This is a genomic window from Achromobacter aloeverae, assembly GCF_004121055.1.
Lineage (GTDB): Bacteria > Pseudomonadota > Gammaproteobacteria > Burkholderiales > Burkholderiaceae_B > Bordetella_C > Bordetella_C aloeverae.
This window is the reverse complement of the sequence record NZ_PYAL01000004.1, coordinates 229,470-455,541: the sequence shown is the minus strand read 5'-3', so window position 1 is coordinate 455,541 and position 226,072 is coordinate 229,470. Positions and strand designations below refer to the sequence as shown.

At 64.8% G+C, this 226,072-nt stretch carries 221 protein-coding genes, 3 tRNA genes, 1 pseudogene and 1 riboswitch (2 of these 226 only partly in view); of the genes and pseudogenes, 112 read left to right on the top strand and 113 right to left on the bottom strand.

Annotated features, from left to right (window positions below; genetic code table 11):
- The 3 genes from C7R54_RS16150 to glf all read right to left on the bottom strand — a co-directional run.
- Positions 1-1,145, bottom strand: the 5' portion of a protein-coding gene (locus tag C7R54_RS16150) for an ABC transporter ATP-binding protein (protein WP_204524344.1). The gene continues 682 nt to the left of window position 1, outside the view; 1,145 of the gene's 1,827 nt are visible here — the first part of the coding sequence; it begins with the start codon at positions 1,143-1,145; its stop codon lies off the left edge, out of view.
- A 113-nt stretch (positions 1,146-1,258) separates the two neighbouring features.
- Entirely contained in the window at positions 1,259-2,377 is a 1,119-nt protein-coding gene (locus C7R54_RS16145; RefSeq protein ID WP_129151454.1) for a beta-glucosidase, read from the bottom strand.
- Positions 2,358-4,790, bottom strand: a complete 2,433-nt coding sequence (gene glf / locus C7R54_RS29435) for a UDP-galactopyranose mutase (protein ID WP_204524343.1) — start codon at positions 4,788-4,790, stop codon at positions 2,358-2,360. Before glf ends, C7R54_RS16145 begins: the two co-directional genes overlap by 20 nt.
- 227 nt (positions 4,791-5,017) lie before the next feature.
- Between glf and C7R54_RS16135 the strand changes: the two genes are divergently transcribed.
- On the top strand, positions 5,018-6,256 hold the full coding sequence (locus tag C7R54_RS16135; RefSeq protein ID WP_129151453.1) for a sensor histidine kinase: 1,239 nt from the start codon (positions 5,018-5,020) through the stop codon (positions 6,254-6,256).
- On the top strand, positions 6,253-6,636 hold the full coding sequence (locus C7R54_RS16130) for a response regulator (RefSeq protein WP_204524342.1): 384 nt from the start codon (positions 6,253-6,255) through the stop codon (positions 6,634-6,636). Before C7R54_RS16135 ends, C7R54_RS16130 begins: the two co-directional genes overlap by 4 nt.
- On the opposite strand, the gene C7R54_RS16125 is transcribed toward C7R54_RS16130, so the two are convergent.
- Together C7R54_RS16125 and C7R54_RS16120 are read right to left on the bottom strand one after the other, a co-directional pair.
- Positions 6,611-7,819, bottom strand: a complete 1,209-nt coding sequence (locus C7R54_RS16125; protein ID WP_129151452.1) for a lactonase family protein — start codon at positions 7,817-7,819, stop codon at positions 6,611-6,613. The genes C7R54_RS16130 and C7R54_RS16125 overlap by 26 nt on opposite strands.
- 26 nt (positions 7,820-7,845) lie before the next feature.
- On the bottom strand, positions 7,846-8,820 hold the full coding sequence (locus tag C7R54_RS16120) for a Bug family tripartite tricarboxylate transporter substrate binding protein (RefSeq protein WP_129151451.1): 975 nt from the start codon (positions 8,818-8,820) through the stop codon (positions 7,846-7,848).
- A 279-nt stretch (positions 8,821-9,099) separates the two neighbouring features.
- Between C7R54_RS16120 and C7R54_RS16115 the strand changes: the two genes are divergently transcribed.
- From C7R54_RS16115 to C7R54_RS16105, 3 genes are all read left to right on the top strand, one after another.
- Positions 9,100-9,849 (top strand): IclR family transcriptional regulator, encoded by a 750-nt coding sequence (locus C7R54_RS16115; RefSeq protein ID WP_129151450.1) that lies wholly within the window; start codon positions 9,100-9,102, stop codon positions 9,847-9,849.
- 93 nt (positions 9,850-9,942) lie between these two features.
- A complete protein-coding gene (locus tag C7R54_RS16110; RefSeq protein ID WP_129151449.1) occupies positions 9,943-11,157 on the top strand; it encodes an alpha-hydroxy acid oxidase in 1,215 nt (404 codons plus the stop codon).
- A gap of 80 nt (positions 11,158-11,237) precedes the next feature.
- Positions 11,238-12,227 carry a tripartite tricarboxylate transporter substrate binding protein gene (locus C7R54_RS16105; protein ID WP_129151448.1) on the top strand — a complete coding sequence of 330 codons (990 nt, stop codon included), beginning with the start codon at positions 11,238-11,240 and terminating at the stop codon, positions 12,225-12,227.
- An 80-nt stretch (positions 12,228-12,307) separates the two neighbouring features.
- Here C7R54_RS16105 and C7R54_RS16100 read toward each other — a convergent pair whose 3' ends face one another.
- From C7R54_RS16100 to tpiA, 4 genes are all read right to left on the bottom strand, one after another.
- A complete protein-coding gene (locus C7R54_RS16100) occupies positions 12,308-13,078 on the bottom strand; it encodes a hypothetical protein (protein ID WP_129151447.1) in 771 nt (256 codons plus the stop codon).
- Between the two features lie 255 nt (positions 13,079-13,333).
- A tRNA-Leu gene (locus C7R54_RS16095) sits at positions 13,334-13,418 on the bottom strand.
- Positions 13,419-13,539: 121 nt separating this feature from the next.
- Positions 13,540-14,016 (bottom strand): preprotein translocase subunit SecG, encoded by a 477-nt coding sequence (secG, locus tag C7R54_RS16090; RefSeq protein ID WP_129151446.1) that lies wholly within the window; start codon positions 14,014-14,016, stop codon positions 13,540-13,542.
- A gap of 20 nt (positions 14,017-14,036) precedes the next feature.
- On the bottom strand, positions 14,037-14,801 hold the full coding sequence (tpiA, locus tag C7R54_RS16085; RefSeq protein WP_129151445.1) for a triose-phosphate isomerase: 765 nt from the start codon (positions 14,799-14,801) through the stop codon (positions 14,037-14,039).
- 315 nt (positions 14,802-15,116) lie between these two features.
- A riboswitch (yybP-ykoY riboswitch) is annotated at positions 15,117-15,254 on the top strand.
- A 44-nt stretch (positions 15,255-15,298) separates the two neighbouring features.
- On the opposite strand from tpiA, the gene mntP reads away from it, so the two are divergent.
- Both mntP and C7R54_RS16075 read left to right on the top strand, forming a co-directional pair.
- Positions 15,299-15,868 carry a manganese efflux pump MntP gene (gene mntP, locus C7R54_RS16080; RefSeq protein ID WP_129151444.1) on the top strand — a complete coding sequence of 190 codons (570 nt, stop codon included), beginning with the start codon at positions 15,299-15,301 and terminating at the stop codon, positions 15,866-15,868.
- Between the two features lie 281 nt (positions 15,869-16,149).
- Positions 16,150-17,211, top strand: coding sequence for an NAD(P)-dependent alcohol dehydrogenase (locus C7R54_RS16075; protein ID WP_129151443.1), 1,062 nt, complete (start codon positions 16,150-16,152; stop codon positions 17,209-17,211).
- Positions 17,212-17,221: 10 nt separating this feature from the next.
- Here the strand turns inward: C7R54_RS16075 and C7R54_RS16070 are convergent, their stop codons facing one another.
- Genes C7R54_RS16070 through C7R54_RS16050 form a run of 5 tightly spaced genes read right to left on the bottom strand, consistent with a single transcriptional unit; the run spans position 17,222 to position 23,695 of the window.
- A complete protein-coding gene (locus C7R54_RS16070; RefSeq protein WP_240039548.1) occupies positions 17,222-18,019 on the bottom strand; it encodes an ABC transporter permease in 798 nt (265 codons plus the stop codon).
- Between the two features lie 12 nt (positions 18,020-18,031).
- On the bottom strand, positions 18,032-18,805 hold the full coding sequence (locus C7R54_RS16065; protein ID WP_240039547.1) for an ABC transporter ATP-binding protein: 774 nt from the start codon (positions 18,803-18,805) through the stop codon (positions 18,032-18,034).
- Positions 18,806-18,827: 22 nt separating this feature from the next.
- The gene (locus tag C7R54_RS16060; protein ID WP_129151441.1) at positions 18,828-19,823 is read right to left on the bottom strand and encodes an ABC transporter substrate-binding protein; all 996 of its coding nucleotides are present in this window, start codon (positions 19,821-19,823) and stop codon (positions 18,828-18,830) included.
- A 39-nt stretch (positions 19,824-19,862) separates the two neighbouring features.
- Entirely contained in the window at positions 19,863-21,578 is a 1,716-nt protein-coding gene (locus tag C7R54_RS16055) for a hydantoinase B/oxoprolinase family protein (RefSeq protein ID WP_129151440.1), read from the bottom strand.
- A complete protein-coding gene (locus C7R54_RS16050; RefSeq protein ID WP_129151439.1) occupies positions 21,575-23,695 on the bottom strand; it encodes a hydantoinase/oxoprolinase family protein in 2,121 nt (706 codons plus the stop codon). Before C7R54_RS16050 ends, C7R54_RS16055 begins: the two co-directional genes overlap by 4 nt.
- A 241-nt stretch (positions 23,696-23,936) precedes the next feature.
- Between C7R54_RS16050 and C7R54_RS16045 the strand changes: the two genes are divergently transcribed.
- Both C7R54_RS16045 and C7R54_RS16040 read left to right on the top strand, forming a co-directional pair.
- Complete coding sequence (locus C7R54_RS16045) at positions 23,937-24,632, top strand: TetR/AcrR family transcriptional regulator (protein ID WP_129151438.1); 696 nt, start codon at positions 23,937-23,939, stop codon at positions 24,630-24,632.
- Positions 24,633-24,725: 93 nt separating this feature from the next.
- Entirely contained in the window at positions 24,726-25,397 is a 672-nt protein-coding gene (locus tag C7R54_RS16040; protein ID WP_129151437.1) for a GntR family transcriptional regulator, read from the top strand.
- A 28-nt stretch (positions 25,398-25,425) separates the two neighbouring features.
- Here C7R54_RS16040 and C7R54_RS16035 read toward each other — a convergent pair whose 3' ends face one another.
- The 11 genes from C7R54_RS16035 to C7R54_RS15985 all read right to left on the bottom strand — a co-directional run bounded on the left by C7R54_RS16035 (position 25,426) and on the right by C7R54_RS15985 (position 37,604).
- Complete coding sequence (locus C7R54_RS16035) at positions 25,426-26,421, bottom strand: Bug family tripartite tricarboxylate transporter substrate binding protein (protein ID WP_129151436.1); 996 nt, start codon at positions 26,419-26,421, stop codon at positions 25,426-25,428.
- A gap of 81 nt (positions 26,422-26,502) precedes the next feature.
- Entirely contained in the window at positions 26,503-27,447 is a 945-nt protein-coding gene (locus C7R54_RS16030; RefSeq protein WP_129151435.1) for a fumarylacetoacetate hydrolase family protein, read from the bottom strand.
- A gap of 276 nt (positions 27,448-27,723) precedes the next feature.
- The gene (locus C7R54_RS16025; protein ID WP_129151434.1) at positions 27,724-28,635 is read right to left on the bottom strand and encodes an ABC transporter permease; all 912 of its coding nucleotides are present in this window, start codon (positions 28,633-28,635) and stop codon (positions 27,724-27,726) included.
- A gap of 4 nt (positions 28,636-28,639) precedes the next feature.
- On the bottom strand, positions 28,640-29,572 hold the full coding sequence (locus C7R54_RS16020; protein WP_129151433.1) for an ABC transporter permease: 933 nt from the start codon (positions 29,570-29,572) through the stop codon (positions 28,640-28,642).
- A gap of 9 nt (positions 29,573-29,581) precedes the next feature.
- Entirely contained in the window at positions 29,582-30,331 is a 750-nt protein-coding gene (locus tag C7R54_RS16015) for a glycerophosphodiester phosphodiesterase (RefSeq protein WP_129151432.1), read from the bottom strand.
- Positions 30,328-31,341 carry an ABC transporter ATP-binding protein gene (locus C7R54_RS16010; protein WP_129151431.1) on the bottom strand — a complete coding sequence of 338 codons (1,014 nt, stop codon included), beginning with the start codon at positions 31,339-31,341 and terminating at the stop codon, positions 30,328-30,330. Before C7R54_RS16010 ends, C7R54_RS16015 begins: the two co-directional genes overlap by 4 nt.
- On the bottom strand, positions 31,338-32,156 hold the full coding sequence (locus C7R54_RS16005) for an ATP-binding cassette domain-containing protein (RefSeq protein WP_240039546.1): 819 nt from the start codon (positions 32,154-32,156) through the stop codon (positions 31,338-31,340). The genes C7R54_RS16010 and C7R54_RS16005 overlap by 4 nt, the downstream gene beginning before the upstream one ends.
- A gap of 10 nt (positions 32,157-32,166) precedes the next feature.
- The gene (locus C7R54_RS16000; RefSeq protein ID WP_129151429.1) at positions 32,167-33,792 is read right to left on the bottom strand and encodes an ABC transporter substrate-binding protein; all 1,626 of its coding nucleotides are present in this window, start codon (positions 33,790-33,792) and stop codon (positions 32,167-32,169) included.
- A 44-nt stretch (positions 33,793-33,836) separates the two neighbouring features.
- Positions 33,837-34,676, bottom strand: a complete 840-nt coding sequence (locus tag C7R54_RS15995) for a MurR/RpiR family transcriptional regulator (protein ID WP_192903673.1) — start codon at positions 34,674-34,676, stop codon at positions 33,837-33,839.
- Positions 34,677-34,921: 245 nt separating this feature from the next.
- A complete protein-coding gene (locus tag C7R54_RS15990) occupies positions 34,922-36,901 on the bottom strand; it encodes a sensor histidine kinase (RefSeq protein WP_240039545.1) in 1,980 nt (659 codons plus the stop codon).
- Positions 36,891-37,604 carry a response regulator transcription factor gene (locus C7R54_RS15985; protein WP_129151427.1) on the bottom strand — a complete coding sequence of 238 codons (714 nt, stop codon included), beginning with the start codon at positions 37,602-37,604 and terminating at the stop codon, positions 36,891-36,893. Before C7R54_RS15985 ends, C7R54_RS15990 begins: the two co-directional genes overlap by 11 nt.
- Positions 37,605-37,827: 223 nt before the next feature.
- Here C7R54_RS15985 and C7R54_RS15980 point away from each other — a divergent pair, with 223 nt between their 5' ends.
- On the top strand, positions 37,828-39,987 hold the full coding sequence (locus tag C7R54_RS15980) for a DUF4344 domain-containing metallopeptidase (protein WP_240039544.1): 2,160 nt from the start codon (positions 37,828-37,830) through the stop codon (positions 39,985-39,987).
- An 81-nt stretch (positions 39,988-40,068) separates the two neighbouring features.
- Here C7R54_RS15980 and C7R54_RS15975 read toward each other — a convergent pair whose 3' ends face one another.
- On the bottom strand, positions 40,069-41,046 hold the full coding sequence (locus C7R54_RS15975) for a LysR family transcriptional regulator (RefSeq protein ID WP_377813807.1): 978 nt from the start codon (positions 41,044-41,046) through the stop codon (positions 40,069-40,071).
- A 108-nt stretch (positions 41,047-41,154) separates the two neighbouring features.
- On the opposite strand from C7R54_RS15975, the gene C7R54_RS15970 reads away from it, so the two are divergent.
- The 3 genes from C7R54_RS15970 to C7R54_RS15960 all read left to right on the top strand — a co-directional run bounded on the left by C7R54_RS15970 (position 41,155) and on the right by C7R54_RS15960 (position 44,464).
- A complete protein-coding gene (locus C7R54_RS15970) occupies positions 41,155-42,480 on the top strand; it encodes an MFS transporter (protein WP_129151426.1) in 1,326 nt (441 codons plus the stop codon).
- 36 nt (positions 42,481-42,516) lie between these two features.
- Positions 42,517-43,830: an ArgE/DapE family deacylase gene (locus C7R54_RS15965; protein ID WP_129151425.1), complete on the top strand. Its 1,314-nt coding sequence runs from the start codon at positions 42,517-42,519 to the stop codon at positions 43,828-43,830.
- Between the two features lie 549 nt (positions 43,831-44,379).
- A tRNA-Leu gene (locus C7R54_RS15960) sits at positions 44,380-44,464 on the top strand.
- A gap of 21 nt (positions 44,465-44,485) precedes the next feature.
- Here the strand turns inward: C7R54_RS15960 and C7R54_RS15955 are convergent.
- On the bottom strand, positions 44,486-45,445 hold the full coding sequence (locus tag C7R54_RS15955) for an NAD(P)-dependent oxidoreductase (protein ID WP_129151424.1): 960 nt from the start codon (positions 45,443-45,445) through the stop codon (positions 44,486-44,488).
- Positions 45,446-45,457: 12 nt separating this feature from the next.
- Positions 45,458-46,660 (bottom strand): mandelate racemase/muconate lactonizing enzyme family protein, encoded by a 1,203-nt coding sequence (locus tag C7R54_RS15950; RefSeq protein WP_129151423.1) that lies wholly within the window; start codon positions 46,658-46,660, stop codon positions 45,458-45,460.
- Between the two features lie 145 nt (positions 46,661-46,805).
- On the opposite strand from C7R54_RS15950, the gene C7R54_RS15945 reads away from it, so the two are divergent.
- Together C7R54_RS15945 and C7R54_RS15940 are read left to right on the top strand one after the other, a co-directional pair.
- Positions 46,806-47,507, top strand: a complete 702-nt coding sequence (locus C7R54_RS15945; RefSeq protein WP_192903672.1) for a FadR/GntR family transcriptional regulator — start codon at positions 46,806-46,808, stop codon at positions 47,505-47,507.
- 93 nt (positions 47,508-47,600) lie between these two features.
- Entirely contained in the window at positions 47,601-48,635 is a 1,035-nt protein-coding gene (locus C7R54_RS15940) for a Bug family tripartite tricarboxylate transporter substrate binding protein (protein WP_129151421.1), read from the top strand.
- Between the two features lie 129 nt (positions 48,636-48,764).
- Here C7R54_RS15940 and C7R54_RS15935 read toward each other — a convergent pair whose 3' ends face one another.
- Positions 48,765-49,475, bottom strand: a complete 711-nt coding sequence (locus C7R54_RS15935) for a GntR family transcriptional regulator (protein ID WP_129151420.1) — start codon at positions 49,473-49,475, stop codon at positions 48,765-48,767.
- A gap of 184 nt (positions 49,476-49,659) precedes the next feature.
- Between C7R54_RS15935 and C7R54_RS15930 the strand changes: the two genes are divergently transcribed.
- From C7R54_RS15930 to C7R54_RS15895, 8 genes are read left to right on the top strand one after another with little or no spacing between them, the layout of a single operon-like run.
- Entirely contained in the window at positions 49,660-50,820 is a 1,161-nt protein-coding gene (locus C7R54_RS15930; RefSeq protein ID WP_129151419.1) for a thiolase domain-containing protein, read from the top strand.
- Between the two features lie 4 nt (positions 50,821-50,824).
- On the top strand, positions 50,825-51,232 hold the full coding sequence (locus C7R54_RS15925; RefSeq protein WP_192903671.1) for a Zn-ribbon domain-containing OB-fold protein: 408 nt from the start codon (positions 50,825-50,827) through the stop codon (positions 51,230-51,232).
- Positions 51,229-52,116 carry a MaoC/PaaZ C-terminal domain-containing protein gene (locus C7R54_RS15920; RefSeq protein ID WP_129151417.1) on the top strand — a complete coding sequence of 296 codons (888 nt, stop codon included), beginning with the start codon at positions 51,229-51,231 and terminating at the stop codon, positions 52,114-52,116. The genes C7R54_RS15925 and C7R54_RS15920 overlap by 4 nt, the downstream gene beginning before the upstream one ends.
- Complete coding sequence (locus tag C7R54_RS15915; protein ID WP_129151416.1) at positions 52,113-53,036, top strand: SDR family NAD(P)-dependent oxidoreductase; 924 nt, start codon at positions 52,113-52,115, stop codon at positions 53,034-53,036. The genes C7R54_RS15920 and C7R54_RS15915 overlap by 4 nt, the downstream gene beginning before the upstream one ends.
- A 53-nt stretch (positions 53,037-53,089) precedes the next feature.
- Positions 53,090-54,286, top strand: a complete 1,197-nt coding sequence (locus tag C7R54_RS15910; RefSeq protein WP_129151415.1) for an acyl-CoA dehydrogenase family protein — start codon at positions 53,090-53,092, stop codon at positions 54,284-54,286.
- A gap of 11 nt (positions 54,287-54,297) precedes the next feature.
- A complete protein-coding gene (locus C7R54_RS15905) occupies positions 54,298-55,449 on the top strand; it encodes an acyl-CoA dehydrogenase family protein (RefSeq protein WP_129151414.1) in 1,152 nt (383 codons plus the stop codon).
- Between the two features lie 58 nt (positions 55,450-55,507).
- A complete protein-coding gene (locus C7R54_RS15900) occupies positions 55,508-56,491 on the top strand; it encodes a Bug family tripartite tricarboxylate transporter substrate binding protein (protein WP_129151413.1) in 984 nt (327 codons plus the stop codon).
- 30 nt (positions 56,492-56,521) lie between these two features.
- The gene (locus tag C7R54_RS15895) at positions 56,522-58,165 is read left to right on the top strand and encodes a long-chain-fatty-acid--CoA ligase (RefSeq protein WP_129151412.1); all 1,644 of its coding nucleotides are present in this window, start codon (positions 56,522-56,524) and stop codon (positions 58,163-58,165) included.
- Positions 58,166-58,221: 56 nt separating this feature from the next.
- Here the strand turns inward: C7R54_RS15895 and C7R54_RS15890 are convergent, their stop codons facing one another.
- Positions 58,222-59,838 carry a methyl-accepting chemotaxis protein gene (locus tag C7R54_RS15890; RefSeq protein ID WP_129151411.1) on the bottom strand — a complete coding sequence of 539 codons (1,617 nt, stop codon included), beginning with the start codon at positions 59,836-59,838 and terminating at the stop codon, positions 58,222-58,224.
- 262 nt (positions 59,839-60,100) lie between these two features.
- Between C7R54_RS15890 and C7R54_RS15885 the strand changes: the two genes are divergently transcribed.
- The 3 genes from C7R54_RS15885 to C7R54_RS15875 all read left to right on the top strand — a co-directional run bounded on the left by C7R54_RS15885 (position 60,101) and on the right by C7R54_RS15875 (position 62,655).
- Positions 60,101-60,511 (top strand): hypothetical protein, encoded by a 411-nt coding sequence (locus C7R54_RS15885; RefSeq protein WP_129151410.1) that lies wholly within the window; start codon positions 60,101-60,103, stop codon positions 60,509-60,511.
- 153 nt (positions 60,512-60,664) lie between these two features.
- Positions 60,665-62,011, top strand: a complete 1,347-nt coding sequence (gene gdhA / locus C7R54_RS15880) for an NADP-specific glutamate dehydrogenase (RefSeq protein WP_129151409.1) — start codon at positions 60,665-60,667, stop codon at positions 62,009-62,011.
- A gap of 44 nt (positions 62,012-62,055) precedes the next feature.
- Positions 62,056-62,655, top strand: a complete 600-nt coding sequence (locus tag C7R54_RS15875) for a PIN domain-containing protein (RefSeq protein ID WP_129151580.1) — start codon at positions 62,056-62,058, stop codon at positions 62,653-62,655.
- 25 nt (positions 62,656-62,680) lie between these two features.
- Here C7R54_RS15875 and C7R54_RS15870 read toward each other — a convergent pair whose 3' ends face one another.
- From C7R54_RS15870 to C7R54_RS15825, 10 genes are all read right to left on the bottom strand, one after another.
- Complete coding sequence (locus C7R54_RS15870; protein ID WP_129151408.1) at positions 62,681-63,442, bottom strand: hypothetical protein; 762 nt, start codon at positions 63,440-63,442, stop codon at positions 62,681-62,683.
- Between the two features lie 240 nt (positions 63,443-63,682).
- Complete coding sequence (locus tag C7R54_RS15865; protein WP_129151407.1) at positions 63,683-64,900, bottom strand: threonine ammonia-lyase; 1,218 nt, start codon at positions 64,898-64,900, stop codon at positions 63,683-63,685.
- A gap of 41 nt (positions 64,901-64,941) precedes the next feature.
- A complete protein-coding gene (locus C7R54_RS15860) occupies positions 64,942-65,649 on the bottom strand; it encodes a hypothetical protein (protein WP_129151406.1) in 708 nt (235 codons plus the stop codon).
- A gap of 331 nt (positions 65,650-65,980) precedes the next feature.
- Positions 65,981-68,143, bottom strand: coding sequence for a polyribonucleotide nucleotidyltransferase (gene pnp, locus C7R54_RS15855; RefSeq protein WP_129151405.1), 2,163 nt, complete (start codon positions 68,141-68,143; stop codon positions 65,981-65,983).
- An 89-nt stretch (positions 68,144-68,232) separates the two neighbouring features.
- The gene (gene rpsO / locus C7R54_RS15850; protein WP_094852153.1) at positions 68,233-68,502 is read right to left on the bottom strand and encodes a 30S ribosomal protein S15; all 270 of its coding nucleotides are present in this window, start codon (positions 68,500-68,502) and stop codon (positions 68,233-68,235) included.
- A 340-nt stretch (positions 68,503-68,842) separates the two neighbouring features.
- Positions 68,843-69,616 carry a CDP-diacylglycerol--serine O-phosphatidyltransferase gene (gene pssA, locus C7R54_RS15845; RefSeq protein ID WP_129151404.1) on the bottom strand — a complete coding sequence of 258 codons (774 nt, stop codon included), beginning with the start codon at positions 69,614-69,616 and terminating at the stop codon, positions 68,843-68,845.
- Positions 69,617-69,677: 61 nt separating this feature from the next.
- Positions 69,678-70,352 (bottom strand): phosphatidylserine decarboxylase, encoded by a 675-nt coding sequence (locus tag C7R54_RS15840; protein ID WP_129151403.1) that lies wholly within the window; start codon positions 70,350-70,352, stop codon positions 69,678-69,680.
- A 283-nt stretch (positions 70,353-70,635) separates the two neighbouring features.
- Positions 70,636-71,652, bottom strand: coding sequence for a ketol-acid reductoisomerase (gene ilvC, locus C7R54_RS15835; RefSeq protein ID WP_129151402.1), 1,017 nt, complete (start codon positions 71,650-71,652; stop codon positions 70,636-70,638).
- A 93-nt stretch (positions 71,653-71,745) separates the two neighbouring features.
- A complete protein-coding gene (ilvN, locus tag C7R54_RS15830; protein ID WP_057655781.1) occupies positions 71,746-72,237 on the bottom strand; it encodes an acetolactate synthase small subunit in 492 nt (163 codons plus the stop codon).
- Positions 72,238-72,246: 9 nt separating this feature from the next.
- Positions 72,247-73,956, bottom strand: coding sequence for an acetolactate synthase 3 catalytic subunit (locus C7R54_RS15825; RefSeq protein ID WP_129151401.1), 1,710 nt, complete (start codon positions 73,954-73,956; stop codon positions 72,247-72,249).
- Positions 73,957-74,493: 537 nt separating this feature from the next.
- Here C7R54_RS15825 and C7R54_RS15820 point away from each other — a divergent pair.
- The gene (locus C7R54_RS15820) at positions 74,494-76,722 is read left to right on the top strand and encodes an FUSC family protein (protein WP_129151400.1); all 2,229 of its coding nucleotides are present in this window, start codon (positions 74,494-74,496) and stop codon (positions 76,720-76,722) included.
- A 41-nt stretch (positions 76,723-76,763) separates the two neighbouring features.
- Here C7R54_RS15820 and yaaA read toward each other — a convergent pair whose 3' ends face one another.
- The 3 genes from yaaA to C7R54_RS15805 all read right to left on the bottom strand — a co-directional run bounded on the left by yaaA (position 76,764) and on the right by C7R54_RS15805 (position 79,759).
- Complete coding sequence (yaaA, locus tag C7R54_RS15815; protein ID WP_129151399.1) at positions 76,764-77,540, bottom strand: peroxide stress protein YaaA; 777 nt, start codon at positions 77,538-77,540, stop codon at positions 76,764-76,766.
- Positions 77,541-77,587: 47 nt separating this feature from the next.
- Entirely contained in the window at positions 77,588-78,370 is a 783-nt protein-coding gene (locus tag C7R54_RS15810; RefSeq protein WP_129151398.1) for a 3-hydroxybutyrate dehydrogenase, read from the bottom strand.
- Between the two features lie 219 nt (positions 78,371-78,589).
- Entirely contained in the window at positions 78,590-79,759 is a 1,170-nt protein-coding gene (locus C7R54_RS15805) for a cation:proton antiporter domain-containing protein (protein WP_129151397.1), read from the bottom strand.
- Between the two features lie 333 nt (positions 79,760-80,092).
- Between C7R54_RS15805 and C7R54_RS15800 the strand changes: the two genes are divergently transcribed.
- Together C7R54_RS15800 and C7R54_RS28890 are read left to right on the top strand one after the other, a co-directional pair.
- Positions 80,093-80,183, top strand: a tRNA-Ser gene (locus C7R54_RS15800).
- A 456-nt stretch (positions 80,184-80,639) separates the two neighbouring features.
- The gene (locus tag C7R54_RS28890; protein WP_158021223.1) at positions 80,640-80,966 is read left to right on the top strand and encodes a hypothetical protein; all 327 of its coding nucleotides are present in this window, start codon (positions 80,640-80,642) and stop codon (positions 80,964-80,966) included.
- Between the two features lie 62 nt (positions 80,967-81,028).
- Here the strand turns inward: C7R54_RS28890 and C7R54_RS15785 are convergent, their stop codons facing one another.
- The 33 genes from C7R54_RS15785 to C7R54_RS15630 all read right to left on the bottom strand — a co-directional run bounded on the left by C7R54_RS15785 (position 81,029) and on the right by C7R54_RS15630 (position 106,399).
- Positions 81,029-81,454, bottom strand: a complete 426-nt coding sequence (locus tag C7R54_RS15785) for a glycoside hydrolase family protein (protein WP_129151394.1) — start codon at positions 81,452-81,454, stop codon at positions 81,029-81,031.
- Positions 81,441-81,608, bottom strand: coding sequence for a DUF7940 domain-containing protein (locus C7R54_RS29530; RefSeq protein WP_451988813.1), 168 nt, complete (start codon positions 81,606-81,608; stop codon positions 81,441-81,443). Before C7R54_RS29530 ends, C7R54_RS15785 begins: the two co-directional genes overlap by 14 nt.
- Before the next feature lie 50 nt (positions 81,609-81,658).
- Entirely contained in the window at positions 81,659-81,922 is a 264-nt protein-coding gene (locus C7R54_RS15780) for a hypothetical protein (RefSeq protein ID WP_129151393.1), read from the bottom strand.
- A 694-nt stretch (positions 81,923-82,616) separates the two neighbouring features.
- Entirely contained in the window at positions 82,617-84,350 is a 1,734-nt protein-coding gene (locus tag C7R54_RS15770) for a glycosyl hydrolase family 28-related protein (RefSeq protein WP_129151391.1), read from the bottom strand.
- Between the two features lie 92 nt (positions 84,351-84,442).
- Positions 84,443-87,016, bottom strand: coding sequence for a lytic transglycosylase domain-containing protein (locus C7R54_RS15765; protein WP_129151390.1), 2,574 nt, complete (start codon positions 87,014-87,016; stop codon positions 84,443-84,445).
- A complete protein-coding gene (locus C7R54_RS15760) occupies positions 87,013-88,494 on the bottom strand; it encodes a hypothetical protein (RefSeq protein ID WP_129151389.1) in 1,482 nt (493 codons plus the stop codon). The genes C7R54_RS15765 and C7R54_RS15760 overlap by 4 nt, the downstream gene beginning before the upstream one ends.
- A gap of 3 nt (positions 88,495-88,497) precedes the next feature.
- Positions 88,498-89,565 carry a hypothetical protein gene (locus tag C7R54_RS15755; RefSeq protein ID WP_129151388.1) on the bottom strand — a complete coding sequence of 356 codons (1,068 nt, stop codon included), beginning with the start codon at positions 89,563-89,565 and terminating at the stop codon, positions 88,498-88,500.
- 1 nt (position 89,566) lies between these two features.
- A complete protein-coding gene (locus tag C7R54_RS15750; protein WP_129151387.1) occupies positions 89,567-90,022 on the bottom strand; it encodes a GNAT family N-acetyltransferase in 456 nt (151 codons plus the stop codon).
- Positions 90,022-90,603 (bottom strand): aspartyl/asparaginyl beta-hydroxylase domain-containing protein, encoded by a 582-nt coding sequence (locus C7R54_RS15745; protein ID WP_129151386.1) that lies wholly within the window; start codon positions 90,601-90,603, stop codon positions 90,022-90,024. The genes C7R54_RS15750 and C7R54_RS15745 overlap by 1 nt, the downstream gene beginning before the upstream one ends.
- Positions 90,600-90,944 (bottom strand): hypothetical protein, encoded by a 345-nt coding sequence (locus C7R54_RS15740; protein ID WP_129151385.1) that lies wholly within the window; start codon positions 90,942-90,944, stop codon positions 90,600-90,602. Before C7R54_RS15740 ends, C7R54_RS15745 begins: the two co-directional genes overlap by 4 nt.
- A gap of 2 nt (positions 90,945-90,946) precedes the next feature.
- Positions 90,947-91,207: a hypothetical protein gene (locus C7R54_RS15735; RefSeq protein ID WP_240039543.1), complete on the bottom strand. Its 261-nt coding sequence runs from the start codon at positions 91,205-91,207 to the stop codon at positions 90,947-90,949.
- An 83-nt stretch (positions 91,208-91,290) separates the two neighbouring features.
- Complete coding sequence (locus tag C7R54_RS15730) at positions 91,291-92,064, bottom strand: hypothetical protein (RefSeq protein ID WP_129151383.1); 774 nt, start codon at positions 92,062-92,064, stop codon at positions 91,291-91,293.
- A complete protein-coding gene (locus C7R54_RS15725; RefSeq protein WP_129151382.1) occupies positions 92,064-93,476 on the bottom strand; it encodes a packaged DNA stabilization protein in 1,413 nt (470 codons plus the stop codon). The genes C7R54_RS15730 and C7R54_RS15725 overlap by 1 nt, the downstream gene beginning before the upstream one ends.
- On the bottom strand, positions 93,473-94,219 hold the full coding sequence (locus C7R54_RS15720; protein ID WP_129151381.1) for a hypothetical protein: 747 nt from the start codon (positions 94,217-94,219) through the stop codon (positions 93,473-93,475). Before C7R54_RS15720 ends, C7R54_RS15725 begins: the two co-directional genes overlap by 4 nt.
- Entirely contained in the window at positions 94,216-94,470 is a 255-nt protein-coding gene (locus tag C7R54_RS15715) for a hypothetical protein (RefSeq protein ID WP_129151380.1), read from the bottom strand. Before C7R54_RS15715 ends, C7R54_RS15720 begins: the two co-directional genes overlap by 4 nt.
- A 39-nt stretch (positions 94,471-94,509) precedes the next feature.
- Positions 94,510-95,709 carry a P22 phage major capsid protein family protein gene (locus tag C7R54_RS15710; protein WP_129151379.1) on the bottom strand — a complete coding sequence of 400 codons (1,200 nt, stop codon included), beginning with the start codon at positions 95,707-95,709 and terminating at the stop codon, positions 94,510-94,512.
- 200 nt (positions 95,710-95,909) lie between these two features.
- A complete protein-coding gene (locus tag C7R54_RS15705; protein ID WP_129151378.1) occupies positions 95,910-96,602 on the bottom strand; it encodes a hypothetical protein in 693 nt (230 codons plus the stop codon).
- A gap of 16 nt (positions 96,603-96,618) precedes the next feature.
- On the bottom strand, positions 96,619-98,793 hold the full coding sequence (locus C7R54_RS15700; RefSeq protein WP_129151377.1) for a portal protein: 2,175 nt from the start codon (positions 98,791-98,793) through the stop codon (positions 96,619-96,621).
- Positions 98,794-98,795: 2 nt separating this feature from the next.
- Entirely contained in the window at positions 98,796-100,127 is a 1,332-nt protein-coding gene (locus tag C7R54_RS15695) for a terminase large subunit (RefSeq protein WP_129151376.1), read from the bottom strand.
- Positions 100,102-100,362 carry a hypothetical protein gene (locus C7R54_RS15690; RefSeq protein WP_129151375.1) on the bottom strand — a complete coding sequence of 87 codons (261 nt, stop codon included), beginning with the start codon at positions 100,360-100,362 and terminating at the stop codon, positions 100,102-100,104. Before C7R54_RS15690 ends, C7R54_RS15695 begins: the two co-directional genes overlap by 26 nt.
- Positions 100,363-100,545: a hypothetical protein gene (locus C7R54_RS15685; RefSeq protein ID WP_129151374.1), complete on the bottom strand. Its 183-nt coding sequence runs from the start codon at positions 100,543-100,545 to the stop codon at positions 100,363-100,365. It lies immediately after the preceding gene.
- 252 nt (positions 100,546-100,797) lie between these two features.
- Positions 100,798-100,941, bottom strand: a complete 144-nt coding sequence (locus C7R54_RS28885; protein ID WP_158021222.1) for a hypothetical protein — start codon at positions 100,939-100,941, stop codon at positions 100,798-100,800.
- Between the two features lie 499 nt (positions 100,942-101,440).
- Positions 101,441-101,842 carry a hypothetical protein gene (locus C7R54_RS15680; RefSeq protein ID WP_129151373.1) on the bottom strand — a complete coding sequence of 134 codons (402 nt, stop codon included), beginning with the start codon at positions 101,840-101,842 and terminating at the stop codon, positions 101,441-101,443.
- A 102-nt stretch (positions 101,843-101,944) separates the two neighbouring features.
- A complete protein-coding gene (locus C7R54_RS15675; RefSeq protein WP_129151372.1) occupies positions 101,945-102,484 on the bottom strand; it encodes a hypothetical protein in 540 nt (179 codons plus the stop codon).
- Between the two features lies 1 nt (position 102,485).
- Entirely contained in the window at positions 102,486-103,037 is a 552-nt protein-coding gene (locus C7R54_RS15670) for a hypothetical protein (protein WP_240039542.1), read from the bottom strand.
- A complete protein-coding gene (locus tag C7R54_RS15665; protein WP_129151371.1) occupies positions 103,034-103,372 on the bottom strand; it encodes a hypothetical protein in 339 nt (112 codons plus the stop codon). The genes C7R54_RS15670 and C7R54_RS15665 overlap by 4 nt, the downstream gene beginning before the upstream one ends.
- Positions 103,369-104,016, bottom strand: a complete 648-nt coding sequence (locus C7R54_RS15660) for a DUF6475 domain-containing protein (RefSeq protein WP_129151370.1) — start codon at positions 104,014-104,016, stop codon at positions 103,369-103,371. Before C7R54_RS15660 ends, C7R54_RS15665 begins: the two co-directional genes overlap by 4 nt.
- Entirely contained in the window at positions 104,003-104,788 is a 786-nt protein-coding gene (locus C7R54_RS15655) for a helix-turn-helix domain-containing protein (protein ID WP_129151369.1), read from the bottom strand. Before C7R54_RS15655 ends, C7R54_RS15660 begins: the two co-directional genes overlap by 14 nt.
- A complete protein-coding gene (locus tag C7R54_RS15650; RefSeq protein WP_129151368.1) occupies positions 104,785-105,186 on the bottom strand; it encodes a nuclease domain-containing protein in 402 nt (133 codons plus the stop codon). The genes C7R54_RS15655 and C7R54_RS15650 overlap by 4 nt, the downstream gene beginning before the upstream one ends.
- Positions 105,186-105,449: a hypothetical protein gene (locus C7R54_RS15645; protein ID WP_129151367.1), complete on the bottom strand. Its 264-nt coding sequence runs from the start codon at positions 105,447-105,449 to the stop codon at positions 105,186-105,188. The genes C7R54_RS15650 and C7R54_RS15645 overlap by 1 nt, the downstream gene beginning before the upstream one ends.
- Positions 105,446-105,862: a hypothetical protein gene (locus tag C7R54_RS15640; protein ID WP_129151366.1), complete on the bottom strand. Its 417-nt coding sequence runs from the start codon at positions 105,860-105,862 to the stop codon at positions 105,446-105,448. Before C7R54_RS15640 ends, C7R54_RS15645 begins: the two co-directional genes overlap by 4 nt.
- 1 nt (position 105,863) lies before the next feature.
- The gene (locus tag C7R54_RS15635; protein ID WP_129151365.1) at positions 105,864-106,052 is read right to left on the bottom strand and encodes a hypothetical protein; all 189 of its coding nucleotides are present in this window, start codon (positions 106,050-106,052) and stop codon (positions 105,864-105,866) included.
- Positions 106,052-106,399: an XRE family transcriptional regulator gene (locus tag C7R54_RS15630; RefSeq protein ID WP_129151364.1), complete on the bottom strand. Its 348-nt coding sequence runs from the start codon at positions 106,397-106,399 to the stop codon at positions 106,052-106,054. The genes C7R54_RS15635 and C7R54_RS15630 overlap by 1 nt, the downstream gene beginning before the upstream one ends.
- A gap of 405 nt (positions 106,400-106,804) precedes the next feature.
- On the opposite strand from C7R54_RS15630, the gene C7R54_RS28880 reads away from it, so the two are divergent.
- The 24 genes and pseudogenes from C7R54_RS28880 (at position 106,805) to C7R54_RS15510 (ending at position 118,414) form a co-directional block, all read left to right on the top strand.
- Positions 106,805-107,140: a helix-turn-helix domain-containing protein gene (locus C7R54_RS28880; protein WP_158021221.1), complete on the top strand. Its 336-nt coding sequence runs from the start codon at positions 106,805-106,807 to the stop codon at positions 107,138-107,140.
- 359 nt (positions 107,141-107,499) lie between these two features.
- Positions 107,500-107,700 (top strand): hypothetical protein, encoded by a 201-nt coding sequence (locus C7R54_RS15620; protein WP_129151362.1) that lies wholly within the window; start codon positions 107,500-107,502, stop codon positions 107,698-107,700.
- Positions 107,701-107,706: 6 nt separating this feature from the next.
- Positions 107,707-107,877 (top strand): hypothetical protein, encoded by a 171-nt coding sequence (locus tag C7R54_RS28875; RefSeq protein ID WP_158021220.1) that lies wholly within the window; start codon positions 107,707-107,709, stop codon positions 107,875-107,877.
- A 33-nt stretch (positions 107,878-107,910) separates the two neighbouring features.
- On the top strand, positions 107,911-108,366 hold the full coding sequence (locus C7R54_RS15615; protein ID WP_129151361.1) for a hypothetical protein: 456 nt from the start codon (positions 107,911-107,913) through the stop codon (positions 108,364-108,366).
- Between the two features lie 34 nt (positions 108,367-108,400).
- The gene (locus C7R54_RS15610; protein WP_129151360.1) at positions 108,401-108,622 is read left to right on the top strand and encodes a hypothetical protein; all 222 of its coding nucleotides are present in this window, start codon (positions 108,401-108,403) and stop codon (positions 108,620-108,622) included.
- 124 nt (positions 108,623-108,746) lie between these two features.
- Complete coding sequence (locus tag C7R54_RS15605; protein WP_129151359.1) at positions 108,747-108,926, top strand: hypothetical protein; 180 nt, start codon at positions 108,747-108,749, stop codon at positions 108,924-108,926.
- Entirely contained in the window at positions 108,926-109,201 is a 276-nt protein-coding gene (locus C7R54_RS15600) for a hypothetical protein (protein ID WP_129151358.1), read from the top strand. The genes C7R54_RS15605 and C7R54_RS15600 overlap by 1 nt, the downstream gene beginning before the upstream one ends.
- Positions 109,202-109,436: 235 nt before the next feature.
- The gene (locus tag C7R54_RS15590) at positions 109,437-109,718 is read left to right on the top strand and encodes a hypothetical protein (protein ID WP_129151356.1); all 282 of its coding nucleotides are present in this window, start codon (positions 109,437-109,439) and stop codon (positions 109,716-109,718) included.
- Positions 109,715-110,056, top strand: a complete 342-nt coding sequence (locus tag C7R54_RS15585) for a hypothetical protein (protein ID WP_129151355.1) — start codon at positions 109,715-109,717, stop codon at positions 110,054-110,056. The genes C7R54_RS15590 and C7R54_RS15585 overlap by 4 nt, the downstream gene beginning before the upstream one ends.
- Positions 110,057-110,297: 241 nt before the next feature.
- A complete protein-coding gene (locus C7R54_RS15580) occupies positions 110,298-110,948 on the top strand; it encodes an ATP-binding protein (RefSeq protein ID WP_129151354.1) in 651 nt (216 codons plus the stop codon).
- Between the two features lie 14 nt (positions 110,949-110,962).
- Complete coding sequence (locus C7R54_RS15575) at positions 110,963-111,562, top strand: hypothetical protein (RefSeq protein ID WP_129151353.1); 600 nt, start codon at positions 110,963-110,965, stop codon at positions 111,560-111,562.
- 9 nt (positions 111,563-111,571) lie between these two features.
- Positions 111,572-112,075 (top strand): siphovirus Gp157 family protein, encoded by a 504-nt coding sequence (locus C7R54_RS15570; RefSeq protein ID WP_129151352.1) that lies wholly within the window; start codon positions 111,572-111,574, stop codon positions 112,073-112,075.
- A 12-nt stretch (positions 112,076-112,087) separates the two neighbouring features.
- Positions 112,088-112,684, top strand: coding sequence for a Lar family restriction alleviation protein (locus C7R54_RS15565; RefSeq protein ID WP_158021219.1), 597 nt, complete (start codon positions 112,088-112,090; stop codon positions 112,682-112,684).
- 609 nt (positions 112,685-113,293) lie between these two features.
- The gene (locus C7R54_RS15555) at positions 113,294-113,638 is read left to right on the top strand and encodes a hypothetical protein (RefSeq protein WP_129151350.1); all 345 of its coding nucleotides are present in this window, start codon (positions 113,294-113,296) and stop codon (positions 113,636-113,638) included.
- Positions 113,635-113,856: a hypothetical protein gene (locus C7R54_RS15550; protein WP_129151349.1), complete on the top strand. Its 222-nt coding sequence runs from the start codon at positions 113,635-113,637 to the stop codon at positions 113,854-113,856. The genes C7R54_RS15555 and C7R54_RS15550 overlap by 4 nt, the downstream gene beginning before the upstream one ends.
- A 1-nt stretch (position 113,857) precedes the next feature.
- Positions 113,858-114,055, top strand: coding sequence for a hypothetical protein (locus C7R54_RS15545; RefSeq protein WP_129151348.1), 198 nt, complete (start codon positions 113,858-113,860; stop codon positions 114,053-114,055).
- Positions 114,052-114,669: a hypothetical protein gene (locus tag C7R54_RS15540; protein WP_129151347.1), complete on the top strand. Its 618-nt coding sequence runs from the start codon at positions 114,052-114,054 to the stop codon at positions 114,667-114,669. The genes C7R54_RS15545 and C7R54_RS15540 overlap by 4 nt, the downstream gene beginning before the upstream one ends.
- Positions 114,666-115,412 (top strand): zinc finger-like domain-containing protein, encoded by a 747-nt coding sequence (locus tag C7R54_RS15535; RefSeq protein ID WP_129151346.1) that lies wholly within the window; start codon positions 114,666-114,668, stop codon positions 115,410-115,412. Before C7R54_RS15540 ends, C7R54_RS15535 begins: the two co-directional genes overlap by 4 nt.
- A complete protein-coding gene (locus C7R54_RS15530) occupies positions 115,409-115,678 on the top strand; it encodes a hypothetical protein (protein ID WP_129151345.1) in 270 nt (89 codons plus the stop codon). Before C7R54_RS15535 ends, C7R54_RS15530 begins: the two co-directional genes overlap by 4 nt.
- Positions 115,675-115,953 (top strand): hypothetical protein, encoded by a 279-nt coding sequence (locus tag C7R54_RS15525; protein WP_129151344.1) that lies wholly within the window; start codon positions 115,675-115,677, stop codon positions 115,951-115,953. The genes C7R54_RS15530 and C7R54_RS15525 overlap by 4 nt, the downstream gene beginning before the upstream one ends.
- Positions 115,950-116,093, top strand: coding sequence for a hypothetical protein (locus C7R54_RS28870; RefSeq protein ID WP_158021218.1), 144 nt, complete (start codon positions 115,950-115,952; stop codon positions 116,091-116,093). The genes C7R54_RS15525 and C7R54_RS28870 overlap by 4 nt, the downstream gene beginning before the upstream one ends.
- Positions 116,094-116,225: 132 nt before the next feature.
- Positions 116,226-116,330, top strand: a pseudogene (locus C7R54_RS29505) (hypothetical protein); the annotation flags it as partial.
- Positions 116,331-116,383: 53 nt separating this feature from the next.
- Positions 116,384-117,352 (top strand): tyrosine-type recombinase/integrase, encoded by a 969-nt coding sequence (locus C7R54_RS15515; RefSeq protein ID WP_129151342.1) that lies wholly within the window; start codon positions 116,384-116,386, stop codon positions 117,350-117,352.
- Positions 117,353-117,655: 303 nt separating this feature from the next.
- Entirely contained in the window at positions 117,656-118,414 is a 759-nt protein-coding gene (locus C7R54_RS15510) for a Fic family protein (protein WP_240039541.1), read from the top strand.
- A 79-nt stretch (positions 118,415-118,493) separates the two neighbouring features.
- On the opposite strand, the gene C7R54_RS15505 is transcribed toward C7R54_RS15510, so the two are convergent.
- Positions 118,494-119,063 carry a GNAT family N-acetyltransferase gene (locus C7R54_RS15505; RefSeq protein WP_129151340.1) on the bottom strand — a complete coding sequence of 190 codons (570 nt, stop codon included), beginning with the start codon at positions 119,061-119,063 and terminating at the stop codon, positions 118,494-118,496.
- Between the two features lie 121 nt (positions 119,064-119,184).
- Between C7R54_RS15505 and C7R54_RS15500 the strand changes: the two genes are divergently transcribed.
- Positions 119,185-120,075 (top strand): LysR family transcriptional regulator, encoded by an 891-nt coding sequence (locus C7R54_RS15500; RefSeq protein ID WP_129151339.1) that lies wholly within the window; start codon positions 119,185-119,187, stop codon positions 120,073-120,075.
- Positions 120,076-120,089: 14 nt separating this feature from the next.
- On the opposite strand, the gene C7R54_RS15495 is transcribed toward C7R54_RS15500, so the two are convergent.
- Positions 120,090-120,812 (bottom strand): GntR family transcriptional regulator, encoded by a 723-nt coding sequence (locus C7R54_RS15495; RefSeq protein ID WP_129151338.1) that lies wholly within the window; start codon positions 120,810-120,812, stop codon positions 120,090-120,092.
- Between the two features lie 217 nt (positions 120,813-121,029).
- Between C7R54_RS15495 and C7R54_RS15490 the strand changes: the two genes are divergently transcribed.
- The 4 genes from C7R54_RS15490 to C7R54_RS15475 all read left to right on the top strand — a co-directional run bounded on the left by C7R54_RS15490 (position 121,030) and on the right by C7R54_RS15475 (position 128,565).
- The gene (locus tag C7R54_RS15490; RefSeq protein WP_129151337.1) at positions 121,030-122,370 is read left to right on the top strand and encodes a class-II fumarase/aspartase family protein; all 1,341 of its coding nucleotides are present in this window, start codon (positions 121,030-121,032) and stop codon (positions 122,368-122,370) included.
- A gap of 62 nt (positions 122,371-122,432) precedes the next feature.
- Complete coding sequence (locus C7R54_RS15485; RefSeq protein WP_129151336.1) at positions 122,433-123,410, top strand: Bug family tripartite tricarboxylate transporter substrate binding protein; 978 nt, start codon at positions 122,433-122,435, stop codon at positions 123,408-123,410.
- Between the two features lie 14 nt (positions 123,411-123,424).
- On the top strand, positions 123,425-124,936 hold the full coding sequence (locus C7R54_RS15480) for a fumarate hydratase (protein WP_129151335.1): 1,512 nt from the start codon (positions 123,425-123,427) through the stop codon (positions 124,934-124,936).
- 179 nt (positions 124,937-125,115) lie between these two features.
- Complete coding sequence (locus tag C7R54_RS15475; RefSeq protein WP_192903670.1) at positions 125,116-128,565, top strand: acyl-[ACP]--phospholipid O-acyltransferase; 3,450 nt, start codon at positions 125,116-125,118, stop codon at positions 128,563-128,565.
- Here the strand turns inward: C7R54_RS15475 and C7R54_RS15470 are convergent.
- From C7R54_RS15470 to C7R54_RS15440, 7 genes are read right to left on the bottom strand one after another with little or no spacing between them, the layout of a single operon-like run.
- Positions 128,562-129,653 carry an ABC transporter substrate-binding protein gene (locus C7R54_RS15470; protein ID WP_377813765.1) on the bottom strand — a complete coding sequence of 364 codons (1,092 nt, stop codon included), beginning with the start codon at positions 129,651-129,653 and terminating at the stop codon, positions 128,562-128,564. The two genes, C7R54_RS15475 and C7R54_RS15470, sit on opposite strands and share 4 nt — an antisense overlap.
- Complete coding sequence (locus C7R54_RS15465) at positions 129,650-130,822, bottom strand: NAD(P)/FAD-dependent oxidoreductase (protein WP_129151575.1); 1,173 nt, start codon at positions 130,820-130,822, stop codon at positions 129,650-129,652. Before C7R54_RS15465 ends, C7R54_RS15470 begins: the two co-directional genes overlap by 4 nt.
- Positions 130,819-132,294 carry an FAD/NAD(P)-dependent oxidoreductase gene (locus tag C7R54_RS15460; RefSeq protein WP_129151334.1) on the bottom strand — a complete coding sequence of 492 codons (1,476 nt, stop codon included), beginning with the start codon at positions 132,292-132,294 and terminating at the stop codon, positions 130,819-130,821. The genes C7R54_RS15465 and C7R54_RS15460 overlap by 4 nt, the downstream gene beginning before the upstream one ends.
- Entirely contained in the window at positions 132,291-132,641 is a 351-nt protein-coding gene (locus C7R54_RS15455) for a (2Fe-2S)-binding protein (protein ID WP_129151333.1), read from the bottom strand. The genes C7R54_RS15460 and C7R54_RS15455 overlap by 4 nt, the downstream gene beginning before the upstream one ends.
- Positions 132,642-132,681: 40 nt before the next feature.
- Positions 132,682-133,476 (bottom strand): ABC transporter permease, encoded by a 795-nt coding sequence (locus C7R54_RS15450; RefSeq protein ID WP_129151332.1) that lies wholly within the window; start codon positions 133,474-133,476, stop codon positions 132,682-132,684.
- A 14-nt stretch (positions 133,477-133,490) separates the two neighbouring features.
- A complete protein-coding gene (locus C7R54_RS15445; RefSeq protein ID WP_129151331.1) occupies positions 133,491-134,387 on the bottom strand; it encodes an ABC transporter permease in 897 nt (298 codons plus the stop codon).
- A gap of 2 nt (positions 134,388-134,389) precedes the next feature.
- Positions 134,390-135,487 carry an ABC transporter ATP-binding protein gene (locus C7R54_RS15440; RefSeq protein ID WP_129151330.1) on the bottom strand — a complete coding sequence of 366 codons (1,098 nt, stop codon included), beginning with the start codon at positions 135,485-135,487 and terminating at the stop codon, positions 134,390-134,392.
- Between the two features lie 184 nt (positions 135,488-135,671).
- On the opposite strand from C7R54_RS15440, the gene C7R54_RS15435 reads away from it, so the two are divergent.
- Positions 135,672-136,517 carry an IclR family transcriptional regulator gene (locus C7R54_RS15435; protein WP_129151329.1) on the top strand — a complete coding sequence of 282 codons (846 nt, stop codon included), beginning with the start codon at positions 135,672-135,674 and terminating at the stop codon, positions 136,515-136,517.
- A 56-nt stretch (positions 136,518-136,573) separates the two neighbouring features.
- Here the strand turns inward: C7R54_RS15435 and C7R54_RS15430 are convergent, their stop codons facing one another.
- The 3 genes from C7R54_RS15430 to C7R54_RS15420 all read right to left on the bottom strand — a co-directional run bounded on the left by C7R54_RS15430 (position 136,574) and on the right by C7R54_RS15420 (position 139,411).
- Positions 136,574-137,290 carry a GntR family transcriptional regulator gene (locus tag C7R54_RS15430; RefSeq protein WP_129151328.1) on the bottom strand — a complete coding sequence of 239 codons (717 nt, stop codon included), beginning with the start codon at positions 137,288-137,290 and terminating at the stop codon, positions 136,574-136,576.
- Positions 137,291-137,434: 144 nt separating this feature from the next.
- Positions 137,435-138,400 (bottom strand): tripartite tricarboxylate transporter substrate binding protein, encoded by a 966-nt coding sequence (locus C7R54_RS15425; protein WP_129151327.1) that lies wholly within the window; start codon positions 138,398-138,400, stop codon positions 137,435-137,437.
- Between the two features lie 99 nt (positions 138,401-138,499).
- A complete protein-coding gene (locus tag C7R54_RS15420; RefSeq protein WP_129151326.1) occupies positions 138,500-139,411 on the bottom strand; it encodes a TauD/TfdA dioxygenase family protein in 912 nt (303 codons plus the stop codon).
- A 382-nt stretch (positions 139,412-139,793) separates the two neighbouring features.
- Here C7R54_RS15420 and C7R54_RS15415 point away from each other — a divergent pair, with 382 nt between their 5' ends.
- Genes C7R54_RS15415 through C7R54_RS15405 form a run of 3 tightly spaced genes read left to right on the top strand, consistent with a single transcriptional unit; the run spans position 139,794 to position 143,713 of the window.
- Positions 139,794-141,308, top strand: coding sequence for an MBOAT family O-acyltransferase (locus tag C7R54_RS15415; protein ID WP_129151325.1), 1,515 nt, complete (start codon positions 139,794-139,796; stop codon positions 141,306-141,308).
- A 7-nt stretch (positions 141,309-141,315) separates the two neighbouring features.
- Positions 141,316-142,521, top strand: coding sequence for a DUF459 domain-containing protein (locus C7R54_RS15410; RefSeq protein WP_158021216.1), 1,206 nt, complete (start codon positions 141,316-141,318; stop codon positions 142,519-142,521).
- 7 nt (positions 142,522-142,528) lie between these two features.
- Entirely contained in the window at positions 142,529-143,713 is a 1,185-nt protein-coding gene (locus C7R54_RS15405; protein ID WP_158021215.1) for an SGNH/GDSL hydrolase family protein, read from the top strand.
- Positions 143,714-143,835: 122 nt separating this feature from the next.
- On the opposite strand, the gene C7R54_RS15400 is transcribed toward C7R54_RS15405, so the two are convergent.
- From C7R54_RS15400 to C7R54_RS15385, 4 genes are all read right to left on the bottom strand, one after another.
- Positions 143,836-144,828 carry a tripartite tricarboxylate transporter substrate binding protein gene (locus C7R54_RS15400; RefSeq protein ID WP_158021214.1) on the bottom strand — a complete coding sequence of 331 codons (993 nt, stop codon included), beginning with the start codon at positions 144,826-144,828 and terminating at the stop codon, positions 143,836-143,838.
- Between the two features lie 85 nt (positions 144,829-144,913).
- Entirely contained in the window at positions 144,914-145,663 is a 750-nt protein-coding gene (locus tag C7R54_RS15395) for an alpha/beta fold hydrolase (RefSeq protein ID WP_129151321.1), read from the bottom strand.
- A gap of 41 nt (positions 145,664-145,704) precedes the next feature.
- Positions 145,705-146,049 carry a hypothetical protein gene (locus tag C7R54_RS15390; protein ID WP_129151320.1) on the bottom strand — a complete coding sequence of 115 codons (345 nt, stop codon included), beginning with the start codon at positions 146,047-146,049 and terminating at the stop codon, positions 145,705-145,707.
- Positions 146,050-146,270: 221 nt separating this feature from the next.
- Positions 146,271-147,215: a LysR family transcriptional regulator gene (locus C7R54_RS15385; protein WP_129151319.1), complete on the bottom strand. Its 945-nt coding sequence runs from the start codon at positions 147,213-147,215 to the stop codon at positions 146,271-146,273.
- 101 nt (positions 147,216-147,316) lie between these two features.
- On the opposite strand from C7R54_RS15385, the gene C7R54_RS15380 reads away from it, so the two are divergent.
- Entirely contained in the window at positions 147,317-148,327 is a 1,011-nt protein-coding gene (locus tag C7R54_RS15380) for a zinc-dependent alcohol dehydrogenase family protein (protein WP_129151318.1), read from the top strand.
- Positions 148,328-148,345: 18 nt separating this feature from the next.
- On the opposite strand, the gene C7R54_RS15375 is transcribed toward C7R54_RS15380, so the two are convergent.
- Positions 148,346-149,068, bottom strand: a complete 723-nt coding sequence (locus C7R54_RS15375; protein WP_129151317.1) for a CerR family C-terminal domain-containing protein — start codon at positions 149,066-149,068, stop codon at positions 148,346-148,348.
- A gap of 123 nt (positions 149,069-149,191) precedes the next feature.
- Here C7R54_RS15375 and C7R54_RS15370 point away from each other — a divergent pair, with 123 nt between their 5' ends.
- From C7R54_RS15370 to C7R54_RS15355, 4 genes are all read left to right on the top strand, one after another.
- Entirely contained in the window at positions 149,192-150,379 is a 1,188-nt protein-coding gene (locus tag C7R54_RS15370; protein WP_129151316.1) for an HlyD family secretion protein, read from the top strand.
- Positions 150,372-151,973 (top strand): MDR family MFS transporter, encoded by a 1,602-nt coding sequence (locus C7R54_RS15365; protein ID WP_129151315.1) that lies wholly within the window; start codon positions 150,372-150,374, stop codon positions 151,971-151,973. Before C7R54_RS15370 ends, C7R54_RS15365 begins: the two co-directional genes overlap by 8 nt.
- 16 nt (positions 151,974-151,989) lie before the next feature.
- Complete coding sequence (locus C7R54_RS15360; RefSeq protein ID WP_129151574.1) at positions 151,990-153,549, top strand: efflux transporter outer membrane subunit; 1,560 nt, start codon at positions 151,990-151,992, stop codon at positions 153,547-153,549.
- Between the two features lie 116 nt (positions 153,550-153,665).
- Positions 153,666-153,887: a hypothetical protein gene (locus C7R54_RS15355; RefSeq protein WP_129151314.1), complete on the top strand. Its 222-nt coding sequence runs from the start codon at positions 153,666-153,668 to the stop codon at positions 153,885-153,887.
- Between the two features lie 28 nt (positions 153,888-153,915).
- On the opposite strand, the gene C7R54_RS15350 is transcribed toward C7R54_RS15355, so the two are convergent.
- Positions 153,916-154,311: an ArsR/SmtB family transcription factor gene (locus C7R54_RS15350; RefSeq protein WP_129151313.1), complete on the bottom strand. Its 396-nt coding sequence runs from the start codon at positions 154,309-154,311 to the stop codon at positions 153,916-153,918.
- A 167-nt stretch (positions 154,312-154,478) separates the two neighbouring features.
- On the opposite strand from C7R54_RS15350, the gene C7R54_RS15345 reads away from it, so the two are divergent.
- On the top strand, positions 154,479-155,678 hold the full coding sequence (locus C7R54_RS15345; protein ID WP_129151312.1) for an MFS transporter: 1,200 nt from the start codon (positions 154,479-154,481) through the stop codon (positions 155,676-155,678).
- A 169-nt stretch (positions 155,679-155,847) separates the two neighbouring features.
- On the opposite strand, the gene C7R54_RS15340 is transcribed toward C7R54_RS15345, so the two are convergent.
- Positions 155,848-157,128 carry an MFS transporter gene (locus C7R54_RS15340; RefSeq protein WP_240039564.1) on the bottom strand — a complete coding sequence of 427 codons (1,281 nt, stop codon included), beginning with the start codon at positions 157,126-157,128 and terminating at the stop codon, positions 155,848-155,850.
- Positions 157,129-157,360: 232 nt separating this feature from the next.
- On the opposite strand from C7R54_RS15340, the gene cyoA reads away from it, so the two are divergent.
- From cyoA to C7R54_RS15305, 7 genes are all read left to right on the top strand, one after another.
- Positions 157,361-158,404 carry a ubiquinol oxidase subunit II gene (gene cyoA, locus C7R54_RS15335; protein ID WP_129151311.1) on the top strand — a complete coding sequence of 348 codons (1,044 nt, stop codon included), beginning with the start codon at positions 157,361-157,363 and terminating at the stop codon, positions 158,402-158,404.
- Positions 158,405-158,457: 53 nt separating this feature from the next.
- Complete coding sequence (gene cyoB, locus C7R54_RS15330) at positions 158,458-160,461, top strand: cytochrome o ubiquinol oxidase subunit I (protein ID WP_129151310.1); 2,004 nt, start codon at positions 158,458-158,460, stop codon at positions 160,459-160,461.
- The gene (gene cyoC, locus C7R54_RS15325; RefSeq protein WP_129151309.1) at positions 160,454-161,089 is read left to right on the top strand and encodes a cytochrome o ubiquinol oxidase subunit III; all 636 of its coding nucleotides are present in this window, start codon (positions 160,454-160,456) and stop codon (positions 161,087-161,089) included. Before cyoB ends, cyoC begins: the two co-directional genes overlap by 8 nt.
- A complete protein-coding gene (gene cyoD / locus C7R54_RS15320; RefSeq protein WP_129151308.1) occupies positions 161,086-161,499 on the top strand; it encodes a cytochrome o ubiquinol oxidase subunit IV in 414 nt (137 codons plus the stop codon). The genes cyoC and cyoD overlap by 4 nt, the downstream gene beginning before the upstream one ends.
- Before the next feature lie 60 nt (positions 161,500-161,559).
- Positions 161,560-162,432: an SURF1 family protein gene (locus C7R54_RS15315; RefSeq protein ID WP_129151307.1), complete on the top strand. Its 873-nt coding sequence runs from the start codon at positions 161,560-161,562 to the stop codon at positions 162,430-162,432.
- A 116-nt stretch (positions 162,433-162,548) separates the two neighbouring features.
- Positions 162,549-163,916 carry an ATP-binding protein gene (locus C7R54_RS15310; RefSeq protein WP_129151572.1) on the top strand — a complete coding sequence of 456 codons (1,368 nt, stop codon included), beginning with the start codon at positions 162,549-162,551 and terminating at the stop codon, positions 163,914-163,916.
- Positions 163,906-164,466, top strand: a complete 561-nt coding sequence (locus C7R54_RS15305; RefSeq protein WP_129151306.1) for a response regulator transcription factor — start codon at positions 163,906-163,908, stop codon at positions 164,464-164,466. The genes C7R54_RS15310 and C7R54_RS15305 overlap by 11 nt, the downstream gene beginning before the upstream one ends.
- Before the next feature lie 37 nt (positions 164,467-164,503).
- Here the strand turns inward: C7R54_RS15305 and C7R54_RS15300 are convergent, their stop codons facing one another.
- Both C7R54_RS15300 and C7R54_RS15295 read right to left on the bottom strand, forming a co-directional pair.
- Entirely contained in the window at positions 164,504-165,523 is a 1,020-nt protein-coding gene (locus C7R54_RS15300) for an AraC family transcriptional regulator (protein ID WP_129151305.1), read from the bottom strand.
- A 172-nt stretch (positions 165,524-165,695) separates the two neighbouring features.
- The gene (locus C7R54_RS15295) at positions 165,696-165,953 is read right to left on the bottom strand and encodes a hypothetical protein (protein ID WP_129151304.1); all 258 of its coding nucleotides are present in this window, start codon (positions 165,951-165,953) and stop codon (positions 165,696-165,698) included.
- Positions 165,954-166,626: 673 nt separating this feature from the next.
- Between C7R54_RS15295 and C7R54_RS15290 the strand changes: the two genes are divergently transcribed.
- From C7R54_RS15290 to C7R54_RS15265, 6 genes are all read left to right on the top strand, one after another.
- A complete protein-coding gene (locus C7R54_RS15290; RefSeq protein WP_240039540.1) occupies positions 166,627-167,262 on the top strand; it encodes a response regulator transcription factor in 636 nt (211 codons plus the stop codon).
- A gap of 5 nt (positions 167,263-167,267) precedes the next feature.
- Positions 167,268-170,408 (top strand): ATP-binding protein, encoded by a 3,141-nt coding sequence (locus C7R54_RS15285; protein ID WP_129151302.1) that lies wholly within the window; start codon positions 167,268-167,270, stop codon positions 170,406-170,408.
- Positions 170,409-170,477: 69 nt separating this feature from the next.
- Positions 170,478-171,158, top strand: a complete 681-nt coding sequence (locus C7R54_RS15280; RefSeq protein ID WP_129151301.1) for an HAD family hydrolase — start codon at positions 170,478-170,480, stop codon at positions 171,156-171,158.
- A 101-nt stretch (positions 171,159-171,259) separates the two neighbouring features.
- Complete coding sequence (locus tag C7R54_RS15275) at positions 171,260-172,186, top strand: 2-deoxy-5-keto-D-gluconate 6-phosphate aldolase domain-containing protein (protein ID WP_129151300.1); 927 nt, start codon at positions 171,260-171,262, stop codon at positions 172,184-172,186.
- 48 nt (positions 172,187-172,234) lie between these two features.
- Positions 172,235-174,625 (top strand): phosphoketolase family protein, encoded by a 2,391-nt coding sequence (locus C7R54_RS15270; protein ID WP_129151299.1) that lies wholly within the window; start codon positions 172,235-172,237, stop codon positions 174,623-174,625.
- A 353-nt stretch (positions 174,626-174,978) separates the two neighbouring features.
- Entirely contained in the window at positions 174,979-175,188 is a 210-nt protein-coding gene (locus tag C7R54_RS15265; RefSeq protein ID WP_240039539.1) for a hypothetical protein, read from the top strand.
- A 28-nt stretch (positions 175,189-175,216) separates the two neighbouring features.
- Here C7R54_RS15265 and C7R54_RS15260 read toward each other — a convergent pair whose 3' ends face one another.
- From C7R54_RS15260 to C7R54_RS15245, 4 genes are all read right to left on the bottom strand, one after another.
- A complete protein-coding gene (locus C7R54_RS15260; RefSeq protein ID WP_129151298.1) occupies positions 175,217-176,125 on the bottom strand; it encodes a polysaccharide deacetylase family protein in 909 nt (302 codons plus the stop codon).
- Positions 176,125-177,072 (bottom strand): isocitrate lyase/PEP mutase family protein, encoded by a 948-nt coding sequence (locus C7R54_RS15255; protein ID WP_129151297.1) that lies wholly within the window; start codon positions 177,070-177,072, stop codon positions 176,125-176,127. The genes C7R54_RS15260 and C7R54_RS15255 overlap by 1 nt, the downstream gene beginning before the upstream one ends.
- 72 nt (positions 177,073-177,144) lie before the next feature.
- Positions 177,145-178,257: a tripartite tricarboxylate transporter substrate binding protein gene (locus C7R54_RS15250; RefSeq protein ID WP_129151296.1), complete on the bottom strand. Its 1,113-nt coding sequence runs from the start codon at positions 178,255-178,257 to the stop codon at positions 177,145-177,147.
- A complete protein-coding gene (locus C7R54_RS15245) occupies positions 178,257-178,997 on the bottom strand; it encodes a GntR family transcriptional regulator (RefSeq protein WP_192903668.1) in 741 nt (246 codons plus the stop codon). Before C7R54_RS15245 ends, C7R54_RS15250 begins: the two co-directional genes overlap by 1 nt.
- Before the next feature lie 143 nt (positions 178,998-179,140).
- On the opposite strand from C7R54_RS15245, the gene C7R54_RS15240 reads away from it, so the two are divergent.
- On the top strand, positions 179,141-180,130 hold the full coding sequence (locus tag C7R54_RS15240; RefSeq protein WP_129151294.1) for an isopenicillin N synthase family dioxygenase: 990 nt from the start codon (positions 179,141-179,143) through the stop codon (positions 180,128-180,130).
- 48 nt (positions 180,131-180,178) lie between these two features.
- Here C7R54_RS15240 and C7R54_RS15235 read toward each other — a convergent pair whose 3' ends face one another.
- Positions 180,179-180,889: a FadR/GntR family transcriptional regulator gene (locus tag C7R54_RS15235; protein ID WP_240039538.1), complete on the bottom strand. Its 711-nt coding sequence runs from the start codon at positions 180,887-180,889 to the stop codon at positions 180,179-180,181.
- A gap of 140 nt (positions 180,890-181,029) precedes the next feature.
- Here C7R54_RS15235 and C7R54_RS15230 point away from each other — a divergent pair, with 140 nt between their 5' ends.
- The 5 genes from C7R54_RS15230 to C7R54_RS15210 all read left to right on the top strand — a co-directional run bounded on the left by C7R54_RS15230 (position 181,030) and on the right by C7R54_RS15210 (position 186,662).
- Positions 181,030-181,908, top strand: a complete 879-nt coding sequence (locus tag C7R54_RS15230) for a fumarylacetoacetate hydrolase family protein (RefSeq protein ID WP_129151292.1) — start codon at positions 181,030-181,032, stop codon at positions 181,906-181,908.
- 140 nt (positions 181,909-182,048) lie between these two features.
- Entirely contained in the window at positions 182,049-183,041 is a 993-nt protein-coding gene (locus tag C7R54_RS15225) for a Bug family tripartite tricarboxylate transporter substrate binding protein (RefSeq protein ID WP_129151291.1), read from the top strand.
- Positions 183,042-183,048: 7 nt separating this feature from the next.
- Positions 183,049-183,606: a (2Fe-2S)-binding protein gene (locus C7R54_RS15220; RefSeq protein WP_338026174.1), complete on the top strand. Its 558-nt coding sequence runs from the start codon at positions 183,049-183,051 to the stop codon at positions 183,604-183,606.
- A complete protein-coding gene (locus tag C7R54_RS15215; protein ID WP_129151290.1) occupies positions 183,603-185,888 on the top strand; it encodes a xanthine dehydrogenase family protein molybdopterin-binding subunit in 2,286 nt (761 codons plus the stop codon). Before C7R54_RS15220 ends, C7R54_RS15215 begins: the two co-directional genes overlap by 4 nt.
- Positions 185,889-185,966: 78 nt before the next feature.
- The gene (locus tag C7R54_RS15210) at positions 185,967-186,662 is read left to right on the top strand and encodes a molybdate ABC transporter substrate-binding protein (protein ID WP_129151289.1); all 696 of its coding nucleotides are present in this window, start codon (positions 185,967-185,969) and stop codon (positions 186,660-186,662) included.
- 68 nt (positions 186,663-186,730) lie between these two features.
- Here C7R54_RS15210 and C7R54_RS15205 read toward each other — a convergent pair whose 3' ends face one another.
- Both C7R54_RS15205 and C7R54_RS15200 read right to left on the bottom strand, forming a co-directional pair.
- A complete protein-coding gene (locus C7R54_RS15205) occupies positions 186,731-187,003 on the bottom strand; it encodes a hypothetical protein (protein WP_129151288.1) in 273 nt (90 codons plus the stop codon).
- 128 nt (positions 187,004-187,131) lie between these two features.
- Complete coding sequence (locus C7R54_RS15200) at positions 187,132-187,377, bottom strand: hypothetical protein (RefSeq protein WP_129151287.1); 246 nt, start codon at positions 187,375-187,377, stop codon at positions 187,132-187,134.
- On the opposite strand from C7R54_RS15200, the gene C7R54_RS28865 reads away from it, so the two are divergent.
- Positions 187,376-187,549, top strand: a complete 174-nt coding sequence (locus tag C7R54_RS28865; protein WP_158021213.1) for a hypothetical protein — start codon at positions 187,376-187,378, stop codon at positions 187,547-187,549. The two genes, C7R54_RS15200 and C7R54_RS28865, sit on opposite strands and share 2 nt — an antisense overlap.
- 292 nt (positions 187,550-187,841) lie before the next feature.
- On the top strand, positions 187,842-188,204 hold the full coding sequence (locus C7R54_RS15195; RefSeq protein ID WP_129151286.1) for a virulence factor: 363 nt from the start codon (positions 187,842-187,844) through the stop codon (positions 188,202-188,204).
- Between the two features lie 199 nt (positions 188,205-188,403).
- Here C7R54_RS15195 and serS read toward each other — a convergent pair whose 3' ends face one another.
- Both serS and C7R54_RS15185 read right to left on the bottom strand, forming a co-directional pair.
- Positions 188,404-189,747, bottom strand: a complete 1,344-nt coding sequence (gene serS, locus C7R54_RS15190) for a serine--tRNA ligase (protein WP_129151285.1) — start codon at positions 189,745-189,747, stop codon at positions 188,404-188,406.
- Between the two features lie 250 nt (positions 189,748-189,997).
- Complete coding sequence (locus C7R54_RS15185; RefSeq protein WP_129151284.1) at positions 189,998-191,302, bottom strand: replication-associated recombination protein A; 1,305 nt, start codon at positions 191,300-191,302, stop codon at positions 189,998-190,000.
- A 674-nt stretch (positions 191,303-191,976) separates the two neighbouring features.
- Between C7R54_RS15185 and C7R54_RS15180 the strand changes: the two genes are divergently transcribed.
- The 9 genes from C7R54_RS15180 to C7R54_RS15140 all read left to right on the top strand — a co-directional run bounded on the left by C7R54_RS15180 (position 191,977) and on the right by C7R54_RS15140 (position 201,787).
- Complete coding sequence (locus C7R54_RS15180) at positions 191,977-193,251, top strand: amino acid deaminase (protein WP_129151283.1); 1,275 nt, start codon at positions 191,977-191,979, stop codon at positions 193,249-193,251.
- Between the two features lie 99 nt (positions 193,252-193,350).
- A complete protein-coding gene (locus C7R54_RS15175) occupies positions 193,351-194,925 on the top strand; it encodes an ABC transporter substrate-binding protein (RefSeq protein WP_129151282.1) in 1,575 nt (524 codons plus the stop codon).
- Positions 194,926-195,864: an ABC transporter permease gene (locus tag C7R54_RS15170; protein ID WP_129151281.1), complete on the top strand. Its 939-nt coding sequence runs from the start codon at positions 194,926-194,928 to the stop codon at positions 195,862-195,864.
- Positions 195,864-196,739: an ABC transporter permease gene (locus C7R54_RS15165; RefSeq protein WP_129151280.1), complete on the top strand. Its 876-nt coding sequence runs from the start codon at positions 195,864-195,866 to the stop codon at positions 196,737-196,739. Before C7R54_RS15170 ends, C7R54_RS15165 begins: the two co-directional genes overlap by 1 nt.
- 3 nt (positions 196,740-196,742) lie before the next feature.
- Entirely contained in the window at positions 196,743-197,789 is a 1,047-nt protein-coding gene (locus C7R54_RS15160) for an ABC transporter ATP-binding protein (RefSeq protein WP_129151279.1), read from the top strand.
- 38 nt (positions 197,790-197,827) lie between these two features.
- Positions 197,828-198,835 carry an ABC transporter ATP-binding protein gene (locus tag C7R54_RS15155; RefSeq protein ID WP_129151278.1) on the top strand — a complete coding sequence of 336 codons (1,008 nt, stop codon included), beginning with the start codon at positions 197,828-197,830 and terminating at the stop codon, positions 198,833-198,835.
- A gap of 28 nt (positions 198,836-198,863) precedes the next feature.
- On the top strand, positions 198,864-199,736 hold the full coding sequence (locus C7R54_RS15150) for a MurR/RpiR family transcriptional regulator (protein WP_129151277.1): 873 nt from the start codon (positions 198,864-198,866) through the stop codon (positions 199,734-199,736).
- Between the two features lie 4 nt (positions 199,737-199,740).
- Entirely contained in the window at positions 199,741-201,219 is a 1,479-nt protein-coding gene (locus C7R54_RS15145; protein WP_129151276.1) for an N-acyl-D-amino-acid deacylase family protein, read from the top strand.
- Positions 201,220-201,373: 154 nt separating this feature from the next.
- Positions 201,374-201,787: a RidA family protein gene (locus C7R54_RS15140; protein WP_129151275.1), complete on the top strand. Its 414-nt coding sequence runs from the start codon at positions 201,374-201,376 to the stop codon at positions 201,785-201,787.
- A 56-nt stretch (positions 201,788-201,843) separates the two neighbouring features.
- Here C7R54_RS15140 and lolA read toward each other — a convergent pair whose 3' ends face one another.
- Both lolA and C7R54_RS15130 read right to left on the bottom strand, forming a co-directional pair.
- The gene (gene lolA / locus C7R54_RS15135) at positions 201,844-202,470 is read right to left on the bottom strand and encodes an outer membrane lipoprotein chaperone LolA (protein ID WP_129151274.1); all 627 of its coding nucleotides are present in this window, start codon (positions 202,468-202,470) and stop codon (positions 201,844-201,846) included.
- A gap of 119 nt (positions 202,471-202,589) precedes the next feature.
- Positions 202,590-204,962, bottom strand: coding sequence for a DNA translocase FtsK (locus tag C7R54_RS15130; protein WP_129151273.1), 2,373 nt, complete (start codon positions 204,960-204,962; stop codon positions 202,590-202,592).
- 43 nt (positions 204,963-205,005) lie between these two features.
- Here C7R54_RS15130 and trxB point away from each other — a divergent pair, with 43 nt between their 5' ends.
- From trxB to C7R54_RS15115, 3 genes are read left to right on the top strand one after another with little or no spacing between them, the layout of a single operon-like run.
- Positions 205,006-205,968, top strand: coding sequence for a thioredoxin-disulfide reductase (gene trxB, locus C7R54_RS15125; protein WP_129151272.1), 963 nt, complete (start codon positions 205,006-205,008; stop codon positions 205,966-205,968).
- Positions 205,952-206,743 (top strand): Smr/MutS family protein, encoded by a 792-nt coding sequence (locus C7R54_RS15120; RefSeq protein ID WP_129151271.1) that lies wholly within the window; start codon positions 205,952-205,954, stop codon positions 206,741-206,743. The genes trxB and C7R54_RS15120 overlap by 17 nt, the downstream gene beginning before the upstream one ends.
- Positions 206,744-206,752: 9 nt before the next feature.
- Positions 206,753-207,082, top strand: a complete 330-nt coding sequence (locus C7R54_RS15115; protein ID WP_129151270.1) for a DMT family transporter — start codon at positions 206,753-206,755, stop codon at positions 207,080-207,082.
- Between the two features lie 37 nt (positions 207,083-207,119).
- On the opposite strand, the gene C7R54_RS15110 is transcribed toward C7R54_RS15115, so the two are convergent.
- Both C7R54_RS15110 and C7R54_RS15105 read right to left on the bottom strand, forming a co-directional pair.
- Positions 207,120-209,225 (bottom strand): sodium:solute symporter family protein, encoded by a 2,106-nt coding sequence (locus tag C7R54_RS15110; RefSeq protein ID WP_129151269.1) that lies wholly within the window; start codon positions 209,223-209,225, stop codon positions 207,120-207,122.
- Entirely contained in the window at positions 209,225-209,482 is a 258-nt protein-coding gene (locus C7R54_RS15105; RefSeq protein ID WP_129151569.1) for a DUF4212 domain-containing protein, read from the bottom strand. The genes C7R54_RS15110 and C7R54_RS15105 overlap by 1 nt, the downstream gene beginning before the upstream one ends.
- A 629-nt stretch (positions 209,483-210,111) precedes the next feature.
- On the opposite strand from C7R54_RS15105, the gene kdpF reads away from it, so the two are divergent.
- The 9 genes from kdpF (at position 210,112) to C7R54_RS15060 (ending at position 221,255) form a co-directional block, all read left to right on the top strand.
- Positions 210,112-210,201 carry a K(+)-transporting ATPase subunit F gene (kdpF, locus tag C7R54_RS15100; RefSeq protein WP_094852085.1) on the top strand — a complete coding sequence of 30 codons (90 nt, stop codon included), beginning with the start codon at positions 210,112-210,114 and terminating at the stop codon, positions 210,199-210,201.
- Positions 210,201-212,012 carry a potassium-transporting ATPase subunit KdpA gene (gene kdpA / locus C7R54_RS15095; protein ID WP_129151268.1) on the top strand — a complete coding sequence of 604 codons (1,812 nt, stop codon included), beginning with the start codon at positions 210,201-210,203 and terminating at the stop codon, positions 212,010-212,012. Before kdpF ends, kdpA begins: the two co-directional genes overlap by 1 nt.
- A 126-nt stretch (positions 212,013-212,138) precedes the next feature.
- The gene (kdpB, locus tag C7R54_RS15090) at positions 212,139-214,301 is read left to right on the top strand and encodes a potassium-transporting ATPase subunit KdpB (RefSeq protein ID WP_129151267.1); all 2,163 of its coding nucleotides are present in this window, start codon (positions 212,139-212,141) and stop codon (positions 214,299-214,301) included.
- A gap of 175 nt (positions 214,302-214,476) precedes the next feature.
- The gene (gene kdpC, locus C7R54_RS15085; RefSeq protein WP_129151568.1) at positions 214,477-215,076 is read left to right on the top strand and encodes a potassium-transporting ATPase subunit KdpC; all 600 of its coding nucleotides are present in this window, start codon (positions 214,477-214,479) and stop codon (positions 215,074-215,076) included.
- 94 nt (positions 215,077-215,170) lie between these two features.
- Positions 215,171-218,032: a DUF4118 domain-containing protein gene (locus C7R54_RS15080; RefSeq protein ID WP_129151266.1), complete on the top strand. Its 2,862-nt coding sequence runs from the start codon at positions 215,171-215,173 to the stop codon at positions 218,030-218,032.
- Positions 218,033-218,046: 14 nt separating this feature from the next.
- Positions 218,047-218,739 (top strand): two-component system response regulator KdpE, encoded by a 693-nt coding sequence (gene kdpE, locus C7R54_RS15075; protein ID WP_129151567.1) that lies wholly within the window; start codon positions 218,047-218,049, stop codon positions 218,737-218,739.
- A gap of 171 nt (positions 218,740-218,910) precedes the next feature.
- Positions 218,911-219,798, top strand: a complete 888-nt coding sequence (locus tag C7R54_RS15070) for a TorF family putative porin (protein WP_129151265.1) — start codon at positions 218,911-218,913, stop codon at positions 219,796-219,798.
- A gap of 177 nt (positions 219,799-219,975) precedes the next feature.
- The gene (locus C7R54_RS15065) at positions 219,976-220,326 is read left to right on the top strand and encodes a hypothetical protein (RefSeq protein WP_240039537.1); all 351 of its coding nucleotides are present in this window, start codon (positions 219,976-219,978) and stop codon (positions 220,324-220,326) included.
- An 11-nt stretch (positions 220,327-220,337) separates the two neighbouring features.
- Positions 220,338-221,255 (top strand): dihydrodipicolinate synthase family protein, encoded by a 918-nt coding sequence (locus C7R54_RS15060; RefSeq protein ID WP_240039536.1) that lies wholly within the window; start codon positions 220,338-220,340, stop codon positions 221,253-221,255.
- Here the strand turns inward: C7R54_RS15060 and C7R54_RS15055 are convergent.
- A complete protein-coding gene (locus C7R54_RS15055) occupies positions 221,222-221,776 on the bottom strand; it encodes a helix-turn-helix domain-containing protein (protein ID WP_129151263.1) in 555 nt (184 codons plus the stop codon). The two genes, C7R54_RS15060 and C7R54_RS15055, sit on opposite strands and share 34 nt — an antisense overlap.
- A 472-nt stretch (positions 221,777-222,248) precedes the next feature.
- Here C7R54_RS15055 and C7R54_RS15050 point away from each other — a divergent pair, with 472 nt between their 5' ends.
- On the top strand, positions 222,249-222,566 hold the full coding sequence (locus tag C7R54_RS15050) for a helix-turn-helix domain-containing protein (RefSeq protein ID WP_129151262.1): 318 nt from the start codon (positions 222,249-222,251) through the stop codon (positions 222,564-222,566).
- Between the two features lie 119 nt (positions 222,567-222,685).
- Here the strand turns inward: C7R54_RS15050 and C7R54_RS15045 are convergent, their stop codons facing one another.
- Entirely contained in the window at positions 222,686-223,960 is a 1,275-nt protein-coding gene (locus C7R54_RS15045) for an MFS transporter (protein WP_129151261.1), read from the bottom strand.
- 100 nt (positions 223,961-224,060) lie between these two features.
- On the opposite strand from C7R54_RS15045, the gene C7R54_RS15040 reads away from it, so the two are divergent.
- Positions 224,061-225,008, top strand: coding sequence for a LysR family transcriptional regulator (locus tag C7R54_RS15040; protein WP_129151260.1), 948 nt, complete (start codon positions 224,061-224,063; stop codon positions 225,006-225,008).
- Positions 225,009-225,062: 54 nt separating this feature from the next.
- Here the strand turns inward: C7R54_RS15040 and icd are convergent, their stop codons facing one another.
- Positions 225,063-226,072, bottom strand: partial view of an NADP-dependent isocitrate dehydrogenase gene (gene icd, locus C7R54_RS15035; protein WP_129151259.1) — the 3' portion only. 247 nt of this gene lie beyond the right edge of the window; the window shows 1,010 of its 1,257 coding nt (coding positions 248-1,257); its start codon lies off the right edge, out of view; its stop codon occupies positions 225,063-225,065.

Here is a 226,072-nt window from a genome sequence, read left to right as displayed (position 1 = left end):
ATGCGTCCGGACGTGGGCTGATATGCGCGCTGCAACATCGCCAACAACGTCGACTTGCCCGCCCCCGACAACCCCACGATGCCCACGCGCTGCCCGGCGGGAATGCTGAGATCCAGGGCGCGCAATGCGGGTTTCCCCGCCGTATAGTGATATGAGACACGCTCCACGTCTATCCGGCCGCCTTGCCAGACCAGGTCGCGTGCGCCGGGACGGTCCGGGGTTTCATGCGGCTTTGCAATGACGTCCAGCATTTCCCTGATCACGCCAAAATGCTGCGATGTGGCGACAAGCGCCAGCGCCAGGTCGCGGGAGCCGTGCAGGATACGGAAAGACAGGGCGCTGACCACGACCACGTCGCCCGCGCTGGCGGTCCCCGCCGTCCATGAACGCAAGACCCACACCAGCATGACGCCGGTCATGATCCACAGGAAAACATCGTGGATGACCCTTGCGGCCTCCACGTACATCCAGCTGCGCCGTTGCGCGGCTGCCTCGACGGCGACCTCGTGTTCCAGCCGCATGCGTTCGCGTATGTGGCCGGTGAACACCTGTACGGTCCATATATTGGATATCGTGTCGATGATCTCGCCGCTGACACGCGCCAGCTGATTGCCGTAATGCTGGTGCAGATCGCGTCCTTTGGCGCCAAAGCCGATAAGCGTCACGGCGGTCAAGGCAACAAACGAGACCAGGACCACCGCCATCCGCCATTCCACCACGGCAAGCACGGCCACCGCGCCGACGAAGTCCACGCACGGTGGCACGATGTTCCACGTCACCGCGCTGTAGATCGCCGCGGCGGAGTTCGCCGTGCCGCTGATGCGATTACCCAGGGCGCCGGAATGATGGCATGAGAAATAGCCGGCCGAATGATGGGACAAATGATCGAACAGGTCGACGCGTATTCGGGCGCACGCATCGACGATCCTGCGGCAGCCCACCCATCCGCTGAGCCGCCAGGAAATGGACTCGACCACGATCAGCGACATGAACAGCGCGAGCGCGGTCCATACGCTGCCGCCATTTCGCCCGTCGGACATGGCATCCACGATCATTTTCATCGCGTACTGCACGGCCACGGCACAGCTGCCCGCCAGGACGATTACCGTCACCAGCGCCCCGAATGACCACGGCCGTGCGGTCATATAGGAAAGCAGGAAAGGAATCGGGCGCCGCTGGATCGCGTTCGCTGCCCGGGCCCGTGCGCGCCGCCGACGAGTAAAAAGGAAAGACGACACGACTTTTTCCCCACCCTTCTCTAAGCGACGCATGGCTGGAGCCGGAAACGCTCCGACAATCGGAGCACGGTGGCGGCCAGCTCTACGCAGACCGGGCGCTCTCCGGTTTCGGAGGCCAGCCCCAGCAATCCGGTCGGACAGTGGCGCCCGTCTTCCCAACCGGGATAGTCCGTCACGGGATAAAGGCATATGCCAGCCATTGGAACTCCGGCGCGCATCGCCGCGGCCACCTCGTCGGCCACATACTGCAGCCAGCCGGGGCGGTTTACACCCTCCGCGCCCGTTTCGGAGATGACGATCGGTCGCCCGTAACGGCGGTGCACATTCCCCAGGAGTTCGCGCAGGGGCCGGTACGCCGGCTCGCCCTGCCTGACAGTCGGCCCGTCCAGCCGCCACTGGTTATAGGGGTAGAAATTAACCCCCACGATGTCCAGCAAGGCGGCGCTGCCGCCCAGTTCGGGCTCGATACGGCCGCAGAGCATATCCCAGGCCTCGTATTGCGCGTCGTGGTGCGCGCGCGCAGCCTCGACGTCGCCATCCTCTCCCGGATGAACCGCGATCAGCGGCTCCGGGGCGACCAGGCGGGCACGGGCATCGACTTCCAGGATGGCCTCGCTCGCCTGGATGGCGGCACGGGCGAGCTGCCGCTTGAGGTCGGCCCCCCTGCCGGTTTCCGTGGGACCGAAGTTGCCCATTTGCCCGCCGGCCCAGGACCAGAAGGAAATCTCGTTCATCACGCTATAGAGCGGCGGCTGCCGCGACAGCGCGCCCAGGGTACGCGCGGCCGCCGCCGCATAGCGCGCGAATGCCTCGGGAAACCGCGCAGACCATATATCCAGCCACGCCGGCCAGCCATAATGGCATAGGTCCCAGGTCACCTGGATGTCGTGTTCGTTGGCCGCCGCGACGAGAGGTCGCAGGCTGGACCAGTCATACGAATTGGGACTTGCGCCAATGAGATGCCAACGCAACCCATCCCGCACCGAACGAATGCCATGCAGGGCCATCGCTCCGTAGTCCCGGCTTGCATGGCGGTCATGCCCCGTGGCGGCAATCATGTCGAGTTGCCTGCCGTCGGAAAAACGCAGGCAGGAACATTCAAAGCCCCCTTGCATGAAGCTAGCGTAAGGCGTCTGCATGCACGGCTCTCCTTGGGCTGTCTTCGGATGGGGCTACAGCCGCGTTTCGTGTCGCGGGGGCCGCCGGTGTGTCGCCTCGCGCGATCGACGCATACGTCGCGAGCGCCTGGGCCACGACCTGGTCCATGTTGTAGTAGCGGTACGTCGCCAGCCGGCCGACGAAGCGCACGCCTGTCTCCTCGTCGGCGAGCGCCTGGTATCGCCTGTAGAGCGCCGCGTTCTCGGGCCGGGGGATGGGATAGTAAGGGTCCCCGATATCCGACGGATATTCGTACGTTATCGCCGTATGCGGGTGACGCTGCCCCGTGAGATGCTTGTATTCCGTGACGCGGGTATAAGGCACCGCTTCGGCGGGATAATTGACAACGCCGACGGTTTGAAGCCAGGGTTGACGCAGCGTCCTGTGTTCGAAGCGCAGGGAGCGATAGGGCAGCCGGCCATGACGATAGCCGAAGTACTCGTCTATCGGGCCCGTGTAGATCAGCGATTCGAACGAGGCGCCACGCCTGGCGTCACGGAAGTCCACACCCAACGCCAGCGTAATGTTGGGATGGTCCAGCATGCGTTCAAACATGCGCGTATACCCTTCGGCAGGCATTTTCTGGAACGCATCCGTGAAGTATCGATCGTCCAGGCTGGTCCTTGCGGGCACGCGCGCCGCGACGGCGCTGTCCAGTTGGGATGGATCCAGCCCCCACTGCTTGCGGGTATAGCCGCGGAAGAACTTCTCGTACAACTGACGGCCTATCTTCGAAACCACGATGTCTTCCGACGTGAGGACAGGGTCCACCGGTTCGGCATGCATCGCGAAGAATTGCTCGGCTTCGTCGGGGCTGAATGGTCTTCCATAGAGTCGCGCAAGCGTGGTCAGGTTGATCGGCATGGGCACCAACATGCCGTCCACACTGGCAAGGACGCGGTGCTCGTAGGGGCGCCAGTCAGTGAACCGGGAAAGGTAGGACACGACATTGTCGGAATTCGTATGGAGAATGTGGGGGCCGTAGCGATGGATCAGCAGTCCATCCGCGTTGTGGCAATCGTAGGCGTTGCCGCCAATATGGTGACGCTTGTCTATGAGCAGGACGTGCTGCTTTCCGTCCGCGGCAAGACGCTCGGCGAGGACCGAACCCGCGAAGCCGGCACCGACGATGAGATAGTCATACCGTTTTTGCCCCCAGGGTTTTCCCACGACACGTCCTGTCGAGGCGCCGCGGCCGGGAAGAACGGCTGCCGGCCGGCGCGTCGACAGGGCGCCGGCCATCACCTCGCGCATCCCGCGCCATGTTGCGTCCCAGGACATTCCCGCCAGGGCGTGGTCCGCCTGCTTCCATACCGACCCAGGCTCCTTCATCTGTACCAGCGCGTCTTCGATGGCGGAGACAAACGCGTGCGCGTCCGCTGCGATATGCACCACCCCGCTCCCGCCATAGGTCCGCACGACGTCGGCGATGGGCGTGGAGACGACCGGCCTACCCCCCGCCAGGTATTCAGGCGTCTTGGTGGGACTGATGAACCGCGTCGAGGCATTGATGCCGAAAGGCATCAATGCGACCTGCCAGGCGGCGAGATGGGCAGGCAGGGCGTCATACGCGCATGGTCCCAGGTAATGGATGTTCGGGGCTACCGGCAGCGATGCGGGGTCGATCTTGACCACGGGGCCGACGAGCACGAATTGCCAGTCGCGCCGCATGCGCGCCACCGACTGGACCAAGGAACCGTCGAAACGTTCGTCGAGGACACCGAAGAATCCCAGCCGAGGCTCAGCGATCTTCGCTTCCTGGTCCGGCAGTGGACGCGCTACGTGTTCGCCCATGCCGCGCGCCTGGCGGAAGTGAGCGATGTCCACGCTGCTGGGAAAAAGATGCACGTTGGGATGCCGCTTGCGCTTCTCCCGGTACAGGCTGTATCCGCCCGCGAAGACCACGTCGGCGGCATCGAACAGCTCGCTCTCCATATCGACCAATTGCGCCGGGGCGCCGCAAAAGGCCGAAAGTTCGTCCATGCAGTCGTAGACGATCAGGCTGGCCGGGATATCGCGTGAGAACGCGCGACTCATGGGGGTGTAATACCAAAGAATAGGCTCACGGATGCCGTACTCCTGGCAAAAGTTCTCCAGCAAGCGTCGCTGCGCATCGGCCGCGTTGTCCGCGCCTACGTGCGCGCGCAACACCAGCACCCGATCATGTGCATGCCTATCTTCCAGCCATGGAATTTCGGCGCCATCGATGATGGGCTCTTCTATAAACACGACCTTGCGCTCTGTCGCCCATCGGACCATCAGGTGCTGCGGTCGCTGGAACACGAACTCCCATCGCAGGTGCGAAAAGCAAAGGATGGGCGGGGGATCTCCGGCGGCCACGTCGTGGCTGGCGCCGGAGGCCGTGGACAGGCCCTCGGTCTCGAACAATCTCATTGTGGATGCTCCTTGGAGGGCCCAGTGGTCGCCTGCCGTCGATGGCAGGCGAGGGTTTTGGCCGGCTGGATGTGTACGCGCGCATCCCAACGGACCACCGCCTTTAGCAAGCCCTGAGCCATCGTTCAGCACGGTGGGCATCCGTCGCCATGCTGGACGATGGCGTCACCGGGCGTGCCGCTTGCTGCGCACAACCCGCTTGATGATCAAGCGGACGAGGTCCGGTTATGTCAGACGAGCACGTCAAGGATGTGGAGCACCGCATCAGGCGCCTTCAGCAGCTGGCGCGCGCATATGCGGATGTGCGGCCCGCCGACGGAAGAGCCCTTCTGGATGAGCTCGCGCAACTCTCCGCCAGCCTATCCGCCGCGGTGGACTATTGCACGGTGGAAAGGTCGCGTCGCGACAAGGAAGCGCGCTACCGCTCCATCGTCGAAAGCGCCATTGACTACGCGATCCTGACGCTCGGGCTGGATGGAACCGTGCAGTCCTGGAACCCGGGCGCCTCCCGTATGTTCGGGTATGAGGAAAAGGAGGTTCTGGGCAGGTCCCTCGATCTCATTCTCACCGCCCAGGATCAGGCGATCAAGCGAAACGTGTTCGAGCGGCAGATGGCGAACCAGCTTGGGCACGCGACGAATGAACGCTGGCATCTCTGCAAGGACGGCCGGCGGGTATGGGGCAGCGGCATGATGATGCCGTTGCGCGATGCGGCAGGGAATCTGGAGGGCTACCTGAAGATCATGCGCGACGACACCGATCGGCGCAAGGCCGCGGAAAGCCAGCGGCTCTTGCTCGATGAACTCAACCATCGTGTGAAGAACTCACTGGCGGCGGTCCATTCGCTCGCTCACCAGACTTACCGCCACGCGGGCGATCTTGAGCAGTTCATGGCTCAGTTCGAGAGCCGCCTGCTGGCGCTGTCGCGGGCCCATGACCTGTTGACCCGTAGCACGTGGCGCGGGACGACGCTGTCGGAGCTCCTGCAGGCCACGCTCGAACCTTACGACGGCACGCCGGCCCGGTTCAGGATCGGCGGGCCGAACGTGGTTTTCGCGCCCAACGCCGCATTGACGCTGAACATGGCGTTCCATGAACTGGCGACGAATGCGGCGAAATACGGGGCCCTGTCGGTACAAGCAGGTCTCGTGGAAGTGCAATGGCTGCGCTCAGCCGCAGGGCATGCCGCCACGGCAGGGGCCCCGGGAAAGAGCGACGAAGATGCGGACCGCCAGCAGGCGGGCGTCGCCACGACCACGCAGGAGACTTCAGAACGTCTGGCGATCGTCTGGACCGAGACCGGCGGACCGCCCGTCGCCCCTCCCCTTCGACGCGGCTTTGGATCGCGCCTGATCGAGCGCGGCATCGCGCAGGAAATAGGCGGCAAGGCAACTCTGGAATTTGCGCCCGGCGGCCTGGTGTGCCGCATTGACGTACCCCTGGAAAATCGGGTGGAGGTGAAATGATGGATGGGGCAATTCTGTCCGCACGCAAGATTCTTGTCGTCGAGGATGAGGCGTTGGTCGCAATGCTCATCGAGGACTATCTGACGGATTTCGGCTGCGCGGTGGTGGGACCCGCGGGTAGCGTGAAGCAGGCATTGCTGCTGCTGGATGCCGAAAGCGTGGACGCCGCGGTGCTCGACATGAACCTGGGCGGCGACCCGGTCGAGCCGGTGGCGGCCGCCCTCGCCGAAAAAGGCATACCCTTTTTTTATTCCACGGGCTACGGCGACCAGGGGCGCCGTACGGATTACCCCGCGCAGGTGCTGGGCAAGCCTTTCAATCAGGAGCAACTGCGCACGGCGCTGGTGCGTGTGCTCACCGAGCGGGATGGGCCGGCGTGAAATCAGCCCAGAACAAGGATGCGTCACCCGTCTCTACCGCATCCTGGCGCAAGAGCGACAACTCGCCGGAAGGGGCCACCGCGAAACTGGCGAACCCCGCGGAACGGCTAACGACGACATCTCCGTCGTCCAGGTAGCGCCCCGCCTGGCGAAAAGCGGCCACCAGTATCGAGCCGTCGCTGCTCAGCGCAATGCAGCGCGCGTGCAGCCCGTCCAGGGCCACCCGTTGCAATACCCTAGGCTCGCCGGTCACGTCATCCAGCCGGAACACGACGATGCTGTTCTCGCCGCAGCGCGCGGGGGCGCCTGGCGCCGCGGGTGCTGGATGCGCACGGTTGACCACGTAAGCGTACCGGCCGCCGGGATGCATCGCGATGGCGCCACCCAATTGCGGACGCCGCGGTTGATCGGGCTGCCGCAACAAGCCGACGCTCCATGATGGCGTGTCGGCTATGGCGCCGTCCCGATAGACGAAGGCCACAAGACGATTCTGCCGCTCCAGCACGCTGTACAGCACAGGTTTGCGCGGATGGAAGGCGCAGTTGCGCGGACCGAAGCCATAGCCACCCTCGGGCGCCACCGCCTGTACGCAGGCCACGGCCCCCCGTTCTTGCCGCAGCACGCGTAATGACCCAGGATTTTCCCGGTTCGCCGTGCTTGCGTCGTCGCCGCGGCAGGTCAGCAGCAAGTCCTGGCTGCCGGGTATCGGGATGACCTGATGCGGAAAATGTCCAACCAGGTCCTCCCCTTCGGCCAACACATGCCCCGCCGCCGCCAGGCCTTGCGAATCCAGCGTGTGCAGGGTCAGCGCGGCCGGACGGTTGTACGCCAGGGCGACGCGGTGCCGCCCGGCATCCACCGACACATGGAGGGGGCGGTAGGGCAGCGCCAGCGGCTGCCCCAGCAGGCGCATCCCCTCGGCATCCATGGAGACCTGGAACAGGGCGTGGCGGTCGCCGGGGCTGGCGACGCCGCCATTGCTGCACGCCACATAGGCGACGGGATGATGCGGGTGGAAGGACGCGTACTGGACGTCGAGCGGCAGCGCCAGGGCGTCTTGCTCGACCAATCCGGCGGCATCCAGGCGGTACCGGACGAGCCGGGGGCCGACGGATGCCAGCAGATCCCGGCCCTGTTCATGTTCATGTCCTGCGCCGGCTATCCTGCCTGCGTCCTGTGCCATCGCGTGCTTCGCTCCGTCAGTTCAGTTCAGTTCAATTCAATGCCGGCGTCATGGATCACGCGGTCCCAGACCGCCGTTTCCTTGCGCACGATGTCGCTCAATTCCGTGCCGTTCTTCAACAGCAGGTCCACGCCCTGTTCATCGAAATGGCGTGCCAGGGTCGGATCGCGCAGCGCGTCCCGCACGGCCTCGTAGAGGCGGTCGACGACGTTCGCGGGTGTATGGGCGGGTGCGAATATGGCGTTCCAGGTGCTGTAGGTGAAGCCCGGGACAGTGTCGGAAATCAAGGGCAGGCCCTTCAAGGGTGTCGAATTGCTGGGCGCCGTGATGCCCAGCGCGCGTATCGACCCCCCGTTGATCATTGCCGTGAAGGAAGGCATGGTGCCGAAAATCGCCTGGACCCGGCCGGCGGACAAGTCGGTCATGACCTGGCCTGCGCCCTTGTACGGTATGTGCGTGATCTGTATGCCGGCGCTACGCGCGAACAGTTCCGTGCCCAGGTGCGCGAGGCCGCCGACACCGGCGGACGCGAAGTTCAGCGCGCCCGGGTTGGCCTTGGCATAGGCGATGAGTTCGGCGACCGACTTGAACGGCGTCTTGGCGCTCACTACCAGGACATGCGGCGCCGTGTCCACCATCGCCACCGGCATCACCTCGGTCAGGATGTCCACGCGCTTCTTGCTCAGCAGGGGTTGGCTGGTGATGTTGCCGGACGCGCAGAAGAACACCGTATAGCCGTCGGGCGCGGCCCGCGCCACGGTATTCAGGGCGGGCACGCCCGCGCCGCCGCCCATGTTCTCGGCGACGAAGGACTGGTTGAGGCTGGCCCCCATGGCCTGGCCCAGTTCCCGTCCCAGCACGTCGGTGGCGCCGCCTACCGCGAAGGGAATGATCATGCGGATCGGCCTGCCGGGATAGCGGTCCTGAGCACGAGCGGCGAAGGGAAGTATGGCCGCCGCGCCGAGCAGGCGGCGCCGGACGGGGTTCATCGTGATGCTCATGGCTACGTCTCCATCAAGTTCTTTTTGTCGCTCGCTTGTCCCAGGACCGAGGCATCACTCGTGGGCAGCAAGCGATGTCGGCCCCACGACATGGGGGCATTGTCGCGAGGCTGGCATGATGAGCAGCTCTCCCGGGAAAGGCAAGGCGTTTCGGCAGGCGTAACATTGCCATCTCATGGCGACACGCCTTGCACACACGGAAAGCGCATGACGAAATCTCCCTCCCGTCCGACAACCGCATCGACCACTACCGTAGCCGAGGCCCCCAGGCGGCCCGTCATGAGAGGCCCCGAAGACATTGCGCCGACGCCGGGGCAGGAGCATGTGCATGCCGTCGTGCGCGCCATGTCCCTGCTCAAGGCATTCGACGGAGGCGACGAAGTGTTCCTCTCTCTCACAGAGCTGGCCCGCCGCACCGGCATGCATAAGCCTACCGCCTTGCGGCTGGCGCGCACCTTGGCCTTGTCGCGCTTCATGGTCCAACGCAAGGATGGCGCGTGGCGGCTGGGCCCCGCGGCGGGCTGGATAGGGTCGCGCTACCAGGCGCAATTCGACGTGGGGTCGGTGATCGAACCCATCCTGCGCCAACTTTCCATCGACACGGGAGAGAGCGCTTCCTTCTATGTGCACGAAGGCAATCTGCGCAGCTGCCTGATGCGTTGCGACGGCCCTAACGCGCGTCCGGATCATCCACGCTCGGGCGAGCTGCTGCCGCTGGACCTGGGTGCGCCGGGGCGCGCCATCCTGGCCGCGCTGGGTGAACCGGGCGATCTCTACGAGCGCATCCGGCGTCAGGGCTATCACTGGGCCCGCGCGGAGCGTTCCACGGGGGCCGCCGCGGTCGCCGCGGCGGTGCGAGGCGGGCAAGGCACGGTGCTGGGCGCCATCAGCACCTCAGGCCCGGTGGAGCGCCTGACGCCCGCGGTATTGCGCAAGCTGGCGCCGCAAACGGTCGCTGCCGCCAAGCGCCTGGGCGTGGCCCTGGGCGGCGTTCCGGCCACGGCCTTGCGTGCCACATGGCACCCCTGATGTTACGTACCGCGTAACGCATTGCCGGCGCGGACCGGGGTGTCTTCCAATGTGAGCTTTCCTGCGTGGCCGCAGGTCTTCTCCGGAAATCCCATGACCACTCCCCCGCCGAGGCAACAGCTCGGTCCCGCGCCCAATGCACGGCGCCATCTTCCCCCCGCCTTGCGCGGCATCCTGTCCCTGGGCGATTTCGAACCGGCGGCGCGGCGGATCCTGCCGCGGCCTATCTTTGGCTACCTGCAGGGCGGCGTGGAGGACAACGTCACATTGCAGGCCAACGTGGCAGCCTTTCGCAAATGCATGTTTCGCACCAATGTCCTGGTGGATGTGTCCGCGCGTGAACAGGGGCGCGAATTGCTGGGGCAGGTCTACCGCACGCCATTCGGCATCGCGCCCATGGGTTTGTGCGCCATGTTCGCCTTCGACGGCGACGTTGCCATGGCCGGCGCGGCCGAGGCGGCAGGCATCCCTTATGTATTGAGCGGCGCATCGCTGACGCGCATGGAACGCGTGGCGCAAGCGGCGCCCACCAGCGCCTGGTTCCAGGCCTATATCCCGGGTGAGCCGGCGCATATCGAGGGCCTGATCCAGCGTGTCGAAAAAGCCGGGTTCCGGACGCTGGTCGTGACGGTGGATACGGCCACGCTGGCCAATCGCGAGAACAATGTGCGCGTGGGGTTCTCCACGCCGCTGCGGCCCAGCCTGCGACTGGCCTGGGACGGCTTGCTGCGGCCGCGCTGGTTGCTGCGGACGCTGGGGCGGACCTTGGCCAGGCACGGCATGCCGCATTTCGAGAACGCGGGGTCGGGCAGAGGCGTGCCCATCATTTCCAGCAGTGTCGTGCGGCAGTTTGGCTTGCGCGATCACTTGTCCTGGGAGCATCTGGCGCTCATACGCCGGCAATGGCGGGGCAAGCTGGTGGTGAAAGGCATCATTTCCGCGACGGATGTCATGCGTGCGGAACAGGCTGGCGCCGATGGCGTGATCCTGTCCAATCATGGCGGACGGCAGTTGGACGGGACGGTCCCTCCCCTGCTGGTGCTGCCGGATGCCGTGAAGGCAAAAGGCCGGATGGCGCTGATGCTCGATAGCGGCATCCGGCGCGGCACGGACGTGTTGAAGGCGCTGGCACAAGGCGCCGACTTCGTGTTCGTGGGGCGTCCCATGGCTTATGCCGCCGCGGTTGGCGGCCAGCAAGGCGTCGCCCATGCCATCGACCTGCTGCGCGACGAGATTCATCGGGACATGGCCTTGCTGGGCGTTCGCAGGCTTGCCGACCTGGGCAGGGAGCACTTGGTCCCGGTCTAGTCGCCTTGCCCGCCGCGCCCGGCCGCCGGCGCTTTCCCAAGTAGGCAAACCCAAAAAAACCCATTTACCCGGAGACAAAAATGATCCTGCATCGTCATCGCCGCACCCTCGCCACGGCCATCGCGGCCAGCGTGCTTGCATATCCCTTGATGGGATGGGCGCAAGAATCCAGCTACCCCACCCATGCGGTACGCGTCATCGTGCCCTTCGTGCCTGGCGGCAATGCCGACAGCAGCGCGCGCATATTCGCGGAAGCGTACGGCAAGCAGTTGGGGCAGTCGTTCATCGTCGAGAACAAGGGTGGCGCGGGCGGCATGATAGGCGCATCGCAGATGGTCCGCGCCGAACCCGACGGCTACACCATCATGATCGGGACGACCGCCCCTATCGTGGCCAGTTGGCAGTTGGCGGGCAAGTCCGCCAGCTATGGATTGAAGGACATGAAGGCCGTGGCCTTGCTGACCCAGGTTCCCGATGTCATCGTCACCAAGGCCAACTCGCCGTTGAAGTCCTACGCGGACCTGGTGGCCTATGGCAAGGCGCATCCCGGCGCGCTCAAGTTCGGTCATCCTGGCAATGGCACGGCGGGGCATGTCAACATCCTGCAGATGCAGAAGGCCTTGTCGCAGAAGTTCATCATCGCGGCCTACAAGGGAGCAGGACCGGCGGTGCAGGACCTGCTGGGCGGCCAGCTGGATGCGGTGGCGACGGACCTGCCTTCGGCCTTGCAGTTGATCCGGGCGGGCCAGCTGCGCGCCTTGGCGGTCGTATTTTCCCAGCGCGTAGCTTCCTTGCCGGATGTCCCCACCATGGCGGAGCTCAAGCAACCGGACGTGGATATCGCGCCCTTCACGGCCACCATGGCGCCGCGCGGCGTTCCGCCCGCGGTCGTCGCAAGGTTGGTGGACGCCAGCAACGCCGCCCTCGACGATCCCGCGGTCCGCAAGCGCGTGGAAGATATCGGGGGCGTACCGGTCAAGATGAGCGGCGGCGACTTCGACCAGTTCCTGGAACGCCAGACGGAAACTTATCGCGGACTGGTGTCGTCTGGATTGTTGACGGCGGAGTAAGGCGCCGCAGGGCGGGGCGGAAGACTCCACCCTGGGCAAGATGGACCGGCGGGCGTAGCACGCCTGTCGCTGCCGCTTATTTATTCCGCGACCAGCGTCTTGTATTGCACTGTGCTCTTCGCCGAGGCCTGCGTAAGCTCCACGGTCAGGGCGATGCCGTATGTTCGCAGATATACCAGCTTTTCCCTTCTGGTTTCGATTCCGTTTTTGTTAAAGAACGTGCATGTCATGTCGACCGCCTGCCCAGGAACTTGCGGCATGAAGCGAGAAGCCGGGTAGTTGTCGCCGCTGGTGCAAGTGACCCTGCGAGACATCTGCAAGGACGAGCCGAAGTAATACATCGACTCCCATTCGAACGTGAAAGTGCCATGTTCGGGGACATTGCGTACGTCGGCCGGCCATTCCTTGATCTCTCGCGCCCGTTCAAGGCCAGGAAGTCTCAGCGCCGTGGTCATCCCGGACTGCTCGATGAACGGCGCCAGCCCACGATACGTAAGGTCGAGACTAAAGAAATAGGGTAGGCCGTTGCGTGTCTGATGCGTGATGCCGCGTACGAAACCGTCGTCCTGATCGTTGATGTACGTGCTCTCGACTTCGCTGTCGGTCGACTTGCCCTCGGCCCCTTCCGTATGGAGGCTGGCGGATACCTTCAACGTCTTGAAGCCCAAAGCCTCGGTGCCCGGCTGAGGTAATTTTTCCCGGACCGAGCGCGAAAGGTTCCCCACCTTCATGCGCTCGCTCGAATACGTCGCGGGGTCGGCGACGATTTGTTTGGCAGGATCATCCCACGGCCCCGTAATAGGAACACCGCAACCGGTCAGTGCGACCGTGGAACTCAATAGGCCGATCAAGGATATCCGCAAAGGTGCAGCCACCACGCTCCCTCTCCAATCAAATCAAATTATGACAAATATTTCTAAATATTGATTGTGGAGCAAAAGTGGAAGGTTGGCTAGGGGATGTGGCCATGACCCGGCGCCCGGACGATCTGGACAGGGCCAAGCTCCGCCTTGTCGACATCAAAGGGCGCAGCCGACAAAAAAGCCCGTAAGACTTTGATTCTTACGGGCTTCTTGCGCTTCCAGGACTAGCCTGGAACAAATTCCTGGTGCCGACGGCGAGACTCGAACTCGCACAGCTTTCGCCACTACCCCCTCAAGATAGCGTGTCTACCAATTTCACCACGTCGGCAGGGTAACTCTTGCTTCCAGCGCACTGGCCGCTGGAAAGTCCAAGATTCTAGCACGGTTCCGGCCCTTATGTGGGCGCGGATAGAGGGAACCGGGCCCTGGCACGGCAGGGCCCGGTGGGCTTACTTGGAGGCCGGCGCGGCAGGCGTGGCCGGGGCGGGCGCGGCCGGAGCGGCCGGCGCCTGCGGGATCGACGCGTCAGGCTTGGCCGGCGCGGCGGCGGGCGCATTGCCGGCCGGGGCCGCGGGAACCGAGCTGCCAGCGGCAGGCGCCGGAGCGCCCGGAACTTGCGGCACGGAGCGATCGGCGGGCGGCGCCTGGTAGTTCTGCATCACGCCCGATTCGACCGGCGCGCCCACGCCCTTGTGGGTCACATAGGCCAGGCCCGCGGTCGTGGCGAAGAAGACGACCGCCGCCCATTTCGTGGTCCGCGACAGGAAATTGGCAGCGCCCGAAGCGCCAAACAGGCTGCCGGCGGAACCGCTGCCGAAAGCCGAACCCATATCGGCGCCCTTGCCCTGCTGCAGGAGGACCAGGACGATGATGGCCAGTGCCGACAGCACCTGGACGACCATCAGAATCGATTGCATCAAAGACATCTCTTACTCCGAAACGCTGTTCAAACAGCGGCTATGCGTAAAAATTCATCGGCCACCAGCGACGCGCCGCCCACCAGGGCGCCGTCGATGTCGGGCATCGCGAACAGCGTGGCGGCATTGGCTGCCTTGACGCTGCCGCCATAAAGAATACGGACCTGCGGCACGCCCAGGCCGCGCAGCGCCACCCGGATGGCGCCATGCACTTCCTGCGCCTGCTCCGGCGTCGCGGTGCGGCCGGTGCCGATCGCCCAGACCGGCTCGTAGGCCAGGACCAGCCTGGCCAGCGCGTCGGCGCCCAGGGCCAGGACCGGCTCCAGCTGGCGCTCGATGACGCCCAGCGTGTTGCCGCCCTCGCGCTCTTCCAGGGTCTCGCCGACGCAGACCACCGGGGTCAGCCCCACGGCCAGCGCGGCGCGCGCCTTGTCGGCAACCAGTTGATCGCTTTCACCGTGCATGGCACGGCGTTCCGAATGACCGGCCAGGGCCCAGCGGCAGCCGAAATCCCGCAGCATGGCGCCCGCCACTTCGCCCGTATAGGCGCCCTTCTCATGCACGCTGATATCCTGCGCGCCCCAGGAAATGGTGCTGCCCTTGAGCAGCGACTCGGCCTGGGCCAGATAGGGGAAAGGCACGCATACGCCCATTTCGCAATGGTTGCCAGCGCCCTGCCGCAAGGCCGCCAGCAAGGCAGCGTTGTCGGCCAGGGTTCCGTGCATCTTCCAATTGCCCAGCACCAGGCGCGCGCGCTGGACGGTGGACGGGGCTTGGCGATCTGTCGTCGTCATAGATATAAGCTAGGCAAACCGGAGTTGGTTCAGGAATTAAGTTCGGAACAGGCCTCGGCGGTCCCCCGCCCCACAGCCGGACGGGCATCGCGGGAGACTTAAATCTCCCGCACCTATCCACGGCCCCACGGCCGTAGCAAGACGGACCCACCAAAAAATCCCGGTCAAACCCGTGATTGTATCCTGTTCGGCGGATTCGGGGGGAGAACTTGCCCCCGAGGGACATCCGCGGCGAGGCCCGCCCCTCATCCTTTTGCCCGTCACCCACCCGCAAGCACGTACTTGTTACTCCCCGCTGTCATCCGCCGCTGCTAAACTGGCCGCTCACTTGGGGAGTAGCCTGCTTCCGATCCCCTGGAAGCGCCCGCGTCAACATTCTTGGCCTCGCGGCCATGGCGCCGGCAGCCGTAGCGGCTTGGCGAGACCATGGTTTTCCTTGTGCTTCAGCCGGGCGCACAGGGAAATCTATGCGTCGCCCGGCCGAGCGCTCCGTCCCCATGAATTTCGCCGCCACCCTCCTCCTGGCCTTCGCCATGTCGACCGATGCCTTCGCGGCCGCCATCGGCAAGGGCACCAGCCTGCACAAGCCCCGCTTCAGCGATGCCCTGCGCGCCGGCGTGATCTTCGGCGTGATCGAGGCCATCACGCCCCTGATCGGGTGGCTGGTCGGCTCCGTCGCGGCCAAATATGTGGAGAACTGGGACCACTGGCTGGCCTTCGTCATGCTGTCCATCCTGGGGCTCCTGATGATACGCAACGCCGTCCGCGCGCCCGGCGAGGACGAGGCGGACAGGCCGCCCCGCAAGCACTCCTTCTGGAACCTGGCCTTGACCGGCTTCGCCACCAGCATCGATGCGATGGCGATCGGCGTCAGCCTGGCCTTCATCGACAACAATATCCTGGTCACCGCCTCGGTCATCGGGCTGGCCACCCTGCTGATGGTGACGACAGGCTTCATGCTGGGCCGGGTATTGGGCAGCCTGGCCGGCAAGCGCGCGGAAATATTCGGCGGACTGGTGCTGATCGGCGTCGGCACGTCCATCCTGTTCGAACACCTGCGCGCCTGAGTCCACCAGGGAGGAGGTCGCGCAGCGAGAGGCGGGCAGCCAGGTGCGGCACATGCCCGTCAATGAGAAAAATGTCGGAGAAATAGGCAAGTATCCGCTTCGTTTAGGCACGCATTCGTCCGGGGAATCAGCCTAGTATTGACGCTGACGTGGATCAGGGCGGCACGCCGCCAGGTCGCGCGCCCAGGCGGCCGCCGGAACACGGCGCTGCGCCCGCGCGAACCGCGCCGCGCCGTTCCCTCCACGGTTTCCGCAATCCTTGTCGCTGTCGGGAGATTCCCATGACTACTTCTTACGCGTTCGGCGCGACCGGCCCCAAGGCCGCGCTTGGCCCCTTCAACTACCAGATCCGCGATTTGCGCGAATTCGACGTGCAGCTGGAAGTGCTGTACTGCGGCGTCTGCCACTCCGACCTGCACCAGGCTCGCGACGAGTGGCGCAACACCATCTATCCCGTCGTGCCGGGCCACGAAGTCGTCGGCCGCGTGACCGCCGTCGGCTCGCAGGCCACCAAGTTCAAGGTCGGCGACATCGTCGGGGTGGGCTGCATGGTCGACTCCTGCCGTACCTGCGCCAGCTGCAAGGAAGGCCTGGAGCAGTACTGCGAAGGCGAAACAGGCTTCGTGCCGACCTACAACGGCATCGACAAGCAGACCGGCGCCGTCACCTATGGCGGATACTCGTCGCGGATGGTGGTGGACGAGGCCTTTGTCCTCAACGTTCCCAAGAACCTGGACCTGGCCGGCGTGGCGCCGCTGCTGTGCGCGGGCATTACCACCTATTCGCCCCTGCGCACCTGGAAGGCCGGCCCCGGCAAGAAGGTCGGCATCGTCGGCCTGGGCGGGCTGGGCCACATGGGCGTGAAGCTGGCCGCCGCGATGGGCGCGCACGTGGTGCTGTTCACCACCTCGCCGTCCAAGATCGAGGACGGCAAGCGCCTCGGCGCGCAAGAAGTGGTCATTTCCAGGAACCCCGACGAAATGAACGCCCACGCGAACAGCTTCGACCTCATCATCAATACGGTGGCGGCCAAGCACGACCTCAATCCCTTCCTGAACCTGCTGCGCCGCGACGGCACGATGGTGCTGGTGGGCGTGCCCGAGCACGACCATCCGTCTCCCCAGGTCGGCAACCTGATTTTCAAGCGCCGCCGCCTGGCGGGCTCGCTCATCGGCGGAATCGCGGAAACCCAGGAAATGCTGGACTTCTGCGGCGAGCACGGCATCACGTCCGATATCGAACTGATCCCGATGCAGAAGATCAACGAAGCTTATGAGCGCATGCTCAAGAGCGATGTGAAATACCGCTTCGTGATCGACTCGGCTTCACTGCAGCAGCAGTAGGACGGCGGACCTAGATCCCCCCCGCGCCGGCCTCGGGACGCTCGCGCTGGGACGCATGCCATCCCAGCAGGCGTTCCTCCGCGAACTCGATCGCCTTGAAGAGCAGCACGCCCAGGATGCATAGCAAGGCCAGGGCGACGAAGACCGTCGGCGTATCGAAACTGCCCTGGGCCACCAGGATCACGTGGCCCAGGCCCGTTTCACCGGCGACGAACTCCCCCACGATGGTGCCGACCAGCGCGAACGAGATCCCCACCTTCATGCCGGCCAGCAAACTGGGCATGGCATTGGGAAAGCGGATTTTCCATAGGATCTTGGCGCGCGACGCCCGGTTGACGCGCGCCATGTCCAGCATGTCCGGATCGGTGGACCGCAGCCCCAGCACGGTGTCGATGAGGATGGGAAAAATGGCGATCAACAGGGCAATGGCGATTTTCGGCGCCGCGCTGGTGCCCAGCCAGATCACGAACAGCGGCGCCAGCGCCACCTTGGGCACCGCATTCATCGCCACCAGCAGCGAGTACAAGGTACGGTCCAGGAAGCGCGAATAGACAATGCCGATCGCCGCCGCCACGCCCAGCACCACCGCCAGCACGAAACCGGCCAGCGTCGTGCGCAGCGTATCCAGGCTTTGCATGAGCAGGTAACCCGGCTGCTTGAAGAACTCCAGGATGACCTTGCTGGGCGCGGGCAGCAGGAACTCCCGGATTCCCAGCGTCCGCACCGCGATCTCCCAGATGACCAGCAGAACCAGCATCGTGGCTAAAGCCTGCCGGCTGCGCACCGTACGTTTCCACAGTTGTTTCACGGCGCTCTCCGCTCAATGCTTGTAGATGCCCAATCCGCGGAACGTGTCCCGGATATGCGATACGTAGCGGGCGAACTCGGCGGTCTCGCGCACTTCCAGCCCGCGCGGACGTTCCAGTTCGATGGGGATTGCTTCCGCGACGCGCCCCGGTCCCCGCGCCATCATCACCACCCGGCTGCCCAGGTAGACCGCTTCGGAGACCGAATGCGTGATGAACACGACCGTCTTGCCCGTCGCCATCCACGCGCGTTGCAGCTCGACGTTCAGCTCGTCGCGCGTGAAGGGATCCAGCGCGCCGAAGGGTTCGTCCATCAGCAGCAGCTGCGGGTCCAGCAGCAGCGCGCGGCAGATGGACACGCGTTGGCGCATCCCGCCGGACAGTTCGCGCGGATAGCGGTCGAGGAAGGCCGACAAGCCGAACAGGTCCAGCAGCTCGCGCGCCCGGCTCTCGTACCGCGCGCGCGGCGCATCGTGGAGCTCCGCCGCCAGCAGCACGTTGTCCAGGATGTTGCGCCACTCCAGCAGCAGATCGCGCTGGAACACCACGCCCATGTCCTCCGGCGGCTCCAGGATGGCCTTGCCGCGCAGGTTCAGCGCTCCGCTGCTGATGCCCTCCAGGCCCGCGATGCACTTGAGCAGCGTGCTCTTGCCGCAGCCGCTAGGACCGACGATGCTGACGAACTCTCCCTCGGAGATATCCAAGGTCACGTCTTGCAGCGCGTGCAGCGGGCCGCTGTCCGAGCGGTAGATCTTGTTCAATCGCGCGATTTCCAGGAACCCGGACACGGCGCATCTCCTTGCTCGGCTATCAGTTCGGCAACAGGGCGTTGGTGTAGTAGTCGGCGGGGACGCGTCCCGGCTTGATCTGGCCCGTCTTCTCCAGGGTCTCGATGGCCGCCTTCCAGTCGGCATCGGTCTGGACGCCGAACGCAAGGCCCGGCTTGCTGGGGCTTTCAAAGAAGGGGCGATAGGCCTGCAGCTGTTCGCGCAGCACGTCCGGATCCAGTTTCGCGTTGGGCCGGTCGGCGATGATGGCGGCCACCGCCTCGTCGATGTGGCCGTCGTAGATGTACTTCCACGCCCGCAACTGCACGTCGACGAACTTGCGCAGCGCCTCGCCCTTGTCCTTGATGGTCGACGGCGTCGCGACCAGCCCGTAGCTGGGGAAGCTGATGCCGCTGTCGGCAAGCAGCAGCGCCGACGCCGGGCGCGTCTTGCGCACCATGGGCTGCCCGAAGGGAGCCTGCGTCATGAGGCCGTCGCTATTGCCGGAAGCGTAGGTGGACACCATGGCGCTGGGCGCCACCATCACCACGCTGACCTCGCTCCTGGACAGGCCGTTGACCTTCAGGAAGGGGTCTATGAACGGCGCCCAGGGACTGGTGGTGAAACAGACGATCTTCTTGCCGGCCAGGTCCTTGGGCGACTTCACCCCCTGCTTTTCATCCATCAGCACGGCCAGGTCGCCGGTCCTGGCGAAACCCGCGATCGACATCAGGTCCAGGCCGTTCTCCTTGGCCACCGCCATGGTGCCCAGGGCGACCTGGCCCACGTCCACCTGCCCAGCCGCCAGCAGCTGCAAGGTATTGATGGTGCCGGTGCCGTCCTGCACTTCCACCTCCAGGCCCGCTTGCTTGAACCATCCTTTTTGCAGCGCCAGGTGCATGGCGCCATGCATGCCCCATGGCGAGAAATCCAGGCGCACCAATAACTTGTCGGCCGCGCGCGCCGCTGGCGACAACGCCAGGCCCGCCGCCAGCGCGACCGCGCCGCATACCCTGGACAACGCTTTTCTACGATTCATTCCGTTCCCCTTGACGAGTTGGTTCTGCTTTCCTACCGCTCACCGCGCCCGCAGCGCCTGCGTGGCGGCGCGATCGATCTTCCCCGTGCCGGGGTCCACGACCACGCGATAATGGTCCCGCACATACGCGGCCGTCAGCTTCTGGTTCCAGACATCCTCCTCGATGGCCGCGTCGTCGCGCAACAGGGGATCGCCAAAGCCGCCCCCGCCGGGCTGGTCGTGCGTGACCACGTCGTTGCGCTGTATCAGCATGCCCACCTTGCTGGGCAGGGAGATCTCTTCCTCGCCGCTGTGCAGCGTATTGGCCGCCGCCCGCGCCGGCTTGCCGCCGCTCAGGCCGTAGGGCTGGAATTTCATCCGGTCCGCTCTCAATTGCAGCAGCACGTCGTCGCCCAGCACGCGATAGCTGCGCCGGATGCCCAGGCCACCGCGGAAGCGGCCCGCGCCGCAGGAATCGGGCAGCAGCTCATAAGCCTCGACGCGGACCGGGTGCTGCGCCTCCAGCGTCTCGACCGGCGTGTTGGACAGGTTCTGGGACGCGTTCGTGATGGCCTCGATGCCGTCGGCTTGCGGCCGCGCGCCCCAGGCGCCGCACACCATGTCGACGATGATGTAGGGCTTGCCCTCGTCGCTCTTGCCCGACAGGCAGACCACCGTGTTGCCGCCCTCGCCGGCCGCGGGCACCCGGTCGGGCACGACCTGCGCCAAGGCGCCGAGCATGGCGTCGAATACCCGGTAGCCGGTCAGCGCGCGCGCGGCGACCGCGGCCGGCTCCAGGGGATTGAGCACCGACCCTTCCGGCACGGAGATATCCACGCAGCGGAACACGCCGGCGTTGTTCGGAACATCGCCCTTGAGCGCGCAGCGCACGCTCAGGTAGGTGCAGGACTTCGTATAGGACAGGGTGGAGTTGATGGCCGCCCGTACCTGCGGGGAAGAGCCGGCATAGTCGACGCTGACGTGGTCCTCGTGCACGGTTACCGCCACCTGGATCGGGATGGGGTCCGGCGACAGCCCGTCGTCGTCGATATGGTCCAGGAAGCTGTACGTGCCCTTGGGCCAGCGGCGGATTTCCTCGCGGGTCAGGCGCTCCGCGTAGTCCAGCAGCTCCGCGAAGTAGGCGCGCGCCGACTCGCGGCCGTAGCGATCCAGCAGGGACGTCAGCTCCCGCACGCCGACCTGGCAGGCCGCGTACTGCGCGCGCAGGTCGCCCAGCACGCGGTCGGGCACGCGCACGTTGCGCGCGATGACACGCTCCATGATGTCATTGACCCGCCCCTCCTCGTAGAACTTCACCACCGGAATACGCAGGCCTTCCTGGTAGATTTCCGTCGAATCGCTGGCGTTGGACCCCGGCACGCGGCCGCCCACGTCCGTGTGATGGCAGATCACCACGCAATACCCCTCCAGCTCGCCCTGGTAGAAGAAGGGAACGAACATGAAGATATCCGGCAGGTGCATGCCGCCGTCGTAGGGGTCGTTGACGATGACGGCGTCGCCCGGGCGCAGGGAATCGCCATAGCGCGCCCGCACCGACGCCATGGCCTCGGGAATCGCGCCCAGGTGCAGCGCGATGGTCTTGGCCTGGGCGATCATCTGGCCATGACGGTCGCAGATCGCCGCCGAGTAATCCATGACGTCCTTGACGATCTCCGATCGCGCGGTGCGCAGGACCGTATAGGCCACTTCGTCCACGATGGCGTCCATGGCGTTCTTGACTACCGCGAAGGTAATCGGGTCGATGGTGGTTTTCATGCGGCTTCCTGGTGCAGGTCGATGATGATGTTGCCCACGTCGTCGGCATGGGCGCTGCAATTCGGCGGCACGACGATGGTCGTGTCGTAGGACTCGATGATCAGCGGTCCGGCCAGCTTCTCCCGCGTCAGCGCGCCGCGCGGCACCAGCCGCGTCTCGCGGGGCGGCTCCTGCGCCGAGAAGCTGACCATGCGGGTGCCCGACTCGCCGGCCAGCGCGGTGGCATCCACCTTGCAATGGCCGAAGTCCAGGCGCTGTCCGCTGCGCCCGTAGGCCGACACACGGAGGTTCACCAGCTCCAGCGGCTCGTCGCTGCTGTAGCCGAAGGTGCGCGCATACTCGGCATTGAAGTCGTCCTTCAGCCGTGCCAGCGCCCGCGCGTCGAGGGCGCCCGCGGCCAGCGGCACCGTCAGTTCGGAGCTCTGGCCCAGGTAGCGCACATCCGCGAAGGCCACCGTCTCCACCGCGCCATGCGCATAGCCTTCGGATGCCAGGATCTCCCGGCCCTGCCCGCGCAGGTCGTCGGCGATCGCCGCCAGCGACGCCGGATCGCAAGCGTCGAGGCGCCGCAACACGGCCTTCACGAAATTGTGCTCGGCGTCCGCCGAGAGCATGCCAGCCGAGCAGAACACGCCAGCCATGATGGGCGCGATCACGCGCGTGATGCCCAGCAGGCGCGCCACCGAGACAGCATGCAGGGGTCCGCCGCCGCCGAACGCGATCATCGCCATCTCGCGCGGGTCCCTCCCCCGCTCGACGGTCACGGCGCGGATGGCTCGCGCCATGTTGACGTTGGCCACCTGTCGTATGCCGTGGGCCGCCGCCAGCACGTCCAGGCCCAGGGGCTCGGCGATATGCCGTGCGATGGCGTCATGGGACAACGCCGGCGTCACCGCCAGGCTGCCGCCCGCGAGCGCCTTGGGATTCAGGTAGCCCAGGACCATGTTGGCATCGGTGACCGTGGGGCGGTCGTTACCGTTGCCATAGCAGGCCGGCCCCGGATAGGCGCCCGCCGATTCCGGTCCCACGCACAGCAGGCCGCCGGCGTCGATGCCCGCGATGGACCCGCCGCCGGCGCCCACCTCGGCGATGTCGATGGCAGGCACCTTGAGCACATAGCCGCCGCCCTTGATGAAGCGGCTGGGCGCGCTGATGCCATCGCGGAACTCGTACTCATTGGTCAGCGAGGGCACGCCCGCCGCGATGATGGACGCCTTGGCGGTGGTGCCGCCCATGTCGAACACGATCAGGTCGCGATCCCCGCTCAGGGTGCCGATCTGCGCCGCCCCGGCCACGCCGCCCGCCGGCCCCGAGGCCACCGCGAACACCGGCTTCTCGGTCGCCGACGCAATGCCCATCATGCCGCCATTGGAGGCCATGACTTGCAGCGACGCGGTGACGCCCATGCCGGCCAGGTCCTGTTTCAGGCGCGCCAGGTACGTGCGCATGGCCGGCAGGATGTAGGCGTTGACGACCGTCGTGCTGGTGCGCTCGTACTCCTTGATTTCCGGCAGCACCTCGCACGATACGCTTAGCAGCAGGTCGGGAAAGGCGGCCTCGATCAGCGCCTTCGCCCGCCGTTCATGAGCGGGATTGATGTAGCTGTTCAGGAAGCAGATGGCGATGGCGGTCACGCCCTCCGCGGCCAGTTCTCCCACCTCCCGCAGCAGCTGCTGTTCGTCCAGGGGCGTGACGATGCGGCCCTGCGCGTCGATGCGTTCGCGGATGCCACGCCGGTAGCGGCGCGGCGCCAGCGGCTGCGGCTTGGACCAGCCCAGGTCGAACATGGTGGGGGTGCGAATGCGCGCGATCTCCAGCACGTCGCGGAATCCCTCGGTGGTCAGCACGGCGGTCCGGGCGCCCACTTTCTGCAGAATGGTGTTGGACGCGGTGGTCGTGCCATGGACGATCTCGGTGATATCGCCCGCCGCGATGCCGGCCTGCTCGATCAGCGCTTGCAGGCCCCGGGTGATCGCCAGCCCAAGGTTCTCGGGCGTGGTGGAGGTCTTGTTGACATAGAGCCGGCCGTCCGGCATGGCCAGGACGATATCCGTGAAGGTGCCGCCGATATCGCAGCCTACGCGCACGCCGGCGCGGGCATGAAATGCAGTGTCCATCATCTCTCCGTGCCACGCGCGCCGCGCCTGGCGTACAGGTGAACCAGCCTACGGATCGGCCCATCACGGGCCATTGAACAAGCCGCTAACCGGCCAGTTAACCAAGCACTTAACTAACTAACCAGTAAGTACAATAAGGAGTACGATATGGAATCCGCGCGAGTCCTGTCAAGGACAGCGGCATCAGGGTTTACAGCAGGTCGGGCAGGTCCGGCATGTACACTCGCCATGAGAAATCGAGATGAGCAAAGACAAAACCAAACCCGCCGCCACCGGCCATCCGGACAAGGATGGCGCGCGCCGCACGCGCAATGCCGCGGCGACGCGCGAGCGCATCCTGGCGGTCGCCAGCAAGGAGTTCGCTACCCGTGGTTATGACGGCGCGCGCATAGACGCCATCGTGGCCCGCTGCAAGATCAGCAAGAACCTGGTCTATCACTACTTCGCCAGCAAGGAAGCGCTTTTCATCGAGGTGATGGAACGGGCCTACGGCGCGATGCGCGAACGACAGAACGAACTATCGCTGTCGGGCGAGGACCCGGTGGCCGACATGCGCGAACTGGTGGTGAAGACGGTCCAGCACTTCATCGACCAGCCGGACTTCATACAGCTGCTCTCGACCGAAAACCTGCACAAGGCCGCGCACATCAGGAAGTCCAGGATCATCCCGGAGATGTTCAATCCGCTGCGCAACGCGCTGCACGACATCCTCGAACAGGGCAAGCGGAAAGGGGTGTTCCGGCAGGACGCGGACTGGATAGATCTCTACGTCTCCATCTCCGGCCTCGGATCCTACTCGCTGTCGAACCGCTATACCTTGTCGTACGTGCTGGACGTGGACCTGGGCGCGAAGGAAAGGGTCGCCAACCGGGTCAAGCACGTGGCGGAGATGGTCACCAGCTATTTGTGCGACGTGAAGGGCGGCGCCAAGTCCTGATAGAGGCCTGCCCCTCGGCCCGCGCCTGCCCCGGCGCAAAGCCATGACGTATAATTCCTGGCTTCCGCACCCTCGCTTTGCGCACCCTTTTTCATGCCTCTCGCTCCCGACAAGAAGCCCGAATCCATGGGCCAGACCGCGTATCGGCAGTTGCGCGAAGCGATCGAGACCGGTGTGCTTGCGCCGGGCGACCGTATCAGCGTCAATGGACTGGCCGACCAGTTGAGCATCAGCCGCACGCCGGTGCGCGAAGCCATCGCGTGGCTGGAAACCGATGGCCTCATCGTGCATCAGCCCTATCTGGGGCGGGTGGTTGCGCAACTCGATCATCAAATGGTTAATGAGTTGTACGCGGTTCGCATGATGCTGGAGCCCGCTGCCGCGGCGATGGCCGCGCGGAACGCGACCGACGCAGAAATCGCCGTGCTGAAGGAGATGGTCGTCTTCGAGCAGTCGATATTGGACAACGCCATCGAGCGCGCCCGGCACAACCGCCGCTTCCACGAAGCCGTCTATCGAACCGCGCACAACCGTTATGTGATCAGCACGCTGAACGCGCTGCAGACATCCATGATCCTGCTCGGCCCCGCTACGGCAAACAATCCAGATCGGCTCAAGACGGCGTATGCGGAGCATGTCGATCTTGTCGAATGCATTGCTGCGCGGGATGCCAATGGTGCCGAGAAACTCATCGCCCGGCACCTTGCCGAAGGCCAGCGGGTCCACATCAAGTACCTGCTTGGCAGGCAACAGCCGCCGACCTGAAAAGCCAGCGAGCCGCCGCCATGCGCGCCTACCCCAGGGTAATGCCAAGTTTATCGGTCAGTTGGGCCCACTTGGCGACTTCGTCCTTGATGAAGCGACCGAACTGATCGGGCGTCATGGGCGATGGCTCAGCGCCATGCGCCCTCATCTTTTCGACGATGCCGGGATCGTTCAACGCAGCGTTGACGTCCGCGTTGATCCTGGCGACCACCTCCGGCAGTGTCGCCGCCGGCGCCAGCAGCCCGAACCAGCCGACCGCGGCATAGCCCGGCACGCCAGCCTCGGCCACGGTGGGCAGGTCAGGAAACGCCTCGGCTCGCTTCGCGCCCGTGACGGCCAAGGCCTTCAACATGCCGCTCTGTACATAGGGCATCACCGTCTCGCCGGGCGCGAACATCACGTCCACGGTGCCGCTCAACAAATCGGTGACAGCCTGCCCCGTTCCTTTATAAGGCACATGCATCATGTCGACGCCGGCCGCCTGCTTGAACAACTCCACCGTCAAATGCGATGCGGCGCCCGCGCCCGACGAACCAAAGGTCAGGCGACCGGGCGCACCCTTGGCCTTCGCGATCAGTTCCCCGATGTTGGTCACGCCCAGTTTCACATTGACGACGATGACGTAGGCCGACGCCGACACCAGGGCGATGGGCGCGAACTGCGAGACGTTTTTCCTGTCCAGCGATGCGGTCGAGCTCATCAGCAAGGTATAGCCGTCAGGCTTGGCGCGCGAGACGAAATTTGCGCCGATGTGACCGCTGGCGCCCGCGCGGTTGTCCACGATGACGGACGTTTTCCAGGCATTGCCGAGATACACACCCAGTATGCGGCCTAGGGTATCGGCCCCGCCTCCCGGCGGAAATGGAACGACGATGGTTACGGTACGGCCGGGGAATGCGCCCATCTGCGCCTGCGCGCGCGACAGGGCAAGCATCCATGGCAGCGACAGGAGTGCGCTTACGGCGCGGCGGCGTGCAGGGGAATCCTGCCCGCGTGTCGCGAGCTTGCATTCGGGGGTATTCAAGGTGTCTCCTCTCCGCTCACGGGGCGGCTTGGTGCGAGGGGCTCAAGCGCGGCCCCATTCGAGGCCGGCCAGGAAAACCGCTCAACGCGGCGCGACGATCTTCGTTCGCAATGTCATCGCGGGTGCTTCGAAACCGCACTCGACGATGTCACCAGGGCGCAGGAACAGGGCTTCCGCGTTTGCCTTGCCCACCGCCACGCCGCCAGGCGCTCCCGTCGAGAACATGTCGCCGGGCTGGAGCGCGAGCAAGCGGGAGAAATGCTTGAGGATGTCGCCCAGCTTCCAGATCTGGTCGACAGTATTGACCCGCATGCGAAGCTCGCCATTCACGCTGCATGTCACCCAGAGGTCATAGGGGTCGGGCACTTCATCCATCGTGATGATGCAAGGCCCCATGGGCCCGAAGCCGGGCGCATTCTTGGACGTCCAGAATCGGGTTCCGGAGGCCACTTCCTTCTTCTGGGTATCCCGGCACGTGAGGTCGTTGAGCAGCGTAATGCCGGCGATGTAGTCCAGAGGGTCCCCCGGAGCGCCTGATTCGACACGCTTGCCGATCACGAAAACCAGTTCGGGCTCGTAATCGAGCCTGGCGACGCTTTCCGGCCGCTCGACCTCGCTGTCATGGCCCACCAGGCAGGAGTTCAGCTTGACAAAGCCCGTGGGCTCCTGGGGCAGCTCCTTGATCAGGTCCGTCCGCTTCAGTTCTTCGAGGTGGGATCGGTAGTTCTTTCCCACGCACAGAAACTTGTCGGCGTCCGGCACCGGCGGCAGCAGCTTGATCGCGTCGGCTCCGTGGGAAAACCGGGCCAGCAAGGCCTGGTCGCTGGCGGCCGCCTTCAGCAGGCCGCGCGTCCGACCCAGGCCGTCCTCCCCGGTTTCCAGCAAGCCGCGCATCGACGTGGGGAATGGCAGCTTTGGCTGCAGGGCTCGAGCGCACTCGACGAGATCCAGCATGCGGTCTTCGCACAATGCGCCGACACGGGTAGCGTGGCCGTCCCCTGGGACGGAAAAAGTGGCGAGTCTCATGGCATAGCGCCTCAAAGTCGGTTTCGGAGCGACGAATCATATCGATGAATTCAATTGAATTCAACTGGATTCAATAAAGTCCGCGCGGGCGAAATGGGCTTGATTACGAAGTTGACGGCCGAGCGCGGAGCACGCGACAACGTCCGGATGCGCGCCATTTCCCGCGGGAAAGAATCCGGTCGGCTACCATGCGGCCATGAAAAAAGCCCCGTGCCAGACAGGCAGGGGGCATCGGCCGGCACTGACCGGCCGGGTCTAGCGGACTCCGCTCACGCGCTAGCGCAAGGCCGGATCCAGCCGGTCGCGGATCCAGTCGCCGACGATGGAAATCGACATCGTCGTAAGGAAAATGATCGTGCCCGGGAAGATGGCGATCCACCAGGCCGTGGTGAGAAAGGCGCGGCCGGCGCCGAGCATCTGTCCAAGGCTGGTCAGGGGCGGCCGTATGCCCAGGCCCAGGAAGCTCAGGGACGTCTCCAGCAGGATCACTTGCGGGAAGTTCAAGGTGAACTGCACGATCAGCACGCTGAGGATGTTGGGCAGGATGTGCCTGGCATAGAGATGCCAGGGCGACGCGCCCAGTGCCGTCACGGCCAAGGCGTAGCCCTGGTTGCCCGCGGCGATGACCACGCCCCGGGTCAGGCGCGCGAAGACTTCCCATCCATAGAAGCCCATGATCAGGATGAACAGCGCGAAGCTGCCGCCGAAGACCGCGATCAGCGCCAGCGCGATCAATATGAAAGGCAGCGAGGCCTGTACGTCGGCCAGCATCATGATGGCCTCTTCGACCCAGCCGCGGAAATGCGCGGCAAGAAAGCCCAGCAGGGTGCCTACGGCGGCGCCGATGGCGGTGCCGCCCAGCGCCACCAGGATGCTGAATCGGATCGCATAGAGCAGGCGGCTGAGGATATCGCGCCCCAATTCGTCGGTGCCCAGCCAATGCGCGCTCGTGCCGCCCAGGAAAAAAGGCGGCGCCAACCGCATGCGCAAGGCTTGCGTGCGGTAATCGTATGGCGCCAGGACATCGGCCAGGCAGGCCGCGCACAGCAGGATGGCGATGAAGGCCAAGGCCAGGACGACCAGGGCCGGGTAGCGCCGTTCGGGACGGAATTCCGGGCGAGATCCAGAGCCAAATTCGGGGCGCGGATCCGCTGGCTTTCTCCAGCGGCGCGGCAGGATCAGCGACATATCCCTATTCCTCCTTGCGCGCCGACCGCATGCGCGGGTCGACCAGTGTGTAGACGAAGTCCACCGCCAGGTTGGCCAGCACCATGGTGACCGCCGTCAGGATCAGGATGGCCTGCACCACGGCAAAGTCCCGCGACGTGACCGCGCCGATCAACAGGCGGCCGACGCCGGGCCAGCCGAACACCGTCTCCACGATGATGGAGCCCGCGACCAGGTCGCCCAGCTTCAGGCCGACGATGGTGATGATGGGGATGGCCGCATTGGGCAATGCGTGCCAGAGCGTGCGGCGCGCGGCCGGCACGCCCTTGGCTCGCGCAGCCACCATGTACTGGCGGTTGAGCACTTCCAGCATGGCCGATCGCGTGAAGCGTGCGAACACTCCGGCGAAGTGCGTGCCCAGCGTGATCGCCGGCAGCACCAGGTGCCAGGGCGTGTCCGCGCCCGCGCTGGGCAGCAGGCGCCAGCGCAGCGCGAACAGCAATATCAACAGGATGCCCAGGAAAAAATTGGGCAGGCTGAAACCGAGCACCGCGAAGCTCATGACGAAGCGGTCGACGGGACGATTGCGGTGCAGCGCGGCGACGATGCCCAGGGCCAGCCCGGCGGCCAGGCCCAGCCCGAACGCGGTGAATCCCAAGCGCAAGGTATAGGGCAGCGCCGCGCCTATCAATTCGGAGGCCGGCTTCTGGTCGGACAGCGACAGGCCGAAATCGCCCTGCACCAGGTTGCCCAGGTAGGAAACGTATTGCTCCCACAGCGGACGGTCCAGGCCGAATTTCTGCCGGTATTGCTGCACCACCTCCGGCGAGGCCTGGTCGCCGACCAGGGCCTCGATGGGGTCGCCCGACAGGTTCAAGGCCACGAAGGTGAACGTGACCACGACCCACACTGTCAGGAAGCCCCGCAGCAGCTTGCGCGCCAATGTTCGCGTGTCCATGCCGCGCCCCTACGAGGAGTGAGAGGTCGAAGACGGACTGGCGCCCCCCGGGGCGAGCAGGAGCGCGGGATCATTCACCAGCACGCCCCGCGGCAGCAAATCCAGTATCCGCGCCAAACGCGACGGCGTGGTGTCGCCGACCTCGCACGGCGTTCCCTTGCCGCCCATGGTGATCCAGGTCGGCTTGTCCCGCAGCACGCGCGCCGCGGCCGGTTGCGCCGCCTCGCCCTCCCACACGCGGAAAGCCTGCGCACCCGCCTGCTCGAACTCGTCCGCGCGCGCGTAATCCGGCAGGAAAGCGAGCATTTTCAGCCGCGGCGCCAGCATGAGCGCCCTGCGCAGTTGCGCCACATCGCGCACGCCGACCCAGACGCGATCGACGGCGTCCGCCGCCATGACGTCCCGCACCACCGCCTCTATCAGCGGCTGGTCGGGGGTCTTCACGTCGATCAGCACCGGCCGGCGCGGCGAGATCCGCGCCAGCGTCAGCGGCAAGGGCGACAGGCGTTCGTTGCGCAGCAGGACGACGGCGTCCAGGGCGGCCGCGTCCAGGTCGGCAAGCGCACGCGCGTCGCCGTTAGCGGCGATGCGCGCGAGGTCGGCGTCGTGACAGGCGTACACCCGCCCATCCCGGGTCAGGCGCGCATCGCTTTCGACGATGTCCGCGCCGATATCGATGGCGCCCTGGTAGGCGCTCTGGGTGTTTTCAACATAACGCGAGGAATATCCCCGATGGGCAATGACGAGGGGACGATTCATCGAAGTTCCTTGATTTGCTCCGCGTAGTGGCAACGCACGGCGTGGATGCCATCGATGACGCGCAACTGGGGCGCCTCGCCCAGGCAACGGCGCAGCACGTACGGACAGCGGGTATGAAAATGGCAACCGCTGGGCGGATGCGCGGGACTGGGCGGTTCGCCCTTGAGGACGACGCGCTGCCCCGCGCCTTGGCCGGGCCCCTTCGAAACGTCGGGGATCGCCGAAAGCAGCGCGCGGGTATAGGGGTGCAAGGGCTGCTCGTACACGTCGTCGGTCCAGCCCTCCTCCACGATCTGTCCCAGGTACATGACGGCGACGCGGTGCGACAGGCGCCGGACGACGCGCAGGTCGTGCGAGATGAAGAGGTAGGCGATGCCGTATTCCTGCTGCAGGTGTTCCAGCAAGGCGATGACCGTGGCCTGCACCGACACGTCCAGCGCGGACACCGGCTCGTCGCAAACGATCAGGCTGGGCTTGAGCGCCAGCGCCCGCGCGATCACCACGCGCTGGGCCTGGCCCCCGCTGATCTGGTGGGGATAGCGGTCCGCCAGCGCGGCCGGCAGCGATACCGCCCGCATGAGCTCGGCCACCTCGGCATCGCGCTCGCCGGGCGCACCGATATCGTGCAGGTCCAGCGGCTCGCGTATCTGCCGCCCTATGGGCAGGCGTGGATCCAGCGACGACAGCGGATTCTGGAAAACGATCTGGACTTCGGCCCGCTTGGCGCGCCACTGCGCGGCGGACAGGGATACCAGGTCCTGCCCCTTGAACCGGATCGCGCCCGCCGTGGGCCGGTCCAGGCCCACGATCATGCGGCCGGTGGTGGATTTGCCGCAGCCGCTTTCGCCGACCAGGCCCAGGGTCTCGCCGATGCGCAGGTTGAACGATACGTTCTCGACGGCATGGATCCTGCGAGGTCGCCCCAGCCAGGCGCGGCGCCCGTCGAAATAGCGCCGCAGCGCGCTCACCTCCAGCAGGTCGCCGCCATCGTCATGGTCGGGTTGAGTCATAGCCAGGCCTCCCTGGGCCGATATACCGGCGCGCGGACATCCAGGCGCGGCATGGCATCCAGCAGTTCACGGGTGTAGGCCTCGGCCGGACTGGCGAACAGCGCGGCCGCGGTGGCGGACTCGACCACGCGCCCGTGGCGCATGACCACGACGTCGTCCGCCATTTCCGCCACCACGCCCAGGTCGTGCGTGATGAACAGCATGGCCATGCCCAATTGCGTCTTCAGGCGATTGAGCAGGTCCAGGATCTGGGCCTGTATGGTCACGTCGAGCGCGGTGGTGGGCTCATCCGCGATAAGCAGCCGCGGGCCGCAGGCCAGCGCCATGGCGATCATGACCCGTTGCGCCATGCCGCCGGAGAACTGATGCACATAGGAAGCCAACCGCTGCCTGGGCTCCGGGATACCCACCATCTCCAGCAATTCAAGCGCACGCGCGGCGCGCCGCGCGGCCGGCAGGTCCGTGTGCAGCGCCAGCACTTCGGTCAGTTGCCTGCCTACGGTGTGGACCGGGTTCAGCGATCCCAGCGGGTCCTGGAACACCATGCCGATCTCGCCGCCGCGCACGCGCTGGAGTTCCCGCTCGGGCAGCGCGGCAAGATCGCGTCCCTGGAACAGGATGCGCCCGCCCGTCTGCCGCCCGTTGCGCGCGAGGATGCCCAGTATGGCCTGGCAGGTGATGCTCTTGCCGCTGCCGCTCTCGCCCACGATGCACAGCGTACGGCCCGGGTCGACGCGAAAGCCGACGTCGTGGAGCACGTCGGTCCATCCGGCCGCGCCGTGGAAGCCGACCCGCAAGCCCTCTACGTGAAGCACCGGTTCCAATTCAGGGCGCGCCGAAAGACAGGTTGTCGGGGCGCAGGTCCATGTAGTACTGGGCATACGGCTGCCAGGACACGCGCTTTTTCATGGCATAGCCGGTGACCGGGTTGTACAGCATGGTCATCGGCATATCGTCCTCGAAGACATCGAGCACCTTCGCGTACGTCGCGCGCCGTCGCGCCGGATCGGTCTCCGTGTACAAGGTCCTGGACAGCGTGTTGAAGGCCGGATTCGCCGCATAGAGCCTCTGCGATTTCTGCGTTTCCGAGTCGGCGCCCCACAGTATCAGCAAGGAACCCGTCGGGTCCGGGATGCGATAGGTATTGGACCAGGCGAACATCTGCACGCCGGCCTTGCGCACATCCTTGAAGCTGTCGACGAAGTCGATGCGCACGTTGATGCCGACGGCGCGCCACATCTCCTGCATGATCTGCGCTGCCTCGACGTTATAGAGGTAGTAGTTCGGGATCAGGCGGTAGGAGATCTCCTGCCCCTTGTACCGGCTCTGTTTCAACAGCTTGCGGGCCTGTTCCGGGTCGTAGGCATAGCCGACGCGATTCTTGTCGTAGAGATTGCCGAAACTGGGCAACTGGTAGCCATTCGGCGCATAGGTCTTGCCGCGCCACAGGGCGTCGATGAGGGCCTGGCGGTCGATCGCCAGGCTCAATGCGTGGCGCAGGTTCTTGTCGGACAGCAGCGGGTCGTTGGTATTGAAGACCACGACGTGGCTGTTCTCCAGCGGCACGGTCTTCAAGGCCAGGTCCTTGTAGCCGGCCAGCGCCTGCCACTGGTCCGGCGGAATCTCGGCGGCGATATCGTAGTCGCCCGCCACCAGGCCGGCGACGCGGGCCGCCACCTCGGGCACCGACTTGAATATCACTTTCTTCGCGGCGGGCTTGCCCTCGTAGTAGCCATCGAAGGCCTGCAGCGTGACGTGGTCGTTCTTCTGGTAATCGACGAACTTGTAGGGCCCCGTGCCCACGGGATTCCAGCGCAAGGCCTTGGCGGCTTCGTCCATCCACGCCTTGGCGGGCACGCCGTCCTTCCTGTACTTGTTCCAGGCTTCGTCGCAGATGACGAAGGACATATAGCTGGACAGCCGCTGTTCCAGCGAGGCGTCATGCTCGGCGGTGGTAAAGCGCACGGTCGTATCGTCGACCTTCTCGACCTTGCGCAGCGTGCCGAAATAAGCGGGGCCCTCCGCGTAGTAGGCGTCCGGCCCCCACAGCCGTTCGGGCGAAAAAGTGGCCAGGACGTCGTCGGCGTTGAACGGGCTGCCGTCGTGGCACGTGACGCCGGTGCGCAGCTTCACCTCGAACGTGGTGGGCGTGGTCCAGGACCAGCTGGTCGCCAGGCCCGGCACCAGCTTCGCGCCGCCGCCGACATCCGGATGGTTGAAGTCGCGGCGGATGAGCGTGTCGAAAATCGAGTAGTAGATGCGCACGTCCACGTTGCCGTTGCCGGCGGCGGGATCCAGCGTGCGCGCCAGTTCATTCACCGCGACCGTGAGGTCGGGCCGCGAGTCGGCCGCGCCCTGGGCATGCGCGGGCGCGCCGGACAGCAAGGGCAGGACCAGGGCCGACAGACACGAGAGGACGCCATGCGCGGCGCGCCGTTTCAGTTTCAACATGCCAATTCCTCCGCTTGCGCGGTGTGTTTACGGATAATCGGTACTCAGGCGCGCTTGCCCGGAGCGCCGGCATTCTCAAAAGACAGCCGTATGTCCTCAAGCTGGGCCAGCGCCGCCATCGAACGGCCACGGTCCACGCGGGAAAGTTCCAGCACCAGTGTGTTGCAGATCGCCATGGGGACGGTCAGGGAGTGAAACTCGCCCGGCTCGCCCCGCCTGGCGATGATGGAGACCTGGGCCGGGGGCGCCGGACTGCGGTCGGTCAACAGCACCGTGCCGGCGCCACGCTCCGCCGCCAGCGCCAGGGCGCGCTCCACGCCCGGACTTTCATGGCGGAAGATCATGCCGAACACCAGGTCTTTCCGCGTCAGGCTGATCAGCTCGTCGGCCGCCTCCCAGTCGGCGTGCGCCAGGCCGCTTGCCAGGTAGCCGGAACGCTTCAGGCGGCGGGCGAACAATTGCGCCAGGCTGCCCGCGTGGCTTTCGCCGATGACGATGATCCTGGCGGCGCGGCGCAAGCCATGGGTCGCCGCCGCGATCTGTTCCTGGCTGACCTGCGCCATCAGGCGGCTGAGCGCCAGCATCTCACCGGCGACCACCGATTCCAGCAAGGAGCGGCCGCCAGCGCTCTCGATGCGTTTACGCACGCGCGCCGATGCATCCTGCTCGAACTCCAGCGCCTCCCGCATGGCACGGTACGTCTCGAAACCCAGCTTGCGCGCCAGCCGGCTCGCCGTGGAAGGATGGACGCCGGCGCGGGCAGCGACGGTTTGCGCAGGCATGAAGCTGCCGATGGTCGGGTCCGTCAGCAGGACGTTGACCAGCTTGATATCCGACGGTGTCAGGGTGTCGTTTTTCTCGGCGACCAGGTCTTCGAAGCGCATGCCGCGTGGCTCTCGAACAGGCCCGCGGGTGCGGGTCATTGAATGGGAGCTGAATGGTACTGCAAAATATATTGCAAAATCTTTACCGTTGCAATTTTTCTTGCAGAGTGGCGTTCGGGCGGGCCGCGGCCACGGGCCTCGGCCTCGGCACTATTTCGGATAACCCGGTTTCCGGGCGCGGCCCAGGGATCAGGGACCAGGGCACGAACGCCCGTACCGGCGGGGAATGGCGCGATGCGTTCGCATCAGGTCCCGGGTCTGACCAAGGGCAGCCACAACGTGAACGAGGTGCCCTCCTGCAACGGCTGCCAGGCGCAGTGCGCGCCCAGCGTCGATACCCGGTTGCGCACGTTGGCAAGGCCACGGCGCCCGGGCAGCCTGGCCTCGGTCGATGGGGTGAAAGGACGCCCGTTATCCTGCACGCAAACTTGCACGCCCTCCCCCACCATCCCCGCCGGCGGCTGCGCGACGGCGGTGGTCACGGTGATCTCGCTGGCCGCGCCATGCTTGACGATATTGGTCAGCACCTCCTGCAGGATACGCAGCACATGCAGCGCGCTTTGCGCATCCAGCCACGGCAGCGGCGGCAGGTCGCTCATGCGCCAGCGCAGCGCGATGCCGGCTCCCGTCAGCCTGGGTCCCAGGCGGAAGCGCAAGGCGCCCAGCAAGGCCAGCAGGTCGGCATCGGCGCTTTCCAGCGAATCGATGGCGATCTTGAGATCGTCGATGCATTCCTTGAGGACCTGCGCGATGTTGACCGGCTCCTTGCCCATTTCCACCAGGCGCAGCGCGCTCATGAGCGACGATCCCACGCCATCGTGCATGTCGCTCATCAGGCGCTGGCGCTCGTTCAGCAGCGTCTGTTCCCTTTCCGCGTTGCGTACGCGCTCATGCGCCTGGATCAGCTCGCGCGCCTGCGCGGCCAGGCGCTCGTCCAGCACCGACCGGGCGCGCACGGCCGACTCCAGGGCGTGGGTATAGCGGGTGAAGGCGAGTATCAGGAACAGGGTGAGCAGGCCCAGGTTCACGTAGGGCGTCAGGTAGATGCCCTCGATATCCAGCCGGTAGTTCTGCATGGCCATGTCATGCCATGCCATCAGGAGCGACAGGGGACCCCACGCCGCCAGCAGCACATTGGCCGCATTGCGCCGGGCCCAGGCATTCGCCACGGCCGCATAGATCTGCGCCAGCACCGGCGGCAGGATGGCAAGGCGCTGCAGGGGCACGATTCCCGGATGGTCGGTCCACCAGGTCGGCAGCGTGGCCACCACCACGACCAGCCAATACACCACCAGGACGCGGCCCAGGCGCGGCCGCGGACGGTGCTGCACCACGCCCAGGAAGTGGAACGCGCAGACGGGAACGCTGAGCATCCCGACCAGCGTTATCCAGGAGAACCAGGCGAAGTTCATGTCCAGGCCTTCGTCGTTCACCAGGAACAGCAAGGCGCCCAGCGCCTGCCCCACCGCCATGCAGAAGAACAGGGCGAATGGCCGCGCCCCGCCGGCCGACGCCAGTTCGCGGTGCCGGCGCCAGTTGATGCGCAGCCACGCGGCCAGGCCCAGGGCGAGCACGCCCAGCACCATGAACGCGCCCCGCCAATAGGCCGGCAGCCCGGTCTGCAGGAACGCGCGCCAGCGCCATCGGGGCAGCAGGTCGGCGACCGGTCCCACCCATATCGACGACAGGGCGCCGCCCACGTTGGGCTGGCTGGCCATGCGCACGTACACCCATGCGTCGCGCCCCGGCGGCAACAGGCCTCCCAGGTCCACCCATAGCGGATGGTTGAAGTTGTTCCATGCCCGGTCGCCACGCGACTGCCAGGCGCGCCGCCCGTTCACGTACACGGCCAGCGTACCCGTTGCCTGCCAGCGCGGCACATAGAGCCGCGTCCCCTGCGACGCAAGCGCGTCGGCGGGAATATGCATGCGGTACCACCACACCTCCGGCAGCGCTGCCGCCGGCATGCCGCGCGGCCAGAATACCCGCGGCTCGATATCCGGCAAGCTCACCTGCCGCCAGTCCGCGTCCGCCGCCGCCATCGCCTGGTCGCCGGCATCCAGCGCGTCCATGGACGCGGGTTGCAGCCATGCCTTGCTGGACGAAGACCAGCGCTGCGCTTCGGTGATGTGGAGCACGGTGGACTGGGCGCGGACCAGGGTGCAGCCGGTGATCAGCAGGATCGCGGCCAGCAGCCGCAGGAGCGACCTCGGTTCAATCGTCACTCAGCCACCCTTGGCGCGTGCCCTCGCGCACGGCGGCCGCGCGCGAATTCACCTGCAACTTGGTATAGATGCGCCGTACGAACGTCTGCACCGTGTGCGGCGAAACGCCGAGGGCCCCGGCCACTTCCTCCACCGTATATCCCCGGGAGACCAGGCGCAACGTCTCCACTTCGCGTGCGGAGGGCGAGACGGCGGGCGCCGTGGCGGGCAGGGACGGGGGCACGGGCGGGGGCGCCGGCATGGCGCGCTGCATGAGGAGTTTCCTGGCGACCATGGGATTGATGGGGCTGCCTCCCGCGTGCAGGCTGCGGATCTCGGTCACCAATTGCCCGGCGCTCAGGTCCTTGAGCACATAGCCCATGGCGCCTGCTTCGATGGCCCGCAGCACGTGGGTCTCGTCGCCGAAGATGGTGCTCACCATCACCGCGCAATCCGGCCAGCAGGTGCGCGCGGCCGCGATCACGTCCAGGCCGGAGCCATCGGGCAGGCCCAGGTCCACCAACAATACGTCCAGCCGCTCGCGCGGCAGGCAGGCCATGGCTTCGCCACGGCTGGCCGCCATCCACGCCATGCGCAGTCCTTCGGCGGCCTGCACGGCATGTGCCAGCGCCTGCAGGCAGGCGGCATCGTCCTCGACCATCGCGACGTTGATGCATGCCTCCCGGGATACGCGGCCGCCGATTATCTTATTTATTTTCCCCATTTGAATAATCAAATAAAAATCCACCCATCAGACAAATACCGGAAGGCTTTGCAGCGACCGGGAAATACCACATCCGCGCGCGGCCGATGTGACAAATTTCGACAATGCACACTGGGGCCGGATTCATTTATCGCGCTTCGAAACCGGCGACAATTTCGTGTTGTAACGGATAATATGCTGTCTTCGATTTCAGCAGCTGGCCGAGTGGCCGAGGGGAGTTTCGATGAATCGGAATGACGTGGGTGCGGGCGCGAGGCGAGTCGCCTTCCGGATATCCCGCAACGCGCTGGTGCCGCTGGCATTCGGACTTGCGGTTCTTTGCATTAATCCCGCGTCGGCGGCCACGCCCGATCCGCTCGGCCCCCTGCGAGGCGCGGAGAAAACCCAATTGCGCCAGGGCTGGACTTCACGCGACCAAGGACCCTGGTTCGTCCTCCAGAACGACGACGCCAAGGAAACCGAGCAAACGCTGGTGCTTGGGCGCGGCGCGGCAGGCAAGGCCGGGCGTTATGTCTCCGCGCGCCTGGCCGTGGAATCCAAGCAGCCGGCGGCGTCCATCGGCCTGCTCACCCGCAATACAGGCAGCGGCGACCTCTGCCTGATGGAAGTCACGGCTTCCGCCGATGTGAACCTGCTCTGCGTCGTACGCGGGAAAAACATCAAGATCGCCAACGTGCCGAAGGCGGCAAAACTCGGTGGCGATGATTTCGCCCAACTGGTCGAGGCCGACGACGGCGCCACGTTTTTCTTGAATGGAAAGAAAATAGGCACGGTCGATCCGGGTACGCTGGCGGTCGACCAGGTGGGCATCATGGCCTACGACACGGGCATGTTCGGCATCGCCGGATTCAAGGCCATGACCTTGGCGGAAGCCAAGCAGGCCGCGGATAATGCGGGAGCTGGAAATGATCAGAAACCGACAGAAAAAGCCAGTGACAGAAAATCCGGTACTCCCGCAGGCGATCCGCCCGGCGTCATTCCCAACGCCATGGAACAGCGTTACCAGGGTATCGGCCCCATTCCCGAATTCGACGGCACCTCCGTGCGTCGCGTCGCCGCCTATCTGGGCATTACGCAAAGCATTTTCATTCACGAGTTTGGCCACGCGCTGATCGGCGAGCTGGACTTGCCGTCGACCGGGCCGGAAGAAGACGCGGTCGATATATTCTCGGCGCTGCACCTGGTCGATCCGACCATTTACAAGACCGACGACAAGGATATCGAGGCCATCGGCCGCGAGGTCGCGGTATATGGCGCGCTGCAGTGGTATTACAGCGGCAAGCTGGGCGAGGCGAATGGCCGTGGCGAAACGCCCTGGCAGGACGAACACACCACCGACCTGAAGCGGTTCCGCAATTTTTTCTGCGTCATCTACGGCGGCAACCCCACGGTTTTCCAGAACATCGCCGACGGCACCGGCATGGATGAACGCACGCTGAGCCGCTGCGAGGGGGAATACACCAAGCAGAACAGGGCGTGGCGAACCATCCTCGCACCGTATACCCGGGTGGGCCCCTGGCATCCCGAAGGCACGCAGCCCGCGAATGCGCGGGGCGCCAGGATCACGGTGCGCTTCGAGCCATCCAAGTACCGGGTCGGGCAGTTCTTCAAGGATGCTTTCTCGGATGGCGTGATCAGCAACGCGGACGAGCTCTCCAAGACCTATGTCTTGCCGCGTCCGCTTACCGTGGTCTATCGCGACTGCGACGAGTTGAACGCCTGGTACAGCCACGACGACGCCAGCATCACCATGTGCTACAACCTGCTGGGCTCGATGATCAACATGATTTCCGACATCGAGATGAAGACGTCGGATGGCTGGACGACGGCCAGGAGCGCCGCGACCGCCAAGGGTGCCGGTGGGGCGGCGCCGTCGAATGCGCCCTCCAATGCCCCCTCGAACGCGCCGTCCAATGCCCCGTCATCCAGCGGCAGCTTCAACGAAGCCAAGGACTTTGGCACGCCGCCCACCCTCGTCCTGTTTCCCGCGCCATACAAGGGTCCCACGCCGACCACCAATCCGCGCGCGCGGGTGGTGACCACCGCGCAACTGGCCGATTTCCTGAAGTCAGGCGACAAGGTCCTGCTGATCGACACCAGCCGCGGCGACCAGACCATCCCCGGCGCCATCCAGGAGCCGGAGACGGGACGCGATGGCAGCCTGACCGACACCATGCAGGAAAGGCTGGTCGAATGGCTGGCCTCGAAGACGCAAGGCGACGCGAAGCTGCCCATCGTCTTCTTCGGGTCCGGACTGAACGACCGCTCTTCCTACAATGCCGCGCTGCGTTCCGGCGAGGGCAAGCTCAATACGTTCTGGTACCGGGGCGGTATCGAGGCCTGGGTGGCGGCGGGACTGCCGCTGCGTCCCGTGACGAAGTAGACCGGGACGCGGCTGCGAGCGGCCCGACGCACGAACCGGCAATAGCCGGTTCTCCATCGGCCGGCGCACATGGCCCCGTGGTCAGCCTGCACCGTCCCCCTGAGCCAGCCGCTCCGCCATCGAATACCCGTCTATATACCCACGGAAGTGCTTCAGGAAAGCGTCTTCGGCCGGCGTGCGCTGCGCGTCGCGGTGCCATAGCAGGTGCAAATCCACCAGGCACACGCCCTCGCCGGGCGGCAGGCGCCATAGACGGCCTTCGGCCAGGTCCGCCTGCACGCTATGCTCGGGCAGGCAACCGATGCCGAAGCCCGCGACCAGCAGCCGCTTGACCTCATCGTGCTGGGTGGACGTGGCCACGACGCGGCCCGAGAAACCGCGCTGGTCCCGGAAGATCGTCAGCGGCGACAGACTGTCCCCCAGCGCATCGCTGGCGAACGAGACGAAGTTCTCGCCCAGCAGATCCTCGATATGAATGTCGGGCTTGCCGAACAACGCATGGTTGCGCCCGCAGAACAAGGCATAGCGCTGTTGCAGGAACACCTTGTTTTCCAGGCGCTTGGGCATTTGCCGGCACAGCGCGATGCCGGCGGTGGCGGCGCCCTGCTGCATCAGCGTCACGATCTCGCTACTGGGTAGCACATCCATCGTGACGTCGATGCGCGGATACTCGCGATGGAAGTCCGCCCAGAAGTTGTCGTAGACCGCCGAGTGGATCCGGCTGGCGACGAGCAGGTGAACACGGCCGGAGGCCTCGACCTCGGTCTGCGAGACATCGGCCAGCAAGCGGGACACATTGCCATGTATCGCCTCGGCCGCCCGGCATACCTCCTCGCCGGCATTCGTGATGGTGAAGGCCGTGTTGTGGCGTTCGATCAACCGGCGGTCCAGGCGCGCCTCCAGCCGCTTGAGCGCCTGGCTGACGGCCGATTGCGTCAGGTGCAGCTTGGTTGCCGCGCCGCTGATGCTTCTTTCCTGGACGATGACCAGGAAGGTCCGCAGCAGGTTCCAGTCGAGACGATCGCCGCCGCGGTTTTCGAAGGAAGCGGGAATTTTCACAACTTTAATCCGATTAAAGTGGATTATTAAAAAGCATAAATTGACGTACTGTCCAGCCTGGAGCGATAAACGGCCTCTCGAATAACGACATCAGTCCAAGAGGAAACCATGTCCGCTCCCCCCAGCCCCGCCACGGCGCGCCAGCCTGTCCGGGCCGCAGCCGCCGCCTTCATCGGCACCACCATCGAGTGGTATGACTTCTACATCTATGCCACCGCCGCCGCGCTGATCTTCGGCAAGGTATTTTTCCCCACCGCCGATCCCTTCATCAGCACGATGGCCTCGTTCGGCACCTTCGCGGCCGGCTTCCTGGCGCGGCCCCTGGGCGGCGTCATCTTCGGCCATCTTGGGGACCGGGTCGGCCGCAAGAACGCGCTGATGGCCACCTTGGTCATCATGGGCGTGGCCACGGTGGGCATCGGCCTGTTGCCCAGCTACGCCAGCGCCGGCCTGTGGGCGCCCGCCCTGCTCCTGCTGCTGCGCCTTGCCCAAGGCCTCGCCGTGGGGGGCGAATGGGGTGGCGCGGTCCTCATGGCCGGCGAACACGCCTCGCAGCGCCGGCGCACCTTCGCGGCGTCGTTCGCGCAGCTGGGCAGCCCCGCGGGCCTGATCCTGTCGCTACTGGCGTTCCGCCTTCTGACCACCCTGGACGAAGCGGATTTCATCAGCTGGGGCTGGCGCGTGCCGTTCCTGGTCAGCGCCGTACTGCTGGTCGTCGGCTACTTCATCCGGGTAGGCGTGAACGAGTCGCCCGACTTCGCGCAGGTGCTGGAGCGCCAGCAACGCGCCGAGGTCCCGGCCAAGGAGGTCTTGCGCACCGCCTGGCGCACCGTACTGCTGTGCATGGGCGTCTGCACGGTGGCCATCGGCGGGATCTACTTCACCAACACGTTCATGCTGTCGTACACCACGCAGACGCTAGGCCTGAGCCGCGCGCTGATCCTGGACTGCCTGTTCGCCGTCGCCGTCATCCAGTTCCTGGTCCAGCCGCTGGCCGCCTGGCTGGCCGACGCGCTGGGGCCGGCCCGCGTGCTTATCACGGCCGCCGTCTGCTCGGTGCTGGCGCCCTACCCGATGTTCATGCTGGTGACGCGCGGCAATGCGTCCAGCATCATCGCCGGCATCGCCATCGTCCTGGTCTTCATGGCGGCGATCTATTCGGCGATGGCGGGCTACATCAGCTCGGCGTTCGCCACGCACGTGCGCTACTCCGGCATTTCGCTTTCGTACCAGCTGTGCGGCGCCGTCGCCGGCGGCCTCACGCCGCTGGTCGGCACCTGGCTGACCTACCACTATCCCGGCCAGTGGCTGCCGCTGGCGATCTTCTATTCGATACTCTCGGCCATCACGCTGGTCTCCATCTGGGCGCTGGCTGGCCACAAACGCCGCCTGGCGTTGAACGCGCCACAGGGCGCGAGCGTGCCGGCCGCCTGAGCCAACATTCATCTCCATATCCGTAGAAGGAACTTCATGACGACCTCCCCCACCCCTCCCGCGCTCACCGAGGAACAACGCCAGCGCATCCTGCGCGCGGTGGACGCGCATTTCGATGCCCAGTTGGCCTTTACCCAGGACCTGGTGCGCTTTCCGTCGCTGCGCGAACAGGAACACACCGCGCAGGACTTCCTGTACGAAGCGATGCGCAAGCGTGGCTTCGCGATGGACCGCTGGAAAATCGACGTCAAGGACATCGAATCGCATCCGGGCTTCGGACCCGTGACGATCTCCTACGAAAATGCCTACAACGTCGTCGGCACCCATCGTCCCGAAAAGCAGACCGGACGCTCGCTTATCCTCAACGGCCATATCGATGTCGTGCCGACCGGGCCCGTCGATATGTGGAGCCGGTCCCCTTGGGACCCAGCCATCGTCGACGGCTGGATGTATGGCCGCGGCGCGGCCGACATGAAGGCCGGCCTGGCCGCCAACCTGTACGCCTACGATGCCGTCCGCGCCGCCGGCTACGAGCCCGCGGCCCCCATCTACTTCCAGTCGGTGGTGGAAGAGGAATGCACCGGCAACGGCGCGCTGGCGGCGCTGCTGCGCGGCTACCAGGCCGATGCCGTGATCATTCCCGAACCCGAGGAGAACATGCTGGTGCGGGCCAATGTCGGCGTGCTGTGGTTCAAGGTGCGCGTGCAAGGGCACCCCACGCATACGCGCGAAATGGCCAACGGCTTCAATGCGATCGACGCCGCCTATGCCACCATCGAAGCGCTGCGCCGCATCGAGGCGAAATGGAATGGCCAGCATCATTGCCATCGGCACTTCGAGCATCTGGACCACCCCATCAATTTCAACATCGGCAAGATCGAGGGCGGCGATTGGCCGTCGACCGTGCCGCCCTGGTGCGAGTTCGACGTGCGGGCGGCGATCTATCCCGGCACCACCGCCGACGAAGCGCGCGCGGAAATCGATGCCTGCCTGCGCGAGGCGGTATCGGACCCCCGCCTGGGCGGCACACCGCCCGAGGTCACGTATACCGGGTTCTATGCCGAGGGCTATGTGCTGGAAGAAGGCAGCGACGCGGAGAACACGTTACGCGAATGCCATAAGCAGGCCTTCCAGAGCGACCTGGAAAGCTTCACCACGCCGGGCTATCTCGATGCCCGCGTGTTCGTGATCTACGGAAATATGCCTACCTTGGTGTATGGCCCGAAATCGCTCGACATCCATGGCTTCGACGAGCGTGTCCACATCGAGTCGGTGCGGTTGATCACCAAGACCATCGCCTTGTTCATTGCGCAGTGGTGCGGCGTCAATGAGGTGGGGGCCGCGCGCTAGGCGGATATCGGGAGGGCATCCGGCCGGAAGGCCGAGGCCCACGCCGGACCGGGCGCCGGACGCCCGGTCTATCCGCGATTTTCATGGCGATCTGGCGGAAGGTGTGAGATTCGAACTCACGAGGGCTGTGAAGCCCCGCCGGTTTTCCTTACCCCTATGGCTTTCGCCACCAGGCATTGCGCCTGTTTGCGGGTCTGGACTTTGCCTTCACCCTAGCCCCGCTGAGCCTTAGGTGGGAGCCGTCAAGTCTCTACACGTTATCGAGGCGGCCATGCCGCCTTCGATCTTCGCTCGGCATTACCTCGGACCAGTGGTCCAGGGGCTTCACCGAATTTGACTCCTTACATCCACACGGTTTCCCGCGTGGCGCTCGATTGAACAAGACCGGTGCATTCAACCACTCTGCCAACCTTCCACGGCGGCCATTGTATCGGATTTCTCGCGTAGCCCTGCCGCGCGGCCGGGGCGCGGTCAAACAGGCGGTACAATCCCGCTTCGCTCACGCACCGCCAGCATCGTTCTCCCATCCGGTGGAGCCCTTGCCACGTCGCCCGGGTGGTGAAATTGGTAGACACAGGAGACTTAAAATCTCCCGCCGCAAGGCGTACCGGTTCGATTCCGGTCCCGGGCACCAAAGACCTTTCCAGCGCCAGCGTCACACCGCCGGCCGCACGACATGCCGCAATGCGGTTCCCCCCCGCAAGGCACGGATATTGGCGGCGATGACGTCGTAGCGGCGTTCAAGCAGCCCCGGCGTCAAAGCCGACACGTGCGGCGTGCCGCGTACATTGGGCAGGGCATGCAAGGGCAGGCGAGCCGGCGTGACGGAGGTCTCGCCGGCGCCGGGGTAGCGATACCAAACGTCTAGCACCGCGCGCCCCAGCCTGCCGGCGCTCAGGTTGTCATGGAGCGCGGCCTCGTCAACGACTTCGGCACGCGCGACGTTTACCAGCAAACCCCGCGGCCCCAACGCCCGCAGTGCCGCGTCGCCCACACGTCCGCGCGTCTCGTCAGTCAGCGGGCAGCACAGCACCAGCGCGGCACATCGAGTCAGCACCGTTTCCAGTTCGCGCGTCGTCGCAACGTCATCAGGCGCGACGCTGGATTTCACCTGACCACCGCGGGTGACGGCAATGACGCCCATGCCCAGTGCCTGCACGCGCCGCGCGATCTCCGCGCCGATGTGCCCGTAGCCGAGGATGGCGACGTTATTGCCGTGGGCTTCGCGGTGGTAGGGACGGTCCGCATACACAGCTGGCCAGTTTTTTTCATCCAGGGTGGCCGGCAGGCGCCAGGGCTCCAGGAAATGTTCCAGCACAGCGTGCACGACGTATTCGGCGATGGGGATCTCGTGCCCGTGAACGTTGCATACGTTGCTGGACGCGGGCACCGCATCCACGGCTATAGCATCGACACCCGCGCCGGGAACCTGTACAAGACGGCCGCCAAAGCGAGCCGCCTCGTCGGGCGCCAGGCGGTTGGTCACCAGCACGTCGACGTCGATCTTGCCTTGCGCCGGCAGCGTCTTGGCGGCTAGTACGTCAAAGCCGGCGCCCAGCAGGGCCGCGAGCCGCGGCGCGTTGGGAGCATGCAGTCCCGCGACCAGGATCTTCATGGGAAATCTTCCTTAGATGGCGTTGCTGGTACGCACCGTCAGATCGGTGCGGCCCTTGAATTCGTCGGTAAGCCGGGTGCCGAGGCCATGGCCCGCGGGCGGCTGCGCGATGCCGGCCTCGATCTCGGGCAGGTCGGTGACCAGGTCGCGGTACCAGGTCGCAAGCGTGGCGCGCACCACCTCCTGGTAGATCGCCGTGGGCGCATGCAACGCCAGGTGCAGGCCGGCCATGAGCGCCACCGGGCCCGTGCAATCATGCGGCGCCAAAGGCTTCGCATAGGCCTGGGCCAGCGCGGCGATCTTGCGCGCCACGGTCAGGCCGCCGCACCAGCAAAGGTCCAGCATGACCACATCCAGTGCGTCGGCCGCCAGCAGGTCACGAAAAACAGGTAGTCCGGCCAGCGATTCACTGCCGCAAATCGGCGTGCGCGTGCGGCTGCGCAGGTCGGCCAGCGTGCGCACGTCATCCATCTTGGAAATCGGGTCCTCTGCCCAGAAAACGCCGTAATCCTCCAGCGCCTGGCAGATGCGCAGCGCGGCATGATTGCCCCACAGGCCGTGGAGTTCGCACATGATCTCGATGTCGTCGCCGACGGCCTGCCGCGCACGCTTGAAGGGCTCCAGCCCACGCTTCAGGTCCGGCAGGCTGATCACCTGGCCCTGGGTCTTGGGCGCATAGATATCGAAAGGCCATATTTTCATGGCGCCGTAGCCTTCGTCCCGCAGGCTGGCCGCCAGCGCGCCGGCATCGCGCATGAAGGCCACCTGGTCGTCGTAGGGACCCGCAGCCACGTCCTTGCCGCCGATATCGCGCCGCTTGCCGGTGGAGTTGTACGCGTATCCGGCGCAGGTGTTGTAGACAGGGATACTGGAACGGGCGGCGCCGCCGAGCGCCTGGTACAGCGGCACGCGCTGGCGTTGTCCGGCCAGGTCCCACAGGGCGATGTCGACGGCGCTGGCGGCACGGACTTCGGCGCCCGACGCGTTGTAACCCACATAGGGCAAGGTGAGCAGGCCGTTGATGCCCTCGATGGCGGACGCATCGCGCCCGAGCAGCTGCGGCGCGACCTCGGCATGGACGACGGTTTCCACGGCGGCCGCCCCGCGAAACGTTTCGCCCAAGCCGGTCAAGCCCTCATCGGTGTCGATTTCGAGCCATATGAGGCTGGGGCGGTCGGCGCAGCGGTAGGTACGCAGGGCGGTGATGATGGGCATATGGGCGACGTCTCGGTGTTGGCGGATGGATCTCGCAAGGCCGCAGTTTGCTCAAAGCTGTAAAATCTGTCAATTAAATATGATGAGCCAACCAGCCCCCCGGGCCACTTGCCCCGAGCGCGCCCATGCTTCACACTCCCGCCCCATGACTGAAGCCTCTCCCGATCGCCGCCTAGGCGATAAGGTCTATGAACAACTCCTCGCCCTTCTTGGTACCGAGGGTTTCGAGCCTCATGCGCGCCTGCCTGGCGAGATAGAGCTGGCACGGCGCTTCGCGGTATCCCGGCCGGTATTGCGCCAGGCCTTGGCGCGGCTACGTGCGGAAGGCCGGATCTCCGCGCGCAAAGGTTCCGGCAACTACGTGGAAGCGTTGCAGCCCCAAGCGGAGATCGTGGAATTCGGTCCGTTGACCAGCATTCCGGACATCAAGGCCTTCCTGGATTTTCGTTGCGCGCTGGAGGGGGAAATCGTCGCGCGCACCGCCCAGGACGCGCCCCCCTCGGCGGTCCAGGAGGTGGCCCGGCGCCAGGATGCCTTGGAGCAGGCCTTGCTGGCAGGGGGGTCCGGGATCGACGAGGACATCGCTTTCCACGTGGCGATTGCCGCGGCCTGCGGCAATCGCTTCTTCGAGATGACGATGACGGCGCTGGTGGCGCAAACCCGTTTCAGCATCGACCTGGTGCGCAAGCTCGGCGGCCCGATGCAGGCGCAACGGCGGCAAGCGGTGCTCGCCGAGCATCGTGCCATCGTCGCGGCCATAGAGGCTGGCGACCCCGTCGCGGCCCGCGCCGCCATGTCGGCTCACCTGGAAGGTGGGATCGCGCGCCTTTTCGGAAACACAAGATAGGCAGCTATTGACAGATTTTACAGATATAGAGGAAGATGTCTCCGCCCCGCTTCCAGTCCGGGCCCATCATTCAAACAATGAGAAGGAGACATCATGGTTTTTCGCCACTCGCTTGGGCAGGCCCGGCCATTGGCGCGGGGCAAGCGCCGCGCCCTCGCCTGGCTGGCCGTGACCGCCGCCGCTGCCGCGCTGGTATTCGCCCACCCCATCCCGGCGCGCGCGGCCGAGCCTGTCGCCAGCTATCCAAGCAAAGTAATACGCATCATCGTCCCCAATCCGCCGGGCGGCGCGTCCGACGTGTTGGCGCGGCTGCTGGGCAAGAAGCTGACCGAGAAGTGGGGGCAGTCCGTCGTCGTCGAGAACAAGGCGGGCGCCAACGGCAGCATCGGGGCGAATTTCGTCGCGAAGTCCGATGCGGATGGTTATACGCTGCTGTTGATGGACTCCGGCAGCCTGACGATCTCGCCGAGCATCATGAAGCTCAACTACAGCCCTACCGAGGACCTTACGCCGATTTCCATCGTGGCCTATTCCCCGCATATTCTCGTGGTCAGCAACAAGCTGCCTGTCCACAACCTGCAGGAGCTGATCGCCTACGCGAAGGCGAACAAGGGCAAGCTGAACTACGGCGAGACCGCGGGCTCGATCACCCACCTGGCCGGCGTGCTGCTCGCGCAGAAAGAAGGCATCGACTGGAACTACATCGGATACAAGGGCGGATCGCAGGTGCTGACCGACCTGACAGGCGGGCAGATCGACGTCACGATGAACAGCTTCCTCGCGACCTATCCGCTGGTGAAGGGCGGCGCGATACGGTTGATCGCGGTGGCGAGCCCCCAACGTTATGCGCCCATTCCCGACACCCCCGCGATCGCGGAGCGTGTGCCGGATTTCGTGACCGGCTCCTGGCAAGCCTTGCTTGCCCCGGCAGGCACACCCCCCGGCGTCGTGGAAAAAATCCATGCGGCCATCACCGAGATCACCGCGCAGGCCGACACGAAGCAGCGCTTTGTCGAACTGGGTTCCGAGCCGGTGCATAAGACGCCGGCCGAGATCGCCACGTGGCTGCGTGAAGAGACCGCACGCTGGGGCAAGGTCGTGAAGGACGGGGATATCAAGGTGTTTTGATCGATGCCTTATGCGACGGCCTTATGCGACGGCCTTATGCGAGGGCCTTATGCGACGGCGCGCGCGTCTCCTGTGCAAGCCGTCGCGTGTGGCGCGTGTGCCGTGCCGTGCTTTCGCCAACGGACCCCGTCATGCTTGCGCCCGGGCAGCTCTTTCAGTGTATAGCTGCCCTACACGCGCATGGGCCGCGGCGACGATCTCGTCCTGACGGCGCTCGATGTGCTTTTTCAGAAGCGCGCAGCAGGTATCGAAGTCACGGCGGGCAAGCACGGCAACGATCTTGTTGTGGTCATGGTGCGCGGCCTTGCGCGTGGTGGCGCCGATGTCCATCCAGCGCACGAACTGTATACGCGCATTGATGTTGTCCAGGACCCGGGACATTTCCAGGTTTCCCGCCAAGGCCACCAGATGCGTATGGAAGCGTTCGTCCTGCGCGATCAGCTCCTTCTGGGTACACGCCTCGCCAGCCCCCTCCTCACGCACCACCTCCGCCAGCGCATGAATCTGTTCATCGCTTGCCCGCTCGATGGCCAACTGCGTCGCGGCGACCTCAAGGGCGGTGCGAAGCTCATAAAGACTGAAGAGCTCCTTGGGATCCAGGTTCCTGAAGAAGAACCCCTTACCCGCGACGTTGCGTAAAAAGCCCTCCGTCGTCAGGCGGTACAAGGCCTCGCGCAACGGCGTGCGGGAAACATTCAGTTCGCGGGCCAGCTCGCCTTCATTCAAGCGCTCACCGGGCAGAAAGGCGTGGCTCACCGCCTTTGCCCGCACGGCAGCGTAGACCGACGCCGCAATGTTGTCGGCGAGTATCTCGCGATCAATCGGAACCGCAGTAACCATGTCATCCCATCGGCGCTCGCGCCGTGCCTTCTGTGCAAGGCCGCGAGTTGCATGGCAGCGCCGCGGCCGGACCAATCGTAAACCCCGATATTAACGCCGTTGCAATCACCCTGAACTTAGACCAAAATTCAGACCTGAATACAGAACGCCGTTCTTTTAGGCAGAATTTCATCAGGTAGGGTCTATGACGATCAAGAAAAGAGCCTGTATTGCTGGCGTCTTCGAACATCCCTTGCGCAAGGCCGAGCAGCACTCGGTGGCGCAATTACATGCGGAGTGCGCACAGGGCGCGCTCGCCGATGCCGGCCTTACCGCCAAGGACGTCGACGCATATTTCTGTGCGGGCGATGCGCCGGGGCTGGGCCCGCTATCCATGCTGGATTACCTTGGCCTGCGGGTCAGGCACCTGGACACCACCGAGACCGGCGGCTCGTCCTATCTCATACACGTGGCGCACGCCGCGCAGGCGATTGCCGCCGGTAAGTGCAATGTCGCGTTGATCACCCTGGCCGGCAGGCCGCGCTCCGATCCCTCCACCGCAAGGCCGCGGGAGTACGGCGCCATCTCGCCGGACACCGCCTTTGAGCAGCCGTTCGGCATGAATACCCTGGCCGGGTATGCCATGGTCGCCCGGCGGCACATGTACGAATACGGAACAACCGCCGAGCAGCTGGCATGGATCAAGGTCGCGGCCTCCGTCCATGCCCAATACAACCCACACGCCATGCTGCGCAAGCCCGTGACGGTGGAAGACGTCGTCAATTCGCCCCTGGTAGCCGATCCCCTGCACCGCCTGGATTGCTGCGTCGTCAGCGACGGCGGCGGCGCCCTGGTCGTCACGCGCCCCGAGATCGCGCGCAGCCTCTCACGGCCGGTCGTCGACGTCCTGGGAGCGGGCGAAGCTGTCGGCGCCGCGTACGGCGGCGGCGATCTGCTGGTCACGGGAGCCGCGCAATCCGGGGCGCAGGCCTTTGCGGAAGCCGGCGTCACCCCCGCCGATATCCAATACGCCTCAATTTATGACAGCTTCACCATCACCGTGCTGCTTCAGCTGGAGGATCTCGGCTTCTGCCGCAAGGGCGAGGGCGGACGATACGTCCAAGACGGAAACCTGATCTCCGGTGTCGGCAAGCTGCCCTTCAACACTGACGGAGGCGGCTTGTGCAACAACCATCCCGCCAACCGCGGCGGCATCACGAAAGTGATCGAAGCCGTACGCCAGCTTCGTGGGGAAGCGCACCCCGAGGTCCAGGTCCCCGGCTGCGAGATCGCGTTGGCCCAGGGCACGGGGGGGAACCTCGGTACGCGCCATGGCAGTGCAACGCTCATCCTGGGAAGGAGCTGACCGAATGTACATAGACAATCCCGAGTGGCCGGCCCCGGCCGCCAATCCCGAAAACCTGGCCTTCTTCACCGCCGCCTCGCAAGGCAAGCTGCTTTATGGCCGCTGCCACGCGTGCGCGCAAGCACACTACTATCCCCGCCGCATTTGCCCGAACTGTTTTTCGGCCGAGGTGGAATGGGTCGAGGCTGGCGGCCATGGCCATATCTACTCCTACACGGTGCTCAACGGCGATGCGGGGGAACGCGTACTCGCCTTCATCGAGCTGGATGAAGGCGTCCGCATGCTCAGCAATATCGTCGATGCCCGCGCCCAAAGCCTGCGCATAGGCGCCCCCGTGCGCGTCGCCTTTGGCCGCGCCGGAGCCGTCAGGGTTCCGGTATTCGTCCTGGACGACACGGAGGCGAAGGCATGAATCTCGATGCAGTGAAAACGTGGAGCAAAACCACCCTCCACGAATACAGCCTCCGCGACTCGGCCCTTTACGCCTTGGCCATCGGTGCTGTCTCGAATCCGCTCGATTCTCGCCAACTGCGCTTGGTCGACGAGCGCGACCAGGTCGCGGTGCCGACCATGGCCGCCGTCGTTGCGTCGCCCGGCTTCTGGGCCCGCGACGAGCAAACGCTAGGCTTGGACGCGACGAAGCTGGTCCAGGGCGAACAGCGCATCGAAATCGATCGTCCGCTACCAGCACAGGGCCGCATGCTGGGCATCTCCCGGATTTGCCGCGTGGTGGACAAGGGGCCGGCCAAAGGCGCGCTCATCACCGTGTGCAAGACCTTGCAGTCGGAAAGCGGCGATGTATATGGACGCGCCTGGCAGTTGTTCTACTGCCGCGGAGACGGCGGCTTCTCGGCCAGCGGCTCGGAGGACATCACACTGGGCGATACGCCGGCGCCCTTGACCGCCGCACCGGCGCGCGAGCCGGATCGACAAGCCGTGCACGCCGTGCGCAGCGACGCCGCGCTTCTCTACCGACTGTGCGGCGACAACAACCGGCTGCATATCGACCCCGAGGTCGCTCGCCGGGCGGGCTTTCCCCGTCCCGTCCTGCACGGCCTGGCGACATACGGCTATGCAGCCGTGGCCATCATCCAGGCTTACGCCGACGGCGACGCCGAGCGTCTGACCGCCTTCGGCGCCCGGTTCTCCGCGCCAGTCTATCCATCTGACGTCATCGAGTTCCGCATGTGGGACAACGGCGGCCACGTCGCGCTCGAAGGGCGCGTTCCCGCCCGTGACGCGGTCGTCATCAGCCACGCGGAAGCGCGCTTACAACCATCGAGAGGCAAATCATGACACCATCCCTATCCATGGCCGGCAAGGTCGCGATCGTCACGGGCGCCGGGGGCGGCATCGGTCGCGACATCGCAATCCAGCTGGCACAGGCAGGCGCCCGCGTCGTGGTGAACGACATAGGCGTTTCACTGAGCGGCGAAGGCAGCGATACAGGGCCCGCCGCCGCCGTGGTTGCGGAGATCCGCGCCAACGGGGGCGACGCAAGCGCCAACACGGATTCCATTTCCTCCCGCGACGGTGCAAGACGTCTGGTCGAACAAGCCGTCGATACGTTCGGCCGCGTCGACTGCGTCGTCAACAACGCCGGCATCCTGCGCGATCGCTTCTTTCACAAGATGAGCGATGAAGAGTGGGACGCCGTGCTGAAGGTCCATCTGTATGGCTCCTTCTACACCAGTAGCGCCGCGGCCCCCTTCTTCAAGGAGCAAGGTAGCGGCGCATACGTCCACATGACGTCGACTTCCGGCCTGGTCGGAAACCGCGCCCAGGCCAACTATGCGGCCGCCAAGATGGGCATCGTCGGGCTTTCGCGAACCATCGCCATCGACATGCAGCGGGCCGGCGTACGGTCCAACTGCATCGCTCCCTTCGCCTGGGGGCGCATGGTTGCATCGATACCGGTGACGACCGAAGCACAGAAGGTCGCGGCGGAGCGCAAGCAGAAGTTGATGACGCCCGGGAAGGTGGCGCCCCTTGCCGTCTATCTTGGCAGCGACCTGGCGGGCGACATCAACGGGCAGGTCTTTGCGGTGCGCGGCAACGAGATCATGCTGATGAGCCAGCCGCGGCCTGTGAAATCCGTGCACCAGGCCGAAGGCTGGACGCCGGAGAGCATAGGAGAGATCGCCATGCCCGCCATGCGCGGGGCGCTGACGCCGCTTGAGGAAACGGCGGATGTCTTCAACTGGCCTCCCATCTGAGGTCTATCGCAGGCGCCCGTTTTCCCACCGCAATGGATACAGCTGGAGATATCGTGGATCTCAGTTACAGTCCGCAGGACCTGGAATTTCGCAATGTCGTGGACACATGGCTACGGCATAACCTTCCCGACGAGCTACGCCTCAAGGTGCTCAATCACAAGCGCCTGGAACGGGAAGATTTCGTGCGCTGGCACAAGATCGTGGCGGCCCAGGGTTGGGCGGGGGCAAGTTGGCCCGTGGAGCACGGCGGCACAGGCTGGACGCCGGTACAGCGCCACATCTGGGACGAAGCCTGCGCCGCGGCCGGGGCGCCCATCATCATGCCTTTCGGCGTGAACATGGTAGCCCCCGTCATCATGGCCTTCGGCACCGAGGAACAGAAGCGCCATTATCTTCCCCGCATCCTCAACTGCGACGATTGGTGGTGCCAAGGCTATTCCGAGCCTGGCGCGGGCTCCGATCTCGCGGCCATCAAGACCCGCGCCGAACGCGTCGGTGACCACTACGTCGTAAACGGACAGAAGACCTGGACGACCTGGGCCCAGTACGCCAACATGATTTTCTGCCTGGTGCGCACCGACCCCGGCGCGCGAAAACAGGACGGCATCTCGTTCCTTCTGATGGACATGGACTCGCCGGGCATCACTGTCCGTCCGATCGTGATGCTCGACGAGGAACATGAGGTAAACGAGGTCTTCTTCGACAATGTGAAGGTGCCGGTAGAAAACCTCATCGGCGAAGAAAACAAGGGCTGGACCTACGCCAAGTATCTGCTGGGTCACGAACGCACCAACATCGCGGCCGTCGGGCGATCGAAACGCGAGCTTCGCGCATTGAAGCGCCTCGCTGGCAAGCAACTCAAGAACGGTGCGCCGCTGATTCAAGACCCTGTATTCGCCGCCAAGATCGCTTCCCTGGAGATCGACTTGATGGGCCTGGAGATATTGGTCCAGAAGACCGTATCCCAAGCCGATCATCGCAAGGCGCCCTCGCCGGAAGCTTCAATGTTGAAGGTCAAGGGCAGCGAGATCCAGCTGGCCATCACCGAACTGATGCTTGAATCCGTCGGCCCCTACGGGGCACCTTTCGATCCGGCCTTCATTGCGGGGGAGGAGGCACATTCGGTGACCGGAAATGACGACGCGGCGCCGTTGGCCTCCTTGTATCTCAACTACCGGAAGATCGCGATCTACGGAGGATCCAACGAGATCCAGAAGAACGTCATCGCGAAACTCGTACTGGGACTCTGAGGAGCAAGCACGTGAACTTCGACTACACGCAAGAACAACGGCAGTTCTCCGATGCGGTGTCCCGTTGGATAGAGAAGGACTACGGCATCGAGGCACGCCGGGCGATCATCCATGGCAAGGTCGGGGTGTCGGAAGAAGCCTGGCAGGCACTGACCGAACTGGGCGTTCCCGCCCTGCCCATTCCGGCATCCGCGGGCGGGCTGGACGGCAGCCTGGCCGACATGTTCATTATCATGGAGCAACTGGGCCGAGGTCTCGTCGTGGAGCCCGTTATCGCCACGGCGATGGGCGCGGAGTGCCTGCGCCTGGCGGGCGGCCAAGATGCGCTGCTCGAACAGGTTTCGTCCGGAACGTTGACCATGGCTTGTGCTTTTGGAGAACGGCAGTCACGCCATGAACTTTTCGATGTAGCGTCATCGGCCAGGTTGGAAGATGGGCATTACCACCTCGACGGAACGAAAACGGTCGTTTTGCACGGCGCGCAAGCGGGTCAGCTTATCGTTTCGGCGCGCACCGCCGGCACGCAGCGCGACGCAAGCGGCATCGCGCTATTCCTTGTCCCGGCGCATGCCGCGGGCCTGAGTCGGCGCGACTACAGGACGATAGACGGCCTGCGCGCGGCCGACATCCAGCTATCCGATGTCTGTGTTCCCACCTCTGCCCTCCTCGCTCCCTCGGGCTCGGGTTGGGACTTGCTGGAAGCCGTCATCGACCACGGCATCGTATTGATGTGCGGCGAGGCTATCGGCGCAATGGAAGCGTTGAATGCCGCCACGCTGGAGTACCTGAAGACGCGGCAGCAATTCGGCGTGGCCATCGGCAGCTTCCAGGTGCTTCAGCATCGCATGGTCGACATGGCCATACACCTGGCCCAGGCCCGCGCCGTGGCCACCTTGGCGGCGACCAGGCTGTCCACGCCCCTGGAAGCGGAAGAGCGCAAGCGGATGGCCTCCGCGGCCAAGGTCCGCGTCGGGCAGGCGATGCGATTCATCTCTCAGCAAGCCGTCCAGCTGCACGGTGGAATGGGCTTGTCGGACGAACTGCCTGTTTCTCACTACGTGAAGCGCCTGACCATACTCGAATCGACGTTGGGCGACACCGATCACCACTTGGCGCGGTTTGCCGGCCAGCCCCAATTTCTCGGCGACGTCGCGGCCGCCTGAGCCGGCATTCCCGCCTTCCGCCCTTCCCTCGTGCCTCTTTCGCCATGCTGGAGTCGTCATGAATCATCATGCTTTCCTGTCGGTATGCAGAATCCTTTGCCTCTTTGCCGGAATCAGCTCGCAAGCCACGGCAGGGGCGGCTCCTCCCGAGTTTCCGGAAAAACCGATCCGGCTTATCGTTCCCACCAACCCTGGCGGCAGTATCGACACCATCGCGCGGATCCTCGGCGCCGAGCTGTCCAACCAATTGAAGCAGTCGGTCATCGTGGAAAACAGGACCGGCGCGAGCGGCATGATCGCCGCATCCACGGTGGCGCAGGCGCCCCGTGACGGCTACACCCTGCTGATTACCCACACGGGCGTTCTGCAGGCGGACTTATTGCACAAGAACTCCTCGTACCGGTTGAGCGACCTGGCGCCCGTGGCGGAGGTGTCGAATACCCCCGTCGCGTTCGGCGTGGGGATGCAGGTTCCCGTCACGGATCTGCAGTCCTTCGTGCAACTCGCGAAGGAAGAACCCGAAAAGCTGAGCTATGGCTCCTACGGCAAGGGCACCTCGGCTCACATCTGGGCGGAACAATTCTCCCAGCATGCCGGCATCAAGCTGATCCATGTCCCTTACGGCGGGGAAATACCCGCTTTGCAGGATATGTTGGCGGGCCGCATTACGAGTGCCTGGGGTGCGGTGGGTACTTACAAGCAATACGCCGACGCGCACAAGATCCGCATCATTGCGGTGGCCAATCCCGTCCGGTCGGTGCTGCTTCCCGACGTACCCACGTTTATCGAGGCCGGCTACCCCGAAATGAACGCCAGCGGGTGGTGTGGAATCTTCGCGCCAGTCGGAACGCCCAAGACCGTCATCGAGAAGGTGTCGCAAGCGGTGCTGGCCGCGGTCCATCGGAAAGATGTGGCCGACCGCATTCTCGTCACCGGGCAGGAGCCCACGGGTACCGATCAGGATACGTTCGGAAAACGCGTCGCCCATGACCGGCAGACGTGGCAAAAAGCGATTTCCGATCTGCATATCACCCTCGACTAACCGCCTTTTCCGACATGGAGCAGGTTGCTCATGACACCGCAAACCGTCAGTCACTGGCCCCCGCACCTCCCTCACCAGATGGCAACCCCCTCGACCAACCTGCATTTCAACCTGCAGGTTTCGGCGACCCGTTTCCCTGGCAAGACCGTGCTGATCGACGAACGGGGAGCCTTGAGTTATCGCGAACTGCTGGCTGCCGTCGAGCGGATGTCCGGTTTCCTGCAGAATATCGTCGGCGTGGCCGCCTCCGAGCCCGTCTTGCTCTATATGCAGAACTGTCGGGAATTCGTGATCGCCTACTATGCGATCCTGCGTCTTGGCGCCGTGGTCGTGCCGATCAACCCGATGAACAAACGCGGCGAACTGGGTCACTACCGGACTGATACGGGCGCGTGCATCGCGTTTTCCAGCGCCGACATGGTTCCGGAACTGTTAGGGATGGAGGGCGCCTCGGAACTACGTGGCATCATCGTCACCAACACGCCGGCGGCGCGGCGCGATATGGCCGCCGCGCCGCGGCGCCCGGCGCCTGAGCTGCACGACTTCGATGGCGCCCTCGCCGCGGGCCATATTGCCGCACGAGGCGTCGACCAGAACCCGGACCAGCTGGCCGTGATTCTTTACAGCTCAGGCACTACCGGCATGCCCAAGGGGTGCATGCACACGCACCGGTCCATGATGGCGAGCATCAATACGGTAGCTCACTGGATGAACATGCAATCCGAGACGGTGGTATTGGCGGCCTTGCCGTTCTTCCACATTACCGGTATGCAAAACATGATGAACACGCCGATCTTCGTTGGCGGGACGCTGGTCATGTTGCAGCGGTGGAATCGCGACAGCGCTGCCGACCTGATCGCGCGCCACAAGGTCACCCACTGGAACACGATGCCCACCGTGATGATCGATTTTCTCGCCAGCGATCGTCTTTCCAGCTACGACCTGCGGTCACTCAGGCGCGTCGGGGGCGGCGGGGCCGGCATGCCGCAGGCGGTCGGCGAACGTATCAAGGCGCTGCTGGGGGTGGACTTCCTGGAAGGCTACGGTTTGTCCGAAGGCATGCCCCTCATGGGAAATCCCGCGAACAATTTCAAGCGCCAGTGCCTGGGCATTCCGCTCTTCAACACGGATACACGCATCCTCGATCCAGAGACCGGGTCTGAAGTATCGGACAACAACGTGGGCGAGATCGTCATTTCCAGCGACAAGATGTTCAGCGGCTATTGGCGAAACGAACAGGCCACGCGAGAGGCATTCGTTACCCTGGACGGGAAGCCCTTCTTCCGTACGGGAGATCTGGGCTACGTCGATGACGAGGGCTACTTCTTCCTGGTGGACCGTCTCAAGCGGATGGTCAACGCGTCGGGATATAAGGTTTGGCCGACGGAAATAGAGGCGATGCTGCACGAACATCCCGACGTGAGGGAGGCCTGCGTCATCGCCGCGCACGATGCCTATCGCGGCGAAACCGTGAAGGCCGTTATTGTCCTGCAAAAAAACGCGGCCTGCCGTGTCAGCGCCACGGACATCATCGAATGGTGCAAAGGCAGGATGGCCGCTTACAAATACCCCAGGCTGGTGGAGTTCGTAGACGAACTTCCCCGGCTTGCGACCGGGAAAATTGCATGGCGCCAACTCCAGGATGCGGAGCGAGAGAGGAAAACGGTCTCGTGAAGATTGCCAAGTCCTCGGCCTCCGAGACGTCTCCCACCCAGCCCGCCTCCAATGCGTCAGGCCGCCGCCGGCTCCCAGCCCAACCGCACCGGGGCGCCCGGCGCGGCGCTGTGCGCCTGCACCTGCGCCAGGCGGAAGATCGCCACGGCGCGCTGCAGGTGCCGGGCCTGGTCTTCGAGCGATGCCGCGGCGGCGGCCGCCTCTTCGACCAGCGCGGCGTTCTGCTGCGTCACGTCGTCCATCTGCGAGACCGCGCGGTTGACCTCCTCCAGGCCGCGCGTCTGCTCCGACGAAGCCTGGGCGATCTCGCTCATGATGCTGGTCACGCGATGCACGGCCTGCACCACTTCCTCGATCGTGGAGCCTGCCTGTTCCACCAGGGCCGAGCCGCTTTCCACCTGGCCGACCGATACGCCGATCAGGTCCTTGATCTCGCGCGCGGCGCTGGCGCTGCGTTGCGCCAGGCTGCGCACTTCGCCGGCCACCACGGCGAAGCCGCGGCCCTGCTCGCCGGCGCGCGCCGCTTCCACGGCGGCGTTGAGCGCCAGGATGTTGGTCTGGAACGCGATGCCGTCGATCACGCCGATGATGTCGCCGATCTTGCGCGAGCTGGCCGTGATGCCGCGCATCTTTTCCACCACCTGGTTCACCGCTTCGCCGCCCCGGCCCGCGACGGCCGAGGCCTGGCCGGCGAGGTCGCTGGCCAGGCGCGCGTTGTCGGCGTTCTGGCGAACGGTGGAGGTAAGTTCTTCCATGCTGGAGGCGGTCTCTTCCAGCGAGGCAGCCTGCTCTTCAGTACGCGATGAGAGGTCGGTGTTGCCGGCGGATATCTCGCGCGTGGCGGCATCGATGGAGCCGGCCGCTACCTGGATCTGGCCCACGGTGTCGGCAAGGCGGTCTCGCATGTGAGCCATGGCGGCCATCACGCTGTCGCGGTCGCCCTTGCGCAGCGCGACCTCGGTCGTGAGGTCGCCCGCGGCGATCCGGCCGGCGATCCGCGCGGCCGTGGCGGGCTCGCCACCCACCGAACGCTGGATGCTGCGCACCACGAGCGCGGCGATACAGGAGATGAGCACGCCCAGCACCACCAGCAAGCCGATGGATTCGAGCAGCGATCGGATGAACGCCGCTTCGATATCGTCCATGTAGGCGCCCACGATGATGTCCCATCCGAACGGTTTGTATCGCAGCACGTAGCCCAGCTTGAGGCTGGCTTCCTTGGCGCCCGGACGCGGCCACCAGTATTGGATGTATCCATTGCCGGCGGCCGAACTGCCGGCGCGGGCGATGTCGCCATAGAGCGCGCCCCCCTTTGCGTCCCGGAAACCTGACATATTCTTGCCGTTCAAGCTGGCGTTGATCGGATGCGCCACGATGTTCGACTGCGCGTCGGTCAAGGTGACATAGCCGTCGCTGCCAAAGCGCAGCGCGACCACGCGTTCGATCGCCTGCTGGCGGCCCTGCGCCGGCGTGAGCTTGCCCTGCTCGACCTGCTTCATCGAATCGACGATCAGGCTGTGGGCTGCTTCGGCGAGGTTGGACAGATCCTGGCGGCGTTCGGCCATCTGCAGCGAGCGCGCCGAATAGGCGTTAAAGACCGTGATGGCCAGCAGGCCCAGCCAAGCCATGGCCAGGGGAATCCAGAGTTTCTGGCGTAGCGTTAGTCGGGGCATGACGTCTCCGGGTAGAAGCGGCCCTGAAAAGGGGACAAGAATGTGCACCCTTTAACGGCGTTCCCAATCGGGAACTTTAACTTTCCATATAAAAAGCCCTGGCGCGTCGTACGGCCGTCTCGTCACCCTTCCGGCCAACTGGCGAATAGGGGCTGGCCCGGGCTTTCCTGGCCTGCCCGGGCATCAAAACGACACGGGCATCGAGGATTGCGGCGCGGGCCCGCGTTACTCACGTGCAGGCCTGGCCGAGGAGAGGAACCGCATGCCGAGAACGAGGAACTACGTCAACCGCTACGAACTGGACAGCAGGCTTTCCGCGCTCGAAGCCCACATGGATGCCAAGGTCGACGCGATCGCAGCCACCTGCGCGCAAATTCAACGCGACGGCGCAGCCGCGCGCGCCGAGATCAAGGCCATCGAAACGAAGTTCGACGCCAGGTTCTCGTCACTGACCGTGACCCTGATCGTCACAGGCATCGCGACCGCGCTCACGGTCATCTTCGGCGTTGCCTCGTTCAATGCCTCGCTGACATCCAATATGCTGTCGGCGTTCCAGGCGGGTGGAACCCTGGGCCGGCCCACCGAGCCCCGGTTGGCCGCTCCGCCCATGGCAGAGCAGGCGCCCTCGCCAGCCCCTCCAATGCGCTCCGTCCCCGCGCAACCGGCCAGATAGCCTGGCGCAGCCCGCGCGGCGGACATCGCTACGCCGCCGCGGCAACGGCCGCTGCGACAACGATCATTCCCCCTCGAAAAACGGGACCCTATAACTTTTTGGCATAATTCCGCCCTGCCCACATACTTAGATAAAGCCAGGAGACTTCCCGCCATGAAATACCAATCCGTCGGCCAGTTCCTCGAAGAAGTCGCGCATCGCAACCCGGGCCAGCCCGAGTTCCTGCAGGCGGTCACCGAGGTGATGGAAAGCCTGTGGCCTTTCATCGAGAAGCATCCCAAGTATGCGGAAAGCGCGCTGCTCGAACGCCTGGTCGAAGCCGAACGCATCATCCAGTTCCGCGTGAGCTGGACCGACGACAAGGGCCAGGTGCACATCAACCGTGGCTTCCGCGTCCAGCACAGCATGGCCATCGGCCCCTACAAGGGCGGCATGCGTTTCCACCCGTCGGTGAACCAATCCGTCCTGAAATTCCTGGCCTTCGAGCAGACCTTCAAGAACGCGCTGACCACGCTGCCCATGGGCGGCGGCAAGGGCGGCTCGGATTTCGACCCGAAGGGCAAGACCTCCGCGGAAGTGATGCGCTTCTGCCAGGCCTTCGTGACCGAGCTGTTCCGCCACGTCGGCCCCGATACCGACGTGCCGGCCGGCGACATGGGCGTGGGCGGCCGCGAAGTGGGCTACATGGCCGGCATGTACAAGAAGCTGTCCAATACCGCGGGCAGCGTATTCACGGGCAAGGGCCTGTCGTTCGGCGGCTCGCTGATCCGCCCGGAGGCAACGGGCTACGGCGTCGTCTACTTCGCCCAGGAAATGCTGGCCACACGCGGCCAGTCGATCGAAGGCAAGACCGTGTCGGTCTCCGGCTCGGGCAACGTGGCCCAATATGCCGTGGAGAAAGCCATGGAACTGGGCGCCAAGGTCGTGACGGTGTCCGACTCTTCCGGCACCGCCTACGATCCCGAGGGATTCACGAGCGAAAAGCTGGCCGTCCTGATGGACATCAAGAACCACCACTACGGGCGCGTCAGCGACTACGCCGCAAAGGTGCCCGGCGTGCAATTCCTTGCCGGCAAGAGCCCCTGGTCCATCAAGGTGGATGTGGCCCTGCCCTGCGCCACCCAGAACGAGCTGAACGAGGACGACGCCAAGACCCTGATCGCCAACGGCGTGCTGTGCGTGGCCGAAGGCGCCAACATGCCTTCGACCAACGAGGCAGCCCGGACCTTCGAGACGGCCGGCGTGCTCTATGCCCCCGGCAAGGCATCGAACGCCGGCGGCGTGGCCACGTCGGGCCTGGAAATGAGCCAGAACGCCATGCGCCTGTCCTGGACCCGCGAGGAAGTGGATGCCCGCCTGCTGCTGATCATGCAAGGCATACATGCGGCCTGCGTCAAGTACGGCCGCCGCGAGGACGGCAGCGTCAGCTACATCGACGGCGCCAACGTGGCGGGCTTCGTGAAGGTGGCCGACGCGATGCTGGCGCAGGGCGTGATCTAAGGCATCCCTTGTCCTACACGCTAATCCCCATCGCCGGCCGGGCCATGGCGGCCGGCAGCCCGCCGCTGCTGGTGCTGGACGCCTGCGTGCTGATGTCATCGGTGCTGCGCCCGCTACTGCTGCAACTGGCCGGCCGGGACGCCTACCGGCCGGTCTGGAGCGCCCGCATCGGCCAGGAATGGGTACGCAACGCCGCCCGCATCTGGGAGGTGGACCGCGCGCTCGTGGAGCAGGACTGGCAGGCCATGCAGGCCCGCTTTCCCGACGCCGACGCGGGCGAATTCGATGCCTACGAAAGCGGGTTGCGCTACAGCGATCCCAAGGACCGCCATGTGATCGCCGCCGGACTGGCGCGGCGCGCGCGCTGTGGCGAACAGATCGCGCCCGCCACGGGCGTGCTGACGTGGAACCTGAAGGACTTCAACCGGTCGGAGTTGCGCCGACTGGGCATGGACGTCTATAGCCCCGACCGCCTGCTGTCATTCTGGTGGGAGCAGGACCCCGAGCCGCTGCGCGACGCCCTGGCGCTCACCATGGAGCAACTGGTGGCGACCGGCCGCCAGCCCGAACCCCTGGCGGTCACGCTGAACCGCGAGCGGCTGCATCGCTTGCGCGGCCTGATGATGGCCGCGCAAGCGGCCTGAAACCCCGGCCCCTGCCCCCGGGGTCTCACGCGCGCTGCCGAACCGGACAACGGCGCAGCCACGGTTTGTCCGTGGACGCAGCCGGCCGGGAAACCGTGATCTCGTCCATGGCACCGCCGTCCGGCCAGGCCATGGGCGGCGGTGCGGACAGCGCGCGCAAACCGGGGCTTGCCGTATGCGTCCCCAGCAAGGCCGAGGCCGCCTTCGAGCACCGCGTGGTCCTGTCCGCCCCCTTCGGTGCCGGGTCGCCCCCGGCACGCCGGCGGTACACGATATCCACGTGCACGGCATTGCGCCGGGTTGCGTGCTCCGGCTGGAGCAGCAGGCCTGGAAACTCGGCCGATATCTTTCCGTGCGTATTCACGCCCAGTTCCGGCCGCACGCCCGCCAAGGCGAAGTACTGCTGGACATAGGCTTCGTTGCGCAGCGCCAGCTCCCGGTTATGCCCGAGATCGGCGGCGGCGCCACCGGTAAAGACCGTCCCGGCCACATTGATTTCCTGGATGGCATACGTGCCGTCCGGCGCCCGGCGTTTCATTTCAGCCAGCACCCGGTCCAGCTGCCCGGCCGTGTCCTCGCCCGTGCCGACCGTCACGTCGAAACGCATGCGACCGGGTGGCGCGAACCGGCCGGCATAGTCCTCGGCCACGGACGGATGCAGGGAAATGCCCTCATGCGCCGAGGCCCCCAGGGCCGTATAAAAGCCGGCTTCGGCGGGCCGGTTTACGGACGCATCATCTCCGGGCGGACTGACGATGTGAGATTCGTTATGGACGGAATATGTCACGATGACCTTGCCTCCTTGCCTGAATGAAGAATCACGCGAAGACGAATCGCGCGTGGCGGTGAGTCGGCATCCGCGGGCGCTGGTTCCCTCGTCATGTGAGCGCGCTTTCCGGCAGGTCGGACCAGGGCAGGTCAGGTCAGGTTAGATCACAGCAGGTCAGGCCACTTCATTCAGGACCCGATGGCCAGGCGGCGGCGCCGGCCGCCTACCCGCGCGCGAACGGGCTTCGGCCTACCGGCATCAATGGTCGTGGTTGCTGGCGGAAAATCCCGCCGCGTTCAACCTGTCGATGACTTCGGCGATATGCTCGGGCCCGCGTGTCTGCAAGACGAAATCGACTTCCACGTTGCGTACCGGCAAGGCCGTGAAGGCGCGCTGATGGTGCACCTCCGTGATATTGGCCTGGGCGTCGGCGATGAGCGAAGTCGCCCGCGCCAGCGCGCCGGGCAAGTCCCCCATGTCGACGCGGATGCGGGCCAGGCGGCCGGCGCGCACCATGCCGCGCTCGATCAGCTCGCCCAGCATCAGGGGATCGATATTGCCGCCGGTCAACACCAGCCCGATGCGCTTGTCCATGAAGCGCGTTTCGCCGTTCGCCCGCGCATGCAGCAAGGCCGCCAGGCCGGCCGCGCCGGCGCCCTCGACCACGCTCTTCTCGATCTCCAGCAACACCACGATGGCGTGCTCGATATCGCTTTCGCTCACCAGCAGGATGTCGTCGACATGGCGGGCCACGATCTCGCGCGTAATCCTGCCGGGCGATTTGACGGCTATTCCCTCGGCGATGGTGTACGGTCCCTGGGGCAAGGAGTTCCCGGTCACCGTCGCGTACATGGAAGGAAAGCGTTCGGTCTGGACGCCGAGGACCTGCAGCTTCGGCTGCAAGGCCTTTGCCGCCGTGGCGATGCCGGCGATCAGGCCGCCGCCGCCTATGGGCACGACCAGCATATCCAGGTCCGGGCGCGCCTCCAGCATTTCCAGGCCTATCGTGCCCTGGCCGGCGATGACCGCCGCGTCGTCATAGGGATGGATCATCACCAGGCCGCGGCTGTCGGCCAGGGTGTAGCCGTGCGCCTGCGCATCGTCGAAGGTGTCGCCCGCGAGCACCACCTCGGCCCCGTAGCGGCGCGTATTGGCCACTTTCACCGTCGGCGTGAAGCGCGGCATCACGATCACCGCCGGCACGCCCATGCGCTGCGCATGGTAGGCCACGCCTTGCGCATGATTGCCGGCCGAAACGGCGATTACCCCGGCGGCCCGCTCATCATCGGTCAACAGGCGCATGCGGTTGAAGGCGCCGCGCTCCTTGAAGGAAGCGGTGAATTGCAGGTTCTCGAATTTCAGCCAGATTTCCGCGCCCAGCATGTCGGACAGCGTGCGCGAGTGCGTGAACGGCGTATTCAGCACCTGCCCCTGGAGATTTTGCCGCGCAGCCTGGATATCGGAAAGATCGATCACGATGGCGTCCTGAGTAGGAAGTACGGGCCCGGTAGAACCGCTTATCGCACCGGCAGGAAATTGAAGAACAGCAAGCCCTGAGCATAATTGATCCCGATGCGGCGGCCGTTTTCGCCCAGCAGGTTGGCTATCAGGTCCAGCCGCCCGATGATCGCGCCGAACTCCCGCTCGAAGCTCAGGTTCACCGCCGTACTGCTCATTTCATTGGCCAGCAGCAGGGGATTACCGGCGCCATCGCGCCGGCTGGCCAGCAGCCACGCCGCCGCCTCGACGTTGCGGGCCGCGTTGTAGATACGCTGGCCGTCGAGTACATCGGAGACATAGAAGCGCGTCTTGCCATTGTGCGCCTCGATCATCGTGTCGGCCAGGCCGTAGATGAACGCGGCCACCCGGTCGCCCTGGTAATTGGGATCCAGCGAGACAGCCAGCACCTGGATATCGCGCAGGCCATTGAGCCCGGCCGGCGGCATGCGGTTGTCGACCAGGTGCCGCACGTGCTTCATGGCGGCGGCCTGGTCGGCCATGCCCGACTTGTGCCATTCGCGCGGATTGCGGCGATAGAGCTTGTCCGCCAGGGAGTACAGGCTATTGAGGTTGTCGCGCATCGCCAGCGTGACCGTCCGATTGAAATCGGTCTGGCCGAACTGGTCGGCGGACATATTCTCGCTGCGCGGCCCCTTGCCGTCACGGGGCGGCGTCGGGTTCACGCAGCCGGGCAGCGGCAGCATCAGCGCCACCGATAAAGCCATGACCCGCCCTGCCGTCCTGGCCAGCGCGCGGGCTCCGCCGGGGCTCGCGCCCGTCGCGCGGCTAATCCTGCGCAACGCGCCGCCCATGCTCGGTCATGCTTGCATTCGTCACCGGGCCCCCCTTGCCATCACAATGCCGACAAAACTTTACCCCAAAACGACGAAAAGGCTCGCCACCGCCCCATGGCGCCCGAGTCCTAGCGTCGCCTGCCACCCCTTGGACCTTTGTCCTGGAACGGCCCGGCGAAAAAAAACGGCGCCCGAAGGCGCCGTTTCGCTGAAGCATCCCGCCGCCTGGGCAGCGGGATACGTCCACGCTCACCCAGGCGGCTTAGTTCGCCGGGGTTTCCGTGGCGGCCGGGGTTTCCGGGGCCGCCTGGTTCTGTTGCTGCTCGATGCCGCCGATCGCCTTGACCGACAGGCGCAGACGGCCCTTGTCGTCGGCCTCGATGACCTTCACGCGCACCGCCTGGCCCACCTTCAACACGTCGTTGATGTTGGCGATGCGGTAGTTGGCGATCTCCGAGATGTGCAGCAGGCCGTCGCGGCCCGGCAGCACTTGCACGATGGCGCCGAAGTCCAGCAGGCGCAGCACCGAACCGTCGTAGACCTGGCCCACCTCGACATCGGCGGTCAGTTCGACGATGCGGCGTTGTGCTTCCTTGGCCTGGTTTTCGTCCACGCTGGCGATCACGATGGTGCCGTCGTCCGAGATGTCGATCTGCGTGCCGGTTTCCTCGGTCAGCGCACGGATGGTGGCGCCGCCCTTGCCGATCACGTCGCGGATCTTCTCGGGGTTGATCTTGATGGTCAGCATGCGCGGCGCGAACGCCGACAGCTCGCCGCGCGACTCGCCCAGGGCTTCCTTCATCTTGCCGAGGATGTGCAGGCGGCCTTCACGGGCTTGCGCCAGCGCGACCTGCATGATTTCCTTGGTGATGCCCTGGATCTTGATGTCCATCTGCAAGGCGGTGACGCCCTTCTCGGTACCGGCGACCTTGAAGTCCATGTCGCCCAGGTGATCTTCGTCGCCCAGGATGTCGGTCAGCACGGCGAACTTGCCGTTGTCCAGGATCAGGCCCATGGCCACGCCGGCCACGTGATCCTTCACCGGCACGCCTGCGTCCATCATGGCCAGCGAACCGCCGCACACCGACGCCATCGACGACGAACCGTTCGATTCCGTGATTTCGGAGACGATGCGGATGGTGTACTGGAAGTCCTCGGGCGCGGGCAGCAGCGGCACCAGGGCGCGCTTGGCCAAACGGCCGTGGCCGATTTCACGACGCTTGGGCACGCCGATGCGACCGGTTTCGCCGGTGGCGAACGGAGGCATGTTGTAGTGCAGCATGAAGCGGTCGCGGTACTCGCCCATCAGCGCGTCGATGATCTGCTCGTCCTGCTTGGTGCCGAGCGTGGCGACCACCAGGGCCTGCGTTTCACCGCGGGTGAACAACGCGCTGCCGTGCGCGCGCGGCAGCACGCCAAGGCGGACGCTGATCGGACGCACGGTGCGGGTGTCGCGGCCGTCGATGCGCGGTTCGCCGTTCAGGATCTGGCTGCGCACGATGCGCGATTCCATATCGAACAGGATGTTGTCGACGGTGACGCCATCGGGCTCGGCGGCGCCGGTCTCGACGGCCTGCGCGGCCAGGCGGGTGCGCACGTCGGCGTAGACTTCACGCAGCTTGGTGGTGCGAGCCTGCTTTTCGCGGATCTGGTAGGCGGCGACCAGGCCTTCCTGGCCGACGGCGGCGACGGCGGCGATCAGGGCCTCGTCCTTGGGCGCGGGGGCCCAGTCCCAGTCGGGCTTGCCGGCATCGCGCACCAGGTCATGGATGGCGTTGATGGCTGCCTGCATTTGCTCGTGGCCATAGACCACGCCGCCCAGCATCACGTCTTCCGACAACTGGTCGGCTTCCGATTCCACCATCAGCACGGCGGTTTCGGTGCCGGCCACGACCAGGTTCAGCTTCGACGTCTTGGTCTGGCTGGCGGTCGGGTTCAGCACGTACTGGCCATCGATGTAGGCGACGCGGGCGGCGCCGATCGGACCATTGAAGGGGATGCCGGAAATGGCCAGCGCGGCGGACGCGCCGATCATGGCGGGGATGTCAGGATCGATCTCGGGGTTGACCGAGACGGTGTGGATCACCACCTGCACATCGTTGTAGAAACCTTCCGGGAACAGCGGACGCAGCGGACGATCGATGAGGCGCGAGGTAAGCGTCTCTTTTTCCGACGGCTTGCCTTCGCGCTTGAAGAAACCACCGGGAATGCGACCGGCAGCGTAGGTCTTCTCGATGTAGTCGACGGTCAGCGGGAAGAAATCCTGGCCGGGCTTGGCCTTCTTGGCCGCGACAACCGTTGCGAGCACGACCGTGTCTTCAACCGACACGACGACAGCGCCAGAGGCCTGGCGGGCGATTTCGCCGGTTTCCAGGACGACCGTGTGCTGGCCGTACTGGAACGTTTTTGTCACTTTATTGAACATGACGGTTATTCCTTACAAATGAAAAACCGTGGCCGCTGCGACAACGTCGCACCGACCACGGTTGCGTCATGGGGAACCGACCCCGTCGATCACTTGCGCAGACCGAGTTTTTCGATCAGAGCGCGATAAGCATCGGGATTACGGCCCTTGAGGTAGTCGAGCAGTTTGCGACGGCGGCTGACCATGCGCAGCAGACCGCGGCGCGAATGGTGGTCCTTCATGTGTTCCTTGAAGTGACCGGTCAACTCGTTGATACGGGCGGTGAGCAGAGCCACCTGGACTTCGGGGGAGCCGGTATCGCCCTGGGCGCGCTGGAATTGCGCAACGATATCGGACTTCTTGATGTCAGCGACGGACATGTATTGACCTCTTCGAACATGCGTCAGGGCCGAGGCGCCCGGACGTGGGTTAAAAATGTATTTGTACTACGAGCCAGGCATCGATTTCGATGCGTCTTGCAGGCAGGTACTGTATGCCTTGGAATACACGCTTCCCGGACGTCATGCAGGGAAAGCCGGAGCATTATAGCTCAAATTGAGCACGCAATCCCCGTACCGCGCGGAGCGCGGACTCCGGGCCGAGCGCGCCCCCGCGCAAGAACCGCAGCCCTAGCGGGGACACCGCGGATCCGGGTCCCCCGGTCCGCTGGTGTCGCCCCCTGGAGGGGGCCGCGCGCAGCGCGGTAGGGGGTGGGCCCTATCACCCGCCGTTGCGCAGGCGGTTGCGCTGCAGGCGGCGGGCGCGGCTCCAGCGCCAGGCGAGCAGGAACCAGCCGGATACGCCATAGATGACGAACAGGCCGAACAGGACAACCGGGGGGTCGCTGGAAACGAAGACAAAGGCCGCGACCACCACCAGGATCACCCAGAACGGCACGCTGCGGCCCAGGGCGAAGCTCTTGCCGCTGTAGAAGGGCACGTTGGTGACCATCGCGATGCCGGCGTACATGGTAACGACGAACGCCGTCCAGGCCATGAAGGCGTCATGGATGGGCAGCTTGTTGTCGACCGCCAGCCAGACGAAGCCGGCTACCAGCGCCGCCGCCGACGGGCTGGGCAGCCCCTGGAAGAAACGCTTGTCGACCACCCCGATATTGGCGTTGAACCGCGCCAACCGCAGCGCCGCGCCCGCCACGTACACGAAGGCGGCCAGCCAGCCCCAGCGCCCCAGCTCGTTGAGCATCCATTCATACATGACCAGGGCCGGCGCCACGCCGAACGAGGTCATGTCCGACAGCGAGTCGTACTGCTCGCCGAAGGCGGACTGGGTATTGGTCAGGCGCGCGACCCGGCCGTCCATGCCGTCCAGCACCATGGCCGCGAAAATCGCGATGGCGGCGGCCTCGAACTGGTTGTTCATGGCCTGCACCACGGCATAGAAGCCGGCGAACAGGGCAGCCGTGGTGAACGCATTGGGCAGCAGGTAGATGCTGCGGTGGCGGTTTTCGGCGTCGCGCATCGAAAGTTTGGGCATGGCGTTCTAGTGTGGCAGTGATAACGTCGATGGCGTGGGGGACGTAAGGCGCGTCGGCGCCTCAGCCCGCGGACGCCCCCGTGACCGCGGCCGGCAGGTCGGCCAGCACCGAGCTCGTGGCGCTGACCTTGTCGCCGAGGGCCACGCGCGGACGCGCGGAAGGCGGCAGATAGACGTCAACCCGCGAGCCGAAGCGGATGAAACCATAGCGCTGGCCACGCGTCAGCTTGTCGGTCTTGCGCGCATAACAGAGGATGCGCTTGGCAACCAGGCCGGCCACCTGCACCGCGGTGACCACATGGCCGGCGGGCGTGCGCAATACCATGGCATTGCGCTCATTCTCCAGCGAGGCCTTGTCCAGCGCGGCATTGACGAACCTGCCGGGAAAATATTGCACGTCCAGCACTTCGCCATCGACCGGCGCGCGATTGGAGTGCACATTGAAGACATTCATGAACACGCTGATCTTCAGCGCGTCGCGGTCGGCATAGGGGTCGCGCACGGTTTCCACCGCGACGACGCGGCCGTCGGCCGGCGACAGCACGGCGCTCTCGGAATCCGGCGCCAGGCGCGGCGGATCGCGGAAGAACTGCAGTACGAACAGGGCCAGGATCCAGAAGATCACCGACACGGCGGGCGACCAGAGCGTCACCAGCACGGCGATCACCACGGCGCCGGCCAGGAAGGGCCAGCCCTCGCGGGCAATGATGGGATGGGGATAAGGGGGTTTATTCATCGTAGGCGAAGGTTAACCGATATGGCCCCGTTTGTGCCCCCAGCGGCTGTGGCAACACGAGACAGAAAGCGCCCTGTCGGCGCGCTTCGGCCCGGGCGCCCGCGCCGCCTTCCACAGGGAAAATCCCCTGCCGGCGGCGGCGCGGCGCCCGTCCAGGAACGGTCGCAAGGCAAAAAAAGCGGCATGCCTAAGCATGCCGCCAGTTGCAAATTATGTACCCGGGCCGCGCGCGAGGCGCCGCCCGAGTGGCGGGGCAAGGATTGTACCCTTCCCCGGACGCCCATTAGTTCTTGGACTTGTCCACCAGCTTGTTGGCGGCGATCCAGGGCATCATGGCGCGCAGCTTGGCGCCGACCACTTCGATCTGCGATTCCGCGTTGATGCGGCGGCGCGAGGTCAGGGTCGGAGCGCCGGCCGTGTTTTCCAGGATGAAGCGCTTGGCGTATTCGCCGGTCTGGATGTCGGTCAGCGCCTGGCGCATGGCCTTGCGGGTGTCGTCGGTAACGATCTTGGGGCCGGTCTCGTATTCGCCGAATTCGGCGTTGTTCGAGATCGAGTAGTTCATGTTGGCGATGCCGCCTTCATAGATCAGGTCGACGATCAGCTTGAGCTCGTGCAGGCACTCGAAGTAGGCCATTTCGGGCGCGTAGCCGGCTTCCACCAGGGTGTCGAAACCGGCCTTGATCAGTTCGACGGTACCGCCGCACAGCACGGCCTGTTCGCCGAACAGGTCGGTTTCGGTCTCTTCGCGGAAGTTCGTTTCGATGATGCCGGCACGGCCGCCGCCGTTGGCGCTGGCGTACGACAGGGCCACGTCGCGCGCGGCGCCGGACTTGTCCTGGTACACGGCCACCAGGTGGGGCACGCCGCCGCCCTGGCTGTAGGTCGAGCGCACGGTGTGGCCCGGGGCCTTGGGCGCGATCATGATGACGTCGATGTCATCGCGCGGCACGACCTGGCCGTAGTGCACGTTGAAGCCGTGGGCGAAAGCCAGTGCGGCGCCCGCCTTGATGTTGGCGTGGACGTCATCGCGATAGACCTTGGCGATGTTCTCGTCGGGCAGCAGCATCATGACGACGTCCGCGCTCTTGACGGCTTCGGCCACTTCCTGGACCTTGAGGCCGGCATTGGCGGCCTTGTTCCAGGAAGCGCCGCCCTTGCGCAGGCCGACCACGACGTTCACGCCGGAGTCATGCAGGTTCTGGGCGTGGGCGTGGCCTTGCGAGCCGTAGCCGATGATGGCGACCGTACGGCCCTTGATGAGGGAGAGATCGCAATCCTTGTCGTAGAAAACTTTCATGGGGTGCTCCGATATTTATCTATTGAAATCTGGTTCAAATCAAAAAAGGTTGGAGGAGGCTTGTCGCCGCGACGGCCGGGCGCCTCCGCCGTGCTACAGCTTCAGTACCCGTTCACCGCGTCCGATGCCGGAAACGCCAGTGCGGACGGTTTCCAGAATCGCGCTGCGATCCAGCGCCTCGATGAAGGCCGAGATCTTTTCCTGCACACCGGTCAGCTCGATGGTGTAGGACTTGTCGGTCACGTCGATGATGCGTCCGCGGAAAATGTCGGCCATGCGCTTCATTTCCTCGCGCTCCTTGCCGACCGCCCGCACCTTCACGAGCATGAGCTCGCGTTCGATGTGCGCCCCTTCGGTCAGGTCCACCACCTTGACCACGTCGACCAGGCGGTTCAGGTGCTTGGTGATCTGTTCGATCACTTCGTCCGAACCGGTGGTGACGATGGTCATGCGGGACAGCGTGTCATCCTCGGTGGGCGCCACGGTCAAGGTTTCGATGTTGTAGCCACGGGCCGAGAACAGGCCGACCACGCGGGACAAGGCGCCGGGCTCGTTCTCGAGCAGAATGGAGATAACGTGTTTCATGGCGCCCTCCTACAGGTCTTCCGAGCCGAGCAGCATCTCGGTCAGGCCGCGGCCGGCCTTGACCATGGGCCACACGTTCTCGGTCCGGTCGGTGATGAAGTCCAGGAAGACCAACCGCTTCTTGTGCTTGTTGAAGGCCTCGCGCAGCGCCGGTTCGACGTCCGCCGGGCGCTCGATGCGCAAGCCGACGTGGCCATAGGCCTCCGCCACCTTGACGAAGTCCGGCAGCGAATCCATGTAGGACTCGGAATAGCGCGAGCCGTAGTCGATCTGCTGCCACTGCCGCACCATGCCCAGGAACCGGTTGTTCAGGCACACGATCTTGGGCGTCAGGTGGTATTGCTGGCAGGTCGACAGCTCCTGGATATTCATCTGGATGGACGCTTCGCCGGTGATGACGGCGACATCCTGCCCCGGGTTGGCCATCTGCACGCCCATGGCGTAGGGCAGCCCCACGCCCATGGTTCCCAGGCCGCCGGAATTGATCCAGCGGCGCGGCGCGCCGAAGCGGTAGTACTGGGCCGCCCACATCTGGTGCTGGCCCACGTCGGAAGTGACGAAGGCATTGCCGCCGGTCACTTCCCACAGTTTCTCGACCACGAACTGCGGCTTGATGACTTCGTCCGAGCCGGCGTACTTGAGGCATTCCTTGCCGCGCCAGGCATTGACCTGCTGCCACCACTTGGGCAGGGCCGGCGGCTTGCTGTCGGCCGCGCGGAACTGCGCCAGCATGTCGACCAGCACGTCCTTGACGTTGCCGACGATGGGCACGTCCACCCGCACCCGCTTCGAGATCGACGAGGGGTCGATATCGATGTGGATGATCTTGCGTGGGTTCTGCGCGAAATGCTTGGGATTGCCGATCACGCGGTCGTCGAAGCGCGCGCCGATGGCCAGCAGCACGTCGCAGTGCTGCATCGCCATGTTGGCTTCGTACGTGCCATGCATGCCGGGCATGCCCAGGAAGCTGGGATGGCTGGCCGGCAGGCCGCCCAGGCCCATCAGGGTGTTGGTGCAGGGCGCGCCCAGCAGGTCCACCAGTTCGGTCAGTTCCGCGGCCGCGTCGGACAGGATCACGCCGCCGCCGGTGTAGACCATGGGGCGTTCGGCCGCCAGCAGCATCTGCACGGCCTTCTTGATCTGGCCCTGGTGGCCCTTGGTCACCGGCGCGTAGGAGCGCATGGTGATCTCGCCCTTGGGCGGCGTGTACTTGCACGGCGCCAGGGTGATGTCCTTGGGAATGTCGACCAGCACGGGGCCGGGACGTCCGGTGCGCGCGATGTAGAAGGCGCGGCGCATCGTATCGGCCAGGTCCTTGACGTCGCGCACCAGGAAATTGTGCTTCACGCAGGGGCGCGTGATGCCCACGGTATCGCATTCCTGGAAGGCGTCCTCGCCGATGGCGGCGGTCGGCACCTGGCCGCTGATGATCACCATCGGAATGGAGTCCATATACGCCGTGGCGATGCCGGTGACCGCATTGGTCACGCCGGGGCCGCTGGTGACGATACAGACACCCGTCTTGTTCGACGAACGCGAATAGGCGTCGGCCGCATGCACGGCAGCCTGTTCGTGGCGAACGAGGATGTGCTGGAACTTGTCCTGCTTGAAAATTGCGTCGTAGATGTAAAGCACCGCGCCGCCCGGATATCCGAAGACGTGTTCCACGCCCTCGTCCGCGAGGCAGCGCACGACGATGTCGGCGCCATTGAGTTCCATATTGTGTTCCTTTCCCTGTTTCCGGCCCCACGTCCTGGAATGCCGCTCGCCCGGATACGGCGACGGCGGAACCCGATACCGGCTACGGCAACACGATCGGCGCTTTGCGGTTCACGGAACCGCGCCACCCGAACGCCCTGACGACCCGGCACGCGTTCATCTAAAACGCAGTGCATGCGCCCACATGGGCGCCGGAGATCGAAATGGAAGCCTTGACTACACGCTTTTGGCGCGGCCAACGGCAGGGTACTGCTGGCGCTTGCTGCCGGTCGGTGGACCGGCGGTCTTGCTGACCATTCGACACGGGCCGGAGATGACGGGCCAGTGCGAGCCTGCGACTTTACCGTTTTGCACACGCCGTGGCAAATCAATCAGGCGCCCGGGCGCGAAATTGCGGCCCGTAAGCGTAAAAATGCCACACAATCCGGCCATGATCGCCGGGATGCGCGTTCATGCCGCGCGATCGGGGGACATAGCCAACCCAGCCGCCGCCGCACTCTCTATACTTGTCGGATCTCAGCCCGGACCCGCCACCCTATGGATTTGCGCCTTACCAGCCTCCGCAAATTTCTCTACAGCCACTATTTTTTCGGGGGGGTACGGCAGGCCACGGGGATGCTGCTGCCCGTACTGATACTGGGCGTCCTGTTCGGCCAGTACACGCTGGGCCTGGTCGCCACCTTCGGCGCCCAGTGCGTTTCCATCATCGACCAGCCCGGCGGTCCGCAACGCCATCGAACCAACGAGATGCTGGGCGGCGCCCTGGTGGCGACCATCACGGTGATCATCACCGGGTTTGCCTCGACGCATCCCCCCATCCTGTGGGCGGTGGTCACCGTACAGTGCTTCGCCTATTCCATGCTGACGGTGTTCGGCAAGCGCGGCGGCCTGATCGGCTTCGGCGGCCTGCTGGTGATGGCGCTGACCATGCACTCGCCCCTGCAACCCGACGAGGTGCTGCTGCACGCGGCCGGCACCCTGGGCGGCGCCCTCTTCTACCTGGTCTTCAGCCTGACATTCAGCCGCGTCTTCTGGCTGCGCGAGGAGCAGCAGGCCATGTCGGTGGCGCTGTTCGCCACGGCCGACTACATGGAGGCGCGCGCGGCGTTCTACGACGAGGCCGAAGACCTGGACACCTGCTACAGCACCGTGATCCAGCGCCAGTCCGCCATGACCGAGAAGCACCAGGCCGCCCGCGACATGGTGCTGCGCCAGTTGCCCCGCGGCCGGGGCGCGGGCGACAGCCGCCGCGTGATGGTGTGGAATATGTTCGTCGATATGCTGCAGTTGATGGACACGCTGTTTGCCACCCACACCGACTACGCGGTGCTGCGGCGCAAGCTCGCCGGCAACGATATCCTGCTGTTCATGCATGACTCGCTGATCAAGATGTCGCTGGAGATGAATCGTGTCGCCCTGGCGCTGTCCAGCAACGACAAGGTCCGCCGCCGCACCAGCATCAAGGCGGAACTGCGGGCCATGGAGTACGAGATCGACCTGCTCAAGCAGCAGGGCCTGGCCGAGCGCGAACCGGAAACCCTGGCCGTGCTGATCCAGATCCAGCGCCGCCTGCGCAATGCCAGCCGCATCGTCGACCGCCTGGCCGACCACACCCAGGCCAGCCCCGACGCCAAGCCGACCAGCGCGCTGCGCATCGACAAGTCGCTGACCCGCTTCATGTCGCGCCAGGAGTTCCGCCTGGGCATGCTGACCAGCAACCTGCGGCGCGACTCGCCCAACTTCCGCTATGCGCTGCGCGTCACGCTGGCCGCCTCGCTGGCGATGATTCTTACCGAGCTATGGGTGACCGAGGCGTTTTCGGCGCACAACTACTGGATCATCCTGACCATCGTCATCGTCATGAAGCCCGGCTTTGCGCTGACCCGCCAGCGCAACGGCTGGCGCCTGATGGGGACCCTGATCGGCTGCCTGCTCGCGGCCATCCTGCTGCATCTCACCGACAAGCCCGCCATCCTGTTCGGCGCACTGGTGGTGGCCTGCGTCATGGGCAACAGCCTGGTGCTGCTGAACTACATGGGCAGCGCGGTGTTCAACACGCTGTTCGTGGTCCTGGTCTTTCACTTCGTGTCGCCCGGGACCGTGTCGATGGAGGTGATCGGCGAACGCGCCCTCGACACGCTGATCGGCTGCGGCGTGGCCCTGCTGTGCAGCTACGCCTTTCCCTGGTGGGAATCGCGCTACATGGCCCCGCTGGCGCGCGCGGCCATCAACGCCAATCGCGAATACCTGAAGGCGGGGCTGCACTATGCGGAGGTGCTGCGGCGCAAGCAGATGGCCAAGGCCGCCCAGGCGCCGGTCACCGCCGCGCTGGTGCAGGGTCCGCAGCCCGACGTGCCGCCGCAGCCGGACGAGGAGGAAGCCGACCTGAACTGGCGCCTGGCGCGCAAGAACGTGCACATTTCCTTCAGCAATTTCGCCGAAGCCTTCTACCGCATGATCAGCGAGCCGCGCTCGCGCCAGCAGTTCGTGCCGGAACTGAACAACCTGCTGATACAGAACCATATCCTGGCGTCGCAGACCACGGCGGCGCTGCCCACGCTGTCGACCCTGGCCGAGGAGCCGCCGCCGTCCATCAAGGACACGCTGGACGACATTGTGATCATGCTGGATCCGGCACGGCCGCCGGTGCCGCCGCTGCCGGAACAGCTGGACACCCAGGGGGACCTGGCCGCCCTGGCCTATCCGCTGAAGCTGATGGTGAAGGCCGGGCAGATGATCCGGCAGGAGAGCGGCGCGCTGGGCTGAGGGGGCGGGCGGAGGGCCCGCCGAACCGGCCCCTGCCCTCTTCAACCTTCCAGCTTGCGCCGGAACACCAGCTTGTCCGGCGTCGAGGCGTCCGCCGCGTAGGCATAGCCTTCGCTGTCGAAGCCTTGCAGCTTCTCCGGCGTGCCCGCCTTGTGCGTGATGGCGTAGCGCGCCATCAGCCCACGCGCACGCTTGGCATGGAAGCTGATGATTTTCCAGGCGCCGTTCTTCCAGTCCTGGAACACGCACTGCACCACGCGCGCCTGCAAGGTCTTCAGGTCGACTGACTTGAAGTACTCCTCCGACGCCAGGTTGACGACGATGGGTTTCTTCGCGCCGGCCTGTCGTTCGTTCAGGTACTCGGCGATGCTGGCGCCCCAGAAGTCGTACAGGTTCTTGCCGCGCTTCGTTTCCAGGCGGGTGCCCATTTCCAGGCGGTAGGGCTGCATCAGGTCCAGCGGCCGCAGCACGCCGTACAGGCCGCTGAGAATGGCCACGTGTTCCTGCGCCCAATCCAGCTGGGCCGGCGTCAGCGTGTCGGCCTGCAAGCCTTCGTAGACGTCGCCGTTGAAGGCGAGGATGGCCTGGCGCGAATTGGCCTGGGTGAACGTGGGCTTCCACTCGGCATAGCGGCGCACGTTCAGTTCGGACAGGGCCGCGCTCAGGTCCATCAAGGCCGAGATATCGTCGGCCGACTTGGTCTTGAGGACCTTGATCAGCGCGGCGGCCTGGTCGACGAACAGCGGCTGGGTGTGCGCCTGGATATGGACGGGGGTGTCGTAGTCCAGCTTCTTGGCGGGAGACAGCAGGTACAGCATGGAAACGGGTCCTTTCTCTTGCTTGGAGGGTGAGTGTCCTGGGTCGTTCAGCGGGCGGTCCAGCCGCCGTCGACCGAGATCGTGGTCCCGGTGACCTGCTCGGCCGCGGGCGAGGCCAGGTAGACGGCGGTGCCGCCCAGTTGCTCGGGCGTGACGAATTGCAGCGAAGGCTGCTTCTCGCCCAGAAGTTCGCGCGCGGCATCTTCCTGGCTGATGCCCTTCTGCGCGGCGATGGCGCTGATCTGCTTTTCCACCAGGGCGGTGCGCACCCAGCCCGGGCAGATGGCGTTGGCCGTAATGCCCTGCCCCGCCGTTTCCAGCGCCGTCACCTTGGTCAGGCCGACCACGCCGTGCTTGGCGGCCACGTAGGCCGACTTGTTGGCCGAGCCGACCAGGCCATGCGCGGACGCGATGTTGATGATGCGGCCCCAGCCCTGCTTCTTCATGTGCGGCAGGGCCGCCGCCGTGCCGTGAAAGACGGCGGACAGGTTCAGGGCGATGATGGCGTCCCAGCGTTCCACGGGAAAATCCTCGATCAGCGAGGTGTGCTGGATGCCGGCGTTGTTGACGATGATATCGATGCGGCCAAGCTGCTTGACGGCGTTTTCCACCAGCCCGCGCACCGCGTCGCCGCGGCTGAGGTCGGCGCCGTCATAGAGCACCTTGGTGCCGTGGGTCTGCGCCAGGCCGGCGCGGGTCTTCTCGATCTCGGCGGCGTCGCCGAAGCCGTTCAACACCACATCCGCCCCCTGTGCGGCCAACGCCGTCGCAATCCCCAATCCGATGCCGCTGGTGGACCCGGTGACGACCGCTACTTTTCCTTTGAGCATGAAGATTCTCCTAACCGCATGAGGGCATGATGAAGGGGGCTGGGCCGCCAGCCGGCCGGGCGCCTGGCCCACCGCCGGAGACCGCGCGGCACGGGATCGATCCGCCGCCGCTCCTGGAGTGTAGCCGCGGGGTCGCGCTGGCGCGACCATTGCCTGGGGCAATAACATCCCGGTCGCCGGCGCGGGCAAATACCGGGCGGGGCGAGGACGGCGCCGAACTCAGTCCCCCGCCGCTTCCGGCGCGTAGCCGCGCCGCTCCCTGGCACGCATGCGCAGGCGTTCCAGCCATTTCAGCCATACGGGGACCACGGCCATGGAAACGGCCACCACCACCGCGATGAGGTCGCGGTGCGGGACCGACAGCAGATTGTTGTCCACGGCCTCGTTGAAGATCGCGAAGCCGAACTCCCCGCCCTGTGCCAGGCCCAGGGCGAAAGGCAGCCGGTGATAGGACGGCAGGCCGCTCCAGCGGGCGATGCCATAGAGGATCAGCCCCTTGATGGCCAGCAGGCCGACGACGCCCATGACCACGAAGGGCCAGTCCTGCCGCAGGACGTTCAGGTTGATCACCATGCCGATGGACAGGAAGAACAGGCCCAGCAGCAGTCCCTTGAACGGCTCGATACTCGTTTCCATGTCTTCGCGGTAGCGGGACTTGGCCAGCACCACGCCCACGAGGAAGCCGCCCAGGCCGGCCGACAGGCCCGCGTGGTCGAACAGCTGCGCGGTTCCGATGACCACCAGCAGCGTGGCAGCGGTGAAGAGTTCCTGAAGCTGCGCCACCTTGACCCAGCGCATCAGCCTGAAGACCCGCCCCAGGACGACGACCGCGACGGCGACCAGGCCTTCGACGAACGAAGGCGCGCGCGTCCCGCCGCCGCCGATGATCCCCACGGCGACCAGAACAGGAATGGCCGCCATGTCCTGCCACAGCAGGATACCCACGGCAGTGCGGCCCATGGGCGTGCGGCTGAGCCCGCGCTCGTCGAGCAGGCGCATGGCGACGGCGGTGGACGATAGCGACAGGGCCAGGCTGCACAGGACGGCGCCGGCCAGGGACATCCCAACCAGGTGGCGCAGGACGCCGCCCAGCAGGAAGGTCAAGGCGGCCGCGCTGGCGAACATTTGCAGCGAGCCGAGGCCGAACACCTCCCGCCGCATGGCCCACAGGCGCGACGGCGCCAGCTCCAGGCCGATCACGAACAGCATCATGACCACGCCCAGTTGGGAAATATTGGTGATGGCGGGCACGTCCTGCACCAGGCCGAGGCCGTAGGGTCCGATCAGGATGCCCGCCAACAGGTAGCCCGGAATCGCGCCCAGGCCCAGCACTTGTGTCAGCGGCACGCAGATCACGGCGGATAGCAGGAGGATGATGACGATTTGCATGCGGTCGTCCTGGCGTCGGCGGCGCCTGGCAAGGCGCCAAGAAGGCGCTACGACACGCATTCTGACAAGAAATTACCCATGCGGGTCGCCTTGGTGCGGGGCAATTCGACAACTTTTTGGACGGCTAGCTAATTTTTGGAAATCTCTGCTAGAATAGCGAGCTTTGCTGCTCCACGCGGCTTTCGGACAAACCGGAAACCGGGTGCGAGACGGGCGATAAGCGATATCCCGGAAGGGTGTGGGCCAGTCCCGATTGCTTATGCCGCGTTTCGATCGAGCGGCAAGACCGTGACCTTGCCTCGACCACGAGGTCATTGGAATCCGCAGTACCCCGGAGAGGTGGCAGAGTGGTCGAATGTACCTGACTCGAAATCAGGCGTACGGTATCCCCGTACCGTGGGTTCGAATCCCACCCTCTCCGCCAGACAAATCAAGCATTTAGCTTGCATCAAGCCCACCCTAAGCGGTGGGCTTTTTGTTGCCTGTGGTGGGGGAAATATTGACCGGCCAGAAATGGAGCCCGGCCGCCATATACTGGATAAACCACTGTATAAGCCGCCATGCCATCCGACTCCCATAACCCCTACGACTCCTCTCTGCATCCTGGTGGCTGCTGGACCTGCACGCATTGGCACGGTCGGACGAATGGCGACCGGCACGCCGTGATCTGCGAGAGGGAGCCCGGCCGGCCGATATGCCCCAGCCTGCCGGACTACGGCTGCGCGTTCTGGGAAAGGGAGCCGGGGGCGGATGATGAGGTGCCACCGGCTTGTGCGAGGCGAGAGGCTACTTAGCCCGTGGCTTCCACCCGCACCGTTTGGCGCCGGTCTCATTGTGCACTCTGATTTGGTCCGCCGTCCCGTCTGAAAGCACGTCCGACTTGCTGACCCAGATTGGTTTTACCCAGGAGCAGGAATTATCAACCACCCTGGTCTGGGTGATCACTTCAGGGGCAGCATCAGTCGCGGCTCCAGGATTCGCGCAGGACGCCAGCAGACTGACCGGCAGGAGAAGCAGCAATTTGATTTTCCACATCGGTGCGATCCTTGGCCGCATCGGCGGCGGTTTGAGCGGCTTTGGCATTCGCCTCTGCCTGAGCCTGGGAAAGTTGGGCAACCTTCACATGGGCATCCGCTTCACTCTGGCGTGCGGTCGCTACGTCAGCAGTGGCGCCCCTCTTCACGAAGATGGCGTACAGGACGCCTAGGGCAGCTACGAGAGCGCCAGCAATGGGCTGCCAGAATTGGGTTAGGAGAGCGAGGATTGCCGTCATTGCGTTTCTCCATGGAGCATCATGTAGGCCAGCCGTTGGGCGCGCGCTCCGACCTGCTTGGCCCACAGGCTGTCCAGCATGCCATCGTGCGCTGCCTGCCAATCGTGACGTTGCACGGCACCCAATGTGTTTTTGAACTGAAGAAGCTTGCCGCCCAGGTTGAATGCCATATTGAGCAGCACGCGCATGCGCACGTCGTCTAGCTCCGCCCACCACGGCAGGTTGCGATTTAGGAAGTCTTCCGCATCCGCGATGTCGTTCGCCAGCAGCATCAGGGATTCGTCGTGGCTAATGCCCTTATCGTCCAGGTTCCGGCCGATGCCGATGGTGGTCTTATCTACCGTATCCTTGTAGGGTTTCAAACGCTCGCCCTCGTCTCGGATCAGTTCGGCTTGAAGCGCACCCAGGTCATACCCCTCCATCTTTCTCCCCCTTGGACTGATCGATCAAGCGCCCCCACATCCCTAGAACCAGAATAATGATGGTCAGGGTTGCGACGGCCCACAGCGGGATAGACCGCCGCATGTCGTCAGGCAATGCGATCCACGCCCCCTGAACTCCAGTGGCGACCCCCATGCAGTGCATCGAGAACCATTTCTTGGCCTCGCGCCAGTTATCTACAAGCCTCATTTCGCCCACCTCTGCACGTCTGCCCGGTTATCGACGCGGTTCATAACCATCTGAGTTAGCATCGCCTTAATGTCCTTCACATCGTCGCCCATATGCTGGCTGTTAGCCTCCAGGATCGTGACTCGATTCGCCAGGCCGTAATACAGCCCAACGCAACCGCCAATTGCAGCTACGAGCGCTGACATGATCACGAAGAACGACGCGATCGTAGAAACTATCGTTTTTGCGCTGATGGCCCACTTCTTTACATCGCCATCCATCAACGCCTCCGGCGCGCGCCTAGGAAACCGTAGGCACCATTGGTGCCTGAGGCAAATTGGGATAGACAAACCAGATAAACGGTTGTCGCGGTTGATATGTTTATGCGGACGGTCCCGACTGGGGCTCCTATGGCGGCACCAGCCGCCACAGAAAACGGATATTGCACGAGCGCACCATTGCCTGGGGCAGTCGGCAGCGATGCCGCGATATTGATGCCTGCTACTGTCAATGTTTGTGCAGTGGTTCCTGCCGGCGCCGTCCATATATTCCCCCAAACATCCCAGTCGCCAGGGCTTAGGGACAGGGTAGCAATCGTAGCTGCCGTATTCGAGGTCAACGATACGGCAGATCCAGAGGCTACAGAGACGGACAAAAATTCACCCACGGAACCCGCTGCGGCATTCGATCCGTTTCCTGATCCAACAATGTTCGGTGTGGTCAACATTGGGGCAGAACCGAATACTAGCGACCCACTACCCGTCTTATCGGATATGATCCCCGCGAGTTGCGCCGATGTGGTGGAAGCGAACTGCCCCAAAGTGCCTGCTGTCGAGGCGCCATTAGTGACGTTAGCTACCGGAACATTCCCCCATTTGGGGGCTACACCAGCACCTTGGGACACAAGGGCCTGCCCTGATGTAGACGTTCCTGGGTTGACTAGTTGATATGGATTGAGCGTCGTCATGGTCGGTCCTAGATTTGCCAGCGGGTAAACACTACCGGGGGAGAGGAATATGTGATCTTCAGAGCATCGCCCGGATTGAGGATGAAGGAGCCAGATCCCGTACTAAGCGCCCTTTCGAAGCCGCTTCGTATGAAGCTAATTTGCGACACGCTGCCTCCAGATATCACGACGTTCACGGCATAAGGATCGTGATGCGTATACGTGAAGGGAGAGGCGCCGACAGCCACATCGTTGGCCGGTACATAATCGCCTGTATATCCATACATCATTGCAAAGGCGGGGCAATCAATAACCTTGATATTCGCCCCATTGCTCGGGTCGGCACCATTGAGCGCCGTGCTTCCTGTGAAGTGGCAGTCACGAAACGTGACGACCGTACTACCTCCACCAGATGGCATGGGAGATACCGGGGGGCCGATATAGCACATCGGACGTGGGATATCAGGATTCCCATCAAAGGTTGTCCCGGAGAAGAGGATTGAATCGGTATTCAAACCTCCGCTTGGATCATTGACTATGAGCCCATAGGCCGTGCCGCCTTCAACCCTGCCACCAAACCATTGGTTGGTATCTGCGTACTCCAGAAGCCGAAGATTGATATCCGCGCCACTAAACCTGCAATTCACAAACGTATTCAACGTAATCGCAGCATCCACAAGGCCGCTCATCTGGAAGCCTACGTTCTGATGCTGCGACGACATGCAGTTTACGAACGTGTTTAGCCCAGACGGCGCCCCCGAGATGGAACTCCAATCCACACCGATCAGTGTGGAATTGATCCAGCGGACATTGTTGAACAAGCATCCACCGATACTAAAGAACTTTTGACACGTAGCGCCGCCGTTTGCGTTGAATTGGATGTTATCTATGCGCCCGGCCCATTTCGTTGCGGTGGCGCACAATGTACCCGTAGTGGATCCGTTCCAAATTAGCTCAGAAACTGCGATATTGTTCAATTCAGGGAAGGCCGCAGCGCCACTTTCGCCATAGAGGCTTACACCGTTAGGCAGCGTGATAGTTGATGTAATGCTATAAGAGCCAGACGGCACATAAACTATCGCCCCTCCCTTCCCCGAGGCAGCAGCAATGGCCATATTGAACGCGTGTGTATCATCAGTAACCCCGTCGCCCTTCGCGCCATAATCGCGCACATCGACCCAATCCGTAATACGATTGTATAGTTTGGATCCGGGGGCTACCTTCGCATCCGTAACAGTCCCATTCCCAGGCACGCCGATGGCGACTGTAGAACCGCCTTTAACATATACATTGGATACGCCAACGGGTATTGGTGCAGGGAAGCTCAGTACCTGATCTGCGAGGGTAAAATCGTGCTGGGGGGTGCCGTCGAAGTCCACCCACAGATTGGAAGCCGAACCGAAATCACTCGTCAGAATCAGCGTGGTGGTCACGCCTGGGGTGTAATCCATCCCGGCAGAGAAAGTCTGATCGATCATATCCCCTAGCAAATTTGCATTAGGGTCTTCGGTCAATTGATCCCAAATCAGATTGTCGAACTGATCGTAGACGACCTGCCGATACGAGCCAGATCCCCATATAACGGCCTCCCCCCTCGCATCAAGAATCACCGGGTTGGTGTTCAGGATAGTTTGGTCCGGATCCTGATATGTGTTCTTCTTAGTGCTGGTGTTGGGGATATAGAAGTACACTTTCCCGCCAACCAACGGCTTCCCATTGTTGTCGGTGAAGTACTGTTTTCCGTTGGGCAACAAACTTGCCATGGTCGAATCCCCTAATCTATGCTCTGGCTATGACTGAACGAATGTTGTGGTTTTCTGCGATTTATCTGATCTGGTGCTTCGTTAGCGGCTTCCTAACGAGGTGGCGCAGCGATTCCGCGAGGCGCCGTAGCGTTGATGGCTGGGTACAAGAGCCGCTGGATACCCCCCAACTGACCCGTTGGGGGCGCGAGACTCGGTGCACGCTGGAGCGCCGCCGCCCCTGATTGAGCGTTTAGGAGCAGTTGCTGAAGCGCCCCCTGGATCGCTTCGTTGTTCATGTTCATCAGGCCGGAGGTCGTGCGTCCAAGGGAGCCACCGATTGCGCCACCGGCAGCAGCGCCAAGCGGGCCACCCATCAAGTACCCCAATCCCCCCCCTAGCGCCGAGCCGATAGTCCCGGCAGGCGCTTTCCCTGCAAGCGCACCGAGTTTCCCGGGGAGGACCTGCCCTAGCATGTTTTGAGTCGCCAGGTTTTGAGCGGTGGCCGAGCCAACCGACTTGCCAAGCTGGGTCTTCCCGGAACGCAGTAGGTCATCCCGAATTGACTTAAGTGCTGCTAGCTGATCTGGCGCTATGGACTTGGCGTCCTGCGCCCCAGGCTTCGCAGCTTCCTTTGTGATCTTGGCGATTGCAGTCTGTATTTTTTGAGGCGTGATATTGCCGTTTACGTCCGTAAGTTGGAGACCTTGCAGATACCGCATCGCGTTGATCGGCTTGGAAGCATCTGCATAGGCCTGTAAATAGGCATCGAACCCTGGCGCGGCCTTTGTAATGGCGTCATCCAGGCTATCCTTTACGGCCAGCAGTTCGCGGGACGCTTGCATGCCGGCAGGATTGGAATTCGCCAATCGCTTATCCAGCAGGTCGTCAATCTGCTTGCGCACGGAGTTGTAGAGAACTTCGGGATCCGATTCGAGATTGCCCTTTGCGTCAACGATCTTGGACCGAATATTGTTCAGGCTCTGGGCTACGGCATCGCGCTTGCCAGACGGACCACTCAGGATCGAATCTATTGTGTCCAGCACTGGCTTTGCGTCCGCCACGGCCTTGTTGCCGAACACATTTGTGAGAGCAGAGTTAGCCGCCAGATCTCGAGCGGCTTCGGCAGCAGCAATATCGGCCGGGGTTCCTGCCGCAGTCCCCAACTGAGCAAGACGGGCAGCCGCATTGTCCCCTTCTCGAGCGACAAACTCATTGGGGTTTAGATCGCGCAAGGTGCGCTGTAGCGTGGCGATGCCTGCATTACCCGTGGCCTCTGCCAGCGTTGGAACTGACCCTGGGACGATCTGCGATAGATCCGCCGTTAGAGGCCCTCCAGCAGCCGCACGGGCAAGCGTGTTTTCAGCGATTCTCTGCTGACCGGCTTGAGTAAAAGGATCAATCAATGCACGAATCCCGCCAGCAGCAGCAGAACCCAGACGGGATGCTCCAGCGCCAACTATTGGCAGCGCTCCCCCCAATGCAGCGCCCATCTTGGCGTTCTGTGCAGCCTGCTGGTAATAGTCATTCCCCGACCGCTGCCCCGTAACCAGGTCCGCCAGTCCGCCAATCTGCGGATTGACCATCACCGGCGTATTTGCCGCGTAAGCAGCCCCCTGCAAGGATCCTCCGCTGGCGCCCCCGAGGAGCCGAGCTAGACCCTGAGCGGTCTCTCCACCACCAAGGCGCGCAGCGAGGCTCCCCGCACCCTTGGCGACGGTCTCTATAGGGGCAGCCGCCGCCGTAGGGCCGCCGATGAAGGCAGGCATGAGATTGCCGATCAAGCGGCCCGTACCTGCCGGGATGGATCCGGGCGTTGCGGCCTGATATTCGGCCTCGCGTTGAGCCGCCTGGGCGTCATACGCCTGAACTTGAGGGTTCGCACGCTTTGCCAGATCGGTTCCGAATAGGCTATCAATCCCTTGGAGGATCTGTTGCCCCTGGTGCGCCGCATTCTGGCCAATCCCGGCCGGCAGGTCGGTCAGCCCCTGATAGGTGCCCAGACCGAAGTTGCCCAGGCCCTGCATGAATTCCGAGGGCTGAGTATCGGTCTTGGCTCGATCTGCCGCTTCCGAGGCTGCTTGCTGGGCAGTTTTCTTGACTTCCCCGGGCGCACCACTCATTTCGATCCGCATCACGCCATCAGGGCCGCGCGAGGTCGTAACGTCGGGCTGCTTCACAAACGCATTGAAGATAGCGTCGTCGTCGTTTGCGGGCTTCTGGCCGGTGAACGCCCCGAAGATTTCGTCGTCGGACGGCCCGGAAGACGATTGAGGAATGCCGGGAAGCATCTTCCCACCAAGTTTGCCAAAAACGGATTGGGCATATTGGCTAGGTCCGGCATGGACCGCCTCAGAGTTCGGGCCGGCATAGTACGCATTCAACGCCTTAGTCGGATCGTTGAAGCGGTCCAACTGTTGCCCCAGATACCAGGCACCCACGTTCACCCCAATCTCGGGCTTCAATAGGTCTTCCATCGTGTACTTGGTGCTGTTGGCTTGGTTGTAGTCAGCCAAGGCCGCTTGACGAACCTGCATCGCCCCATATGCTCCCTTCCCGCCTCCGGAGAGGTTGACAGCAGACGGATCGCCGCTTGACTCCTGCTGAATGACGGCACGAATCAGCGTCGGGTCAACATTCCATTGTTTGCCGGCAGCGTCGATGATTGAGGAGAGGTCAGCCATCATTGCCCCGGCATTTGGAGAATGCCCGACCGGACAAGGTTGCCCAGATCTGACTTGAAGCGGCCAATGGTGCCGTCCTTCGTCTTGCGGTCGATGAAGGCCTTTTGTTGATCCGGCGTCATTGATGTGAAGACGAAGGCGTCAGGGTTGACGGTCTTGTTCCAATTCGATTGCCACTTGTTAAACTGATCGGTCGTCAGGCCGGAATTTTGGAATGCCAGGTCCTGCGCGGCGCGCATCTTCTCGGCCGCGATGGTCTTGGTGAGAATGTCCTGGTTCGCCATCTTGGAGATTCCAGGGTTGGCATTCCCCGTAACGGCCGCGTTCAGGCGTGCATCAGTCCCGGAGCCAATGGCACCAGAGACCGACGACGCGTAGTTCGTCAGGATCTTTTTGAACTCGTCGTAGTCCTTGATGTCTTCCGTGATGCCGATCTTTTTCGCTACGTCGGGAGACAGCGCATTCAGGAATGATTTGGCAGTGTTGCGCCAGTCGGACCCAGGGCCAGTATCGATGTTGCCCAGGTTGGAACGCGCCTGCTCCAACAAGTTGATGCGCATGGGGGCATCCGCTGCGGCGTCATGCAGCGTTTGCGCGGCCGTATTGGATGTGCCAGCGGCAGCCGTGAGCGCGGCTTGTTGTCCAGGCGGAAGCGCCGTCATCAACCCCGGATTCCCGCCCTGCTGAGGGTTGTAGCGGCCCGTATAGCCAGCGCCACCCAAGCCGGCTTGTGCGCCGAGCTGCTGGGCTTTGGTGATAACCGACTTCGAGCCGTCCGGGTTCGTGACTTCAACGTTCCCAACCATCGTATCGGCCGAAGGGGTATTCTGGACCGTCCCTGCCACCATGGATTCACCCGTGAGAGGGTTGCGGTTCAAGAGAGTCTGGCTGCCGCCCGTGTTCAGCACGGAGCCTTGGGGCAGCATCGCGCCGATCTTCGCTTCCCCCGACAGGGAATTCAAGAAATGCTGCTTGACCCATTCCGCCTGTTGTCCAGGCTCCTGCGGCACGCTCTTGAGTTCGCGCAATGCCTGATCCTTGGGCAAGATTCCCGAGTTCACGGCGTCACTGATCGCATTGACGATATCGCTCGACATGTCGGCTTTGCCGTAATTCGGGCTTTGCATGAGCGATCCGATCATCCCCCGAATGGCGCCCTGCTGCTTCAAGGCCATTTCGAGCTTGCTGGTGTCGTACTGCTGCTGCTGATTCCGCTGTTGCAATACCTGATTCATGTACTGCGGCAGGAACGCACCCGCGCCACTCTGAGCGGCAAGTTGCTGGAACTTGTCGTAATCAACTTGGCCGGTCTGAGGATCAATGGATTGCTGGTAGGCCTGCGAAATGGACTGGTTCGCTTGCAACTGCTGCGAGGCAGCGCGCAGTTTCACAACGTCGCTCGCGGTGCCCAGCAGACTGCCGATGCCGCCGCTAGACTGCGCGGGCCGAATGCCGAGGGGGATGGTCGCGTCAATACCCATGTTTCAACTCCACCCGGAAACACCAGGAACGCCATTTAGGGCAGTCCCATAAATTGAGCCATTAGCCGTGAGGCCGCCCGAGCCGCCGCCGCCCAGCAGGGAATAGAGTCCCAGGCCGTTTGAAATGCCGCTCAATCCGCTAGAGAGTGCATTCGCAGAACCAATCGTTCCCGCAGCCCCAGCATTTGCGGCCTGCGTCGCATAGTTGCCCGCTGTGTTAGCCGTCTGAAGGCCAGCGTTTCCAACGCCTGCGGCAGCGTTTTGCCCCATACCTGCCAGACCGGCAAGCCGGTTGTACATATCGTTCGCAATGCCGTAATTCGTGTTGTAGGCTTGGAGTGCGCGGTTGTACTGTTGGCCGTAGGTGTTGTCCGCTAGGCCAGTAGCGTACGAAAGCAGCCCCTTTTGCTGCGCACCAGAAAGACCCAGGCCCATCGCCGAGTTCTGGTTATTCAGCGACTTCAATCCTTGTTGCAGGGTGAATTGATAGCCTGGCGTGTTTTCCAGGTCACTCGCGTCGAAGCTAAAGGGCGTGGTAAGCAGCGAACCGAGGCCCGAGAACGCTCCAGCGGCCTGCTGAGTCGCCTGGTTCTGCTTGGCCAACTCAGCCTGTACCGCCGCATCGAGTCCGGCCTGATCCACCACGTCATAGCCGCCCGTCCCGCCCGCATTCGGGTCCCACACCTGTGATGCGCCACCGCTATCGCCGTAGTAGCCACCGCTATCTACCCAGCCGCCAGTTCCCTTCGTCCCGCCTTGGGTCGTCGTGAATTGCGGCGTGAGTCGATCTCGAATCTGCTGTTCCGTTTCCCCTTGACCTGACTGACCCGCCGTGATTCCGGTTGTGGGCAACCCCAGCATCCCAAGCAGAGCAGCCAAGCCAGTTTGCCCAGCCCCCATATAAGGGGCTAGATTCTGCTGGTACTGTTGGAACATCTGCCATTGCTGGTCGGACGCGTTTTGCGCAGCATCAGCCTGTTGGTTGGCCGCGCTTTTGCTCGCGCTAGACGACATTGCGGATCCAGCCACGCCCGCGACAGCAGTACCGACCCCAACTGCGGCAGCAACCATGTCAATCTCCCAGCCATGCGCTATAGGTCGTCTCGACGTGCGAGAAGCCCAAGCGCTCAAACAGACGCCCAATGTCCTTGTGCGCCTTCGTTCCGACGAACATCCGTTGCACACCGCGGCGCTTGGCCTCGGCTTTGACGGCGTTCAGCAGCAGAACCCCGCCCATTGCGCCCCGTTTGTCCTGACGCAGATACAAAATATCCATGTGACACGTCAAGCAGGTCTGATAATGCAACCCAGGCGCCACGAAACCAACGAAGTAGCCAACAAGTTCGCCCTTATCGCGCACAGTCACGAACAGCACTTCACCGCGAGCATCACGGTCAAGATACAAACCGTATTGAGGATCTAAAGGAACTTTGTCCTTGTTCAGGGCGAGTTCTTCCCAATGGAGCGGGAACAGCGGCTTCATTTCTTCGAGGCGTTCGGTCAGGGATTCGACTTGGGCGGTAAGCATCACACACTCGTACGAATGTCCACGACCATCGAAATGCGGTCGTCGGCGCTGTTGTTGATAACTTGGTGGACCTGTTTGTTGTCGAACCAGAACACGTCCCCCGTGTTCATGTTTATCTGCTCATCCCCACACTTGATGATGGCTCCCGGGTAGCCCTGGAGCACGATGTGAAAGCGCGTGTAATAGCGCGTCTGCTCCGGTGTGTCGGCGTGCGGGAAGATGCGGCCACCAGGGATAATCCGGTTGATCATTACACGACCCAGACGCTCGCCTTGAACGCGAGACATCAGACCCATCACCAGCGGACGCGCCTCATGCAGAATCTTGTACGCGGGGTAATCGACCGCTTCGTACTGGTCATATCCCGCCAACTGATTCTGCTTATAGGCTTCAATCTGTTCCTCGGTCAGCCCTTCCACCTTCTCCGGGAAGCGGAGCATGATGGTGTCCGTTTCACCAAACGGACCCTGCGGGTAATGACGCAGGAACGTGTCCTCCTTCCACAAGTCCGGGCGACGTTTGATCGCCAGGACAAGCGGATTGGTGTCCACGCCATGCATGAGGAAGTGGAAGTTTTTCAACGAATACCCCCGATGCGATAAGCCTCGGAGGCAGTCGGCACGATGGGCGATGCCGTCGCGTTGATGAAGGTGATCGCCAAGGTATTCGCGGCGCTCACACGTGCCCCGGCGATCCCAAGACCCGCTTGAAGCGTGGGCTTGTTGACCCATACCGCGTCACCGACCGCAAGCCCGGGGACGGTGAACGTCTGTTCAGCGGTGGTGTTCGCTGCGACGGATGCAGGAGAGAGCGTCACGGTCTTTCGGTAAAGCGCGGTCACCGTGCTGGAGCCGGATCCGGCCATCGTCAAGCTTTGAACGCCCGCCAGCGTGTCAGTAGCAACTCCCAGGTACTTAGCCATAATTAACTCCCGCTAGTTTCGTAAACGCCGCCCGCCAGAGTCACAGCGGCCCCCGTAGCAGCCATCGCCTGCAATGTCATCCCCGCATCCAGTTGCAGGCCGATAGCCTGGGGCGGTACATAGGTTTGCCCTGCCGAAAGAGAAAACGCGGCCAGGATCGTGTTCGATGCCGCTGGGCTGCCTCCAGATGGAACCCGATACAGCGTCACGGCCACCGGGTTAACCGACGTATTCGTCAGTGACAGGTTATTGATCGTGCCCACGGTCCCACCTGGCGCCGTGTAGTACGTAGCCGCAGAGGTCGTAAGTTGTGCTGCCGGAATGGCCTTTGGGATTCTTTGCATGGCTATCTCGGAATGATCGTCACGGCCGGTACGCTGGAATAGGTGAGGCTCACAATGTCCCCCGCGTTCAGCTCAATCAATTGCGTGCCCAGGCCGGCAGCCGACAATGAAAGGCCCTTCACGTAGACCGATGACACACCTACCGGGATAGCCGACGTGAATGTAAGGCTGGTGCCAGACAGGCTGTATTGGTCATCGCCTTGGAATACGCCATCGAAGAACACCCAAAGGCGTTGTTTGGCCCCGAACGACTGTGACAGCGTGAGCGATGTGGTAGATCCAGGCGTGAAATCCGTACCGGCGACAAACGTCTGATCCGCGATATCCGCCCCTGAGTTGCCGAGAGGAAGCGCCATGGGACCACGTTGCAGGACGAAGGAGGATACGGAGCCACCGGAGAGGTAGAAGCCCTGTCGAAACCCCGCCGTATAGGTCCATGGCGACGTGGGCGGCATCGGCAATGAATAGGCAGACCGCGTGTACTCCGTGCTCTGCACAGGCGCGAAGATCATTTCGAGCAACTTTGCCTCATCGCGCGCGGGGGCCATCGCCATTTCAGATTGGAAGGCATCAGTCCCGGTAGGCGAAGGAGCAGCAAATAGCGCTTCGGTCGAAAGCACGTCCTCAATCGTCAGCGTGTCGGGAATCTCGCCCGATCCTCCGCCAGTCCTGTCCCAAAGGGTCAGCAGGAAGCGAATCCATACCTCCGCCACGCGACCTGACGGGTCCAAGAAGGGCGTATTCCAGAGAGGGAAGCCGGTAGGAATCGTCGCCATCACTGGTTCACCGCTACAGGCTGCACATAGGCGCCATTGAGGGCCGTTTTTACGGGCGCAGACCACGACAGTTCAAAAACACGATCACGCGCCATCCCCAAACGTTGGAATTGCAACGATTTGAGGTAATCCCCCTCCAATCCGAAGCTTTCGCGGATGTGATTGCCCCACGAGGCCCCGCGCGTATCGCTCCAGCGCAGGAAAACCGGTACTTCCTCGAAGTCAGCGCCCTCTCCAACCTGGAAATCCGCGATGAACTCGCGGTATGCAACCCGATTCCCATCGTCAACCATGTGCGGGAAGGACCGCAGGCGAGAAATCGGCGCTCCATCGTCCGTCATGGCATCCATGTCCAACCGATAAAGCTTGCCGTTCTCCCAATCGCCTACGACAGGAGTCCCATAGGCATAGGCGAAGCAATTGGAGCGATGGCGTTTGAAGACGCCCTGCTCATCCAGCCACAGCCATTCATGCCATTCCTTCGTGGAAAGGTCATAGACCCAGGTCTTTTGAGCACTCGGGAAGGTCAAGACGTATTGGAAATGCCCTTCGAGCTGGAACGTGTACCCACGCGCATCGTCAATACGCGGATAGCTCTGGATTTCGTTCTCGATGGCGTGTGTGGAGATCCGGACGGCCTCATATTGCTCCGTGTGGACCACCATGCATTTACCCTGCGGCGATTGGGCAAGCCAGTAGATCGCCCCATCCATTTGAGCCACGGAATCAACAGCCGCGCATCCGTGCTGGATGAACGTGCCGGGCATCCGCTGATACGGGAAGGTGGCATTCCCGGAGTTGACCCATACTTCAGTTGTCCATTGGCCCAGCAGGAAGATGTATAGGCGCGTGACGGCCAGCGTCAGCAACTTGTCCGCGAATCCGGTCTTGCCTGCGAAGTCCGTTGCGTCGAACGTGGCTTGGAACGCCAGCGAGATATAGAACTGAGTCGTGCCAGGGCGGTTCAGGATGAAAAATCCGTCCGCATACTGGATCGTGGTCCCACCGTAGAAGCCCAGGTCAGTGACGGACCCGAAGGTATTGTCAGCCAGGGTGACGGTGTAACCCTGCTCCGTACCATCCACGGCCAGCAACGTCGTTCCATTGTCAGCCATGTAGACCATGGAATCGATGGAGGATACTGAGCCTAGCTGCGTGAGACTCCAGTCAGAGCCGATGGCATAGAACGTCTGCCCGCAGACGCCGTAGAGCGTGCCATTGGAGGCGAAATACAGACCACGCCAGCCGAAGTCCGAGGACTCGGCAATCTTCACCAGACCGGGCGTCTGGTAATGGGTAGTGGGAAATGGCGCGTCCTGCGGGTTCTTCTCCACATACAGGTTCACGCACCGTTGCGCGTTCGCAATGATGCTCTTGGCCTGGTAGGCGCCGGAGATCAGTGGAACCTTCATCCCACGGTACTCCCGATATAGAAGTCACCATAGATGTTGTACGTGCCCGTGGTGCTTTGCAGCGAGACGGGCATTGCCATGCGGGGAATCTGCGTGTTGGCCTGCTCGATGATTCGCATCGATGCCTCGGCCTTCCTCGCCACCACGTCACTGACAGGAAGACCGTAGAGCGGATAGAGCTCCAGCGTCAGGTTCCACATCAGCGCCGCCTTGTACTCAGGCGGCAATACAATCTCATCGCTCAGGTTGTCGAACTGCTGCAACTGCTGCATAACCGTTATGAACACTTCATATTGGTTATTCGGCACCGGCCAGATGAACAGGTTGCCCACCGGATTGCCGGCGTCATAGAACGCATATTGCGGGAAGGCGTTCAGGTTCTTGATGGCGATCCGGTTGTAGTCCTCGCGCGCACGGAGGATCGTGAGCGGATAGTCCACCGGCAGCGGAGTATTCTGGTTCTGGCGGAAGAACGCAGACTCCAGCTTCGCGGGACGGGGAATATCGAAATCGCCACCAGGCCCCACGGTATAGGACAGCGCGCTCGTACCCTGCACGGATTGCGTGATGAGCTGATAGACCATATAGCGGCGGCGCTGCCATTGGGCCATCATCATGTTCATGACGTTAAAGGCGTCATTCACGTCCTCAGCGGACGCAGCCTGCCCCACCCCCAAGACGTTCGCCGTCTTGAGCGACAGATTGATGATGTCGCGGGGAGTAGTGGGCAGCGGAGAACTCATGCCTGCGCCTCGGCAATCATGGCTTGCAACTTCTCGACGCCTGTCTTGTGATGCGGGTTCAGACCCAACTCCTTCGCTTTCGCCATCAGGGCGTCTCGGTCCTGGTCCTCGTCCAACGAAGCACCGACCAGGACTTCTTCCTCGTCGGCGTTGTTGGCAAGCATCTTCGAGCCGTCAGCCAGGGTTACCCATTTCGGGTACTCCTGGAACACATACGGCGCGGTGAAATTGCGGTCGTTTCGGTTCTGCATGGAAACTCCAGAGGCAGGGGCACGAAGCCCCCGCCAGTCTTACAGCACGTCCGCGACGACAGCAGCCCATTCCGGACGGATCGAGGCGAAGCCATACAGAATGTCCATACGGGTGATCAGCTGATCGCTCATCACGTCGTAGGCCTGGATCATCCGCATGGTCACGCCGTCGAAGGTGGCGCGCGAGGCATTCACGACACCGGAGGTGGGCATTTCCAGATCAGCCGTCGCCAGGGTGAACGCTTCGGGGTAGTACGCCAGGTTCTGGCGATACTGCGAGCCAGCGGTGGCGACCAAGGCGATAGTTGCGCCGTTGGCAGGCGAAGCAGTCACGGTGTTGAAGGCGGCAGGCGCCGGAACGATGGCCGGGTAGATCGGGATCGAGGTCGCGCCCGTCGCAACGTTGGCCGTCACCACGAACTGACGCAGAGCGCCTTGGTCGGCGCCGGTCAGGCGGTTGATGGCGTTCACGCCCTGGATGGTGATCACGTCGCCCTTGTTCAGGGTTCCAGTAATGGCGTTGGTCACCAGGGTGTTGCCCGTCTGGCTTGCGCCGTTGACCGTGCCAGCCGAGAACGAGCCCACAGTGTGAACCTGGGTCGTCTGGTCATACATCCAGTCGAAGCCCAGGGTATCCTTCGTGATGATGCCGGTTTCGAATTGATCGCTGATCTTCTGTTGCGGATTGAACAGACCAGTCATGGTCCCTACGGAACGAGCTTGCGTCACCGGGTCCAAGATGATCTTGCGATCCATCATGGGCGCCAGGTTCTGCGTGATCGCTGCGCCCGCTTCCAGCCACGTTTGCGGCACAGGGGAAGCGAGGTTTCCGCCCGAGGTGTTCAGGATCAGGTTCGCGGCCGAGTTGGACAGGGTGATGATGTCGCCAGCCACGGCAGCGGCCAGGCGATTGACGGCCGGAGCCAGGATGCGCTCGCTGAAATCGTCCAACGACATGGTTTGTTCGGCAGTACCGAACGACACCGGGACGACTTTCTGATTGGCGACGGTGAGCGACGTGTTCTGCTCATTCGTGCCCTGCGGGGTGATCGAAGGACCGTTCTGGACGATGTAATCGTTCGGCAGGCGGATACGCAGGGTATCGCCAATCTTGGCACCCGTGCGGGCGAACTGATCGTCATATTGGCGGGAGATCGACCGCAAGAAAGCGTTCGACTGCGTGAACAGTCGAACGGCCTCATTGGTGATCATGTCGATAGTGAGTAGGCTGTTAGCCATGAGGAATCTCCAAGGGACAAAGAAAGGAGCGCTCTCGCGCTTGCTGTCTCTGCCCTGGGAGACTTCTCTACGGGCCAACCGACGATTGAGGCTCGCCTACGCCCTACTCCCCTTGCGGGTAAATGCCCCGACCTAGCGGTACTGCTCACATGCCTAGGTCGGTATCGCCAAGCCTAGGTATCGAAACGACGAAAATGCAATCACCGACGACGTTTTCGAGCGTTCTTGTTGCGCCACTCAAACCATTCGGGGGTTCCCACGGCCGGCTCACCGTCCGCCGTACCGCGTCCTTCGATGGGTTCGATGGGAGCGGGGGCGCTGGATACGGGTTTGGCGAATGCCTTCTTCGCCTTCGGGCTAAGCTTGGCCAGCTCGACAGCCATCTCAACAGGCGCCAGGCCGGCCAGCCGATGAGCCTCTTCCAAGTTCGTCCCGAGATACTGGACGACCTTCGCAGCATCAGGCACCGCGACCAAAGCACTGATGAAATCCGGTCCGACCAGACCCGCCATGCCCACCTGCTGGATAGCCCGGTCAAACTCGACGCCGAATTCCTTGATGCCCTCCGCGTTGATGGACTGAATGCCTGTATCCAGGCGCTCTTGAGCGCGGCGCTTCTCCACCAATTGGGGAGCTAGGCGCTCCGCATAGGCCTTAGCCAGTTCCTCGACGTTGCCATTGGCCCCGCTTTCCATCTGCTTTGCCAGGTCCTGGGCGCGCTGTTCCGCTTGGATAGCGCGTTCCTCGGCTGCTTTGCGGGCGGCGGTCAGTTCGCCAAAGCGTTTGAGCGCCCAATCGGGCACGTCGCCCTTAGGCTTCTCGGTCTGGACCTCTGGCTGAGTCTCTGGAGCCGTCGTTTCCGGGGCCTGCGTGTCGATCACTTCGCCTTCCATGGTGTTCTCCATGTCGTTAACCCGCTTGCGCGGTAGGTTGTGGTTCTTGGACTAGGGGGATACCTACAGTCGTCCCTTGCATACCGATGGCAAATGCATTGCCACCGTTCAATTCGCCCGGATCGTCCCCGATGATGGGGTCCGGGGCCTTCAAAATCTCCACCATGAGCTTGCGCAGGATCGGTTCCATGGCCTCGGGCGTCATCATGGGCTGGACGGCCTTCAAACGGTCCGTTTCGGCCTTGAAAGAGTCGATCATGGCCTTCTGCGTGTTCTCCATTCGCAGGGCCATGTGGTTCAGCGCATCGATATCCGCGCGCTGCTTCTCGATCTTCTCCAAGTTCTGCTTGGATTCGAGCTGTGCGCCGAGGTTTTGAACCATCTGGATCAGCTGCTGGTTCTGCTGCATCAGTTGCTGCTCTTGTTGCGTCGGCCCTTCGCCCTGGATCTCCTTCGGAATCCAATTGCGCATCCGCTCGGCGAGTTTGTCAGCGCTCGGGAAGTCGCCATTGGCCATGAACAAGTCGCCAATGACCTGGGCGAGTTGGGGAACAGCAGATATCAGTTCGCGCATGGCATTGAATGCCTCCTGCCGGCGCGTCTGATAGTTCGGGCCAATCTCCACCACCACGTCAAATGTGCCCACTTGGGGGTTGAAGATCGATTGAACCGCGTTCTGCTGCTTGTCGTCGCCCTGCTCCACAACACCTTGACGCTGCTCCGGGTCGATCTGGATCTGCTGCTGCTCTCCATCCTCTGCCATGATCCGGATGACGCGCTTGGTGTCGTATATCTTCGGAATCAGGTCCAGCAACTGCTTGCCGGTGTAGCGGATGGCATTGGCCACGCCATCGATGAAGTGATAGGTGGCCCGCTGCCCCTGCCGCTGGCGCTGGTCGATGGCCTTCCCGGATATCTCGTTGCCCTGCTCGCTGAATGTGGCCTCGTACTGCCCCGAGGTCATCATCATTTCCTGGGCGGCAGCCTGCATCCCGTCCATGTAGACGGGAGCCGAAGAGGGAGGATTTGGACGCTGAGGTGCTGGAATGTCGTTCCCCAGCTCGTCCCTTCCGTTGAAGGGCAGATACGGGTAGTTCTCGCGGTTCGCCGTGGCCCAATAGTTCTCATGGCCCTCAAACGCTTCGATAGGACCGACCCAGGGAGCCTTGGTCTGCAACGCGCCGTATTCCACCGCCGCCGATGTGTTGTAGTTGTACATGCGTTGGGCGTCCTTCATGTAACGGACAAGTCCCTTGCGGTCCAACTTCCCATCCAGGATGATTTCCTCGCCCACGCAGCGCACGATGGGGATGTACTTTCCGGCCCAACGCGATTCATCGATCACAGCGTTGGCCGCGATCAGGTACCACTTGACCTCGCGCTTATCGACCTTCCGCCGCTGTAGCTCCTGGCCCTTCGTCTTCTTGATAAGTTGCTTCTGCTCCTTGGTCATCGCGGATTCGCGCAGGAATTCGAAGGTGCCGTCCCCATTCGGTAGGGCATACATCCATTCCTTCGACTCCACGACCTCGTAGTACTCAGCCACGCGCACGCGGTTGTTCGACAGCCAGCCGCCGATATCCTCACCTAGCGTGGTGGACGAAGCAGCCGCGTCAGGATACTTGCGCTCGAACTCCTCGCGGGGCCATTCGTCATAGACAAAGCCATACTTCGCGTCCGATCCGTCGCGCTTCTTGATGTTCGGGTCCAGGTAGACAGCCAGGGGGTCCGGGACCTCCTTGATAAATATCTCCTGGTCAAAGCCATTGTCATCCGTATACGCGGTCGTGATGCGCCAATAGCCGATTCCACCAGCGACCATGTTCTCGGTCGCAATGTCGTAGGCGGTCTGCGCGTCCGATATGTACTCGATATGGCGGATGACGCCCTCGAATACCTGGGCGGATTCGTAGGTGGCTTCGGATCCCACAGGATGCACCTTGACGCTAGGCTTGTTCTCCTTGGCATCGTTCACCACGTGCAGGACGTGCGTATGCGTCTTGTTGATGGTCAGCATCGGCCGCCCGTCTAACTGCCGCTGGGCGCGCACCGCAGCATTCCATTGCTCGTGATTGTCCGGATCCGCATAGCAGAACCGGATATCGTCCGCGAATCGCTGGCGAGCCGTCGATTCCCAATCCTGGCAAGCTTTGAAGCGCCGATGCGCGCGGGCAATGAGTTCTTCGCTCATGGTCACATCCAGTATCCGCCAGCGGCGCGATGTTGATAGGGAAGGGATGACTTGCGCACATCCTTGGTGACGGGCTTAGGCTCTTTGAGCGCGACGGCCATGTATCCGAAGGCGTCAGCAGCGTGGGAGGCCCAATCGTGTAGCGGCTCCTTGCTGAACTGCTTAGTCTCTTCATCAACCCGATAGCGATAGTTGCGCAGGGCATCAAGGCCCAACTCACACTTGCGCTCGTCAAACCACATCATGGGCAGCATGAGACGGGCAGCTTCGATACGGGTATCGATGGAAGTCTTCAGGACGGTCCGGACCTTAAAGCCCGCTGCTCGTAGTTGCTGGGCCACCGTTCTTTCGGCTGCCAGCAACTCGTTATTGGCATCGTGAGGGAGCCAGCAATCGCCATAGACATAACGCTTTGCTTGAAGCTCGACGATGTACTCTCCGATGTGCTTCCCGACCCCCTCCACGTAGTCGATGACTCGATATTCGAAGGGCGCGAGTTGCGCAAACCAGATTGCCGTTTTGTCTGCGCGCCCCAGGTCCCAAAAGATGTGAACAGGCTTGGATGGGTCATATGGGACTGGACGGATTCGAGCAGCAGCCTCGCGTAGTTCTTTCGCATATACAGCTCCCATTACTGGCGTTTCGAACGAGCACATGAACTCCTGTTCGAAATAGGCTGTCCCCAATGCCTCGCCATAGTCTTTGATGTAGTCGGCCAAGAGGCGCTCCAACTGCGCCTCACTCAGGATGCCCGTATCCCTCGCGGTCAGCACCTGAGCAAATGCGTTCGGATCTTCCTTGGCGGCCATCAACGTCCGGTGCGCGTGATTCTTTCCGCGAGGCGTCGTGTTGAAGATCTGCCACCCTCCGTTCTCGGCCAGGATCGGGCGCAGGTATGCTTTGGCAGCCGGGTTAGATAGCGCCCATTCCGAATACACCAAACCAACCGGAGGGGATCCCACTAGAGAGTTGAAGTTGTCCGACCCCACAACCTGGAACGTCGAGCCGCTAATCAGCTCTATGTACATTTCCTGGTCGTTCTGACGCTTGCGGATCTCAGGAGGGAATGCCTCATCAACACGCTTCATCCCCGTGCGGGGGTTGATGGCATTCCAAATCGCCTTCTTGGCCTGGGCAGCGAGCGGGAGCATGTACCAATACGTCCCGATGCGCTCGAAGGACGCCACGGCAGTCCAATGCAGCCCCAGATCATCCTTGCCTGACCGGCGATGCCACACCAGCTCCGCATGCCTTCCCCCCCCCTCCAGATAGCGCCAGGCGTCCATCTGGTAGTCCCGAGGGCGCCAGTTATTCGGAAGGGTGATCGCCGGCATCGGTGAATCTCACGATGTTGACGTTCAGTTCCATTTCGCCTGTGTGCTCGGCCTGGATCTGGCTCAGGTCAGGAACGCTCTTCTTAAGCAGAATCTCGATAGCCTTGAGACGAGAGGGCGTCAGCTCCTTCTCATCTTTTCCAAGTGCATGATTTTGCAGAACATTGATCAGCTGACTGGCTTGGATCTTGGTCCTTACCTCGTCCTGATGATGTTTGCGAAGGCGAGCGGCCATTTAGCGCCCCCTCGCCTCCAGGAACGCCGTCCGACGCTGCGCCCGGATGCGCTTGGCCATGTGCATCGCGCTCGCTTCCACGCGACGACGGCGGATGTCCTCGTGGATTGCATCCACAATGGACTTCGGGCCGAGTTTGTCGGCCAGTTCGCGGGAGCGCAGGTATCGGTCGGCGTAGGTCATGCCTTTACCCATGACAACCAGGATCGAAGAGGGCTACTACCTCACCCTTTATATAAAGTGCAAGCTTGGCGTCCCAGGCGCTGATGCCTACGATATCGGCGCTATCGGCTTCAATAAAAAACTCGCCGTGGTTCGTTTGCACTCTGTATGTGCCCAGCGGCTTCGATGGGCTCCCATCCGCCTGTTGGGCCTTGCATTCGCATTGGCATCGATGCGTCAACGCGGCATTGAACGCAGCGAGGGTCGCCAGATTCACTTGCTCACCCCACGCTGCGGGATGATGGGCACGCCGTTGACCTTGACCGGCTCAGCCTTCGGACCCGGAGGCGGGACGAAGCGCTTGGAGTTCGCACCCGAAGTGCGGCAGCCCTCGGCATAGCGAGTGGCGGGAGCCATGTCGGCAGAGACTTTCAGACCGTCTTTCATGTGGGATACCCTCAATGGTTAAAAAGAGGGCGCCCGCATCTACGTACAAGGAGCAAAGACGGAGCGGGCCACCCCACTCCAAAGCCTAGGTATCGAAACGAAATTTGCGCAAGCATTGAAAAGCCCCTAGCGATTTCTCACTAGGGGCCACGAATTGGTACTCGGCATTTATCGTCAGCCCAGTTAAGACGACTGGTGGAAATGTGCACCAGATTCAAGCCGAACCCTTGCGGGCCGGGTAACGCTGGTTGGGTCGGCGGTCACCGAGCCCATGTCTTTTGGACGAGACAACTTGATGGTGGCCGGTGCTGATCGCCGGCTTGCCCTAAGGCGGACGGGAGCTACTCCGCTGCGCATCAGCCTGCGCATTCACCATCAAGGATGGCGACTGAAAAGCATGGATTTCACGTCCATGCATCGGCAGTGTCACAATCGCCATGCGTGATGATGCTCATCACAAGCCTAGGTATCAATACCCGATATGGTCAAGTTCTCGATAGACGATCACGCTCGATCCCATGCAGATCGGCTTCGGGTGCGCCGCACATCGCTCTGCGGCCTGGCGCAATTGCCCGCTGAACTGGATCGGCCTGCGTTGCATCGCGTTGATATCGCGCTTACCTGCCGCCTCCGGGGGCTTCTCGTCTATGAATCTCAGCATGTAGGTGAAGGAGTCTTCAGGGATGGGCCAGCCGGTTTCTGCTTCGATCAGCGTCAGGATGGTTTGTAGCTTCACAGAGGTGGGAAGCTTGTAGCCCTTATCCCGCAGCTTCGCCGCCGCCGCGCGCTTTACGTCAATGGCGTTGTGAACATCTATCCGGCTCTTGCATTCCGGGCCGTTGCGGTGGGGCTTGATGGCGATGGAAGTCATTCTGCTTCCCCATCCGCCGCTGCGGCGACCCGCGCACATGCTATCCCTAGCAGCCCAATCAGGCCCGCAACTGTGATGATCAGGATCTGATAAAAGTCCATGTCATTTCCCCAGGGAAGCAGCGTATTCGATCAGGTAAAGTTTGGGGGCGATCCATATTTGGATCCATGTGAACCCATAAAGTGCGAGGGCCGCTATGGAAGGCATCATCGAAATCGCGGGGATATACCAATAATCTGGAAGGTCGTTATAGTTTCCCCGCGCCTCACGCAATTCGGTAACCTTTGCCATCGCGGCGTCACGCAACATTTGTCGGTCATTTAGTTTTCTCAGTTCGTCTTGACACATGTTCATATTGGCTCTCGGGATAGGGTAATCACACACATTTTCGTATTTCTGAATCTCATATTCCAGATTTCGCCATGCAAGATGAATTCGGCGCATTTTCAATAAGATCCCCACACACCCAACAATCAGAGAAGAACACACGCCAAAGACTAAGAGGGAGGCAACGAGCTTCCACACCAGAAGTTGCTGTATTACGTCTGGTAATTGGGCCTGAAGAAAAGAGACGCCTGCGTCTACCCCTTGGGTTGCCCGCCCCAGCAGATTAGCAAGCGCCTTTTGCAATTGGTCGTTCATTTCATTTCCCCTTGGTTCGTGCCGCGAGAGTCACGGCCACGCCCAGAGCTGGCCATGCGTGAGTAGATACCCCGTACAGCGGGCCGGGCTGCTTCTTGGTGCCGATTTGCGGCGTCTTGCCTCCACCTGTGCGCGGGAAAAGATCAAGCAGCGCCTGGCGTACATTGGCGTCCTTGGCTTTGGTGGTCCCGCATAGGTGCATCTTTACGTCCTTGCGATAGAGGAGACGCGCTTCCTCAGGGGTTTCCAGGGCCTGGACAAATCGACCGATCCACAGGCAAGTTTCGAAGACCTCCTTGCCGACTGGCATCCCGTAGGAGGCAATCATTTCAATTGCTACCTGCGTGTATTCCACTGCCGCGAGGCGCGAAAGTAAGATTTGGTTCGCCTGAACTCCTGAGGAGAGCACCATTTGATGGTCCGGCAGATAGCAGCACCAACCTGACTTTTCCGGTCCAGGATCAATGGCAAGGATTGAGTATGGGACGGTGCGATCTATCGAATTTGGATCACACCCCGCCATCGGATCCAGGGCTACGTCCATTTGCTTCATCGCGCCCTCTCCACGTTCCAGATAGCCGTCCGGAATGGCGATACCTCCATCCCACAAATGGCGCTCATGATTGCTTTGATATGGTCAGTTTTCGGCCGGTCGCCCTTGGGGCGGGGAGCATCATCGTTTTCCCCGAGAGACCAACTAGCACCATAGTTTCCATTGCGATTACGCTCCCAATCGGAAATATGAATCCGCTTGTGGTTATGGAGGCTTGTTAACGCTTTGATGACGGGGTTATATGACTCCCCGCTCAGATCAATTATTTGGTACTGGGCAAGCTCCCCACGCTCCCGCAGCAGCATAAGAATCTTTCGCTCTGTGGCTTTACTCATGACAATTTCTCCAAGGGAATCTCATACGTCGCTGTGCCACCAGCATCCAGCCGCTGGAAACCAATAGCGGGCTTGTCGGACCCGGATAACAGGACGCGCTTTGCAGAAGAAGCATCCCCGATCAAGACCGGCGCCGTACTCTTGAATCCCTGCTTCTGGTTGTTGGCGTCGGTGATACCAATCAGCACCTTCGAGTGTTCCGGGGTCTCGTTGCGCATCGCATATCCCCGGTAGCGGTTCTCGAACTCCTTGGCGACGAACGGCCAATCCCTCTCCGTCTTCTCCCCCAAGGCAATCCAGCCGCCCATTTCCTCAATCACCCTGTGGATAACTGCGTCATCAAAGGCGACGGTTTGGTATGTGCCGACCTGGCGCACGGCCTTATCCACCTTCGACCATGCAACCAGGGCGCTATCCTGGCTGGAGCCGCGCAGCATCTTCACCACGTCGGCAGGCTTGGGCATGAACTGGCCGGAGTCCGGATTCACGCAATGACGGTTCAGAGCCTCCGCGACGGCTGCCAGATCGAACGGCTGCATCGCTTGCCACCAAACGTTCATCGCAAACTTGCTTGCATCCTGGCGATAGAACGCGAACACATCGCTGATCAGAGCGCTGAAACGCGGTTGGTCAGTAGGTTTCATTCTGCTGGCTCCTCAGCCACTGCTCTGCGACCTTTCGGTTGCTGGCCTCCAGTGCTTCCTGGCGGTTGAAGTGCTGCCCTGGGAATCGGCCATCCGCTTGTTCGGCCTTCGGGGCGTACAGGTCTGTCCACTTGCCCGAGAGCACGCTTTGGTTGATCACCGCGACAGGGTCATGGCCTTGATCCCGGAATTTCGTAAGTTTCAAAATCGACAGTTCAGCAGCTCGATCAGTCAACGGAGCCTTGACGGCCTTACGGTGCGCAACCCAATCCTGCCAAACCTGTTCCGGCAACCAGTCAGGCAAGGTGACGGCCGGACTCTTATTGACGGTTCCCTGACGTTTCTTTGATGGTTCAATGACGGTTCCGTGTCCCGTTTTTGGGACCCTTTCATGGGAAATTTGGGACTCTTTATGGGGAAAAACGGTACTCTTTATGTCCGTTTTCGGTACTGTTCCGTTTTCGGTACTGTTCCGTTTTTGGGCCTCTTTAACAGTCCCAATTTCGGGAGTCTTTAAGCGATAGACGATCACCTGTTTTGTCGAACCTTTACGCTCCCCTGTGTCCTCCAAGAAACCCATTTCCTTAAGCCTGGCGACATTGGCCAGGACGGTTTTACGGTCCTGATCCGTCGCCTCAGTCAGATACGCCATGGAGGGCCAAGCGATGAAATCCTGTCCATCCGCGCAGTTGGCTATCGCCACCAATACAAACTTGGCGGACGATGGCTTAATGGGCTGCTTGAGCGCCCAGGAAATGGCCTCGACGCTCACTCAGCCTCCCCGAATACCAACTGATATCCCTCTTCTGCATCTGCCGGCCACTTCCCCATATCCATCAGCGCCAGCCGCGTGCGCTTGATGCCGTCACGCAGGTAGGCATCCCGGATCGAGCGGGCAACCTTGAATTCGGCATCCACGAAGGCGTGACACTTCCAGCAGCCCCAGGCAGCCGCCCAATCGTGGGCCTTGAGGCCCTTCGCCTTGCCAAACAAAGATTCGTTGGAGTGGCAGGCAACCGTCGTTTCCTTGTCGCCACAGCAGACGCCAGGAATGCGGATCAAGCATTCCTGACCCTCGGCCAGGTCCAGCAGCGCACGATTGCGGTACAGGGTCTTGGTCGTGCGCAGACCGGCACGACGACGGCGGAGGGGCTTGGAGCGCGAGAGCATCAGTGCAACTCCACCCCGAAACTGCCGAATACGCACTCCAACCCGATGCCGACGAGTTCACGCGCCAATTCACCCTGCGCCGAATCAGGCTCGGCGCGGCGGCTGTCCACCATTCCGTTGCGCCAACCATGCCAGAAGGACCGGCTCTTATCGCTTCCTGGCTCGTCGCCGCCGTTCAGGCCATGCATATAGCCTGCAACGATGTCGTCATCATCAAGAGTGTCCAAGTCAGCTTTGGTGCGGACGGGTTGGAATTCGCTCATTTGCGCGACTCCATGTAGGGCTTGCGCACGAGGTCATGGAAGATGCGCGCCGCCACTGGGTTATGGTCCAGCTCGCGCCTGCTACTGATACAGCAGATATCCAGGATCCAGTCCCGGGCGCATTCACCATCAGGAACTCCAGCGAATTCCCAGAACTCCGGTTGCTGGCAGAAGATGCCGGCCAGCTTCGCCAGTTCGCCACCCTTAAGCTGTTGATCTTGTTGCAGAACCGGATTCTCGGTTTTGGGGCGCTCGAAGTCGGCAACAAGGGGGGCCAGGGCAACCGGCATATCGATTGACGGGAACAGCTTTAGGAACTCCCCACGGCAGGCAGGATCAATGTCCACCTGGACGCGGATGGTGCCATCGGACATTTCCTTCATCGCTCTTCGGGTTCCGCTGATGGCTTCCATTTCACTGCCTCGTCTGTTGGCTTTCCAATACATGCCGAAATCCAATCATGCGCAGGGCTTCGGCAAACTTCGGGTCTTCTTCGGTGCGCTTATTCGTGGCTTCCCACGCTGCGTCTAGGTTGTCTCCACACTCCGCCTTTACTGCTTGGCGAACGCTCCTTACGTACTGCTCCGCTTCTTCATAGGTCATTAGCGCCTCATATCGGCTTGGTACTCTTCCATCAGATTCAGCACCGCCCGCTTCACCAGCCATTGGGTGATGGCGCGGTTGCCCAAGATTTGCTCCACGTCGGCAATCTTTTCAGCCGGCAAATCAGCCCTCCTGTTCCCGTGCTTGTCGTAGGTCTCCGGGTGAAACCAGATCGTGACGTGCGGGGCATGCGCGCCGATTTCCTCGGCAAGCTGGGCCTTGGTCATGTTCGGACGAACCCGCGTTTTCCAGGCCAACCTGACGGCCTCACGGAAAGACTGGCATTCACTGATTTCAGATCGAGCTAAAAAGCCATCGACCAAGGCAAGCTGTTGAGTTGCAGGCATTTTTTTGTTCTCTATTAGTGAAAAACAATGGAATTACGGGTTGGATTACGGGTTAAATCGAACGTAAAAAAGAGCCCGTCACCACTGGACGGGCTTCAAATGAATCGATCAAACGACAGGGCGTTCCTGTCTGGCTTTTTGCCGCATGGTCCGCTTGTAGAGAGAAGTGAGAAGAAGGTAGGGCCCATACCGAAGTCCCTCCCCCTTGCCCTTTCCCCAATACAACTGTCCAACTCGGGTTTGGTGGACGCCAATCTCCCTGCTGATCGCGGTTTGCGACAGGCCGGAGTCCAAAAGGGCGATGATCATCTGGCGGGGGGTTTTCGCGTTCATGCGCCCATTCTAAGAGGCAGATCATTATTCGGTCAAGAGCCATATCATGACAGTATGTGCAAGGATTGCCGGATGGACACCAAAGGCAACCGTCTCAAGAAAATTCGCTTAGAGAAAGGGCTCTCTCAAGAGGCCCTTGCTCGGAAGGTAGGCTGCCATCAGACCCTCATCGGGCAGATGGAGAAGGACAAAAACGAGGGTTCTCGTTATCTCGTCAAGATTGCCAATGTCCTAGGGGTAAGTGCAGAGTGGCTCGAATCCGGTAGGGGAGAAATGATGGCAGAATGGCCGTTCCCAGGAGTCAGTCCATCTGACTATGCTTGTCTTTCGCAAGACGACAAGGATGATCTGCTGGCGCTCCTGATCTCGAAAATCCAGCGGCGCGGGAAAAAAATCAAGGCCGCCTAAGCTTTCATTAGTGCAAACAATTCCTCTTAATACCCTGGAGGTAACAAAAATTGAGCATAGAAAGTGAAAGAGACGAGGGGCAGAGCCAACCCCCAAATTTTGGACAACATGTCACACGTCTTATCGCGTGGCTAAGTGCGATCGTGGCGTTTGCTCTACTCATTGGCTACATGGCGACTCACACAGGCGTTGGTCTATGATCTAACGCCCCACGAAGAACGTATTTTTTTGAGCTCGGGTGGCCCCCGGGCTCTTTTTTTTGCCCAAGCCATGATTTAGCTCTTGACAGAGGGTAAGAGATAGCTAATCATATGTCTCATAACTAACGCCTCACCCCTAACCGAGGCAGGGAGAACTAGATGTCGATCCTCAAACGCTTGTTCGCCCGCTACGTGGTGGTAGCGCAATTCGACGGCAAGACGAAGCAGCACTACGCGCGGGATTGGGATGAGGCGCTGGACTGGGCACGCTACTACAGCCATGCCTATAGCTGCGCGATCTACGAACGATGCCTTGGCATCACCGCTCTGTCGCCCTCGGCTGTGCGCTGGGGCGTTTGAAGCCCTATGGCCGACTTTCTTACCTACTTGTTGATCTTCGCTGTTGGCGGCGTCTATGGCGCTCTGTACGGACGCATGAAGGCTCAAGAAATTGAAGATCAGCTGCGCGTCAAGGCGGCCGAAGAGCGTGCGCGAGCGGATCTGTACGAAAAGCTGTACGACAACCAACCCACTTGATACCCGCATAGGCGGGGATATGGAGAAGAAGAAATGGAATACCGCGAATACCGCACGAAAGACAAGTCGGAATGGGGCGATGGCCCATGGCAGCAAGAGCCGGACAAGATTCAATTCACGGACGAGGCAACCGGCCTTCCCTGCTTGATCGTACGCGGCCCTTCTGGTGCGCTTTGCGGCTACGTCGGTATTGCCAAAGGCCATCAAGACTTTGAAAAGCATTATGACGCTGTGCCGGTCGAATGCCACTGGGGCCTGACCTTCTCCGACTTTTGCGCCGAGACGGGCGACGAATCTAAGCATATCTGCCATCGGCCTGAACCGGGCGAGCCCGATCACGTCTGGTGGCTCGGATTTGACTGTGCACATAGCGGCGATCACTGCCCCAAGTATGACCGCGATTTGCAAACCCTCGGCACCTACCGGACCGTTGCGTATGTGAAGCGCCAAATCGCAAGTATTGCCTCGCAGCTTGCTGAGCGCGCCTAACCCCCAAACGAAGCAGAGATACGGAGAAGAAGAAATGGCCCTTGTTTTAAATCTCCCAGTTGAGATTGTTGACATTGTCAATGCCATTGCTGATAGCGATGAGCCTAATGCTGCCATTGATTTGATAACAGGCATTGACAACGCAGTCGCTGACTATGACTTCACCCTGGCCGTTGCGCGCCGACTAGTAGCTCTGTTGGTCAAGTGCTGCGAAGAAGACGGTGAAGAATTCGACGTTACGACGCTGATTGGCTGACTGTCATGCCCCTCCTGGACCAGCTATCCGCGCTCGGAATCGGCGTATTGCTTAGTTGGTTCGTGAGTACGCCAATCGAGTGCATCTACGCATACATGACCTGCAATAAGGAGCGGAGGAAATCATGACCAATGCCCATTACAGCGACATTCTTGGAATGGGAAGCAGCGAGATAGCGACGTGGTTTCACATCCGCAAGTTGCTCAAGGTTCTAGTGGTCTTGAGGGGCGTGAGCGGATGGCAAGCTGGCGCCCTTTGCGACGCTGTGACTGATGACTTCGGCAACCTTGTGAAGGTGGCGTGATGGATCCGAAAGCAATCAACGACGGCGGACCTGCGTTCCCGTGTGACCCCTTCGTGGCAAGCAAACCCGGCAACGAAACCGTTGCGAAGCGATTGGCCGAAGGCATGACCCTGCGCGACTACTTCGCGGCCAAAGCCATGCAAGCCCTGATCATGATGGGTGCGACTGTCACCAAACACACGCCTGAAGGTGAATTGACGATTCCAGGCCGCGTGGGCGTCCCTCCGCTGGCCTATGAATATGCCGACGCCATGCTGGCAGCCAGGGAGGCGTAATGGACTGCCCGTTCTGCAAGTGTGATCCGTATGAGTACGTCGACGTCGGAGTTGGCTTCGTTCCTGTTGCTGTGACGTGCTGCGATCTCGGGATAGACCTGATTCAGTACGGCGGCAAGAAAGCGCGCCAAACGCTTGCCAACATGCGCAGCTACTCGCCACGGAAGAAAGCCCGGGCCATGAAGGTGTTGCGCGAATACGGGATTAAGCCGGAACGCCGGACAAGGTGGCAGTAATGGACCCGATCACCGTCACCTTTGCCCCTCTGTCGAACCAATGGATCGACTTCGAGGTAGACGCAGAGATAGACCTGTACTGCGCGGAGCGGACCGTCACGCCCGATCCGGAGAGCAAGGTCCGGCTGTACGTCGAGCGTGCGGTGATGCGGGTGAATGGGGCGGAAGTACCGCACTGCCTGAGCCAGGGGCAGCTTGAACAAATCCTCGCCGACCATCTGCAAGAGCAGGAAGAGTTGGCGGAAGAAAACCGAAAGATCAATCAAAGGTGGGCGGCATGACGAATAAATACACACCCGGTCCTTGGCGCGTAATCAATGGTGGGGCGCATTGGAATAACCCAGACATTCCTAACTATCGGATTCATGCACCAAACAGCGAGCGTGCATATGACATTGCATATTCTGGGATTGGTGAATTAGTTGCCGAGCATGTCTATGAACTAGAAGATGCCCGACTAATTTCAGCTGCTCCTGAATTGCTTGAGGCCCTAATTGCCATGGAAAGAGAAAAATCAGATTACATGAAGCAAAACAGCCTAGGAGATCCGGCGCTGGAGACTACCAATATACGGGCCCGCGTAGCCATCGCCAAAGCCACCGGAGAAAACAATGGATGATCTGCGGCGGCACGGTTGGAAGGTAGTCCTGATCCTAATCCTATTCGGCCTAGCAGGACGATGGGATGCAGAAGACAGCGAACGAATCCAAGCCCAGCACCAATGGGCGAGAGTGGCGCAGAAATGAAGCCCGAAGATTTCTACACGCCTGGCGTCCCGGACGTGTACCTAAGAGGACGACGGGGCGAAGAGATAGCAGTCATCAAAAAGCCCGAATCGCACGAATTACAGGAGATTCAATATGAGCGTCGCCGTTATGGTTTTGGGGCCGTCAGGAAGCGGGAAGAGCTACAGCCTCCTCAACCTGGATCCCAATCAAATCACGCTGATCCAGCCGATCAAGAAACCCCTTCCGTTCAAGTCGACTGATTGGAAATTGCGTACGCAGGAAGACAAGACCGGCTGTCGATTCCAGAGCGATGACCCGGTTCTGATCGAGAAGGCGATGCGCAAGACCGACCGGGACATCATCATCATCGATGACTATCAAGCCGTCCTGACAAACGAGTTGATGCGCCGCAGTACCGAAACAGGCTTCCAGAAATTCGCAGATATCGGGCGTGGCGCTTGGGACATTTTCCAGGCTGCTGGGGACTTGGCCGAACACAAGCGCGTGTACATCATGGCTCATACCCAGACGGACGATTTCGGGAACATCCGCATGCGCACCGTGGGAAAGATGGTTGACGAGAAAGTAGTCCCCGAAGGCTATTTCACCATCGTCCTACGTGCCGAACTGATTAACGGCAAGCACGTCTTTGCGACCCAGACAAATGGGCAGGACTGCTGCAAATCCCCTCCTGGCATGTTTGACGGCATGCACATCCCCAATGACCTCGCAGCCGTCGATGCTGCTATCTGCGAGTTTTACGGACTTACCCAACCTGCCTGAGATTGAGAGAGAACATGCGCAATTACCAATACGACGAAGATTCCGCCAAGCAAGCCGGCGTTAGCAGCTTCATTGACGCCACCGGGAAATACATCGGCAAGTTCGTGATGGCCGAAGCCATCACTAGCAAGAAAGGAACGGAAGGCATCGAATTCAGCTTTGAATCCGATGATGGACGCACCGCGAATTTCCTCCAGTGCTGGACCTACAACGCCGATGGCGAACCCCTCTATGGGCTCAAGATGCTGAACGCCATCCTTTGCTGCGCTCGCCTCAAGACGATGACGCCGAAGGAGCAGATGGTGCAGGGTAAGGATGGGCAGCGCAAGGCGACCGTCTTCCCCGGCATCATTGACCGCCGCATTGGGTTGCTGCTCCAACGCGAGGAATATCAGAAGGACAACGGGGACGTTGGCTACAAATTCAACATCTACGCCCCCTTCCATGCAGACACCGAGTTGATGGCATCGGAGCTGATCGAAGGCAAGACGGAGCCCCAGGCCCTGGCGAAAGCACTGGCTGGTCTGGCAGACAAGCCGATGCAGACCCGCAAGCGCACCAGCCAACCGGCCCGTCAGAGCGAGAACCCTGCCGATGACGTTTGGGGCGAATAAGGAGCCAACATGAGCAATATCACCCTCTACGAAATCGCGCGCGAGTACCGCGCGGACCTCGAAAAGCTGGCCGAGCTGGATCTGGACGAACAGGCATTCGCCGACACCCTGGAGAGCCTGGGGGGTGAGTTGCAGGTTAAGGCGCAGAACACCATCGCGTTCACCCAGCACCTGGAAGCCGTCTGCGCCAGTATTAAGGAGGCTGAACAGAAAATGGCAAACCGCCGCCGCGTCATCGAAAAGAAGGTGGAGCGGATCAAGAACTACGTTCTCCAGGTCATGCAGGCGAACGACATACAGCGCATCGAGTGCCCTCATTTTGTCCTGTCCATTGCCAAGAATCCGCCCTCCGTGCTGATCGAGGACGAGCGCCAAATCCCGCAGGACTATTTCACCAGCCCCCCGCCTCCTCCTCCCCACGTTGACAAAGCGCTGATCAAGAAGGCGATTCAGGATGGCTTCGAGGTCCCCGGTGCCAAGTTGCAGCAGGGCGTACGGCTGAAGATTGCATAAGGAATCGACAACGTGACCACCCAATCCCCCAAAGCAGCCCTCAAGCCGTGCCCGTTCTGCGGCGGCGAGCCGGTCATCGACGCGTGCGACCGGCTGATAGCCATCAAGTGCGAAACGTGCCGGTATTCGCGGGCGTTCTCCGGACTCTTGCAGACCAAGGAAAGCAGCGTGCGCATCTCGGATCAGGAGTTCTATCACAAGGACGCGCACGAGCAGGCTATCGCCTCCTGGAACACCCGTGCCCAGCCGCAGCAGGAAGGCGAGCCGGTCCTGGCTGCGGCAATGGCTCTCCTCGTCGCCGGCGGCTTTGTAGCCCAGGCGAAGGTAGACGAAGCCATCCAGATCGCTCTGAACACCCCGGGTATGGCCCAGCAGCAGGACGCCAAGGACGCGGGATGGCAGTCGATAGCCAGCGCGCCGAAGGATGGCAGCTACTTGCTCCTGCGCGGCAAAGGGGATCACCGAATCGCTGATGGGTATTGGCTCCAAGCGGCCTACAACGGCGTCGGCGCGTGGGTATGGCCGTATGTGCATAGCGAGCCGATGATGTGGATGCCTATCCCCGCCATGAGCGCCGCGCCCTCGATGAACGGAGGGGAAGGTGGCTGACACCGTGGCCGTCCTGTTCGCCCGCGGCGATAGCGTCTACAAGGCTCTGCCCGGTTGCGACGTGTGGGATATCGAGCGCGACGCCCTGCGCTGGGCCGGCGGTGCGCCTGTGGTTGCGCATCCGCCTTGCCGTGCGTGGGGTCGGCTGTCTCACATGGCAAAGCCACGGCCCGGTGAAAAGGATCTGGCGCGCTGGGCAGTATCGCAGCTCAGGATATGGGGTGGCGTTCTTGAACACCCTAACGGGTCGAAGCTATGGGCCGATCAGAACCTACCCATGCCAGGCGCGCCGGCCGATCAGTATGGGGGGTGGACATTGGGCATATCTCAGCATTGGTGGGGACACCGTGCCGAGAAGAAAACCTTGCTCTACATCATTGGCTGCCGCCCCTGCGATATCCCCGATCTACCTTCTATTTCCCTGGGGTCCGGCACACATGTAATTGCCCAAGACACTCGGAAAGGAAACGGCGGCCGTCGATTGAAAAAAGGCGATTTAGGATGGCGCCCCTTCGTAACGCATGCTGAGCGTGAACGCACCCCTCCCGAGCTGGCTGCTTGGCTTGTCGAACTCGCGCGTCGTTGCGCGCCATCACAGAGGAATTCCGCATGACCAACCGCACCGCACCCGCAGACCTGCCGCCACCATTTAATGAACACCCGCTTCACGGCTGGAAAGAATCTTTGCCGGCGAATATTGCCGCGTATTTTCGTTGGCTGCATGACGAGGCTCCGACATTGAGCCTAGCCACGCACAAGCAAATTCTGCTGGAAATGGAAACCTATTTTCGTGCCGACGAGCGGCGCAAGACGCTGGAGGAAGCGGCCGCCGTCGCGTCGTGTGTCGGCCGCCCGGTCGGAGCAGGAGATGGCGACACCTACGTGCCCGGCACGTCGGCGGACGCGGCCCGCGCCATCCGCGCCCTGATCGACCGCAAGGAGCCGACAACATGACGCGCCGATTCATAGACCCCACCGCCGAAGAACGCTGCGAGTGGACCATCAAGCTCCGGGACGGAAGTGAAGCGCAATGCGGGCGCCGCCATGTCGACGGTCAGCTTTGCACCCAACACAAGAGGATGGCGGAACGTTTCATCTGCGCCTATTGCGGCGGCAACGACGAACTGCCTCCCAGCCACTGCATGGATTGCTCGCGCCCCGACAAGGCCTGACATGAAAGACCTCGCCACGCTCGCCATCCTGGCCGCTTCCCTGTGGCTACCCGACCCGCTGCGGGAGGCCCAGGCCGCCTGGGAGCGCGCCCACCACTGCCAGGTCACCGGCCATACCGATCCTGGCGTCTACCAAACCTATCCCCGCCGCGCTGTCATGAAGTGCGACGGCGGGGTTTATGTGAGACCTACGGAATGAACGAGAAAACTGTGCTGACGCTGGCGCGTCTGGACCAGATCATCAGCGAGCATTTCAGGAGCGGTGCCAATGTTACGGACCTCCGGGACTTTGGCCGTGCCATCGAGCGTGCCGTCGTCACCCGCATCCAGCCCGCCGCTGGAGAGGCCGGGGCACCCCCAACCATGGCCGAAATCAATGATGCGATGCGCGAGGTGGGCTGGCAAAACTCCGCGATGCGCCAGGCCGACCTCGAAAAGGTGACGAAGGTAGTTCATAAGTTCGCCACCCCATCCCGAGCAACTGGCGACGGCGAGGCTGATCCCACGGACCCGGGGTACGACGTAGACGTATTGCGAGAGCATATTCGCCATTTGGAACGGCGCGTTCGGCAACTATCTACTGGCGAGGCCGGGGCGGTGCCGGTGGTGTGCTACCCAGGAGCGCCGGACTGGCTCAACAGCGCTCATGAAGAGGTCATCTTTCTCGCGGGCTGGAATGCCTACAGAGATGCACTTCGAACCGCCCCTCCGGCGCAGCCTGAGAAGCAAGACTGCCCGCACGCCGCACCGCATCGCTACTGCGCCGAGTGCCCCGTATCGCCGTGCCCTATCGGCCTGGGAGCCAAGAAATGATCGATCCCAACCACGATATCGTCCCCACGCTGCGCATGTTCAATGGCGTCATGACAGGCATAGCGGCTGATGAAATCGAACGCCTACGTGCGCGCGTCAAGGAACTGGAGGCCGCACCCATTCAGCAAGCCGGGGTGGATGCGTGCGGTCGCTGCGACGGATCAGGTGAATCGATGGTGCTGATCGGCGTCGGACCTGACGCCCATGACGCGTTACGTCCTTGCCCTGACTGCAAAGGAACCGGTGACGCCACACCGGCTGCGCAGGGCGATGAGCGGGCAATCCTGGATGATCTGTCCAAGTGGGCGCACACGAAGGAATGCGCGACCGATGGCGCTATCTCCGTCTTTTGGGGTGAGATTCATCCCTTCGTGGCCCGCGCCCGCGCCGCCCTGGCCCGGCAGCAGGGCGGGGGCGATGCGGAGTTGAACGACAAAGCGCTCATTATCGCCAAGGAAATAGCGTTGCTGTGGGGGCGAGATCGCTCACAATTCGTGTCGCGCATCCAGGTCCCGGTAATCGAGGCGATGTTGTGGGCCCGGGAACATGGCACAGGCGATTCGGATGCGGAAAGGCTGCGCGCCATGGCCTGCGAATGGGATCGCGCACGCCGTGGTGTCGATTCCCGTATGCCGATCTGGGATGCGCTGTGCGAGGCGATAGGCGATAACGCTGACGGCAACGGCATGCGCGCCGCCATCGACACCGCCCGCGCCCAGCGTGCCGAGGGGGAGCAGTCATGAGCCAAATAGACGATGCAGTGAAGCGATTACCGGTTGGCTTCCATCCGCACCTGCTGGTGAATTTCATCAACGGCAATGTCAGCACCACCCGGAAAGGAACAGTAAAGCTGACGATCGAGATTCCGATTGAACCGCTTGGCTCACCTTTCACGGACCTTCGCGCGGTCACTGACCCGCAGGAAAACAAGTTGGTTCCGCTGCTGATCTTTGTCGAGCCGGATGTAGTGCTTGGCGCCCAGCGTGTCGCTGCACAGGAGAAAGAATGATGGACGACGACATCAAGAAGGCCGAAAAGCGTGGCTACGCGCGTGGCTACGCCGCAGGCAAGCAGTTCCGCTTGCGTGGCATGCAGGCGGAAAGGACTCTCCGGGAAGAACAAGCATTTTGGGACCGCGCCTATCTGGTACTTCTGCCTTTCGCGTTTGAACAGCAGGGTTGGAAATTCGGCGATCAAGCCATCACCAAGCCACAGGATCGCACTAAGTTAGCTGCCGAATGGGCGACAACCGCGCTTCAAACCAGGCGCCTCAGGAGACCATGATGGGCGACGATAAGCAACTACTGGAGGCTGCCCTAGAGATTGGCTATATCCCATGGAGCGGCCAGCCGACGCCGGAAGCCGTTGATGACGCCATCGACGCCGCCATTAACTCGCAGCGCAAGGAAGGGGATGAAAAATGAGTTGGCCTGAAGCATTTCTTGGCGCGGTCATTGCCATATGTGTAGCAGCCTTTTTTATAGTGGCGGTCTGGAAAGAATGACCGCAGCAATACGAAGACTGATTGATACCACTGCACGACACTGGGGATTGAAATGACCCATCCTGTTCAAGCAGCTGAAGCCGCTCGCATGCTGGGCGTTTCCAGCCGCCATGTTTATGATCTGGCTGCGCCCAAGGGGCCGATTCCCTGCTACCGCATCGGGAAGCGCATCACCTTCGAAGTGGCCGACCTTCTGGAATACAAGCAAAAATGCCGATCCATCGAGATTCAAAACGCGGTCAGTTCGTCTTTGAATTCGACCGTACGATTGAAAGCCAGCGAGTCAGAGCTCGAAAGCGTCTTCCGAAAACTTGGACTAGAACCGAGGCGGATGCCTTCGACAGGAAGGAGTCAGCGCGCCTCTACGCCATCGCGGCCGGCGTTGCGCGTGATCGAGCAACCGTAGAGAAGGCGGTTGAATACTACCTGACCGACAAGAAGCACCTGAAGACCTACAAGGAGGCGGCGCGTAATTTTGCCGCCCTCTACCCCTATTACAAGGGTAAGTTCGTTGATCAGTTGCCAGAGATAGCCGCAGCGATCACCGCCGATGAGTCCGGCGAGAAGGCCCCGGCCAGCATCAAATACGAAATATCGCTGCTTCGCGCCGCCTGCCGCTGGGCATGGAAGAAGCACAACCACGGCGAGCATGATCCTGGCGCCCGGGTATTGGTGCCCCAGGTCCGGAACGAGCGCCACGTCTATATGACCTTCGCCCAACTACTAGGCCAGCTTCGGCACTGCCGCAATAAGGGTGCGCGCAAGGCGATGGTGGCCGGTTTCTTCACGGGGATGCGTTTGTCCGAGCTGCTGCGCGCCAAGATCGAGGGGGAGAGCCTAGTCGTCTACGACACCAAGAATGGCGACGCCATCAAGCGGGTCCCCATCCACCCTACCCTTAAGCGGTATATCGACCGGCACGGATGGCCCATCGAAGCCGCCAAGTCAACCATCCAGAAATGGTCCCGTGAGAGCCGCACAAAGGTGGGGCTCGACCATGTCCGTTTCCATGACATTCGACACAGTACGGCCAGCGAGTTGATCAACAACGAAGTGGACCTGTACACTGTTGGCGCGATTCTAGGGCACAAGGATCCAAGGAGCACGAAACGCTATGCCCACCTGAACCAAGCCAGCCTGACAAAGGCGGTGGCGAAGATGGGGAAAAAGCGGGCGTGAATGGTGGGGGAAATTTTGACGGAGCGGGCGCATTTCTGGCCTTCCGCGCGGTGGCCGCGACGAAATTTCCCTAGGTAGACGCATGATGCGAGTATCGCATATGCGACTCGAAATCAGGCGTACGGTATCCCCGTACCGTGGGTTCGAATCCCACCCTCTCCGCCAGATTCATGAAAAGCCCTCGATGCGTATCGAGGGCTTTTTTGCATTCTCGCTGAGATGCGCAGGCATAACCGGGCGGACTCGATCATGACATACCACGGCCCAGGCACGCGCCGAGTGGGTCCAGCTCCAGATGCAACCTTGTTCAAGTCCATGGGCTTTCGATGGGATCGCGCCCGCGTGCCCGAAGATGGCCCGGCACACGAGATCCGCCGCACCACTTTTCGCCTGCACAAGATGCTGGCCGAGTACGTATGGGACGCCAGCGTACTGGAGGGCAACCCCTTTACCTTTCCGCAGGTCCAGACTGTCCTCAGTGGCATCACCGTGGGCGGCCATAAACTTTCGGATCAAGACCAGGTGCGCAATTTGGCTGCATGCACCAGGGAGTTGCTACGCCGCGTCAAGAACGGCACGTTCGCCATGGACAAGCGGACCTGCAATGATCTTCATGCCAAGGTCGCGAAGGAAGAGGCGGCGGAATGGGGGCATCTTCGTGGAGAAGGGGCCGAACAACACTACACCCCGCACGTCGGCCTCGGGGCAGCCGGCTCTTGTAAACCTAGCGAAACACAGCCCGGCGCCGCGAATCTGAACGCCATCTTCGCGAATGGCATCAATGAACTATCGAAAGTGGCGAACCCGTTCGAGCGCGGCATGGCGTTCTTCTTGTTCGGCGCGCTCCAGCAATTCTTCTTCGATGGCAACAAGCGCACATCCCGCATGATGATGAACGGCATCTTCATGAGCCACGGCATAGACGCCATCAGCGTCCCGGCAGGCCGCGCCGAAGAGTTCAACGAAAAAATGGTGCGGTTCTATGTTGACCGCGATGCGACCGAAATGATGCACTTTCTGGTCTCTTGCCATCCCGATTCGTCCGCGCTCGCTGCGTATTAAATAAGCAGCGCAAGGCACAGCGCTGCGTGCGGATGCGACGTCGTTGACGTTTTCGCCCGCCCTCCCCCCAGGCAGCAGGTCATTTAGGGGCGATCAGAGGTGCGCTTCCCCTAGTTACCAAGGGCGACACCTTATCCCCCGCCCCAAGCGAACGCTGCATCAACACCGTATCTACCCACTGCCCCAGCTTGAAACCGACAGAGCGCAGCGTTCCGATATGCTCGAAGCCCAGCTTCTGATGAAGCGCAATGGAGCCGGCATTCCCGCTGTTGCCGACGACAGCGAGCATCTGACGCCATGGGCCGGCCTCGCATCGTGCGATCAGCCCGCTAAGCAGCGCCGTGCCGATGCCGCTGCCGCGCAGCCCTTCCGCGACATAGACCGAATTCTCGACTGTGTGACGGTACGCCGGCCGAGGCCGGTAAGCCGTCGCATAAGAATAGCCAACGATGCGTCCACCGCTTTCCGCCACCAAATAGGGCAGACCGGCATGTACCACAGCCTCCCGGCGCGACACCATTTCCTCGGTTGACGGAGGCACTTCCTCGAAGGTCGCCAAGCCATTCAGCACATAGTGCCGATAGATCGCCTGGACCGCCGCCATGTCGGCTTCGTTCGCATCACGGACAATCACAACATCACTCATCATCAATCCACGCTCCTACAAGATCTCATGGCGCAACCACGCAAACCGCGATGGCCCCATGATGAAGCGCCATGATGTATAAGTAAATATTTGGTAATTTATAAGAAGCATAAGGAATTGTTTGATGAAAGGCCTGAACCTCGCCTATCTGCAATCCTTCGTTGCCGTGGTCGAGCACGGCAGTTTCTCGGCGGCAGCGGAGCGTTTGCAATTGACGCAGCCCGCCGTCAGCCTCCAGGTTCGCCAGCTGGAGAGAACCCTGGGCGCCCCGCTGGTCGAACGCATCGGACGCAAGGCGCAGCCGACGGCCGCCGGCATGGAGTTGCTGAATCACGTCGGCCAGATCCAGGACGCCGTTGCCAGCGCCGTGGCGGCGGTCCGCAGCCGTACGAAGGGTGTTGCCGGCCGCGTCCGCATCGGCACCGGCGCGACGGCGTGCATCTTCCTGCTCCCTCCCATCCTGAAGGGGCTGCGGAAAAAATACCCCGCCCTTGAGATCACGGTCGTCACCGGCAATACGGCCGAGATCGCCAAGGCGCTGGATGAAAACACGATCGATATCGCGCTCGTGACCATGCCCTTATCTGGCCGCATGTTCGACATCACACCCGTCCTGGATGACGAGTTCGTACTGATTGCGCCGGCCGACATGCCGCTACCCGCCCGGATCACCCCCGCGGTGCTGTCGGACAAGCCCGTCATCCTCTACGAACCCAGCGGCAATACGAGACGCATCTCGGACAATTGGTTTCTGCGAGACGGCATCACGCTCAAGCCCGTAATGTCCTTGGGCAGCGTCGAGGCAATCAAGGAATTGGTCCGCGTTGGGCTCGGTTGCGCCATCCTTCCCCGCATGGCGGTTCGCGATCAGGAAGCCCGGCGCGATTTGACCATCCGGTCGCTCACGCCCAAGCTGCACCGCAAGCTTGCCGTCGTGATCCGTCGCGACAAGCGCCTGGAGGCAGGCCTCGGACACACGCTGGCCGCACTCAAGGCGATCGGTTCACAAAGCTAGGCGACGGCGAAAAATCACCGATCCCGGATCAACGTCATCGAAAACCGATACCGATCCGCCGGGTGGTACGACTCGGACGTCTCGATCACGCTGCCCGCCAAGTCCTTGTACTGCCGCAGGATCAACAACCCCGGCGACTGCCCCGGCACGCCCAGCTCCTTCGCCACCGCATCGGGAATGGCACAGCCAGAGATGACCTGCTCCACGGACGCGATGCGTCGTCCGTAGCGCTCCTCGATCAAATCCGACACCAGGCGGTCGGGATGCTGCTGCGCCAGCTTGCGTATGCCCTTGTAGTGCGCGTCCACGTACAGGTCCGTCCACACCATGGGAGGACGGCCTTCCTCCCCGCGCGTCGAACTCAGGCATAGCCAGCGCGTCCCGGGGCGCACGCCCATCCGCCCGGCCTGCTCCACATCCATCACCACCTCGCGCGCATGCTTCAACGTCCGTGGCGTGCGCGCGGCCAGCTGGACGAGGTCCTCCAGCGACGACAGCGACTGGCTGAAACCCGCCTTCTGCCGTTCGGCCGTCACGATGGTGCCTATGCCGCGCCGCCTCGCGATCAAACCCAGGTCCTGCAATTGCCGCAGCGCCGCGCGCACCGTCTGGCGGCTGGCGTCGAACTCCTCCGCCAGCGCATTCTCGCCCGGCATGGGATCGCCGACAGGGTAAGTGCCATCGGCAACCCGGCGGGCCAACTCTTCAGCAATTCTCGAATACAGCGTGATGGACATGTCTTGGGCAGGAGCAAGCGCAGCCGCCATTCTATCCGCAGCCCCCGGGTCCATTCCGCCTTGTTGACGCGCCGTCGGATTTCCGGTTTAAATGTACGAACATTTAAATTAGAACGTACAACCTAAGGCAGACGAGGCACCAGCGACGCGGCGGCCAGGCCGGCCAAAAGGCGACGGTCCCCGCGCAGCAGGCCCAGTTCGTAACCAGGAAGGCACCATGCCCATTTCCGTACTCGAATCGACGATATTCAAAGACATGTTCGGCACGCCCGCGATGCGGGCCGTTTTCGACGACGATGCCACCGTGCGGCGCTACGTCGAGGTCGAAGTGGCCTTGGCGCGCGTGCAGGGACGGCTGGGCGTAATCCCCGCCGAAGCCGCCGAGGCCATCTGCGAGCGCGCGCCCCGCGCCCGCCTGGACATGGAGCGCCTGAAGATCGAGACCGAGATCGTGGGCTACCCCATCCTGCCGCTGGTCCATCAGTTATCCCATCTGTGCGGCGCCGAGGGCGAATACCTGCACTGGGGCGCCACCACGCAAGACATCATGGACACCGCCACCGTGCTGCAAATGCGCGACGCGCTCGCGCTGGTCGAGTCCGACCTCGACCAGCTCGACGGCATCCTGGACAGGCTGGCGCAGCAGTATCGCGACGCGCCCATGGCCGGCCGCACCCACTTGCAGCATGCGCTGCCCATCACGTTCGGCTACAAGGCGGCGGTCTGGCTGCTGATGATCCGCCGCCACCGCGAACGTCTCGCCCAGTTGCGCCCACGCGCGCTGGTGGGCCAGTTCGGCGGCGCGGCGGGCACGCTGGCCTCGTTGGGCGAGCAAGGGCTGGCGGTGCAGGGTGCGCTGATGAAAGAGCTGGGGCTGGGCTGCGCGCCGGTCACCTGGCACGTCGCGCGCGACGGCCTGGCCGAAACGGTGCAATTCCTGGCGCTGGTCACGGGGTCGCTGGGCAAGATCGCGCTGGACATCATGCTGATGATGACCAACGAACTCGGCGAGGCCTTCGAGCCCTACGTCAAGGGCCGGGGTGCTTCCAGCACCATGCCGCAAAAGCGCAACCCCATCTCCTGCGAACTGATGTGGAGCGCATCCAAGACGGTGCGCCAGCACGCCGGCCTGGCGCTCGACGCCATGCTGCAGGACTTCGAGCGGGCCACCGGCCCCTGGCATGTGGAGTGGTCCGCCATCCCCGAAGCCTTCGTGCTGACCGCCGGCTCGTTGCGCCAAGCCTGCTTCATGCTGGGCGGCCTGGAAGTCGATACCCGCCGCATGGCCGCCAATCTCGATATTTCCGGCGGACTGATCGTGGCCGAAGCCGTGATGATGGGCCTGGCGCCTCATATCGGTCGCCAGACCGCGCACGACGTGGTCTACGACGCCTGCCGCGAAGCCTATACCTCGCGCCGACGGCTGGCCGACGTGTTGCGCGAGCAGCCCGCCGTCGCCGCGCGGCTGGACCCGTCCGCCATCGACCAGCTATGCGACCCCGCCAATTACCTCGGCGCCGCGCCCCGGATGGTGGACCGCATGCGTGGCACGGCCTGAGCGCCACGGTAAGCACCACCTTCAACACCCCAAAACATTCGACAACACCTACGGAGACACGCATGAAACACTGGATCGCGGCCCTGGCCGCCGTAGCCGGGCTGGCCTTGCACGGCACAAGCCAAGCCCAGAACTATCCCGACCACGCCATCACCTGGATCGTGCCCTTCGCGCCCGGCGGCCCGACCGACGCGATGGCGCGCAACATCGCCCTTCGCGTGGCGCAGGAACTGAAGCAAAGCATCGTGATCGAGAATGTCGCCGGCGCAGGCGGCACCATCGGCTCGGGCCGGGCGGCCCGCGCGGCGCCGGACGGCTATACCTTTCTGGTCGGCCACATCGGCTACATGGCGGCCGGCCCGTCGCTGTACAAGCACCTGTCCTACGACCCCGTAAAGGACTTCAAGGCGGTATTCCGCTTCCCCGACACGCCGCTGGTGCTCCTGGTCGGGGAAAAATCCCCGTACAAGACCGTGTCCGACCTGATCGCCGACGCCAAGGCCCGTCCCGGCGCGATCAACTTCGGCAATGCCGGCGTGGGGTCGACATCGCACCTGGTGGCCGCGCTGTTCGCCAGCCAGGCCGGCATCCAGATCACGCCCATTGCCTACAAGGGCGCCGGCCCCGCGCTCAACGACCTGATGGGCGGCCAGGTGAACGCCATGTTCGACCAGACCAATACCGCCCTGCCGCAGACGCGCGGCGGCAAGGTGCGCGCGCTGGGACTGACTTCGAACACAACGATGGCCCAGTTTCCCGGCGTCCCCACCGTGGCGGAAAAGGCCATCCCCGGCTTCCAGGTCTCGACCTGGTACGGCCTGTACGCGCCCAAGGGTACGCCCGACGCCGTGGTCAGCACGATGTACGACGCCTACCGTCGCGCCTTGCAGGACCAGGCCTTCACCAGCCAGATGACCGGACAAGGCATCCAGCTCCTGACCGACGCCGAATACGCGCCCGCCGCCTTCCAGGCGTTCACCGCGCAGGAAGTGCAGCGCTGGGCCGGCGTCATCAAGCAAGCCGGCATCACCCTGGAATAAGGTCTCGCCCGGATATGCGCGAAATCCTCGCCGAAGACATCGTCGACAGCATTGCCGATGCCTTGCAGTTCGTCAGCTACTACCACCCGGCGGACTTCGTCGAAGCGCTCAAGGCGGCCCATGCGGCGGAGACCGCGCCGGCCGCCCGCAATGCCCTGCTCCAGCTGCTGATCAACAGCCGCCTGAGCGCCCAGGCGCATCGCCCCATCTGCCAGGACACGGGCGTGGCGCATGTCTACGTCCGCCTGGGCATGGATGCGCGCGTGCGGGGCGGGGGCACGGGTCCCACCCCGACCTTGCAGACGCTGGCGAACGAAGCCGTGGCGCGGGCCTACACGCATGCCGCCAATCCCTTGCGGGCCTCGATGATCCGCGAACCGCTCGGTCGGCGCGCCAATACCGGCGACAACACGCCTGCCATCGTGCATATCGAGCTGGTCGAGGGGGACACCATGGCATTCACCGTAGTGGCCAAGGGCGGGGGCGGCGACGTCAAGGCGCGCTACGCCATGCTCAATCCCAGCGATTCGGTCGCCGATTGGGTGGTCGCGCAGCTGCCAGGCATGGGGGCCGGCTGGTGTCCGCCGGGCGTGCTGGGCGTGGGCGTGGGCGGGACGCCCGAACAGGTCATGGCGCTGGCCAAACGTGCGCTGTTCCAGCCCATCGACATCCAGGCGCTACGCGCGCAGGGGCCGCGGGACGAGGCGCAGCGCTTGCGCCTGGAAATCCACGAGAGGGTCAATGCGCTGGGCATAGGCGCCCAGGGCCTGGGCGGCGACACCACCGTGCTCGATGTGAAAATCGCGCAAGCGCCCTCGCACGCCGCCTTGCTGCCCGTCGCCCTGGTGCCCAATTGCGCGGCCACGCGCTATGTATCCTTCACGCTGGATGGCGCGGGCCCGGCACGCTTCACGCCGCCACCGGCCGCGCTATGGGATGGCATACCCGACGCGCTGCCCGCGCAGTCCGGACTGCGGGTGGACCTCGACACCCTGACCCGCGACCAGGCGGCCACCTGGCGCGCGGGCCAGACACTGCTGCTCTCGGGCAAGCTGCTCACCGCGCGCGACGCCGCGCACAAGCGGCTGGCGGACCTGCTGGCGCAGGGCCGCCCCTTGCCGGTGTCCCTGCGCAACCGCGCCATTTACTACGTCGGGCCGGTGGATCCGGTCGCCGGCGAGGCCGTGGGTCCCGCGGGGCCGACCACCTCCACCCGCATGGACAAGTTCATGCCCGCCCTGCTGGAGCAGACCGGACTGCTGGTCACGGTGGGCAAGGCGGAACGCGGCCCGGTCGCCATCGACGCCATCAGGCGCGCCGGCGCGCCCTACCTGAGCGCGGTGGGTGGCGCGGCATACCTGGTATCCAAGGCCGTCAGGTCGGCCCGTGTCGTCGCCTTCGAGGATCTTGGCATGGAGGCCATTTACGAATTCGAGGTGATCGACATGCCGGTCACCGTGGCGGTGGACGCCCGTGGGCGGGCCATCCATGCGCTGCGGACAGCCCCGATGCCCTCGCGTCCCTAACGAGCATCCCTAACGCGCATCCCTGGCGATCACGGAGCCTGGCGGATCCGACGCCGGCCGTTGATGGCCGGCATCGGCGCGTCGTACTATCCCTTCCGCAATCAAGCACCGGGACTCCAGCGAGTCCCGATGAATAGAACAAGCACGCCCGTCTTGTCGCCTTGAGGAAGAGAGCACACATGAGCGCATCCCCCCATTTCTCCTTGCTGGCCAAACGCCGCCTGGGCCCCCTCTTCCTGGTCCAGTTCCTGGGCGCCTTCAACGACAACCTCTTGAAGTACGCCCTGCTGTTCCTGGCGAACTTCGGCCTGTATGCCGCCGACCCGGCACGGGCGAAGATGCTGGCCACCGTCGCCACGGGGCTTTTCATCCTGCCGTATTTCCTCTTTTCCGCGCTGGCGGGACAACTGGCCGACCGCTACGACAAGGCGCTGCTGATTCGCTGGGTCAAGGCGGCGGAGGTCGCGATCATGGGCCTGGCGCTGGTCGGCTTCTGGCTGCTGTCCGTACCGCTCCTGCTGACGGCGCTGTTCTGCATGGGCCTGCATTCCACCCTGTTCGGCCCCGTGAAGTACTCCATCCTGCCGCAGCAGCTGGCCGAAAACGAACTCATGGGCGGAACCGGCCTGGTCGAGGCGGGCACCTTCCTGGCCATCCTCGCCGGACAGTTGCTGGCCGGCGTGATCTCGGTCCACCAGGCCGGCATCGTGTTGATGGTCCTGGCCGTGCTCGGCCTGCTGGCCAGTCTCGCCGTCCCGTCCGCCCCGCCGCTGGGCACGCCGCAGCATATCGACTGGAACGTCTTCAAAAGTACCTGGCGGATCATGTCGATCGCGCGCCGCATCCGCGGCGTGTGGCTGGCCATCCTCGGCATCAGTTGGCTTTTCGCGGCGGGCGCGGTCCTGGTCTCGCAGTTCGCGCCGCTGGTCTCGGACAGGTTGTCCTGCTCGCAGGAAGTGGCGACGCTATTCCTGGTCGTGTTCTCGCTGGCGATCGCGGCCGGCTCGATCGCCGTGAACCGCTTGCAGAAAGGCGAGGTTTCCGCGCGCTACGTACCGATCTCGGCGCTCGCCATGGCCCTCGGTCTCATCGACCTGTGGCTGTCGACCAGCAGCTTCACCGCCCAGACGGCCGGCGCCTCGGCGGCGCAGTTCCTGGCGACGCCCGGCTCGGTGCGCATCCTCGTCGACCTTGGCGTGGTCGCGTTCGCCGGCGGCATGTTCGTCGTGCCGCTGTACGCCATCCTCCAGGTCATGAGCCCCCCCGACGAGTGTTCGCGCGTGGTCGCCGCCAACAACATCGTCAATGCAGGCGTCACCGTGCTCGCCGTGCTGGCGGTGGCGGCCCTGCTGGCGGCGGACGTCGACGTGCCGGGCATCATCGGCGTGCTGGGTTTCGCCACGCTGGTGGTCGCCTTCGTGTCGATCTGGCTGCTGCCGGAAACCCTTTTCAAGGACGTGGTGCGCCTGGTATTGCGCGCGATCTATCGCGTGGAGGTCAAGGGCCTGGAGCACATGCCCCAGCCGGGCCAGCGCGCCGTGGTGGTGGTGAACCACATATCCCTCCTCGACGGCCTGCTGCTGGGCGCATTCCTGCCGGGCAAGCCGACCTTCGCCGTCAATACCACCATCGCCCAGTCCTGGTGGATCAAGCCCTTCCTGAAGCTGTTCAAGGCCTTCCCGGTCGATCCGACCAATCCGATGTCGACCAAGGCGATGATCAGGACGGTGCGCGAAGGCAATACCCTGGTGATCTTTCCCGAAGGACGCATCACCGTCACCGGCGCGCTGATGAAGGTATTCGACGGACCCGGCATGGTTGCCGACAAGGCCGACGCCGACATCATCCCCGTGCGCCTGGATGGCCCGCAATACACGCCCTTCAGCTACCTGAAGGGAAAGGTGCGGTCGCGCTGGTTCCCCAGGATCAGCCTCACCGTGCTGGCGCCGCGCCGCTTCCACGTCGAGGAAGGGCTGACCGCGCGCCAGCATCGGGAAGCCGCCGGCCGCCTTCTGTACGACGAAATGAGCAATATGCTTTTCTCGACGTCGCGGGCCGCCAATACCCTGTTCGGCGCGCTCTGCGAAGCGCGGGCCGTGCACGGCGGCAAGGCCAGGGTGCTGGAGGATGTGAAGCGCAAGCCGCTGACCTACAACCGCCTGATCGCCGCCGCGCGGCTGCTGGGCAAGCGACTGGCCGCTGGCACGCAAGCGGGCGAGGCGGTGGGCATCATGCTGCCCAATATCAACGGCGCGGTGGTCGCTTTCTTCGCCTGCCAGGCCAGCGGCCGGGTTCCGGCCATGCTGAATTTCACGGCGGGCGTGGCCAATATGCGGTCGGCCTGCCGGACGGCGCGGATCCGTACCGTAGTTACCGCGCGGGCCTTCGTCGAACAGGCGAATCTGGGCGCATCGGTCGCGGCGCTGGAAGCCGATGGCGTGCGCGTCGCCTGGCTGGAAGACATGGGCGCCGGCATCGGCGCCGCCGAGAAATTCCGGGCCCTGCTGACGATCCGCGGCGCCGCCGCGCGCCACGCCAGGCTGGGCATCGGCCCGGACGCGCCCGGAGCTATCCTGTTCACGTCCGGCTCCGAAGGCACCCCGAAGGCCGTCGTGCTCACGCACCGCAACCTGCTGTCGAATTGTGCGCAGCTTGCCGCGCGCGTGGACTACAACGCCAGCGACGTGATCCTCAATGCGCTGCCCATTTTTCACTGCTTCGGCCTGACCGGCGGCATGCTGCTGCCCTTGCTCAATGGCATCCGCACCGTGATGTATCCCAGCCCCCTGCACTACAGCATGGTGCCGGCACTCGCCTACGACGCCAATGCGACCGTGCTGTTCGGCACCGATACGTTCCTCGCGGGCTACGCGCGCATGGCGCATGGCTACGACTTCTACTCGGTGCGCTATATCTTCGCCGGCGCGGAGAAGGTGCGCGAGGAAACGCACAGGGCCTATGCCGAGAAGTTCGGCCTGCGCATCCTCGAAGGCTACGGCGCCACGGAATGCGCGCCGGTGATCGCGGTGAATACGCCCATGCACTTCAAGGCGGGTACCGTGGGTCGCCTGCTGCCCGGGATCGAGGCGCGGCTCGAAGCCGTGCCGGGCATAGCCGAAGGGCAGCGGCTCTACCTGCGCGGGCCTAACGTCATGGCCGGCTATATGCTCGCCGACGCGCCCGGCGTGCTGCAACCGCCGGCGGAGGGCTGGCACGACACCGGCGACATCGTCAGCGTGGACACCGCCGGTTTCATCACCATCCGCGGGCGAGCCAAGCGTTTCGCCAAGGTCGGCGGCGAAATGATCAGCCTGCCCGCCGTCGAAAACCTGGCGGGCGCCTGCTGGCCGGGCTTCGAGCACGCCGTGGTGACGCGCCCCGATCCCAGGAAGGGAGAAACCCTGGTGCTGTTCACCACCGCGTCCGACGCGCATTCCAGGGCGCTGCAGCAATGGGGCCGCGCGCATGGCGTCACCGAACTGATGATCCCCCGCGACATCCGCATCCTGGACCGGCTGCCGGTATTGGGCACCGGCAAGCTCGACTACGTAACGATGGCCGCGCTGGCGGCCCAGGCGCCGGCGCAAGCGGACGAGGAAGCGGCCGACGAAGCGGCCGACCCCGCCTAGCGCTCCATCACCCGGTTCCAGCGCGCGTTGAACGCGGGCCGGGTGGCATTGATGGCGTCCCAGTCCAGGACCTTGGCGTTCGCCATGTAGTCCTGGAACTGCTTCAGCACCGCGACATTGTCACCCGTGCCCTTGACGTCGCGGTTGGACGGGAAGTGGCCGCCATACTCCAGCGCCGCTTCCTGCGCCTCCCTGGACAGCAGGTAGGCGGCCAGCTTCTGCGACAGTTCCGGTTCCGAGTTCTTCGCCACCACGCACTCGCCCACCACCAGGATTACCGAGCCTTCCTTGGGCTGCGCGTATTCCACCGGGATGCCACGCTTCTTCAGGCGCGCGATGGCGGTCGGCGTCAGCGGGAAGATCGCGGCCTCGTCGGACTGGATCATCTCCGCCAGCTTGGCGGAATTGGTGATGTATTCCAGCACGTTGGGCCCGATGGTCGAACTCCACTTGCCGAAGCCCGGTTCGACGTTCTGGTCCTTGCCGCCCTGGATGCGGTTGAACATCAGGAAGGCATGCAGGCCGAAGGTGCTGCTGGCGGCCGATTGGAAAACGACCTTGCCCTTGTACTTGGGATCGGCCAGGTCCATCCACGACGTGGGCGGGGCCCAACCCTTGTCCTTGAAGATATGGGTGTTGTAGCCCAGGCCCGTCATGCCCGTGTCGATACCGGCCGCCATGCCGTCCTTCATCACCGCGGCGGGATACAGCTGCCGCAGTACCGCGCCGTCCTGGATCTTCTCGCACAGGCCCATGGAGATGGCGCGCGACATCACGCCGTCGTCCAGGAACATGACGTGCATTTGCGGCTTGTCCTTGAACGCCTGGGCCTTGGCCAGCACTTCCGTCGACGTGCCAGGCACGACGACGATCTTGACGTTGTTGGCTTTCTCGAAAGCGGGAAAAACATGCTGGGTGAAGGCCCGTTCCATGTCGCCGCCGTTCATGCCCACATAGAGTGTTTTCTGTTGCGCCATGGCGCCGGCGGACAGCGCCGTCGTGGCCAGGAGTCCTGCCAGCCACTTGCAGGCCAGCGTGCGCACGGGATTGCGAACCCCATGGCCGCGATGGGTGTCTGTCGTCATCATGATGCCTCCAGCGTTTGCTCACGGAACGTATGACCGGAACCGGCGGCCTCATGAGCGGGGGCCGCGTACCGGTCGATGCGGAATGCATCGATGGGAATGTTGGTGTGGCCGTCGACCACCAGCTGCGACAGCACTTCGCCGATCGCCGGCCCCACCTGGAAGCCCGCGCCGGACAGGCCAAACGCGTGGAACAGCCCAGGCGTGGTGATGCTGGGGCCAAGCACGGGATTGTGGTCTGGCATGCTGCCTTCCACGCCACTCCAGAAGCGGATGACGTGCGCCCCGCGCAAAGGGCGCAGCAAGGCGGCCGCGTTGGCCAGCAAGGCCTGCACGGCCTCCCGGCCGGGCCTTGCGAAATCCGGGTCGGACGATACGCCGCGGCCGCCGCCGATCACGCAATTGCCGCGCGCCACCTGGCGCGCATAGATGCCGCCACCCTGCATGCCCAGGCTGACGTCCATGAACAGCGGCAGGGGCTCGGTCACCATCATCAGCGGATGTATCGAGGTCTCGGGCACCGCCTCTCCGAACGCAGCGGCGAAATGTCCCGCCCAGGCGCCCGCGCAATTCAGCAGGAAGGACGATGTCACTTCCAGCGCCGTACCCGCTCGCAGGATGAAACGCCTGCCGTCATGCAGGGCGCTGGTCACCGGCGAGGATTCGCGCAGCACCGCGCCCGCCGCCAACGCCGCGCGCGCGAACGCCGGCGAGACCAGCCTGGGATTGGCATGGCCGTCGTCCGGGCAAAAGGACCCGCCGATCACCTCGTCACCCAGCCAGCCATAGTGCCGGTCCAGGTCCGCGCGGCTCAGCATGCGCAGGTGCATGCCATGGCCGCGCGTAGCCTGGCGATAGCTCTCCAGCGCGGCCATGTCGACTTCGGTACGCGCCAGCTTCAGATGGCCGGACCGCACATACTCGCCATCGGTGCCGATAAGCGCCGGCAGCTGCCCCCAGAGTTCGTGTGCCCGCCGCGTGAGCGGCATCTGCGCGACGGGCCGCCCCTGGCGGCGCACGCCGCCGTAGTTCACGCCGCTGGCCTTGGCGCCGCACAGCCCGGCCTCCAGCAGTGTCACCGGCACGCCCCTGCGCCGCAGGAACAAGGCCGCGCTGGCGCCGATGATGCCGCCGCCAATAATGGCGACCTCGGTATCGATGCGTTCCATCAGGGCTGGCCTCCCGTTTCGGGCGCGAAGCTGGAAGCCTCCACGATCATGTGCACGGGCACCGGCTTGACCGGCGGCTGCGGCCGCAACCGCCCGACCTGGTCGGGGCCGACCCCGCAAGCCCCCGCCAGCACCTCGGCCGCCGCGGCGCCGCACATGCGGCCCTGGCAACGCCCCATGCCCACGCGCGTCAATGCCTTCAGTCGATTCAGTTCACGCGAGTGCTGCCCGGCGACCGACGCGCGCAATGCGCCGGCGGGGATTTCCTCGCAGCGGCACACCACGACGTCGTCGGCGATGTCCGCCGCCCAGTCCTCGGGAAAAGGAAAAGCACGTTCCAGCGCGTCGCGGATCCGCTGCCACCGCAGCAGGCGGCCATCCAGATGACGGATACGGCGGCCATCGACGGGCAGTTGCATGTCCTGCAGCAGCGCCAACGCGGCGCGTTCGCCCGACAACTCGGCGGCATCGGCACCCGCGATTCCCGCGCCGTCGCCGGCCAGGTACACCCCAGGCACCGAGGAGCGACCCGCGGCGTCACGGGTGGGCAGCCACGCCCGGTCCCGCGCATTGAACGCATGCCGGCACCCCGCCAAGCTGGCCAGCTGGGTTTCGGATCGCAAACCCACGCCATAGCCCAGCGCGTCGCAGGCGATGGTCAAGGTCCGGTCGCCCGTGCGGCACTCCACCGCCTCGACCCGGCCGTCGCCCAACACGCGCAAGGGCCGCACGCCTTGGTGCAGGACGATTCCATGACGACGTAGCCACGCCATGTAGTAGAGGCCCTTGGCCAGCAGCACCGGCGCGCGCAGCAGGCCCGGCAAGGCCGCGGCGTGATCGGAAAAACGCGACGTATCCAGCACCGCGGCGACGCGCGCGCCGGCCTTGGCGTACTGGTACGCGACCAGGTACAGCAGCGGCCCGGTGCCCATGAATACCACCTGGCTGCCGATGGCACAGCCCTGGTACTTCAAGGCTACCTGTGAGCCACCCAGCGTGTAGACGCCTGGCGTCAGCCAGCCCGGCAAGGGCAGCACCCGATCGGTGGCGCCCGTCGCCAGGATCAGCTGGCGATACGGCACTTGCCGGCTCACTCCGTCGCGCAGGACATCCAGCACGCCGTTGTCGAGATTCCATACGAGCGAGTTCGGCTCGTAATCGATGTACGGCGCCAGCCGCGCCATCAGGCGGTGCAGCGTGCTCGCCTTGCGATGCTCGAAGCCGTACAGCGTGGCCGGCGTGCGCGTGTAGCCCGGCGCGGCTGGCGGTTGCCGGTAGATCTGGCCGCCGGCGCGGGGGCTCTCATCCAGTACGCGCGGGCGCAGGCCGGCCGCGACCAGCGCCTCGGCCGCGCGTATGCCGGCGGGACCCGCGCCGATGATGACGGGCTGGGGCCCGGCGCTGGCCGGACTACCCTCCTGTCGCTGCGCCACCTGGTCCCCGGCGTCGCGCTTGGGGCGTGGCGTCGCGCTCATGACCCCGCCTCCACGTCCGCGGCCGGCGCGGCAGCCGTGGCGGTGGGCTGCCCGGTCCGCCACGCAGCCGGCCATTGCGACAATAGCCGCATCCCCGGCTCGATGAACGTCGAACAGGCGCGGACGCGCCCGCCCTCTTCCAGCAACATCCAGCAATCCTGGCACGCCCCCATCATGCAGAACCCGGCACGCGCGCCGCCGCTGAACTCGGAACGGCGGACATGGTCGATATGCGTCAGCACCGCGGTCAATACGGTATCGCCCATCAGAGCCTGGACCGGCGCGCCATCCAGGGTGAACGCCACCGGCGCGCGCGCGGTTTCGGCAAGGCGTTTGAGTATCGGCATGATGATTCCGGTTTTGTCTCGAGGCGACCGCGGGGCCGCGCTATTTCTGTCCCACCAGCACGCGGTCCAGGCCATAGACCCGGTCCAGCAGCAACATGGTCAACGCCGTCAGCGCAATGACCAGCGCCGAGACCGCCGCCATCATGGGGTCGATGGACTCGGTGGCGTACATATACATGCGCACCGGCAACGTGATGGTGGTGGGCGACGTGATGAAGACCGACATGGTCAGTTCGTCGAAACTGTTGATGAAGGCCAGCAGCCAGCCGCCGGAGATGCCGGGGATGATCAGCGGCAGCGTCATGCGCCAGAACACGGTGGCCCGGCTGGCGTTCAGCGATAGCGCCGCGTGTTCGATGGAGCGATCGAAGCCGACCAGCGCGCCGATCACCAGGCGCAACACATAGGGCGTGACGATGACGGTATGGCTGACCACCAGCCACGCGAAGCTGCCCGTCTGGCCGATCAATGCGAAGAAGCGCAGCAGCGCCACGCCCAGCACCAGGTGGGGAATCATCAAGGGCGACAGGAACAGCCCGTTGAGCAGGTCGCGGCCGATGAATCGGTAGCGCGTGATGGCGATGGCGGCCGGCACCGCCAGGCAGACGGAGAACGTGGCCGACAGCGTCGCCAGCCACAGGCTGTTGCGAAACGACTGCATGAAGTCCGCGTGCTCGAACACCGCGCGGAACCAGCGCAGCGAAAACTGCGTGGTGGGAATGGTCAGCGTGGACGCCGGCGTGAAGGCGACCAGGCAGACGACGACCAGCGGCGCCAGCACGAAGGCCACCACCAGGCAATTGAATGCCAGCGCGACAGGACCGTTTTTTTGCATGATCGGACCTCCGGTCAACCCAGGCTGCGCCGGTACGAGCGCTCGATGACACGGTTGTAGGCCATCATGATGATCACGTTGGCCACCAGCAGCAGGATGGCGATGGCCGCGCCGAGCGGCCAGTTCAATTCGGTGAGGAATTCGTCATAGACGATGGTGGCGACCATCTTCAGGCGGCGGCCACCCAGCAGTGCCGGGATGGCGAAGGAGCTGGCGCTCAGGCCAAATACGATCAGGCTGCCCGAAAGAATGCCGGGGGCGGTCTGCGGCAGCACCACCCGCAGCAGCGTCTGCAGGCGTGGGGCATTGAGCGAGTAGGCGGCCTGTTCGACGGCGGGATCCAGCTTCTGCAAGGACGTCCACACTGGAATCACCATGAACGGCAGCATCACATGCACCAGCGCGACGATGATGGCGGTGGGCGTGTACAGCAAGGGCCCCAGTCCCAAGGCCTGCGCGGCCTTGCCCAGCGGGCCGGCCGGGCCCAGCAGCATGCTCCAGCCGAACGCCCGTACCACCAGCGAGACCAGCAGCGGCGACAGCACCACCAGCAGGAAGATGGACCGCCACGGCTTGCGCATGCGCGACAGGATGTAGGCTTCCGGTGCGCCGATGAGGACGCAGATAAGCGTCGTCAGCCCGGCGATCCAGAAGGTGCGCCAGAATATCCCCAAAAAATAGGGATCGCTGAACACCATGGCGTAGTGCGCCAGCGTATGGCCGGGCAGCACGCCCTTGTTGTAGTCGAACGGGTTGAACGACAGCACGATGGTCAGGCCCAACGGCGTCAGCACCAGCGTCAGGAACAGCAGCGTCAGCGGGATGGAGCCAAGGATGGCCGGCAGGCCGTCCAGCCGAGGCGGCGGGCGGTTGCGGACGACGGCGGACGTGGTGGTGGTTCCAACGCCCATTTTCAGGCCTCCGGCGCGACAGGGGAACCGTCCGAAGCGCACGGCCCCGCCGACACGGGCAGGACACGCACCACGCCGGCGGCCCAGTCCAGGCCGATGCGCGCGCCGTCGTCGTGGGGAGCGCTGCCGTCGTTGGGGGCGAGCACGGTCAGCGCGCCGACCGGCGTCTGCATTTCGTACATCCACTGGCTGCCCAGGAAGTAGCGGCCGGCAACCATGGCATCCAGCTTGCCCGCGCCGGCGGCCACGGGCACCAGCTTTTCCGGCCGCAACGATACCTTCACTTCGTCGCCCGCGCGCAGGCCCGTGCCGTCCACCGCCAATGCCAGGGCGCCGCAACGGATTTCCGCTTCGACGCCCGCCCGTGTCACGGCCCCTCGCAGCAGATTGGATTTGCCGACGAAGTTGGAGATGAACTCGCTGCGCGGATGCTCGTACATGCGGTAGGGCTGGTCGACTTGCGTCGCCCGGCCGTCCTGCATGACGACGATGCGGTCGCTGATCGACAGGGCCTCGGCCTGGTCGTGCGTGACCATGATGGTGGTGGTGCCCGTCTTGCGCTGGATGGCGCGCAGTTCGTACTGCATGTCCTCGCGCAGCTTGGCGTCCAGGTTGGAGAGCGGCTCGTCCAGCAGCAACACCGGCGGACGTATCACCAGGGCGCGCGCCAGCGCCACGCGTTGGCGCTGGCCGCCGGACAGTTCGCGCGGATAGCGGTCCGCATGTTTTTCCAGCTTTACCAGCGCCAGCGCTTGCGCCACGCGTTCGGCGCGCTCGGCCTTGGCGACCTTGCGCATCAAGAGGCCGAAGTCGACATTGTCGCGCACGGTCATGTGGGGGAACAGCGCATAACTCTGGAACACGATGCCCAGGCCGCGCGTATTGGGCTTGGCATAGGTGATGTCGCGGCCGTCCAGGACCACCCGCCCACGGGTGACATCGGCGAATCCCGCGATCATCTGCAAGGTGGTGGTCTTGCCGCAGCCCGACGGTCCCAGCAGGGAAACGAACTCGCCTTGCTCGACACTGAGGTCGAGGTCTCGCACGACCTGGAGGTCGCCGTAGCTCTTGGAGATTTTTTCCAGCCGCAGAAATGACATGGGCGCCTTGCCTCCCGCGTCTTGGCGGGAGTAACCGTGGAAAGACGAAGGCCAGTCTAGGTTTCAGCCCATGGGAGCGGCAATTAGGGTTTTCCGTATAAGAGAATTTCTTTGTGTATTTTTCAGCAGAGTAGAATTTAGCCACCCATTATCAGCGATAAATTTTTACTGACGGAATCCGATCATGGCGAAGGAAGACCTCGGCGGGACGGAAGGCGCCGCCCCCGGCGCATTGCAACGGGCGTTTTCGGTGCTGCGGGTGCTGGCGGACGCCAAGGGCGAGAAGCTGCGCCTGACCGACATCGCCGCGCGGGCGGGCCAGGCGCCCGCCACCACGCACCGCGTACTGCAGGCCTTGATGCAGGAAGACGTGGTGGAGCAGCCTGCGAACAGCAAGGCCTATCAACTGAGCGTCGCCTTCTATGCGCTGGCGGCCACCTCGGGACGCTTCCGCTCCAACCTGCGGGAGGTCTACCGGCCTTCCATGCTGCGCCTGTGCGGCATGCTCAACGACACGATCTTCATCCTGGTGCGACACGGCTTCGACGCCGTCTGCCTGGATCGCATCGACGGCCCATTCCCGGTGCGTTCGCATTCGGGTGATATCGGCGGCCGCGTGCCGCTAGGTCTGGGGCAGGCCGGCCTCATCCTGCTGGCGCGCCTGCCCGCCGCCGAACGGGAGGAAGTCATACGCTTCAACATCCCGCGGCTGCATCATCTGGGCTTCATCGACGAGATCTCCATGCGGGTGCGCATCAAGGAATGCCTGGAGACCAACTACGTGTTCAGCAGCGGCCCGGGACTGTTCCCGGGCATCTCCGGCCTGGCCGTTCCGGTCGAGGACCGCAACGGCGAAACCGTCGCTGCGTTGAGCGTGGCCGCGCCGTCGGAGCGCATGAGTCCCGAGCGCCTGCCGCTCATCGTCGAGATGCTGCACAAGGAAGCGCGACTGATGGGCGCCCAGATCAACCCTTTCGACCCGGCCCTGCGCCGGCCCAGCCAATTCCTGGGCACCGGCAACCGGGAATAGCCCACGCACGGGCCTGCGCCAAAGCCGGCAGCGACGCACCGCCGGCCAAGGGGCGTTCAACCCATATCGGCCAGGCGTTCCTGGACGGCGCGATACGAAGCGGCCAGCAAGAGCCTGGCCGCCTCCTCCGCCGCATCGGGCTTGGCTGCCTCCACCGCTTCCAGCAGCCGCTGCCAATCGCCCGCGGATTCGCTGCGCCGCTGCGGGGTCTGGAAGCTGAGCGACTTGCCCCGCACGGATATTTTCCAGAGCACCTGGTTGCTCAGGCCCTCGTACATCACCGGCAACTGCTTCCAGCCCACGGCGTTGATCAGCAGCTGCTGCGTCTCGATCGAAACCCTGGCGTAGGCAGCGGGAGCCGTGGACGGCTTGTCGGCAAGTTGGCGCAGCCGCTCGACCTGGCGTCGCAATTGCGCCAGCGCGGCGTCATCGCGCGCCTGAGCGACGCGCCGCGCCGCCAATCCCAGCAATTGCGCGCGGATGCAGAAAATTTCCTCGATACCTTCAGCGTCGATTTCCCGGACGCGGGCGCCGAACCGTGGCACCCGTTCAATCAAGCCGCGCCGCTCCAGCACCCCGATCGCCTCGCGCACCGTGGTGCGGCTGACGGCATAGCGATCGGCCAGTATCTCTTCCTTCAACCTTTCCCCTGGCCCGAAGACGCCGTTTTGTATGGACTGCTCCAACTGGTCGGCCATCTGTTCAGGCAGGGATTTGGACCTGCGTCCCAAGGGCAGCACGTCGTCTACAACCGGCTTTGATGTTCGCGTCATGGAAGGCGGGAGGGGAGCTGAGGTCTCTGACCGTCAATTGGAATCATGGTGCGCGGAGATCGCGGTCGGGCGGCGCGCGGCGCCCCGCCCACCGGCCGCGGCGCTAGTATATCGCCCGGGCTCGGCCCGCCTTGCGCACGCCGGTCAATTGATCTGGATATGAGCGGAGCGTATGACCTTGCCCCATTTTTCGACCTCCGCGGCGATGAAGGCATCGGTCCCGGCCGGGCTGCGCATGGCCACCTCGCCACCCAGCTTGCCCAGTTGCGCGACGAAGCCGGGGTCCGCGACGACTTTCTTCAGCGCATCGTTATAGGCGCCTATGATCTTGTCCGGCGTGCCAGCCGGCGCCAGCAGCGCGAACCAGCCGAGCACCTCGAAATTCGGATAACCGCTTTCCGCCACCGTGGGCGTATCCGGCAGGAACTTCGACCGCTGCGTCGAGGTAATGGCGAGCGGCCGCAGCGTCCCGTCCTGGATGTGCGGCAACATGACGGCGATGTTGTCGAACATCATCGGCACGCGCCCGCCGATCAGGTCGGGCAAGGCCGCCGCGCTGCCCTTGTAAGGCACATGCATGATATCCACGCCAGCCTCCATCTTGAACAGTTCGGCCGCCAGGTGCTGCCCGGTTCCCGGGCTGGCGGAGGCGAACTCGACCTTGCCCGGGTTCTTTTTCAGATAGGCGACGAAATCATGCACATTGCGGGCCTCGATCCTGGGATTGACCACCAGCACGTAGGGCGTCACGGCCACCAGCCCGACAGCGCGAAAACTCTTGACGGGGTCGAAGGGCTGGTTGGTGTAGAGCGATGCGTTGGTCGCGTGGCTGCTCGGTGCGAACAACAGGGTCTTGCCGTCGGGATCGGCCTTGGCCACCATCGAGGCCGCCAGGTTGCCGCTGGCGCCCGCGCGGTTTTCCACCACGATCGAGGTCTTCAGGTCCTCCGCCATGCGTTGCGCCACCAGCCGCGCGATGACGTCGGTCGTCCCGCCCGGCGGAAAGCCCACCATCAGCCTGATCGGTTGCTCCGCGCGCACCGCGCCGGACCATAGCGGCATCAGCGCACAGGCGGCGATCAGCGCCGCTTTTCGTATTGTCCTGATCATTTAGTTGTCTCCTGGCTTTCTGAATCTTGTTTTGTCAGGCCCTGCCGTCCCGAAGCGGCGCCCTTCTGGCGATCGCCCCAGGCTCGCGGGCCGGCACGATCAGGACACGGCGGCGATGGCGCTGCGGGCGGCCTGCTCGTCCATGGGCGCGTCGTCCTGGATGACATAGCCGGACGGCTCGCCCAGCAGGGAGCAGCGCATCATGTGGCGCAGCTTGGTCTGGTCGAAATCCGGCAGCGCGATATGCAGCGTGCAGCGGTTGTCCCACATGACGATGTCGTTGATCTCCCAGCGATGGCGGTAGACGAATTCCGGCGTGGTGGCGTGGCGATTGAGGAAATCCAGGATGGGACGGCTTTCTTCCTCGGTCATGCCCACGAAACTGCGCACGCGGTCGCTGATGAACAACAGCTTGCGGCCCGTTTCCGGATGCGTGCGCACCACCGGATGCGCGATGGGCGGATTGCGCTTCTTCAGTTCGGCGATCTGCGCGGGGTCGCGCCGCTCGAAACCCTTGATCAGGGTGATGTCATGCACGGCATGCAAGCCGTCCAGGAAGGCCCGGAACGGGGCGCTCAGCGTTTCGTACGCCATGTACATGTTGGCGAACATCGTATCGCCGCCCACCGGGGGCTTTTCCTTGCACATCAGCACCGACCCCATGGCCGGCCGATTGGTGTAGCTGAGGTCGGAATGCCAGTTCCTGCCGGTATTGCGCGTTTGCGAAGGCTTGCCGTCGCGCGGTTTGTTGGTGACCAGCAGGACCTCGGGATGATCCGGGTCGCGGTAATACGGCACGCTGTCGTTGCGCTCGACTTCCCCGAAATTGCGGGTGTAGGCGATCAACTGTTCCGCGCTCAGGTCCTGGCCCGGCAAGACCAGCACCAGGTGCTCGCGCCAGGCGGCGCGCAAGGCCTCCCTTTGCTCGGGCCGCAGGCCGGTGCGCAGGTCCAGTCCTGTCACGGACGCGCCGGCGGCATAACCCAGCGGGCGCACGGTGATTTCACTCATTTGTCTCTCCTTTGGATGGTGGCACGCGGTGCCGCGGGCGTTCGATGTGGCCGCCCCGCCACGCTTCGCATCATATTTCCATTCTTGAACATTGTCGACATCGACAATGTTCAAGAATCCAAACCATTGATTTTGAATATCTATTTTTCATCTCGCGCGAAACAAAGGAGGAAAAGGCCTCCGCGATGAAAATAAATCCAACGAGACGTTTATCCATATGTCAACTCATCGGTATATGCTCCCGGCAACCAAAAACCGGCTGCACGCGCGGATCGAGCCCCGCGCCACGCCCGGGAGAAACGGCGGCAACTACCGGCGCCGCACGGAAAACGTGCGCCGGCGACAGCTACAAGAACAACCAGGATGAAAAGAGAAACACCTCGTGGGCCTGATATCCATTGAATTCGGCTTGGGATTTCCCGCTTTTTTCCTCCTGTATTGGCTCTTCCGCCCCCGACCCGATATCCAGAACGGCCTGCTTACGGTGGCCAGCCTGGCCTTGCTGTGGCACTACGCGTCGGGCCGCGTGGTCGCATCCGTCGTCGTTTTCACGGTGCTGGTCTACCTGGTCGCCAAGGCCATGCAAGCCAGCGATTCGGCACGCGGCCGCAAGGCCTGGCTGTTTGCCGGCGTGACGCTGGCGGTGCTGAACCTGCTTTTCTGGAAGTACGCCGAGCCCTGGCGAGTGCCCTTGGGCGAACTGCTCGCCGGCCACGGCCTGGACATCGACCTGCGAAACCAATGGCTGCTGCCGCTGGGCCTGTCCTACTACACCTTCCAGGGCATCAGCTACCTGGTCGACTGCCAGCGCGGGGATATCCAGCTTGGGCGGCGCCTGGCCTTGCTGGAACTGCTGGGGCATTTCGGCCTGTTCCTGACGGTGACGGCCGGCCCCATCCAGCGCGTCACCGACGCCAAGGGCCTGACCGACTACCGGAATGCCCCATGCAACGCGCTGGACCAGATCAAGGCGCGCGAGCCGCGCCACATCATCGCGCCGACCTTCGCGCTGTGCCTGATCCTGGCCGGACTGGCCAAGAAGTGGTGGCTGTCCGGCTGGCTGGCGTCGCATGTGGTCACCCCGGTATTCGCCAACCCCTCCGAATACCACGCCCTGGACATCTTCACCGCGATCCAAGGCTACACCCTGCAGTTGTTCTTCGATTTTTCGGGCTATAGCGACCTGGTCGTCGGCATGGGCCTGCTATTGGGCCTGCGCCTGCCGGTCAATTTCCGCGCCCCGCTGCTGGCCCACAATCTGCGCGAGTTCTGGAACCGGTGGCATATCAGCCTTTCCATGTGGATACGGGACTATCTCTATATCCCGCTGGGCGGCAACCGCGGCGGTTTCGCGCGCACCCAGCTCAACCTGCTGGCGGCCATGGTCCTGTCCGGCATCTGGCATGGCTGGAGTGGCTACTTCCTGAAGTTCGCGCTGTGGGGATTGCTGCATGGCCTGGGCCTGGTATTGCTGAACATCGGCGACAACGTGTTCGCCCGCCTGCCGGGCTGGCGCGCCAACGGCCGCAAGCGCGACTTCATCGCCGGCCTCGGTTTGCCGGCGCGGGTGCTCTCGACTTTCCTGACCGTGCAGTTCGTCTGCTTCTGCTTCATCCTGTTCCCCATCCAGGATCTCGGCGAAGTCGTTCCGCTATTCCATGCCCTGGGCCACAACGTCCATGACGTCCGCATCGGCCCCTGGACCTTGCCCGTGCTGCTGGCCATGCTGGTCCTGTGGGCCCTTTATCCGGCGGGGCGTCGCCTGCCCGAGCATTGCGCCGGCGCCCTGGCCCGGCTCCCCGCCCTGCTTCGTCCGGCATTGATATTCGCCGGTTTCGTCCTGATCGTGCTGCTGGCGCCGTCAGGCATTCCCGGTTTCATGTATGCCAACTTCTGAACCCGCCATGGCATCCCCGCGTACGCAAGCACTATCGACCCTGGTTTCGCTGATATTCGTGGCGCTGGCCTCGCTCTGGCTGATGCAGGGCCCCATCGCCATCTATTTCCAGCAGACCTATCACCGCGATTATCCGCTCGCGGCCCTGGAAACGAACGGAGCGTGGAAGTCGGGGCAGCGGCTTTGGGCCGACCTCAGCGGCGCGATCGACAACGCCGGCAAGTCCATCGATGCCGGCTCCGCCAGGCTGACCGATGACGCCAACCAGAACTTCGTCCTGACCGAGGACTTCTACCGGCGCGAGCGCGAGGCCAAGGTCGAAGCGGAAAACCAGCGCCGCGCCGCCGCGGAACTGCTGGCGCGGCGAAAACAGGAAGCCGATGCGCTGAAGGCGGCAACCGACGCGCGCCTGCGCGCGCAGCAGGCCGCGCAGGACGAACGCGGCCGCGCCCTGGCGTTGGAAGCGCAGCAGCGCGCCGAGGCGCAGCGGCGCGCCAGCTATCTGATGATCGCGCCGCCCGGCAAGGTCTTCATGGCCGGCGATTCGCTGATGCAGGGCATCGCGCCCCACCTGCTGCGCACGCTCAAGACGCAATACGGCATCGACGGCGTAGACCTGAGCAAGCAGAGCACGGGCCTGTCCTATCCGAACGCGTTCAACTGGCCGGAAACCATTTCTCGCACCTTGCTCAAGGACCCGGGCATCCGGCTGCTGGTCATCATGCTGGGCCCGAACGATCCCTGGGACATGCCCGACCCCGCCAACAAGGGCGCGAAATTCCTCCGCTTCAAGACCCCCGAATGGGAGACGGTCTACCGCCAGCGCATCGCCGGCATCATCCAGTCCAATGCCGCCCGGGGCGTGAGCACCCTGTGGATAGGCGCGCCCGGCATGAAGGCCGCGAAACTGGACGGCCAGATGGTATGGCTGATGCAGGTCGTGCAGGACGAAGTGGAGAAACAGGGGGCGGTATTCATGGACACGCGCCATTTGCTGGCGGCCGACAATGGCGGCAGCAAGGGCAGCAGCAATGGCAATGGCAACGGCAATGCCAATGGTAATGGCAACTACAGCGACTCCATCATGGTCGATGGCAAGGCCACCAAGATGCGTAGCGGCGACGGCATCCATTTCTCCGTCGCCGGCCAGAAATACCTGGCGGCGCGGATTTTGGATAAGCTCCGTCTGCCGCCGCCGGTTTCGTCACAGTGAGTCGCCCATGTTTTCGATGTCCCGCCCTCGTATCCTGCTTGCCGCGTCAGCCCTGGTCGCCGCGCTGCTCGCGCTTGCGCCGGCGGCGCGAGCCCACGCGCTTTACGATTACGGCGACAGGAACGCGACGCGCATCGCAGCCCTGCTGACCCCCTCCGCGGGACGGGAGGATGGCTTTCACATGGTGCAAATCGGCGATTCGCACACGGCGGGCGACTATTTCACCGACTACCTGCGCACCGAATTGCAGCAGCGGCTGGGTGACGGCGGCATAGGCTGGGCCATGTCGATGTACGCCAGCGGCCAGCGCCTGGCCCGCGTGGGCTACGAGCAAGAAGGCTGGGAACTGGTCAACAGCCGCAACGCCGGCGAGGCCGACTATCCCTTTGGCGGCCTGATCGCGCAGGGGACCGGCGTGGGCGGGCAATTGACCCTCAAGACCAAGTCCGATGACAGCCCGCGCCAGAACATCGTGATGGTGGTCAGCCAGGCCGCCGGCGACCCGCCCTTGCATATCATCGATGCGGACAGCGAGGTGCTGGACGTCAAGGCCAGGCGCGCCGACGGCGCCTGGTCGGAAGCGACGTTCACCGCCCGCCTGCCCTTTATCGTCACCACGGAAGGCAGCCCGAATACCCGTATCGGCGGATGGTGGATGCGCGGCGAACGGCCGGGCGCCATCGTCTCCGCCGTGGGCATCAACGGGTCCGAGCTGTCGCAGTGGGACCGGTGGCGTTCCGGCTGGATGGACGACCTGGCCCTGGGCAAGCCCGACCTGATCGCGCTCGCGTACGGCACCAATGAAGCCTTCCGCACCAACCTGGACCCGCGGGAGTACCGGCGGACGCTGGAAACAGCCATCGACCAATTGCGTGCCAGGTTCCCGCGCAGCGCCATCCTGATCATCGGCGCGCCGGAATCGCTATCGTCCCTCAAGGGGGGCGTATGCGGCCAGCGCGCGCCGTCCTTGAACGTGGTGCAACAGGAACAGCGCGCGGTCGCCAAGGAGAAACACACGCTCTACTGGGATTGGCAGCAGGCCATGGGCGGCGGATGTTCGATGCGAAAATGGGTGGCCCAGAACCTGGCGCGCAAGGACGGCGTGCACTTCAGCCAGGAAGGCTATGAACGCGCCGCCGGCGATCTGCTGGCCGGCCTGCTTCATTTGCGCGGCGCAGCCGGGTCGCGCTAAGCGCCCGACGTTCAGCGTTCAGCATTCAGCGGCCGGCATTCAGCGCCGGCGTTCAGCGGCCGGCGCCGAATCAGCGCCCTGCCGCGAACGCTCCTCTTCCGCGCGGGTCGCCCCCCGCTACCTCACTGCGCGGATGCGTGCTCCAGCGCCGCCAGCAACTTGGGCAGGCTCGCACCGTCGGATCGCAATTGCCGCGCGAACGCTTGCTCGCTGCTGTCGGCAGGTTCGAAACCCAGGGCGTTGAGCTGCCCCCGGAACGCATCCTGCCCCGACAACGCGCGCAAGGCGGCGCCGACACGGTCGACGACCGGCGCCGGCGTGCCGGCCGGCGCCAGCAAGCCGAACCAGGACGGACTGAAGGGAATCACGGTGCCGGCCTCGGCCAGGCTGGGAATCGCCGGCGCCAGCGGAGAGCGCCGGGCCTGGATGACGGCCAAGGCGCGCAGCTTGCCGCTGGCCAGATGCGGCAACATCCCTGGCAAGGCGCCGGCGGCGGCGTCGGTTTCGCCGGCCATCGCCGCCACCGTGGCGGGCCCCGCGCCCTTGTAGGGAATGGCGCGCCAATCACCGCCCTGCGCCTGGCGTATCTTCAGGATCGCGACGTGGGGTTCATTACCAAAGCCCGGCGTTCCCACCGTCACGCCCTGGGTCTTCGCACGCTGGAGCAGATCCGCCCAGGTGGCGATGGGCGAATGGCCGGCGACGACGATGACCAGCGGGCTGGTCGCGACCATCCCGACCGGGCTGAAGCTGGTGAGCGGGTCGTAGCGCGCGGCGCCCGGCATCAAGGTGATGTTGGCCACCAGCGCGCTGCCGGACAGGAGCAGCGTGGCGCCGTCGGGGTCGGCCTTGGCGACATGCTCGAAGGCGATGTTCCCGCCCGCGCCCGGGCGGTTCTCGATGACGAAAGGCGTACGCAGGGTCGCGCCCAAGGCCTCGCCCAGCTTGCGCGCAAGAAGGTCCATGGCCCCGCCGGGCGCCAGCGGCACGACCAGGCGGGTCGGGGTTGCGGCGCGCGCGGCGTTCGCGCCGAATAGGGAAGCGAATAGGGAAGGCAAGGCGGCGGACGCCAGCGCGGCGCGGAGCAGCCGACGGCGGGTGGGAGCGAAGGGCATGGTGGACCTCGTGGCTAGACTCGTGGCAAAACGCATGGCGAGGAAGCGGGTCGACGGACGACTGGCCGCCGGATCGCGACCCGCGTCAGACCGGGTGCGCGTAAAAGAAGTCGAGCAGGAGGCCGGGGTAGCGAGCGCGGTTTTCCTCGCCTTCCCAGGCATCCTCGATACGCGTATCGCGCGCCAGCGCATGGATCTCGTCGGAGATCACACCCGGATGCGGCGTGTCGTGGCCGCGCAGTATCAACAGCGGCGTGGTCACGGTGGCCACGAAATCCCGATCGACGGAGAAAATGAAGTCGGCGCCGAACAGCGCCTGGTATTGCCGCGCCAGCAGCGCGGGATCGACGTCGGGTCTACGCGCCCGAAAGCCCGCGGACCACGAATCAAAGGAATGGTCGAAGTGCTCGCGGTTGCGGGCGTCCAATCCGGATGTGGCCTGCACCACGAAGGAGGCCACGCGCGGGCCGGCGCGCTCGATGAGCTTGAATCCGAACGGGCCGCCGATGCAGGCGCCAAGGATGTGGAAGCGCTCGATGCCCAAGTGGTCGAGCAGGCCCAGGTGGTCCGCGGCATAGTCGTCCCAGGTGACGGGTCGCGTATAAGGTGCGCGCGAATTTCCCGCGTTGCGCTGGTCCAGCGTGATCAGCCGGAAATCCCGCGCCAGGAACGGCCGGGGATCGGGAAAATTGCGCGGTTCGCCATTCGCGCGCACGCCCCAGAAACGGGCCTGGGAATCCAGGCCACCGGGGGCCAGCGCAAGAATTGCCGGACGCGCGGGATCGCCGGCGTCCTCGTAGTACAAAGCGGTGTCACCGACATTCGCGACAGGCATGCGGACTTCTCGCTACGAACAAAACAATCGACAGGCATCGATTATTCGGGTCCGTGCTCTCCGCGAACAAATACAAGATTTCGATAAGCTAACGCCCCCGGCCTGGCCGTCACGAGCGGAACGTCCACGGGTTCGTCCCATCGCATGTCGCGCGGACCCGCGCTTGCGCTCGCCTGCGGCTGCGGTAACAGCGGCATGGCGGCGGACGCGCGAATGGCGTCGCCCGCGTGGCGCTTCTTCGCAGCGCGGCCCATATGCGCCAGCCTGTGCGTCACGACGCCGATCACGCGTGGCCCGTCGGCGGGCATGGCCCCGATATCGATAAGAAAGGGCCCTGGCGCGGGCGCGGCGCAGGCGGGCAAGGAGGAGGAGGAGGAGTCCAGCATATGGCGATCCGTTTCAGGGGGGTACGGAAGGGGTTTTCTTACGGAAGGGGTTTTCTGAAAGTACGCAGCCTTTCTGAGAAAACCTTCGTAACCCCAGCCATTGCTTCCGATCCGAAGTCGCAATGGCTTGCCTCTTACGAAAAATTGATGCTTCTAGGCACCGGACGCGAGGCATGCCGCAAACCCCAAGCCCCGACGACCCGCGCATCACGCATCACGCATCACGCGCTCATGCCGCTCGGCCCCGCGGCCAGCAACGGAGGCAGGCGCTGGGCGAGCATATCGATCACCACGCGCGTCTTCAAGGGCAAGGCGCGCGCGTGCGGCCACACGGCATTCAGCGCGTAGCCGAAAGGATGGGGCTCATCGAACACCGGCACCAGTCGGCCCTCGGCCACCGCATCGGCCACCAGCCAGCGCGGCAGCCGCGCCAGGCCCATGCCCTGGCAGGCGGCCATGGCGGTCACTTCCAGGCTGTTGCAGCCGAAACCATGGCGCGCCGGCACATACAGGTCGATCACCCGTCCATCCGCATCATGGAATTGCCACGGATGCGGCCCGGTATGGCGCGAATAGCCCACATAGGCATATCGATCCAGGTCGGCCATCAAGGCCGCCACGCTATCCGGACCGCCGTGCGCGGCCAGGTAGGCTGGCGCGGCGTACACCCGCATGCATTGCTGGCCCAGGAGGCGCGCCGCCAGCACCGCGCTATCGGCCAGCGGCCCGCTGCGAATGGCCAGGTCATAGCCTTCTTCGATGAGGTCGACTGACCGGTCGCTGAACGATGCGTCGAAACCGAGTTGAGGATGACGCTGCCCCAGTTCCAGCAACAGCGGCGCGATGCGCGTGCGGCCGATCAGCTCCGGCATGGTGATGCGCACCATGCCGCGGGGCTCCTGGCGTCCTGCCTCGATGGCGGCGTCCGCGGCCTCCAGTTCCGCCAGCGCGCGGCGGCAACGCTCGTAATAGGCCAGGCCGTCCTCGGTCAGGCTTTGGCTGCGCGTGGTGCGGTGGAACAGGCGGGTGCCCAGGCGCGCTTCCAGCCGCGCGACGCTCTTGCCCACCGCCGAGCGGGTGAGATGCAGGCGTTGCGCCGCGAGCGCGAAGTTACCTGTCTCGACCGCCGCGACGAAGGCCTCGATGCCGTTCAAACGTTCGCTCATTGGTGAATCTAAGGCGCCATAAACAAGAAAAAATGACGCCACTGCGGAGTAATTGGATTCAGTAGCATGATCCATCCCCACTCGACTCGCAAGGCATTCCCATGACCGATACGTCGTTCCGTTGGCAAATCTCCAAATACGGCCATCAAAACCTGCAACGCGTCCAGGTCCCCGTTCCCCAGCCGGGCCCCGGGCAGATCGTGGTCCGCGTCGAAGCCGTATCGTTGAACTATCGCGATCTCCTGTTGACAGGCAATGACAAGGACTATGGCTGGAGCGCGCCCCTGCCGTTCGTGCCGGCCTCCGACCTGGCGGGCACGGTCAGCGCGGTCGGTCCCGGCGTGAACCGCTGGACGCCTGGCGACCGTGTCATCAACACTTTCCAGGGCGGCTGGATCGACGGCATGAGGCCCGTGGACGTGCTGCCGATGGGCGGCCCCGGCCCGGGCGCGCTCGCCTCCCATGTCGTGCTGGATGCGCAATGGGCATCCGCCGCGCCGGCGACGCTGGACGCCGCGCAGGCCAGCACCTTGCCGTGCGCGGCACTCACGGCGTGGTCCGCGCTGGTCGAGGAAGGCCACCTGCATGCCGGCCAGACCGTCCTGATACATGGCACGGGCGGCGTTTCCTTGTTCGGCCTGCAATTCGCGCGCATGCATGGCGCGCGCGCCATCGTCGTGTCGAGCGCCGAGCATAAGCGCACCCAGGTCCTGGCCATGGGCGCCAGCCATGCCCTCTCGCGCCACGACGACTGGATCACGCAAGTACGCGAACTGACAGGCGGACGCGGCGCCGATCATGTGCTGGAAACCGTGGGGGGCGCCAATCTTGGCCGTTCGATGAAGGCCTCGGCGCAAGGCGCGCATATCAGCGTGATCGGCGTGCTGGCAGGTAGCGAGTTCGCCGGGTCGGCCTATGTCGCGATCGGCACGCGCGTCACGATCAAGGGTATCGCCGTCGGGCACCGGCGCGCGCTGGAGAGCATGGTCCGCGCCGTCGACGTCAATTCCCTGCAACCCGTCATCGCCGCCGAATACGGCGCCGACGACGTGCCGGCCGCCTTCAGGCACCTCGAACGCGGCGCCTTCGGCAAGGTGGTCGTGCGTTTCTGATGGTGTCGCCGCGGGGTGTCACGCCACCCCGCCGTTTTTTCGGGCCTCCCGATTCCACGTTTCCAGCAACTGGCGCGTCTGGGCACGCACGGTGGACTTGATCAGTTCGGCCTTTTCGGCATCGATGTCATTCCAGCCGAACAAGGTCAGCGTGCTACGGCGCGCGATGTGAAACACGAGCAACTGGCCATTCAGGCTCATCATGCGCACCAGGTTGCGCGGATCGTGGGACTCGCATCCGGTCAGCCGCGCCAGCAGCTCGGCGCAGAGGTCGTTCAGCGGCTTGCGCAAGCGGCACTGCAACACCTCCGACGCGATGCCCGGCTCGTGTCCCGCCTGCTCGCGGGCGAAGAACATGCGGGGATCCGGATCCCGCCGGAGCGTAAACATCTTGTCGGCGATCGTTTCCTGGATGCGGATGAAGGCATCGATCAGGCGTTCCGCGTCGCCGTTTTCCGCCAGCACCTGGCGCGCATTCACCACCACCGGCTCGAAAAAAGCCAGCGTCTCGTCGGCGATGTGCTCCGCACACGCCCGGTACAGGCCTTCCTTGTTCTCGAAGTAATACTGCAAGGCGGGGGCATTCACGCCGGCGCGCTGCGCGATATCGCGCGTCGAAGCGCCATCGAAACCCGCCTCGCCGAAGCGTTCGATCGCCGCATCGATGATGCGCAGGCGCGTTTCGTCTCCTCGGGCATACCCCCCCGCCGCCGGGCGCCGGGGCCGCTTGGCATCGATCATTTTCTTTCTCCCGCAGCGTAACAAATTAGATGGACAAAATATAACACTTGATAAATTTGTTCCGATCGACAAAAATCTTCCACTTGCTAAGTTTTCACCGCCTCCCCCCCGGCTTCCCTCACCATGTCGACCACCACAGACACCCTACCCGGCGCGCCTCCGCTAGCGCCTCCCCTGGCTCCTCCCCCGCCCGCCGCCTCGCGGCCGCGCCCCGCCTCGCGCCGGCGACTGGCGCTCTTGGCCGGCGCCGGCCTGGCCGTCCTGGCCGGCGCCGCTTGGCTAGGCCACTGGTGGCTGGTTGGCCGCTACTTCGAAAGCACCGACGACGCCTATCTTCAGGCGGACGCCATGACGGTCGCTCCCAAGATCAGCGGCTATGTTGCCGAAGTCTACGTCGCCGACAACCAAACGGTGAAAGTCGGCGATCCGCTGTTGCGTCTGGATGACGGAACCTACCGCGCCACCCTGGACCAGGCCAAGGCCACCATCGCCGCGCGCGAAGCCGACCTGGCTCGCGCCCAGGCCGCGCTGCGGCAGCAACAGGCCAGCCTCGAACAGGCCCAGGCCCAGCAACGCGTGGCCCGCCTGAATGCGCAGCACGCCGAAGACGAAGTGCGCCGTTACCGCCCCCTGGCGGCCAGCGGCGCGGAAACCAGCGAACGCCTGGCCAACCTGGTGAACACGCGCGACCAGGCGCAGGCCACCCTGGCCGCCAACACCGCCGCGGTGGCCGCCGCCCAGGCGCAGCTGGCCGTCACCGCCGCGGAGATCGACCAGGCCCGCGCCCAGGCCGACGCCGCGCGGGCCAGCGCCCGCCAGGCCGCCCTGGATTTGCAGGACACCGTGGTGCGGGCCTCCCAGCCGGGCCGCATCGGCGACCGCAGCGTGCGCGTCGGCCAGTATGTGCAACCCGGCACGCGCGCCATGACGGTGGTTCCGGTGCAAAACGTCTACCTGGTCGCCAATTTCAAGGAAACCCAGATAGGACGCATGCGCGTCAACCAGCCGGTCACCCTGCATGTGGACGCCTTGCCCGGCACCGACTTGCATGGCGTGGTCGACAGTTTCGCGCCCGGCACCGGATCCCAGTTCGCCTTGCTGCCGCCGGAAAACGCGACCGGCAATTTCACCAAGATCGTCCAGCGCGTGCCGGTGCGCATCCGCATCGACACGGGACCGGCCACGCGCAGCCTGCTGCTGCCGGGCCTGTCGGTGACGGCGGAAGTCGACACGCGCGGCGCGCGCGACGACGAGCAGAAGGTGCGCGAGGAAAACCGCGCCACGGCGCCGGCGGCCTCCAATCATGGCTGACGCCGCCACGCTGGCCGCCCCCACGCCCCAGCCCCAGCCTGCCCCGCCGGCGGCGCGGGCCACCGCGGCCGACTGGATCGCTGTCGCCGGCGGCGCGCTCGGCGCGTTGATGGCGACGCTGGACATCTCCATCACCAACTCCGCGCTGCCGCAGATCCAGGGCTCGATCGGCGCCACCGGCACGGAAGGCACGTGGATTTCCACCGGCTACCTGCTGTCCGAGATCGTCATGATCCCGTTGGCTGCCTGGCTTACGCGCGTCTTTGGCCTGCGTAACTTCCTGCTCGGCAACGCCGTGCTGTTCGCCATGTTTTCCGCCATGTGCGGCCTGTCCGGCTCGCTGACGCAAATGATCATCGGCCGCATCGGCCAGGGTTTCGTCGGCGGCGCCATGATTCCCACCGCGCAGACCATTATCCGGACGCGGCTGCCGCGCGAGCAGATGCCCGTGGGCATGACCATGTTCGGCCTCATCGTGCTGCTGGGTCCGCTGCTCGGGCCGGTGGCGGGCGGATGGCTGGCGGAGAACATCAGCTGGAGCTGGTGCTTCTTCGTCAATCTTCCGGTCTGCATCGGCCTGGTCGCCCTGCTGCTGCTGGGGCTGCCCTCGGAAAAAGCCCACTGGGGAGAATTCATCAAGGCCGACTGGCTGGGCATCGCCGGACTGTCGGTCGCGCTGAGTTCGCTGACGGTGGTGCTGGAGGAAGGCCAGCGCGAACGGTGGTTCGACTCGACCATGATCATCACGCTGAGCCTCATGTCCCTCGCCGGCTTCATCGTGCTGGGCGTGGCGCAGTTCACCGCGCGCAAGCCCATCGTGCGCCTGGGCCTGCTGCGCAATCCCCGCTACGCCAGCGTCATCCTTATCGTCTTCGCCGTCGGCGCGGGACTGTATGGCGTGTCCTACCTGGTGCCGCAATTCCTCAGCCTGATCGCCGGCTACAACGCCCAGCAGTCCGGCGCCGTCATGCTGGTCTCCGGCGTGCCGGCCTTCCTGATGATGCCGCTGCTGCCGCGCCTGCTGGGCAGGGCCGACTTCCGCGTGCTGGTCATCCTGGGCCTGCTGCTGTTCACCGGCAGTTGCCTGCTGGACATCGACCTCACCGCCCAGGCGGTGGGCCACGATTTCTATGGGTCGCAGTTCCTGCGCGGCATCGGCCAGATGCTGTGCATGATGCCCTTGAACCAGGCGTCGATGGCGGCGGTCACGCGCGAGGAATCCGGCGACGCCGCCGGCCTGTACAACATGGCGCGCAACCTGGGCGGTTCGGTGGGCCTGGCACTGATCGGCATCGTCATCGACCGCCGCAATACGTATCACACCGACGTCATCCGCGAATCGCTGACGGCCAACTCCCTTGCCGGTCAGGACCATATCGCCGCCATGGCCGCCAACTGGTTCGCGCGGACGGGCGACATGGCGTATTCGAAGATGCGCGCGCTGGGGCAACTGGCCGCGCAGATCCAGCAGCAGGCGGCGGTGATGACGTATTCCGATGCCTTCTACCTGCTCGCCCTGGCCTTGTTGGCCTGCGTCCCCCTGGCCTTGCTGCTGAAAACCCCACGCGGCCCGGTGCCGTCCGCCGGACATTGATCCCGCAATGAACATCATGAAGTCTTTCCGCCACGCCCCGTCCTCGCCCGGCAATGCCCGCGCGCGCCTGTCCAGGCCGTCGCACCATTCCTTGCCTCTTACGCTGCTCGCCACGCTGCTGCTGGCCGGCTGCGCGGTCGGCCCCGACTATCGCGGCGCGCCCGACGCCGCGCCCAAGGCCGAAAAGGCGCAAGCCTTCGTGCGCCAGCCTGACGCGGGCGCCGCCGTCCGCACGGGGCCCGGCGCCTCGGCGGCGCAGTGGTGGCGCACGCTGGGCGACGCGCAATTGGACGCCCTGGTCGACGCGGCCCTCGCGCACAACCCCGACGTGCATGCGGCGCAAGCGCGCCTGCGCCAATCGCGCGCGCAATTGCGCCAGCAGCAGGCCAACCAGATGCCGACCAGTTCCGCGACGGCCGCCATGCTGCGCACGAATACGCCCGACAGCAGCTTTACTTCCGGCGGTCCCATGACGCTGTACACGGCCGACTTCGACGCGTCGTGGGAGCTGGACCTGTTCGGCGGCAAGCGCCGCGCCGTCGAAGCCGCGTCCGCCGAGGCCGAAGCGGTCGATGCGGACCTTGCCGACACCCAGGTATCGCTGGCGGCGGAAGTGGCGCAGGCCTACATCGGCCTGCGCGACCAACAACAACGCCTGCGGCTCGCCCAAGCGTCGGCGGACCTGCAGCAACGCATGCTGGACCTGACCTTGCAGCGCCGCGCCGCCGGCACCGCCGCCGATGTGGATGTCGAACGCCTTACCACCCAGGTGCAGACCACCCGCGCCACGCTGGTGCCGCTGGATGAACAGATCACCGAATCGCTAGACCGCCTGGCGGTGCTTACCGGACGAGAGCCCGGCGAACTGGACCACGCGCTGGCGCCGGTCGGCGCGCTGCCCGTCCTGCCCGCCACCGTCGACGTGGGCGACCCCGCCGCCATGCTGCGGCGCCGGCCCGACATCCGCGCCGCGGAACGCCGGCTGGCATCCACCTACGCCCAGATCGGCGAGCACACGGCCGATCTTTTCCCCAAGGTTTCGCTGTTCGGCACCCTGGGATTCAGCGCCGACACACCCAGCCATCTGTTGCGCAGAAGCAACTTCAGCTGGGTCGGCGTGCCCTATCTGCAATGGAATGTCCTCGATTTTGGCCGTACCCGCAGCGCGATCCACGCTGCCGAGGCGGCCCGGGACGAAGCCGAGGCCAAATATGCCCACGCGGTGCTGCAAGCGTTGCAGGACGCCAATGGCGCGCTGTCGCGCTACGGCCACCAGCGCGAACACCTGGACCGGCTGCGCCAGGTCCAGGTGTCGGCCCAGCGCGCCGCCGACCTGACCCGCCAGCGCTATCGCGCCGGCACGACCACCCTGATCGACCTGCTGGACACGCAGCGCAGTGAATTCGCGGCGCAGCAGGACGTAGTGGCGGGGCAGGCGGAGTTGCTGGACGACTTCGTGTCCCTGCAAAAGAGCCTGGGCCTGGGCTGGAAGGAAGGGAACCAGAAAGAAGGGGACCAGAAAGCCGGGGACGCCTCCGGGCAGCCCCCGATGACGAATGGCCGCGACTCGGGTTAAATAAGGGCGTTTCACAGAAAACGTGGAGTCCGCCACCATGAGGGCGGACCCGAGACATATGCAGCAAGGCAGCACCGCGCAGCACTCCCGGCGAACGCCGGGGAAAGGGAGACGGTATGCATCGCTGGTCCAAGGCCCGGTTTCGGTATCAAATCGTCCTGTATCACGGCGTGGCCGTGCTGGCCGTCGTCATGGCCGGCTGGCTCTGTGCACGCGCCACCCGGCTGGATCCCCCGCCGGGCGTGGCCTTGAGCGCCCGCGCCGGCAGCGACAATGCTGGCCTGTTCTCGCGCCTGGGCGCCGTCAAGCCGGCGTTCGATCCCGTTTCCCTATATTGAACATGCTTCAGTCTTGAACGGGCTCCAGTCACAGCCCGGGGTCGCCAGCCGCCGTTTTTTCCCTGAGCGGCCGCCAGCCGTCCACCAAGGACAATAGCCCCGGAAAACGGGCTTCCAGATCCTCCCGGCGCAAGCGACTGCGCCTTTCCAGCCCGTATTGCCGCTGGCGTATCACCCCGGCCTCGCGCAAGGCCTTGAAATGATGGGTCAAGGACGACTTGGGCCGGTCAAACCCAAACCAGCCGCAAGGATGATCGTAGGCGTCCGATTCGCGCATCAACTTGTGCACGATGGTCAGGCGCAGCGGGTCGGCGAGCGCGCCAAAGACGGTTTCCAGCCGCAAGGCGGCGACGTCCGGCTCCGCCAGCGGCGGAGGAAGGCCGGCCGGCGCGTCGTCCGGGATATCGGTGAGTTTCGTCGTCATGGTTGCAGAACCCGTTTGCTGTACCAGCCGGTCCAGCCGGTCCAGTCGGTCCAGTCGGTCCAGTCGGTCCAGTTGGTCTGGCGACTATAACACCTGTACGAGTTTTTTCGAACTGAGATATAGTTCCCCCAACCTTAGTTCGAAAAAACTCGTACAGGAGCTTAGCCATGTCATCCTCCCCCACGTCTTGCGGCGCCCAGCCCGCGGGCGCGCCTACTGCCCCCGCCCGGGCATGGGCCGCCGCATGGATGGTCACCGCGGTTTTCATGTTGTCGAATTCCCCAACCCCGCTGTACGTGCATTGGCAGGAGCAGATGGGGTTTTCGTCTGGGATGCTGACCGTCATCTTCGCGCTTTACATTGCCGGCCTGCTGGGCACGCTGCTGGTGGCCGGGCAGTTGTCCGATCACTACGGCCGCAAGCCGGTACTGGTCCCGGGATTGCTCGCCGCGCTCGCGGCATGCGGGCTGTTCGCCACGGCGACCTCGATCGGCATGCTCGCGATCGGCCGCTTGCTGGCCGGCATCGCCGTAGGCGTGACTGTCTCGGCGGGCATGGCGGCGGTGGTCGACGCCGGCATCGGCCACAGGCGCAGCGCGGCATTGCTGGCGTCTGTCGCCATGGTGCTGGGTGCCGGCCTAGGTCCCCTGCTGGCAGGCGGACTGGCGCAAACGCTTGGGCAACCGACCCTGCCCATCTTCGCCATCGAAGCCCTGGTCCTGCTGACTGCCCTGCTCGTGGCCCGCCGTTTGCCGGATCGCGCCCGCCCGGACGATGCTCCCCTGCGACTGCGCCTGCCGGGCGTGCCGACGGCGAACCGGCGTCAGGTGCTGTCCGGCATCGCCACTTTCGGCCCGGGCATCACCGCCACCTCCTTCGTCCTGGCGCTGGGACCGTCGCTGCTGGCCCGCCTGCTGGGGGTGCGCAGCCCTCTCCTGGCGGGCGCCGTGGCCTGCACCATGTTCTTCACCGCCGTTGGCGTCCAGTTTGTCGTGCGGCAATGGCCGGTGGCCCGCATCTTTGCCGCCGGCACGGCCGCTACGGTGCTGGCCATGCTGAGCCTGGCAGCCGCGGTCCAGGCCACCCAGGTACCTGCGCTGGTCGCGGCCGCGCTGCTGGCAGGCGCGGGACAGGGTCTGGGACAACTGGGCGGCCTGACCTTGATAGGCTTGCATGTATCCGACAGCCACAGGGCGCAGGCGAACGCCGTACTGAACATAGGCGGCTACATCCCGGCAGGCCTGCTGCCGGTGGCCGCCGGCTACCTGATCGACGCCGTCGGATTGGCGACCGGCGCGACGCTGTTCGCGCTGGCGCTGGCACTCATCGCACTTGGCGGCGGCGCCTGGGCGGTACGCCAACGCTGAAATGCAACAGCCCCGGACGAAGCCGGGGCTGTTGCATTACTGGTCTTAATTACTGGTCTTAATTACTGGTCTTAATTACGGGTCTTAATTACTGGTCTTAATTACTCGTCTTGATTACTCGCGTCCTATATTGCCATCCCTATCGTGGTGATAGCTTGCACCGGCGCCATCAGTCGGCCCGCGTTTCCAGGGCCCGGTTGATACGCAAGGCTATCAGGGTGCACACCACCCCCGACAGCAGGTAGCCGCTGACCGCCACCACCCCGAAATGGGAAGACAGGCTCAGCGCCACCAGCGGCGCGAAGGCGGCTCCCACCAGCCAGGCGAAGTCCGACGTCAACGCCGCGCCGGTATAGCGGAACTGGCGCGTGAAGTTGGCCGTCACCGTCCCGGCCGCCTGGCCGTAGGACAAGCCCAGCAGGAAAAAGCCGATGATGATGAATGCATCCTGCCCGCCGGGTCCGCCTTCCAGCAGCCAGGGCGTGCACAGGGCGAAAATGCCGATCAGGCAGGCCAGCGTGCCCAGCGTGTTGCGCCGCCCCAACTTATCGGCCAGCCAACCGGAAAGAATCGTACCGACGATGCCCAGGAAGCCCCCGAAGATCTCCGCCGTCAGGATGGAATTGACGGACTGGGTCGACTGCAAGGACAGCCAGGACAGCGGGAAAATGGTCACCAAGTGGAACAAGGCGTAGCTGGCCAGGCTGGCGAATGCGCCCAGGAAGATGTTGTAGCCCTGGCCCTTGAACATGACCAGCGTGCCCACCGGCTTCAGTTCCCCTTCTTCCAGCAGGCGCGTATATTCGTCGGTCACCACCAGGCGCAGACGGGCGAACAGCGCCACCACGTTGATGGCGAAGGCAACATAGAACGGATACCGCCAGCCCCAGTCGAGGAAGTCGTCCGCGTTCAGGGTGCTGCGCAGGTAAAGGAAGAGGCCGCCGGCCAGCAGGAACCCGATGGGCGCGCCCAGTTGGCCGATCATCGAGTACCAGCCCCGCTTGTCCTCGGGGGCATTCAAGGCCAGCAGCGACGGCAGGCCGTCCCACGCCCCCCCGGTCGCCACCCCTTGCACCACCCGGAAGATGGCCAGCAGGACGATGGCATGTGTCCCCAATGAATTGTAATTAGGGACAAATGCAATCCCCGCCGTCGCGGTGCCCAGCAGGAACAGGGCCGCCGTCAGCTTGACGCTGCGCCCCCACCGCCGCTGGATCGCCATGAAGATCGACGTGCCGAAGGGCCGGGCGATAAATGCGAAGGAAAACAGAACAAAAGCCATCAACATGCCGTCCAATGGCGGCAAGAACGGGAAAAATACCTGGGGAAAGACCAGGACCGAGGCGATCCCGTACACGAAAAAGTCAAAATATTCCGAGGCCCGCCCGATGATCACTCCAATGGCGATTTCGCCCGGGGCGACCTTGGAGTGTCCTTGGTAGCCGCCCATGTCCGCCTGGGCGTCCCGCTGGAACTCGGATTGGCTGGTTTCGTTGTAGTTCAGCGTATCTGTCGACATCATGCTGCCTCCCGATTCGGGCTACACTTCCGCGGCCCTTGAAGGGACCGCTCCCTCTGCCACGCAATGCAATTGGACAAAATGTCCACTTTTCGCACCGCGTCAATGAGCGTACATTCTGCGTTATTTTCCATACTTTGCGCCCTTGTCTCGTCTCACCGCAATGCCTCCATACAAGCCCCCACGCGGATTACTCCTGCTCCCCCTCCTGGCTGCCACCCTGCTATTAGGCGGCTGTAATGCCGTCCTGCTGTCTCCGTCCGGGGACATAGCGGTACAGCAGCGCGACCTGATCATCATATCCACGATTCTGATGTTGGTGATCATCATCCCGGTAATAATCCTTACGTTGGTATTTGCGTATCGTTACCGCGCGGCCGCCAACAACCCCGATTACGACCCGGAGTGGAACCACTCCACCCGCATCGAACTGATGGTCTGGTCAGCCCCGCTGATCATCATCATCGCCCTCGGCGCGATCACCTGGGTGAGCACCCACCGCCTGGACCCCTACCGTCCGCTGGACCGCCTGTCGGAGGGCCGCGAACTGCCCACCAACGTCAAGCCGCTGGTGGTCGAGGTGGTCTCGATGGACTGGAAGTGGCTGTTCATCTACCCGGAGCAAGGCATCGCGACGGTCAACGAACTGGCCGCGCCGGTCGATCGGCCGATCCAGTTCAAGCTGACCTCGACGACCGTGATGAACGCATTCTTCGTTCCCGCGCTGGCAGGCATGATCTACACGATGCCGGGCATGGAAACGCAGCTGCACGCCGTGATCAACAAGGCGGGCACGTATGACGGCATGTCGGCCAACTTCAGCGGCGCCGGCTTCTCCGGCATGCGCTTCAAGTTCTACGGCATGCCCGCCGGCGACTTCGACAAGTGGGTGCAGCAAGCGCGCGACGGCGGCAACACGCTGGACCGCCCCACCTACATCGAGCTGGACAAGCCCACGGAACGCGTGCCTGTGCAACGCTATGCCACGGTGGCGGCCGACCTCTACGACGCCATCCTGAACCGTTGCGTGGAAAGCGGCAAGACGTGCCTGAAGGACCAGATGGCCATGGACCAGCGCGCCAACACCGGCCTGCAAGGACGTTACAGCGTCGCCAACAACGACACGTCCGTTCGTGGATACCTGGGCAGCATTTGCACCGCCAGCAACCCCACCGGCGCCGGCGTGCTCGAAAACAAAGTGCTGTAACCCGGCCGTCCGACATATTTTTCGCCTAGCGGCCCGCCGCTATGGGAACAACGATGCCTGATCATCTAGATATAACCAAACTGTTATTCGGTCGACTTTCGCTCGACGCGATCCCCTATCACGAACCCATCCTGATCGGAACGTTCGCCGTTGTCGCGCTGGGTGGCCTGGCGCTGCTCGCCGCCCTCACCTACTTCAAGGTCTGGGGCTATCTGTGGCGTGAATGGTTCACCAGCATCGACCACAAGAAAATCGGGATCATGTACATCGTCCTGGCCATCGTCATGCTGCTGCGCGGCTTCGGCGACGCCATCATGATGCGCATGCAGCAGGCCATGGCCTTCGGCGACAACGCCGGCTACCTGCCACCGCACCACTACGACCAGATCTTCACCGCCCACGGCGTGATCATGATCTTCTTCGTGGCCATGCCGCTGGTGACGGGCCTGATGAACTACGTCGTGCCGCTGCAGATCGGCGCCCGCGACGTGGCCTTCCCCTTCCTGAACAACTTCAGCTTCTGGATGACCACCGGCGGCGCCGTGCTGACCATGATTTCGCTGTTCGTCGGCGAATATGCGCGCACCGGCTGGCTGGCCATGCCGCCGCTGTCGGGCATCCAGGCCAGTCCGGACGTGGGGGTCGACTACTACATCTGGGCATTGCAGGTGGCGGGGGTCGGGACATTGCTGTCCGGGATCAACCTGATGGTGACCATCGTCAAGATGCGCGCCCCGGGCATGTCCCTGATGAAGATGCCTGTCTTCACCTGGACCTCGCTGTGCACCAACGTCCTGATCGTCGCGGCCTTCCCGGTGCTGACCGCCGTGCTGGCCCTGCTGTCGCTGGACCGCTACGTGGGCACCAACTTCTTCACGAACGATCTCGGCGGCAACCCGATGATGTACGTGAACCTGATCTGGATCTGGGGCCACCCCGAGGTGTACATCCTGATCCTGCCGGCCTTCGGCATCTTCTCGGAAGTCGTGTCGACCTACAGCGGCAAGCGGCTTTTCGGCTACACCTCCATGGTGTACGCCACGGTCGTGATCACCGTGCTGTCCTACCTGGTCTGGCTGCACCACTTCTTCACGATGGGTTCCGGCGCCAGCGTCAACTCCTTCTTCGGCATCACAACCATGATCATCTCCATCCCGACAGGGGCGAAGATCTTCAACTGGTTGTTCACGATGTACCGCGGCCGCATCCGCTTCGACGTGCCGATGCTGTGGACCATAGGCTTCATGATCACCTTCGTGATCGGCGGGATGACCGGCGTGCTGCTGGCCGTGCCCCCGGCCGACTTCGTGCTGCACAACAGCCTGTTCCTGATCGCCCACTTCCATAACGTGATCATCGGCGGCGTGCTGTTCGGCATGATGGCCGGCATCACCTACTGGTTCCCCAAGGCCTTCGGCTTCAAGCTGGACCCGTTCTGGGGCAAGTGCTCGTTCTGGTTCTGGTTCGTCGGCTTCTACTTCGCCTTCATGCCCCTGTATGTGCTGGGCCTGATGGGCGTAACCCGCCGCCTGAATCACTTCGACGACCCCTCGCTGCAGATCTGGTTCCAGGTCGCCGCGTTCGGCGCCGCGCTGATCGCCCTGGGCATCGGCAGCTTCCTGGTCCAACTGTTCGTCAGCTTCCGCAACCGCGACAAGCTGCGCGACGAGACGGGCGATCCCTGGCACGGCCGCACGCTGGAATGGTCGACCTCGTCGCCCCCGCCCAACTACAACTTCGCCTTCACCCCGCAAATCCATGAGGGCGATGCCTGGTGGCAAATGAAGCAGCGGGGCGCCAAGCGTCCGCTGACCGGGTTCCTGCCGATCCACATGCCCGCCAACACCGGCGCCGGCATCATCCTGGCCGGCCTGAGCACCGTGTTCGGCTTCGCCATGATCTGGCATATGTGGCTCCTGGCCGTGGTGTCCTTCGCCGCCCTCGTCATCGGCGCGATCATCCACACCTTCAACTACAAGCGCGACTACTACATTCCCGCCGAGGAAGTGGCCCAAGTCGAAGCTGAACGTACTCGCCTGCTCGCCAAACATGTCTAATTCACACGCCATCCAGCAGCCCGGCGCCACGTCGGACGAGCTGAACTTCTTCCTCAAGGAAGACCACCACCCGCAGAACGGCACCTTGCTGGGCTTCTGGGTCTACCTGATGAGCGACTGCCTCATCTTCGCCTGCCTGTTCGCCTGCTACGGCGTGCTGGGCCGCAGCTACGCCGGCGGCCCGACCGGCGCGGAGCTGTTCGACCTGCCGCTGGTGGCCGTCAACACGTCGATGCTGCTGCTGTCCTCGATCACCTATGGCTTCGCCATGATCGAGATGCGCAAGCAGCGCGTCGGCGCCGTGCAAGCCTGGCTGCTGATCACCGGCATCCTGGGCGCCATCTTCATCGGCCTGGAGCTGTATGAGTTCCTGCACCTGATCCATGAAGGCAACGGCCCGCAGCGCAGCGCCTTCCTGTCGTCGTTCTTCACGCTGGTGGCCACGCACGGCCTGCACGTGACCTTCGGCATCGTCTGGCTGATCACGCTGATGATCCAGGTCGGCAAGCATGGCCTGATTCCGGAAAACCGCCGCCGCCTGATGTGCCTGTCGATGTTCTGGCACTTCCTGGACGTGGTCTGGATCGGCGTCTTCACCTTTGTCTACCTGATGGGAGTGCTGCCATGAGCAACCATTCCGCTACCGCACACGACCACCACGGCCATGACCATGGCCACCACGGCCACGACGACCACGACGACGGCGCCGCCCACAGCACCTTCGGCGGCTACATGACCGGCTTCATCCTGGCCGTCATCCTGACCGTGATCCCGTTCTGGCTGGTGATGGGCAAGGTGTTCGAAAGCTCCAGCACCACCGCCTTGATCCTGCTTGGCCTGGGCGCGATCCAGATCGTCGTGCACATGGTCTACTTCCTGCACATGAACGCGAAGTCGGAAGGCGGCTGGAACATGCTGGCGCTGATGTTCACGCTGGTCCTGGTGGTCATCACCCTGGCCGGTTCGCTGTGGGTCATGTACCACATGAACGTCAACATGATGCCGCACATGAACATGCACGACATGCAGACGTCCTGACAAGGTCGTGACGCAGTCCCGCCGGCCCCGCCGGCGGGACGACAGCCCGCTTTTCGCAACGTGGCCTTACCCCTCCCCCCCTCCCCTTCCCCCTCCTCTCCGGCATCCGCGCCGCGTCCGCATCGCAGCGCCACGCGCCTGACCTGCCTGGCCCTCATCGGCCTGCTGCTCTTCTCCCTCTTCTGCGCCCTCGGCACCTGGCAAGTCCATCGACGCGCCTGGAAGCTGGACCTGATCGCGCGGGTCGACGAGCGTGTCCATGCCGCTCCCACGCCCGCCCCCGGCCCGGTCGACTGGCCCCACGTCACCGCCGACCACGACGAATATCGCCGCGTGCGGCTGGACGGCGCCTGGATGGAGGGCAAGGACACCCTGGTCCAGGCCGTCACCGGCCTGGGCAGCGGCTACTGGGTACTGACGCCGCTGCGGCTGGCCCATGGCGGCATCGTGCTGGTCAACCGCGGCTATATCCCGGCCGACCAGCGCCAGGCCCCGCGCGCCGCGCCCCTTGCCGCGCCCGTCATCGGCCTGCTGCGCATCAGTGAAGTCGGCGGCGGGTTCCTGCGCAAGAACGATCCCGCCGCCGATCGCTGGTTCTCGCGCGACGTGGCCGCCATCGCCGCCGCGCGCGGCCTGCCGGCCGACCAGGTGGCGCCTTATTTCGTCGACGCCGATGTTGGCCGCGAATTTGGCTCCACGGCTGGCTCCACGCCTGGCTCCGCAACCGGCCCCACGTCGGCCCCCTCGTCGGCCCTGGGCCCGATCACGCCCGTGGGCGGCCTGACCGTCATCCAGTTCCCCAACAGCCATCTGGTCTATGCCATCACCTGGTACGGCCTGGCGCTGATGGTCCTCGTGGCGGCGGTCTACGTGATACGCGACGAACGCCGGCGCGGCGTGTCCGCGGACACGGCCGGCGGGTTGGAACGCTGAGCGCGGACGGGATACACTTCGCGCGCATGGAGATTGCGAAGATGCCCGCAGCAGGTCCTTCCCCCGACGCAAGCCTCGCCACCGTCGCGCCCCTGGACGACCAGGGCGACGACGACGTGTCCCCCGGGACGCCGGCCATCGCGCCGGCCGATGAGCCCCCCCGACGGCGCTTCGACAGCACCGGTCACAAGAACATGCAGCAGTTGGTCCAGCTGCGCTGGATCGCGGCGCTGGGGCAACTGGTCACCATCTATGTCGTCTATCTTGGTTTCGACGTCCGCCTGCCGTTGAACTACATGCTGGCCGTGCTGGGCTGCCTGGTGGCCTTCAATGCCGTCAGCGTGCTGCGCCTGCGCGTCTATCCCGAGGTCACCAACGGCGAACTGTTCGTGTCCATGCTGGTCGACGTCGGCATGCTGACGGCCCAGCTGTACCTGAGCGGCGGGGCCACCAACCCGTTCGTCTTCCTGTACCTGTTGCAGGTCACGCTGGGCGCGATGCTGCTCAAGTCCTGGAGCACATGGACGCTGGTGGCCGTGGCGCTCTGCTGCATCGGCGGCCTGGCGCTGGCGGCCCGCCCCCTGCCCCTGCCGCTGGACCACGCCAACGGCGTGGCCAGCCTGTATATCCAGGGCATGCTGATCTGCTTCGCCATCAACGCGGTGCTGCTGGTGGTCTTCGTCAGCCGCATCAGCCACAACTTGCGCGCGCGCGACGCCCACCTGGCCGACCTGCGCCAGCGCGCCGCGGAAGAAGAGCACATCGTGCGCATGGGCCTGCTGGCGTCGGGCGCCGCGCATGAGCTGGGCACGCCGCTGGCGACCCTGGCGGTAATCCTGGGTGACTGGCGCCGCATGCCGGCCTTCGCCGACGATCCGGAACTGACCCAGGAAATCAGCGAAATGCAGACCCAGGTGCTGCGCTGCAAGTCCATCGTCAGCGGCATCCTGCTGTCAGCCGGCGAAGCGCGTGGCGAAGCGCCCGTCGAAACCACCGTGCGCACATTCCTGGACGATCTCATCGCCGAATGGCGGGGCACCCGGCCCGGCGCCACGCTGGATTACCACAACGACTTCGGCCAGGACCTGCGCATCATTTCCGACTCCGCGCTCAAGCAGATGATCTGCAACGTGCTGGACAATGCGCTGGAAGCCTCCCCCGCCTGGGTGGGCCTGCGCGCCAGCCGTGCCGGGGCGGACCTCAACCTGGTCATTACCGACCAGGGGCCCGGCTTTCCGCCGGCCATGCTGGCGCAGCTGGGCAAGCCCTATCAATCCAGCAAGGGCCGTCCCGGCGGCGGCCTGGGCCTGTTCCTGGTCGTCAACGTGGCGCGCACGCTGGGCGGCCGGGTATCGGCCAGGAACCTGCCGCAGGGCGGCGCGATGGTAACCTTGACGCTCCCGCTGGCGGCCCTGACGCTGGACGAGGACGAGGACGAAGGCGAAGACGAAGACGAACAAAAGGAAGAGGCCGATGCAAGCTGAGCCGTTGGCGCAACCGGGCGCGGACCGCCTGCTGTTGATCGTCGAGGACGACGAAGCGTTCGCGCGCACGCTGGGCCGGTCCTTCGAGCGCCGCGGCTACACGGTCCTGCACGCGACCGGCCTGGAGCAGGTCCAGCAGCTGCTGGGGGAACATGCGCCGGGCTATGCCGTCGTCGACCTCAAGCTCAAGGGCGAAGCCACCGGCCTGGCTTGCGTGCAGGCCCTGCATGCGCACGATGCTGAAATGACCATCGTGGTGCTGACGGGCTACGCCAGCATCGCCACCGCCGTGGAAGCGATCAAGCTGGGCGCCTGCCACTACCTGGCCAAGCCCTCGAATACGGACGACATCGAGCTGGCCTTCGAACGCGCCGAAGGCGACACCGGCGTTAGCGTCACCGAGCGGCCCACCTCCATCAAGACGCTGGAATGGGAGCGCATCCACGAGATGCTGGCCGAGACCGGGTTCAATATCTCCGAAACGGCGCGCCGGCTGGGCATGCATCGCCGCACGCTGGCCCGCAAGCTGGAAAAACAGCGGGTGAAGTGATCGCGTAGTGATCGTGGGTGAAGTGATCGCGTAGCGATCAGTCGCGTGTGGCGGCGGCCTGCCCAGGGTGGCCGGCATGGCCGGCGGCGACCCGCGCGGACTCGCTCAACCACCGCCGCTTATCGCGCATGGGCGCGGTGCCGAAAAGACGGCTGTATTCCCGGCTGAATTGCGAGGGGCTTTCATAACCCACCTGCCGCGCCACCACCGCCACGTCGCCATCGCCCATGAAGATCAGCCGGCGCGCTTCCTGCAAGCGCAACTGCTTCTGGAATTGCAGCGGGCTCATCGCCGTCACCGACTTGAAGTGATGATGGAAGGACGACACGCTCATGTGCGCGTCGCGCGCCATGTGGTCCACCCGCAGCGGCTGGTCGTAGCAGGTGCGCATCTGGTGGATGGAACGCGCGATGCGCTGCGTGTGGCTGTCCTGCAGCGCCGTCTGGCGCAAGGCCAGCCCCTGGCCATTGACGAGCAGGCGATAGAGGATCTCGCGCTTGATCAGCGGCGCCACGATGGGAATGTCGGCCGGCGTGTCGAGCAGACGCGCCAGCCGCAGCACCGCGTCCAGCATGGACCCGCCCAGCGGATGCACATGCACGCCGCGCGGCGCCTCCGCCGGTCCGGGCGGCGGCAGATGGTCGTCGCGGATCAGCGCGCCGATCTCTTCCACGTCCAGGTCCAGGCGCAGGCTCAGGTAGGGTTCCGCGTCGCTGGCCGGGCGCACCTCGGCGACCACGGGCAAGTCGACCGAAGACACCATATAACGGAAGGGATCGTACTCAAAGACATCCTCGCCCACCAGCAAGCGCTTGCCGCCCTGTGCGATGACCGAAAGAATGGGGTTCTGGATGCTGTGCATGGGACCGCAGTCGCACATCAGGCGGTACAAATGCAGCCCGGGAATCGCGGTGAGCGTCACTCCTTCGACGCATGCGCCGGTGCGGCGGGCCAGCACTGCCGCCAGTTCGCGACGCGCGGCATCGTCGCGCAGGCGCCCCGGCGCCTCTTGGTCGAACGGCGACACGGCGGCATCAGGCAGGTCGTTGGATCCCATGGATATTCCCGGATAAGGCAAGCCTGAAGACTATATCGCCTCCAGGGCGCCGAGACATCTCCGCCAGGGCCGGCCACGGCGCGTTCTGGAGAATCGGGCAAGAATTCAACAGGATCGGGCAGTCCTGAAGTCGCACCGCGACCTCATTCGGAAGGCGGCAAGCGCGCCCCGCTCATACCGGCCCCAGTCGCGCCTTGGCCGCGACCGGCGCGGGCCGCAGGACGGTAATGCGCTGCTCGTCGGTAATCCGCTCCAACGCGCGCATCCCGGCCGCCGCGGCGGCGCTCGCGGCCGCGTAATGCGCGCCGCGATCGACCAGCGTGCCCTTGCCCGTCTCCCGCGACATTGCGATATAGATCAACCAAGCGTACTCGCCATTGTCGCCGCGCTCTATATCCAGGGCCAACCGATAACCATCGGCGACCGCCACGTATAGCTCCATCGCTCCCCCCGCCTATGTGCTCAGCCACTCTATAGCATGACTCGCGGGGTCCTGGCACTAGTGCTCGCCCAGTTGTTGGGCGGCTTTTGCCTGCGGTTCTAATGAAACTTGAAGGAGCGAAAAAAACCGATATAAAACAACATTGACGTTTCAAATTCTTAACCGGGTCCCTACGGTTGCCTGTCAGCGGGATATTGTTTTCTGCCGACAGGGTGGGCATTTTCATGAGGATGGGGAGCCACCGGGTCGCCGCGCCCGATACATTTTGACACTGGCATCATCATGGTTGCACACGACTGGTGCTACGGTCACAGGGTCGTCCATAGCGGGGGATGCGTTCACGTTTCCTCGGGCGATACACACGTGCTTGGGCCACGGAGGGTATCCGTGGCCATTTTTTTCGCCTGTGCGATGCCAACGGCCCTGCCGCGGCCGCCATGGCGCGGCAGCCGAAAGGGCCCCGCCCGGGTGGGCCGGGCGTACCCCCAAAGTCGCAAAACAGCCAGGACAGGCCTGATACGCTTGGACACCGGCCGCCTTTCAAGCAGTCGCAATAAGTATCCGTTCTGCAACCCGGATGGGTTTCGTCTCATGCCCGGCGCCAACCAGGCTCCGTATACTGCCCCGCGATTTTTCCGATTTCTCTCATACTGGAATGACCGTGCAAAACGCAGGCAGCGTCTTGATCGTCGACGACCATCCCATGATCCGGTTCGCCGTCAAGACCCTTTTCGAACAGAACGGCTGGAAGGTCGTCGCCGAAGCCGGCTCCGGGGTCGACGCCTTGAGCGCGGCCCGTCAGCATCAACCGGACCTTATCGTGCTCGACATCGGCATTCCCAAGATGGACGGCTTGATGGTGATCTCGCGCTTGCGCGGCGGCGATGAAAACCGGGGTCCGCGCATCGTGGTCCTCAGCGCCCAGAATCCCGAACACCTCGCCGCCCGATGCCTGCATGCGGGCGCGGTGGGCTTCGTCTACAAGGGCAAGGAGCTGACCGAACTGATCGGCGCGGCCAAGGCCGTCATGCAGGGGAACACCTACTTCCCCAGCGTGGCGTTGCGCCCGACGCCGGATGGGTCGGGCGGCGAGGATGCGCTGATCCGCCTGCTGTCGGACCGCGAACTCGTCGTCCTGCAACACCTTGCGCGCGGCGCGCTGAACAAGACCATCGCCGCCACGCTCATGCTCAGCGAGAAAACCGTCAGTACCTACAAGACCCGTCTGCTGGAAAAGCTGAACGTCACGTCCCTGCTGGAATTGACGGACATGGCGCGCCGCAACGGACTGGTCTGAAACCGATGCCGCCGCGTCGCCGCCGCTGGCTACCGCGGGTCCTGGCGCGGGTCCCGGCCTTGGCGCTCCTGCTGCAAGCCGCGGGCCACGCCACCGCCGCCGAGCCGCCCGCGCGCGCTTCCCAGGTCATCATCGACCATGCCCGCTGCGCCATGGCGTCCTCGGCCAGGCCCGCGAGCCCGGCCAGCGCGGCGGAACGGCCGGCGGCCGGCCACGACCTGTTCGCGGACCTGTATGACGCGGCCGCCCGCATCTTCACGCCGGACCGCGACGCCGACGCGCTTCAATGCTGGACCTTGCAGGCCTTGGACGCGAGCGCCCCGTCGCTGGTCCTCACCGCCGAGGAGAAGCAATGGATCGAGACCCATCCGTCGATCACGGTGGCGTTGGCGGAACCCGCCGCGTCGCTTCCCGACGGCAACAGCCTGGATGAAGACCCCGGCCTGGTCCACGAGTTCCTGGCCGCGATCGCGCAGCGCAGCGGCCTGCGCATCGAGGCCACGCGGGTCGACAGCGCCCGCAACGCGCCCGCCCACCGCCCGGCGCAAGCGTTCGACATGCTCGCCCCTGTCGACCTTGCCACGTACGACGACCCGGCCTACGAGACCGTCGGACCGCTGGTGACCAACGGCAATGTCCTGCTGGTGCGCCAGGAACATCCCAATACCGATGTTCCCGCGCACAGCCTGGCCGACAAGCACCTTGCCGTCACGGCGGGCAGCAGCAGCGAAGCCTGGGTGGCAGAGCATTACCCGGAAATCATGCTGGTACGCATGGACAGCGACCAGGCCGCGCTGGACGCGGTGGTCAATGGGTGGGCAGATGCCGCGGTGCTGATGGAGTTGCGCGCCAAGTACGCGTTGGCGCATGGCTATGCGGGTCGCTTGCGCATCGGCGGCCACTTGCCGGGCGAGCCCAGCCGGCTGGGCCTGGCCGTGGCCCGCGCCCAGCCGCTGCTGCGGGGTATCGTCGAGAAGGCGCTGGCCAGCCTCGACCCGAAGGCAACGGCGACCCTGATCCATCGCTGGCGCGCAATGCAGGAGGCGCTGATCACCCCGCCCGGCGCGCATCGCCAGCAATTGCATCGCCTGCTGGGCACGGCCACCCTCCTGGGCCTGTTGCTGGTGGCGTGGAACGGCTACCTGCGCCGGCAGATACGCAAGCGCAAGCGCGCCGAACGGGCCCTGAACGACCAGCTCGAATTCATGCGCGTGCTGATCAACGGCACGCCCTACGCCATTTATGTGCGCGATACGCAAAGCCGCCTGGTCGCCTGCAACCAGCGCTACCTGGACGAATTCTCCGTGTCGCGCGAACAGGTCATGAACAAGACGCTGGCGGAGGCGGGCATCGAGTTCATGACGTCCGAGGACCAGCAGCGCTACCAGGCCATCTACGACGAAGCCTTGCGGGAAGGCCGCGCCATTTTCGCGGACCGCGAGGGACTGCTGCGCGGATCGAGACGGCGCATCCATCACTGGGTATTGCCGTATAACGACTCCGCGGGCGGCATCGCCGGCATTATCGGTGGTTGGATAGACGTCTCCGACCGCGTGCGCCTGCTCAACGAACTACAGGCCGCCAAGGAACTCGCGGAATCGGCCAATCGCGCCAAGACCGAGTTCCTGGTCACCGCCAGCCACGAGATCCGCACGCCCATGAACGCCATTTCCGGCATGCTGGAGCTGGCGCTCAAGGGCGACGACGAACAGGCGATGCAGGACTATGTCACGGTGGCGTATACCTCCACCCAGGCCTTGCTGGCCATCGTGGGCAATATTCTCGATATCGAGAAAATCGAATCGGACCGCCTGGAGCTGCTGCCCGAGCGCGTCAGCCTGACCCAGTTGGCCGAATCCGTGCAGCAAATGTTCGACTGCGTCGCCCGCAACAAGGGCATCGCGCTGAAGCTGGCCATCCAGCCGGGACAGCCCGATCACGTATCGATCGATCCGACGCGCTTCAAGCAGATTCTCTCCAACCTGGTCAGCAACGCGGTCAAGTTCACCGCCACCGGCCAGGTCGAGGTGCGGCTGGCCACCCGCCTGGTCTCGGCGCAACGCTGCCTGGTCGATGTCCTGGTCATCGACACCGGCATGGGTATCGGCGAGAAAGACCAGCGCCTGCTTTTCCAGCCATTCACGCAAACGCGGGAAGGGGCGCGCACCTTGGGCGGCACCGGCATGGGATTGTGCATCGCGCGCAGGCTGGTTGAGTTGATGGGTGGCGAGATCCGCCTGCGCAGCACGCCAGGGTTGGGGACGGAAGTCGGCTTCCGCTTCGAAGCGATGCGCGAGGACCCGCCGGAGCACGACGATGCCGCCCTCCCCGCCGAGCCCGACCACGCGGCAACGCTGCACGTGCTCATCGTCGACGACAATGCCCCCAATCGGCTATTGCTGCGCAAGCAGATGGAACACCTGGGACATCGCGTGGTGCAGGCCAACAGCGGCGACGAGGCCTGGCGCGCGTGGCGCCCCGGCGCCTACGACCTGGTCATGACGGACTGCAATATGGCTCAGGGCGACGGGCACGCACTGGCGCGGCGCATCCGGGCCGCGGAAGCCCCGGACGGGCCGCGCTGCGTCATCTTCGCCTACACGGCCAACGCGCGGCAGGAAGAAGTGCAGCGCTGCCGGGCGTCCGGCATGGACGCCTGCCTCTTCAAGCCGCTGGGCCTGGAAAGCCTGCGGCGCTATTTGCGCAGCCACATTCCTCGCTCGCGGGCGTTGCAGGCGCCGTGGCGTGACGGCCTGCTGTTCGATCCGCTTGCCATCGACCACCTGTGCGGCGGCAATGCGTCGAGCAACCGGGCCATGTTCGAGGAACTGCTGCGTTCCGGGCACACCGATGAGCGGGCGCTGTGCTCGGCGGCTGAAAGCGGTGACGTGGTCATCATGGACAGCGCGGTGCACGCCGTGCTGGGCGTTGCCCGCATGATAGACGCCAAGCCCTTGATGGCTGCCTGCACGCAGGCCCAACGTAAACTCGCCGAGGCCGGCGGCGCCCCGTGCGCCCCCGACGTGCTCGATGAGGTGCGGCGGCGGCAGCTGGCGCTGCTGGCGTCGGTGGAGGCCTGGCTGCGGACGGAGCCGGCGTCCGCCCCCGCGAGCGAACCGCTGGAGGCCGGCGCGCAAGCAATCTGACACATTTGCCCAGGCAAACTCTGCCACAATGGCCGTTCGCGCGGCCATGCGGTAATGGGATGCCCTCCGATGAATGCTGTCCCCGAACGTGTCTTCCTGCTCGATGTCGACAATACCCTGTTCGACAACGACCGCCTGCAAGCCGACCTGCGTGGCCACCTGATAGCCACGCTAGGCGCCGAGGGCAACCAGAACTACTGGCAACGCTACGAGGACCTGCGCAGCCGCCTGGGCTATGCCGACTACCTGGGCGCGGTCCAGGCCTTGCGCCAGCCGGGCCGCAACGACCTGCTACTGCCGGGCATCTCCCGCTTTCTGCTCGAATATCCCTTCGCCGACGCCCTGTTCGAGGGCACCCTGGATGCCATCCGCAATATGGAGCGCTGGGGCGTGCCCGTCATCCTTTCGGATGGCGATGCCGTCTACCAGCCCTACAAGATCCGGGGCGCCGGACTGGCCGCCGCCGTGGCGGAGCGCGTGTATATCTACATACACAAGCAGCACATGCTGGCGCAGATCGAACGCGCCCAGCCCGCACGGCACTACGTAATGGTCGACGACAAGCTGGGCCTGCTGACCGCGGTCAAGCAGGCCTGGGGCGCCCGCGTCACCACGATCTTCGTGCGGCAGGGTCACTATGGCCGCGACACGGCCGGCAATGCCCGTTATCCGCCGCCAGACCTGGCCCTGGATCACATCGGCGACCTGGCCCGATGGCAGCCCGCCTTCGCGCCGCAGGCCCCGTCCTGATGGCTGGAGCCGAAGATGCCCGCGCGGGCACGGGTTTTGCCGGCGGGCCTTTCCCGCCGGCCGCCCTCCCGCCGACCGGTCCACATCGCTAAGGAGGCGCCATGCAACCTGGCTACGAACTCCCCCTCTACCTGCTCCCCTTCGACCACCGCAATTCCTACGTCAAGGGGATGTTCGGCTATACCCCCCCTTTGACCGCGGACCAGCGGGCCAAGGTCGAAGACAGCAAGCAATTGATCTACGAAGGCTTCCTGCTGGCCGCGCGAGACCAGCACATCGACGCCGCCCAGGCCGGCGTGCTGGTGGACGAGGAGTACGGCGCGGCCATCCTGCGCGACGCCCGCCAGCGCGGCTATGTCACGGCGGCATCGGTGGAGCGCAGCGGCTCGGATGAGTTCCACTTCGAGTACGGCCCCGACTACGTGGCGCACATCGAATCGTTCGATCCTGCCTTCGCGAAGGTCCTGGTGCGCTATAACCCGGAGGACAGGGACGTGGCGATGAACCAGCGCCAGGCCGCCCGCCTGGCCGAGCTCTCGCGTTATTGCCTGAAGGCTGGCCGCCCCCTGATGTTCGAACTGCTGGTCCCGGCGACGCAGGCGCAGCTCGACAGCGTGCGCGGCGACAAGAACGCCTATGACCTGCAATTGCGGCCGGGCCTGATGATGCAGGCCATGCGGGCCTTGCAGGACGCGGGCGTCGAGCCCGCGGTATGGAAAATCGAAGGCCTGGACCAGCGCGCGGACTGCGCCGCGGTGGTCGACGTGGCGCGCCGCGACGGCCGCGACAAGGTCAGCTGCATCGTGCTGGGCCGCGGCGCGGACGACGCCAAGGTACGCCACTGGCTGACCACGGCCGCCAGCGTGCCGGGATTCATCGGTTTCGCGGTGGGCCGCACCAGTTTCTTCGACGCCGTCGCCGATTTCGAGGCCGGCAGGGCTTCCCGGCAGGAAGCGGCGCAGCGTATCGCCAGCCAGTATGCCGGCTGGGTTTCCATCTTCGAGCGGGCGCGTCGCGCGTCCGCCTGATTCCGCCGCCCGGATGAAGGGCGGCGCTTACGCGAGGGAGTAGGTCCGATGAACGATGCAAGTCACACCGCGCCCCCCCTGACAGGGCCTCTGACCGAAGAGGAATTGCGTCTTATGGACGCCTATTGGCGCGCCGCGAACTACCTGGCGGCGGGCATGATCTATCTGCGGGCGAACCCGCTGCTGCGCCAGCCGCTCAAGCCGGAGCATCTCAAGAACCGCCTGCTGGGTCACTGGGGATCGTCGCCGGGGCAGACCTTCACGCTGGTGCACCTGGACCGCCTGATCCGCCAGCGCGACCTCAATGTGCTCTTCGTGTCGGGCCCGGGCCACGGGGCCCCTGCGTCGCTGGCGTGCGCGTGGCTGGAGGGTCGCTACTCCGAAGTCTATCCGGACCGCTCGCTGGACGAGGCCGGCATGCAGCGCCTGTTCCGGCAGTTCTCGTTCCCGGGCGGCATCGGCTCGCACTGCACGCCGGAGACCCCGGGATCCATACACGAAGGGGGCGAGCTGGGCTACAGCCTCTCGCACGCCTATGGCGCCGCCTTCGACAACCCGGACCTGATCGTCGCGACCATGGTGGGCGACGGCGAAGCCGAGACGGGGCCGCTGGCCGCGTCCTGGCACTCCAACAAATTCCTCAACCCGGTGCATGACGGCGCGGTGCTTCCCATCCTGCACCTGAACGGCTACAAGATCGCCAATCCCACCATCCTGGCGCGCATTCCGCACGAGGAGCTGGAGGCGCTGTTCATCGGCTATGGCTACAAGCCTTACTTCGTCGAGGGCGACGATCCTCCCCGCATGCACCAGCAAATGGCCGCCACGCTGGATGCCTGCATCGATGAAATCCACGCCATACAGCAGCGCGCGCGCGAAGGCGGCGCGAGCGGCCGGCCGCGCTGGCCCATGATCGTACTGCGCTCGCCCAAGGGATGGACAGGACCGAAGACGGTGGATGGGCACCAGGTGGAAGGCTCCTGGCGCGCGCACCAGGTGCCGGTGGCGGATCCCGCGACCAACCGGCACAGCCTGCGGGCGGTCGAGGAATGGCTGCGTAGCTATCGCCCCGAGGAGCTGTTCGACGATGCCGGCGCGCCCATCGCGGCGCTGCGCGCACTGGCGCCGCGCGGCGACCGCCGCATCAGCGCCAATCCCCATGCCAACGGCGGCCTGCTGCGGCGGGACCTGGACCTGCCGCCTTTCCGCGACTACGCCGTGCCGGTGCGCTCGCCCGCCTCGTCCAATATCTCGCCCACCTCCGTGCTGGGGGGCTTCCTGCGCGATGTCATGCGGCGGAACATGAACAACTTCCGCGTCTTCGGCCCCGACGAGACCGCCAGCAACAAGCTGACCGCGCTGTACGAGGCCACCGGCAAGACGTGGCTGGCGCAAACGCTGCCGCAGGACGAGGACGGCGGCGCCCTGTCGCCCGACGGCCGCGTCATGGAAATCCTCAGCGAGCATACGCTGGAAGGCTGGTTCGAGGGCTATGTGCTGACGGGCCGCCACGGCTTCTTCGCCACCTACGAGGCCTTCGTCCATGTCATCGATTCGATGTTCAACCAGCACGCGAAATGGCTGGAAAAGGCCAAGACGGAGCTGGACTGGCGCGCGCCGGTGCCATCGATCAACCTGCTGATCACCTCGCTGGTCTGGCGCCAGGACCATAACGGCTTCACCCACCAGGACCCGGGATTCCTGGACGTGGTGGCCAACAAGAGTCCCGGGGTGGTGCGCATCTACCTGCCCCCGGACGCCAATTGCCTGCTCAGCGTGGCCGATCATTGCCTGCGCACGCGCGACTACATCAATGTCATCGTCGCCGACAAGCAGCCGCACCTGCAGTACCTGGACATGGAGAGCGCCACCATCCATTGCACCAAGGGCATCGGCATCTGGGAATGGGCCAGCACGGACCAGGGCGCGGAGCCGGACGTGGTGATGGCGTGCGCGGGGGATATCGCGACGATGGAGGCGCTGGCGGCGACGGCCTTGCTGAAGGAGAAATTTCCCGACCTGAAGATCCGTTTCATCAACGTGGTGGACCTCTATCGACTGGTCTCCGATACGGAGCATCCGCACGGGCTCAGCGACCGCGACTTCGACTCGCTGTTCACGCGCGACAAGCCGGTGATCTTCAACTTCCATTCCTATTCGTCGCTGGTTCACAAACTGACCTACCGGCGCGCCAACCATGACAATATGCATGTGCATGGCTACCAGGAACGCGGCAATATCAACACGCCGTTCGAGCTGGCCATGATCAACGAGGTGGACCGTTTCCACCTGGCCATCGATGTCATCGATCGCGTGCCAAGACTGCACGTGGTGGGGGCCCATGTGAAGGAATGGCTGCGCGACCGTGTGATCGAGCATATGGCGTACGCCCACGAAGAGGGCATAGACAAGCCCGAAATCCGCGACTGGGTATGGTAACCCCCCCGAAGGCGCTGCGCGCCTTCCCCCCCAGGGGGGCGGCACCGGCGGACCGGCAAAGCCGGCTCCGCTGTGCCCCCGATGGGGCCGGGGTTCTTTTGTGAAAGGTGATTCCCGCCCCTACCGCGCTACGCGCGGCCCCCTCACGGGGGTGAAACCAGCGGACCGGGGGACCCGGATCCGCGGTTTCCCCAAGTGGGGCGGGGTTTTTTACAGGGCCGTCTTGTTGCGCGGAGGGGCGGATGCCATGGCGCCGCGCTGGGCACGCACTATGCGGGAGGTGGATACGGGGCCGGCGCTTTGCGTTGATTGGGATGCGGGTGCGCGGTACCGTTACTTACGGGAGAACCGTCATGACGCAGAAGCAGAAGTCGCAGCCGCAAATGTCGCAGGGCAATGCCGGCGCATCGCGCCGCGCGGATGACCAGCCGCGCGAGACGCAGTACAGCCACGGCGATACGCAGAACCGCAGCAAGAAGGATGGCCACGCCACCCAGCTGGGCACCGGTCAGGACCAAGGCAGCTCGCGCCAGCACGGCGCCGGGGCGCGGCGGCCGCGCTGAGACGCACGGCCTCGGCCGGGGCCCTTGCTCAGCGTGGCGCCATGGCCTGCGCGAAATCGCTCTGCAGGTAATGCTCGACGATTTCGCGGCCCGTGGCCAGCCACACGCCGGGATGCTTGCAGATGTATTCCAGCGCCGCGTCCAGCGCGCCGATGCGGTGCGGCAGGCCCGTGACGAAAGGATGGACGGCAATGGCCATGACGCGGCCGGACGTTTCGCCCTCGCGGTATAGCGTGTCGAACGTGCGCTTGATCGTGGCCTCGAATTCCGGCACCGACATCTTCATGTCGAAGTAGGCCGGCACATCGTTGGTCTGCACCGAATACGGCAGCGATACCATGGGCGGCCGGCCCACCGTCATGGTGTAGGGCTGGTCGTCGTTGACCCAGTCGCACACATAGCGAACGCCAGCTTCGGCCAGATACTCCAGGGTGTGCCAGGTCTCCGCCAGCCCCGGCCCCAGCCAGCCTACCGGCCGCACCCCGGAGGCCTTCTCGATGCGCTCCACGATGCGGAAGATCGCTTCACGTTCCTGCTCCGCCGGCATCTCGTTCAGGCGGATGGCATTGGTGATGCCATGGCCCATGAATTCCCAGCCACGCCGCATGGCCTCCTCGATGATCTCCGGATGATGGTCGCACAACTCGCTGTTCAGCGCGGCACTGGCGCGGATGCCGTAGCGGCTGAGCGTATCCATCAGGCGCCAGACGCCGACCCGGTTGCCGTAGTCGCGCAGCGACCAGTTCCGCACATTCGGGATCTTGGCGTGCGCCGCGGGAATGCGTTCATTGACCACGCCCGGCATCACGTCATCCAGGCCGAAATACTCCACATTCGGATTTATCCACAACGCGACGCGCGCGCCGCCGGGCAACTTGAACGGCGGGCGCGCCGGTTGGGGGATGTACGGAAAAGGTCCGTAGCGACGAGGTTCCATCAATCTTCCTTGACAACATAATCGCGCATACCGTCCTGGTACTTGCGCGCCAACTGCTCGGCCGAAAGCAGGTCGCTTTCCAAGGCCGCGATACGGTCGTAGCCGACCAGATCGGTAATGTCCTGCATGCTGGCCAGCAGGTCGGGGCGATCGATCACCGCATCGCCCTGCATTCCGCCCTGCAAGGCCAGGATCGCCTGGCGCATGCCATGCAGCGCAGCCGCCGGCAGGAAGCGCGGCAGGCTGATTCGGGCCACGCCCATCTCGCCCAGGCGCTTGAAAGGGATCAGCGGCGTGGTGGGCCGCTGCCGGATGCCGAACCCCATGTTGATGTTCACCGGCACGCCGTCGGCGGCCTCCAGCACCCGCAGGATATCGTCCTCGTTGCGGACGGCATCGGGATAGATCATGTCGGCGCCCGCCGCCACGTACTCGCGCACCCGCTTGACCGTGCCTTCGATGCCTTCCACGGCAATGGCGTCGGTGCGCGCGTTGATGATGAAGTCGGGATTCTTCTTGGCCTTGAGCGCGGCCTCGATCTTCAAGGCCATTTCCAGCGGCTCGACCAGCTCCTTGCCCCGCATGGCGCCGCAGCGCTTGGGCATGAACTGGTCTTCGATATTGATGCCGACCACGCCGGCTTCCTCGAAATACTGGACCACATGGTAGACCGTCACCGCATTGCCATAGCCGGTGTCGGCATCGGCCATCAGGGGAAGGTCCACGGCATGAGTCAGCCGTCGACAGGCGTCGACATTGTCACGCAGGCTGAACAGCCCGATATCGGGCTGGCCCAGCAAGGAATTGGCCAGGCCCGCGCCCGTGGTGGACGCGGTCTTGAAGCCCATGGCCTGCGCCAGCAAGGCGCTGTAGCCATCGTAAATCCCTGGCGATACCAGGGGCCGCGCGTTCTTGAGCAGGTCACGCATCCGCCGGCACTTGTCCATGATGTTCCCCTTGGACCGGTTTTCTGCCGCGCCGCCCGGTCTCGCTGGCGTCTCGTCAGTCGGCTGGCGACGCTACTGCGCCTGGATTCCGCCCTCCTGGATGACGACTTTCCATTTGGCGGTTTCGTCCTTGATCAACTGGGCGAATTCGGCGGGCGTGCCCATCACCACGTCCTGTCCCATGTCGTCGAAAATCTTCTTGGTCGCCGGCGCTGCAAGCACCCGGTTCAAGGCGGCATTGATCTTGTTCACGATCGCGGGCGGCGTGCCCGCGGGCGCCAGCAAACCGTTCCAGGTCGTTGCTGTGTAGCCCTTGACGCCTGCTTCTTCCATGGTAGGCACGTCGGGCAAGGTCGGCGACCGTACCGCCCCCGTGACGGCGAGCGCCTTCAGCTTGCCGGCCTTGACCTGCGGCAGCGCCTGCGGCAACACATTGAACATCATGTCGACGCGGCCGCCGAGCAGATCGGTCATGGCTGGGGCGCCTCCGCGATAAGGGACGTGCACGATGTTCACGCCGGTGTCCCGCTTGAACAGTTCGGCGGCCAGGTGCAGGGACGTGCCGGTGCCCGAGGACGCGACGTTCAGCACGCCCGGATGCGCCTTGGCGTAACGCACCAGTTCGGCGACGCTGTCGATATGCAGGGACGGCTGCACGATCAGCGCGTTCTGCACGCTGCCCACCATGCCGATGGGCGCGAAGTCCTTGATCGGATCGAACGTCAGGGTCTTGTACAGGAAGGGATTGGTCGCCAGGCCCGGCGAGCCCATCAACAGCGTGTACCCATCGGGTTCAGCGCGCGCCACCGCCTCCATGGCAAGGTTGCCGCCAGCGCCGGGCCGGTTATCGACAATGACGGGCTGACCCAGTTCCTGCGCCAATCCAGGCGTGATGGAGCGCAGCAGGACGTCGGAGCCGCCGCCCGCGGGAAAGCCCAGGATGATGCGGATAGGCTTGTCGGGATACGACGCGGCACCGGCATCCGCAGCATGCGCACCGGCAGCAGACAGCAATGCGAGCAGCGCGGTCGTGGCAACCGTGGCGGCCGCCAGCAGCGGCTTCTTGCGGGATGATTGGGGAAAAACCGCGGAACCTGAAGATCGTGCGGACTGGAACTTGAAGGGTGTTGCGGACTCGATAACCGGCGCCTTCGAGAAAAAGGCGCCGAACAGCTTGGACAACATCACTTTTTTTCCCCAGGTTTAGCCGTCGCCGCCCTGCGCCGGGGTGGCGGAGGATCCCAGACGAACTCGGCCGTGTACTCGTAGCGGTCTTCGCAAAAATAGTTTTCGGTCCAGCGTATGGGTTGGCCCCCGCGCAGGAAGGTCTGTGCCTGTATGTGCATCACCGGATCGGCCAGGCCAATTTTCAAAAGGTCGGCGATATCGGTATCGGCGCGGCTGACACGGATGGTGTGCAGGCTGCGCTCGACCTTGAGGCCGTAGTCGTGCCAGAAGATCTCGTGCAGCGATTCGCGCTGCATCGCGCTGCGGGAGATCTTGGACAGATAGGAAGGCATGTAGCTGATCACGACCGACAGCGGCTCGCCATCGAGGTCATGCATGCGCACGATCTTGAAAACGTCGGCGCCCTCCTCCAGCCCCAGGAAACGCGCGACTTGCGCCGGCGCGGGAGCCAGGCCCAGGGACAGTATGCGCGGCTTGCTCGACAGGGTGGCGTGCAGGGGATCGCCATTGGAACGCACGTACTTCTTGCGCGGTCCGGCGTCGACGCGCCGGGTGCCGACGCCGCGGCGGCTGCTCAGCAGGCCTTCGCGCTTCAGGTAGCTCAGCGCATGGCGGACCGTGGTGCGGCTGACGCCGAACTCGTCGCACAGCGCTTGTTCAGTCGCCATCTGGTTGCCGGCGCCCAGATCGCCCGCCTCCAGGCGGCGCCGCAGCACCTGTGCGATCTGGTGGTACATCGGAACTCCAGCGCTCAACGTATGCATGGACATATGTATGAAGTTGATTACAATGTTTCAAGTTCGACGCCGCACAATGTTAACCGGATAACTACGCTTACGCACGATATTCAACGGCATAAGCAACGCGAGGAGTATGCGTCATGACCCTGCCCCCGTCGGATGATTTCGGGTCCATCCCAATTGTCGACATTCGACCGCTGTTCGACGCAAGGGATCATGAGGGCGCATTACGGGTCGCGCATAACATCCGCAAGGCCGCGGTGGAAGTCGGTTTTTTCTATATTGCCAACCACAACGTTCCGGCCGACCTGGTGCGCGCGGCCTACATGTGCGCCAAGTATTTCTTCCGGCTGCCGGACGAGATCAAGAATTCGATCGCGATCAACGGTGCGCACCGCGGCTACGTGGCGTTCAAGCAAACGGTGCTGGAAGGCGCCCGCATCGCGGATCTGAAGGAAAGCTTCAACTTCGCCTATCCCTTCACGCCCGAGCATCCGGAGGTGCTGGCCGGCAAGCCCCTGGTCGGCCTGAATCAATGGCTGCCCAATGAAGCGACGTGGCGTTCGATTCTGGAAGACTATTACCAGCATGTCTTTGAGGCAGGTCAACGGGTGCTCGAAGGTATCGCGCTGTCCCTGGACCTGAAGCGCGATTATTTCCGCTCGATGTACAAGCATCCGCTGGTGCGCGCCCGGCTGCTGCATTATCCGCCCCAGCCCCCGGAAGCGGCGGCTGGCCAGTACGGCGCCGCGCCGCATACCGATTTCGGCTGCATCACCATCCTGTGGCAGGACGAGGTCGGCGGGCTGCAAGTGCGCAATCGCAGCGGCGAGTGGGTGCCGGCGCCCTATATCGACGGGACTTTCGTGGTGAATATCGGCGACATGCTGGCGCGCTGGTCCAACGACCTGTTCGTCTCGACGCCGCATCGCGTGGTCAACGCGTCGGGACAGGAGCGCTTTTCCATACCGGTGTTCTACGACCCGGACTTCGATACCACGGTCGAATGCCTGCCGAACTGCGCCACCGCGGACATGCCGCCCAAATACGACCCCATCGTCGCCGGCGACTACATCACGGCGAAATACGATGCGTCGTATTCATACCGGCAGAAGAAGCCGGCGGCGTAGGTGCCGGTGTAAGAAAGCGCCGGCGTAGGAACACCGCCGGCGGGAAGATCACTCTCCGAACAGGTTGCGGCGAATCTGCTCCAGGTGCCCCGTCATCAGGACCGCGGCCTGGGCAGCGTCGCGATCCCGCAGGGCATCGACGATGGCCCGATGCTGCTGCTCATATTCCGCGCGCCGTTGCGGCGTCAGAGAATTGCGTTTCAACCGCCCCCATTCGCCCTGCTCGCGCGCGCGGTTGGTCAACTCCAGGATCTGCATGAAGAATGCGTTGTGCGTCGCCAGCGCGAAGCTCTTGTGCAAGGCTCCATCCCAATGCTCGAAGTCCTCGATCGTCGTTGCGGCCTCGGACTGCTCGATGCAATGCTGCATGGCGGCGAAATCCGCCGCCGTGGCATTGCGCGCGATCATGGGCGGCAGCAAGGGTTCGATCAGGCGGCGGGCCTCCATCAATTCAGCGGGGCTGACCGGCACGTGAAACCACGGCACGGCGGCCGGCGGAGCATCCAGCAGCGACTCGGCCTCGTCGGACACGAAGGTGCCGCTGCCCACGGATTGCCGGATCAGGCCGCGCTCGCGCAGGTCCGCCAGCACGCGCCGCACCGAACCGCGCGAAGCGCCGAAACGCTGGCTCAGCTCACGCTCCGGCGGCAGCTTCACGCCCGCGCGCAAGCGGCCCGCGCCGATTTCTTCCTGCAGATACCGCGCCAACTCCTTGGCGCCCTCGGACCGCACCGCGGCTCCGGCTACCCGTTCATCCACGTTCAGGCACTCCCTTAGATCCAGCGATTCTACACCGACATGAACCAATTGGTTATACCAATCCATAGAATTGTATTGATGAAGATCCATTTTGGTTCTAAATTATGCATCACGACAACCAATTGGATTATCAATCAGTCATGAAATTTGCCAACATCGCGCTCGACGGCATCCCCGCCATCGCCTTGGTCGACACGCAGTCGCAACAGTTCTGGCCTGTCTCCCAACTGACGCCGGATTTCACGGGCGACATGGTCCAACTGGTTCAAAATTTTGATCACCTGCGGACGAAGCTGGCCGCGACGGGCGCAGGCAAACCGTTGGCCGGCGCCAAAATCCTGGCCCCCATCGACCAGCCCCGTCGCAATATCTTCTGCGTCGGCAAGAACTATCACGAGCACGCCGCCGAGTTCAGCAAGTCGGGCTTCGACAGCAGCGCCAAGGAAGGCGAACACGCGCCCGAGGCGCCCGTGGTGTTCACCAAGCCGGCCACCACCGTGATCGGGCCGGGCGCGGCGATCCCCCCGCACAAGCACGTCACGCAGCAGGTCGATTACGAAGCCGAGCTGGCCGTGGTGATCGGCAAGGCCGGCCGCGGCATCCGCAAGGCGGACGCCTTCGACCACATCTTTGGCTACACCATCGTCAACGACGTCACCGCGCGCGACCTGCAAAAGCTGCATCGACAATGGTTCCTGGGCAAGGCGCTGGACGGCTTCTGCCCCATGGGCCCGTACGTGGTCACGCGCGACGAGGTCGACGCCACGCGCCTGGGCGTCAAATGCTGGGTCAACGGCGAGCTGCGCCAGAACGCCAACACGTCGGACCTGATCTTCGACATCCCCACGCTGATCGAAACCATCTCCGCCGGCATCGAGCTCAAGCCCGGCGACGTCATCGCCACCGGCACGCCGGCCGGCGTGGGCATCGGCTTCAAGCCGCCGCGCTTCGTGCAGTCGGGCGACGTCATCCGCATCGAAATCGAGGGCCTGGGCACGCTGGAAAACACCGTGGCCTGACAGGTGCAACCCGGAGCACTGCGCTCCCCTGACCGGAAGAGGCGGCGCATGACCGCCCGGCGCGCCGAAGCCGCGACTACGCGGCCGGCGAGCCCGGTCCCATCACACGGCCGCCACGGCGGATCGTGAGGAGACAATCGATGAGAATCTTTACGCCCTTTCAGCGCGGCGGCCTCGCCGCCGCATTCGCGGTATGCGCCGCCTGGGCAGCCGGCGTCGGCCCGGCCTGGGCCCAGAAATATCCCAGCCACCCCGTGACCATCGTCGTGCCGTTCGGCGCGGGCGGATCCGCCGACGTCTATGCGCGCGTGCTGGCGCAGCGCCTGGGCCAGGAGACCGGCCAGTCCTTCGTGGTGGAGAACCGGCCCGGCGCCGGCGCGGTCATCGGCACCCAATACGTGGCCAAGGCCGCGCCGGACGGCTACACCCTGCTCATGATGTCCAACACGCAGACGGTCAACGAAACGCTGCTGAAGAAGCGGCCCTACGACCTGATGCAGGACTTCACCGCGGTGGCGCCCGTCAACGAGGCGCCGCTGGTGCTGGTCGTGCGCGCCGGCCTGCCGATCAAGTCCGTCAAGGACCTGGTCGCGCAAGCCAGGCAATCGCCGGGCAAGCTCAATTACGCCTCTTCGGGCACGGGCACGCCGTATCACATGGCTGGCGAGCTGTTCAAGAGCATGGCCGGCATCGATATCGCGCACATCCCCTACAAGAGCAGCGGCGGCGCGCGTACGGACGTGCTGGGCGGCCAGGTCGACATGATGTTCGACGCCGTGAGCACCATGACCGAGCTGATCCAGACCCGGAAGGTGGTGGCGCTGGCGACCACCGGCACGGAACGCTCCAACGTCCTGCCCGATACGCCCACCATGGCCGAAGCCGGCGTGCCCGGCTACACCGCGACGATCTGGCTGGGCCTGCTGGCGCCCAGGGGCACGCCGCCGGACGTGGTGAATTTCCTGAACGAGCGCATCTCCCATATCGTCGAACAGCCCGAGGTCCGGTCGGTGTGGGCGCAAAGCGGGGTAACGCCCATGAAGATGACGCCGGCGCAGTTCACCACTTTCCTGAAGCAGGACATCGACAAGTGGGGCGCCATCGTCAAGTCGGCCAATATCACGGTCGACTAGCGCCGGCATGACCGATGACCGGAAGCCGGGGCAGGAGATGGAGTTGAACGATACGGGCAAGGAGGCGCCGGCGGCGCCGGACACCGATGCCATGGCCCTCACCGTCAACGGCCGGTCCGTGTCCCTGCGTGTCGATCCCAGCCGCAGCCTGCTGGACGTCCTGCGCAACGAGCTTGGGCTGAAGGCCAGTCGTTATGGCTGCGGCGCGGGCCTGTGCGGCGCCTGCATGGTGATGGTGGACGGCCATGCGGTGCCTGCCTGCGACACGCCGATGTGGTCGGCGGCGGGCAAGGACGTGGTCACCGTGGAGGGGCTGGGCGATGAGCGCGGCCCGCATCCCGTGCAGCGCGCCTTCATCGCCGAGCAGGCGGCGCAATGCGGCTACTGCACGTCCGGGATGATGATCGCGGCCGTGGCCCTGCTGCGGCGCTGTCCGCATCCCACCGAGGCGCAGGCGCGCGCGGGCCTGGAGCGCAACCTGTGCCGCTGCGGCGCGCACCCGCGCGTCCTGCGCGCGGTGGCCCGCGCAGCCGAAGAAGCGGCGCCGGGGAGTGGACGCGCATGACGGCCCCTGCCCCATCCGCCCTGCCGCCCAGCCTGCGTGCCAATCCGCGACTGTCGACCTGGCTGGATTTCAGCGTGCCCGGCCGGGCGCGGGTGCGCTCAGGCAAGGTCGAGATCGGCCAGGGCATACATACCGCGCTGGCGCAGATCGCCGCCGAGGAACTGGGGGTGTCGTTCGCGCGCATCGTCATGGTCGCGCCGCGCACCGCACTGAGCCCCGACGAGGCGGTTACCTCGGGCAGCCTGTCCATCCAGCATTCCGGCGCGGCGCTGCGCCATGTCTGCGCGCAGGCGCGGGCGCTATACCTGGACCACGTGGCTGCCGCGCATGGCTTGCCGGCGGACGCCGTGCGCGTGGACGACGGCGTGTTCCTGCATGGCGCGGAGCGCCTGGGAAGCTATTGGGAAGTGGATGCCGGCTTGCTGGACCAGCCTGCCGTCCCGGACATCTCCCCTCGGCCCCGCGCCGACTATCGTGAAGTCGGGCGATCGCGGCCCCGCGACGACATCGCCGAAAAAGTCTACGGACGCTACCGCTACATCCACGACATCGAGCTCCCCGGCCTGCTGCATGGACGCATGTTGCGCCCGCCCTCGCCCGCAGCCCGGCTATTGGCCCTGGACGCCACCGATGTCGCCGCCTGGCCCGGCGTGGTCGCGGTGGCGCGCGACGGCACGCTGGCCGGCGTGATCGCGACGCGCGAAGACCTTGCCGAACGGGCGCTGGCCCGTCTCGCGGCCGGCGCGACCTGGGAAGAACGCGCCACGCTGCCCGATGCCGGCGCCCTGCCCGCCTGGCTGAAGACGCTGCCACGCGACACGCTGCGATGGCAGGGCGGCACGGCGCAGGCGCCACGCCGCGAGACGCCCGCGGACGGACGGCGCACCTTCCGCGCCGCCTATTCCCGCCCTTTCCTGAAACACGCCGCCATCGGCCCCTCCTGCGCCCTTGCCCGAGACGATGGCGCGCGCCTGGAGGTATGGACGCACAGCCAGGCCATCTACAACCTGCGCCGTGACCTCGCGTTGGCCTTGCGCCGCCCCGAGGACGCCATCGTGATCGAGCACGTGCAAGGCGCCGGCTGCTACGGGCACAATGGCGCCGACGATGTGGCGTACGACGCCACATGGCTGGCCGGCTACTGCCCCGGCCGGCCAGTGCGCGTGCAGTGGTCGCGCGCCGACGAACTCAACTGGTCTCCCCTGGGCCCCGCGATGGCCATCGAACTGGAGGCCGACGTCGACGAGGACGGCCGCGTCCTGGCCTGGCGCCACGAGGCGTGGAGTCCGGGCCACGGCCTGCGTCCCGGGCGGGCGCCATCGCCCACGCTACTCGGTACCTGGCACCTGGCTGCGCCCTTTCCCCGCCTGGACGCGGTGGACGCGCCGCGCGCCGTTGGCGGCGGCATGGATCGCAACGCCGAGCCGGGCTACGCATTTCCCCGCGTGGACGTGACCTGCCATCGCGTGCGCGACGTGCCCATACGCGCGTCCGCCCTGCGCGCGCTCGGCGCACACGCCAACGTTTTTGCCATCGAGTCCTTCATGGATGAACTGGCGCATGCCGCCAACATAAGCGCGCTGGCGTACCGCCTGGCGCATATCACCGACCCGCGCATGGCGGCGGTGCTGCGCGCGGCCTGGGCGGCCAGCGAGCGGGACGGGGGATATCCCGGCAGCGATAGCGCCGGTGAAGGTGGCGTCGCTGACGGTGGCATCGGCAGCGGGAACGCCGGTAGCGATAGCGCCCGCAGCGATAGGGCAGCCAGCGATAGGGCCTGCAGCGATAGGGCCGGCAGCGACAATGCCGATAGCGCGCACGGCCGCGGCTGTGGCGTGGCCCGCTATAAAGGCACCGGCGCCTATTGCGCGGTGGTCGCGCACGTCGATGTCGACGACCAGGTCCGCTTGCGCGCCCTGCACATCGCGGTGGACGTCGGCCTGGCCATCAACCCCGACGGCGTGCGCCAGCAGATCGAAGGCGGCGCGTTGCAGGCCGCCAGCTGGACGCTGCAGGAAGCGACACGCTTCGACGCCATCCGCTTGCTGGACGGCGACTGGGAGAGCTATCCCATCATGCGTTTCAGCCAGGTTCCCCGGGTCAGCGTCGACATCCTGCCCCGCCCCGACGATGCGCCGCTGGGCGCGGGCGAAGCGGCGCTGGGCCCAACCGCCGCCGCCATCGCCAATGCCGTGGCCGACGCGCTGGGCGTGCGCGTGCGCCACATGCCCCTGACGCCGGAGCGCGTCATCCAGGCCATGGCCCATGAAGAGACCGGATAGCGCGGCTGGCGCCACCAAGACCACGCGCAAAATCGCGCGGAAAATCACGACAAGCCCCGACAGGCAAAGAGGAACATCATGGAATTGCATCTATTCAGCGGCGGCGCCGCGCAAGCGGTGGTCAACGGCCTGCGGCCGGCCTTCGAGGCCGCGCAGGCCTGCACGCTGGCGCCGACCTTCGGCGCCGTGGGCGCCATGCGGGACAAACTGCTGGCCGGCGACCCTTGCGACCTGGTGATCCTGTCCCAGGCGCTGGTCGACGGGCTGACCGGGCAAGGTCACCTGCTTGCCGACAGCGCGCGGCCGCTGGGCCGGGTGGAAACCGGCGTGGCGGTCCGCGCCGGCAGCCCGCCCGTCGACATCCGCGATGGTGACGCCTTGGGCGCGGCCCTGCGGGCCTGCACCGGCCTGTATGTGCCGCACCTCACCCAGTCCACTGCCGGGATCCATATCGCCGGCGTACTGGAAAAACTGGGCCTCACATCCGTCCTGGCGGACCGCATCCATGAATATCCCAACGGCAACGCGGCGATGGCAGCCATGGCCAAGGCCGATGGCCATGGCCTCATAGGCTGCACCCAGGTCACGGAAATCCGCTATACGCCCGGCGTCTCACTCGTGGGCAACCTGCCGTCCGGCTACGGCTTGAGCACGATCTACACCGCGGCGGTCTGCACCCATGCCGCCGAGCCGGCGCTGGCGGGCGCGTTCGTGCGCGTCTTGAGCGAACCGGCGTCGGCGAGCTTGCGCAAGGCATCGGGCTTCGATATCTGAGGCGCCAGCCGCCCCCAGGCCGGCGGCCCCTAAAGAGGGAACATCAGAGGGAGAACATCTGGGGGACATCACCGCCGCCAGCGCAGCCGGCGCATGGCCAGGGTGGCCGCGGCGGATATCACCAGCGTGAACATGAAAGCCGCGCAGGCCAGCAGGACGGCCTGGTCGGCGACCGGCCCGACGCCGGCGAAGTGCAGCACCATGCATGCATTCAGGGTCGCCAGCAGCAGGCAGGCCCCCAAGGAATTGACCAACAGGCGAAACAGGGCGAACAAGCCGCCGCCGACGATGGCCAGCCCCACGATCGTGGCCATGCCCCAGAACAGATTCTCGTATTGCACGCCGCCGCCCCTCCCTTGGACGAGGAGGCAGTGTATAGGCGGCGCCGCGGGGTGTCGATCAACACTCCGCCCCAGCGGCGGGGACCGGACGGCAGCGTCCGGCCCGCGCTTGTCGCCTAGCGGGAAAATCAGGCTGCGCTGCGCGAATACTCCGGCTCGCCATTGGCGCGCACGCCGCGGATGCCCTGGAACAGCGTCGCACAACGCTGCTCCGCTTCATCCTGGCTGGAAAACGCACTCCCGTCCATCAAGGGCCAGCACTTCTCCGGCGCGTTCGCGCCGATCTTGCGCGTCCAGACCTGGATCATGTACTTGCGGTTCACGGCCTCGACCGCGCAACGCACCCGGAAACCATTGACTGTTCGAGTATTCATGATGCGATTCCCCTGGCTGCAGACCGATCGCTCCACCGTTCCCACCATGGCCGGCGCCGACACGATCAGTCAGGAAAGGATTGTGCCGATGTCATTCGACATCTTTATTGCGGCGATGCAAGCAAACGCGAACAGTGATTTCAAAATAAGTAACGTCATGAATCGACTCTGACGCGCGCCTCAGGGGTCCCGTCCCTCTTAAACAAAGATGTAAAAATTTGAAAAAGCAGGCGCCACGTCCCTTCTGCTGCCCACCTGTTTCACCCCATTTCGGAACATGATGGCCCGCTGTGCGGTCAATTACTCAGAAAACCTCAAAACCACAAAAAAACCCAAATCCTCCGGTAAGCTGTAGTGGTTTGTCGCCACTTCTGTGGACTTTGCAAGGTACGGATGAGGTCGATTGGACGGACAATTGAGGCGTTGATTAACTTGGCCGCCTGGCGGCAAAGCGTAGGTACATCATGAATAAGCGTTGGCTGTTTACAGGGCTTGGGGCCGCTGCCCTGATGGTTTCCAGTGCGGCCATGGCGCGTGTGGATGTCGGTATCGCCATCGGCATTCCGCCGCTGGTAGTCGGCGCCCCGGCCTATGTGGCGCCGGCGCCGGTCTACGTGGCGCCGCCTCCGCCGGTCTATGTGGCGCCGGCACCGGTGTACGCGCCCCCGCCCGTGATCGTGGCACCGCGTCCGTATTACTACCCCGCCCCGGTCGTCTATGGCGGCTGGCGCGGCGGCGGCTGGCACGGTAAGCACGGGGGCCCGCCTCCCTACTATCGTGGCGGGCCTGGCCCCTACCGGGGCGGCGGCCCAGGCTGGCACCGTTGATCGTCGCGCGCGCCGTCCGGCGCGCGCGATCGACCCGCCCCGGAGGGATGGGGCCTGAAGGTGGTGCCTGTAGGTAGTACCTGTAGGTGGGACCTGAAAGCAGGTCTGGAAAATGAAGGTTGAAAAACGCTGCCTGGTCGCCCATGCAGCGTTTTTTTTGCCTTGGCCCCTTCAGTGCGGACCGGCGGCCTGCCGCGCCTCAGTCGCCCAGGACTTCGATGCCGCCCATATAAGGACGCAGCACTTCAGGCACCACGATGCTGCCGTCGGCCTGCTGCCCGTTTTCCAGCACGGCCACAAGCGCGCGGCCCACTGCCAGGCCGGAGCCGTTGAGCGTGTGCACGAACTCCGGCTTGCCCTGGGCATTGCGGAAGCGGGCCTGCATGCGACGAGCCTGGAAGTTCTCGCAGTTCGACACCGACGAAATCTCCCGCCACGTGTTCTGCGCCGGCAACCACACTTCCAGGTCATAGGTCTTGGCGGAACCGAAACCCATGTCGCCGGTGCACAGCAGCATCACGCGGTAAGGCAGGCCCAGCAGCTGCAGCACCTTTTCCGCATGGCCCACCATCTGCTCCAGCGCGTCGTAGGACGTGTCGGGGCGGACGATCTGCACCATTTCGACCTTGTCGAACTGGTGCTGGCGGATCATGCCGCGGGTATCGCGGCCGCCGCTGCCAGCCTCGGACCGGAAGCAAGGCGTATGGGCGGTCAGGCGCAGCGGCAGGTCCGCGTCGGCCAGGATGCTGTCGCGCGCCACGCTGGTCAGCGTGATCTCGGAAGTCGAAATCAGGTACTGGTCTTCGCGGGCGTAGCTCTTGCCCTGCTCGTCAACCTTGGGATCGTCGTCGCCGCCGCCCTTGCTGACAGCGAACATGTCGTCCTTGAACTTGGGCAACTGGCCGGTGCCGTACAGCGTCGAGGCGTTGACGATATACGGCGTATAGCACTCGGTGTAGCCGTGCACGTTGGTCTGCAGGTCCAGCATGAACTGCGCGAGCGCACGGTGCAGGCGGGCGATGGGCCCGCGCATGAAGGCATAGCGCGCACCCGACAGCTTGGCCGCCATGTCGAAATCCAGTCCCAGCGGCTCGCCCAGCGTAACGTGATCCTTGGGTTCGAAGCCCAGCGGCGCCGGATTGCCATCCGCGCCGGCTTGGGGCACCCAGCGGCGGACCTCGACGTTTTCATCGCTGGAGCCGCCCACCGGCACGCTGGCGTGCGGCAGGTTGGGAATCGCCATCAGCCATTCGTTGAGGCTGCCCTGCACCTCCGCCAGTTCTTCCTCCAACTGCTTCAGGCGCACGGGCACCGCTTGCGATTCGGCCATGACGGCCGAGGCGTCCTCGCCCTTGGCCTTGAGCTGGCCGATCTGCTTGGCGAGCGCATTGCGCTTGGCCTGCAAGGACTCGGTCTCGGTCTGGACAGCCTTGCGGCGAGACTCCAGCGCGTTGAAGCGTTCCGTGTCGAAGTCGACGCCGCGGCTCTTGAGCCGGTCGACGACGGTTTGCAGTTCTTTGCGCAGCAGGGTGGGGTCTAGCATGATGATCCAGCGTGAGTTGAACGGAAGGCGGACGCAGCCCGGCGGTGACGCGCTACGCGTGCCCCGCCGGGCCGGCTGCGGCCCTGGCGGCCGGCCGTGGCCGGCGCCGACAGGGCCGCGCCGGTTGCCCGGGGAACCGCCGTCCGCCGATTTTAGCGTCCCGCCGCGGCCTGGTCCTTGGCATGACCGTCGCCCCGGCATGGCGGCCATGCCGTAGCGCGCGCAAGGCGCCATGCCGTGCCCGCCCGTCCTACTCCTTGCCGGCTTCCTCGTCCCACTTTCTCAGCAAGGCCAGTTTCTCGCCGATCTTGATTTCCAGGCCGCGGGGCACGGGCTGGTACCAGCCGGGTTCGCGCATGCCGTCGGGCAGATAGGTCTCGCCGGCCGCGTAGGCATTGGGCTCGTCGTGGGCGTAGCGGTAGGCATGGCCGTACCCCAGTTCCTTCATCAGCTTGGTGGGCGCGTTGCGCAGATGAACCGGCACTTCGCGGCTGCGGTCCTGCTTCACGAAGGCGCGCGCCTGGTTGTAAGCCATGTAGCCGGCATTGCTCTTGGCCGCCACGGCCAGGTAGATGACGGCCTGGCCCAAGGCCAGCTCGCCTTCCGGGCTGCCCAGGCGCTCGAAGGTAAGCGCCGCGTCGTTGGCGATCTGCATGGCGCGCGGGTCGGCCAGGCCGATGTCTTCCCACGCCATGCGGACGATACGCCGCGAAAGGTATTTGGGATCGACCCCGCCGTCCAGCATGCGGGTCAACCAGTACAGCGCGGCATCCGGGTTGGAGCCACGGACCGATTTGTGCAGCGCCGATATCTGGTCGTAGAAGTTGTCGCCGCCCTTGTCGAATCGGCGCGCATTCAAGGTCAGCGCATTTTCGATGAAGACGGCGTCGATGTCCGTCACGCTGGCCGCCTGCGCGGCCGCGCTGGTCTGCTCCAGCAGATTGAGCATGCGGCGCGCGTCGCCATCCGCGAACCCGACCAGGGTGTCGATGGCTTTTTCATCGAAGTTCAGGTGCGACAGGACCTGGGCGCGGGCTTTCTCGACCAGGAGTTTCAATTCCTCCTCGGTCAGGGACTTCAGCACATAGACCTGGGAACGCGACAGCAGCGCCGAATTGACCTCGAACGAGGGATTCTCCGTCGTCGCGCCGATCAGCGTTACCAGGCCGGACTCGGCATACGGCAACAATGCATCCTGCTGGGATTTGTTGAACCGGTGGATTTCGTCGACGAACAGGATGGTGCGCTTGTGCAGGCTGAGGTTGCGCTCGGCCTGGTCCATGGCGGCGCGGATGTCCTTCACGCCCGAGAACACGGCGGACAGCGCGATGAATTCGCAGTCGAAGGCCGACGCGGTGAGCCGCGCCAGCGTGGTCTTGCCCACGCCGGGGGGGCCCCAGAGGATCATCGAGTGCGGGCGTCCGGATTCGAAGGACAGCCGCAGGGGCTTGCCTGGCCCCAGCAGGTGCGACTGGCCGACCACCTCGTCCAGCGTCTTGGGCCGCAATGCTTCGGCCAGGGGAGGAATAGGCTGGGCCTTGAAAAGATCGTTCATCGCGTCATTACACCAGATGTGAAGAAGCGATGGGACGGAGGGGCACGGCCCTCCAAGAGGCCTAGGGGCACGGCCCCCCGGCATACCCGCGCCCGAAGCCGGGGAGCCCAGCCTCCCCGGGCCCCCAGGAGTCGAGGGGCTGCGCCCCTCGGAGCCCCCTGCCAGGAGGTCGAGGGGCGTAGCCCCCTCGGAACACCCCGCCAGGGGGTCGAGGGGCGCAGCCTCCTCGGAACACCCCGCCAGGGGTCGAGGGGCGCAGCCCCCTCGGAACACCCCGCCAGGGGTCGAGGGGCGCAGCCCCCTCGGAACACCCCGCCAGGGGGTCGAGGGCCGTAGCCCCCTCGGAACACGCCGCCAGGGGGTCGAGGGGCGCAGCCCCCTCGGAACACCCCGCCAGGGGGTCGAGGGGCCACAGCCCCCTCGGAACACGCCGCCAGGGGGTCGAGGGGCGCAGCCCCCTCGGAACACCCCGCCAGGGGGTCGAGGGGCCACAGCCCCCTCGGAACACCCTCCCCTGGGAAAACCCCGAATGCACCTGTAAATTATTTTCAGGATAATCCAAAAAACCGAGTGATCTGGTAATTATTTTCAAACCATCCAGACGCCAGGACAGACGAACCCAAGCAATCCCGTGGCCCCACGACGGCCCCGCTCCCGCCAAGCCGAGGTTATCCATGACCACCATCGCCCCCTATCCCCCCCTGGACCCGGACGGCAAAGGCCTGGGCCGCCTGGACGGCCCCTGTAGCCTGGAGCAGGTCCCCGCGCTCGCCTGGAACCTGCTCGCCGAGGACGTCAGCCTGCCCGCCGCGGTTCTCTACGAGACCCGCGTCCGCCACAACCTGGAATGGATGCAGCGTTTCATCCACGCCTACCAGGTCCAACTGGCCCCCCACGGCAAGACCACCATGAGCCCAGCGCTGTTCAAACGCCAGCTCGACGGCGGCGCCTGGGGCATCACCCTCGCCACCGCCCCGCAGGTCAATGCCGCCTACCGCCACGGCGTGCGCCGCATCCTGATGGCCAACCAGCTGGTCGGCCGCGCCAACATGGCCCTGGTCGCCGACCTCCTGCGCGACCCGGATTTCGTCTTCTATTGCATCGTCGACTCCGCCGCCAACGCCGCCGCGCTGGGCGCCTATTTCGCCGAGCGCGGCCAGACGCTGCGCGTGCTGGTCGAACTGGGCGTGGCCGGCGGCCGCACCGGCGTGCGCGACGACGCCCAGCTCGATGCCGTGCTGGCCGAAATCGCCCGCTGGCCCGCCGCTCTGGCCTTGTCCGGCATCGAGATCTACGAGGGCGTGCTGCAGGACGAAGCCCTGATCCGCGCCTTCCTGCGCCGCGCCACCGGCACCCTGCGCCGCCTGCAGGACGACGGCCGCCTGGCCGCCGGCGGGTCCGCGCTGATCTCCGGCGCGGGTTCGGCCTGGTACGACGTGGTGGCCGAGGAGTTTTCCGGCCTGGACATCGGCCGCCCGCTGGAAATCGTGCTGCGCCCCGGCTGCTACCTGACTCACGACGTCGGCATCTACCGCGGCGCCGCCGCCCGCATCAACGCCAACAACGAAGTGGCGCGCCACATGGAACCGGGCCTGCTGCCCGCGCTGCAAGTCTGGGCCTATGTCCAGTCGCTGCCCGAACCGGGCCGCGCCATCATCGGCCTGGGCAAGCGCGACGCCGCCTTCGATGCCGGCCTGCCGGTGCCGGCGCTGCACTACCGTCCCGGCCAGCAGGCCCCCCAGCCCGCCAACGCTCCGCAGGCCTGGAAACTGACGGCCATGATGGACCAGCACGCCTTCATGCAGATCGACGACGGCGCCGATATCCAGGTCGGCGACATGATCGGTTTCGATATTTCCCACCCCTGCCTGACCTTCGACAAATGGAAACAGGTGCTGCTGGTGAACGACGACTGGCGGATCACCGAAGTCGTCCAGACCTTTTTCTGATTCCCGTCTTTTCCGCAGCACAGTCTTACGCAGGGTCCACCCCGCTACGCGTTTGCGGGACGGCCCGGTCCGCCCTGATCAACCTTAGGAGCACGCTCGATGAACGCCACGATCTCCCGTCGCCGCGACGGGCTGAAGAACTTCCTGCTGGCCAGCGCCCTGGGCCTGGCCTTCCTGGCCGGCGGCGCGCAAGCCGCCAACGCGACGGCCGGGCCGCCGGTCAAGGGCGGCACCCTGTCGGTCGCCACCATCGGCGAGCCGCCTACCCTGGACCCCATGGCAAGCACCGCCGACCTGGTGGGCATACTCACGCAACACATCTTCGAAACCCTCTACACCTTCGACGCCAAGTGGAACGTGACGCCGCTGCTGGCCGAAACGCTGCCCAAGATCAGCGCCGATGGCCAGACCTACACCATCCCCCTGCGCCAGGACGTCACCTTCCATGACGGCGCCAGGATGACCGCCGCGGACGTCGTCGCGTCCCTGCAGCGCTGGACCACCGTGGCCTCGCGCGGCAAGCAGGCCGCCCAGTTGATCACCGGCATCGCCGCCACCGACGACCACACGGTGACGATCACGCTGAAGCAGCCCTACGCGCCGCTGACCGCGCTGCTGGCCATGAACAATGCCGCCGCCGTGATCCTGCCCAAGGACAAGATCGCCACCCCGCTCACCGAATTCATCGGCACCGGCCCCTACAAGCTGAAGGCGCGCGTGCCCGACCAATACCTGCAACTGGTGCGCTTCGACGGCTACAAGTCGCGCGCCGGCGAACCGGACGGCTACGGCGGCGCCCGCAAGCAATACCTGGACGAGATCCGCTTCGTGCCGGTCAGCAATGCCAACACCCGTATCGAAAGCGCGGTGGCGGGCCAGTATGAATACGTCGACTCCATCCCGGTCGAATCCGCCGCCAAGCTGAAGTCGGGCAAGTCCGAAGCCGTGGTGCTCAAGCCCTTCGGCTGGCCGCGCCTGGTGCTCAATACCAAGCAAGGCATCATGTCCAACGTAAAGGTACGCCAGGCCGTGCAGATGGCGTTGAACGAGGAGGACATGCTGTTCGCCGCCTTCGGCGACAAGGCCTATTACGCCGTCGACGGCGCCATGTATCCCGAAGGCTATCCCTGGCACACCACGCAGGGCACGCAGGTCTACAACAAGGGCGACGTGGCCGGCGCGAAGAAGCTGCTCGAATCGTCGGGCGCCACCGACCGCACCATCCGCATCCTGACCAGCCAGCAGTACGAATTCCACTACAAGATGGCCCTCGTCGCCGCCGAGTACCTCAAGCAGGCCGGCTTCAAGGTCGACATGCAGGTGGTCGACTGGGCGACCCTGACGCAGCGCCGCCAGGACCCCGCCCTGTGGGACATTTTCATCACCCACAGCCCCTTCCTGCCGGAGCCCGCGCTCATCGACTTCCCGTCCAAGGACGCGCCGGGCTGGTGGGACACGCCGCGCCGCAACCAGGTGCTGGACGCCTTCAACCGCGCCACCAGCCAGGACGAACGCGTCAAGCGCTGGGCGGACGTGCAGCAGGCCATCTTCGACGAGGTGCCCTTCATCAAGGTCGGCGACTTCAACGCCGTGGCCGCCAAGTCGCCGTCGCTGCAAGGCGTGACGCCGGCGCCCTGGCCGTATTTCTGGAACGCCTGGAAGGCGGCGAAATAAATGCGCTACCTGATCAACCGGCTGCTCGGCCTGGTCGCGGTGATGTTCCTGGTGGCCACGATCGTCTTCGTGATCATCCGGGTTACGCCGGGTGATCCGGCGGCGGTGATGCTGGGCCCAGAGGCCAGCCAGCAGGACATCGCCGCGCTGCGCGCGCGGCTTGGGCTGGACCAGCCGCTGCCGGTGCAATACGTCACCTGGCTGGGCCAGTTGGCCAAGGGCGACCTGGGCCAGTCCATCTTCCTGAACAAGCCCGTGCTGTCGGCCCTGGCCGATCGCGCCGAGCCCACGTTCTGGCTGACCCTGATGTCGCTGCTCATCGCCAGCGCCATCGCGCTGCCGGTGGGGATCCTGTCCGCGGTCAAGCGCGGCACGACGCTGGACCAGTCGGTGCTCAGCTTCTCCATGTTCACCTCCAGCGTGCCCAGTTTCTGGCTGGGCCTGCTGCTGATGCAGGTGTTCTCGGTGAAGCTGGGTTGGCTGCCGGTGTCGGGCTATGGCGGTCCCGACGCGTCCATCGCCACCCGCCTGTCGCACCTGATCCTGCCCGCCGTGGTGCTGGGCCTGGTCAACTCCGCGCTGATCACCCGTTTCATCCGCGCCAGCATGCTGGACGTCCTGCGCGACGACTATGTGCGCACGGCCCGCGCCAAGGGCTTGCCGGAACGCAAGGTGATCCTCAAGCACGCGGTGCGCAACGCGCTGATCCCCATCCTGACCGTGCTGGGCCTGACCACCGCCCTCCTGGTCAGCGGCGCGGTGGTAACCGAGACGGTCTTTGGCCTGCCCGGCGTGGGCAGCCTGGTGGTGTCGGCGGTGCTGCGGCGCGACTACCCCGTCATCCAGGGTGCGCTGCTGGTGATCGCCGCCATCTATGTCCTCATCAATCTGTTCATCGACCTGCTCTACCTGCTGGTCGACCCCCGGGTGCGCTACTGATGACCTCTCTCGCTACCCCTGCCTCCGCCGCCGGCGCCGACCGCTGGCAGGTCCTGCGCCTGCTGGTGGCGCGCAAGACGGTGCTGGTCAGCCTGATCGTGCTGGTGGTGCTGGTCGCCGCCGCCGTGCTGGCGCCCATGATCAGCCCCTACGACCCCTACAAGCTGTCCATCATGAGCCGCCTGAAGGCGCCCAGCGCCGCCCACTGGTTCGGCACCGACGATTTCGGCCGCGACGTCTTCAGCCGCGTCGTCTACGGCGGCCGCCTGTCGCTGACCGTGGGCTTTTCGGTCGTGATACTGTCCAGCGTGCTGGGCATCGCCCTGGGCCTGCTGGCCGGCTTCTTCCGCGGCGCCGACAAATTCGTGTCGCGGCTGATCGACGCCATGATGGCCTTCCCCGACATCCTGCTGGCCATCTCGCTGGTGGCGGCGCTGGGTCCGTCGGTGATCAACGTGGTGATCGCGCTGGGCATCGTATACACGCCCCGCCTGGCGCGCATCGTGCGCGCATCGACGCTGGTGATACGGGAACTGCCCTTCGTCGAGGCCGCGCGCGCCCTGGGCGTATCGACCTGGCGCATCGTCACCGTGCACGTGCTGCGCAACCTGGTCTCGCCCATCCTGGTGCAGGGCACCTTCATCTTCGCCTATGCCATCCTGGCCGAGGCCGGCCTGTCCTTCCTGGGCGTGGGCGTGTCCCCCGACATCCCCACCTGGGGCACGATGATCAACGCCGGCCAGCAATACATGGGCTCGGCCGACTGGATCATGATTTTCCCGGGGATCGCCATCGTGCTGTCGGTGTTGTCCCTCCAGCTGGTGGGCGACGGACTGCGCGACGTGCTCGATCCGCGCCTGCGCAAGGAGCTTTGAACGATGAGCGCGAATCGCGCCGAGGCGCCCCCTCTGAACGAAAACCCCAACCCGGACAGGGACGTGGTCCTGTCCGTCCGGGGCTTGAAAACCTGGTTCCATAGCCGCGACGGCGTCGCCAAGTCGGTCGACGGCGTGACCTTCGACCTGGCGCGGGGCGAGACCCTGGCCATCGTCGGCGAATCCGGCTCCGGCAAGTCGGTGACCAGCCTGTCCATCATGGGCCTGCTGCCCAAGCCCGCCGGCCGCATCGAGGCCGGCAGCATCCGCTTCCGCGACCGCGCCGGCGTCGAGCACGACCTCGCCCATGCCAGCGCGGCCACGCTGCGGCGCATCCGCGGCGCCGAGATCGCCATGATCTTCCAGGAGCCCATGACCAGCCTGAACCCGCTGTATACGGTAGGCGACCAGATCGCCGAAGCCGTGCTGCAGCACGAAGGCGGCAGCCGGGCGGCGGCCATGGCGCGCGCGAAGGAGATGCTGGAACGGGTGGAAATTCCCGCCGCCGCGAAGCGCATCGGCGAGTATCCGCACCAGATGTCGGGCGGCATGCGCCAGCGCGTCATGATCGCCCTGGCGCTGGCCTGCAACCCCTCCGTCCTGATCGCCGACGAACCCACCACCGCCCTGGACGTCACCGTGCAGGCGCAAATCCTCGACCTGCTGCGCCGCCTGCAGGAAGAGTTGCGCATGAGCATCCTCTTCATCACCCACAACCTGGGCGTGGTGGCGGAAATCGCCCACCGCGTGGCGGTGATGTACGCCGGCCGCGTGGTCGAGGACGCCGGCGTCTACGACCTCTTCGAACAACCCACGCACCCGTACACGCGCGGCCTGCTTTCCTGCATACCCACCGACGCCCTCCTGGCTTCCGGCGAACGGCTGCGCGCCATCCCGGGCAATGTGCCCAGCGTGCTCAGCCTGCCGGGCGGCTGCACCTTCGCCCCGCGCTGCCCTCTGGCTGCCGAGGACTGTACCCGCGCGGTCCCCGAACTGCTACCCGTGCGCCCGGAACACCGTGCGCGCTGCATCAAGGTCGTGAAGTCATGAACATATCCACCCAACAGGGCGCAACGAAGGGAGAAGCAATGGGAGCAGCACTCGGCTGCCCCGGCGATGCCGCGCCGGCCGAACCGCTGCTGAGCGTGCGCGACCTGCGCGTGCATTTCCCGACGTCCTCGCGCCGCGACGCGCCGGTGGTGCGCGCGGTCGATGGCGTCAGCTTCGATGTGCGGCGCAATACCATCGTCGGCCTGGTCGGCGAATCCGGCTCCGGCAAGACCACCACCGGCCGCGCGCTGCTGCGCCTGCTGGCGGCCACCGGCGGCGAAGTGCGCTTCGACGGCGTCGACATCGGCAAGCTTGATGAAAGGCAGATGCTGCCCTGGCGCCGGCGCATGCAGATCGTTTTCCAGGACCCCTACGCCAGCCTCAACCCGCGCATGACGGTGGCCGAGATCATCGGCGAGGCGCTGGATACCCATGGCCTCGCGCGCGGCCGCCGCGACGAACGCATCGGCGAATTGCTCACCCGCGTCGGCCTGAACGCCGACCATCGCGCCCGCTACCCGCACGAATTCTCGGGCGGCCAGCGCCAGCGCATTGGCATCGCCCGCGCGCTGGCCGTGGAGCCGGACTTCATCGTCGCCGACGAGCCGGTGTCCGCCCTGGACGTATCGGTGCAGGCCCAGGTGCTGAACCTGCTGCAGGACCTGCAACGCGATCTCGGCCTGACCATGCTGTTCGTGGCGCACGACCTGGCGGTGGTCAACTACCTTTGCGACGAGGTGGTGGTGCTGTACCTGGGCCGCGTCATGGAACGCGGTCCCACGCGCGAGGTCTACGCCCGGCCCCGCCACCCGTATACTCGCGCGCTGTTGTCCGCCGCGCCGGTGCCCGACCCGCGCGCCGCGCGCAAGCGCATCCTGCTGAAGGGGGATATCCCCAGCCCCTTGAATCCACCTTCGGGCTGCGTCTTCCGTACCCGCTGTCCCCACGCCCTGCCGGTATGCGCCGAGCGGGTGCCCGAGGCGGCGCCGGTCGGCGCGGGCCATCATGCGGCCTGCGTGCGCGTCGACGAACTACAGAACGCCTGACTCCCCGCCCTTGTCCGGAGCCTCCCGCATGAACACCGTCCGCGATATCGTCTACCAGATCCGCAGCCGCCGCGATACGCTCAGCGCCACCGAGCGCAAGGTGGCCGATGCCATCCTGGACGACATCATCCACGCCGCCGGCGCCACGGTGGACCAGCTGGCCGAAAAGGCCGGCGTGAGCAACGCCACCATCTCGCGCTTCGCCCGGTCGGTCGGCTGCGACGACACGCGCGACCTCAAGATGAAGCTGGCGCAGGCCAGCGCGGTGGGCACGCGCTTTCTCGACCGCGCGGCGCCGGCGGAGGAAAGCACCTTCTACGCCCGCATCTACGCCGATATCGAAAGCACCCTGCGCGCTCACCTGCCCATGTACACGGAGAACCTGTTCGAGCAGGCCATGGACATCGTGCGCAATGCGCGCATGACCTATGTCTTCGGCATGGGCGGCGCCTCCGCCGTGCTGGCGCAGGAAATGCAATCGCGCCTGGTGCGGCTGGGCTATCCGGTGGCGGCCTACAGCGATGCGGTGCTGCTGCGCATGGTGGCGGCCACGCTGGACGAACGCGATGCCGTCATCATGCTGTCGGCCTCGGGCCTGACGCCCGAAATGCTGTCCGGCGCGCGCATCGTCAAGCAGTACCGCGCCCGCATCGTGGCCCTGACCGACGCCGGCTCGCCGCTGGCCGAGATGGCCGACGTCGTGCTGCCGGTGCGCACCGACGAAACCGACTTTATCTACAAGCCTTCCGCTTCCCGCTACGCCATGATGCTGGCCATCGACCTGCTGGCCACCGAACTGGCCATGGCGCGGCAGGAAGAGACCCGCGATCGCCTGCGCCGCATCAAGCTGGCGCTGGACGAATACCGGGGCGGCCCCAACCGGCTGCCCCTGGGAGATTGAAACGATGTACGACACCCTGATCGCCTCCGTCCATGTGCTCGACGGCAGCGGGACGGCCGGCCATGACGCCGACGTGGCGCTGCGCGACGGCCGTATCGCGGCCATCGCCGCGCCCGGGACCCTGGCCGCCGGGAGCGCCATGGAAACCGTGGATGGCAAGGGCCGGGTGCTGGCGCCAGGATTTATCGACGTCCATACCCACGACGACACCAACGTCATCCGCACGCCCGGCATGCTGCCCAAACTTTCGCAAGGCGTCACCACGGTGGTGGTCGGCAACTGCGGCATCAGCGCGGCCCCGGTGACCCTGCGTGGCGACCCGCCCGACCCCATGAACCTGCTGGGCGAGCGCCAGGACTTCCAATACCCCAGCTTCGCGGATTACACCCGCGCCGTCGAGGCGGCCCGGCCCGCGGTCAACGTGGCCGCCCTGGTCGGCCACACCGCCCTGCGCAACAACCACATGGACCGGCTCGATCGCAAGGCCGGCGCGGGCGAGATCGAAGCCATGCGTGCGCAGTTGCGAGAAGCCCTGGCGCACGGCGCCATCGGCCTGAGCACGGGGCTGGCCTATGCGTCCGCCTACGAGGCGGACACCGCCGAGGTCAAGGCGCTGGCCGAAGTGCTGGACGAATTCGGCGCGCTCTACACCACGCACCTGCGATCGGAATTCGCCGCCATCCTCCAGGCCATGGAAGAGGCCTACGAGGTGGCCGCGCACGCGCGCGTGCCCCTGGTGGTTTCGCACCTGAAATGCGCCGGCGCCGGCAACTGGGGCCGCACGACCGAAGTGCTGGCCAGCCTGGAAGGCGCCGGCCGACTGCAACCGGTGGGTTGCGACTGCTATCCCTATTCCGCCAGCTCGTCGACGCTGGACCTGAAACAGGTGACCAGCGATTTCCGCATCGACATCACGTGGTCCACGCCGCATCCCGAACAGGCCGGCCGGCCGCTGGCCGACATCGCGGCCGACTGGGGCGTGCCGCTGCTGGAGGCCGCCGCGCGCCTGCAGCCGGCCGGCGCCGTCTATCACGGGATGCGCGAGGACGACGTGCAGCGCGTGCTCAAGCACCGCCTGACGATGATAGGCTCGGACGGCCTGCCCAACGACCCGCATCCCCATCCCCGCCTGTGGGGCGCGTTTCCGCGCGTGCTGGGCCATTACAGCCGCGACCTCGGCCTGTTTCCGCTGGCCCAGGCCGTGCACAAGATGACGGGCCTGTCGGCCGCCCGCTTCGGCCTGGCCGAACGCGGGCTGGTGCGGCAGGGCTATCACGCCGACCTGGTGCTGTTCGACCCCCTCACCGTCAAGGACCAGGCGACGTTCAGCGAGCCGGTGCAGGCCAGCAGCGGCATCGATGCGGTCTGGGTCAACGGCGTGCTGTCGTATCGCGACGGCGTGGCCAGCGGCCGCCGCGCGGGACGGTGGCTGCCACGTTCGGGCGACCTGCGCGCGAGCTTCGCCGGCGGCATGCCGGAATGAACGATCCGGTCGGCAGGGTCCGGCCGGCAACCCGGCCTGGCGCGAACGGAGCGCCAGCGACGCGCAGCCTTGGCGGGCGGCCGGCAGGCCGGGCAGGCAAGGACGGCGCCGCCGGGAAATAGCGGTCCCCTTCTTTTTCTACAGGAGCATTCCCATGAGCAAGGCCCCTACATCCGATAGCAACGGCATCACCCGCTACGGCGTCGCCGGTGGCACCGGCCAGGGCGGTACGCACATGCCCTTCGCACGCGCGGTCGCCGCGGGCGGCTGGCTGTTCGTTTCCGGCCAGGTGCCGATGGAGGACGGCGAGGTCGTTGCCGGCGGCATCGTGCCGCAATCGCACAAGGCCATCCAGCAGGTGCTCGCCATCCTGGCCGAGGCCGGCTACGGTCCGGAACACGTCGTGCGCTGCGGCGTCTGGCTCGACGACGCCCGCGATTTCGCGTCCTTCAACAAGGTGTTCAAGAGCTATTTCGGCGACAACCCGCCGGCGCGCGCCTGCGTGGAATCGCGCCTGGTCGTCGACGCCAAGGTCGAGGTCGACTGCGTCGCATACAAGCAGCCCTGAGCAAGCGCCAGGGCCAGGGCCAAGCCGATGCGGCGGGGCGGCGCCCCGCCCTGTGCTCACATCTGCACGGTATCCACGCCCTTGGGCGGGACGAACTGGAAGTCCTTGTCGCCCAGCCGGGGGTTGGGCGCGATGCCTGACAGATCAACGCGCGTGGTCTGCCCGAAGGCATCGAGCAGTTCGATGCGCGCCGGCAGGTTGTCCTTGAAGCCGATATCCACGCGCGAGAACCCCGCGTCGTTGCTGCGCGGCTTGGCGCGCAACCACTCCAGCCCGTCGCGGGCCGGCAGCGGACTGACGTCGAAGGACTGCTCCAGCGACCCCTCCCCGAACAGGATGGCCGCCGGCGACGTGCCGATGGCCTTGTCGACCTTGCGCACGGTGACCTGGGCCAGGTCGGGGTCGTACTGGTAGACCTGCTTGCCGTCGGACACGATCAGTTGTTCATAGGGCTTCTGCACCGCCCAGCGGAAGCGGCCGGGACGCTGGAAGGAAAACGTGCCGCTTTGCGGCGGCTTGGGACGCGCGGAAGGCGCTCCGGCCGCCCCCGTGGTGACCTGGCTGAAATTGCCGCTGGCCGAGGTCACCGTGGCGACGAAGGACTTCAACTGTTCCTGGGCGCTGGCCGCCCAGGCCGCGCCGGGCGCCAGCAGCGGGGCCAGGGCCACCGCCACGGCCGCCATGCCGCGACGGGCGCGGATGTACGGGGCACGAAAAGGCGCTAGGTACGAGGCACGGAGGTACGAGGCAAAAGCACCTCGTGTACGTGCCCCCAAGGTACCGCCTTGCAAAAAGGGGATCATCAAGCTTCCTCGCTGGCGGATGCCGGCACCAGGATCTCCCGGTTGCCGTTGGATTGCATGGGCGACACCATGCCCGCGTGCTCCATCTGCTCCAGCAGGCGCGCGGCGCGGTTGTAGCCGATGCGCAGGTGGCGCTGGACCAGCGAAATCGACGCGCGTCGGTGCTTGAGCACGACTTCGCAGGCCTGGTCGTACATCGGATCGCTCTCGGCGTCGTTGAAGCCGGTCACGCTGCTTCCGCCTTCGCCGGTCTCGCCTTCGACGCCGCCTTCCAGCAGGCCGTCCACATAATTCGGCTCGCCCTGCGCCTTCAGGTGCTCGACCACGCGGTGCACCTCCTCGTCGGAAACGAAGGCGCCGTGCACGCGCACGGGCAAGCCCGTGCCCGGCGGCATGTACAGCATGTCGCCCTGGCCCAGCAGGGTTTCGGCGCCCATCTGATCCAGGATGGTGCGCGAATCGATCTTCGACGACACCTGGAAGGCGATGCGGGTGGGGATGTTGGCCTTGATCAGCCCGGTGATCACGTCCACGCTGGGCCGCTGCGTCGCCAGGATCAGGTGGATGCCGGCGGCGCGCGCCTTCTGCGCCAGGCGGGCGATCAGCTCTTCGATCTTCTTGCCCACCACCATCATCAGGTCCGCCAGCTCGTCGATGACCACCACGATGGTCGGCAGCGGCTGCAAGGGCTCGGGCTGGTCCGGGGTCAGCGAGAACGGATTGGGTATGGGCTCCTCGCGCTTGATGGCGTCGCGGATCTTGGCGTTGTAGCCCGCCAGGTTGCGCACGCCCATCTTGCTCATCAGGCGGTAGCGTTTCTCCATTTCGCCGACGCACCAGTTCAGCGCGTTGGCCGCGTGGCGCATGTCCGTCACCACCGGCGCCAGCAGGTGGGGAATGCCCTCGTAGACGCTCATTTCGAGCATCTTGGGGTCGATCAGGATCAGGCGCGTGTGCGAGGCGTCGGCCTTGTACAGCAGGGACAGGATCATGGCGTTGATCCCCACCGACTTCCCGGAACCGGTGGTCCCGGCCACCAGCAGGTGGGGCATCTTGGCCAGGTCGGCCACCACGGGATGGCCGGCGATATCCTTGCCCAGCGCCATGGTGACGACCGACGAATTGCTGTGATAGGTCTGCGACCCCAGGATTTCCGACAGGCGGACGGTCTGGCGACGCGGATTGGGCAGCTCCAGCCCCATCAGGTTCTTGCCGGGGATGGTCTCGACCACGCGGATGCTGACCAGGCTCAGGGCGCGCGCCAGGTCCTTCGCCAGGTTGACCACCTGGCTACCCTTGACCCCCGTGGCCGGCTCGATTTCATAGCGCGTAATGACCGGTCCGGCCTGTGCCGCCACCACGGTGACGCTGACCCCGAAATCGGCCAGCTTCTTTTCGATCAGTCGCGACGTGAATTCAATGGTCTCGGCCGATACCGTTTCCTGGTTGGTCGCCGGCGGATCCAGCAGGCCGATGGCCGGCAGGTCGCCTTCCTCGCCGACGTCGGCGGCGGTGAACAGCGACTGCTGCTTCTCGCGTTGCACGCGGTCGGACTTGGGCACCACCGTAATCGCCGGCTCGATGCGCACCGGCTGCTCGTGCACCAATTTCTCCTGCTTGGCGACGACCTGCTCGCTGCGCTCGGCATAAGCCACTTCGCCCAGCTTGCGGTCTTCCCGCGCCGCCACCGAGTCGCGCGTCCGGCGGATCAGGCCTTCCATCGCGCCGCCCAGGCGCTCGGCCACCGTCAGCCAGGAAAACGCGAAGAACAGGCTGAGCCCGGCGGCCACCAGCACCAGGAACACCAGGGTGCCGCCGGTGAAACCGAGGGCATTGGACAGCAGGCCGGCCAGGGAGTGGCCAATCACGCCGCCGGAACCGTTGCCGCCGTCCGAACCGCCCGGCAGATGGGCGCCGTGCGTGTACAGCCGCAAGGCTTCCAGGCCCATGGACCCCACAAGTAACAAGACGAAACCCAGCCCCTGTTCCCAATGCACGCGCGGCAGTTCGGCGTCGCCGTTGCCTGTTACGCGGAGATGACTGGCCAGGCGGCGATAGCCGGCACGGACGCGGTGCAGCAGCAGCACGACCCACCACCAGGCGGAATAGCCGAACAGGTACAGCAGGATATCGGAAAGATAGGCGCCCAGCGTGCCGCCCTTGTTGTGTACGACGCCGGCCGGAACCGAATGCGACCAGCCCGGGTCGGTCGCACTCCAGGTGGCCAGCACCAGGGTGAGCCAGGCCGCCATGGCGGCGAACAGAATCCAGCGGGCTTCCCGCAACAGCGACGACAATCGCGTCTGCAGGGGGGACGGCCCGTTACGGGTATTGCGCGAGGCGCGCGGGGTAGCGGTTGAAATACGCGGCATAGGCCTCATTATAATTGGGCATCCACTTTGCTCAGTGTGCCCGATGACGACTTCGAAACATGCCCAATTGCTGATCCTCGGTTCCGGTCCCGCCGGCTATACCGCCGCGGTGTATGCCGCCCGTGCGAACCTGAAACCGGTATTGGTGACCGGCCTGGCCCAGGGCGGCCAGCTCATGACCACGACGGAAGTCGACAACTGGCCGGCCGATGTCGACGGCGTCCAGGGCCCCGACTTGATGCAGCGTTTCCAGCAGCACGCGGAACGTTTTAACACCGAAATCCTTTTTGACCACATCGCCAGCGTGGATCTGACGCAACGGCCGTTCAAGCTGACGGGCGACGGCGGCAACGTCTATACCTGCGACGCCCTGATCATCGCCACCGGCGCGTCGGCCAAATACCTTGGCCTGCCGTCGGAGGAAACCTTCATGGGCAAGGGCGTGTCCGGCTGCGCCACCTGCGACGGCTTTTTCTACCGCAACCAGGACGTGGTCGTGGTCGGCGGCGGCAACACCGCCGTGGAAGAAGCGCTCTACCTGTCCCATATCGCCCGCAAGGTCACGGTCATCCACCGCCGCGACAAGTTCCGCGCCGAACCCATCCTGGTCGACCGGATGATGGAAAAGGTCCAGAACGGCAACATGGAACTGAAGCTGTTCGCCGAACTGCAGGAAGTGCTGGGCGACGACAGCGGCGTGACCGGCGTGCGCATCCGCGGCACCCAGGACGGCGCCACCGAGGATATCGCCGTGAAAGGCGCCTTCATCGCCATCGGCCACCATCCGAACACGGACATCTTCCAGGGCCAGCTGGACATGAAGGACGGCTACATCGTCACGCGCAGCGGCCTGTCCGGCATGGCGACCATGACGTCCGTGCCCGGCGTCTTCGCCGCCGGCGACGTACAGGACCACGTCTACCGCCAGGCGATCACCAGCGCCGCCACCGGCTGCATGGCCGCCCTGGACGCTCAACGCTGGCTGGAAAATGCGGGGCAGCAATAAGCCGGGCGCACGCCCGGATCCCCAAGGCGGGAGCGGCAGGCACGCCAAGGGCAGCCTGGCCGATGTCGAGGAACTGAAAAGCCTGCGGGACAGCCTGCGCGAGGCATCCCGCGCGGCCGCCCTGCGGCCCTCCGCCGCCGCCACGGCCGCCAAGGCCGCCAAGGCCGCGGCCAAGGACGACGGGTTGACCGGCGACGGCCTGCCCGACGATCCCGAATTGTTCCAGCGCGCCATGCGCAACGTGCGCAAGATGGAGACGCCCGCCCGGGCGGCCACTTATGTCGCGCCCGCGGCCGAGTCGAAAGCGACCTCGCCCGGCCTGGCCATACGCCGCGCCAATGCCCTGGGCGAGCAAGGCGCGGGCGCGCGTGCCGACGGCGGCGTGTCGGACGGCGCCGACGTTACGCGCTTCCTGTCGGAAAATGGCACCGCCTTCGTCCGCCACGATGCCGCCCCGGACACCGCCCGCAACCTGCGCCGCGGCGCCTGGCGCACCGGCGCGGAGCTGGACCTGCATGGCCTGCGGGTCGAGCAGGCCCGCCACGCCTTGTTTTCCTTCCTGGACGAATGCCTGGAGTACGGCATCCGCTGCGTGCGCATCGTGCACGGCAAGGGGCACGGATCGCTGGACATGGAACCGGTCCTCAAGGACAAGGTACGAACCTGGCTCGTGCAAAAAGCCGAGGTCATGGCGTTCTCGGAAAGCGAAGAACGGCACGGCGGCGCGGGCGCGCTGCTGGTGCTCCTGAAACAGGTTGAAGGCGGCAAGCGCTAAGGGGAATCCATGAAGTGGCTGTACCTGGCGATCGCCATCGGCGCCGAGCTGATCGCCACCAGCGCCCTCAAGGCCAGCGACGGATTTACCCGCCTGCTGCCGTCGGCGATCACCGTGGTCGGCTACCTGGTGTCGTTCTACTTCCTGTCCCAGACGCTGCGCGAAATCCCGGTCGGCATCGCCTACGCCATCTGGTCCGGCGTCGGCATCGTGCTGATTTCCCTCATCGGCCTGGTGTTCTTCAAGCAGCACCTGGACCTGCCCGCCCTCATCGGCATCGGCCTGATCGTGGCCGGCGTCATCGTGATGAACGTATTCTCCGACGCGGTGAAGCACTGATGCGCCGAAACATGCCCCGGGCGGCGCACGCCGCGCTTCACGCCCTGTCCGCCCCCGGGGCCGCGGCGGCATCCACGGGCGCCGACGAAGGATTGCGGACGTAGTCGACCAGGGCGCGGGTCGCCCCGTCCGGCGGCGGGGTCAACAGCGAAAACAGCACGATGGCCAGGAAGGCCGCGGGCGCCCCGAACACCCCGGCCGCGATGGGCTGTATGCCCCACCACAGGGTCACCGGCTGGGTACGGTCGATACCGAACACCAGCTCGCGCAGCCACGGATGGGTGTGGGCCATGTAGGAGAAGGTCACCAGCAAACCCGTCGCCATGCCCAGGGTGGCGCCCCATTTGTTGGCGCGCTTCCAGAAGATGCCCATCACCAGGACCGGGAAAAAGGAAGACGCGGCGAAGGAAAAGGCCGCCGACACCATGAACAGGATGTCGGCCGGCTTGCGCGCCGCCACCCAGGCCGCCGCGAAGGCGACGGCCAGCAGCAGCACCTTGGACACCAGCACGCGCCGGTTGGCCGCCATGCGCGGCGACACCACCCGGTACCACATGTCGTGCGAGAGCGAGTTGGAGAGGGTCAGCAACAGGCCATCCGCGGTGGACAAGGCAGCGGCCAGCCCGCCCGCCGCGACCAGCCCGGACACGACGTAAGGCAGGCCGCCGATCTCGGGGGCCGCCAGCACCATCATGTCCGCCCCCATGCTGATTTCGTCCAGCTGCACGAGGCCGTCGCCGTTGACGTCGGTGACATCCAGCAGGCCCGGGCTGACCGCGCTCCAGGCGTGCACCCAATCCGGCAGGTCCGTATAACGCGATCCCACCAGGGTGCTGTAGATGACCTGCTTGATCAGTACCGCCAAGGCCGGCGCCATCAGGTACAGCAGCAGGATGAACAGCAGCGACCAGGCCACGGACCGGCGCGCGGCGCCCACCGAGGGCGTGGTGTAGGAGCGCATCAATACATGCGGCAGCCCCGCCGTTCCCATCATCAGGCACAGCATCAAGGCCAGGAAGTTGTTGCGCAGGTCGGCGCGCTCGACGGGCGTGGCGCCCGGATACGGCTGCGCCGACGGCACGGGCGGCTGGGCTCGCGCCTGGTATTCGTTGCGGGCCTGGAACCAGGCCAGGCGCGCCTGCTCCGGATCGGCGGGATACGCGGCCAGCTCGCGCTCGACCGAGCGGATTTCCACCGACGGCGCGTCCGCCGCCATCAAGGCCGCCAGCCGGTCCCGCAAGATGACCTTCTCGGTCACCCAGGATTGCGGCAGGCTGCGCAGCCGCGCATCCATCTGGTCGGCGCGCGCCTGCCAGAGCCGGCGTACCGCCACTTCCTTGGGATCGTCGCGCAGGCGCTCCTCGGTATGGATCACCTGCTGCATGACGGGGCCGGCCGACCACTGCGGCACGGGACCGCCCGCGACCTTGAGCGACAGCCAGATCACCGGCACCAGGTACCCGATGATGAGAATGATGAATTGCCCGACCTGGGTCCAGGTGACGGCCCGCATGCCGCCCAGGAACGAACATACGAGCATGCCGCCCAGCGCCACGAAAATGCCCAGTTCGAAGGAGATGCCCGTCATGCGCGTGGTGATGATGCCCACGCCGTAGATCTGCGCCACCAGGTAGGTAAAGGAGCACAGGAAGGCGCAGGCCACGCCGGCCAGCCGCGGAAGATTGCCGCCGTAGCGGGCGCCGAGGAAGTCCGGCAAGGTGTACTGGCCGAACTTGCGCAGATAGGGCGCCAGCAACAGGCCCACCAGCACGTAGCCGCCGGTCCAGCCCATGACATAGGCCAGGCCGCCATAGCCGGTCAGGTACAGCGTGCCCGCCACGCCAATGAAGGATGCGACCGACATCCAGTCGGCCGCCGTGGCCATGCCGTTGTAGAACGCGGGAACGCGCCGGCCGGCCACGTAGTATTCGACCGAGTCCGAGGTGCGGCAGACGATGCCTATGCCCGCATACAGGCTGACGGTGACCAGCAGGAAGACATAGCCTATCCAGTTGCGCGCCATGCCCAGGACTTCGCACAGGGCCAGGACCAGGATCAGCAGGGCAAAGCCGGCGGCGTACAAGACGTAGATACGCCGCAGCTGCACGTCCAGTTCCCGCTGGGTCTCGCCGCCAAACAGCATTATTCGTCCCAGGCGTCGTCACCCCGGTTCATGACGCGGGCGTAGGCGATGACGACGAGAAGATAGGCAAGGGGCGCGCCATAGGCGGCCATCCAGAAGGAAAGCGGCCACCCCATCACGGTATACGGCAGGTCGCGGGCGAACCATGCGGGCAGGAAGGTCAAGGCGGCCCACAGGCACAACAGCAGCAGGGTCCAGCGCAGGTTGCGGCGCCAGGCGGATGCGTGGCGGGAGTCGTTCGGCAGCTCCTGGGGCAGATCGGCCACTGAATGCGATCCTGAATGTGATCCCTGAATGCGACAACGGCTGGCACTGCCTGGTGCCAGCCGTTGCGCGTTTTGCTTTTATAAAGGTACAGCCTTTTTTTATATATACCGGTGCCGCCCGGTTTAGCCCATGCAGGGCATTTGTCTCCTCACCTGCATGACCAGAATTCTGCACCAACTGCGGGATTGTGACACTAGGGGTATGCCCTAGGAAGGGGCATTCATTTACTTAAATCCCGCACCATGTTGGTGCTTTCCCTCGAAAATCCCCTATTCCCCCGCCATTCGGCCGATGGGAAACCCCATTTGTACTCAAAGTGGTGCAAAAACCCAGCCCATCCGGATGGGCCACTCTGGCCAGCGACGCCCACATCCGTGCGGGCGGCTGGACGCATTTATATCTTCTTTACAGCCGCGCCGCCAACCTTTACCCCGTTTTTATCGCCGCGTCCCTAATCTGCCTACCGTCCCGCCGGCCCATTCTCTTGCCGGCGCTGACGGGCGATCCGCCCCGGGAGAAACGATATGGACGTTGTCTATCTGGCCATCATGGCCATCTGCGCCGCGCTGACGATGGCGCTGTACGAGTTCTGCGACGTGTTGCTGCGAGGAGACCGCTCATGAGCTGGCTCTACCTGGTCAGCGGCGCGCTGGCGCTGCTGCTCTTCATCTATTTGCTGGTCGCCCTCTTCAAGCCGGAGAAATTCTGATGGACATCCGTTTCCTGGGCTTGCTGGGGTGCTTTCTCGTCGTGCTCCTCTTGCTCGCGCCCTGGGTGGGGCGTTATATCCGCAACGTCATGGAGGACGGGCAATCGCGCCTGACCGCCTGGGGCCGGCCGCTGGAGCGGCTGGTCTATCGCGTCGGCGGCATCCGCCCCGACGCCGAAATGGACTGGAAGCGCTACGCCGCCGCCGTGCTCGTGTTCAGCGTGCTGGGCACGCTGGCCACCTATGTCCTGCAACGCGCCCAAGGCCTGCTGCCGCTGAACCCCGCCGGATTCGGCCCGGTAGCGCCGGATTCGGCGCTGAACACCGCCATCAGCTTCGTCACGAACACCAATTGGCAGGGCTATGGCGGCGAATCGACGATGAGCTACCTGACGCAGATGCTGGTGCTGACGGTGCAGAACTTCGTCTCCGCGGCCACGGGCATCGGCGTGGTGCTCGCGCTGATCCGCGGCTTCGCTCGCCATGGCGCGCGCACGGTGGGCAATTTCTGGGTCGACATGACGCGCGCCACGCTCTATGTGCTGTTGCCGCTGTCCTTCCTTGTCGCGCTGTTCTTCGCGGGCCAGGGCGTGATCCAGAACTTCGACGCCTACAAGGAAGTGCCGCTGGTCGAGCCGGTGCAATACACCCAGCCCAAGCTCGACGCCGCCGGCCAGCCCGTGCTGGACCAGGCCGGCCAGCCGGTCACCGAACCCGCCACCGCCACCACGCAGACGCTGGCCATGGGACCGGTCGCCTCGCAGGAAGCCATCAAGCTGCTGGGCGTGAACGGCGGCGGATTCTTCAATGCGAATTCCGCGCACCCCTATGAGAACCCGACCGCGCTGTCCAACTTCGTGCAGATGCTGGCCATCCTCATCCTGCCTGCCGCCCTGTGCTTCACCTTCGGCGAAATGGTCGGCGACCGGCGCCAGGGCCTGGCGGTGCTCGCGTCGATGACGTTGCTGTTCATCGCCTTCGCGCTGATCGTGGGACATTACGAAGGCCGGCCCAACCCCATGCTGGCGCAGCAAGGCGTCGACGCAGCCAGCACGGCCATCAGCCCGGGCGGCAATATGGAGGGCAAGGAGACCCGCTTCGGCCTGAACGCCACGTCGCTGTTCGTGACCGTGACGACGGCGGCCTCCTGCGGCGCGGTGGACGCCATGCACGATTCCCTGTCGGCCATGGGCGGTTTCGCACCCCTGCTGCTGATGCAGTTGAGCGAAGTGGTGTTCGGCGGCGTGGGCTCCGGCCTCTACAGCATGCTGGGCTTCGCCATCCTGGCGGTGTTCATCGCGGGCTTGATGATAGGCCGCACGCCGGAATACCTGGGCAAGAAGATCGAGGCCTACGAGATGAAGATGACCTCCATCGTCATCCTGGCCACGCCGCTGCTGGTGCTGGCCGGCGCCGCGGTGGCCGTCAGCGTGGCCGCGGGCCAGGCCGGCGTGGCCAACCCCGGCGCGCATGGCTACTCGGAAATCCTCTATGCCGTGACCTCGGCCGCCAACAACAATGGCAGCGCCTTCGCCGGCCTGTCCGCCAATACGCCCTTCTACAACGTGCTGCTGGGCCTGGCGATGTGGTTCGGCCGCTTCGCCGTGATCGTTCCCATCCTGGCCATGGCCGGCTCCCTGGCCGCCAAGCGGCGCATCCCGGCGAGCGCCGGCACCATGCCCACCCACGGCCCGCTGTTCGTCGTGCTGCTGATCGGCTCGGTGCTGCTGGTAGGCGCGCTGACCTACGTGCCGGCGCTGGCCCTGGGGCCCGTGGCCGAGCATCTGCAAGGCCAGGCGCCAGGATCGTAGAAGGCCTGGGGTCAGGCCCGACCCCAGGCCTGCCCCAAGCCTGGCCCCAAGCCGAAACCGAAGACCGCAACCGTAGGCCGAACCCAAAGCCGAATCCCAAGGCTGAAACACAAGGCTGCAACCATCATGGCCCTTATTCGAAACGACACCGCCGCCGGCATCACGACAGTCCAGGACGGCGGCCTGCCGCCCCGGCGGCGCTTCAACTTCTTTTCCGGCGCGCTGCTGCTGCCGGCGATCGTCGAAAGTCTGCGCAAGCTGGCTCCCGCGACGCAGATCAAGAACCCCGTCATGTTCGTGGTCTACGTCGGCAGCATTCTTACCACCCTGTTGTGGGCGATGGCGCTGCGCGGCCAGGCCGAGGCGCCCGCCGGCTTCATCCTGGCCGTGGCGCTGTGGCTGTGGTTCACGGTGCTGTTCGCCAACTTCGCCGAAGCCCTGGCCGAAGGGCGCGGCAAGCAGCAGGCGGCCACGCTGCGGGGGCTGCGCAGCACGCTGACGGCGCATCTGCTGCGCGACTTCAAGCCGACCGACGTTCCCCACGCCCAGCCGGGTGGCTGGCGCGGCCGCGCCATCGCCCGCGCCTCCGGCGACCTGCGCAAGGACGACGTGGTGCTGGTGGAGGCCGGCGACACCATTCCCGGCGACGGCCTGGTGCTGGCCGGCGTGGCGTCGGTCGACGAAAGCGCCATTACCGGCGAATCGGCGCCGGTGATCCGCGAGGCGGGCGGCGACTTCTCCTCGGTCACCGGTGGGACGCACGTGCTGTCGGACTGGCTGTTCGTGCGCATCGCCGCCAATCCCGGCGAGAGTTTCCTCGACCGCATGATCTCCATGGTCGAAGGCGCCAAGCGCCAGAAGACGCCCAACGAACTGGCCCTGACCATCCTGCTGGTGGGCCTGACGGTGGTTTTCCTGCTGGTCACCGTCACCCTGCTGCCCTTCTCCCAATATGCGGTCATGGTCAACAAGGCCGGCATGGTGGTCAGCGTGACGGCGCTGGTGGCCCTGCTGGTGTGCCTGATTCCGACCACCATAGGCGGCCTGCTGTCGGCCATCGGCGTGGCGGGCATGAGCCGCATGATGCAAGCCAACGTCATGGCGATGTCGGGCCGCGCGGTGGAGGCGGCCGGCGACGTCGACGTGCTGCTGCTCGACAAGACCGGCACCATCACCTTCGGCAATCGCCAGGCCTCGGCCTTCATGCCGGCGCCCGGCGTATCGCCCCGCGAGCTGGCCGACGCGGCCCGCCTGGCCTCGCTGGCCGACGAGACGCCCGAAGGGCGCAGCATCGTGGCGCTGGCCGACAAGGCCCTGCATGCGCCGGCGCCCGCGCTGGCCGGCATGGCGGACGCCGAGGTCGTTCCTTTCACGGCGCAGACCCGCATGAGCGGCATCGATATCCGCGGCCGCCAGGTCCGCAAGGGCGCGGTGGACGCCGTGCGCCGCTGGCTGGCCGAACGGGGCGCGGCCATGGACGGAGCCGTGACCCGCGCCGCCGACGACGTGGCGCGGCGCGGCAGCACGCCGCTGGCGGTGGCCGATGGCGACCGGGTGCTGGGCGTGGTGGAACTCAAGGACATCGTCAAGCCGGCCATCAAGGAGCGCTTCGGCGAATTGCGCCGCATGGGCATCAAGACGGTGATGATCACCGGCGACAACAAGCTGACCGCGGCCGCCATCGCCGCCGAGGCCGGCGTCGACGACTACCTGGCCGAGGCCACGCCCGAAGCCAAGCTCAAGCTGATCCGCGCCTACCAGGGCGAAGGCCGCCTGGTGGCGATGACCGGCGACGGCACCAACGATGCGCCCGCGCTGGCGCAGGCCGACGTGGCCGTGGCGATGAATTCCGGCACGCAGGCCGCGAAGGAGGCCGGCAACATGGTGGACCTGGATTCCAATCCCACCAAGCTGATCGAGATCGTCGAGATCGGCAAGCAGATGTTGATGACGCGCGGCGCGCTGACCACGTTCAGCGTGGCCAACGACGTGGCGAAATACTTCGCCATCATCCCCGCCGCCTTCTCCAGCGTCTATCCGCAACTGGGCGTGCTCAACGTCATGGGCCTGGCCACGCCGGCGTCCGCCATCATGTCGGCGGTCATCTTCAACGCCCTGATCATCGTGGTGCTGATCCCGTTGGCGCTCAAGGGCGTGCGCTATCGCCCGCTGGGTGCGGCCATCCTGCTGCGGCGCAACCTGCTGGTCTACGGGCTGGGCGGGCTGCTGCTGCCGTTTGCCGGCATCAAGGCGATCGACATGGCCCTGGCCGCCCTGGGCTGGACCTGAGCCGAACCAGGCGCCGCGCTCCGCGCGCGGCCGGGCCCGCGATGGTCGCGGTGGTCCCGGCAGGCGCCGGCACTTCATCGAATTGGACCTGATCATGAAAACGACCGAGATCAAGCAAAACCTCCACCAAAACCCCAAGCAGAACGCCAAGCATGGCGGCGGCGACGCGCCGGCCATGGGCGAGGCGCCCATCCAGCAAGGCATGCTGCGCCCGGCGCTCGCCGTCTTCCTGGCGCTGAGCGTCATCACCGGCCTCATCTATCCCTATGCGACCACGGGGGCGGCCCAGGCGCTGTTTCCCTACCAGGCGCACGGATCGATACTGACGGCCAATGGCAAGGCGATAGGCTCGGACCTGATCGGCCAGCCCTTCTCGTCGCCCCGCTACTTCTGGGGCCGGCCGTCAGCCACCGCGCCCATGCCTTACAACGCCGCCTCATCCGGCGGCTCCAACCTGGGTCCGCGCAACCCGGCGCTGGCCGACGCCGTGCAGGCGCGCGTCGCCGCCCTGCATGCCGCCGATCCCGGCAACACCGCGCCCATACCCGTCGACCTTGTCGCGGCCTCGGGCAGCGGCCTGGACCCGGACATCAGCGTCGCCGCGGCCCGCTACCAGGCTGCCCGCGTGGCGCGGGAGCGCGGCCTGCCGCTGGCCGACGTGGAACAGCGCATCGCCGCCCATACCCGCAAGCCGTGGCTGGGCCTGCTGGGCGAACCAGGCGTCAATGTGCTGGCCTTGAACCTGGACCTGGACGGCGTGAAGACGGACCGGTGATAGGCCAGCGCGCCCGCGTATAGTGGCGGCTGGCCCGGCAGCGCCGACGCACGCCCCCGGCAGCCAGGCCCATCGCAAGGATAGACCCCGACCCATGCCCGCCTCCCCTCGCGCCCGCCCCGATCCGGACGCGCTCCTGCGCGATATCGATGCCGCCGACAAACGCGCCGGGCGCGGCCGGCTGCGGGTCTATTTCGGCGCCTCGGCCGGCGTCGGCAAGACCTACGCCATGCTCACGGCCGCCCGCGCCCTGCATGCGCAAGGCGCGCAGGTGCTGGCCGGTGTCATCGAGACCCACGGACGCGACGATACGGCGGCCCTCCTGCGGGACCTGGACGTGCTGCCGCGTGCCGAACGGGCGCACCGCGGCCATACCCTGCATGAATTCGACCTCGACGGCGCCCTGCGCCGCCGGCCCGCGCTGGTCCTGGTCGACGAACTGGCGCACAGCAACGCGCCCGGCTCGCGCCACGCCAAGCGCTGGCAGGACGTGGATGAGTTGCTGGCGGCCGGCATCGATGTCTGGACCACGCTCAATGCCCAGCACCTGGAAAGCCTGAACGAGGCGGTCGGCAGCATCACCGGCGTGCGCGTATGGGAGACCGTACCCGACGCGGTGTTCGACGCCGCCGACGAAGTGATGCTGGTCGACCTGCCTCCCGACGAGCTGCTGCGCCGCCTGCGCGAAGGCAAGGTCTACCTGCCCGACCAGGCGCGCCATGCGGCCCGCAACTTCTTTCGCAAGGGCAACCTGATCGCCCTGCGCGAACTGGCGCTGCGCCGCACCGCCGACCGGGTCGACAACGACGTGCAGGCCTACCGGCGCGACAGCGCCATCACCACCGTCTGGCGCACGCGCGAAGCCGTGGTGGCCTGCCTGGCCGCGGGCGACGGCGCCGAGCCGGTGGTGCGCGGTGCGCATCGCCTGGCGCAACAGCTCGGCGGCGAGCTGCATGTCGTCACCGTGCAGGTGCCGCGCGCCGCGCCGCTGCCGGCGCCGCGCGAAAGCGCCCTGCAAGCCGCACTGGCGCTGGCCCAGAGCCTGGGCGCCCATGTCGAAACCCTGGCCGGGACCGACATGGTGGAAGCGATCGCCGCCTATGTGCGGCGCCACAACATCACCAAGGCGGTGGTGGGACGGGCCGAGGCCGGCCGCGGGCTGCTGGCCGGACCCGCCGGCTGGCTCACCGCCGCGCTGTCCAGCGCCGGCCCCTGGCGCCGCGAACGCTTTGCCGACCGCCTGGCCGCCGGCTGCCCGGAGCTCGACGTGATCCGCCTGGCCGCACCGGTGCACGGTCCGCTGCCCCGGCCCGCGCCGGGCGCAGGCCGTCCCGTGCCGTCCGACGGTCGTGGGCCGACGGCATTCGTGCCCTATGCCTGGTCGGTGTGCTATTGCGCCATCGCCACGCTGGTATCGCTGGCCGCCTTTCCGGCGCTGCACCAGACCAATATCGTCATGTTCTATCTGCTGGCTGTCATGGCGGTGGCGCTGCGCCATGGCCGTGGGCCAGCCGCCACGGCGTCGATCATCAGCGTGATGGCGTTCGACTACTTCTTCGTGCAGCCGTTCGAATCTTTCGCGGTATCGGACGTGCAATACCTGCTGACCTTCCTGGTGCTGCTGACGGTCGGGCTGCTGGTCGGGCAATTGACCGCGGGCCTGCGTTTGCAGGCCCGCCTGTCGGCGCGCCGCGAAAGCGTGGTCCATGGTCTCTATGAATTCGCGCGCGAACTGTCCTCGGCCCTGATGCCGGAGCAAATCGTCGCGTCGGCCGTTTCCTTCATCGATGCCGCCTTCGGCACGCCCTGCGCCTTGCTGGTGCTGGACGAACACGACCGCCTGCGGCTGGCCAATGCCGACACGCCGCTGAACCTGGAGCCGGCCCTGGGCCAGTGGGTATTCGACCACGCGCAACCCGCCGGCGCGGGTACCGCCACGCTGGCCGCCAGCCCCTTGTTCTACCTGCCGCTGAAAGCGCCCATGCGCACGCGCGGCGTGCTGGTGATCCAGCCGCCCGGCGGCGCGGCCTTCGCCGCCACCGACGCGCGCCGCCAGCTGGAGACATACGCCAATGTCATCGCCATCGCCATCGAGCGCCTGCACTATGTGGAGGTGGCGCAGAAGGCCTTGGTCGACATGACATCGGAACAGTTGCGCAATTCCCTGCTGGCGGCCGTGTCGCATGATTTGCGCACCCCCCTGACCAGCCTGGTCGGCATGAGCGACAACCTGCTGGCGGCCACGCCGCCGCTGCCGCCGGCCCAGCGCGACATCGCCGCCGCCATGCGGCAGCAGGCTTACCGCATGCATGCGCTGGTGGTGAACCTGCTGGACATGGCGCGCCTGCAGAACCGCGAGGTCACCTTGCGCAAGGAGTGGCAGTCGGTGGAAGAACTGGTCGGCGCGGCGCTGGCCGAGACGCGCGAGCCCTTGCGCGCGCACCGGGTCTCCGTGGCGCCGCTGTCGGCCCTGCCGCTGGTGGAGTGCGATGGCGTGCTGATCCAGCGTGTCCTCTGCAACCTGCTGGAGAACGCCGCCAAGTACACGCCGCCCGGCAGCCAGGTGCGCGTGGAAGCCGACGCCGGCGACCAGGAGATGCGCATCGCCGTGGCGGATGACGGCCCGGGCGTAGCGCCTGGCAGGGAGCAAGCCATCTTCCAGAAATTCGTCCGTGGCGAACGCGAGTCGGCCACGCCGGGCGTAGGCCTGGGCCTGGCGGTCTGCCAGGCGATCATGAGCGCGCACGAAGGCCGCATCTGGGTCGAGCGCGGCGCGCCGCCACTGGGCGGCGCGCGCTTTATCATCACCTTGCCGCTGCGCCCCGCGCCGAGCCTCGACCCGGAGACGCCCGAAATGCCTGGGAAACCCGGAATGCCACCGAAACCCGGAACGCCTGGGAAACCCGGCGCTCCGGCCATACCCCAAGCGCCGGAAAGCGCCGCCGGCGCCTCATGACCCTCCCTGCCGCCATGTTCGATTTCCAACCCACCATTTTGCTGATCGAGGACGATCCCCACATCCGCCGCTTCGTCCGCGATGCGCTGGAAGGCGAAGGCTGCCAGGTGTTCGAGGCGCAGACCGTCAAGCGCGGCCTGATCGAGGCCGGCACGCGGCAGCCCGACGCCGTCGTGCTGGACCTGGGACTGCCGGACGGCGACGGCATGGACCTGATCACCGAACTGCGCGGCTGGACCGAAGTGCCGGTGCTGGTGCTGTCCGCGCGCACCGCCGAGGCCGACAAGATCGCGGCGCTGGACGCCGGCGCGGACGACTACCTGGCCAAGCCCTTCGGCGTCGGCGAGTTGCTGGCGCGCCTGCGCGTCCTGTTGCGCCGCCATGGCCGCGGCGGCGCGGGCAATGCCGCCGAAATCGCCTTCGGCGACGTGTCGGTGGACTTCTCGCGGCGCGTCGTCACGCGCGCCGGCGCGCACGTGCACCTGACCGCGATGGAATACCGTCTGCTCGCCGTCCTGCTGGCGCATCGCGGCAAGGTCATGACGCACCGCGAATTGCTGCGCGAGGTCTGGGGACCGTCCCATGTGGAAAGCAGCCATTACCTGCGCATCTACATGGGACACCTGCGGCAGAAGCTGGAAGCCGATCCCGCCCAGCCCGTCTATCTCCTTACGGAAGTGGGCGTGGGATATCGCTTCGCCGGATAAGGCACGCCGCGCGCCGTCCACGCTGCGGCATGTACGCCGTCGCGCCGCTGATGCCGGGCCTTCCTTTTATGCGTTATTGATACGTGCGGCCTGACTTTTGAGTCGGCCTTTAGACGTTTCCTCCTATCGTTGCGCAGCCTCGCGCGAGGCGCCATACAGGAGAGAAACACCATGCAGTTCACGCTCACGCAAACCGGCCGCAACACCCATGGATCGCCGGCGCCGGCTTCCCGCCACGCATCCCGTGCGCCGGCCACGGCGCGCCGGACCGGCGTCCTGGCCCTGGCCCTGGCCGCAGCGTTCGCCTGCGCCGCCCCCGCCGCCAGCCGCGCGGACGACGCCCCCGCGAGCGGCGCGGCGAGCGACGTGGCCAGCGCCGCCGCCACGCCCGACTACACGCTCAGCGCCAATATGACGCTGGCCTCGCAGTATCGCTACCGCGGTCTCATGCAGAGCGACAACAAGCCGGCCATCCAGGGCGGTTTCGATTTTTCCCATCGCAGCGGCTTCTATGTCGGCAACTGGAACTCCACCATCAGCTGGCTGTCGGACAGCAACAGCGACGTATCGGCGCCGGTGGAAATGGACTTCTACGGCGGCTATCGGGGCAACTTCACGACGGACGCGCCTTTCGACTTCGGCGTGCTCAAGTACTACTACCCTGGCGACTATCCGTCGGGCTATACCAGCCCGGACACGACCGAAGCCTATGGCAGCGTCGGCTATGGCCCGGTGGCCTTGAAATATTCCTATTCGCTATCCAATCTCTTCGGTTTCGCCCGCTCCAAGGGCAGCCAGTACGTGGAGTTGAACGGCAATTTCGATACCGGGATCTGGGGCCTGACGGTCAATGCCCATGTGGGCTACCAATACCTGCGCAACGTCGACGACGGCTCCTACTACGATTGGAAGCTGGGCCTGACGAAAGACCTGGGCCAGGGCTTCAGCGTCGCCGTCGCCTACATCGACACCAATGCCGACCGCGCCGTCTACACCAATCGCCAGGGCCGCGACATGGGACGCGGCACGGTGCTGGCCTCGTTGACCAGGACCTTCTGAAAGGTCCTGCCCGGACGACCGCGAACGCTGACGAGTTTTTTTGCGGCCGGGGTTTTACGGCATTTTTACCGGGAAACGCCGCTTTTTTCGCAGGCGTTTATCCGCGCCGTCCTACAGTGGAATCGTCTTCAACCACCGGCCTCCCTCGCCCGTCATGGCGTGGCGCCCCTCCCCGACATGCCCTTGATCTCCGACTTCGTCGCCGCCCGCCATCCCGCCGCGCACGGCCGCCGCGCCCTGGCGTCCTCCCTGCCGCAAGACAAGGGCGCGCGCGTCTGCCTGACCCTGCGCGTGCCGGGGCTCGACACGCAGGCCGTGCGCCGCGCGGTGCATCGCGCGCTGGGGGACCGCATCGACGTCTACACGCTTGCCGTGGATACACGCCGCGCGGTCACGACGCTGCAATTGCGGGTCCGCCGCGGCGCGCTGGCGGCGCTGATGGATGCCGTCATGGCCGGCCTCCCGGAAGCGGAATTCGGCGCCATCGCCCGCGCGCCGGACGCCGTCGACCTGCAGGTGCTGCACTGATGGGCGCCCGCATGCCGCCGCTATCCGGCCTCTGGCTGCCCATGGTGACGCCCCTGCGCCAGGGACGCGTGGACGAAGAAGCCGCCGTGCGCCTGGCGCGCCACTACCGGCGCGCGGGGGTTGCCGGCCTGGTGCTGTTCGGGTCCACCGGCGAAGGCAATCTGCTGACCCTGGCCGAGCGCTGCGACATGGTGGCCGCCCTGCGCGCCGACGCCGAGGCCGGCGCACTGCCCTTCATGCTGGGCCTGGGCGGCGTCGATACGACCGGCGTGGCAGCCGCGATGCGGCGGCTGAACCGGCTGGAACCGGTGGCCTATCTGGTCCCGCCCCCCTACTACCTGTGCCCGGCGCAGGCCGGCATGCGATGGCACTATCGCCAGCTGGCCTGGGCCACGGAACGCCCCATCATGCTTTACAACGTGCCCAGGCGCACCGGTAGCGCGCTGACCGTGGAAAGCATGGAGACGCTGGCCGCCACGCAACCCATCGTCGGGGTGAAGGAATGCGATGCCACCCGCCTGATGGTCATCCTGCGACGGGGTCAGGTGCCGGCGGTATGCGGCGAGGATGCGGCCTTGTGCGATTTTTCCCTGGCCGGCGGGCAGTGCGCCATCGCGGCATCCGCGCATGTGCGGCCCGATCTGTTCATTGCCATGATGCAATTGGCGCACGCAGGCCGGGCAAGCGAGGCGCGAGCCCTGCAAGACCAGCTCAAGCCTCTGATCCGCCTGCTGTTTTCGGAACCGAATCCCGCGCCGGTGAAGAAGGCCCTGGCCATGGCGGGCCTGATCCAGGACGAACTGCGACCGCCATTGATGCCGGCCAGCCGGGCCCTGGAGGGCAGGCTGCGGCGCCTGCTGGAAAGACTGCCGGCGGCGCCCGCCGCCGCCGCCCTTCAATCGACCAGCGCGGCTTCCGTGAACATATAGCCCCAGCGCCGCACCGAACGCAGCGGCAGCGGCATGCCCATGGCCTGCGCCTTGCGTCGCAGCCGGCTGACCATCACATCCACGCCGCGCGGCGACGACGCCGGATGCTCGCCGCTTTCGCCGGTCGACGGCGCCAGCGCGCTGAGTTCGGCTCGCGCCAGGCTGCGGCTGGGCGCCCCGAACAGCGCCAGCATGAACTTGCGCTCCAGCGTGGTCAGCACCAGGCGTTGGCCGCGGGGCGACACCAGCGTCCAGCCGCCGTCGCGCAAGCGCCACTGCTCGCCCGCCTGGTCCGCGACCACCGTGGGCATCGTCATGGATATTGCCGTTGTGTCATCCGCGGTGGCGGCCAGGGCGCGTATGGGGGCCTGGCGCAGCACGGGCAGCGGGGTGACAGCGCTATCGGCAGGCACCCCTGGCAGGCAATTCAACAAGGCATGGACTGTCGAGGTCAACTTGCGCAGATCGGCATCCAGTTGCTGTAGCGTCGCCTGCAGTTCACGGGTAGTAGAAGGGATCACGTGCACCACTCAACTCCGGGCCCGGCGGGCCCGCTTACGTTCACATAATGGAGGCCGGTGCGCAGACAGGCCGGCTGGCCCCCTGCACACCTCTTATTCGCAAACCGCCGGGATTTGCGTCCCCTCGCCACCTAAGTCCCCCAGACTGCGGACACTGGAATTGTAGGATTCCGTAACCTGGCGGGATCGGTCAAAAAAGCGCCAATTTGCTCAGCTATATAGCGAATTAGCACTCCATGGCCTAAAGGTATTCCCCATATAGACAGCTGCCACGGCGGGTTCAAAATAAGCGCGACGCCGTGACAGCCCCGATAGTCCACACTATGTTGGCTGAATTTGTCGACAATGTCGCGCAGGGACACATTCTTTCAAAAGTTGACGCTTCTGGCACTACGAAAATCTTAGGAAGCGGTCTAAGGAAATCTACGACCATCCTGTGCTTTGTATCCCATCCCTCACGGGAGGCGCCCATATGCTGACAACGAGGCTGAAGGAAGCGCGGTTACGCGCAGGCATTTCCCAGGAGCGGCTAGGCGTACTGGCCGGGCTGGACGAGATGTCGGCCAGCTCGCGCATGAACCAGTACGAGCGCGGCAAGCACACGCCGGGATTTTTCCTTATCGAGCGGCTGGCCTTGGCCCTGGATATTCCCGCCCCCTGGTTCTACACCCGGGACGACGGCCTGGCCGAATTGCTGATGGTCTATCACTCCCTGCCGCCAGGCCTGAAGCTGGAGGCGCTGATGCTGCTGAAGCAGTTGCAGAGCCGCAAGAACGACGAACCGGCTTGAACGCGAAACCGTCCCTGCCGCCGGCGCCCGACAGGGCGCCTTTCTTTTTTGTCATGAAAAAACGTAACGGCGACCCACGGGCCGCCGTTACGCCTGAGCCTTCCCGCGCCGCGCGCTGATCAGCGGCGGGGCGCCAGTCGGACCAGCAGGGATGCCACCGCCGACAGGGTGGTCAGGCCCACCACGCCCATCCAGCCCCACTGCGCCAGCGCCAGGCTACCCAGCGCCGCGCCCACCGACATGCCCACGAACACACTGGTGAACAGCAGCGCGTTCAGGCGGCTGCGGGCGCCCGGGTCGATACCGTAGACGATGGTCTGGTGCGCCACCAGGGCTGCCTGGATGCCGAAATCGAACCCGATCGCGCTGGCCACGATAAGCATCACCTTGCCATGCGTATCCGGCAGCAGGGGCAGGCCGGCCATGGCCAGGAAGGACAGCGCGGCCAGGCCCGCGGCCAGGCGCGTCACGCGTTCCGGGCCGCTGCGGTCGGCGACCCGGCCCGCCAAGGGCGCGGCCAGGGCCCCGGCGGCGCCCGCCAGGCCGAAAGCGCCTGCCGCCGCGCTGCCCAGGTGGAAAGGCGCCTCGTGCAACATGACCGCCAGCGTCGACCAGAAGGCGCTGAACCCCAGGGACAGCAGGCCCTGAGCCACGGCGGCCCGGCGCAAGGCCGGGTGGCGGCGCCAGAGACCGAACAGGGACCCCATCAGCGCGCCATAGGACAGCGAGGTAGACGGCGCGAAACGCGGCAAGTCTCGCCACAGGGCCGCGCCGATCGCGGCCATGCCCACGGCCGCGCCGACGTACATGGCACGCCAGCCGAACTGCTCGGCCACGAAGCCGCTGACCACGCGCGACAGCAATATCCCCAACAGCAGGCCAGTCATGACCGTGCCGACCACCCTCCCCCGATAAGCGGCGGGCGCCAAGGTCGCGGCGGCGGGCACGAGGTCCTGCGCCATGGTCGCCGTCAGCCCGACCGCCAGGCTGGCAGCCAGCAGGAAACCCAGGGAAGGCGCCAGGCCCGCCGCCAGCAGCGCCAGCGCCAGCAGGCCGCCCTTGAGCAGGATGATCTTGCGGCGGTCGTAGCGGTCGCCCAGGGGCGCCAGCAGCAGCAGGCCCAGCGCATACCCCAACTGGGTCAGCGTGGGAACCATGCCCACTTCGCGTTCGCCGGCATGGATGGCGCCGCCGAGCACGCCCAGCATGGGCTGGCTGTAGTAGAGCGACGCCACGCTGACGCCGGTGCCCACGGCCAGCAGCAGGACCAGCCCGCCGGACAGGTTTTCCTGGGGGGCGGCGACGGGCGCCGCCGCTGCGTCGGCGCCGCCGGAAGCCAGTGGAAGGACAGCTTCGCCGGAGGGCGTGGACTGAGACATGGGTAGGGAGGACATGATGGAAATTCCGGATTGGGTGATCGACGGATGGCATTCTCCGCACGAATGACCAACGTGGGTAGTAGCGCGTATTGCAGAAGCCCTATACGCTACGCGCATGACAGAAGCCCAAACCTCCGGCGTCGACCGCATCGAGCTGATGCAGACCTTTATCCGCATCGTCGATAGCGGCAGCCTGTCGGCCGCCGCCGAACGCCTGGGAACGACGCAACCGACCATCAGCCGGCGCTTGCAGGCCCTGGAACGCTTCCTCGGCCTGAAGCTGCTGCAGCGCACCACCCATGCCATGAAGCTCACCGAGGACGGGGAACGCTGCTATGCGCGCGCCCGCGACCTGCTGGACAATTGGCAGGCGATGGAGGAAGACCTGCGCGGCGTGGCCGACGAACCCGAAGGAAGACTGCGGGTGCTGGTGCCGCACGCCTTCGGCCAGCGCCACCTGATGCCCTTGCTGGCCGACTACCTCGTCCGCTATCCCAAGGTCTCCGTGGAATGGCTGCTGCAGGACCGGCGGCCGGACTTCCTCGCGGAAGGCATCGATTGCGCCTTGCACGTGGGCGAGCTGGACGACGTCGACCAGGTGGCGGTGCGGGTGTCGGAAATCCCGCGCATCGTGGTGGGCACGCCCGCGCTGGCGGCGACCGTGCCCCACGCGCGGCACCCGGCCGACCTGGCCGGCCTGCCCTGGATAGCCCTGCGCACCTTCTATCGCGATGAGATTACGCTGCGGCACGTGGCCGACCGGGAGGAGTACCGCCTGCCGATCCGGCCGCGCATGCTGACGGACAATCTGTATGCCCTGCACAACGCCGCCCTGCGCGGCATAGGGGCGACCGTCGAATCCGCCTGGATGACGACGGAGGACATCCAGGCCGGCAGGTTGTGCCGGTTGATCCCGGACTGGCATGCCGCGCCCTTGCCCATTTACCTGATGCACCCTTACGCGCGTTATTACCCGGCGCGCTTGCGGCGCTTCCTGGAAATCATCCGGCGCACCATGCCGCCGGTCATGGACGGCGAGCTCCTCGTGCCAGCGCCGGACTGAGCGCCGGCGGGCGCCCCGGCCTACATCAAGCCTACATCAGGCCTACGATCACGCCTACATCAGGCCTATCATCACCTGCCCGAACCCCGAGCAGGACACCTGCGCCGCGCCAGGCAGCAGGCGGGCGAAGTCGTAGGTTACGTGCTTGGAGAGGATGGCCTTCTCCATGCTGGCGATGATGCGATCCGCGGCGTCGGTCCAGCCCATGTGGCGCAACATCATCTCGGCCGAGAGGATTTCCGACCCCGGATTCACATAATCCTTGCCCGCATACTTGGGCGCGGTGCCATGGGTCGCTTCGAACACGGCCACCGACTCCGACATATTGGCCCCCGGGGCGATGCCCACGCCGCCCACCTGGGCTGCCAGGGCGTCCGACAGGTAGTCGCCGTTGAGGTTGGTCGAAGCGATGACGTCGCACTCGCCCGGGCGCAACAGTATGGTCTGCATGAATGCGTCGGCAATGGCGTCCTTGACGACGATGTCACGACCGGTGCGCGGATTGCGGACCTTGCACCACGGGCCGCCGTCGATCTGCTCGCCGGCGAATTCCCTGCGCACCAGGTCGTAGCCCCAGTCGCGGAAACCGCCTTCCGTGAACTTCATGATGTTGCCCTTGTGCACCAGGGTCACCGACGCGCGATCGTGGTCGATGGCGTACTGCACCGCCTTGCGCACCAGGCGCTCCGTACCCTCGCGCGATACCGGCTTGATGCCGATGGCGGAGGTTTCGGGGAAGCGGATCGACGTGGCGCCCAGTTCGGTGCGCAGGAAATCGATCAGCGCGCGCGCCTGGCTGGATTCGGCGGGATACTCGATGCCGGCATAGATGTCTTCCGAATTCTCGCGGAACAACACCATGTCGGTCTTTTCCGGTTCGCGCAGGGGCGACGGCACGCCCTTGAAGTAGCGCACCGGCCGCAGACAGACATAGAGATCCAGTTCCTGGCGCAGGGTGACGTTCAACGACCGGTAGCCGCCGCCGATGGGCGTGGTCAGGGGTCCCTTTATGGCGACCCGGTACTCCTTGATGGCGGCCAGCGTCTCCTGCGGCAGCCAGGTGT

Bases quoted from the DNA above. Each gene is read 5' to 3' on its own strand.
- C7R54_RS15590 (WP_129151356.1), top strand. From the start codon at position 109,437: ATGGACCCGATCACCGTCACCTTTGCCCCTCTGTCGAACCAATGGATC.
- C7R54_RS16030 (WP_129151435.1), bottom strand. From the start codon at position 27,447: ATGAGACTCGCCACTTTTTCCGTCCCAGGGGACGGCCACGCTACCCGT.
- C7R54_RS15440 (WP_129151330.1), bottom strand. From the start codon at position 135,487: ATGTCATTTCTGCGGCTGGAAAAAATCTCCAAGAGCTACGGCGACCTC.
- C7R54_RS15755 (WP_129151388.1), bottom strand. From the start codon at position 89,565: ATGGTTGCTGCCGCAGTTGGGGTCGGTACTGCTGTCGCGGGCGTGGCT.
- C7R54_RS15370 (WP_129151316.1), top strand. From the start codon at position 149,192: ATGTCGACCACCACAGACACCCTACCCGGCGCGCCTCCGCTAGCGCCT.
- kdpC (WP_129151568.1), top strand. From the start codon at position 214,477: ATGGGCGAGGCGCCCATCCAGCAAGGCATGCTGCGCCCGGCGCTCGCC.
- C7R54_RS15185 (WP_129151284.1), bottom strand. From the start codon at position 191,302: ATGAACGATCTTTTCAAGGCCCAGCCTATTCCTCCCCTGGCCGAAGCA.
- C7R54_RS15270 (WP_129151299.1), top strand. From the start codon at position 172,235: ATGAACGATGCAAGTCACACCGCGCCCCCCCTGACAGGGCCTCTGACC.
- C7R54_RS15620 (WP_129151362.1), top strand. From the start codon at position 107,500: ATGTCGATCCTCAAACGCTTGTTCGCCCGCTACGTGGTGGTAGCGCAA.
- C7R54_RS15650 (WP_129151368.1), bottom strand. From the start codon at position 105,186: ATGCTCTCGCGCTCCAAGCCCCTCCGCCGTCGTCGTGCCGGTCTGCGC.
- C7R54_RS15475 (WP_192903670.1), top strand. From the start codon at position 125,116: ATGAGCGCATCCCCCCATTTCTCCTTGCTGGCCAAACGCCGCCTGGGC.
- C7R54_RS15405 (WP_158021215.1), top strand. From the start codon at position 142,529: ATGTTTTCGATGTCCCGCCCTCGTATCCTGCTTGCCGCGTCAGCCCTG.
- C7R54_RS15715 (WP_129151380.1), bottom strand. From the start codon at position 94,470: ATGCAGAACCGAAACGACCGCAATTTCACCGCGCCGTATGTGTTCCAG.
- C7R54_RS15460 (WP_129151334.1), bottom strand. From the start codon at position 132,294: ATGAGCGCGACGCCACGCCCCAAGCGCGACGCCGGGGACCAGGTGGCG.
- C7R54_RS15265 (WP_240039539.1), top strand. From the start codon at position 174,979: ATGACGCAGAAGCAGAAGTCGCAGCCGCAAATGTCGCAGGGCAATGCC.
- C7R54_RS15900 (WP_129151413.1), top strand. From the start codon at position 55,508: ATGAATCATCATGCTTTCCTGTCGGTATGCAGAATCCTTTGCCTCTTT.
- C7R54_RS15245 (WP_192903668.1), bottom strand. From the start codon at position 178,997: ATGTACCACCAGATCGCACAGGTGCTGCGGCGCCGCCTGGAGGCGGGC.
- C7R54_RS15425 (WP_129151327.1), bottom strand. From the start codon at position 138,400: ATGATCAGGACAATACGAAAAGCGGCGCTGATCGCCGCCTGTGCGCTG.
- gdhA (WP_129151409.1), top strand. From the start codon at position 60,665: ATGAAATACCAATCCGTCGGCCAGTTCCTCGAAGAAGTCGCGCATCGC.
- C7R54_RS15740 (WP_129151385.1), bottom strand. From the start codon at position 90,944: ATGGCTAAGTACCTGGGAGTTGCTACTGACACGCTGGCGGGCGTTCAA.
- C7R54_RS15570 (WP_129151352.1), top strand. From the start codon at position 111,572: ATGAGCAATATCACCCTCTACGAAATCGCGCGCGAGTACCGCGCGGAC.
- C7R54_RS15605 (WP_129151359.1), top strand. From the start codon at position 108,747: ATGACCAATGCCCATTACAGCGACATTCTTGGAATGGGAAGCAGCGAG.
- C7R54_RS15435 (WP_129151329.1), top strand. From the start codon at position 135,672: ATGGCGAAGGAAGACCTCGGCGGGACGGAAGGCGCCGCCCCCGGCGCA.
- mntP (WP_129151444.1), top strand. From the start codon at position 15,299: ATGAATTTCGCCGCCACCCTCCTCCTGGCCTTCGCCATGTCGACCGAT.
- trxB (WP_129151272.1), top strand. From the start codon at position 205,006: ATGACGACTTCGAAACATGCCCAATTGCTGATCCTCGGTTCCGGTCCC.
- C7R54_RS15210 (WP_129151289.1), top strand. From the start codon at position 185,967: ATGGAATTGCATCTATTCAGCGGCGGCGCCGCGCAAGCGGTGGTCAAC.
- serS (WP_129151285.1), bottom strand. From the start codon at position 189,747: ATGCTAGACCCCACCCTGCTGCGCAAAGAACTGCAAACCGTCGTCGAC.
- C7R54_RS15760 (WP_129151389.1), bottom strand. From the start codon at position 88,494: ATGGGTATTGACGCGACCATCCCCCTCGGCATTCGGCCCGCGCAGTCT.
- C7R54_RS15945 (WP_192903672.1), top strand. From the start codon at position 46,806: ATGACTGAAGCCTCTCCCGATCGCCGCCTAGGCGATAAGGTCTATGAA.
- C7R54_RS16125 (WP_129151452.1), bottom strand. From the start codon at position 7,819: ATGGCACAGGACGCAGGCAGGATAGCCGGCGCAGGACATGAACATGAA.
- C7R54_RS15345 (WP_129151312.1), top strand. From the start codon at position 154,479: ATGTCATCCTCCCCCACGTCTTGCGGCGCCCAGCCCGCGGGCGCGCCT.
- C7R54_RS16020 (WP_129151433.1), bottom strand. From the start codon at position 29,572: ATGGACACGCGAACATTGGCGCGCAAGCTGCTGCGGGGCTTCCTGACA.
- C7R54_RS16110 (WP_129151449.1), top strand. From the start codon at position 9,943: ATGACCACTCCCCCGCCGAGGCAACAGCTCGGTCCCGCGCCCAATGCA.
- C7R54_RS15780 (WP_129151393.1), bottom strand. From the start codon at position 81,922: ATGGATGGCGATGTAAAGAAGTGGGCCATCAGCGCAAAAACGATAGTT.
- C7R54_RS28875 (WP_158021220.1), top strand. From the start codon at position 107,707: ATGGCCGACTTTCTTACCTACTTGTTGATCTTCGCTGTTGGCGGCGTC.
- C7R54_RS15350 (WP_129151313.1), bottom strand. From the start codon at position 154,311: ATGACGACGAAACTCACCGATATCCCGGACGACGCGCCGGCCGGCCTT.
- C7R54_RS16000 (WP_129151429.1), bottom strand. From the start codon at position 33,792: ATGTTGAAACTGAAACGGCGCGCCGCGCATGGCGTCCTCTCGTGTCTG.
- C7R54_RS15980 (WP_240039544.1), top strand. From the start codon at position 37,828: ATGAATCGGAATGACGTGGGTGCGGGCGCGAGGCGAGTCGCCTTCCGG.
- C7R54_RS28865 (WP_158021213.1), top strand. From the start codon at position 187,376: ATGATGCGATTCCCCTGGCTGCAGACCGATCGCTCCACCGTTCCCACC.
- C7R54_RS15240 (WP_129151294.1), top strand. From the start codon at position 179,141: ATGACCCTGCCCCCGTCGGATGATTTCGGGTCCATCCCAATTGTCGAC.
- C7R54_RS15585 (WP_129151355.1), top strand. From the start codon at position 109,715: ATGACGAATAAATACACACCCGGTCCTTGGCGCGTAATCAATGGTGGG.
- ilvC (WP_129151402.1), bottom strand. From the start codon at position 71,652: ATGAAAGTTTTCTACGACAAGGATTGCGATCTCTCCCTCATCAAGGGC.
- C7R54_RS16120 (WP_129151451.1), bottom strand. From the start codon at position 8,820: ATGAGCATCACGATGAACCCCGTCCGGCGCCGCCTGCTCGGCGCGGCG.
- kdpA (WP_129151268.1), top strand. From the start codon at position 210,201: ATGGACATCCGTTTCCTGGGCTTGCTGGGGTGCTTTCTCGTCGTGCTC.
- C7R54_RS15485 (WP_129151336.1), top strand. From the start codon at position 122,433: ATGAAACACTGGATCGCGGCCCTGGCCGCCGTAGCCGGGCTGGCCTTG.
- C7R54_RS16025 (WP_129151434.1), bottom strand. From the start codon at position 28,635: ATGTCGCTGATCCTGCCGCGCCGCTGGAGAAAGCCAGCGGATCCGCGC.
- C7R54_RS15275 (WP_129151300.1), top strand. From the start codon at position 171,260: ATGCAACCTGGCTACGAACTCCCCCTCTACCTGCTCCCCTTCGACCAC.
- C7R54_RS15285 (WP_129151302.1), top strand. From the start codon at position 167,268: ATGCCGCCGCGTCGCCGCCGCTGGCTACCGCGGGTCCTGGCGCGGGTC.
- C7R54_RS15890 (WP_129151411.1), bottom strand. From the start codon at position 59,838: ATGCCCCGACTAACGCTACGCCAGAAACTCTGGATTCCCCTGGCCATG.
- C7R54_RS15660 (WP_129151370.1), bottom strand. From the start codon at position 104,016: ATGAAACCTACTGACCAACCGCGTTTCAGCGCTCTGATCAGCGATGTG.
- C7R54_RS15610 (WP_129151360.1), top strand. From the start codon at position 108,401: ATGGCCCTTGTTTTAAATCTCCCAGTTGAGATTGTTGACATTGTCAAT.
- C7R54_RS15260 (WP_129151298.1), bottom strand. From the start codon at position 176,125: ATGGAACCTCGTCGCTACGGACCTTTTCCGTACATCCCCCAACCGGCG.
- C7R54_RS28870 (WP_158021218.1), top strand. From the start codon at position 115,950: ATGATGGGCGACGATAAGCAACTACTGGAGGCTGCCCTAGAGATTGGC.
- C7R54_RS15615 (WP_129151361.1), top strand. From the start codon at position 107,911: ATGGAATACCGCGAATACCGCACGAAAGACAAGTCGGAATGGGGCGAT.
- C7R54_RS15120 (WP_129151271.1), top strand. From the start codon at position 205,952: ATGCGGGGCAGCAATAAGCCGGGCGCACGCCCGGATCCCCAAGGCGGG.
- C7R54_RS15470 (WP_377813765.1), bottom strand. From the start codon at position 129,653: ATGATGACGACAGACACCCATCGCGGCCATGGGGTTCGCAATCCCGTG.
- C7R54_RS16010 (WP_129151431.1), bottom strand. From the start codon at position 31,341: ATGACTCAACCCGACCATGACGATGGCGGCGACCTGCTGGAGGTGAGC.
- C7R54_RS16075 (WP_129151443.1), top strand. From the start codon at position 16,150: ATGACTACTTCTTACGCGTTCGGCGCGACCGGCCCCAAGGCCGCGCTT.
- C7R54_RS15860 (WP_129151406.1), bottom strand. From the start codon at position 65,649: ATGGCTTTATCGGTGGCGCTGATGCTGCCGCTGCCCGGCTGCGTGAAC.
- C7R54_RS15495 (WP_129151338.1), bottom strand. From the start codon at position 120,812: ATGTCCATCACGCTGTATTCGAGAATTGCTGAAGAGTTGGCCCGCCGG.
- C7R54_RS15400 (WP_158021214.1), bottom strand. From the start codon at position 144,828: ATGCCCTTCGCTCCCACCCGCCGTCGGCTGCTCCGCGCCGCGCTGGCG.
- C7R54_RS15525 (WP_129151344.1), top strand. From the start codon at position 115,675: ATGATGGACGACGACATCAAGAAGGCCGAAAAGCGTGGCTACGCGCGT.
- C7R54_RS15305 (WP_129151306.1), top strand. From the start codon at position 163,906: ATGCAAGCTGAGCCGTTGGCGCAACCGGGCGCGGACCGCCTGCTGTTG.
- ilvN (WP_057655781.1), bottom strand. From the start codon at position 72,237: ATGAAACACGTTATCTCCATTCTGCTCGAGAACGAGCCCGGCGCCTTG.
- C7R54_RS15685 (WP_129151374.1), bottom strand. From the start codon at position 100,545: ATGACCTACGCCGACCGATACCTGCGCTCCCGCGAACTGGCCGACAAA.
- cyoC (WP_129151309.1), top strand. From the start codon at position 160,454: ATGTCTAATTCACACGCCATCCAGCAGCCCGGCGCCACGTCGGACGAG.
- C7R54_RS15805 (WP_129151397.1), bottom strand. From the start codon at position 79,759: ATGCAAATCGTCATCATCCTCCTGCTATCCGCCGTGATCTGCGTGCCG.
- cyoD (WP_129151308.1), top strand. From the start codon at position 161,086: ATGAGCAACCATTCCGCTACCGCACACGACCACCACGGCCATGACCAT.
- C7R54_RS15895 (WP_129151412.1), top strand. From the start codon at position 56,522: ATGACACCGCAAACCGTCAGTCACTGGCCCCCGCACCTCCCTCACCAG.
- C7R54_RS15110 (WP_129151269.1), bottom strand. From the start codon at position 209,225: ATGCTGTTTGGCGGCGAGACCCAGCGGGAACTGGACGTGCAGCTGCGG.
- C7R54_RS15340 (WP_240039564.1), bottom strand. From the start codon at position 157,128: ATGGGCGGCTACCAAGGACACTCCAAGGTCGCCCCGGGCGAAATCGCC.
- C7R54_RS15950 (WP_129151423.1), bottom strand. From the start codon at position 46,660: ATGCCCATCATCACCGCCCTGCGTACCTACCGCTGCGCCGACCGCCCC.
- C7R54_RS15045 (WP_129151261.1), bottom strand. From the start codon at position 223,960: ATGTCCTCCCTACCCATGTCTCAGTCCACGCCCTCCGGCGAAGCTGTC.
- C7R54_RS15200 (WP_129151287.1), bottom strand. From the start codon at position 187,377: ATGAATACTCGAACAGTCAATGGTTTCCGGGTGCGTTGCGCGGTCGAG.
- C7R54_RS15160 (WP_129151279.1), top strand. From the start codon at position 196,743: ATGAGCGCGAATCGCGCCGAGGCGCCCCCTCTGAACGAAAACCCCAAC.
- C7R54_RS15380 (WP_129151318.1), top strand. From the start codon at position 147,317: ATGACCGATACGTCGTTCCGTTGGCAAATCTCCAAATACGGCCATCAA.
- C7R54_RS15360 (WP_129151574.1), top strand. From the start codon at position 151,990: ATGAAGTCTTTCCGCCACGCCCCGTCCTCGCCCGGCAATGCCCGCGCG.
- C7R54_RS15935 (WP_129151420.1), bottom strand. From the start codon at position 49,475: ATGGTTACTGCGGTTCCGATTGATCGCGAGATACTCGCCGACAACATT.
- C7R54_RS15675 (WP_129151372.1), bottom strand. From the start codon at position 102,484: ATGAACGACCAATTGCAAAAGGCGCTTGCTAATCTGCTGGGGCGGGCA.
- C7R54_RS15140 (WP_129151275.1), top strand. From the start codon at position 201,374: ATGAGCAAGGCCCCTACATCCGATAGCAACGGCATCACCCGCTACGGC.
- C7R54_RS15390 (WP_129151320.1), bottom strand. From the start codon at position 146,049: ATGCTGGACTCCTCCTCCTCCTCCTTGCCCGCCTGCGCCGCGCCCGCG.
- C7R54_RS15455 (WP_129151333.1), bottom strand. From the start codon at position 132,641: ATGCCGATACTCAAACGCCTTGCCGAAACCGCGCGCGCGCCGGTGGCG.
- pssA (WP_129151404.1), bottom strand. From the start codon at position 69,616: ATGCCCAAACTTTCGATGCGCGACGCCGAAAACCGCCACCGCAGCATC.
- C7R54_RS16060 (WP_129151441.1), bottom strand. From the start codon at position 19,823: ATGAATCGTAGAAAAGCGTTGTCCAGGGTATGCGGCGCGGTCGCGCTG.
- C7R54_RS15450 (WP_129151332.1), bottom strand. From the start codon at position 133,476: ATGCAAAAAAACGGTCCTGTCGCGCTGGCATTCAATTGCCTGGTGGTG.
- C7R54_RS15665 (WP_129151371.1), bottom strand. From the start codon at position 103,372: ATGAGTAAAGCCACAGAGCGAAAGATTCTTATGCTGCTGCGGGAGCGT.
- C7R54_RS15170 (WP_129151281.1), top strand. From the start codon at position 194,926: ATGCGCTACCTGATCAACCGGCTGCTCGGCCTGGTCGCGGTGATGTTC.
- C7R54_RS15065 (WP_240039537.1), top strand. From the start codon at position 219,976: ATGCCCTTGATCTCCGACTTCGTCGCCGCCCGCCATCCCGCCGCGCAC.
- C7R54_RS15505 (WP_129151340.1), bottom strand. From the start codon at position 119,063: ATGATGAGTGATGTTGTGATTGTCCGTGATGCGAACGAAGCCGACATG.
- C7R54_RS15680 (WP_129151373.1), bottom strand. From the start codon at position 101,842: ATGACTTCCATCGCCATCAAGCCCCACCGCAACGGCCCGGAATGCAAG.
- C7R54_RS28880 (WP_158021221.1), top strand. From the start codon at position 106,805: ATGGACACCAAAGGCAACCGTCTCAAGAAAATTCGCTTAGAGAAAGGG.
- C7R54_RS15175 (WP_129151282.1), top strand. From the start codon at position 193,351: ATGAACGCCACGATCTCCCGTCGCCGCGACGGGCTGAAGAACTTCCTG.
- C7R54_RS15750 (WP_129151387.1), bottom strand. From the start codon at position 90,022: ATGCTTACCGCCCAAGTCGAATCCCTGACCGAACGCCTCGAAGAAATG.
- C7R54_RS15530 (WP_129151345.1), top strand. From the start codon at position 115,409: ATGAGCCAAATAGACGATGCAGTGAAGCGATTACCGGTTGGCTTCCAT.
- rpsO (WP_094852153.1), bottom strand. From the start codon at position 68,502: ATGTCCGTCGCTGACATCAAGAAGTCCGATATCGTTGCGCAATTCCAG.
- C7R54_RS15080 (WP_129151266.1), top strand. From the start codon at position 215,171: ATGCCCGCCTCCCCTCGCGCCCGCCCCGATCCGGACGCGCTCCTGCGC.
- C7R54_RS15230 (WP_129151292.1), top strand. From the start codon at position 181,030: ATGAAATTTGCCAACATCGCGCTCGACGGCATCCCCGCCATCGCCTTG.
- C7R54_RS16135 (WP_129151453.1), top strand. From the start codon at position 5,018: ATGTCAGACGAGCACGTCAAGGATGTGGAGCACCGCATCAGGCGCCTT.
- C7R54_RS16050 (WP_129151439.1), bottom strand. From the start codon at position 23,695: ATGGACACTGCATTTCATGCCCGCGCCGGCGTGCGCGTAGGCTGCGAT.
- kdpE (WP_129151567.1), top strand. From the start codon at position 218,047: ATGTTCGATTTCCAACCCACCATTTTGCTGATCGAGGACGATCCCCAC.
- C7R54_RS15155 (WP_129151278.1), top strand. From the start codon at position 197,828: ATGGGAGCAGCACTCGGCTGCCCCGGCGATGCCGCGCCGGCCGAACCG.
- secG (WP_129151446.1), bottom strand. From the start codon at position 14,016: ATGTCTTTGATGCAATCGATTCTGATGGTCGTCCAGGTGCTGTCGGCA.
- C7R54_RS16115 (WP_129151450.1), top strand. From the start codon at position 9,100: ATGAGAGGCCCCGAAGACATTGCGCCGACGCCGGGGCAGGAGCATGTG.
- C7R54_RS15180 (WP_129151283.1), top strand. From the start codon at position 191,977: ATGACCACCATCGCCCCCTATCCCCCCCTGGACCCGGACGGCAAAGGC.
- C7R54_RS15930 (WP_129151419.1), top strand. From the start codon at position 49,660: ATGACGATCAAGAAAAGAGCCTGTATTGCTGGCGTCTTCGAACATCCC.
- C7R54_RS15600 (WP_129151358.1), top strand. From the start codon at position 108,926: ATGGATCCGAAAGCAATCAACGACGGCGGACCTGCGTTCCCGTGTGAC.
- C7R54_RS28885 (WP_158021222.1), bottom strand. From the start codon at position 100,941: ATGGCTCCCGCCACTCGCTATGCCGAGGGCTGCCGCACTTCGGGTGCG.
- C7R54_RS16145 (WP_129151454.1), bottom strand. From the start codon at position 2,377: ATGCAGACGCCTTACGCTAGCTTCATGCAAGGGGGCTTTGAATGTTCC.
- C7R54_RS15555 (WP_129151350.1), top strand. From the start codon at position 113,294: ATGACCAACCGCACCGCACCCGCAGACCTGCCGCCACCATTTAATGAA.
- C7R54_RS15535 (WP_129151346.1), top strand. From the start codon at position 114,666: ATGATCGATCCCAACCACGATATCGTCCCCACGCTGCGCATGTTCAAT.
- C7R54_RS15725 (WP_129151382.1), bottom strand. From the start codon at position 93,476: ATGAAGGTTCCACTGATCTCCGGCGCCTACCAGGCCAAGAGCATCATT.
- C7R54_RS15670 (WP_240039542.1), bottom strand. From the start codon at position 103,037: ATGAAGCAAATGGACGTAGCCCTGGATCCGATGGCGGGGTGTGATCCA.
- C7R54_RS16130 (WP_204524342.1), top strand. From the start codon at position 6,253: ATGATGGATGGGGCAATTCTGTCCGCACGCAAGATTCTTGTCGTCGAG.
- C7R54_RS15640 (WP_129151366.1), bottom strand. From the start codon at position 105,862: ATGGAAGCCATCAGCGGAACCCGAAGAGCGATGAAGGAAATGTCCGAT.
- C7R54_RS15575 (WP_129151353.1), top strand. From the start codon at position 110,963: ATGCGCAATTACCAATACGACGAAGATTCCGCCAAGCAAGCCGGCGTT.
- C7R54_RS15825 (WP_129151401.1), bottom strand. From the start codon at position 73,956: ATGGAACTCAATGGCGCCGACATCGTCGTGCGCTGCCTCGCGGACGAG.
- C7R54_RS15255 (WP_129151297.1), bottom strand. From the start codon at position 177,072: ATGGACAAGTGCCGGCGGATGCGTGACCTGCTCAAGAACGCGCGGCCC.
- C7R54_RS15925 (WP_192903671.1), top strand. From the start codon at position 50,825: ATGTACATAGACAATCCCGAGTGGCCGGCCCCGGCCGCCAATCCCGAA.
- C7R54_RS15695 (WP_129151376.1), bottom strand. From the start codon at position 100,127: ATGCCGGCGATCACCCTTCCGAATAACTGGCGCCCTCGGGACTACCAG.
- cyoA (WP_129151311.1), top strand. From the start codon at position 157,361: ATGCCTCCATACAAGCCCCCACGCGGATTACTCCTGCTCCCCCTCCTG.
- yaaA (WP_129151399.1), bottom strand. From the start codon at position 77,540: ATGCTGTACCTGCTGTCTCCCGCCAAGAAGCTGGACTACGACACCCCC.
- C7R54_RS15490 (WP_129151337.1), top strand. From the start codon at position 121,030: ATGCCCATTTCCGTACTCGAATCGACGATATTCAAAGACATGTTCGGC.
- glf (WP_204524343.1), bottom strand. From the start codon at position 4,790: ATGAGATTGTTCGAGACCGAGGGCCTGTCCACGGCCTCCGGCGCCAGC.
- C7R54_RS16055 (WP_129151440.1), bottom strand. From the start codon at position 21,578: ATGAAAACCACCATCGACCCGATTACCTTCGCGGTAGTCAAGAACGCC.
- C7R54_RS15705 (WP_129151378.1), bottom strand. From the start codon at position 96,602: ATGGAAGGCGAAGTGATCGACACGCAGGCCCCGGAAACGACGGCTCCA.
- C7R54_RS16105 (WP_129151448.1), top strand. From the start codon at position 11,238: ATGATCCTGCATCGTCATCGCCGCACCCTCGCCACGGCCATCGCGGCC.
- C7R54_RS15145 (WP_129151276.1), top strand. From the start codon at position 199,741: ATGTACGACACCCTGATCGCCTCCGTCCATGTGCTCGACGGCAGCGGG.
- C7R54_RS16015 (WP_129151432.1), bottom strand. From the start codon at position 30,331: ATGAATCGTCCCCTCGTCATTGCCCATCGGGGATATTCCTCGCGTTAT.
- C7R54_RS15765 (WP_129151390.1), bottom strand. From the start codon at position 87,016: ATGATGGCTGACCTCTCCTCAATCATCGACGCTGCCGGCAAACAATGG.
- C7R54_RS15730 (WP_129151383.1), bottom strand. From the start codon at position 92,064: ATGGCGACGATTCCTACCGGCTTCCCTCTCTGGAATACGCCCTTCTTG.
- lolA (WP_129151274.1), bottom strand. From the start codon at position 202,470: ATGGCGGCCGTGGCGGTGGCCCTGGCCCCGCTGCTGGCGCCCGGCGCG.
- C7R54_RS15250 (WP_129151296.1), bottom strand. From the start codon at position 178,257: ATGTTGTCCAAGCTGTTCGGCGCCTTTTTCTCGAAGGCGCCGGTTATC.
- C7R54_RS15955 (WP_129151424.1), bottom strand. From the start codon at position 45,445: ATGAAGATCCTGGTCGCGGGACTGCATGCTCCCAACGCGCCGCGGCTC.
- C7R54_RS15195 (WP_129151286.1), top strand. From the start codon at position 187,842: ATGAATAAGCGTTGGCTGTTTACAGGGCTTGGGGCCGCTGCCCTGATG.
- C7R54_RS15165 (WP_129151280.1), top strand. From the start codon at position 195,864: ATGACCTCTCTCGCTACCCCTGCCTCCGCCGCCGGCGCCGACCGCTGG.
- C7R54_RS15355 (WP_129151314.1), top strand. From the start codon at position 153,666: ATGCATCGCTGGTCCAAGGCCCGGTTTCGGTATCAAATCGTCCTGTAT.
- kdpB (WP_129151267.1), top strand. From the start codon at position 212,139: ATGGCCCTTATTCGAAACGACACCGCCGCCGGCATCACGACAGTCCAG.
- C7R54_RS15220 (WP_338026174.1), top strand. From the start codon at position 183,049: ATGACCGATGACCGGAAGCCGGGGCAGGAGATGGAGTTGAACGATACG.
- C7R54_RS15840 (WP_129151403.1), bottom strand. From the start codon at position 70,352: ATGAATAAACCCCCTTATCCCCATCCCATCATTGCCCGCGAGGGCTGG.
- C7R54_RS15920 (WP_129151417.1), top strand. From the start codon at position 51,229: ATGAATCTCGATGCAGTGAAAACGTGGAGCAAAACCACCCTCCACGAA.
- C7R54_RS15150 (WP_129151277.1), top strand. From the start codon at position 198,864: ATGAACACCGTCCGCGATATCGTCTACCAGATCCGCAGCCGCCGCGAT.
- C7R54_RS16040 (WP_129151437.1), top strand. From the start codon at position 24,726: ATGCCTCTCGCTCCCGACAAGAAGCCCGAATCCATGGGCCAGACCGCG.
- C7R54_RS15115 (WP_129151270.1), top strand. From the start codon at position 206,753: ATGAAGTGGCTGTACCTGGCGATCGCCATCGGCGCCGAGCTGATCGCC.
- C7R54_RS15385 (WP_129151319.1), bottom strand. From the start codon at position 147,215: ATGAGCGAACGTTTGAACGGCATCGAGGCCTTCGTCGCGGCGGTCGAG.
- C7R54_RS15430 (WP_129151328.1), bottom strand. From the start codon at position 137,290: ATGACGCGAACATCAAAGCCGGTTGTAGACGACGTGCTGCCCTTGGGA.
- C7R54_RS15215 (WP_129151290.1), top strand. From the start codon at position 183,603: ATGACGGCCCCTGCCCCATCCGCCCTGCCGCCCAGCCTGCGTGCCAAT.
- C7R54_RS15550 (WP_129151349.1), top strand. From the start codon at position 113,635: ATGACGCGCCGATTCATAGACCCCACCGCCGAAGAACGCTGCGAGTGG.
- pnp (WP_129151405.1), bottom strand. From the start codon at position 68,143: ATGTTCAATAAAGTGACAAAAACGTTCCAGTACGGCCAGCACACGGTC.
- C7R54_RS29530 (WP_451988813.1), bottom strand. From the start codon at position 81,608: ATGGGGGTCGCCACTGGAGTTCAGGGGGCGTGGATCGCATTGCCTGAC.
- C7R54_RS15070 (WP_129151265.1), top strand. From the start codon at position 218,911: ATGCAGTTCACGCTCACGCAAACCGGCCGCAACACCCATGGATCGCCG.
- C7R54_RS15515 (WP_129151342.1), top strand. From the start codon at position 116,384: ATGCCGATCCATCGAGATTCAAAACGCGGTCAGTTCGTCTTTGAATTC.
- C7R54_RS15365 (WP_129151315.1), top strand. From the start codon at position 150,372: ATGGCTGACGCCGCCACGCTGGCCGCCCCCACGCCCCAGCCCCAGCCT.
- C7R54_RS15810 (WP_129151398.1), bottom strand. From the start codon at position 78,370: ATGCTCAAAGGAAAAGTAGCGGTCGTCACCGGGTCCACCAGCGGCATC.
- C7R54_RS15395 (WP_129151321.1), bottom strand. From the start codon at position 145,663: ATGCCTGTCGCGAATGTCGGTGACACCGCTTTGTACTACGAGGACGCC.
- C7R54_RS15940 (WP_129151421.1), top strand. From the start codon at position 47,601: ATGGTTTTTCGCCACTCGCTTGGGCAGGCCCGGCCATTGGCGCGGGGC.
- C7R54_RS15480 (WP_129151335.1), top strand. From the start codon at position 123,425: ATGCGCGAAATCCTCGCCGAAGACATCGTCGACAGCATTGCCGATGCC.
- C7R54_RS15445 (WP_129151331.1), bottom strand. From the start codon at position 134,387: ATGGGCGTTGGAACCACCACCACGTCCGCCGTCGTCCGCAACCGCCCG.
- C7R54_RS15630 (WP_129151364.1), bottom strand. From the start codon at position 106,399: ATGCCTGCAACTCAACAGCTTGCCTTGGTCGATGGCTTTTTAGCTCGA.
- C7R54_RS15875 (WP_129151580.1), top strand. From the start codon at position 62,056: ATGGCGGCCGGCAGCCCGCCGCTGCTGGTGCTGGACGCCTGCGTGCTG.
- C7R54_RS15225 (WP_129151291.1), top strand. From the start codon at position 182,049: ATGAGAATCTTTACGCCCTTTCAGCGCGGCGGCCTCGCCGCCGCATTC.
- C7R54_RS16045 (WP_129151438.1), top strand. From the start codon at position 23,937: ATGAGCAAAGACAAAACCAAACCCGCCGCCACCGGCCATCCGGACAAG.
- C7R54_RS15820 (WP_129151400.1), top strand. From the start codon at position 74,494: ATGGATTTGCGCCTTACCAGCCTCCGCAAATTTCTCTACAGCCACTAT.
- C7R54_RS15645 (WP_129151367.1), bottom strand. From the start codon at position 105,449: ATGAGCGAATTCCAACCCGTCCGCACCAAAGCTGACTTGGACACTCTT.
- C7R54_RS15540 (WP_129151347.1), top strand. From the start codon at position 114,052: ATGAACGAGAAAACTGTGCTGACGCTGGCGCGTCTGGACCAGATCATC.
- C7R54_RS15545 (WP_129151348.1), top strand. From the start codon at position 113,858: ATGAAAGACCTCGCCACGCTCGCCATCCTGGCCGCTTCCCTGTGGCTA.
- C7R54_RS15965 (WP_129151425.1), top strand. From the start codon at position 42,517: ATGACGACCTCCCCCACCCCTCCCGCGCTCACCGAGGAACAACGCCAG.
- C7R54_RS15300 (WP_129151305.1), bottom strand. From the start codon at position 165,523: ATGGGATCCAACGACCTGCCTGATGCCGCCGTGTCGCCGTTCGACCAA.
- cyoB (WP_129151310.1), top strand. From the start codon at position 158,458: ATGCCTGATCATCTAGATATAACCAAACTGTTATTCGGTCGACTTTCG.
- C7R54_RS15040 (WP_129151260.1), top strand. From the start codon at position 224,061: ATGACAGAAGCCCAAACCTCCGGCGTCGACCGCATCGAGCTGATGCAG.
- tpiA (WP_129151445.1), bottom strand. From the start codon at position 14,801: ATGACGACGACAGATCGCCAAGCCCCGTCCACCGTCCAGCGCGCGCGC.
- C7R54_RS15060 (WP_240039536.1), top strand. From the start codon at position 220,338: ATGCCGCCGCTATCCGGCCTCTGGCTGCCCATGGTGACGCCCCTGCGC.
- C7R54_RS15420 (WP_129151326.1), bottom strand. From the start codon at position 139,411: ATGAGTGAAATCACCGTGCGCCCGCTGGGTTATGCCGCCGGCGCGTCC.
- C7R54_RS15700 (WP_129151377.1), bottom strand. From the start codon at position 98,793: ATGAGCGAAGAACTCATTGCCCGCGCGCATCGGCGCTTCAAAGCTTGC.
- C7R54_RS15375 (WP_129151317.1), bottom strand. From the start codon at position 149,068: ATGATCGATGCCAAGCGGCCCCGGCGCCCGGCGGCGGGGGGGTATGCC.
- C7R54_RS15635 (WP_129151365.1), bottom strand. From the start codon at position 106,052: ATGACCTATGAAGAAGCGGAGCAGTACGTAAGGAGCGTTCGCCAAGCA.
- C7R54_RS15770 (WP_129151391.1), bottom strand. From the start codon at position 84,350: ATGGCAAGTTTGTTGCCCAACGGAAAACAGTACTTCACCGACAACAAT.
- kdpF (WP_094852085.1), top strand. From the start codon at position 210,112: ATGAGCTGGCTCTACCTGGTCAGCGGCGCGCTGGCGCTGCTGCTCTTC.
- C7R54_RS15580 (WP_129151354.1), top strand. From the start codon at position 110,298: ATGAGCGTCGCCGTTATGGTTTTGGGGCCGTCAGGAAGCGGGAAGAGC.
- C7R54_RS15280 (WP_129151301.1), top strand. From the start codon at position 170,478: ATGAATGCTGTCCCCGAACGTGTCTTCCTGCTCGATGTCGACAATACC.
- C7R54_RS15690 (WP_129151375.1), bottom strand. From the start codon at position 100,362: ATGGCCGCTCGCCTTCGCAAACATCATCAGGACGAGGTAAGGACCAAG.
- C7R54_RS15130 (WP_129151273.1), bottom strand. From the start codon at position 204,962: ATGCCGCGTATTTCAACCGCTACCCCGCGCGCCTCGCGCAATACCCGT.
- C7R54_RS15410 (WP_158021216.1), top strand. From the start codon at position 141,316: ATGGCATCCCCGCGTACGCAAGCACTATCGACCCTGGTTTCGCTGATA.
- C7R54_RS15970 (WP_129151426.1), top strand. From the start codon at position 41,155: ATGTCCGCTCCCCCCAGCCCCGCCACGGCGCGCCAGCCTGTCCGGGCC.
- C7R54_RS15995 (WP_192903673.1), bottom strand. From the start codon at position 34,676: ATGCGCTTCGAAGACCTGGTCGCCGAGAAAAACGACACCCTGACACCG.
- C7R54_RS15785 (WP_129151394.1), bottom strand. From the start codon at position 81,454: ATGGAGGGGTATGACCTGGGTGCGCTTCAAGCCGAACTGATCCGAGAC.
- C7R54_RS15720 (WP_129151381.1), bottom strand. From the start codon at position 94,219: ATGAGTTCTCCGCTGCCCACTACTCCCCGCGACATCATCAATCTGTCG.
- C7R54_RS15985 (WP_129151427.1), bottom strand. From the start codon at position 37,604: ATGGGGAAAATAAATAAGATAATCGGCGGCCGCGTATCCCGGGAGGCA.
- C7R54_RS15915 (WP_129151416.1), top strand. From the start codon at position 52,113: ATGACACCATCCCTATCCATGGCCGGCAAGGTCGCGATCGTCACGGGC.
- C7R54_RS15885 (WP_129151410.1), top strand. From the start codon at position 60,101: ATGCCGAGAACGAGGAACTACGTCAACCGCTACGAACTGGACAGCAGG.
- C7R54_RS15500 (WP_129151339.1), top strand. From the start codon at position 119,185: ATGAAAGGCCTGAACCTCGCCTATCTGCAATCCTTCGTTGCCGTGGTC.
- C7R54_RS15710 (WP_129151379.1), bottom strand. From the start codon at position 95,709: ATGGCTAACAGCCTACTCACTATCGACATGATCACCAATGAGGCCGTT.
- C7R54_RS15050 (WP_129151262.1), top strand. From the start codon at position 222,249: ATGCTGACAACGAGGCTGAAGGAAGCGCGGTTACGCGCAGGCATTTCC.